The following is a 191,265-nucleotide window of genomic DNA, read 5'->3' on the forward strand; positions in this document are numbered from 1 at the left end:
TTGATCCAGGCCTTGGCGGCGGGGGTGGCGAAGCCGAAGCCGAACATCTTGTCCAGGAAGGCCCACAGGAACACCCAGCCGATGGCGATGCGGGCGGCGGCCCAGGCGTACCGGGCGGGGCCGGTGGTCGTCCGGGGCGCAGTGGCGGGGGTCGTCCGGGGCGCGGGGGTGGCGGCGTCGAGGTGAGTCCTCTGGTTGCGCCTCTCGATGGTGGCCATGACCGGCCCCTTTCAACGTTTCGCGTCTTTGCTCTGTCCTTGACACCTCAAGCAAACCGCGATCACCGGCCCTGCCGCAGGAGCCGTACGGCACGCCACGGCCGCCCCGAAGTCCCATGATCATGGGACTTTCGGCCCGGCGGCCGAACCTCACCAGGCCCAGGCCTCCGGGGCGGGGCCGCCCTTGCCGACCGGAGGAACAGCTCCTCCAGCCGGGCCAGGGTCTCGGCGGACAGCTTGGACGGGTGATCCGGGTCGAGCTCGCTCCCGCCGACCTGCTGCGGCTCAGGTTCGCGCACAGCCCGACGGCGGAGGTCGTGGCCAGTTGCCTCGCGCTGCGCTCCCGCTCGGCGCGGCTTGTCCCCGCACTCTGGCGGGCCCGGGCCGAGCCAGCGGCGCTGGCCGCCCTGCTCGGCTCGACCCGCGCGGCCATGCTCGCCCTGCTGGCCGAACCGTCCAGCATGGGGGAGGTGGCCGCCGCTCTCCGGCTTGCTCCGGCGACCGCCTCGCACCACCTGACCACGCTCAGGGACGCCGGTCTGGTGAGCGGCGAACGGGAGGGCCGCCGCCTGCGCTACCGGCGCACCGGGCTCGGCGAACAGCTCGCCGGAGAGAGCCGGGCGCCCTGACCGCCCGCTGCTTCTCCACCCTGATCTCCACCCCTGTCTCCACCTCGCTTTCCACCGTGCGGAGGTGCCGGGTCCACCCGATCGCTCCGTACGGTTCCGTCCATGAACGACAGGGACGGGAACGGCCTCGATCCGATCAAGGCGATCGTGGGCCGGATCCGGACGGCGGATGGAGGGAAAATGAACGGCAAATCGGTGGTCGCCATGGTCGTCGTCGGACTGGTCGTCCTGGCCGGATTCGTCGCCTACCGGCTGCTGGCCTTCGAGCTCATCGCGAACCTGCGCCGTCACTAGCGGCGCGTCTCCGGGAGGCCTCATGGTTCACGCAGCCCTCCGGGCGGTACGGCGATCCTGGCCGGCGGGCCTGTCGCCCGGATGGCGGGTCGAACGGCTGATCGGCACGGTCATGATGGTGGCCGCGCTCCCCACCGCCCGCCCGGACGCGGTGACCGGCGCCGCCTGGGTGCCCCTCGGCGTGAGCCTGGCGTGCTGGCTGGTCTTCGTACGGCTGGAGCGGAGATCTCCGGTGGCCGCCCTCGTCGCGCTCGGCGTGTCGTCCCTGACCGCCGCCGCGGCCACCGGCCCGGTGGACGACGGCACCGCGATGATCATGGCCTGTGTCGGGCTGGCGGCCCTCGCGATGCACACGCGGCCGGGCCCGCTGCCGATCATCGCGGTCACCTGCGCGGCCGTAGTCACGGGAGCGGTCTCCGGCGCGCTCGCCCAGCGATCAGCCGGCGACGCGCTCGGCAACGCCGCGATCATGCTCGTCATCGTCCTGCTCGGGCTGAGCCGCCGGCAGTACCGCGTGGAGGCCGGGCACGCGCGGCGGCTGCTCGAACAGACCCGGCGCGCGCAGGCCGAGCACGCGCGGGCCGCCGCGCTGGACGAGCGGGCCAGGATCGCGAGGGAACTGCACGACGTGCTCGCCCACTCCCTCGGCGCACTGGGCGTGCAACTCGAACTGGCCGACGCGTTGCTGAGCGACAAGGGCGACGTGGCCGCGGGGCTGGACCGGGTGCGGCGGGCCCGGAGGCTGGCCGCCGACGGACTGGCCGAGGCGCGGCACGCGGTGGCCGCCCTGCGCGAGGACGTGCCGCCGCTGGCCGAGGCCCTGGCCCGGCTCGCGGCGGCCCACGGCGACGACCACGCGGGGGAGGTCCGCTTCCGGGTCGGCGGGACGCCCCGGTCCCTGCCGCCGGCGATCACCGTCTGCCTGCTGCGCACGACACGGGAGGCGCTGACGAACGCCGCCAGGCACGCCCCGGCCACAGCGGTCACCGTACGGCTCGACTACCGGCCCGGTGCCGTGCGTCTGGAGGTGCGCAACGGTCCCGGCGCGGCCGCCGGGAGCGGCCGGGCGGGCCGGCCCGGGGGATACGGGCTGGAGGGCATGCGGGAACGGCTCGCGCTCGTGGGCGGTCGGCTCGTCGCGGGCGAGATCGCGGGCGAGATCGCGGGCGAGATCGCGGGTGAGGTCGCGGGCGAGGAGGCGGGCGGATGGCAGGTCGTCGCGGAGGTGCCGGCATGAGCGGCGACCCCGTCATCCGGGTCCTGGTGGCCGACGACCAGGAGATCGTCCGGGAGGGTCTGGTGGCCCTGCTCGGCCTTGTGGACGACATCGAGGTCGTCGGCGCCGCGGGCGACGGTGAGGGCGCGCTCCGCCTGCTGGCCGAGGCGCCCGCGGACGTCGTTCTGATGGACCTGCGCATGCCGGTGCTCGACGGCGTGGAGGCGACGCGGCGGATCGTCCGTGACCATCCGGAGGTCGCGGTCCTGGTGCTGACCACGTACGCCGACGACGAGTCGATCGCCGCGGCCCTCGGGGCGGGCGCGCGCGGCTACCTCACCAAGGACGCGGGACGGGCGCAGATCGCGGCCGCCCTGCGCGCCACGGTGTCCGGTCAGTCGGCCTTCGGCCCTGCGATCTCCAGGCGGCTGGTACGCGCGATGCTCCGGCCGGACCCGCCGGGCGCGCGGGCGGATCGGTGGAGCAACCCGGACCGGCTCACCCCGCGCGAGGTCGAGGTCCTCGCGCTGATCGCGCAGGGCATGGACAACGCGCGGATCGCCGCGTCGCTGTTCATCGGCGAGACGACGGTGAAGACGCACATCAACAACGCCTTCGCGAAGATCGGAGCCCGCAACCGCAGCGACGCGACGCGCTACGCCTGTCGTCACGGGCTCGCGGGGGAGGATCAGGCGCCGTAGACGGGTTCGGGCGCGGCGGCCCGGCCGAGCAGCTTGGCCACCTCGGGCCCGATCCCGGCGGGGTCCCAGCGGGCGCCCCTGTCGGCGGCCGGGCCGTGCCGGAAGCCCTCCATGACGCAGATCCGGCCGCCCTCGACCTCGAAGACCCGGCCGGTGACGTCCTTCGACTCGGCCGAGCCGAGCCAGACCACCAGCGGGGAGACGTTCTCCGGGGCCATGGCGTCGAACGCGCCCTCCTCGGGAGCGGCCATCGTCGCCGCGAAGACCTGCTCGGTCATCCGCGTGCGGGCGGCCGGGGCGATGGCGTTGACGGTCACGCCGTAGCGGCCGAGCTCGGCCGCCGCGACCAGGGTCAGGCCGACGATGCCTGCCTTGGCGGCGGAGTAGTTGCCCTGCCCCACGCTGCCGAGCAGGCCCGCGCCCGACGAGGTGTTGACCACCCGCGCGTCCACCGGCCGACCGGCCTTCGACTCGGCCCGCCAGTGCAGCCCGGCATGCTTGAGCGGCAGGAAGTGGCCCTTCAGGTGCACGCGGATCACCGCGTCCCACTCCTCCTCCGACAGGTTGACCAGCATGCGGTCGCGCAGGAACCCGGCGTTGTTGACCAGCACGTCGAGGCGGCCGAAGTGCTCGACCGCGGTCGCCACCAGCCGCCGCGCGCCCTGGTCGGTGGCGATGTCGGACCGGTCGGCCACCGCCTCGCCGCCCAGCGCGCGGATCTCCTCGACCACATCCTGAGCGGGACCCCCTGATCCGGCGTCCGATCCGCCCTCGCCGGACAGGCTCACCCCGAGGTCGTTGACGACGACCTTCGCGCCCTGGCGGGCGAACTCCAGCGCGTGCGCCCGGCCGAGGCCGCGCCCCGCGCCGGTCACGATGACGACTCGGTCCCTGCAGATCATCTCGGTCTCTCCAATCGGACATGGGGCATCGCCTGGGGCGATCCGCTCTGCTAGCGTACTTTCTAACAAATGTTAGATGGAAAGGTGCCGCATGGGAATCTCGACCAGCCGTAACGGCGAGGGCGTCGCCGAGGTCGTGGTGGACGCCCCGCCGGTCAACGCGCTGACCGTACGCGGATGGTTCGACCTGGCCGACGCCGTACGGGAGGCCGGTCGCGAGCCGGAGACCCGCGTCGTGGTGCTGCGGGCCGAGGGCCGCGGGTTCAACGCCGGTGTGGACATCAAGGAGATGCAGGCGACCACCGGGTTCGACGCGCTGGTGGGCGCCAACCGCGGCTGCTACGCGGCGTTCGCGGCGGTCTACGAGTGCGAGGTGCCCGTGATCGCGGCGGTGCACGGCTTCTGCCTTGGCGGCGGGGTCGGCCTGGCCGGCAACGCAGACGTCGTGGTCGCCTCCGACGACGCCTACTTCGGCCTGCCGGAGGTGGAGCGGGGCGCGCTCGGCGCGGCCACCCACCTCGCGCGGCTGGTGCCCCAGCACCTGATGCGCGCGATGGTCTACACGTGCCGCAACGTCACCGCCGCCGAACTGCACGCGTTCGGCTCCGTGCTGGAGGTCGTGCCGCCCGAGCGCCTGCGCGACGCGGCGCTGGAGGTGGCGGCCCAGATCGCCGCCAAGGACCCGTACGTCATCCGGCGGGCCAAGGAGTCCCTCAACGGCATCGACCCGGTCGACGTCAAGCGCAGCTACCGGTTCGAGCAGGGCTTCACGTTCGAACTCAACCTCATGGGCGCCGGCGACCGGCACCGGGACGCCTTCGTCGCGGAAGGAGGCCGGTGATGGGCGTCGTCACCTCGATCGAGGAGATCGTCGGCTCGCTGGAGAGCGGCATGACGATCGGCATCGGCGGCTGGGGCTCCCGGCGCAAGCCGATGGCGCTGGTCCGGGCCATCTACCGGTCCTCGCTGACGGACCTGACGATCGTGGCGTACGGCGGGCCGGACGTGGGCCTGCTCTGCGCGGCGGGCAAGGTGCGCAGGGTCGTCGCCCCGTTCGTGACGCTCGACTCGATCGCCCTCGAACCGCACTTCCGGGCGGCCCGGCAGCGCGGGGCCGTCGACTTCACCGAGTACGACGAGGGCATGTTCATGTTCGGCCTGCTCGCGGCGGCGCACCGGCTGCCGTTCCTGCCGACGCGGGCCGGGCTCGGCTCGGACGTGATGCGGATGAACCCCGCCCTGCGCACGGTCCGCTCGCCGTACGACGACGGGGAGGAACTCGTCGCGGTGCCCGCGCTCACGATGGACGTGGCGCTCGTGCACATGGACGTGGCCGACACCCGGGGCAACGGCCGCTACCTCGGCCCCGATCCGTACATGGACGACCTGTTCGCCAAGGCGTCCGGGCGGTGCTTCATGTCCTGCGACCGGCTGGTCGAGGCGGGCGAGCTGGGCGGACCGCCGCAGACACTGCTGGTCAGCCGCATGCACGTGACCGGTGTGGTCGAGACCCCCGGCGGCGGCCACTTCACCGATTCGGGGCAGGGGCGGGACGAGATGTTCCAGCGGCACTACGCCGCCTCGGCGGCCGACCCGGAGGCGTGGGCGGCGTTCGCGGACCGCTTCCTGACCGGCGACGAGGCGGCCTACCAGGAGACCGTGCAGCAGTGGCGTGAGGAGGGGCGATGAGCGCGACCCGGGCGGAGATCTGCGTCGTGGCCTGCGCGGAGGCGTGGCGCGGCGACGGCGAGATCCTGGCGGCGGCGATGGGCACCTGCTCGATCCTGGGCGCCCGGCTGGCGCGGCTGACGTTCGAGCCCGGCCTGCTGACCACGGACGGCGGCGCGCTGCTGACCGCGGAGGCGGTGCCGTTCGGCGCGCCGGCCGGGGCGGTCGAGGGGTGGCTGCCGTTCCGCGAGCATCTGTGGCTGGTGCAGAACGGGCGCAGGCACGTGATGATGGGCGCCTCCCAGATCGACAGGCAGGGCAACACGAACATCTCGGCGATCGGCGACTGGGCTCGGCCGAAGTCGCAGCTCCTCGGTGTCCGAGGGGCCCCCGGCAACACGATCTGCAACCCGACCAGCTACTGGATCCCCAAGCAGTCCACCCGCGTCTTCGTGCCGGAGGTGGACGTGGTCAGCGGCGTCGGCCACGACCGCGCGGCCGGGCTGGGCCCGCGGGCCGCCCGCTTCCACGACCTGCGGCGGGTGGTGACCGACCTCGCCGTGTTCGACTTCGGCACCCCCGACGGGTCGATGCGGCTGGTCTCGGTGCATCCTGGCGTCGAGGTCGGGCAGGTGAGGGCCGCCACCGGGTTCGACCTGACGATCGACGGCGATGTGCCGGAGACCCGTCAGCCCACCGGCGAGGAGCTGCGCGTCATCCGCGAGGTGCTCGACCCGAAGGGACTGCGCTACCGGGAGGTGAAGGCGTGATCGGGCCGAAACTGGACACCCCGCTCACGCGACTGACCGGCGTGCGCCACCCGGTCGTGCAGACTGGCATGGGCTGGGTGGCGGGCCCTCGGCTGGTGTCGGCGGTGGCGAACGCGGGCGGCCTCGGCGTCCTCGCCTCGGCCACGATGACCGTGGCCCAGCTCGCCGCCGCCATCGAGGAGGTGCGCTCGCGCACCGACGCGCCGTTCGGGGTGAACCTGCGCGCCGACGCCGGCGACGCGGGCGAGCGGGTCGACCTGCTGATCAGGAACCGGGTGAAGGTGGCCTCGTTCGCGCTCGCTCCGCGTCAGGAGCTGATCGCCAAGCTGAAGGACGCCGGGATCGTGGTGATCCCGTCGGTCGGCGCGCGGCGGCACGCGGAGAAGGTCGCCGCGTGGGGCGCCGACGCCGTTCTGGTGCAGGGCGGCGAGGGCGGCGGTCACACCGGCGCGGTCGCCACGACGCTGCTGCTGCCGCAGGTCGTGGACGCCGTCGACATCCCGGTGATCGCCGCCGGCGGCTTCTTCGACGGGCGCGGCCTGGCCGCCGCCCTCGCGTACGGCGCGGCGGGGGTGGCCATGGGCACCCGGTTCCTGCTGACCTCGGACAGCTCGGTCCCCGACGCGGTCAAGAAGACCTACCTCGGCATGTCCGAGACCGTGGTCACCCGGCAGGTGGACGGCATGCCGCACCGCGTGCTGCGCACCGACCTGGTGGACGGCCTGGAGCGGTCGGGGAAGGTGTCCGGACTGGTCCGCGCGGTGCGCAACGCGGCGCGCTTCCGGAGGATCTCCGGGATGTCATGGCCGTGCATGATCCGCGACGGCCTGGCCATGAAACACGGCAAGGAGCTGAGCTGGTCGCAGGTGCTGATGGCGGCCAACACCCCGATGCTGCTGAAGGCCGCCATGGTGGACGGCCGCCCGGACCTCGGCGTGATGGCGTCCGGCCAGGTCGTCGCGCTCATCGACGACCTGCCCACGTGTGAGGAGCTGATCGACTCCATCGTCACGCAGGCCGCCGAGGTCGTGCGCGCTCTCAGCGGGAACCTTGCCGAAACTATGTAGACCGGTCTAGTCTGGCGGCATGACGCGAAGGAACGACACGCGCGAGCGCGTCCTGCGCACCGCCGCCGGGCTCTTCCAGCGGCAGGGCTACAACGCCACCGGCCTCAACCAGGTGCTGGCGGAGAGCCGGGCGCCCAAGGGCTCGCTGTACTTCCACTTCCCCGAGGGCAAGGAACAACTGGCCGCCGAGGCGGTGGCGGTGGCGGGCGGCGAGCTCGGCGAGCGGATCGCCGCCGCCGTGGCAGCCGCCCCCGGTCCCGCCGAGGCCGTCGCCCGGATCGGCGACCTGCTCGCCCGCAACCTGGAGGAGTCGGGGTTCGAGGAGGGCTGCCCGGTGGCCACGGTCGCCCTGGAGGCCGCCGGCGGCAGCGAACCCATCCGGTCGGCCTGCGACGCGGCGTACGCCTCCTGGCTGAGCGGCCTGGCCGGCTATCTGCGGGCGCACGATGTGGACGAGGCCGAGGCGCTCGCCGACCTGGTGCTGTCCTCGCTGCAGGGAGCGCTCCTGCTCGCCCGCGTGCGCCGCGACACCGGCGTCATCCACTCGGTCACGCGACGGATCGGCGGACTGGTCGCCGACGCCGCCCGGCGAAAGGGCTCCGAATGAAGGTCCACCACCTCAACTGCGGCTCGATGCGGAAGATCGAGCCCATCGACGCCGGTCAGGCTCCCGCGCACGCGGTCAGCCACTGCCTGCTCGTCGAGACCGCCCGCGACGGCCTGGTGCTCGTGGAGACCGGGCTCGGGCTCGGCGACGTACGCGACCCGGCGGGCTCGCTCGCCGCGGACTGGACGGAGATGGTCGAGCCGGTGCTCGACCCGGCAGAGACCGCGGTGCGCCAGGTCGAGCGGCTCGGTCACGCGCCCGCCGACGTGCGGCACATCCTGCTGACCCACCTCGACGTCGATCACTCCGGCGGCCTGCCGGACTTCCCGGACGCCCGGGTGCACGTCATGGAGGAGGAACTGGCCGCCGCCGTGGCGGAGGCCCCCAGCAGGCGCTACCGGCCGGCGCACTGGGCCCACCGCCCCCGCTGGGTGACGTACGAGTCCGGCGTGGGCGAGGAGTGGTTCGGCTTCGGCGGCGTGCGGCGGCCGCACGGGCTGCCGCCGGACTTCCTGCTGGTGCCGCTCGGCGGGCACACCGCCGGGCACGCGGCGGTGGCCGTCCGTGCCGGTGACCGGTGGCTGCTGCACGCGGGCGACGCGTACTTCTACCACGGCGAGCTGCGGGCGGGGGAGCCGGAACCGCACCCGCTGCTCGACCTCGTGCAGACCGGCTCCCAGGTCGACGCGGAGCTGCGGCTGCGCAACCGCGACCGCCTGCGCGCGCTCGTCCGCGACCACGCGGGCGAGGTCGAGGTCTTCTCCGCCCACGACCCGTGGGAGCTGCGCCGTTACGAGTCAACCGGCGAGTGAGGCGACCACCCGGGCCCGGTGGTCCGACGGCGAACCCCACGCCGTGTACAGGGCGCGGGCCCTGCGGATCAGCAGGCTGGGGTCGTACTCGTCCGTATATCCGATCGCGCCGTGCACCTGCAGGGCGATCTTCGCCGCCGCGTACGCCGCCTCGGCCGCCGCGGCCTTGGCCGCCGACACGTCCCGGGCGAAGTCCGGCGTCCCGTACGCCAGGGCGGCGCCGTGCACCAGCGGCCGGGCGTACTCCAGCCCGACCAGGGCGTCGGCCAGGTGGTGCTTGACCGCCTGGAACTCGCCGATCGGCCGGCCGAACTGCCGCCGGGTCCTCGCGTAGTCCACCGACACCTCCAGCAGGCGGCGTCCCGTGCCCACGAGCTGCGCGGCGCACGCGAGCACGCCCATGTCGTAGGCCTCGGCGGCGGCCGCGGCGACCCGCGGTCCCTCGGCGAGCACCTCGCCCGGCGTGACGGGGAACAGCCGCCGGGCGGGGTCGAGCGACGCGCGCACCCCGCCGGGGACGGCGGCGCACAGCCGCCCGCCGTCCACCAGCAGGGCCAGGCCGGCGGCGTCGGCGTCCAGCGCGTACGGCACGGCCGGGGGCAGCGCGAGCGTGACGAGGGCGGTGCCCTCGGCGATCGCGGGCAGCCACCGGCCCGCGATCGCCTCGTCGCCCAGCCGGTCGAGCAGCACGGCGGCGGCCACGGCCTCGGCGTACGGCCCGGGCGCGCCGTGCCTGCCGAGCTCGTGGAACGCGGTCACCAGCTCGACCGGCAGCGGCCCGGCCCCTCCGGCCGACTCGGGCACGGCGACCGCGAACACCCCCGCGTCGGCCAGCGAACGCCACAGCGCGAGGCCGCGCTCGCGCCGTCCGGTGGCCCAGTCGCGCACCACGCCCGGCACGGCCGCCTCGGTGAGCAGCTTGCCGAGGGTCTCGCCGAACAGCCGCTGCTCGGCGTCGAGGACGAATCTCATCGGCTTCCCGCCTTCGGCAGGCCGAGCACGCGCTCGGCGATCACGTTGCGCTGGATCTCGTTGGTCCCGGCGTAGATCGGGCCGGCCAGGGAGAAGACGTAGCCCTCCAGCCACTCGCCCGCCAGCTCGCCGTCCGGGCCGAGCAGGTCGAGGGCCGTCTCGTGCAGCGCCACGTCCAGCTCCGACCAGAAGATCTTGTTGACGCTCGACTCGGCGCCGACGTCCTCCGTGCGGGAGATCGTCTCGAAGCCCTTGAGCCGGTAGGCCCGCGCCTTGATCCACGCGTCGGCCACCCGGTCGCGCATCGCGGTGTCGGCGGGGTCGCCGTGCTCGCGCCACAGCTCCACGAGGCGGTCGGCGGCGGCCAGGAACCGGCCGGGACTGCGCAGCGTGAGCCCGCGCTCGTTGCCGGTGGTGCTCATCGCGACCTTCCACCCCGAGCCGGGCTCGCCGATCACGTCGCGGTCGGGGACGAACACGTCGTCGAAGAACAGCTCGGCGAAGGCCGGCTTGCCGTCGATGCGGCCGATCGGCCTGCGGGTGATCCCCTCGGCGTCGAGCGGGAACATCAGGTAGGTCAGCCCCCGGTGCCGCTCGGCCTCGGGGTCGGAGCGGAACGGCCCGAAGCCCCAGTCGGCGAACGCGGCCCGCGAGCTCCACGTCTTCTGGCCGTTGAGCAGCCAGCCGCCGTCGGTCCGGGTCGCGGTCGCGCGCAGGGACGCCAGGTCGCTGCCCGCCCCGGGCTCCGACCACGCCTGCGCCCAGATCACCTCGCCGGAGGCCATCGACGGCAGGACGCGGGCGAGCTGCTCGGGCGTGCCGTGCTGGAACAGCGTGGGCGCGAGCAGGTTGATGCCGTTCTGGCTGACCCGTCCCGGTCCGCCGGCCGCGTAGTACTCCTCCTCGAAGACCAGCCACTCCAGCGGGGTGGCGTTCCGGCCGCCGTACTCCTCGGGCCACGACACCACCGACAGGCGGGCCTCGTGCAGCTCGCGCTCCCAGGCGCGGTGGGCGGCGAAGCCCTCCTCGATCTCCAGGGACGGCAGGGGAGCGGCGGGCACGTGCTCGCGGAGCCAGGCGCGCACCTCCGCCCGGAACGGCTCCACCGACGACAGGTCAAGATCCATCGGCGGCCGCCTTCATGCTCTTGGGGTCCATCCCGGCCAGGGAGTCGGCCGAGGTCTCGGCGTTGTGGGCGTGGGCGAGGTGGTGCAGGCCGAAGACCGAGTCCATCCCGGCGTGCATGCCCTGCAGGTCCTCGGCCTGGTTGACCGCCTTCTTGGTCAGCGCCAGGCCCATCCGCGGCATCGCCGCGATCTTCTCGGCCAGCGCGAGGGTCTCCGTCTCCAGGTCCTCGCGCGGCACGACCCGGTTGACCATGCCCACCTCGTACGCCCGCCGGGCGGGCATCCGGTCGCCGGTGAACAGGAACTCCTTGGCGATCCTGGGCGGCATCGCCCAGGGGTGGGCGAAGTACTCCACTCCCGGGATGCCCATCCGTACGACGGGGTCGGCGAAGAACGCGTCGTCGGAGGCGACGATCAGGTCGCAGACCCAGGCGAGCATGAGCCCGCCCGCGATGCACGCGCCCTGCACCATGGCGATCGTCGGCTTGGGAATCTCCCGCCACCGCCGGCACATGCCCAGGTAGACCTCCGACTCCCGCGCGAAGCGGCTCTCGGCGCCCTCCTTGCCGACGTGGTCCCACCACAGGCTCGCCCTGCGCTCGAACGAGACGTGGGCGTCCCTGCCGGGCGTGCCGATGTCGTGCCCGGCCGAGAAGTGCCTGCCCTCTCCGGCCAGGACGATCACCTTGACCTCGTCGTCGGTCACGGCCTGGTAGAAGGCCTCGTCCAGCGCGTACGTCATCGCCGAGTTCTGCGCGTTGCGGTACTCCGGGCGGTTCATGGTGACCACCGCCACGGGGCCGCGACGCTCGTAGCGGACGACCTCCGCAGGACCCTTCTCGGAATCCTCCGTCATGAGAACCTCCACGTCATGGGACCCTCGATTTTTTCTAACAACTATTTGGTAGAGTAAACCACGAGACGCACGGCGAGGAGAGGGCCCTTCGGGTCCGTGAAGGGTAGAGGGCATGCCGACCTACGTGACCGGTCACGGTCTGCTGCGCGATCGGGTGGCCGTGGTGACCGCCGCGGCCGGCACCGGCATCGGGGGCGCCTGCGCCCGGCGCATGCTGGAGGAGGGCGCGCGGGTGGTCGTCAGCGACGCCCACGAGCGCAGGCTCGGCGAGAGCCTGGCCGTGCTGCGCGAGGAGTTCGGCGCGGACTCGGTGACCGCCGTGCCCTGCGACGTCACCTCCGAGGAGCAGGTCCAGCGCCTGTTCACCAAGGCGGAGGAGCGCTTCGGGCCGGTCGACGTCGTCGTCAACAACGCCGGGCTCGGCGGCACGGCGACGCTCGTCGAGATGACCGACGAGCAGTGGGGCCGGGTGCTCGACGTCACGCTGACCGGCACCATGCGGTGCACCCGTGCCGCGCTGACGCGCATGCAGCCGAGGGGCCGTGGCGTGATCGTCAACAACGCCTCTGTGATCGGCTGGCGGGCGCAGGAGGGCCAGGCGCACTACGCGGCGGCCAAGGCCGGCGTCATGGCGCTGACCAGGTGCGCGGCGATCGAGGCCGCGCCGTACGGCGTGCGGATCAACGCCGTCGCGCCCTCGCTGGCCATGCACCCCCACCTGGCCAAGGTCACGACCGACGAGCTGCTGGCCGAGCTGACCAGGAAGGAGGCCTTCGGCCGCCACGCGGAACCATGGGAAGTCGCCAACGTTATCGTCTTCCTCGCGAGCGGCTACTCCTCCTACATGACCGGAGAGGTCGTCTCGGTCTCCAGCCAGCACCCCTGAGAGGTCGACTACCCATGAGCCCACGACGCAGAGACGCAGAGAGCACCGCGGCCGCCCGCGCCGAGCGGCGGGCCGAGCTGCTGGCCACCGCGGCCGAGGTGTTCGCGTCCCGGGGCTACGCGGCCACGACGGTCCGCGAGGTGGCGGAGGCCGCCGACATGCTGGGCGGCAGCCTCTACTACCACTTCGACTCCAAGGAGTCGATGGTCGACGAGATCCTCTCCGCGTTCCTCACCGAGCTGTGGGCGGCGTACGACAAGGTGACCGGCTCCGGTCTCGGCGCACGGGAGACCTTCGAGGCGCTGATCGTGGAGTCGTTCCGCACGATCCACCGGCACCGCCCGGCCGTCGTGATCTACCAGAACGAGTCCAAGCACCTCGCGTCGAGCCCGCGCTTCTCCTACCTGACGGAGTCGCAGCGGCGCTTCCGCGAGATGTGGCTGACGGTGCTGGACCGCGGGGTCACCGACGGCGTCTTCCGTGCCGACCTCGACACGGGCCTCATCTACCGCTTCATCCGCGACACCGTGTGGCTGGCCGCGAGCTGGTACCGCGGTGACGGCAGGCTGCCGGCCGAAGAGATCGCCAGGCAGTACATAGCGATGGTCCTGGAAGGGATCCTGACAACAACCTGAGGAGTTGTGCGATGGCGGAGGCATACATCGTCGAGGCGGTGCGCACCCCCGTGGGCAGGCGGAACGGAGGCCTTTCCGGCGTCCACCCCGCCGACCTCGGCGCGCACGCGCTGATCGAGCTCGTGAAGCGCTCCGGGGTGGACCCGGCCGCGGTGGAGGACGTGGTCTTCGGCTGCCTGGACACGGTGGGCCCGCAGGCCGGCGACATCGCCCGCACCTGCTGGCTGGCCGCCGGGCTGCCCGAGGAGGTGCCGGGCGTGACCGTCGACCGGCAGTGCGGATCCTCCCAGCAGGCCGTCCATTTCGCCGCGCAGGCCGTGATGTCCGGCACCAGCGACCTCGTCGTCGCCGGCGGCGTGCAGAACATGTCCCAGATCCCGATCGCCTTCGCCTCGCGCGGCGCCGCCGACTCCCTCGGCCTCACCGAGGGCCCGTACGTCGGCTCGCGCGGCTGGCAGGCCCGGTACGGCAAGCAGGACGTGTCGCAGTTCCGGGGCGCCGAGATGATCGCCAGGGACTGGGACATCTCCCGGGAGGACATGGAGGCGTTCGCCTTCGAGTCGCACCAGCGGGCCATCCGGGCGACCGACGAGGGCCGCTTCGCCCGCGAGATCGCCCCGCTCGAGGGCGTCACCGCCGACGAGGGCCCCCGCCGGGACACCACGCCGGAGAAGATGGCCGGCCTGAAGACCCTGGAGGAGGGCGGGCGGCTGACCGCCGCCGTCGCCTCGCAGATCTCCGACGGCGCGGCCGCCCTGCTCATCGCCTCCGAGGCCGCCGTCAAGGCGCACGGCCTGCGGCCCAGGGCCCGGATTCACCACCTGTCGGCCCGCGGCGAGGACCCCATCCGCATGCTGTCCGCGCCGATCCCCGCCACGGCGTACGCGCTGAAGAAGACCGGCATGTCGATCGGCGACATGGACGTCGTCGAGATCAACGAGGCGTTCGCGTCGGTCGTGCTGGCCTGGCTCAAGGAGACGGGCGCCGACCCCGCCCGGGTCAACCCCAACGGCGGCGCGATCGCGCTCGGCCACCCGCTCGGCGCGACCGGCGCCCGGCTGATGACCACCATGCTGCACGAGCTCGAGCGCACCGGCGGCCGATACGGCCTGCAGACCATGTGCGAGGGCGGCGGCCAGGCCAACGTCACGATCATCGAGCGCCTGTAGTTCCCGCGTGCGCGGTGAGGACCGCACCGGGCGGCGCCGATTCCGGAGCGCGGCGCCCGGCGCGGTAACCTCAACCGTCCACCGCTGTTTGGGAGCCCGGATGGCCTGCACGCACCACGACCGCACCACGACGACCCGCGTCTCGGGGATCCACGTTTCGGGGGTCCGGCGATGAGCGCCGTCACGGGTGAGGCGGCGCGCCGCCGCACGTTCGCGGTGATCAGCCACCCGGACGCCGGAAAGTCCACGATGACCGAGGCGCTCGCCCTGCACGCCTCGGCGATCAGCCAGGCGGGAGCCGTGCACGGCAAGGCCGGCCGGCGGGGCGTGACGTCCGACTGGATGGAGATGGAGCGGGCCCGCGGCATCTCCATCACCTCGGCCGCGCTGCGTTTCGACTACCGCGACCACGTGTTCAACCTGGTCGACACGCCGGGCCACGCGGACTTCTCCGAGGACACCTATCGCGTGCTGGCCGCCGTCGACTGCGCGGTCATGCTGCTCGACGCGGCCAAGGGCATGGAGCCGCAGACCATGAAGCTGTTCGAGGTCTGCCGCCACCGCCGCATCCCGGTCATCACGTTCGTTAACAAGTGGGACCGGCCGGGCCAGGAGCCGCTGGAACTGCTCGACGAGATCGAGGAGCGCACCGGCCTGCGTCCCACGCCGGTGACCTGGCCGATCGGCGCCGCGGGGAACTTCCACGGTGTGGTCGACCGCCTGGAGGACCGCATCGTCCGCTACACCCGCACGCCCGGCGGCGCCACCAAGGCGCTGGAGACCGAGCTGACCCCCGAGCAGGCCGTCGCCGAGCTCGGCGCCGACTGGACCCGCGCGGGGGAGGAAGCCGACCTGCTCGCCGCCATCGGCGCCGAGCACGACCAGAAGGCGTTCGAGGCGCACGAGTCCACGCCGGTGCTGTTCGGCGCGGCGCTGTCCAACTTCGGCGTGGCGCGGCTGCTGGACGTGCTCGTCGACCTGGCCCCCGCCCCCGCGCCCCGGCTCGACGTCGAGGCCGCGGCCCGGCCGCTGGACGCGCCGTTCTCCGGCCTGGTCTTCAAGGTGCAGGCCAACATGGACCCCGCCCACCGCGACCGCATCGCGTTCGTCCGCGTCTGCTCCGGCCGGTTCGAGCGCGGCATGGTGCTCACCCACGCCGCCACCGGCCGCCCCTTCGCCACCAAGTACGCCCAGTCGGTGTTCGGCCAGGAACGCGCGACCATCGACGAGGCGTATCCGGGAGACGTCGTCGGGCTGGTGAACGCCACCGCGCTGCGGCCGGGGGACACCCTCTACGAGGGGAAGCCGGTGGAGTTCCCGCCCATCCCCAGCTTCGCCCCCGAGCACTTCGCCGTCGCCCGTTCCCGCAGCACCGCCAAGGCCAAGCAGTTCCGCCGCGGCATCGACCAGCTCGACGGCGAGGGCGTGATCCAGGTGCTCCGCTCCGACCTGCGCGGCGACCAGGCCCCCGTGCTGGCCGCGGTCGGGCCCATGCAGTTCGAGGTCGTGCAGCACCGCCTGGCCACCGAGTTCGGCGCGGAGATCGTCCTCGACCGGCTGGAGTACACGCTCGCCCTCCGCACCGACGCCGAGTCGGCGGAGGTGCTCCGGCGCCAGCGCGGCGCGGAGGTGCTCACCCGCAGCCGCGACCAGGCCCTGCTCGCCGTGTTCAGCGACCAGTGGCGCATGCGCTCCATCCAGCGCGAACACGACGGTCTCACCCTCGAACCGCTGATCGCCGGTCAGGGCATCCCCGGCCCGTCCGCCTGACGCGCGCTCTGGATCTGGGACAGCACGTACCGGATGAAGCCCTGCCACCTTCCGAGATTGCACCCGGCATGCGCGGGGACCAGGTTCCATACGGCGTCGAGGTCGGCCGTCAGGGGAAACCGCTCCATCAGCGAGAAGGGGAACACGTGGTCCACCGCGATCACGTCGCTGCCCGGGACGACAGGCTCTCGGCAGATCAGGCACCGGCCGTGCTGGAAACCGATCATCGCCTCGGTGACTCCGGTAACGGGACGGCGCCGCAGCTTGTCGGTGATCCGCGGGCTGTCCAGGTCGACGGCGACGCCCTCGTTCATCAGGCTGACGCCTATATCGGTGTGGCGAAGGACGTCTCCACGATGCTCCAGCGGGCGTCCAGTTCTCCGCGCAGGCTCGCCGTCTGCTCGCTCGCGGCGACGGCACGAAGGTCTCCGCTCAGGCGGACGATTGGCGGTGCGTTCAATTGGTGCGGGTGTTCGGCAGATGGTCGCCGAGGTAGCCGACATAGATCTTGCCGGTCACGCCGCCCGAGTCGTCGTGGAAGTACATCCGCGGTGCCGGGTAGCCCACGGCGCGCAGCTTGACGTGGGCCTCCATGACGATCTTCCCGCTGGGATGGACCTCGGCCGGGACGGGGAAGGTGCGCGGCTGACTGAACTTGGCGCTGTTGGTGACCGACGCCGATTCGCGCATGGCGAGCATCCCGGGCGGGATCACGCGCCGGCCGCCGGAGCCGTCCGCGCACCAGTCGTAGAAGCCGCCGGCGAACTCGCCGGAGGAGCGTGCGCGGGCGAAGTCGTCCAGCGCGAGCAGCGCGTCCCACGCCTTGGCCGCCCACGTACGGCTGAGCATCGGGTCGGCGTGATCGAGCCGGACCGCGGCGTTGTCGGTCTGGCCGACGACGAGGTGGGCCAGCCGGGAACGGGCCTCGACCAGGGTCTCGGCGAGGCTCGCGGGGGTGAAGGGCTCGCCGGGCGTCGCGATGCCGTAGACGGGATGACCCGACTCGGCGAGGGTGCGCTCCAGCCAACGGACCCGTTCCTCCAGCACGCGGGCGGCGGTGACGGTTTCGGCGTACTCCTCCCGCAGCAGCTCGTGTGCGACGCGCAGGTCGTCCTCGCTCCCGGCGGGCGCGGCGGGGACGATCAGTTCGCGCAGCCCGGCCAGGTGCAGGCCCAGGGTGCGGACCTCACGCAGCACGTCGCGGCTGGTGTCGGCGCCCGCGGCCAGGCCGAGCGCGGTGTCCAGCTCCTGGCGCATGGCCTTGACGACCATCTCGGCCACCTGGTGCGCGACATCGGGGTCCGGCGACTCGTCGACCACGGCGACCGGCTCCGGCGCGGGCCCGGGCACCGGTTCGGGCTCGGCCGCGCCCGGCGGCGCCGCAGGGGGCGCGGGGGACCTCGGGGGCGACGGGGGTGCCGGGCGGACGGTCAGCGCCATCATCTTCCGCCGCAGCTCCTCCCGCGCGGGATCGACGGGCGCGGGAGGCGGCGTCATCGCCCCCTCCAGTGCCACGACCTCCGCACGGCCCGCAAGGACCCGCAGCACGACGGGCAGGGACTGACGGACCTCGGGGTGCGGCTCTGCCGCGGACGCACGGCCGATCACGCCGTCGGCGATCGTCTCGAGCGCGCCCTCCTCCCGTAACTTGGCGGGTCGCATCGGCGGATGCCGGTAGGGGCTGCGCTCGGTGGCCGGGTCGAAGGGAGCGGCGTAGGTGCGGATCGCCCCGCCGTACACGCTCAGTTCGTCCCCCATCAAACGGTTGAAGAGGTTCTCGGTGCGCCTGTCCGCGAGCCGGACGACCACTCCTGCCCCGGCCGTCGCCTCCGCCAGCCGATCAGCCCGGGCGGTGTTCTCGTCGCGGTGGCCGGGGGACACCACCACCACGGGAACCTGGCGCCGGGGCTCGGTCAGGACCCGCAGGAAGCGGTGCACCTCGTCCTCCGCCAGCACCTCCGCGCGGTCCACCAGATGGATCCCGCCGTCGGTGATGCGCGCGGTGCGCAGGTAGGCGGGGACGAAGCCGGGGGCCCGGGCGTTCCGCCGCGCGTTCCCCTCCTGCTCGACCGTGATCTGAACCCAGCCGGGAGCGCCGTCGAGGAAGACCGCTCTGGTACGCAGTCGTCCGCCGTCCAGGGGTTCCTCGAGGACGTACCGCCCGCACTCGGCGCGCCGCTCCATCACCAGGCGTGCGCCCGCGTGTTCGTGCTCGACCCGCGGCCTCCCGGCGTCCGGTGGCGGGAAGCCCTTGGTCTGCGCCCAGGTGGAGAAGACCCGGTGCAACCGCACCCAGATCGGCCGGCCGGGGTCTCGCAGAACCGCCTGGTAGAGCTGCGTCGGTGCCATGGGCCGATCCTTCCGCGTGCCGCTCGGAGCGTTTCCGGACATGGCAGCGTAACAAGGACATGGGGATCTGCTTTGTGAACTGGCTAAACAAATAAAGCTGTCCGAATCTGGGCCAGCGGACCGGCCCTCAGCTAGGGTGGGGGACCGATTGGCTGAGCTGGCTGCACCCATCAAGATTGGTGTGAACCAGGCATGCTGGTGAGCCTGGACGATTTCGGGGGGTTCATACGTGATGGTCAGCATGGGGACGAGCGCGGGGTTCCGGCGGGCGGGGTCCCGGAGGAACGACGATGAGTCGTGAGGACGTAACGGTCAACGCGGCCGACATCGCGCGGCTCGCCGACGTCGGCAGGGCCGCGGTGAGCAACTGGCGCAAGCGGTTCGAGGACTTCCCGCAGCCGGTCGGGGGCACGGCGAGCAGCCCGGCCTTCTCACTGGCGGACATCGAGGCGTGGCTGCGCCGCCACGGCCGGTACGTCGAGGTCGCACCGGTCGAGCGGCTCTGGCAGCGGCTGCGGGCCAGCACCGACGACATCCGGCTGGGCGACGCCGTCGCCTACGCGGGAACGCTGCTGCTGTCCGTGCGGGAGGATCCGGAGAGCCGGCGGAACCCGGACGACGACGCCCTGCTCAAGCGGCTACCCGAGCCCCCGCCCGCCGGGGTCGCCGTGGACGCCGATCTGGTCAGGGCCATCGCCGAGGTGGGCGAGGCCGAGGGCCCGGCGGCGGCCTTCCGGGGCATCTGCGACCGCTACGTCGAACTGCACTCGCGCAGGCTGCTGGCCACGCCGCGTCCCGTGGCCGATCTGATGGCCAGGCTCGGCGGCACGGCCGGTGCGACGGTCCTCGACCCCGCCTGCGGGATCGGCACGCTGCTGCTCGCCTCCGGCGCCGCGCGTGTCCTGGGTCAGGAGCTCAACGAGAGCGCGGCGCGTCTCGCCGGGATCTGCCTGCGCTTCGCGGACGTCGCGGGCACCGTCGCGGCCGGTGACTCGCTGCGGGCCGATGCCTTCCCCGGCGAACTCGCCGACGTGGTGGTCTGCAACCCGCCGTTCAACGAGCGCGGATGGGGTTACGAGGAACTGACCAGCGACCCGCGATGGGAGTACGGCCTGCCGCCGCGCGGCGAGTCGGAGCTGGCCTGGGCGCAGCACTGCCTGTCCCATGTGAAACCCGGCGGCCTGGTGGTCGTCATGATGCCGGGCACCGCGGCCGCCAGGCGCCCCGGCAGGCGGATCCGGGGCAACCTGCTGCGCGCGGGGGCGGTGCGGGCGGTCATCACGCTTTCTCCGGGAGCCGCTCCCGCCTCCAGCGGCGCGCCCGACCTGTGGGTGCTGCGCCGTCCGGCGCCGGGGGACAGCCCGCCGTCCGATGTGCTGATGGTCGACGCGGGTGAGGATCTCGTCCTGGCGGACAAGGCGTGGCAGGCGTTCGCCGAGGGCGCCGAGCTGCCGCCGGGCAGCGGCAGCGTCCGGATCATCGATCTCCTCGACGAGGAGGTCGACCTGACCACCGGCCATCGGGTGGTGTCGCCGGAGCAACCGGGCTCGGCGGGGTACGCGGCCGTGCGGGAGCGGACCGAGGCGCTGCTGCGCGGCCTCGGCGCCGGGCTGCCCAGGCTGGCGGCAGGCGGACGCGGGGAGCTGCCGATGACGACGCTCGGCGAACTCGCCCGCGCGGGCGTGGTGGCGATCATGCAGGGCCCGCTCAAAATGCCCGACGAGGGCGACCTGCCGATGCTCACCGCCCAGGACCTGCTGCTCGGCCGGGCGCCCAGCGGCCGTACGGCCGACGTGGCGGGCCAGGTGCGCATCGAGGCCGCAGATGTGGTCGCGCCGCTGATCGCGGGAAGCGGCCCGGTCCCGCGTGTGATGACCGAGTCCGGCGCGGTGCTGGGCGCCCAGCTCCTGATCATCCGGACCGATCCCGAGCGGCTCGACCCGCACTTCCTCGCCGGATGCCTGCGCGCGGCCGGCGGCCCCTCGACCAGGCTCGGCTCCTCGATGCGCTTCGATCCCCGCCGGGCGCAGCTACCCCGGCTCGCGGTCGAGGAGCAGCGCAGGTACGGCGAGGCGTTCCGCGGGCTGCTCGAGTTCGAGGACGCGATGAGGGCCGCGCGGGAGATGGGCGAGAGCCTGGTCGCGGCCGGCTTCGACGGCCTGTTCGGCGGCACCCTGCGACTCGAATGATCTGTAGGCCGTCACCGCAGGCGGGCGGCCTAAGAGATGCCGCCCGCGAGCAGTAAAGCACGCCTGTGTCAGATTTATGCCTGATGTCCTTCGTGGTGAAGGCGTACGGGAAGGTGGGCGAGGCGCCAGGAGACGGGGAAGAACTGGCGGTCGAGGTCCTCCGGCGCGACGGCCAGTTCGAGGCGGGGGTAACGGCGCAGGAGCGCACCGAAGGCCACCTCGCCCTCCTGCCGGGCCAGCGCCGCGCCCAGGCAGTAGTGCAGGCCGTGACCGAAGCCGACGTGGATCTCCTTGTGCCCGTCGGGCTCCCGGGTGATGTCGAGCCGGTCGGGATCGTCGAACCGCCGGGGGTCGTAGTTGGCCGACACCAGCACCGCCATCACCGGCTCGCCCCGGCGCACCGTCATGCCGCCGATCTCGACGTCCTCCGCCGCGTACCGGATCCGGGTGCCCTGGACGGGCCCGCACCAGCGCATGAGCTCGTGCACGGCGCGCGGCAGCAGTCCGGGGTCGGCCCGCAGCGCGGCGAGCTGGCCCGGGTGGGTCAGCAGGGCGGCGGTGCCGTTGCCGATCAGATGGGCGGTGGTCTCGTGCCCGGCGAGGACGAGCGTGAGGACCATCGTGACCAGCTCGGTGTCGGTCAGCCGGTCGCCGTCCTCGTCGTGCGTGCGGATCAGGCCGGTCAGCAGGTCACCTGCGGGCTCTGCCCGGCGGCGGGCGATGAGCTCGTGGATGTAGGTCACCATGTGCCGCAAGGGCTCGGCCGCGGCCCCCGGTTCGAGTGACACCAGGCCCTTTCCCCATTCCCGCCACCGCGGGCGGTCCTCCTCGGGGATGCCGACCAGCTCGCAGATGACGGTGATCGGCAGGGGATAGGCGAAATGCTCGATCAGGTCGGCGACGCCGTCCACGGCGTGACCGGGCAGCCGGCCGAGGAGATCCTCGGCGATCTCCTCGACCCGGGGGCGCAGCTCCGCCACCCGGCGGGCGGTGAAGGCGCGGGAGACCAGCCTGCGCAGCCGGAGGTGGTCGTCGCCGTCGGCGTCGAGCACGCTGTCGAGGATGTACGCGGCGTACTCGCGCGGGATGCCGCGGGCCTCGATGAGCTCCTCGCGGATGTTGTGCACGTCCGCACCCGGCACGCTGGCGGGGTTGTTGACGAACCTGCGGTCGCCCAGCACGGTCTTGACGTCGTCGTACCGCGTGACGAGCCAGACGGGGGAGTTCAGGCCGGGGAAGGAGCCGCGCACCATCGGGGCCTGCTCCCGCAGGCGTGCGTAGCCTCCGAACGGATCGCGCACCAGGTCCGCGTCGAACAGGTTGACGGGCTCCGTCGTGCCGGACGTGCTCATGACCACCCCCGCGGGTTCGGCATGGTGACCGGGGATGTCAACGTACGTCAGGAAGGGCGTCCGGGCAATGTCCACTCCGTCAAGGAGTGCACGAGAGCGTCCAGAGGTTCAGAGCCAGCCGTTGTGGCGGGCGACCCGGACGGCCTCCATGCGGTTGCGGGTGCCGGTCTTGGTGATGCACGCCGACAGGTGGTTGCGTACGGTGCTCTCCGACAGGTGGAGCCGCCGGGAGATGTCGGCGGCGGTGGAGCCGTCGGCGGCGGCGGCCAGCACGTCGCGCTCACGCGAGGTCAGCGGGTTCGGCCCGGCGCTGAGGGCGGCCGTGGCCAGCGCCGGATCCACCACCACCTCACCGGCCAGCACGCGCCTGATCGCCTGGGCCAGTTCGCCGACGGGCCGGTCCTTGACGACGAAGCCGCGGGCGCCCGCGTCCAGGGCCCGGCGCAGGTAACCGGGCCGGCCGAACGTCGTGACGATGACCACCACGCATCCGGGGAGGGCGGCCCGCAGGTCCGCGGTCGCGTCGAGCCCGCTGCCGCCGGGCATCTCGATGTCGAGCAGGGCCACGTCGGGCTTGGCCCGCAGCGCCGCGGGCACGATCTCGTCCGCCGTCGCGACCTGCGCGACGACCTCGAAGTCGTCCTCCAGGTCGAGGAGCACCGTGAGCGCGTCGCGCATCATCGTCTGGTCCTCGGCGATGAGTACGCGGGTCATGGGCCGTCCTCCGTGCCGTTGTCCGTGTCGTCGTCGTCCACGCCCGCGTGCGGGATCTCGGCGGTGAGGACGAACCCCCGCGGCAGGCGGGCGGTGCTCAGCCGCCCACCTGCCGCGGCCAGCCGCTCGCGCAGCCCGCGCAGGCCGCTGCCGTCCTCGTCGCCGGCGGCGCCACCGGCTCCGTCGTCGCTGATCTCGACCAGCACCGGGTCGCGGTCGCGGCGCAGCGTGATGACGCAGCGCCGGGCGCCGGAGTGCCGCACGACGTTCGTGATCCCCTCCCGGACGACCCAGCTCAGCAGCATGTCGGTCTCCCGCGACAGCGCGGGCCCCGACTCCTTCACCACACAGTCGACGCCTGCCGCGGCCAGGGCCGCCCTGGCGCTGTCCAGTTCGAAGGCGAGGCTCGCGTCCCGGTACCCCGTGACCGCCTCGCGCACCTCGGTCAGCGCCTGCCGCCCGATGGCCTCGATGTCCGCGGCGTGCCGCATGGCCGCCTCCGTGTCGCGCGGGGCGAGCCGCCGTACGGCCTCGGCCTTGACGACCACCATCGAGAGCGTGTGGCCGAGCAGGTCGTGCAGGTCGCGGGAGAAGCGCAGCCGCTCGGCCGAGACGGCGGCGACGGCGAGCTTCTCCCGGGTCCGGCCGAGCTCCTCGATCACCTCGCTCATCCGGCGGAAGCCGTACGTCGTGATCCCGGCGAGGAACGTGGTCAGCGCCGTGCCCCACAGCGCCTCGGCCAACGAGCCGCCGTGCGCCGGGAGGATCGCGGCCAGCGCGGCCGTGACGGCGACGAGCGGAGGCGCAGCGCGGACCGGGAGTACGAGCGCCACGGCCACGGCGAGCAGGGAGAACAGCGTCTGCCATCCGTCCGTTCCGTAGGCCAGGGCCGCCGTGACCGTGACCGCCGCGAGCAGCGCGACGAACGCCACCGGCAGGGGCCGTACGTCCGGGCGGGCGCGGCGGGCGGTCAGCACGGCTCCCGCGAACGACACCCCGGCGGCGGCCACCAGGGTCCAGGCGGGCCAGGCCGGAACCGCCGACGACGCGGCGGCGGCCGGCGCGAGCAGCAGCAGGACGGTCAGCCCGAACGCCGGGGCGAGCAACCGGACCGGCAGCCGGACGGGCAGCCGCGGCCGGAGAAGGCGCGGCGGGGACGATCCGGGTTCGCACCCGTCCGCCCGCGCCGCCGCTTCTGTCATGGCCGCCATTATCGTCGGCGCGCGGCGGGAGCGGACAGGGCGCGATGTCTCGGATCCGGCGGTACGAATCACCCGGGCGAACGGGCCGCAAGCGGCGCCGTGCCGGCGGATGACGGGGCGGCTACCGCCCTTCTCCGACCGGCACCAGGTGCTGGGCCCGCACCTTCAGGGACCCGTCGTCGCCCGCCCAAGTGAGCCGATAGATGGTCTTGACCGCCTGGGGCGGAGCGTCGGTGAAGGCGAACGAGCCGTCAGCCGCCGCGGTCACATCCGGCAGGAACCTGGAGAGGTAGCGGTTGTCGATCCGCACCCGTACGGGATCCACAGGTGGTCGCCGGTCAGCGCCATGCGCCCCAGGTCGAATACAGGTTCGAGTGTTGATGGCGCATGCTTGGCAGGGTCTTCGGTCACACCGAGCCGGGACCTCGGCACCTGGAGACGGCCCGGGGGCGCGTCGCAGCCTGGCTGGGGGTGCTGCGATGAGACGGTGCAACGAGGAGGTCGCCGGGCTGCTGCAGGAGTACGCCGACCTGATCGCGATCACCGGAGGTGACGCGTTCAAGGTGCGGGTCTACGAGAAGGCGGCCCGGTCGGTCGGCGGGTACGGCCGGGAGATCGACGGCATGGACGCGACGGGCCTGCGGGCGATCCCGAACGTCGGCGCGTCGATCGCCGCGAAGATCGACGAATACCTGCGGACCGGGGCGATCCACCAGCTGGAGGAACTGCGGACGAAGATCCCCGCGGGGGTCCGCCTGCTGACCACGATCCCCACGCTCGGGCCGAAGAAGGCCATGGTCCTCTATCACGAGCGGGGCGTCGACTCGGTCGAGAAGCTGGAACACGCGATCCACGCAGGGCTCCTGCAGGGGCTGCACGGGTTCGGCGCGAAGACCGAGGAGAACCTGCTCCACGGCATCGAGGTGATGCGCAAGACCGGCAGCAGGGTGCACATCGGGATCGCCATGGCCGTCGCCGAGGAGGTCGTCCCCGCGCTGTCGGCCGTGCCGGGCTGCGAGCGGTGCGCGTACGCCGGGTCGCTGCGGCGGATGAAGGACACGATCGGCGACGTCGACGTCCTGGCGACGGCCGAGGATCCGGCCGCCCTGATGACGGCCTTCACCACGCTGCCGTACGTCACCGAGGTGATCGCGCACGGCGAGACCAAGAGCTCGGTGCGCACGGTGTCGGGGCTCCAGGTCGACCTGCGGGTGGTGCCGGGGGACTCCTGGGGGGCCGCGCTGCAGTACTTCACCGGCTCGAAGGCGCACAACATCCGCACCCGGGAGATCGCCGTGCACCGGAAGCTCAAGCTGTCGGAGTACGGCGTGTTCGACGTGGCGACCGGCGAGAAGATCGCCTCGGCGGACGAGGCGGAGGTGTACGGCATGCTCGGCCTGCCGTGGATCGAGCCGGCCCTCCGCGAGGACACCGGGGAGATCGAGGCCGCGCTGGGCGAGGGGCTGCCCAAGGTCGTGACCATGGCCGACATCCGCGGTGATCTGCACACCCACACGGATCTGACCGACGGGCTCGCATCGCTGGAGGAGATGGCCGAGGCGGCGGCGGCCCTGGGCTACGACTACTACGCGGTGACCGACCACGCGCCGAACCTCTTCATGCAGCGCATGACCGGCGAGAAGGCGCTGGACCAGCGCGAGCGGCTCCGCCGCCTCGGCGCCGCCCGCCCCGGCATGACGCTGCTGCACGGGTGCGAGCTCAACATCGGCCCGGAGGGCGAGGTCGACTGGCCGCCGGAGTTCCTGGCCGGGTTCGACCTGTGCGTGGCCTCGGTGCACTCGCACTTCACCCAGCCGGCCGAGGAGATGACCCGGCGGCTGATCAAGGCCTGCGAGAACCCGTACGTGAAGATCATCGGCCATCCGACGACACGGGTCGTCGGCAGGCGGGAGCCGGTGGACGCCGACTGGCCGCGGGTGTTCGACGCCTGCGCCCGCACCGGCACGGCGCTGGAGATCGACGCCTTCCCCGACCGGCTCGACCTGCCCGCGGACCTGGTCAGGCGGGCGGCCGGCCGGGGCGTGCTGTTCGCGATCGACAGCGACGCGCACGCCGTGCCGCACCTGGCCAACATGCGGTACGGCGTCGGCACCGCGCAGCGGGGCTGGCTCACCCCCGAACGGGTAGTCAACACCTGGCCACTCGACCGGCTGCGGGAGTTCCTCCGCCCGCGATGAAGGGGGTTCGATGCTGACGATCGGCAGGCGGCCGCTGCCCGTGGTGGGCCGGGCCCGGATGTACGTGTGCGGGATCACGCCCTACGACACGACCCATCTCGGCCACGCCAGGACGTTCGTGTGGGCCGACGTGGCGGCCCGGGTGCTGCGGCACACCGGCGCGCCCGTGGAGGTCTGCCGCAACGTGACCGACGTGGACGACGTGCTGACCTCGGCGGCGCGCCGGGCCGGCAGCCCGTACGACAGCTTCGCCGCGGTGCAGCAGTTCTACTTCGACCGGGACATGGCCGCGTTGCACGTGCACCCGGTGACGTACGAGCCGCGGGCGCACACGTACGTGCCGCAGGTGGTGGCGCTCGCCCGCGCCCTGGTGGAGCTGGGCCACGCCTACGAGCGGGACGGCGTGGTGTACTTCCGCGGCGCGGGCGTGCGCGAGCGGGCCGGGCTCGGCGCCGAGGAGGCGGCTCGCCTGCTGGCGGAGTTCGGCGACGACCCGCATGACCCGGGCAGGGACGACCCGGCGGACGTCGCCGTCTGGCGGCGGTCGGCGGAGGGGGAGCCGGGATGGCCGAGCCCGTGGGGCGACGGGCGGCCCGGGTGGCACGCCGAGTGCGCCGCCATGGCGCTGACGACGTTCGGCCCGGCCCTCGACCTGCACGCGGGCGGCGCCGACCTGCGCTTCCCGCATCACGCGTACGAGGCCGCGATGGCCGAGGCGGCGACCGGGGTGCGGCCGTTCGCCCGCTCCTGGCTGCACGTGGGGGTGGTCCGCGTGGACGGCGCGAAGATGGCCAAGTCGGCGGGCAACCTCGTGTTCACCGCCGACCTGCTGCGGCACTACCCGGCCGGCGCCGTGCGCCTGCTGCTGCTCGATCACCCGTGGGCGGCCGACTGGGACTACCGCCCCGGCGGCCTCGAGACGGCCGCCGCCCGGCTGGAGCGGCTCCACGCCGCGGCCGGGCGGCCCGGGGCGTCGGCGGCGGGCGAGCGCGCGGCGGTGCGCGCGCTGCTGGACGACCTGGACGCCGCGGCCGCCCTGGCGATCGCCGAGGAGGAGGGCGGGCAGGCCGCCCGCACGGTGATCGCGCTGCTCGCCCTCGGCTAAGGACGGCCCATCGGCCGGCATCGCGTGATCACGGAAGGTGTCGTGCCAGGTCGGAGCCGCCCCCTGCGGCAAACTGCAAGATCACGGCGTTGGGGTCGTAGTCGTCGTGGACGGCGACGACGTCGCCTTCGCGCCCGGCGGCGGCCAGGAGGGAGGCGGCGATGGACGCCCGGTAGCCGCTCGCGCAGTGCGTCCACACCTCGCCGTCCGGCACCTCGTGCAGCCGCGACGGCAGCTCGTGCAGCGGAATGTGGACCGCGCCGGGCAGGTGCGACTCGCGCCACTCCGCGTCGCGGCGCACGTCCAGGACCACGATCGGGCGGTGCCGGCGCACGGTCGCCAGGTCGGCGAAGGTCGCCGCGGGCATGGACGCCGGCTTGTCGTCGCCGGCCCAGTCGGCGGGCCCTCCGGTGGCGGCCGCGGCGGGGCGGTCGATGCCGATCCGCGCCAGCTCGCGCTGGGCCTCCGCGATGTCCCCGGGCGTCTCGCCCAGCAACGTCACCGGCGTTCCCCAGGGAATGAGCCAGCCCAGGTAGATGGCGAAGTCGCCGTCCAGCCCGAAGTTGAGCGCCCCGGCCAGGTGACCGGCCGCGAACGCCGTACGGGACCGCAGGTCCACGACCCACTCGCCGGCCCGCAGGCGGCGGCGCAACTCGGCGGCGTCCGCGTGGCGCGGCGCGGACAGGTCGGGCGCGTCCACCCCGGCCCGGTTGAGCGGGGACATGTGCGCGTAGTAGGCGGGGTAGGCGTCCAGCCCGGCCAGCAGCGACCGGACGTACTCGTCCTCGCCGCGCGTCAGGGCCGGGTTGGCCTGCCGCTCCATGCCGATGGTCGACTCGGTGACCTCCGACTGGGTGGCCGAGCAGAAGCTGCCGAACCCGTGCGTGGGCAGGACGTCCGTCTCGGGCGGCAGCTCGCGGGCCAGCCGGTTCGCCGAGGCGTACTGGGCCCGCGCCAGCGTGCCGGTGTGCTCGCGGCCGAGCAGGTCGGGCCGCCCGGTCGTGCCGTGCAGCAGCGAGCCTCCGGTGAAGACGGCGGGCGGCCGGTCCGGGGACTCCAGCACGTACGACAGATGGGTGAAGGTGTGGCCGGGGGTGGCGACGGCGCGCAGCCGCGTCCGCGGGCCGATCTCGACCACGTCCCCGTCCTCGATCGGGCTGCGGTCGAACGCCACGGGGTCGGCCGCGTTCACGTGGTAGTCCGCGCCGGTGGCCGCGGCCAGCGCCGGCCCGCCGGTCACGTAGTCGTTGTGCACGTGGGTCTCGAACACGTGGCGGATCTCGACGCCGCGCCGCTCGGCCAGGCGGAGCATCCGGTCGATGTCCCGCTGCGGGTCCACCACGAAGGCGACCTCACCGTCGGTGCCGAGGTAGCTGCGGTCGCCCAGGGAGGGGGTGTCGACAGGGATTATCTCGATCATTCATGTCCCTCCTCGTCTCGTGAGGCACCCGTACCCTGGGAAAAGGACTTCACCTCCTCCCGGGTCGGCGGGACCGCGCCGGCGCGGGTGCAGACGATCGCGGCGGCGGCGCAGCCGCGCCGCAGCGCCTCGGCCACGCGCTCCGCGCTCAGTGGAGCGCCGTCGAGCGTGTCGAGGTAGGCGGCGGTGAAGGTGTCGCCCGCGCCGACCGTGTCCACGACCTCGACGGCCGGGGCCGGGCAGGCGATCACCTCGCCGTCCAGCACCGCCGCGGCGCCGTCGGCGCCCCGGGTGACCACCACGAGAGCCGGGCCGAGACCGGCCCAGCGCCGCGCCACCCCGGGCCAGGGCTCGCCCGGATACAGCCAGTCGAGGTCCTCGGCGCTCACCTTGACCAGGCGCGCGAGCCGTACGCACTCCTCGACGTGGGCCAGGGCACGTGCCCGGTCGCCGATGAGGGACGGCCGGATGTTCGGGTCGTAGGAGACCGTGATCCCCGACTCGGCGGCGGCCCGCATCAGGCCTCTGACGTGATCGCCGCCCGGGGCCGCCAGCGTGGCCAGCGAGCCGGTGTGCAGGCAGGTCACCCCGTCGAGCGCGACCGGAGCGGAGAAGGTCCAGTCGAAGCGGAAGTCGTAGGAGGCCGAGCCGCCCGCGCCGACGCGGGCGAAGGCCAGTCCGGTCGCCGCCGCCGGGGCGAGGTCGCCGGTCCCGATCCCGTGGCGGGTCAGGTGATCGCGGAGCAGGCCGCCGAAGAAGTCGTCCCCGGCCTCGCCGGCGAACCGCACCGGCCGGCCCAGCGCCGCGAGGGCCACGGCGACGTTGAGCGGGCTGCCGCCGGGCACGGCGGTGAAGGTCCACGACCCGGGCGCGCCGATCAGGTCGACCAGGCTCTCCCCGACCACCAGGAAGGTCATCCGGCGTCCCCCCGCGCGTCCTCCGCCAGCACCCGCTGGGCGACGGCGAACGCGGCGTTGGCGGCGGGCACGCCGCAGTAGATCGCGGTCTGCAGCAGCACCTCCTTGATCTCGTCGGTGGTGAGCCCGTTGCGCCGCGCGGCCCGCACGTGCATGGCCAGCTCCTCCAGGTGCCCGCGCGCGACCAGGGCGGTGAGCGTGATGCAGCTGCGGGTCCGGCGGTCCAGCCCCGGCCGGGTCCAGATCTCCCCCCAGGCGTACCGGGTGATCAGGTTCTGGAAGTCGAGCGTGAACTCGGTGGTCCGCTCCTGCGCCCGGTCCACGTGGGCGTCGCCCAGCACCTCGCGGCGCACGCGCATGCCGTCGTCGTAGCTCATGCCGTCCTCCAGCGGGTGGTCAGGTGGCGCACGATCGCCTCGTTCACCACGTCCGGGCGTTCGGCCGTGGCCAGGTGGGCGGCCCCCGGCACCACCAGCAGCTCCGCGCCGGGGATGCCCCCGGCCAGGACCTCGGCGTGCTCGGGTGGGGTGGCCGGGTCCTCCGCCCCCGCCACCACCAGTGCCGGCGCGCGGACCTCGCCGAGCCGGTCGCGGACGTCGAACAGCGCCAGGGCGTCACAGCACGCGGCGTACCCCTCGGGGTCCACGGCGGCCAGCATGTCCAGGTAGCGCCCGGCGCCGGGGAAGCCCGCCGTGAACCAGCGGCTTCTCGTCGCCTCCGTCAAGGGCTTCGTGCCCTCGGCACGGACCAGCGCGGCGCGTTCGCGCCAGCTCTCCGGTGTCCCGAACCGGGCGGAGGTGCAGCACAGGACCAGGCTCGCGACGCGGTCCGGCGCGCGCAGCGCCAGCGTGGTCCCGACGGCCCCGCCCAGCGACACCCCCGCGTACGCGACCGCGTCCAGGTCGTGCCGGTCGAGCAGCTCCAGCACCCCGGCCGCGAGATCGTCGACGGTGAGATCACGAGGGAGACCGGAGGCGGCGGGCGAGCCGTCGTGGCCGGGCAGGTCGTAGCGGAGCACCCGCCAGGTGCGCGTGAGCACGGGGAGCTGGGGCTCCCACAGGCCGAGTGTCGTGCCCAGCGAGGGCCCGAGCACGACGACCGGGGCGTCCGGCGGCCCGTCGAATCGGTGGTGCGGGATCATGTGCCTTTCCTCTGGTGATACTGCAACGCCCGGTCGACGAGGGCGGGCGCCGCCCCGATGCCCGGGTCTTCCCCATGCTCGGCCAGCACGGCGAGCAGGTGATCGAGATTGTGCCGCATGCGCTCGGGGAACACCTCCAGCCCCTCGGCCAGCTCGGCCGTCGTCCCGGCCGCGCCGCCCGCCAGGCGCAGGCACTCGCGCAGCGGCTGCCACTCGGCGTGCCAGCTCCCGGTGGGCCGCTCGTGCTCGGCGACCCGCGAGGCGAGCAGGACCTGTGCCTGCGCCGGCGCCTGGAGCGCCGCCGACCTGATCATCGTGGCGAGCACCGGGTTGCGTTTGTGCGCCATCGCCGACGAGCCGCCCCGGCCCGGCGCGGGGGGCTCGGCGACCTCGCCCACCTCGCTCTGCGCCAGCAGGATCACGTCGGTGGCGAGCTTGCCCAGCGCGCCCGTCACGGCGGCGAGCGCGCAGGCGAGATCGGTCACCGGAGTGCGCAGCGTGTGCCAGGGCAGCACCGGCTCGGCCAGCCCGGTCTCGGCCGCGAACAGAGGCAGCAGGTCGAGCGCCCTCTCCCCGTATCCGGCCATGGTGCCGGCCGCGCCGCCGAGCTGGACCGGCAGCCGCACCGCCGCCAGGCGATCGCGCGCGTCCCGGCAGCCGGTCAGCCACCCGGCGGCCTTCAGCCCGAACGTGGTGGGCACGGCCTGCTGCCCGAGCGTACGGCCCGCCATCGGCGTGTCGCGGTGCCGGGCGGCCAGCCGGGCCAGCGCGGCGAGCACCCGGTCGAGGTCGCGCAGGATCACCTCGCGGGCCCGCGCGGCCACCAGCATCGACGCGGTGTCGAGGATGTCCTGACTGGTGGCGCCGTGATGCACCCAGGGGCCCGCCTCGCCGGCCGCGGCCCGCAGGTCCCCCACCAGCGGCACGACGGGGTTTCCCGCGTCCCTGGCGCGGCGGGCGAGATCGGCGACGTCGTGGCGGTCCGCCCCGCTCAACAAGGCCCGGGCCGCCTCGGCGATCGCGGCGACGGCCGGCTCCGGGACGACGCCGAGGCGGGCCTGCGCCCGTGCGAGGCAGACCTCTGTCTCCAGCATCGCCCGCAGCCAGGCGTCGTCGTCCGTGACCGCCGCCACGTCCGTGCCCGCCCACACGGGGCACAGCAGCCCCACATCAGAACTCAAGGAAGACCGTCTCCTGCTCGCCCTGCAGCCGTACGTCGAACAGGTAGGCGTTCTGCCCGTCCGGGCGGGCGAGCAACGTCGCGCGGCGCGCCGGGTCCAGCGAACCGAGCAGCGGGTCCGGCACGTCGGCGAGGTAGACGCGGGTCCGCACCGGCTTGAGCAGGCCCCGCGCGAAGACCAGCAGCGGCAGATACGGCCGGGCGGGCGGCACGAGGCGGAACCGGTAGGTGCCGTCGGGCGCGGTGCCGCACCGGCCGAAGCCGGAGATCCCGGCCCCGGTGCGGCCCAGGGCGCCCCGATCGCCGGGTTCCCCGGTCCACAGCTCCAGCAGGGCGTCGGGCACCGGCTCGCCGGCCCCGTCGAGCACCCGGCCGGTGATCGTCACGGCTCCCGGATGGCCCTCGGGGACGAGCTCCCAGTCGGCGGCGTACGGCAGGGCGAACCCGAAGAACGGGCCGACGGTCTGCGAGGGGGTGGTCACGCGTCCTCCATCGGGGTACGGCCGAGCACCACGTCCCACCGGTAACCGAGCGCCCACTCCGGCTCGGTGACGTCGAGGTCGAAGGTGGAGACGAGCCGCTCGCGGGCGGCCGGGTCGGGGATGGACTGGAAGATCGGGTCGAAGGCGAACAGCGGATCGCCCGGGAAGTACATCTGGGTCACCAGGCGCTGGGTGAAGGCCGTGCCGAACACCGAGAAGTGGATGTGCGCGGGCCGCCAGGCGTTGGGGTGGTTGCGCCAGGGATAGGCCCCCGGCTTGATCGTGACGAACCGGTAGCGTCCCTCGTCGTCGGTCAGGCACCGGCCCGCGCCGGTGAAGTTGGGGTCGAGCGGCGCCGGATGCTGGTCGCGCTGGTGGGCGTACCGCCCGGCGGAGTTGGCCTGCCAGATCTCCACCAGCGTGCCCGGGATCGGCCGGCCCGAGGCGTCGAGGACGCGCCCGGTGACGATGATGCGCTCGCCCAGCGGCTCGCCCGCGTGGCCCGCGGTCAGGTCGGCGTCGAGCGGGTCCACCTCGCCCCGGCCGAAGACCGGGCCGGTCAGCTCGGCCGCCTCCGGGTCCTCCTTCATCGGCAGCGGTTCCCGGGACGGCGCCCGCAGGACCGTGCTGGCGTAGCCCGGATACAGGTAGGGCGGGTGCGTCACGATGTCTCCTCTTCATAGGGCAGGCCCACGTAGTTCTCCGCCAGCGTCGTCCCGGCCGCCTCCGACGACGTCACGTAGTCGAGGTAGGAGGTCTGCAGCTTCCTGGCGTAGGCGTCGTCGGACTCGAACGTGTGCAGCAGCGTCGTCATCCACCACGAGAAGTGCTGGGCCCGCCACACCCGGGGCAGGCAGGCCCGCGAGTAGTCGTCCAGGGCCTGCGTCGACCCGTCGGCGAAGAAGCGCGCCAGCGCCTCGGTCAGCACCCGCACGTCGGCAACCGCCAGGTTGAGCCCCTTCGCCCCGGTCGGCGGCACGATGTGCGCCGCGTCCCCGGCCAGGAACAGCCTGCCGTACTGCATGGGCTCGGCCACGAAGCCGCGCATCGGCGTGATCCCTCTTTCGACGATGTCGCCGGTCGCGAGGGTGAAGCCGGGGACGGTCTCCAGCCGGGCCCGCAGCTCGGCCCAGATCCGTTCGTCGGGCCACTCGGCGAGGTCCTCGTCGGGCGCCACCTGCAGATAGAAGCGGCTGATCTCCGGGGAGCGCATGCTGTGCAAGGCGAAGCCGCGCTCGGTCCGCGCGTAGATCAGCTCCTCCGACGACGGCTTCACCCGGGCCAGGATGCCGAGCCAGGCGAAGGGGTAATCGCGGCGGTACTCGGTCAGCACGCCCTCGGGGATCGACGGCCGGGACACGCCGTGGAAGCCGTCGCACCCCGCGATCACGTCGCAGTCCAGCCGCTGCTGCGTCCCGTCGGAGCCGGTGAAGGTGAGGTACGGCCGGTCGGTCGCCGCGTCGTGCACCGCCACGTCGTCCACCTCGAAGCGGACGTCGCCCCCGGCCGCCAGCCGGGCGGCGATGAGGTCCTTGACGACCTCCTGCTGGCCGTACACGGTGATGGCCCGGCCGGGCACCAGCCGCTCGAAGGCGATCCGGTGGCCCGCTCCGCCGTACCGCAGCTCGATGCCGTGGTGGGGCAGGCCCTCCCGCAGCATCCGCTCGCCGACGCCCGCCTCGACGAGCGTGTCCACCGTGCCCTGTTCGAGCACCCCGGCCCGCACCCGCCGCTCGACGTACTCCCTGCTGCGGCGTTCGAACACCACGGACTCGATCCCGCGCAGATGGAGGAGATGGGAGAGCAGCAGGCCTGCCGGTCCTGCTCCGATGATCCCGACCTGAGTTCGCATGGCCCAAGCATCGGGAAGTATCCGCCGTCCCGCGTAGGCTTTGCTTCTACTCAGTGGAAGAGGAGGCGCATGTCCGGCGGCGCACGCGATCTGGGGCGTTCCGTGACCTCCCGGGCGCTGGCCATCCTCGGCGCCTTCGACGTCCACCATCCCCGGCTCACGCTGACGGAGATCGCCGGACGGACCGGCATGGCGCTGAGCACCGTCCACCGGCTCGTGGGCGAGCTGGAGGACTGGCGCGCGCTGCGCCGCGGCGCCGACGGGCGCTACCAGATCGGCCGCCGTCTGTGGGAGCTGGGACAGCTCGCCCCCGACCCGCTGCAGGAGGTGGCGCACCCCTGGCTGCAGGAGCTGTTCGGCGGCACCGGCGAGAACGTCCACCTGGCGGTGCGTGACGGGGTCGAGGTGCTCTACGTGGACAAGGTGTACGGCAAGCGGGCGGTGCCGATCGTGTCGCGGACCGGCTCGCGCCTGCCCATGCACCCGACCGGCGTCGGCAAGGCGCTGCTCGCCTACGAACCGGGCTGGTTCGTCGGCGCCTACCTGTCCCGGCCGCTGGAGCGGCCCACCCCGCACACCATCACCGAGCCGGGCCGGCTGGCCCGCGAGCTGGTCCAGGTGCGCGCCCAGGGGTACGCGACGACGCACGAGGAGATGACGCTCGGCTCCTGCTCGGCGGCCGCGCCGGTGCTGGTCGGGGACCGGCCCGTCGCGGCCGTCGGCATCGTGGTGTCGTCACGGCGGGTGCGTGAGCTGCCCCGCCTGGTCGACCCGCTGCTGGCCGTCGCGGCCGGCATCGCCGGCGACTACCGGGCGGCCGTCACGCGGGCCTGAGGCGTCTTACAGCGGCGTGCAGGTCACATTGCTCAGCCCGAAGGTGCCGCCCGTGGAGTTGCCGACCGCGGTGATGTTCACGCTCCCGCCGGGCGCGATCGCGCCGTTCCAGGACACGTTGGTGGCGGTGACGTTCCGCCCCGTCTGCGTCCAGGACGTGGTGAGCAGGGAGAAGAGCTTCTCGTCCCGGGTGAACGTCCAGGAGACCCGCCAGCCGGTCAACGGCGTCGCACTGGTGTTGACCACCTTCCCCTCCGCCGTGAACCCCCCGGGGAAGGAATGCACGGTCGGGAAGCTGACGGAGCAGGACGCCGTGTCCGCGTGCGCGGCGGGAGCGCCGATCGCCGCGGTGGCGGCCAGCGCGGCCGCGGCGATCCAGAGGGTCCGCCCGCGCCTGAAACCGGTTTCATGAGCGCCCGAAAAAAAGAGCCCTGCCATTGCCTGTCCTCTCGTCGTGCCGGGATCTCCGGCGGCCGATTCGACGAACCTCGCTCCAGGAATGCCACCATGATCACGGGCGGATGTCAGGTACACGGGCCGGACGCCGTCCGTCGTCCCGGCACGGGTGTGAAAGTTTCATCGGTCCCCCGGAGCGGGACATCTCTGTGGGACTTTCGTCCCTGCTGAGCGCCCGCCGGCCGCCGTACTGTGAGCGGGAGGGCCGAACGGGCGAGGGGGACGCCGTGGACGCCGTCGTGATCGAAACTCTGGAACCCCTGGTGGCCGAGCTGCGGGCCGGGGGCTATGCCGTCGTGGGACCGGTGGTGCGCGAGCGCGTCATCCGCTTCGAGGAGATCGCCTCGGCCGACCGGCTCGCCCGGGGCTGGACCGACGTCCAGGAGCCCGGACGGTACCGCCTGACCGAGGGCGCCGGCGAGATGATCTTCTCGTTCGCGGCGAGTCCCGACTCCGCCAAGGCGTACACCCAGCCGCCCCGCCAGACACTCTTCCGGATGCGCGGCGAACAGATCGAGGAGGCGGAGGAGGACGCGCCGCGGGTCGCCCTCCTCGGCCTGCGGGCCTGTGACCTGGCCGCCATCGCCGTGCAGGACCGGGTCTTCCTCGGTGGCAGGCACCCCGACCCGGCATACCTGCGGCGGCGGCGGGCCCTGCTGCTGATCGCGGTCAACTGCGCCGTCCCCGGCGGCACCTGCTTCTGCGTCTCCATGCACACCGGTCCCCGGGCCACGACCGGGTTCGACCTCGCCCTCACCGAGCTGGCCGCGCCGCACCGGTTCGTCGTCGAGACCGGCAGCGAGCGGGGCGAGCGGATCGCCGCGGCGCTGCCGCACCGCCCCGCCTCGGCCGAAGACCTGGCGGCCTCCGCCGAGGTGTCCCGTAACGCCGCCGAGCACATGGGCCGCCACGTGGAGACCGAGGGGATCCAGGAACGGCTGTCGGCGCACGACTCGCCGCGCTGGGCGCAGGTCGGCGCCCGCTGCCTCACCTGCACCAACTGCACCATGGTCTGCCCCACCTGCTTCTGCAGCACCGTCGAGGACGCCACGTCGTTCACCGACGGCACGGCCGAGCGGATCGAGCGCTGGGACTCCTGCTTCACGCTGGACTTCTCCGAGGTCAACGGGACGCCGGTGCGCGGCTCGAACGCCGGCCGCTACCGCCAGTGGCTCACCCACAAGTTCTCGACCTGGATCGACCAGTTCGGCATGTCCGGCTGCGTCGGCTGCGGGCGCTGCATCACCTGGTGTCCCGTCGGCATCGACGTCACCGAGGAGCTGGCGAACCTGCCATGACCGGCGGCCCGCACCCGATGACGCCGGCGCCGTACCGCGTGCGGTCCCGTCGTCCGGACCGGGCCGACACCGTGACCCTGACGCTGGAGCCGGTACGCGGGGACTGCCCGCCGTTCTGGCCGGGCCAGTTCACCATGCTGTACGCCCCGGGCGTGGGGGAGATCGCGGTCTCGATCAGCGGGCGGGCCCGCTCCGGCGGCTACACGCAGACGATCAGGGCCGTGGGCGCGGTCAGCGCCGCCCTGTGCGGCAAGCGGCCCGGCGACGTCGTCGGCCTGCGCGGGCCGTACGGCCAGGGCTGGAGCCTGCGCGCCGCGGCGGGCCTCGACGTGGTGGTGGTCGCGGGCGGGCTGGGCCTCGCCCCGCTGCGGCCGGTCGTGCGGGCGCTGCTGCGGGACCGGCCCGGATACGGCCGGATCAGCGTGATAGCCGGCAGCCGGGCTCCCGGCCTGCTCCTGTATTCCCGGGACCTGGCCTGCTGGGCCCGGCAGGGCGCCGACGTCCGGGTGACCGTGGACCACCCCGACCACGCCTGGCGCGGGCCGGTCGGGCTGGTCACCCACCTGATCGACCGGATCGTCTTCGAGCCGCGCCGCACGTACGCCTTCGTGTGCGGGCCGGAGGTCATGATGCGGACGGCGGCGGCGGAGCTGGTGCGGCGCGGCGTCGCCCCCGGCCGGGTGGAGCTGTCGCTGGAGCGGAACATGAAGTGCGCGGTGGCCCGCTGCGGCCACTGCCAGTTCGGCCCGCTGTTCGTGTGCGAGGACGGGCCCGTGCTGCGCTACGACCGCGTGGCGCCGATGCTCGCCGTCCCGGAGCTGTAGAAAGGAGCGGCGATGCCCCGGCTGGCCGTGTGGAAGTTCGCCTCGTGCGACGGATGCCAGCTCACGTTCCTCGACTGCGAGGACGAGCTGCTCTCCGTCGCGGCCCGGGTGGAGATCGCCTATTTCCTCGAGGCGTCCAGCGTCCTCGGGCCCGGCCCGTACGACCTGTCGCTCGTGGAGGGATCGATCACCACCCCGGAGGACCTGGAGCGCATCAGGCACGTGCGCCGGGTGTCGAAGCGGCTGGTCACGATCGGCGCGTGCGCCACCGCGGGCGGCATCCAGGCGCTGCGCGACTTCGCCGACGTGAAGGAGTTCGCCGCGGTGGTCTACGCCCGGCCCGACTACATCGCCACCCTGGACCGCTCGACCCCGATCGCCGCCCACGTGCCGGTCGACTTCGAGCTGCGCGGCTGCCCGCCGGACAAGCACCAGCTGCTCGAAGTGATCTCGGCGTTCCTCGCCGGGCGGCGGCCGGTGGTGCCCGCGCACAGCGTGTGCGTGGAGTGCAAGGCCAGGGGCAACGCCTGCGTGATGGTCGCGCACGGCACCCCCTGCCTGGGGCCGGTCACGCAGGCGGGCTGCGGGGCGCTGTGCCCGACCTTCAACCGGGGCTGCTACGGCTGCTTCGGGCCGATGGAGAGCCCCAACCACGCGTCGCTGAACCACTGGATGCGCGGGCTCGGCATGAGCACCCCCGAGCTGGTGCGGATCTACCGGACCTACCACGCCACGGCCGAGCCCTTCCGGCGGGCGGCCGAGGACGCGCAGGAGTTCGAGGAGGGGGAGGAGTGACCCACAAGACGGTGCGGATCGGCGCCCTGACCCGGGTGGAGGGCGAGGGCGCGCTGGTCGTGCACGCCCGCGATGGCCGGATCGCCGGCCTGGAGCTGCGGATCTACGAGCCGCCCCGGTTTTTCGAGGCGATGCTGCGGGGCCGGGACCACACCGAGCCGCCCGACATCACCGCCCGCATCTGCGGCATCTGCCCCGTCGCGTACCAGATGAGCGCCTGCCAGGCGATCGAGGCCGCCTGCGGGGCCGAGGTCACCGGCCCGCTGCGCGACCTGCGGCTGCTGCTGTACTACGGCGAGTGGATCGAGTCGCACGCGCTGCACGTCTACCTGCTGCACGCGCCCGACTTCCTCGGCTACGACAGCGGCGTCGCGATGGCCGCCGATCACCGCGACCTGGTGGAGCGCGGACTCGAACTGAAGAAGGCCGGCAACGAGCTGGTCACCGCGATCGGCGGGCGGCCCATCCACCCGGTCAACGTCAGGGTCGGCGGGTTCTACCGGGTGCCGTCCCGGCGCGAGCTCGCCCCCGCCGCCGAGCGGCTGCGCCGCGCCCGCGACCACGCACTCGCCACCGTCGCCTGGGTCGCCGGGTTCGACTTCCCCGACGTCGAGCACGACTACCGGTTCCTCGCGCTGCGCCACCCCGGCGAGTACGCCATCCTGTCCGGCGCGGTCGGCGCCGGCGACGGGCGCGCGGAACCGGCGAGCTTCGCGGTCGCGGACTGGCCGGACCACGTGACCGAGGAACAGGTGCCGCACTCCACCGCGCTGCACGCCCGGCTCGATGGCGAGACGGGCTACCTCACCGGCCCGCTGGCCCGCTACGCGCTCAACTCGGCGCGCCTGTCCCCGGTGGCGCGGGAGGCGGCCGCCGCCGCCGGTCTCGGCTCCGTCTGCCGCAACCCCTACCGCGCCATCATCGTGCGGGCCGTGGAGATCGTGCACGCCTGTGACGAGGCGCTGCGCCTCCTCGACGGGTACGCCGAGCCGGAGCGGCCGTGCGTGCCGGTCGAGGCCCGGCCGGGTGCCGGCCACGGCGCGTCGGAGGCCCCGCGCGGCACGCTCTACCACCGCTACCGGCTTGACGACGGCGGCCTGGTCGCCGAGGCCGACATCGTGCCGCCGACCGCGCAGAACCAGGCGCGCATCGAGGCGGACCTGCGCGACCTGCTGGCCCCGCGGCTCACCCTGCCCGAGGACGAGCTCGCCGCGCTGTGCGAGAAGGCGATACGCAACCACGACCCCTGTATCTCCTGCTCGGCGCACTTCCTGGACCTGCGCGTGGATCATGGCTGAGACCGTGGTCGTCGGCCTCGGGAGCGATCTGCGCGGCGACGACGCGGCGGGCCTGGAGGTCGCCAGGCGGCTGCGGGGCACGCTGCCGCCGTCCGTCGCGGTCGTGGAGAGCTGCGGTGACCCGGCGGCGCTGGTCGAGGCGTGGTCGGGCGCCGCGCTCGCGATCGTGGTCGACGCCGTCTCCTCCGGCGCTCCGCCCGGCACCGTACACATGCCCGTGCCGATGCCGCTGCGGTCTCGTTCACTCGCGGGCTCTCACGGGCTGGGGCCGGCCGACGCCGTCGAGCTGGGGCGCGCCCTCGGCCGGCTGCCCGGCGAGCTGGTCGTCGTCGGCATCGAGGGCGGCGACTTCACCCCTGGTGCCCCGATGACTCCGCCGGTCCTGGCCGCGGTCCGCCGTACGGCCCGTGGGCTGCGGGAACGGCTGACCCGGGAACGGCCTGGCGGACCTCGAACGTGACCCGCGGCGGCACCCGCAACGTGGTGCGGACGGCGCAGTGCTCCAGGACCGACAGGAGCGAGGCGCGCAGCCCCGCGGGCAGGCCGGGGGCGTCCACCGACAGCTCGACCTGGTCGATCCGCCCGGGACACACGCCGAGGCTGTACCGCGCGGTCACGTCGACCCCGGCGGGCAGCTGGCGCTGGCGCAGGTAGCGTTCGGCGCAGCAGGCGACTCCGGCGGCCACGCTGCCCACGAACAGCTCGGCCGGCGTGGGCCCGGTGTCGCTCCCGCCGGCGTCCGCGGGCTGGTCGGTGCGGACCGTGTGGCGCCGGATCCGGACGTCGAACCGATCGGCTCCGTGCCAGGCGACCCGGATGACGCCGTCACGCCGCTCACTCATGGCCCACCCCCGCGGGTCCGATCCGGCTCATATCCGAGTATGTCTGCGTATGTCCGAGGCTGGGAGCGGGTGGGCGTACACGGACCGTAAGAAGCCGGTAGCAACCTGGCAAAGGGCCGGAGCCGGGAGTGCTCCGGTTTGCGACACTTCATCTGTGGCGGATACGCGTGGCGCCGACGGGGGAGGCGGCCATGATCCCGCGGACTCACCTGGACGGCCTGCTGACCGAGCTGCACACGAGGCTGCAGGCGGTCCTGTCGACGCGCGACCGGGTCCACGCGCTGCTCGAGGCGGTCGTCTCGGTGGGCGGGGAGCTCGATCTGGAGACCGTGCTGCGCCGGATCGTCGAGACCGCCGCCGCGCTGGTCGACGCCCGATACGGCGCGCTCGGCCTGATCGGTGAGGACCACACCCTTGCCCGGTTCGTCCCGGTGGGGCTGAGTGAGCAGGAGATCGCCCGGATCGAGCACTGGCCGCACGGGCTCGGCCTGCTCGGGCTGCTGATCAAGGAGCCCCGGCCGCTGCGCCTGGCCCGCATCTCCGACCACCCCGAGTCGTACGGCTTCCCACCCGGCCACCCTCCGATGACCGGTTTCCTCGGCGTGCCCGTACGGGTCCGGGGGGAGGTGTTCGGCAACCTCTACCTGACGGACAAGCGCGGGGGAGGGGGGTTCGACGAGGACGACGAGGCGATGGTCGTCGCCCTCGCCGGCGCCGCCGGGGTGGCGATCGAGAACGCCCGCCTGTACGAGGACACCCGCCGCAGGGAGACCTGGCTGCGGGCGTCCGCGGAGATCACCACGAGCCTGCTGTCCGGCGCCGAGACGCCGCGGGTGCTGACGCTGATCGCCGGCCACGCCCGGCGGATGGCCGCCGCCGACGCGGTGGCGATCCTCCTGCCCGAGGAGGGCGGGCGGACGCTGCGGGTCGCGATCACGGACGGTGAGATCATCGGGGCCGCGGTGCGGGGGCGCCGGCTGCCCGTCGAGGGCTCGCTGGCCGGGCAGGCCTTCGTCCGCGCGGAACCCCGCGTGGTCACCGACCTGGGCGACACCGACCTGATCACCGCCTTCGGGGAGGCGGCGGGGACCGGCGCGGTGTGCGCGGTGCCGCTGGGGGCGCCGGGAGCGGTGCGGGGGGTGCTGTCGCTGGGCAGGCGGCCGGGCCGCATCCCGTTCAGCCGCCCGGAGGTGTGCATGCTGCACTCCTTCGCCGGCCACGCGGCCGTCGCGCTCGAACTGGACGAGACGCGCAGGGACGCCGAACGGCTCGGCCTGCTCGAGGAGCGCGACCGCATCGCCAAGGACCTGCACGACGTCGTCATCCAGCGGTTGTTCGCGGTCGCGATGACGCTGACGGGCGCCGTCAGGCTCGAGAAGCACCCGGAGGTGGCCGCGCGCCTGCGGACCGCGATCGACGAACTCGACGGCACGATCCGGCAGATCCGCACCACGATCTTCGCCCTGCGGGCCCCGGCCGGCGCCCCGGGGCTGCGCGCCAGGCTGGTCGAGCTGGTGGAGGGCGCGCGGGAGCCCCTCGGCTTCCTGCCGGCCCTGCGCCTGGAGGGCCAGCTCGACACCCGGGTGCCCGCCGTCGTCGGGGAGCACCTGCTGGCCGTCGCGCGGGAGGCGATCTCCAACGTGGTGCGGCACGCCCACGCCGGCAGGGTCGCCGTCACCGTGCGCCTGGACAAGGACCGCCTGACCCTGCACGTGGAGGACGACGGGGTCGGCATCCCCGCGCGGGGGCGCCGCAGCGGCCTGCGCAACCTGTGCGAGCGCGCCGAGAGCCTTGGCGGGTCCTGCGCCGCCGAGGCCCTCGCCACCGGGGGCACCCGCCTGTGCTGGAGCGTCCCGCTGCCGCTGACGTCAGGAGGAGGCGACGCGCCATGACCCCGTTCACTGATCCGGTCGTCGTCGGCACCGACGGGTCCGCCGGGGCGACCGCGGCGGTGGAGTGGGCGGCCGACCACGCCTGCCTGCGGGGCGTGCCCCTGCGGGTGGTCCACGCCGTCGACCGCCTGCCGTACGACGCCCCGTGCTATCCGATCCCCGACTGCTACGACAAGCTGGCGCCCTCGGGACGGCAGATCCTCGACCACGCCGCGCGGGCCGCCCGGGACCGGAGGCCCGGCCTCGGCGTGACCACGCGGCTGGCCGAGGGGCGTCCCGGCCGCGTCCTGCGTGAGCAGGCCTCCGGCGCCGCCGAAGTGGTGATCGGCAGCCACGGCGCGGGCGGCTTCCCCGGCATGCTGCTCGGGTCGGTCGGCAACCAGATCGCCGGGCACGTGGCCGTGCCGGTCGTCGTCGTACGTCCCGTGCCCCCGGAGGCGGCGGAGATCGTGGCGGGCTTCGACTGCACCGAGACGTCCGGGGCCGCCCTGGCCTACGCGTTCGAGGAGGCGCGGCTGCGCGGCCAGCGGATGCGGATCGTGTGCGCCTGGGAGCCGCCGGTGCCCTACGGGCCCGCGATCGCCATGGACCTGGACGAGATGCGGCGTGCCGCGGAGGAATACGCGCGAGGGGAGCTGCGGTCGTGGCAGGGCGCGTACGCCGACGTGAAGACCGAGCTGGACATGGTCCGCGGCCATCCGGTCTCCGCGCTCGTCGAGGCGTCGTCCCGGGCCGTCCTGCTCGTCGTCGGCTCCCACGGCCGCAACGCCTTCACCGCGGCCGTGCTCGGCTCGGTGAGCCGCGCCCTGCTCGCCCACGCGCACTGCCCGGTCGCCGTGGTGAGGGGCGTCCTGTCATGAGAGAAGGCGGGCCGGACGCACCCCGGGTACCGCCTGCGCGAGCAGGTCGGCCACGTGCTGGGGGCCCTGACCCTCGGGGCCGTGCAGGTCGATCTCGCCGTCGCGCACGGTCACCTCCCACGACGTCTCGGAGGGGTAGCGCTCGCGCAGCGCGGCCAGGACGGCGTCGCGCAGTTCCTCGTCCGACCTGGCCAGCAGCGCCATGAGGTCGCGGCGGCTGACCATCCCGACCACCCGCTCGTCGCGCAGCACCGGCACGCTCTTGATCCTTCTCGCGATCATGAGGTCCGTCAGCACCCTCGCGTCGGTGGTGTCCTCGACCGTGCTCACCTGGCGCGACATGACGTCCGCCACTGTCCGGGGCGCCGAGCCGCCCGGCGCGAAGGCGCCGCACAGCAGGTCGATCTCGCTGACCATCCCGACCAGCTCGCCGTGCTCCCCGAGCACGGGGGCGGCCGTGATGTCGTGGTCGTACAGCACCCGGATCGCCCGCCGCACGGAGTCGTCCCGGCGCACGGTGATCACCGGGCTGCTCATGACCTCACCGGCCAGCATCGCCCACCTCCCGCGTCTGTCCCCGACTCCTGCCCTGACCTGGTCATTCCATCGCCGCGGCGGCCGTACGGGCAGGTGCCGGAGGTCCCCGGCCGTAGGGTCGTTCGGCACTGCGCCGGGTATGCCCGCAGTGGTCGGATGGAGTTGGCCGGTGCGCCGCGGGGAGGAAACGATGAGCGTAGAAGCCATGACCGCCGCCGACGTGATGAGCAGGGTGCTCGTGACCGTGAAACCGGACGAGTCGCCCCTCATGGCCTGGGAACTGATGCGCCGGGGGTCGATGCACCATCTGCCCGTGGTGGATTCGGGTTCCCGCATCATCGGCGTGCTCACCCGGGAGGACATCGCGGCCCACTGGTCCGGCGGTCCGGCGGAGCAGTCGAGCAGCCAGGTGCGGCAGTTGCTGGCCGGGCGCAGGTGCCCCCACGTGCCGCCCGACGCGCCGCTGCCCGCCGTGGCGGCCGTCATGCTGGAGTCGGGGGTGGACGTCGTCCCGGTCATGGGGACCTCCGGCACCCTGCAGGGGCTCGTCACCGTGACCGACGTGCTCGTGGCGGTCGCGGGCAGGCGTGGGGCCTCGCCCCGCGACGACGAGGTGTCGGCAGGGATGTTCCGCCTGGAGCCGGTGCTGCCGCCCAAGCCCTCCCGGACCGCCGAGGACCAGCGGCAGGGACCGTGACCCGGGTCGCGACTTCTCGCGGACCATGTGCAGAATAAGGGCATGTTCCGCTCGGTGGTGATCTTCACGTGAGTGCCCGTATCGACCATGCCGTCACGTCCGGCACCTTCAGCCTGGACGGCCAGACCTTCGACGTCGACAACAACGTGTGGGTGGTCGGCGACGACGACGAGTGCGTGGTGTTCGACGCGCCTCACGACGTCAAGGCGATCACCGACGTGATCGCGGGCCGGCGCGTCCTGGCCATCCTCGCGACCCACGCCCACGACGACCACGTCAGGGTCGCGCCGGAGCTGTCGGAGGCGACCGGGGCGCCCGTCCTGCTGCACCCGGCCGACCTGCCGGTCTGGCGGCTCACCCACCCCGGTCGCGAACCGGGCGGCACGCTGTCCGACGGGCAGGTCGTCGAGGTCGCCGGAACCCGCCTCGAAGTGCTCCACACCCCGGGGCACGCGCCCGGCGCCTGCTGCTTCCACGCGCCAGACCTGGGCGTCGTCTTCACCGGTGACACCCTGTTCCAGGGCGGCCCCGGAGCGACCGGCCGCTCGTTCTCCGACTTCGGCGTGATCATCGACTCGATCCGCGACCGCCTGCTCGTCCTGCCGCCCGAGACCGTCGTCCACACCGGCCACGGCGACAGCACGACGATCGGCGCGGAGCTGCCGCACCTCGACGAATGGATCCGCCGGGGCCACTGACCGCAGGGCCTCTGGCATCCGGGACTCATGGCGCGACCCGGACACCGGTGACGGTGAAGCGCTCGACCTCGGCCACGTGGCCGCCGGTGCTCGCGACGATGGTGAGCGTCCGGCCCGGGGCCGCGCGGAAGGTCACGGTGGCGGACCAGGGGGCGTCGTCCCCTCCGGCCGAGACGCAGCAGCGCTCGCCGAGGGGGCCGGTGCTCCCGGTCCCGCGCACCCGCACCCGGATGCTCTCGTCCACTCCCGTGATCCTGCCGCCCACCTTCACGGGTGAGGCCACGAGGGCGCCGTACCGGGGGGTGGTGAGGGAGAAGGTGGTGTCGTCGGTGCCCACGACCTCCCACGGCGCGTCCGTCCCGGTGCCGAACCTGACCAGGTGGATGACGGCGGCGATGCCGGGGCGTCCGCCGCCCTCGCCGCGGATGCCGACGGAGACGCGGGCGTGCGCGCCGCTCACCGTGCGCTCGACCACCTGGTCGACACCTTTGAAGCCCAGGAATCCCTGGGTGAAGGAGAGCGCGGTCTGTTCCGCGTCCAGGTGCCAGGGCTGGTGACCGCCCGAACGGTAGCTCTCCTGCCAGTCCCGCACCTGTTCTTCGTCCGCGAACGGCCACAACGGCTGGTAGCGGCCCGCCACGAGGGAGCCCGCGGACACGGTGGGAGACACAGCGGGGGACGTCGCGGGGGAAACCGAGGGAGCCGGAGTGGCCGCCGGCGCGCCGCCCCCCGGGGCGCTCCCCGGGCCGGTCCCGCACGCGCCCGTCAGCAGGCCGGACACGGCCAGTACGACGAGCGCCCACCGGGTTCCACTGCGCCGGGCCAGGCCGGCCCGGCCGATCGTCACGCCGCCAGTCACAATGCTCGCTCCCGCCCCGGAAGGTTGTTTTGACTGTGAGCATGCCCGGTGGAGGCGACTCGATCCATGGCTCGGCGTGATCACCTCTTGACCTGGGTGGTTGATAGCGCTAACAATCGCCCCCGAGAGCCGTCGTCCCGGTGAAGGAGACCCCCTCGTGCTCCAAGCACAGCTGACCATCGATCCCGCCCACCGGGTGGCCCCCGTACGGCGCCGGACGTTCGGCACGTTCGTCGAGCACCTCGGCCGCTGCGTCTACACGGGCATCTACGAACCCGGGCACCCCACGGCGGACGAGGAGGGGTTCCGCGGCGACGTTCTCGCGCTCACCCGCGAGCTCGGCGTGACCACGGTGCGCTACCCCGGCGGCAACTTCGTCTCCGGCTACCGCTGGGAGGACGGCGTCGGCCCCCGCGAGCGGCGCCCCCGGCGGCTCGACCTGGCCTGGCACAGCACGGAGACCAACGAGATCGGGGTCGACGAGTTCGTCCGGTGGACCCGCCTGGCCGGCCTGGAGCCGATGATGGCGGTCAACCTCGGCACGCGCGGTGTCCAGGAATCCCTCGACCTGCTCGAGTACTGCAACATCCCGTCCGGCACCGCGCTGTCCGACCTGCGCATCGCCAACGGCGCCAAGGAGCCGCACGACATCCGCATGTGGTGCCTGGGCAACGAGATGGACGGCCCCTGGCAGATCGGGCACAAGACCGCCCGCGAGTACGGCAGGCTCGCCGCGGAGACCGCGCGGGCCATGCGCATGGTCGACCCCGGTCTCGAACTGGTGGCCTGCGGCAGCTCCGGCTCCTCCATGCCGACCTTCGGCACCTGGGAGGCGACCGTCCTGGAGGAGACCTACGACCTGGTCGACCACATCTCCTGCCACGCCTACTACGAGGAGAAGGAGGGCGACCTCGGCGGTTTCCTCGCCTGCGCGACCGACATGGAGCACTTCATCTCCACGGTCGTGTCCACCGCCGACCAGGTCGGGGCCAGGCTCGGCTCCCGCAAGCGGATCAACGTCTCGTTCGACGAGTGGAACGTCTGGTACATGAGCCGCTTCCAGTCGGCGCCGCCCCCGCCGGACTGGCCGGTCGCGCCGCCGCTGCTGGAGGACCACTACCACCTCGCCGACGCCGTGGCCCTCGGCAGCCTGATCATCACGCTGCTGCGGCACAGCGACCGGGTCGCGGCGGCCTGCCTGGCCCAGCTCGTGAACGTGATCGCGCCCATCATGACCGAGCCCGGCGGCAGGGCCTGGCGGCAGACGACCTTCCACCCGTTCGCGCAGGCGGCGCGGTACGCCAAGGGCGAGGTCGTACGGGTCGAGCCCGCCTGCCCGTCGTACGAGACCGCCGAGTTCGGCGAGGTGCCCGTGCTCCACGCGGTCGCCACCCACGACGGACAGGACACGACGCTGTTCGTGGTGAACAGGTCGGTGCGCGAACCCGTGGAGCTGGAGATCGACGCGCGCGCGCTGGGCATGGGCACCGATGGCGGCACGCACGGCGGCGCGGTGCGGATCACCGAGGCGACGACCCTCACGCACGAGGACGTCTACGCCCGCAACACGGCCGACGACCCCGGGCGGGTGACGCCACGCCCCAACACCGATCACCGCAGCGATCCGCTCCGGATCGTGCTGCCGCCGGTCTCCTGGAACGTGATCAGGCTGTCGAAGGCCTGAGGCGCGCGGCCTCTACGGCAGCTTCCCGGCCGGGGAGTCGTCCTCTTCCCATTCCAGGTGGTCCACGACGTCGACGACTCCGCTGACCCGGCGCGTCATCCGTACGGCGATCCGCGCGTCGCTGTGGCGGTCCACCCGGCCGGTGAGCGTCACCACGCCCTGATGGACGTGGACGCCCGCCCTGGAGGTGTCCACCCACAGGCTTCGGCCGAGGATCTCCACACGCACCTCGCGTTCGATCTCGCCGTCGGCGCGTACGAACGTCTTGAGCAGGTCGTGGCGGCTGACGACGCCCCTCAGCCGGCCCTCGGCGTCCACGACGGGCAGCCGCTTGACCCCGTGCTCGTCCATCAGGCGTGCCGCAGCGACCGTGGTCGTGCCGGCGGTGACGGTGACGGCGGGGGAGGTCATCAGTTCGGCGGCCGTCTCGCCGGTCGCCTTGGCCCGCGCCCCGCTCTCCTGGCCGAGGCGGTCGCGCAGCCATGCGCGCAACGGCGGCCGGTATCCCTCGCGGTAGTACTGCTCCCTGAACTCCTCCTTGCGCAGCAGGTCGGCCTCGGACACGACGCCGAGCACCCGGCCGTCCCCGTCCACGACGGGAACGGCGCTCACGGCGCGGGCGATCAGCACTTCGGCGATGTCCCTGAACGGCGTGTCGGCGCGTACGGACGCGACGTCCGTGGCCATGACGTCCTGCACCCTCATGTGCATGGCGGCCTCCTCCGGTCGATCGCGGGTCCGGGGACAGGCCCGCGACTTCCATCACACGCCCGGGCCGGACCGGCGGGCAGGGCCGAAGGTCCCGCGGCCGTTCCAGCCGTCCACCGTCAGGCCCGGCGGGCGGAAGTCCCGGCGCTTGAGGACTTTGGTCTGCTGCGCCCTGGGCAGCGGACACGGTGCGATGGTGGCCGGGAGCACCAACCCCCCGCGCGTCCGCGTAGCGCTTGAGCACAGGAGGAAGAGCACATGGCCGGACAGATCGTCGTCGCCGTCGACGGATCGAAGCCCGCGACGGCGGCGCTGGAGTGGGCGGCGGACGACGCGCGGCGCCGGGGCGCCGCGCTGAGGATCGTCCATGTGCGCGAACCGTGGGCGCACGAGTATCCGTTCCACGCGGTCGAAGGCTTCGCCCAGTCCTACAGCGAGTTCTGCGAGGGTGTGCTCGCCGCGGCCGCCGCCCGCGCCCGCGAGATCGCCCCCGATCTGGAGGTGACCACGGAGCTCGCGGAGGGGACGGTCGTCGAGACGCTGCGCGCCGGGTCGTCCGGGGCGGGGGCCCTCGTGGTCGGCAGCCGGGGGCTGGGCGGATTCTCCGGACTGGTCCTCGGATCGGTCGGCCTCGGCCTGGCCGGTCACGCGGAGATTCCCGTCGTGGTCGTACGCAAGCCGCACCGCGACGAGTACCACGAGGTCGTCGTCGGCTTCGACGGGTCACCCCATTCGGAGGCGGCCCTGGAGTTCGCCTTCGAGGAGGCCCGGGCGCGACACGGCCGCGTGCACGCGGTGTACGCCTGGGAGATGCCGACGTTCTCGCCCTTCGCCGTCGGCTACGGCCCGGTCCTTGAGGAGATCTACGAGAACGAGTCGCGCGCGGCGCGGCTGCGGCTGGCGCCGTGGCGTGACAAGCACCCGGACGTTCCGCTCGTCGAGTCGGCGGTCTGCGGCCACCCGGTCCCGGCGCTGGCCGACGCCTCGCTCGTGGCCGACCTCGTGGTCGTCGGCTCCCGAGGGCTGGGCGGCGTGCACGGCGCGCTGATCGGCTCGGTCAGCCACGCGGTGCTGCACCGCGCGCACTGCCCTGTCGCGGTCGTACGGCCCCGCGACGGCGGACGCTGAGGGTTCGGCGCGGGGCCCTCGGCAATCTTTCCGCCCCTGCCCACTCGGCATGCGACCGCTCGGCATGCGACGGCTCGGCATGCGACCGCTCAGCATGCGACCGTGAATTGGAGGGCGCCCCCGACCCCCGGTTCGGCGGCGTCCTTCCGTCCGTTCGAGGGCCCGTCGATGCGCCGACCCGGCAGGGAGCAGCGCCCGTGGGGCGCGCCGCCGTGTGCGCAGTGCGCCGCGCACCCGGCCCCTTGACCGCGCGGCTCGGTGTTGCCGCTGGACAGCAGCGGCGTGGACAAGGTCCCAAGCGTGACGATGAGCGCGGAGACGACCGTGAACAGGCCGTTGACCCACATCTCGCGCGGGGAACGCCTGAGCCGGGCTCCGTCCTCGCGCCGGCGGCGGGCACGGCGGGCGATTCCTCGCATTATTACGGCCTCCCAGAAATTGGCGATTAGCATGCTCTGCTGAGCATGAAAAAGACGCGCGGGTACGAGCGGGTGGGAGCACATTGGCCGCCGTCTCGATTGCATAACCACAGCACAAGCCCTGCGGTAGACGTGGAAGTGCCAGCTGATTCGTATATATCGGACTGCTAGCACGGATCTACGGATCTACAATGTAAAGGCATGTGTCTCAGAATTCTGATAGCCCCATGCGCGACAAACGCCATTGAATAGGCAATGCGTTGCACTATTTCCGCGTCTGTGACTGTTCTGCCTGTAACTCCAACTACTTCTCCGGGCCGGTTGCTCTGATCGGCAAGGAAGGAAATAATTAGCACAGGCTTTCGAATCCCTAAGGGGTGTGATGGATCTTTCCGGCTTCGATCCTGCATGCCCTCGTCGTTCGGACATCACCGATGACGGCTGGTGGGACCGATTGGTCGCCGATTCGCCGTTGTGGTCATCCGAGGGTTCGCTCGCCCGTGACGATTGCAGCGCTGGCGTCGTAAACGGCGGGCGCACGCGTGGCACATCCACGAACGACGGCCCTCCCACCGATGATCAAGCCGCGGACGGCGGTGCCGACGATGCCGAGAGAGCCGGTCGGGGCAGAGGCCGGTCGTCGTGGGTGCTGGTGGGTTCTGTTCGTGAGTCGGCGCAGGCGTTGGCGTTGGCGCCGGTTCCGGACGATGTGGATGTCTGTCTGGCTGAGGCTGAGGAGTTGGTGTTCGCGCGGGATCGGATCACGTGTGCTCTGGCGGATCGGGTGGGGCGGGTGCATCGGGCGGGGCAGGCCCGGCGGCATGGGCATGCCTCCACCCGCAGTTGGCTGCGCACCGCCGGAGGAATGAGCGTCGCGGGAGCAAGCCGACTGCTGACCTTGGGGATCGAGTTGGCTCGGCTGCCGCGGGTGCGGGAGAAGTTCGCCGCGGGTGACTTGGCGGCGGGGGTGGTGGAGGCCATCTGCACCGCGATCTCCGGCCTGTCCGATGAGCACGCTGCGGTGGCTGAGCCGATTCTGTTGGAGCTGGCGGGCAAGGCGGGGGCGGCGGAGGTGGCCAGGGCGGGCCGCTACCTGCGGGCGGTGCTGGACCCCGATGGTGAGGACCGTGATGAGCGGGCCGATTACGGGCGGCGGTTCTTGCGGGTCCGCCGGGGCAAGGGCGGGGGGCTTGAGGGGGAGTTTTATCTGCCGCGTGAGCATGCCGCCCGGTTGCAGGCGTTGCTGGATGCGTATGCCAGGCCGAAGGCGGAGGGTGATGACCGGCCGCTGCGAGTGCGTCAGGCGGATGCGTTCATGGCGTTGCTGGAGGAGAAGATCGCCGCCGAGCTCCTGGTGCTGGTCAACGCCGAATCCCTCCCTGCCGACCCCACCCCCGGCCCCGAGACCTCCGAGCACCCCGAGACCCCGGAAGACACTCAGAACAGCCACAGCGCCCAGGACGCCCAGAGCGCTCGGAACGCCGAGGCGGCTGAGGACAGCCGGGACGGCGAGGACGCCAGCGCCCCCGCCGAGGGGGACACGACTGACGTCGCCAGCATCGACCCTGTCGGCCATGCCGAGACCGGTGCTGGCGGGGAGCCCGGGGAGGCCGCTTCTGCGGTGGGTGCCGGGGCCGATGAGGCCGCAGAGGCCGGCGTCGAGAGCACCGTCGAGAGCACCGGCGGGAGCGGCGTTAACAGCGCCGACCTTGCGACCGGCCCTCATGAAGTGCAGTCCGGCGATGACGCGACCGGACGACACGAGCACCAGTGGTCCGGCCAGGGCGAGGCCGTGTGCGGGTGCGGCAGTAGGGCGCGGTGCTCGACCACAGCGCCGGAAACACCGAGGACGCCGGGAGCGCCCGGCGCGCGGGGACCAGAACCGGGGCCGCCACCGGGAGCAGAGCCGGGGTCGCCACCGGGAGCAGAGCCGGGGTCGCCACCGGGAGCAGAGCCGGGGTCGCCGCCGGGAGGAGAGCCGGGGTCGCCGCCGGGAGGAGAGCCGGAGTCGTCACCGGGGACCGAGCTGGGCAATTTGGCGGACGCGCTGCTGGGGGCGGTGTTGGGGACGGCGCCGGGGTTGCTGCTGGCGACCGGGCAGGTGCTGCCCGTCTCCAGCGTGCACCGACTGGCCCGCACCTCCACCCTGGTACGGATCGTCATGAACGCCGACGGGCAGGTCCTGGACATGGGCCGCAAAGTCCGCCTGGCCACCCCCGCCCAGCGGCGGGCCATCCTCACCCGCTACGCCACCTGCTGGATCGACGGCTGCCCCCTGCCCGCCACCAGGTGCCAGATCGACCACGCCGACAACTGGAGCACCGGCGGCCTGACCGACCTCAAACTCCTCGGCCCGGCCTGCCAGTTCCACAACCGCGACCGCTACCAGCACCCCGACCGCTACACCCGCCGCAAAACCGGCAAAGACCGCTGGGCCTTCACCTACCACCGCCCCATGAGGGCCCGGGGACATGGGCCCCGGACACCGCAAAAATCTACAACGTAAAGGAGCCGGATGGTAATCACGCGGGAGAGTAGAAGACGACGTCCCAGCCACTTGGCCCACGTACCGTGCACCTGCGCTCGTGCGGGCCCTGCTCGACCTCACCGACCGTGAGGCCGTGTGCGGCGGCCCGCTCCCTGGCGCGCTCGACGTCGGGCACCTTCACCATGACGGACGGCGCGGTCGTCGCCTGGTCGGTGCCGGCCAGTGCCAGGCGCCCCGACGGCAGGTCGAACTGGGCCCAACGGTCGCCGTCGACGAATGTCGGGGTGGTTCCCAGCAGGGCCGACCACGCCTCGACCGCCGTGCCGAGGTTCGTGCACGGCACGACGGGTGCCAGCGAGAGCGCCTTGTCGTCCTGGTCCACGCTGCTACCGCCTTTCGTCAGGGATGCGGCTTCGAGCACGGTAGACCACGCGGTGGATCATCGCCAGGGGGCAGGGTGACCTTCAGCCGGGTGTCCGGCACTGACATCTCCGGCCCGTTTGCCGGGAATGCCCATGAAATGGACGTCGAGGCGGGCACGTACGCGCTGGGACCGAGGTCGGGCAGGCTCCTGGTCCTCACCGGCCGGGCCGGGCTGGGCGCCAAGGCCGGGCACGACCTGACGATCGAGGTCACGCGGTGGCGGGGCGAGGCGGTGGTGACGCCGGACGACCCGGCGGGCTGCCGGGTGACGGTGGAGGCCGAGGTGGCCTCGATGCGGGTCCGGGAGGGCACGGGCGGGGTCAAGCCGCTCACCGACTCCGACCGGGTCGAGATCGAGAAGAACATGCGCGACAAGGTCCTCAAGGCGGACCAGCACCCTCTGGTCACGTTCCGGTCGACCCGGGTGGAGGGCGGCCCCGAGGCGTTCCGCGTCGAGGGCGACCTGACGATCCTGGGGGTCTCCCGGCCGGTCACGGTGGACGGCGCGCTCGCGGATGGGCGGGCGCGTGGCAGGGCGACCGTCGTGCAGTCCCAGTGGGGGATCCGCCCTTACTCCGCCCTCTTCGGTGCGCTCAAGTTGCGCGACGAGGTCGAAGTGATCTTCGACGTACGGCTGGGGGAGGGCCGGGGCTGACATGCGGCGGGCGTCGGGCACCATGGAAGCGTGACTGTGGTGCGCGACGCGGGGACCGCCGAGCGGTGGGGCATGCTGGCCGATCTCGTGGCAGACGGTGAGGTGGTGGTCCTCAGCGGGGCCGGCCTGTCGACCGAGTCCGGGATTCCCGACTACCGGGGGGAGACCGGCCGCAGGCGCAGGGCCGAGCCGATGACCTACCACACCTTCGTCAGCAGTGCCGCCGCCCGCAGGCGCTACTGGGCGCGCAGCCACCTGGGGTGGCGTCACATCGTGGACGCCGCGCCCAACGCCGGTCACCGCGCGGTCGCGGAACTGCAGCGCCGCGGCCTGGTCGCCGGGATCATCACGCAGAACGTGGACGGCCTGCACCAGGCGGCGGGCGCGGACGGGGTCGTGGAGCTGCACGGCAGCCTGCACCGGGTGCGCTGCCTCGCGTGCGGGCGGCGCACCCCGCGCCACACGCTCGACCGGCGGCTGCACGCGGCCAACCCCGGCTGGCACGCCCGCCGGGAGGTGATCAACGCGATGATCAACCCCGACGGTGACGCGGTGCTGGGCGCCGACGAGGTCGAGACGTTCCGCACGGTGGACTGCGAGGGCTGCGGTGGCGTGCTCAAGCCCGACGTGGTGTTCTTCGGCGAGAACGTGCCGCCGTCGCGGGTCGAGGAGTGCTACGGGCTCACCGAAGGGGCCGGCCTGCTGCTCGTCCTGGGGTCGTCGCTGACCGTCATGTCCGGCTACCGGTTCGTCCGGCACGCCGCCGCCCGCTCGATCCCCGTCGCGATCATCAATCAGGGGCCGACCCGGGGCGACGGCGAGGCGCTGATGACCTTCGACGCCCCGCTCGGCCCGGCCCTCACCACGCTCGTGCGGGAACTGGCCTAGACGTGCACGTGCGCCGGGTCGTCCGGGTGGTGGTGCGGGTGCTGCGCCGCGCCCACCCGGTGCTCGTGGCCCGGCAGCGGCACGCGGTAGAGGCAGGTGTCGCAGTTCATCCGGATGTCGCCGCGCAGCGCCTCGTCGTAGCGCTCCAGCACCAGGCCGGCCAGGGCGGGCGCGGGCCCGATGACGCCGGCGCAGCGCACCTCGACCTCGGGGTGCGCCGTGGCCCACTCACGCGCCTGGGCGGCGGTGCGGTCCGGCAGCACCCCGCTGAACAGGAAGTACGGCAGGACGACGATCCGGCGGGCGCCGAGCGACCGGGCCCGCTCCAGCGCGGCGGCGACGCCGGGATCGGCGAGGCTGATGAACGCGGGTTCGACACCGGCCAGGCCGCGTCCCTCCCACAGCAGCCGGGCCACCTTGACGTGCTCGGCGTTCGCGTCCGGGTCCGAGGAGCCGCGGCCGACGAGCACCACGGTCGTCTCCGCGCGCTCGGACGGGTCGAGCACGGCGTCCAGCCGCTCGTCCAGCAGGCCGAGCAGTGTGGGGTGCGGCCCGAGCGGCCTGCCGTACGCGTAGCCGAGACCGGGGTGGCGCAGCGCCTCCCGGCGGAGCGCCGCGGGCACGTCGCCCTTGGCGTGCCCGGCCGCGACCAGCACGAGCGGGACCACGCCGAGTCTGGTGTGCCCGGCCCCGGTGAGCGCGGCGACCGCCTCGCGCAGGGGCGGGCGGGACAACTCGATGAACCCGCCGGCGACCGGGACGGGGGCGCGGGCGGCCACCTCCTCGACCAGCAGGTGGAAGTCGCGGACACCGGCCGCGTCGCGGGTGCCGTGACCGACGAGAAGCAGCGCCGGCGAGCCGGTCATAGGGGATCCTCCCAGTACAGAAGTGCGTTGACGGCGGCCGCGGCGACCGCCGAGCCGCCTTTCTCGCCGCGGTTGCTGACCGCGGGCAGTCCCGACGCGCGCAGGGCCGCCTTGCTCTCGGCCGCCCCGACGAACCCGACCGGCAGGCCGACGACGAGCGCGGGGCGTACGCCGAGGCGCAGGATCTCCTCCAGCGCGGTGGGGGCGTTGCCGACGGCCCACACCGCCCCCGGGCCCACCTCGTCGTAGGCGAGGCGGACGGCGGCGGCGCTGCGGGTCAGGCCGTCCCGGGCGACGGCCCGGCGGACGTGGCAGACGGGGGTGACGGCGGTGACGCCCGCGGCGACCATCTCGACGTCGGTGACCACGGGGGCGCCGGCGCGCAGGGCGGCCGTGGCCCGCCGCAGGTCCTCCTCGGCCGAGACGAGCAGGTCGGTGAGGTAATCGAGGTCGGCGCTCGCGTGGATCACCCGCTCGGTCACGGCCCGGGTCAGCGGTGGCAGCCCGGAGGTGTCCGCGCGCGAGCGCAGGATGTCGTACGACCGGGCTTCGATCGGGTGCGCCCTCCTCAACCTGACACCTCCAGTACGGCGTCGACGGGGCACACTTCGGCGCACTCGCCGCACCGCGTGCACCGGGACCCGAGCACGATCAGCGCGCCGTCGGCGCCGGGCCGGATGGCGTGCTCGGGACAGGTGAGCAGGCAGGCGCCGCAACCGGCGCAGGCGCTGGTGACTACGTAGGAGAGGGCTGCCACGCGTACCCCCTCGGTGTCACGAAGCGGCCCGCCACGGCCCGGCTGGACGTGGCGCCGACGATCACGAGGCTGCGCATGGTCACGGCGGACACGTCGAGCCCGTCGAGTGTGGTCAGCGCGACGCTCTCGCCGGGGCGGCTCGCGTCGGTCACCACGGCGGCCGGAGTGTCCGGGCCGCGCCGCTCGCCGAGGATCTCCAGCGCCCGGGGGAGCTGCCAGTCGCGGCCGCGTGAGCGGGGGTTGTAGAAGGCCACCACGAGGTCGGCGTCGGCCGCCGCGCGCACCCGCCGCTCGATGGCCTCCCACGGCGTGTGCAGGTCCGACAGGCTGATCGCGCAGTGGTCGTGTCCGAGCGGCGCGCCGAGCAGCGCACCGGCGGCGAGCATGGCCGTCACCCCCGGCACGCCGACCACGTCGAAGGTGTCGTCGGCGAACTCCAGAGCGGGTGCGGCCATCGCGTAGACGCCCGCGTCGCCGCTGCCGACCAGCGCGACCGCGTGGCCCTCGCGGGCCAGCCGTACGGCGGTGCGGGCGCGTTCCTCCTCCGCGCCGAGGCCTGAGGTGATCACCCGGGTGCCGGGGCGCAGCAGGTCGCGGATCTGGTCGACGTACTGGTCCAGGCCGACGAGGTAGCCGCAGCGGCGTACCTCGGCCACGGCGCGCGGGGTCATCAGGTCGCGGGCGCCGGGACCGAGTCCGACGATGGCCAGCCTGCCGCGGGGGCGCAGCCGGGCGATGGCGGCGGTCGCCATCGCCGACCTGCGTTTGGGCACGACCAGGTCGCCGCCGTCGGCCAGCGCGGCGGCCTCGGCCACGCTGGGAGTGCCGACAGCCCGCCGGACGACCTCGCTGGGATGCGGCACCTCGACCCCGGCGAGCCGTTCGGCGGGGTGGGTGACGAGCGGCACGCCGAGCACGCGGGCGGCCGCCACGATGCCGGCCTCGTCCGCCTTCACGTCGGCGGTGGCCAGGCGTACGACCGAGCGGGGCGACAGCCCGGCCTCGGCCAGCGTGTCGCGGATCAGTGCGAGGACCTCATCGGCGGCTACGCCCCGGCTCGCGCCGACGCCGACGACGAGGCTCGGCGGCCGGACGACGACGGCCGGGCGCGGCGGGTCCACGACCCGATCCGTCACCCACACACACGGGGGGCGTGGCGTGGCCGACGGGGTGGCGGGCAGCGGCGGCAGCGGCCAGGTGGCGTCGGCGGTGAGCGTCACCTCCTCGCCGTCGGGCAGACCGCCGGGCAGACTGTCGAGCATGGCCCGGGTCACGGCCGCGATGTCGCCCTCGACCGGCAGGCCGAGTGTGTCGAGCGCGCCGGTGCCGGTGGCGTCGGTCGCGGTGGTGACGACCGGCGTCGCGCCCAGCACGGAGGCGACCTCGTGCGCGAGCCGGTTGGCGCCCCCGTCGTGGCCGCCGGTCAGGGCGACCGCGAAGCGGCCCGCCTCGTCGACGCACACCACTCCGGGGTCGTCGTGCTTGTCGCCCAGCAGCGGCGCGAGCAGCCGGACGGCCGCGCCGACCGCGAGGAAGCACACGACGCGGTCGCATTCGCGCCAGGCCCGGGCCAGGTCGGCCACCGGATACCACCGGGTCTGCGGCCACGCCCGCTCCAGCAGACCGGCGGCCGTCCGCCCCGCCCTCGTGGCCGTCACCAGGCCGATCACTGTCAACGATGCCCCCATACGAGAAAGACCGGATTGGCCGCGGCGAGACGTGTGGCGCCGCCGGGCAGATCGGCGAACCTGCTCGCCGCGAGCGACACGCCGCCGACGTCGTACGCCGCGGCGCGCAGCGCGTCACGTACGGCGGGCACCCTGTCGACGGCGGCGAGCGCGGCGACCACGGATCGCGGGCCGAGACCCGCCACGTGGCCCACCACCTCGGCGCCGCCCCCGCCGACGAACACCGCGTCGGGGCCGGGCAGCCCGGCCAGGCATCCGGGGGCCTCGCCGTGCACCACCCGCACCTCGACGCCGTACGCGGCGGCGTTGCGGCGCGTCCGGTCGCACTGGGCGGGGTCGCGGTCGGCGGCGACGACGGCGGCACCGAACCGGGCCGCCTCGACGGCCACGGAGCCGCTGCCGCAGCCGAGGTCCCAGACCAGGTCGCCCACGCCGGGACCGAGGTGGGCGAGGGCCAGCGCCCGCACCTCCGCCTTGCTGATCATGCTGTCGCGGTGCTCGAAGCGCTCCTCGGGCAGCGCCCAGCGCTCCGGAGTCAGGCGCGGTGGCGCCGCCCAGCCGCGCGGAGACGGGCGATCCACCAGGGAGAGCACCACGTTGGGGTCGGTCCACTCCCGCCGGGCGGCCTCGTCAGGCGTGCATTCGGTCACCCGCCGTCCGGCGGCGCCGAGGCGCTCCGCGACCAGGAGCCGGCGTGGCCAGCCGCGCAGCGCGGCGCCGATCTCGGCGGGACCCGCGCCCGGCGCGGTGAGCACGGCGACCTTCGCCAGCGCCCGGCAGGCGTTGACGGCCCGGCGCGGGTCGCGCCCGTGCGCGCTCACCACGACGGCGTCGTCCCAGTTCAGGCCGGCCAGTCCGAAGGCCGCCGCGACCGAGGAGACGGCGGGTGCGACCTCGACGCCGAGACCGTGCTCGCGCAGCAGGCGGACGAGGCCGAAGAACCCGGGGTCGCCCGAGGCGAGCACGACGGCCGGGCCGTCATGGGCCGCGAGGGCCCGCACTCCCGCCGGGACGTCCCCCAGCACGACGCGCGCGGCCTGCGCGGGCACCGGCAGCGCGTCCAGGTGGCGGGCGGCACCCGCCACCAGCGTCGCCCCGGCCAGCCGCGCGGCGGCCCATGGAGCGAGGGGACGTCCGTCGACGCCGATGACCGTCACCACCCGACGGCCTCCCCGCTGGAGGCGACCGGGGCGTGGCCGTCCGGATCGACCATGATCACCGAGGCGGTGAGCGCGCCGTCGCAGAACCGCTCCAGCACGTTCTTGACCCGCGCGCACAGCACGCGCCCGGCGGGTTCGAGCAGCCCGGCGGCCTCCCACAACTCGTACGCGTGCCGGGCGGTGTTGGCCTCGGCGACCCGCCCGGCCAGGGCCTCGTCGCCGCCCGCCTCCCGGGTCATCCCGGCCAGCAGGTCCTTGTCGATCTTCGACCGGGTGTAGTGCGTCATGAGCACGCCCGCGGCGAGCTTGGTCAGCTTGCCGACCATGCCGACGAACAGCACGTCGGTCAGCCCCGCGTCGGCGGCCCGGCGCAGCGCGGCCCCGGTGAAGTCGCCGACCTCGACGAAGCACACGGCGGGCAGGCCGGGCCGCAGCCGCATCGCGGCCCGGTCGGTGCGCCCGCCCGTGGACAGCACCAGCGTGCGCTCGCCCTGCGCCGCCATCACGTCGATCGCCTGCAGGACGGAGGAGCGCCACGACTCGGTGGAGAACGGCCGCACGATCCCGGTGGTGCCGAGGATCGAGATGCCGCCGAGGATCCCGAGCCTGGCGTTGGTGGTCTTGCGGGCCATCCGCTCGCCCTCGGGCACGCTGATGACCACGCGGACGCCGCGCCGCCCGAGGTCCACGACCTCACCGACGGCCTGGGTGATCTGCGCCCGGGGGACCGGGTTGATGGCCGGGCCGCCGACCTCCAGGCCGAGGCCCGGCCGGGTGACCACGCCGACGCCGACGCCGCCGTCCAGTTCGATGCCGGCTTCCGGACGCCAGGACACGGTCGCGGTCAGGTGCGCGCCGTCGGTCACGTCGGGGTCGTCCCCGGCGTCCTTGACGACCACGGCCGTGGCCTTCGCGTCCGTCACGGCGTAGGAGTCGACCGGCAGCGTCACCCGGCCGCCGCCGGGCAGCGGCGTGTCCACCGTGGGCGGGGTGTCGCCGTGCGCGAGCGCGATGCTGGCGGCCTTCGCGGCGGCGGCGCCGCAGGTGCCCGTCGTCCATCCGGTCCGCAGCGCCCGCTTGCGCACCCGCATCGTGCGCGGCAGGTCCGGCTCGCGCAGCTCAGGGCCCTCGGTCACCGGGATCCCTTCAGCTCGCGCCGGGCCGCGGGCTCGGAGCGGCGGTGGCCGTGGAAGTGGCCCGGGTGGTAGAGGTGCGAGCGCGTACCGTGGGCCTCCAGCGCGGGCCCGACCAGCACCAGCGTGTGCTTCCAGAGCCGATGGGCGCGCACGGCTGCCGCCAGCTCGTCCAGGCGGCAGCGCAGCACCAGCTCGTCCTCCCACGTGACCCGGTAGCCGACCACGCAGGGCGTCTCGGGCGGGTAGCCGCCCGCCAGCAGTTCCTGCTGCAACTGCGCCGAGCGGGCAGCCGACAGGAACAGCGCCATCGTCGTGCCGTGCGCGGCGAACTCCCGCACGGTCTCGCCCTCGGGCATCGGCGTCTTGCCGCCCTCCAGCCGGGTGAGCACGACCGACTGCGCGACCTCCGGCACGGTCAGCTCCCGCCGTACGGCGGCGGCGACGGCGGTGAAGCTGGAGACCCCCGGCACGACCTCGGTCTCCAGCCCGAGCGCGGTGCACCGGTCGAGCTGTTCCTGCACGGCCCCCCACAGGGCGGGGTCGCCGGAGTGCACGCGGGCGACGCGCAGCCCGTCGCGGGCCGCCTCCTCGTACACGGCGACGACCTCCTCCAGGGGCACCGCGGCGGAGTCGACGATCCGGGCGCCGGCCCGGGCATGGCCGAGCAGGCCGGGATGCACCAGGCTGGAGGCCCAGACCACGACGTCGGCGGCCGCGATGGCCGCCGCGCCGCGCAGCGTGAGCAGGTCGGGCGCGCCCGGCCCCGCGCCGACGAAAGTGACCTTCCCGCTCACAACCGGCCTCCCCGGCCCGTACGCTCCCGGGTGACCAGCAGCGCGGACAGGTACGGCCCGGTCCCGGCCGGGTCGAGCCCGGCGGCGGGCCGCACGTCCTCCTCCGGCAGCCCGAGCGATGCGCCGTACACCGCGCCGGCCAGGCGGCCGGACTCGCGGACGGCGGCCAGCACTCCCGGCAGCATGCGCCCTCCCTTGTAGGCCACGACAGTGTCATGGGTGTCGAGCGCCGCGCGCAGGGCGTCCAGCCCCGCCGTCAGCGGCATCAGCGCCAGCGACTCCCGGCCCTCGACCAGGACGGTCCCGCTGCTCGCCGCGAGCGCCTGCATGGCGGTGACGCCGGGGACCGTGCGGACCTCCACCTCCGGCACGAGCCCGCGCACGGTCCCGGCCAGGTAGGTGAAGGTGCTGTAGACGTTGGGGTCGCCGATCGTCGCGAACGCGACCGTCCGCGCGCCGGTCTCATAGACGGCGGCGACGGCGGCGCCCGCCGCGTCCCAGGCCGCCTCACGCCGGGGACCGCTGCCCGGCGGATCGGCCAGGGCGAACTCCAGGCGGGTCACCTCGCGGCCGGTGTGGGCGCGGACGATGCGCTCGGCGCGGCCCTCCTCCCCGGTGTCGGCCACCGGCACCACGACCACGTCTGCCTCGCGCAGCACGCGCACGGCCTTCACCGTCACCAGGTCCGGGTCGCCCGGGCCGACGCCGACCCCCGTCAGCACGGGCCTCATGCGGCAGCCTCCACGAGATCACGCGCCAGGCGCGGCGCGCCCGCCCAGTGCGGGTGGAGGTAGGAGGCGTGCACGCCGCCCCGGACGAATCCCTCGCGCCTCGGCAGGACGTACGCCGGGGACTCCCCGGCGGGCGGAGAGCAGGTGGTGCGGTGGAACTCGTGGGCGCGTACGACGGTGCCGTCGGGCCGTACGGCCTCCCGGTAGCCGAGCGTCAGCCGCTCGGTCATCCGCGCCTCCACCGGCAGCACCCCGCACATCGGCGCGCCGTCGAGCGAGGCGGCCAGGTAGAGCAGGCCCGCGCACTCGGCCGCGATCGGCAGGCCGCGGGCGGCGAGGCGGGCGACCTGTCCCCGCAACGGCCTGTTGGCCGCCAGGTCGGCGGCGTGGACCTCGGGGAACCCGCCGCCGATCACCAGCGCCCGGGTGCCCGGCGGCAGCGCCTCGTCCCGCAGCGGGTCGACGTACGCCACCTCGGCTCCGGCGGCGCTCAGCAGCTCGGCCGTCTCGGCGTAGGAGAACGTGAACGCCGCGCCGGCGGCGACCGCGACCACGGGCCGCCCGGAAACCGGGATTCCCACCGCGTCGGCGGCCGACCAGGGGGCGGCCGGAAGCGGCGGCGCGGCCGACGCCAGGCGCAGCACGAGGTCGAGGTCGCAGTGCCGTTCCACCAGCGTCCCGAGGGCGGCCACGGCCCGCCGCGCCTGCGCGTCGCGCTCGGCGGCGGGCACCAGGCCGAGGTGCCGCGACGGCACCTGGACGGCCGCGTCGCGCGGCAGGACCCCGGCCACCGGGATGCCGAGCGGCCGCAGCGCCTCGCGGAGGATCTCCTCGTGGCGGGCCGAGCCCACCCGGTTGAGCACCACCCCGGCGATCCGTACGGACCGGTCGAAGGTGGCGAAGCCGTGCACGAGGGCCGCGACGGACGCCGACTGGGACGACGCGTCCACCACGAGCAGCACGGGCGCGTCGAGCAGGCGGGCGATGTGCGCGGTCGAGGCTTCCGAGGTCGGCCCCCGGCCATCGAACAATCCCATGACGCCTTCGACGACCGCGACGTCCGCGCCGCGCGCGCCGTGCGCGAACAGCGGGGCCACCAGGTCCTCCCCGACGAGGAACGCGTCGAGGTTGCGGCCCGGACGGCCGGTGGCGAGCGCGTGGTAGCCGGGGTCGATGTAGTCGGGGCCCGCCTTGTGCGGCGAGACGGCCAGGCCGCGCGCGGTCAGCGCCGCCATCAGCCCGGTGGCCACGGTGGTCTTGCCCGTTCCCGAGGCCGGGGCGGCGACGACGAGCCGGGGGACGCTCACCATTCGATGCCCCTCTGGCCCTTCTGTCCCGCGTCCATCGGGTGCTTGACCTTGGTCATCTCCACCACGAGGTCGGCGGCCTCGACCAGGCGGGGATCGGCGTCGCGGCCGGTGATCACCACGTGCTGGCGGCCGGGCCGGGCGCGCAGGGTCTCGACCACGTCGTCCACGTCGACCCAGCCCCACTTGAGGGGATAGGTGAACTCGTCGAGGACGTACAGGCCGTAGGTCTCGGCGGCGAGGTCGCGCCTGATCTGCGCCCAGCCCTCGCGGGCGTCGGCGGCGTGGTCGGCCTCGGTGCCGGGCCGCCGGATCCACGACCAGCCCTCGCCCATCTTGTGCCAGGTCACCGGCCCGCCCTCGCCGGTCTGCTCGTGCAGCCGGCCGAGGGCGCGCAGGGCGGCCTCCTCGCCGACCCGCCACTTGGCGCTCTTGACGAACTGGAACACTCCGACGGGCCAGCCCTGGTTCCAGGCGCGCAGCGCCAGGCCGAAGGCGGCCGTCGACTTCCCTTTCATCTCCCCGGTGTGCACGATGACCAGCGGGCGGTTGCGCCGCGCGCGCGTGGTCAGCCCGTCGTCCGGCACGCTCGCCGGCCTGCCCTGCGGCATCTACGCCACCCTCCTGACGTCACGCACGACCGCGGCCAGGTGATCGGCCGCCAGATCCTGAAGGCGCAGCGCGGTCCCACCGAGCGCGGCGGCGAGCCGCCCGGCCAGGCCGAGCCGTACGGGGCCGTGCTCGCAGTCGACGACCACGCTCGCGACCCCGGCCAGCCGCCGGGCGGCGTCGACCGGGTCGGGGCCGGAGGTGTGCCTGCCGTCGGTGACGACCACGAGCAGCGCGCGGCGGCGGGGGTCGCGCAGCCGCTCGGCGGCCAGCACCCGTTCCGCCCGGCGAAGCCCGGCGGCCAGCGGGGTGCGCCCGCCGGTGGCCAGCCGGGCCAGCCGGCCGGAGGCCAGCTCGACACTGGAGGTCGGCGGCAGCGCGACCGTCGCGTCCTCGCCCCGGAAGGTGACCAGGCCGACCTTGTCGCGGCGCTGGTAGGCGTCCAGCAGCAGGGACAGCACGGCGCCCTTCACGGCGCGCATCCGGGCCCGGGCGGCCATCGAGCCGCTGGCGTCCACGCAGAACAGCACGAGGTTCGACTCGCGTCCCTCGCGTACGGCTTCGCGCAGGTCGTCGCGGCGCAGCACGAGGCCGGAACCGGCACGGCCGCGTTCGCGCTGGTGGGGCGCGGCGGCGGCCAGCGTCGCCGGCAGGTCGAGCCGCCGCAGCCGCCCGCCCGGCGTACGGGCGCCGACGGTGCGGCCGGACTCACCCGTGGTGCGCCCGCGCCGTCCGGCGGGCCCGCCCCGGCCGACCGCGGCGGGGGCGAGGAGCCGGGTCCGATAGGGCGCCCCCGGCTGGACGGGCTGGGACGCCGCGCCGCCCCCGGACCCGTCGCCGTCGTCGGAACCGCTGCCGGAACCGCCGCCGGACGCGCCCCCACCGCCCGGCCCGTCGTCGTCCGGTCCGTCGTCGCTTTCGGAAGCGGACTCCGACAGGGCCTGTTCCAGGCGTTCCTCGTCGAGTCCCCGGCCCGGGTCGTCGAACGGGTCGCGGCGGCGCCGGTGGGGGAGCGCCAGGCGGGCGGCCGCCCTGACGTCGTCGGAGGTGACCTCGGCTCTGCCCTCCCACGCGGCCAGGGCGACCGCCGTACGCGCCATCACGAGGTCGGCGCGCATCCCCTCGACGTCGAAGGCCGCGCACACCGCCGTGATGCCCCGCAGCGCGTCGTCGGGAAGCGCCACGCCGGGCAGCCGGTCGCGCGCCGCCGCGATGCGCCGGGCGAGGTCGCGCTCGCCGCCGGCGTACGCGGCGGCGAAGCCGGCCGGATCGGCGTCGAAGGCGAGGCGGCGGCGCACGACCTCGGCACGCTCGTCCGGGTCGCGGGATGCGCGCACCTCGACGGCGAGGCCGAAACGGTCGAGCAGTTGCGGCCGGAGCTCGCCCTCCTCGGGGTTCATCGTGCCGACCAGCAGGAAACGGGCGGCGTGGCGGACCGACACGCCCTCGCGCTCCACGTGGGCCACGCCCATCGCCGCCGCGTCGAGCAGCAGGTCCACCAGGTGGTCGTGGAGCAGGTTGACCTCGTCCACGTAGAGCACGCCACGGTGCGCCGCCGCCAGGAGGCCCGGCTCGAACGCCTTGACCCCCTCGGTCAGCGCCCGCTCCAGGTCGAGCGACCCGGCCACCCGGTCCTCCGACGCGCCCACCGGCAGCTCGGCCAGCCGGGCGGGGCGTGGCTGCCCGGACAGGCCGCTCTCGTGCGGGCCGTCGGGACACGACGGGTCGGGCGCGGCGGGATCGCAGGAGAACCGGCAGCCCGCCACCACCGTCACCTCGGGCAGCAGCGCCGCGAGCGACCGCACCACGGTCGACTTCGCCGTGCCCTTCTCGCCCCGCACGAGCACGCCGCCGATCGCGGGCGACACGGCGTTGAGCAGCAGCGCCAGCTTGAGGTCGTCGTGCCCGACGACCGCGCTGAACGGATACGAGGTGAAGGGATGTCCGGTCACTTGCCCGCCTCCAGGTCGCCTTCCATCTCCAGGTACGTCGCACGCAGGCCGTCGAGGGTCTCCGGCGACGGCTCGGCCCACAGGCCCCGGTCGGCCGCCTCCAGCAGCCGTTCGGCGATGCCGCGCAGCGCCCAGGGGTTGGACGCCCGCATGAACTCCCGCACCTGCGGGTCGAAGACGTAGGAGGCGGCGAGCGACTCGTACATCCAGTCGTCCACCACTCCGGCCGTGGCGTCGAACCCGAACAGGTAGTCCACCGTGGCCGCCATCTCGAACGCCCCCTTGTAGCCGTGCCGCCGCATCGCCGCGATCCAGCGCGGGTTGACCACCCGGGACCGGAACACCCGCCGCGTCTCCTCGCCCAGCGTCCGGGTGCGCACCGCGTCGGGGACGTGCGAGTCGCCCACGTACGCCGCGGGGGACGTGCCGGTCAGGTGGCGGACCATGGCCACCATCCCGCCGTGGTACTGGAAGTAGTCGTCGGAGTCGGCGATGTCGTGCTCGCGGTTGTCCTGGTTCTTGGCCGCCACGTCGATGCGCCGGAACGCCGCCTCCATGTCCGCGCGGGCCTCCCGGCCGTCCAGGCCCCGGCCGTAGGCGTAGCCGCCCCACACCGCGTACACCTCGGCGAGGTCGGCGTCGTCACGCCAGTTGCGGGCGTCGATGAGCGGCAGCAGGCCCGCGCCGTACGCGCCGGGTTTGGAGCCGAAGACGCGGCTGGTGGCGCGGCGCTCGTCGCCGTGCCGGGCGAGGTCGGCGTGGACGTGCGCCCGCAGCGGGTTGACCTCGGCGGGCTCGTCCAGCGCGGCGACCGTCCGTACGGCCTCGTCGAGCAGCGTCACGACGTGGGGGAACGCGTCGCGGAAGAAGCCGCTGATGCGCACGACCACGTCCACCCGGGCGCGGCCCAGCTCCTCGGCCGTCATCACCGCGAAGCCGGTCACCCGGCGGGAGGCGTCGTCCCACTCCGGCCGCACGCCGAGCAGCGCCATGATCTCGGCGATGTCGTCGCCCTGGGTGCGCATCGCGCTGGTGCCCCAGACCGTCAGGCCGACCGTGCGCGGCCACTCGCCGGTGTCGGCGCGGTAGCGCTCGACCAGCGAGGCCGCGAGCGCCGAGCCGGTCTCCCAGGCCAGCCGCGACGGGATCGCCTTGGGGTCGACCGAGTAGAAGTTGCGGCCGGTGGGCAGCACGTTGACCAGCCCTCGGGTGGGCGACCCGGACGGCCCGGCGGGCACGTAACCGCCGTCCAGCGCGTGCAGCACGTGCGCGACCTCGTCCGTCGTCCGGTCGAGCCTCGGCACGACCTCCTCGGCGGCGAAGCGCAGCACCCGGGCGGCCTCCGGCACGTCCGTGACCGCGCCGGCCGCCGCCGGGTCCCAGCCGTGGTCCTCCATCGCCTGGACCAGCCGCCGCGCCTCGCCCTCGAACGCGTCCACCTCCGCCGTCCCGGCGTCTCCCGGCAGGCCAAGGGTCTCGCGCAGGCCGGGCAGCGCCCCGGCGGCGCCGGCCCAGACCTGACGGGCGCGCAGCACGGCGAGCACGAGGTTGACTCGGGCCTCCCCGGTGTGGACCTGGCCGAGCACATGGAGGCCGTCGCGGATCTGGGCGTCCTTGATCTCGCAGAGGTAGCCGTCGACGTGCAGCAGGAAGTCGTCGAACTCCGCGTCCTGCGGCCGCTCGTCCACGTGCAGGTCGTGGTGGAGCTGGGCGGCCTGGATGAGCGTCCAGATCCGCGCCCGTACGGCCGGCAGCTTGGCCGGGTCGAGGGCGGCGACGGTGGCGTGCTCGTCCAGCAGCTGCTCCAGCCGGGCCAGGTCGCCGTACGAGTCGGCCCTGGCCATCGGCGGGATCAGGTGGTCGACGACGGTGGCGTGCGCGCGGCGCTTGGCCTGGGTGCCCTCGCCAGGATCGTTGACGATGAACGGGTAGACCAGCGGCAGCGCGCCGAGCGCGGCGTCGGGCGCGCACGACGCCGACAACCCGAGCCCCTTGCCCGGCAGCCACTCCAGCGTGCCGTGCTTGCCGAGGTGGACGACGGCGTGCGCGCCGAACTCGCGGGCCAGCCACCGGTACGCCGCGAGGTAGTGGTGGCTCGGCGGCAGGTCGGGGTCGTGGTAGATGGCCACCGGGTTCTCGCCGAACCCCCGGGGCGGCTGGATGGCGAGCATGACGTTGCCGAACCGCAGCGCGGCGACCACGATGTCGGTGCCGTCCACGTACAGCTCTCCGGGCGGCGCCCCCCAGTGGGCGGTCACCGCCTCGCCCAGCTCGGCGGGCAGCGCCGCGAACCACTCCCGGTAGGCGTCCAGCGGCACCCGGGCCGGGGCGGCCTCCAGCTGCTCCTCGGTGAGCCACTCAACGTCGTGGCCGCCCGCCGCGATCAGGGCGTGGATCAGCGCGTCGCCGTCGTCCGGCGCGCCGCCCACGTCGTACCCGGCCGCGCGCAGGGCCCGCAGCAGCACGACGGCGGAGGCGGGGGTGTCGAGCCCGACGGCGTTGCCGACCCGGGCGTGCCGGGTGGGGTAGGACGACAGCACGATCGCCAGGCGCTTGTCGCCGTTGGGCACATGGCGCAGCCGGGCGTGCGCGACCGCGAGGGCGGCCACGCGGGCGCACCGCTCGGGGTCGGCGACGTAGACCGGCACGCCGTCGGGCCCGTCCTCCTTGAAGGAGAACGGCACGCCGATCAGCCTGCCGTCGAATTCGGGCACCGCCACCTGCATCGCGGCGTCCAGCGGGGACAGGCCGGCGTCGGAGTCCGCCCAGACCGCGCGGGGGGTGGTCAGGCACAGCGCCTGCAGCACCGGCACGTCGAGGGCGGCGAGCGCCCCGGCGTCCCAGGCGTCCTCGTCGCCGCCCGCGCTCGCGGCGGCGGCCACCGCGCCGCCCGCGGCCAGTACGGTGACGACGAGGGCGTCCACCGGCCGCAGCGGTTCGAGCAGGTCGTCGCCCGCCCCGCGCAGCGACCCGCAGAAGACCGGCAGCACGTCGGCGCCCGCCGCCTCGACCGCGTCGCACAACGCGTCGACGAAAGCCGTGTTGCCCGACAGCTCGTGGGCCCGGTAGTAGACCACGCCGACCAGCGGGCGGCCCTCCCGGCGGGCGCGGCCGGGCCGCACGCCGCAGGCGGGGGTGGATCTGGGCGGCGCGAAGCCCTCGCCGGTCAGCAGGAGCGTGTCGGACAGGAAGCGCCGCAGCTCCGCCAGGTTGTCCGGGCCGCCCTCCGCGAGATAGGCGAGCGCCTGGGCCGCGACCCCCGACGGCACGGTGGACAGCGCCATCAGCGCGGCGTCCGGGGCCTGCTCGCCGCCGAGCACGATCGTGGGCAGCCCCGCGGCCAGCACGGCGTCGAGCCCCTCGGGCCACGAGCGCCTGCCGCCGAGCAGCCGGACGACGACGGCGTCCACGCCGTCCACGAGCGCGGGCACGTCCCCGGCGGCCGTACGCGCGGGGTTGGCGACCCGCCAGCCCGCCCCGCCGCGGGTGGCGGCGAGCAACTCGGTGTCGGCGGTGGACAGCAGCAGCATCGTCATGGACGGTCCTCCCGCAACGTGATCTCGGCGGTGGGCAGGCCGCCGGGCACGCCCCGCTCGATGAGCCGCCACACGGCCTCGGTGTCCAGGTGCTCCTCGACGAGGTCGCCCAGCGCGTCGAGACGGGCCTCCCGGTGCGCGGCGAACGTGCCGGTCCCCGGCAGCCAGGCCCGGCCGCCGGCGGCGGCGACCTCGGCGAGGAAGGCCCGGCGGAAGCCGTCCCGTTCGAACAGGCCGTGCCAGGTCGTGCCCCACACCGCTCCCGCCCGGCAGCCGTCGAGGAACGGCTCGCCGCCCTCTGCCGTGACCCGGCCGTGGTGGATCTGGTAGCCCGCCACCTCGTGGCCCCGCCACTCGCCCTCCGCGAGCGCCAGCACCTTGTCCGGCGCGTACGCCGTGCGGGCGGGCAGCAGGCCCAGGCCGGGCACCCGGCCCGCCCGGCTCTCCACGTCGTCGTCGACGGCCGTGCCGAGCATCTGGTAGCCGCCGCAGATCCCGAGCACCGGGCCGCCCTCGGCGGCGCGGCGGCGCAGCGCCTCGTCCAGGCCCCGCTCGCGCAGCCAGGCGAGGTCGCCGACGGTGGCGCGGGTGCCGGGCAGCACGACGAGGTCGGCGTCGGCGAGCTCGGCGGGAGTGGTGACCAGGCGCACACTCACCCCCGGTTCGGCGGCCAGCGCGTCGGCGTCGGTGACGTTGGACATCCGCGGCAGCCGTACGAGGGCCACGCGCAGGATCTCATCTCCGACCGGCGGGGTGAGCAGGCCGGGACGGCTGTCGAGGTCGAGGGAGTCCTCCACGTCGAGCCAAAGGCCCGAGCGCCACGGCAGCACGCCGAGGCACGGACGGCCCGTCGCCTCCGCCAGCCAGTCGAGCCCCGGCCGCAGCAGCGCGAGGTCGCCGCGGAACTTGTTGACCACGAAGCCGGCGATGTGCCGCTGGTCGTCCCGGTCCAGCACCGCGAGGGTGCCGGCGAAGTGCGCGAGCACGCCGCCCCTGTCGATGTCGCCGACGACGAGCGCCGGCAGACCGGCCGCGCGGGCCAGGCCCATGTTGGCGATGTCGCGGTCGCGCAGGTTGACCTCGGCCGGGCTGCCCGCCCCCTCGCAGATCACCACGTCGTAGCGGCGGCGCAGGCCGTCGAGCGCGTCGAGGGCGACGTCGAGCAGGCGCATCTTGTGGTCGCGGTAGGACACGGCGTCCACGTCGGCGTGCGCCCGGCCGAGCACGACGACGTGGGAGTGCCGCTCCCCGGCCGGTTTGATGAGCACCGGGTTCATCGCGGCCTCGGGCTCGACCCGGGCCGCCGCGGCCTGCATCGCCTGGGCCCGTCCGATCTCGCCGCCGTCGGCGGTGACCATCGAGTTGAGCGCCATGTTCTGCGCCTTGAACGGCGCGACCCGTACGCCGCGCCGGGCGAGCCACCGGCACAGCCCGGCCACCAGGACGCTCTTTCCGGCATCGGAGGTCGTGCCCGCCACGAGCAGGCCGCCGCCGGGCGCCACGTCAGGAGGTGGAGCGCGAAACCGGCAGTGAGGCGCGTCTGCGCAGGCCTGTCCGGGCCATGGCATGTCCCCCCTGGGGGTGTCCGCGCCCCCGGTAGAAGGTCCGACGGCCGGAGTATCCTGGCTCCCGGATCGGCGCTTCCCTCAGCCTTCCCGCCCGTGCTGGGCAGTGGCGTGGGTGAGGGTCGCTCCCCGGTGACAGTGGCGGGACCGCGCCGGATTCACACCGGCTTCCTCCGCGTCCGTCGCTTGCGGTGGTCAACATACACCTTTGTGTCGGATGTCCCGCAAGTGTGGTCTGTCTGATCTAGCGGGGACGCTAGGTGCGCTTCGGTCACGTGCGCTTCAAGGTGGCGATCATGTGGAACGGCTCGTCCCTCGTCCACTTGTTCTCGCCGTGCCCGTTGTAGTCGAACGTCATCGTCCCGTTGTCGTGGACGGTGAGGTAGATCGTGCCGTTGCGCACGCAGTTGCCCCGCATTGAGACCCGCTTCAGCCGCACCGTCGTCCCGCTGACCACCTGGAGCCTGGAGGTGCCCACGCAGTGGTAGTCGACGAACCGCTCGGTGACCGTGTCGCCGCCCTTCGGCACGGTCAGCACGAGCGTGTCGTACGCGCCGGGCTCGTAGTCCACCCTGCCGCGCCACACGCCCGCGAAGCGCGCGGTGAAGCGCAGCGGCACGCGCGCAGTGGGAGTCGGAGCGGACGCCGGCGTGGGCGAGGGGCTGAATGAGGGGCTGGGACTCGCCGCCGGAGTGGACACGGCGGCGGCGACCGCCGTGCCGCGCGCGTCGCCCCCGGCGACGTTTTCGGCGGCGCCTTCGGACGGCAGCACCGACAGCAGCACGCCCCCGGTCGTCGCGGCCGCGAGGGTGACCGCCGCCCCCGCGAGCAGCCCGCGGCGGCGGCCGGAGCCCCGCCGTGAGGGGACGGTGCCGGGTTCCGGAGCCACGGAATGCCGTCCGGCGGTGAGCACGGCGGGGAGGCTCCCGGCGGTCCCCTCCGGAACCGCGGCGAGCAGCCGCATCGTGATGTCGAGGATGCCCGGGCGCTCGGCGGGGTTCTTGCGCAGGGCCAGCGCGACGATGGAGCGCAACGGCTCTTCCAGGTCGCCGAGGTCGGGCTCCTTGGTGAGCACGCGGTTCAGCACGGCGGGCAGCGCGTCGTCGCCGAACGGCGGCCTGCCGGTGGCCGCGAACACCATCACGCCGCCCCACGCGAACACGTCCCAGGCGGGCGCGGGCGGCTCGCCGGCGATCTGCTCGGGCGCCATGTAGGCGGGCGTGCCGACGGTGCCGCCGGTCGCCGTGGTCGCGCCGAGACCGCGGGCGACCCCGAAGTCGACGACCCTCGGACCGTCGGACCCCAGCAGCACGTTGGCGGGCTTGAAGTCGCGGTGGACGATCCCGGCCTGGTGCACGGCGGCGAGTGCGGTCGCGGTCGCCACGGCCAGCCGGTGCAGGGCGGGCCCGGACCGCCGTCCTGCCCGCTGCAGCGTGGGGCCCTCCACGTACTCGCTCACGACGTAGGGCCGCGGGCCGTCCAGGTCGAAGTCGAGCACCCGGGCCACGCAGAACGGCGCGACCCGCCCCGCGGCGGCGATCTCCCGCGCGAAGCGGCGGCGGGCGTCCTCGTCCCCCGACCAGCCCTCATGCAGCAGCTTGACCGCCACCGGCGCGCCCCCGGCCGCACGGCCGAGGTAGACCACCCCCTGGCCGCCCGCGCCGAGGCGGCCCTCCAGCCGATAGCCGCCGATCTCGGCCGGATCTCCCGTGAGCAGCGGCCCCACCGCAGGCATGCAGCCCTCCTCGGCCCGTTTTCCCCTCACCTTAGATGACCGTAACGGTGGTGCTTCTCGATCATGCTTGTCATGATGCCGGGATGAGCGTGGTCAGGCCCGGATGGTGAGGATGGTGCGGGCGCGGCTGCCGCTGGTGGTCCGGCGCGCGCCGGCCGAGCCACTGCTGCTGGCCGCCGCGTTCGGCTCCATCCTGCTCGCCACCACCGCGATCTCGGCTCTGCTGCTGCATGCGGGGTCGGCGACCCAGGCGGGCCTGCGGCGGGCCCTGGAGACGGCGCCGCTCGCGTCCACCGCGACCGTCGTTACCTCCTCGGTGACGGCCGGGGACTTCGCCCGAATCGACCGCGCCGTCCGCGCGGGGATCGCCCACGCCCACGAAGAGGTGCCCGTACGGGTCACCGTACGCGTCGAGTCCGCCTCGTACGCGCTGAAGGGACAGGATCGCGGCGACCAGCCCGTCCTGACCCGGTTCGCCGCGTACGAGGGACTGGACGGCCAGGCGGACCTGGTGAGCGGGCGCTGGCCCACGGAGAAGACGGCGGCGGCGCTCTCGGAGCCGGCCGCCCGGGCGATGGGAGTGTCCGCCGGCGACGAGTTCACCGTCGTCGGACGCCTGGACGGAAAGCCGGTCCGCGTGCACGTCACCGGCGTCTTCCGGCTCCGCGACCCCGACGACCCGCGCTGGAAGGGGGAGGACCTGCTGCGTTACGGCACGCGGACCGGCGACTTCACCTCCCGCGGGCCCCTGGTCGTGCCGGAGGGCGCCTTCCTCGGCCGCTTCGGGACCGGTGTCTCGGCCCGCTGGCTCGCCGAACCCGACCTGCGCCGGCTTTCCCCCGACCGGCTGCGGCCGTTCGCGGCCTCGGTCGCCGGGACCTCCGCCGCCGTGCGGTCCGGCTGCCCCCGGTGCACGCTCACCGAGACGCTGTCCGGCATGCTGCTGCGGCTCGACCGCGGCGCCCTGGTCGCCCGCTCGACCATGCTGGTGCCGGTGCTCCAACTGCTGGTGCTGAGCGCGTACGCGCTGGCGCTGACCGCGCGGCTGCTCGCCGAGCACCGCCGGATGGAGACGGCCCTGCTGCGATCGAGGGGCGGCGGGTCACCGCGGCTCGCCGCCATGGCGGCGGGGGAGGCGCTGCTGATCGCGCTGCCCTGCGCGCCCGCGGCGCCGTTCCTCGCGCCCGTGCTCCTGCGACTGGTGAACGCGTTCCCCTGGATCGAGGCTACCGGCGTGGCGCCGCCCCGCGCGCCTGACGGGGCCACCTTCGCGGTCGCAGCGGTGGTCGCGCTCGCCTGCGCCGCCATGCTGGCCGCCCCGCCGCTGCTCGCCGCCCGCCGCACGTACGTCGAGGAGCAGGCGGCGCGCGGACGCGCCGACCGGCCGGGCCTGCTCCAGCGGGCCGGAGCCGACGTGGCGCTGCTCGTCCTGGCGGCGCTCGCCGTCTGGCGCCTGCGCGGACAGGACGCGCCGGAGACCGCGCGCCTCGGCGGCGAGCTCGGGCTCGACCCGCTGGTCGGGGCGGGACCGGCGCTCGCCCTGCTCTGCGGGGGGATGGCCGCCCTGCGGCTGGTGCCCGCAGTCGCCAGGGTCGCCGAGCGGGCGACGCGGCGGCGCCCCGGGTTCGGGCCGGCGACGGCCGCCCGGCAGGTGAGCCGGCGCCCGGCCCGCTATTCGGGTCCGGCGCTGCTGCTGACGATGGCGACGGCGATCGGCGTGCTGTCCCTGACCACCGCCGCGACCTGGCGCGGCGCCCAGGAGGACCGGGCCAGGCATCTCGCCGGCGCCGCCCTGCGCGTCCCGGCCCTCCCCGGGGACGACGCGCGAACCTTCACCACGCTGCCGGGGATCGCGGCGGCGGTGCCCGCGCACCGCGCCACGGTCGTCGCTGACGGCGCGGACGCCACCCTCATCGCCGCGGACGCGGCGCAGCTGGGCCGTGTCCTGATGCTGCGCCCCGACCTGTCGGAGCTGTCGCCGGCCACGCTGGCCTCCCGGATCGCCGGGTCCGCCGGACAGCCGCTTCTTCCGGTCGTGGTGACCCCCGGATTGGCGGACACCACCAGGATCACGGCCGGCACGGCGGCGATCCCGATCCGGGTCGTGGGCGTCGTCACCGCGATGCCCGGCACGCCGGAGGGCGCCCCGGCCCTGCTCGCCGACCTTACGGCGCTTCGGGGGAAAGGCGCCGAGGGGCAGGTGACGGAATGGTGGCTGGCCGCCGACGGGCACGACACCGCGCGAGCCGCCGCCGCGCTGGCCGCCGGCCGCGGGGACGTCGTCGACGTGGCCGCGCTCACCGCGAGTCTCAGGGACGACCCCACGGCGGCCGGCCTGCAGGGCGCGCTGCTGCTCGGCTTCGCGGCGGCGCTGGCGTTCGCCGTGCTGGGATTCCTGGTCAACGCCGCGGTCGCGGCGCGCGAGCGCAGGGGCGAGTTCGCCGTGCTCGGCGCCCTCGGCGTGAGCTTCCGGCAGACGCTCGGCCTGCTCGCCGCCGAGCAGTCGTTCGTGATCGGGCTGTCGCTGGCCGGCGGAGCGGCGCTCGCCGTGGCCGTGTCCGCCGCGGTGGTGCCGCCGATGGTGACCGCGGGATACGCGACCGCAGGCGGGCTGCCGGTGCTGCTCGACGTGCCGTGGTCTCAGGTGGCGGCGCTGGCCGCCGCGGTCCTCGCGGTGCTGCTGGTGATCGTGGCGGGACTCGCGCGGTCGCTGCACCGCCGTGAGCCGGCCGCCGCGCTGCGTGCTGGGGAGGCGTCGTGATCCGCCTTCTGGGTGTGCACAGGGGCGTGGTGGCGCTGCTGGCCGCGCTGGTGTTCGGCGCCGCCCTGGTCGTCTCGGCCCTGCCCCGGATGGTCGAGTCCTCCCTCGACGCGGCGGCAAGGTCGGTCATCGGCTCCGCCCCGCCCGCCACGGCGTCGCTGGCGGTCCAGTTCACCCGCCGCTTCGACCTGACGCCGATGCGGACGACGGCCGAGGCGGCCAGGGCGGACGCCGCCTGGCGCGAGCTGCTCCCCCCGGCGCTGCGGGAGGTCGCCGACCCCGTCCCGTTCTTCGATTTCTCCGCCCCGCCGATGCTGCTGAACGAGCAGACGCATCGGTATCTGACGCTGAAATGGGTCTCCGGGGCGGACCGGCGGGTGCGGTACGTCGAGGGCGGCCCCCCGGGCCCCGGCTCGGGCACCCGTCTCGAGGTGGCCGTCCCCGTGGTCGCCGCCACGGAGATGTCGATCAAGACGGGCGACACCCTCCGCCTCGGCGCTTTGACCGCGAAGGTCACCGGCCTGTTCGAGCCGGCGCGTTCCGCCGACCGGTTCTGGGCCATCGAGCCGGAGCTCACCTACGTCATCCACCACCGCGTGCCGCTCGCCACGGAGGACGACCTGATCGTCACCGCGCTCACCGACGGCGACAGCCTCGCGGGCGCCGAACTGCCGATGGTCTTCCGTTGGCTCGTCACCCCGGCGGCGGACCGCGTCACCGCGGGCAACGCGGCGGCCGTGCTCGCCGCCACGGAGGAGTTCGGCCGCCGCCTGGGCAGGCAGGACCTCGAACTCGCCCTGTCGACCGGGTTCGACCGGATCCTGCGGGAGTACCTGGACCGGTTGGCCGTCACACGCGCGCTGATCACGGTGTTCCTGGGCGGGCTGGCCGTCGTGTGCCTGGGCACCACGGCCCTGGCCGTGCTGCTGCTCGTCGGGCGGGTGCACGGCGATCTGCTGCTGATGCGCGCCCGCGGTGCGTCCCTGGCCCAGGTCGTGCTCGCCTGCGGGGGAGCGGTCGCGCTCGCGGCGGTGCCGGCGGCCGCGGCGGGCCAGGTGGCCGCGGGCTTCGTGCCGGGCGCCCCGACGGCGGTCGCGCGGCTGGGACCGGCCGCGCTGGCGGCGGGGACCGTCGCGATCGCCTGCGCCGCCGTCGCGCTGCGCCAGTCCACCGACCGACGGTCCGGGAAGGCTCTCCGCAGGATGGTGATGGAGATCCTGGTGCTCGTGGTCGCCGTGACGAGCCTCCATCTCCTGCGCACCCGCGGCCTCGCCACCGGCGACGCCTTCCTCGCACTGGCGCCCGTGCTGCTGGCGCAGGCGGCCGCGCTGGCGGTGCTGCGCGCCGGCCCGGCCGTGATCCACCTGGCCTTCCGGGCCGCCGCCCGGCGCTCCGCCGCCGTGCCGTTCCTCGGCCTCGCCGCCGCCCGGGCCGTGCCGGGCGCCGCGCTGCCGGTGCTCACGCTGCTGCCGGCCGTCGCGCTGGCGGCGTACGGCATGGTCACCGCCGGAGGGCTGGAGGAGGCCCAGCGGCAGGCGGCGTGGGAGCGGATCGGCGCCGAGATCAGGGTGGAGCGCGCGCAGGGAATCGCTCCGGAGACGCTGGAGCGGATCCGCCACGCGCCGGGCGTCAGGGCCGTCGTCCCGGCCGCGGCCGGGACGACGGTCGCCGAGGTGGGCTTCGGCGGGCGGCCGGCCACGGTCGTCGCGGTCGATCTCGGCGCCTACCGCCGGCTGGTCGCGGGCAGCCCGCTCCACCTGCCTGCGCCGGGGACCGGTGTGCTCGTCTCGCCCGACCTGTCCGCCATGCGGAGCTTCGAGATCGGCTGGCCCGCGCGGATGACGGTCACCCCGGCGGGGACCGTCGACGCGATGCCGGGGGTGCGGGCGGGGGACGGCGCCCTCATCGTCCTCCCCACGGCTCCCGAGCACGTCAACACGTTGCTGATCGCGGGAGACGCCGGCGCGGTCAGGCCGCTGCTGCCGTCCGGCGCGAGCATGACCACCGTGGCGGACGCGCTCGCCGACATCACCGGCACGCCGCTGACGGCGGCGCTGACCGCCGCGCTGCGGGTCGCCGCCGCGGCGCTGGCCGCGTACGCGCTGGCGGCCGTCGCGATCGCGCTGACCGGAGGCGCGGCCCGGCGGGCGGAGGACCTCGGCCTGCTGCGCGCCCTCGGCCTCAGCCGCAGGCAGGCCGGCCTGATCACGGTCCTGGAGGCGGCCCCGCTGCTCGTCCTGACCGCCGTCGCCGGGCTGGCGGCCGGTCTCGCCATGCCCGCGCTGCTCGGGCCCGGAATCGACCTGTCGGCGTACGCGGGCGGGCGCCAGGGCGCCCTCGCGGCCGCCGCGCTCCTGCCCGTCCTGCCCTGTGTCCTGGCCGGTGCCCTCGCCGCCGGGGTCGCCGCCGTCGCCCTCACGGGCGCCTATCTGGGAGGAAGCCGTGGACACGCTGGCTGACCTGGAGGCCCGGGCCACGCGGGGTGGCCCCGCGTTCGGCGCGGACGCCCACATCCTGTGCGACAACCTCGTGCGGATCTACAAGACCGAGGGATCCGCCGCGGTCGAGGTGGTCGCCCTGCAGGGCCTCGACCTGCTCATCGGCCGGGGTGAGCTGGTGGCGATCGTCGGGGCCTCGGGATCGGGCAAGTCGACGCTGCTCAACATCCTGTCGGGGCTCGACGTGCCCACAGCCGGGCTGGCCCGGGTCGCCGGAATCGACCTGCTGTCCATGACCCCGCGCGACCGCCTCCGCTACCGGCGCTCGGTCGTGGGCTTCGTCTGGCAGCAGACCGCCCGCAACCTGCTGCCGTACCTCACCGCCCGGGAGAACGTCACGCTCCCCATGCGGCTGGCCGGCGGCACGTCCCGGCCGGCCAGGTCGTCCCGTACGGACGAGCTGCTGGAACTGACGGGGATGGCGGACCGCGCGGATCGGCGGCCCGGGGAGATGTCCGGCGGCGAGCAGCAGCGGGTGGCCGTCGCCGTCGCCCTCGCCAACGCGCCCGAGGTGGTGCTCGCCGACGAGCCCACCGGGGAGCTGGACAGCGAGAGCGCCGAGACGGTCTTCGGCGTGCTCCGCCACGCCAACCGGGAGCTCGGCGTCACGACCGTCGTCGTGACGCACGACCCGATGGTGTCGGAGCAGGTCGACCGGACCATCGGCATCCGGGACGGCCGCACCTCCAGCGAGACGTTCCGCCGCACGTCCTCCGACGGGAGGGTGGTCGCCGAGGAGTACGCGGTGCTCGACCGGGCCGGGCGCCTGCAACTGCCGAGAGAGTTCATCAACGCCCTGTCGATGGAGCACCGGGTGCGCCTGGAGCTCGAACGCGACCACATCGGGGTCTGGCCCTCGGCCGCCGGCGACGACACAGAGGAAGAGATGAATGAGTGAGCCGCTGGTCGTCGTCGAGGGCCTGCGCAAGACCTATCCCAAGGGCGTGCGCGCGCTGAGAGGGGTCTCCTTCGAGGCTCACCCGGGCGAGCTGGTCGCGATCCGCGGTCGTTCCGGCGCGGGCAAGACGACGCTGCTCAACCTGGTCGGCGGCCTGGACCGGCCCGACGAGGGGCGGGTGCGGGTAGCAGGGCAGCCGGTGCCCGAGCTGCCCGAGGAGGGCCTGCTGCGGCTGCGCCGCGACGTCGTCGGGTTCGTCTTCCAGTCGTTCCGGCTGATCCCGGTGCTGTCGGCCGCCGAGAACGTGGGCGTGCCGCTGCGGCTGGCGCGGGTTCCGGCCAAGGACAGGGAGGAGCGGGTGAAGGTGCTGCTGTCCCTGGTCGGGCTGTCCGATCAGGCCGAGCAGCGGCCCTACGAGCTGTCGGGTGGCCAGCAGCAGCGCGTGGCCATCGCCAGGGCCCTGGCCAACCGGCCCCGCCTGCTGCTCGCCGACGAGCCGACCGGTCAGCTCGATTCCCAGACCGCCCGCCAGATCATGGAGCTGCTGCGGGCGCTCGTCCGGGGCGAGGGCGTCACCGCGCTGGTGGCCACGCACGACGAGGGCCTCGTCGGCCTGGCCGACCGCGTGCTGGAGCTCAAGGACGGCGAGTTCCTGAGCTGACCGTCAGGTCCAGGGGAGGACGGCGCGGCGGGCCCAGTAGGTCTCGGCGTCCTCCGTCAGTCCGGCGAGGGTCTCCTCGGCCTCCTCGTCCCAGGTGACGGCGAGCGCCGTCAGGTTCCCGGCGAGCTGAGCGGTCGTGGCCGCGCCGCTCAGCACGACCCCCGCCCACGGGCGGGCGAGCACGGCGGCGAGTGCCAGGGCGTCGGGGGTGACGCCGCGTTCGCGTGCCGCGCGCGCCAGCGCCGGCGGCGCGGCGTGGGCGGTCAGCCTGCCGTTGGCCACGCCCTCCTTGACGATCACGCCCAGGCCGGCGGCGTGCGCCCGGGCCAGGGCCTCGCCCGCCGAGCGCTCCAGCAGGTTCCACGTCGACTGGACGGTGTCGAAGAGCCCGGCCGCGACCGCCTTCTCGATGGTCGCCGCCTGGCGGGGGCCGGTGGTGGACAGGCCGACCGCGACGCCCTCCGCGCGCAGCGCCCGCAGCTCCCCGAGGACCTCCTCGTCGTCGAGCACACCGCTCTCCACCGTGGCCGAATGGATCTGGTAGAGCGACAGATGGGCGCCGAGCAGCTCCCGGGTCTCGCCGAGCTGACGGCGCAGCCGCTCGGCGGACAGGTCCTTCTCCTCGTGGCGGCCGGCGTCCATCCGCCAGCCGCCGACGTACTCGTAGCCCCACTTCGAGCCGACGGCGACCTCGCCGGGCCGGACGCCCCGATCGGCCAGCCAGCCCGCGAGGAACTCCTCCGCCAGGCCGTAGGAGCGGGCCGCGTCGACGTACCGCACGCCGGCCGCCCACGCGGCGTCCAGCACCTCCCAGGTGCGCGCCCGCATCGCCGCCACGTCACGGTCGCCGCCGAGGTCGGCGTCCCGGCCGAGCGTGATGTACGCGGGCCGGCCGAGCGCGGCGAGCCCGAGACCCATCGGGGTGACCTGAAGGCGACCGCGGCCCAACGGCCGCAGGACCATCTCCTGCACGCTCTCCTGCACGGGACACACGTTAGTGACTCCGCCGGGTGCCGCCCGCAGCGGGTGCGCGCTCACGATGGCCGAGCCCGTTCCAGCGACAATCACATTGCAGTCTCGACTGCAATCCCCATTTCGGGCGGCGCGCCACATTCGTTGTCGCGGTCCTCGACGAGGAGGGTTCCGGGCCCTGTCTGACCCGATGGGGCGAGGGGTACGTGTCGTGAGGTGACGGCCGGGGTATGCCGACAAGTCCAACCGGCCTGTGGGTCCACTCGAGCCCGAGGTGGTGGGAGCGTGACGGAACCGGTGGCAGCGGGAGTGCGGACCGCGGGAGACGTGCTTGCCCGGACGCGCGACCTGGTGGAACCCGCCCTGCGCCATGCGGTCGGCACCCTGCCTCCGTCGATGCGCAGGGTGGCGGGGTACCACTTCGGATGGTGGGACGCGCGGGAGCGGCCGGTGCGGGCGAGCGGGGGCAAGGCCCTGCGGCCCGCGTTCACGCTGCTGGCGGCGGAGGGCGCCGGGGGAGACGCGGACGCGGCGCTGCCGGCCGCCGTCGCGGTCGAGCTGGTGCACAACTTCTCCCTGGTCCACGACGACGTGATGGACGGCGACACGGTCCGCCGCCACCGCCCCACGGTGTGGAACGTCTTCGGCCGCGCCGAGGCGATCCTGGCCGGCGACTCCCTGCTGGCGCTGGCCTTCACCGTGCTCGCCGGGGGCGGCAGGCCCGCCGAGAGCACGCGGGCGCTGGCCCGCTGCGTCCAGTCGCTGCTGGACGGCCAGAGCGCCGACCTCGGCTTCGAGCAGCGCGCGGACGTGAGCCTGGGGGAGTGCGTGCGCATGGCGGAGGGCAAGACGGGCGCCCTGTTCGGCTGCGCGTGCGCCCTCGGAGGGCTGCACGGAGGCGCCACCACCGAGCAGGTGGCCGCCCTGCGCGTGTTCGGCGAGCGCGTGGGCCTGGCGTTCCAGCTCGTCGACGACCTGCTGGGTATCTGGGGCGACCCGGCCGTCACCGGCAAACCGGTCCATTCCGACCTGCGCAACCGGAAGAAGTCCCTGCCGGTCGTCGCCGCGCTGACGTCGGGCACGCGGGCGGGCGGCGCGCTCTCCGTGCTGTACCGCCGCCCGCTCGCGCAGACCGACCTTCCGCGGGCGGCGCGGCTGGTGGAGGAGGCGGGTGGGCGGGCGTGGAGCCTCGCCAGGGTCGACGACCTGCTGTCCGAGGCGCTGGAGGCGCTGCGGTCGGCGGAGCCGGCGCCCGGGGCGGCGGCGGGTCTGGAGGCCCTGGCCCGCCTGGCCACCGACCGCGACCGCTGACTCGTCCGTCCTCAGCCGAGGGTGAGCACCACCTTGACGTCGTCGTCCCGGCGCTCGAAGGCCTCGGTGTAGCGGTGCAGCGGCACCCGCCGGGAGATCAGCCGGGCGAGCCAGCCGGAGTCGGCCCGGGCGAGGGCGCCGGCCGCGAAGGCGTAGTGGTCGTGGTTGGCGTTCACGGTGCCGATGACGACCTCGTTCTCCAGCACGATCTCCCGGTTGAGCGTCCCGGCGTCCAGGGTGAGCCGCCGCCCGCTCGGAGAGACCCCGGTCAGGCAGACGATGCCGTACGGGCCGGTCGCGGCGATGGCGCCGAACACCACGTCGGCGGCGCCGGTGGCCTCGATGACGACGTCCGGCCGGGTCGACCGCACCACGTCCTCCACCCAGCCGGTGTGGTACTCCGCGCCGAGGTCCGCGACGAGTGCCGGCTTGGGCCCTGTGGTGACGCGGTCGAGCACGTGCACGGCGAGGCCGCGCTGCACGCCGAGCAGCGCGGCGAGCAGGCCGATGGGCCCCGCGCCGGTGACCAGCGCCGTACGCGGCTCGAACCACGAGCGCGCCCCCACCTTGTCGACCTGCTCCCACGCCTTGGCCACCACCGACGCGGGTTCGAGCAGCACGCCGCACTCGCCGAGGCCGGGGGCGAGCCGGACCGCGTAGGACGCGTCGACGCACCACGTCTCGCTCGCGTAGCCGTCGAGCTCCTTGATGCCCCGCTCCGTGTAGCGGCCGTTGCGGCACATGTCGTACTGCCCGTGCGCGCATGCTCCGCACGGCACGGGGTCGGGCCGGCGCACGAGGCCCACCACGAGGTCTCCCGGCGCGAAGCCGGAGCCGGGCGGGGCCTGCCGTACGCGGCCGAGGGACTCGTGCCCGATGACCAGCCGTTCCCGGTCCGGCGGAGCCCAGCCGTAGTCGCCGGCCACGATCTCCCGGTCCGTTCCGCAGACGCCGACGGCCACGCCCTCCACGAGAAGGCCGCCCGGCCCGGGCTCGGGATCGGGCACCTCGGTCAGCGCCGGCGAACCGGCGCGGTGCGGGACGACGGTGAGGGCACGCATGCGGGACTCCTCTCCCGGTGGTCAGTCGTGGCCGCCTGCGCCGGGGCCGTCCGACGCCGCCGCGGTGAACTCGCGCAGTGTCCGGGCGAGCGTACGGCGGCTGTCCGGTGGCAGACGGCGCAGCGCGGCCGCGATGTGCCCGCGGCGCGCGGCGCGGACGCGTTCGAGCGAGCGTCTGCCGGTCTCCGTGACGTCGATGCTGACCTCGCGGCGGCTGTGCGGGGACAGCAGGCGCGTCAGCAGCCCGGCGGTGTGCAGACGGGCCACGAGGCGGCCGGTGGCAGAGACCGACATGCCCAGCAGGTCGGCGAGCCCGCTCAGGTTCAGCGGGCCGTGCCGGTCGACCGCGAGCAGCACCCGCAACTGGGTGACCGACAGGCCGGCGCCGCGCGTCACCGCGGTGAGGGTCATCTCCACCAGGGCGAGGGAGGCGTCCTCGACCGACCACGCGTCCTCCTCGAGCGCGGGGTCGGTCTCCTCCGCGATTTCGGCGCTCATCGCGTCCCCAGGACCCGCGCCGGGCCGGGCCTGCACGCGACGCGGCACTCGGGAAGGTCGCCGAGCGGGGTGCCGCGCACCCCGGCCGCCAGCAACTCCGCGAGGTGGACCGCCCGGCGTCCCACTCCCGCCTGCTCGATCTGCGTACGGCAGCTGAACCCGTCGGCGAGGACGAGCGTCCCGGCCCCGGCGGCCCGGATCGCCGGCAGGATCTCGTGCTCGGCGCAGGTCATCGACACCTCCAGGTGACCGGCGGTGAAGCCGAAGTTCCCGGCGAGGCCGCAGCAGCCGCCAACCGCCTCGGCCCGCACCCCGGCGCGGGCCAGCAGGGCCAGGTCGGCGCCGAAGCCGAGCACCGAGTGGTGATGGCAGTGCGGCTGGGCGACGGCGTCCCGGTCGATCCGGGGCGGGTCCCAGCCGTCGGTCTCGCCGAGCAGTTCGGCGAGGGTTCTGGTCTGCTCGCGCAGCCGGGCGAAGTCCCGGTCGTGCGCGAACAGCTCGGGCGCGTCGGCGCGGAACACCGCCGTGCAGCTCGGCTCCAGCCCGACGATCGGGATGCCGCGGCGCAGCGCCGGGGCGAGGGTCCGCACGGTGCGCCGCAGCACCCGCCGCGCCACGCCGAGCTGGCCCGTCGAGATCCAGGTCAGCCCGCAGCACAGCGTGCGCGGCGGGATCAGCACGCGATAGCCCGCCGACTCCAGCACCTCCACGGCGGCGCGGCCGACGTGGGGATGGAAGTTGTCGGTGAAGGTGTCCGGCCACAGCACCACGGGCCCGCGCTCCCCTCCACCCCGGGGCCCGCGCGTCCGGTACCAGTCGCGGAAGCGGACCGGCGCGAAGTCCGGCACCGGCCGGGCCGTTTCGAGGCCCGCCAGGCGCTTGCCCAGCGCGGACAGCACGGGCGCGTGCGCCAGCGCGTTGACCACGCCGGGAGCGAGCGCGGCGACGCGGGCCCACACCGGCAGCCACCCCATCGCGTAGTGGTCCGCCGGCCGGATCCGCCGGGCGTAGTGATGGGCGAGGAACTCGGCCTTGTACGTCGCCATGTCGACCTGCATGGGACAGTCGTGCCTGCAGCCCTTGCAGGCCAGGCACAGGTCGAGGGCGTCGCGCACGGCGGCGGAACGCCAGCCGTCCCGCACCGCGGAGTCGGCGTGGCCGTTCAGCATCTCGAACAGCAGCCGGGAGCGTCCGCGGGTGGAGTGCTCCTCCTCGCCGGTGGCCCGGTAGGACGGGCACATCACCCCGCCGGTGTGCTCGCGGCACTTGCCGACCCCCACGCACCGCATGACGGCCCGCTGGAAGCTGCCCTCGTCGCCGGGATAGCCGAAGTGGACGGGCGGGTCGGCGGGTGTCCACTCGGGGCCGAGCCGCAGGTTCTCGTCCAGCTTGTACGGCGCGACGATCTTGCCCGGGTTCATCCGGTCGCCGGGGTCGAAGACGGCCTTGACCCGCTCGAAGGCGGTCATGACCTCGGGCCCGAACATCCTGGTGAGGAGTTCGCCCCTGGCCTGCCCGTCGCCGTGCTCGCCCGACAGCGAGCCGCCGTAGGAGACGACGAGGCCGGCGGCCCGTTCCAGGAAGGCCCGGAAGGCCGCCACCCCGTCGGCGGTCACCAGGTCGAACGGGATGCGGGTGTGCACGCAGCCCTGCCCGAAGTGCCCGTACAGGGAGGCGTCGCCGTAGCCGAACTCCTCGAACAGGCGGCGCAGGTCGCGCAGGTAGTCCCCGAGCCGGTCGGGCGGGACGGCGGAGTCCTCGAAGCCCTCCCACGTCTCGCGCATCCCGGGAACGCGCGCGGTGGCGCCGAGCCCGGACTCGCGGACCTCCCACAGCTTCTTCTCGGTCTTCGCGTCGTCGATGAAGGAGATGTGCGGCGCGTGCTCGCTGCCCTTCAGCTCCTCGAGAAGGTCACATGCCCTGGCGTCCGCCTCCTTCTGCGAGTCGGCGCCGAAGGAGACCATGAGCCAGCCGCCGCCCTCCGGCAGCCGCTTGAGCGCGTCGGGGTGCATGTGCTTGCGCCGCTCGAAGTCCACGAGCTTGTCGTCCACCCCTTCGAGCTGGAGCGGGCCGTAGCGGGCGATGCGCGGCACGGCGTCGGCGGCCACGCCGATGTCGTGGTAGCCCAGCAGGACGAGGCACTCCGCCTTCGGCGCGGGCACCAGGCACAGCTCGGCCCGCAGCACGGTGACCAGCGTGCCCTCCGACCCGACCAGCGCCCGGGCCAGGTCGAACCCGGCCTCGGGCAGGAGCTGGTCGAGGTTGTAGCCCGACACCCGCCGGGGGATGTCGGGGAAGCGCCGGTGGATCTCGCCGGCGTGCTCGTCCACGATGGCCCGCAGCTCGCGGTAGATGCGCCCCCGCGGCCCGCCCTCGGCGACGATCCGGCCGAACTCCTCGTCGCCGGTCGGCCCCACCCACATGCGCTGCCCGTCGTAGGTGAGGATCTCCAGCCGTGAGACGTTGTCGGCGGTCTTGCCGTACGCCTGGGCGGTCGAGCCGCAGGAGTTGTTGCCGATCATGCCGCCGAGCGTGCACTGGGAGTGCGTGGACGGGCGCGGCCCGAACATCAGGCCGGTGTCGGCCAGCAGCCGGTTCAGCACGTCGAGCACGATGCCGGGCTCGACCACGCAGGTGCGCGCCGCGGCGTCCACCGACACCAGCCGGTGGCAGTACTTGGACCAGTCGATCACCACGGCGGCGTTGCAGGTCTGACCGGCCAGGCTCGTCCCGCCGCCCCGTGAGGTGACGGGCGCGCCGTGCTCCCGGCAGACCGCGATCGCCTCGGCCGCCGCGTCCACCGTGCGCGGCACCACCACGCCCAGCGGCACCTGGCGGTAGTTCGACCCGTCGGTGGAGTAGGCGCCCCGGCTGCCGGGGTCGAACCTGACCTCGCCGTCCACCCGGGCGGCGAGGTCCCGCTCCAGGTCGCGCACCCGCACGTACGGCTGTCGCGGCCGCTCCGTCACGGGTGCGGGTACGAGAACCTGGCTGGTCATGGCGTCACCGCCCCAGTTGAGAGATCTTGTCCTTGAACAGCGTCGTCGCGATGGCCGCCTTGTGCGGCTGCCCCTTGAGGAACGCCTCGGCGAACTTGACCGCCTGGTCGCGGGCGACCTTGCCCGGCATGGGCGGCTCGTTCGGGTCGACGTCGACGTCGACGAGCGCCGGCCCGGGATGGGCGAGGGCCTGCCGTACGGCCTCGTCCACCTCGGCGGGGTCGGTGACCTTGCGGCCGTACCCGCCGCAGGAGCGGGCCCAGGCGGAGAAGTCGGAGGTGGGCGGGCCGAACCTGACCCCGTGCTCGGGGAACCCCAGCACCATCTGCTCCCACAGGATCTGGCCCAGCGAGCCGTTGTTGTTCACCACCACCGTGATCGGCAGGCCGAGACGCGCCGCGGTGAGGAACTCGGCCATCAGCATCGCGAAGCCGCCGTCGCCGATGAAGGCGATCACCTGCCGTCCGGGGTGGGCGAGCTGCGCCGCGATCGCGTACGGCAGGCCGGGGGCCATGCTGGCGAGGTTGCCCGACAGGTAGAACTCACGGTCGCCGCGGATCGTCCAGTGCCGGGCCGCCCAGGTCGCGATCGTGCCGGAGTCGCAGGTGAGGATGGCGTCGTCGGCGGCGGCCCGGTCAACGCAGCCGATCAGGTACTGCGGGGCGACGGGGGTGCGCCCGGGGTTCTCCAGGGCGGTCATGTTCTCCCGCCACCCGGCCATGGCCTTCTGGTACTTCTCCAGGTGCGCCCGGTCCTCGTTCCGGTGCAGCAGCGGCAGCAGCGCGGCGAGCCCCTCCTTGGCGTCCCCGATCATCGGCACCTCGGTCGGCATGCGCACGCCCGCGCGGGCGGGGTCGGCGTCGATCTGCACGACGCGGACCTTGCCGGGCTCGGGCAGGTGCTTGGTGTAGGGGAAGTTGGTGCCGACCATCAGCAGCGTGTCGCAGTCCTCGACCAGCTCCTCGCCGGGCCTCGTGCCGAGCAGGCCGATCCCGCCCACGGCGTACGGCGAGTCGTCGGGGATGACCGCCTTGCCGGGCAGCGTCTTGATCACGGGGGCGCCCAGCGTCTCGGCGACGGCCAGCACCTCCGCGCGGGCGTGCAGGGCGCCGGCCCCGGCCAGGATCGCGGGCCGCCGGGCCGCGTTCAGCACCTCGGCGGCGGCGGTCAGGTCGTCGGTGCGCGGCACGCCGGGCGGGGACAGGTAGACGGGGGAGGCCGCGGGCGGCCGGGCGGGGGCGACGTGCTGGTAGGGGTCGGCGTCGGCCGGGGCCACCTGCACGTCGTTGGGCAGGCACAGGTGGGCGACCCCGCGCCGGGCGTATGCCGTGCGGATGGCGATGTCCACCACCCCGGGCAGCTGCGCGGGGTTGTCCACCACCAGGTTGTACTCGGCCACGTCCTCGAACACCCGGTCGAGGTGGACCTCCTGCTGGTAGCCGGTGCCCAGCACGCTGGTCTCCTGCATGCCGGTGATGGCCAGCACCGGCTGGTGGTCGAGCTTGGCGTCGTACAGGCCGTTGAGCAGGTGGATGCCGCCGGGGCCCGAGGTGGCCAGGCACACGCCGATGCGGCCGGTGGCCTTCGCGTGCGCGGCGGCCATGAACGCGGCCGCCTCCTCGTGGTGCACCAGCACGAACCGGACACGGTCGGATTGGCGGCGCAGCCCCTCCATGATGCCGTTGATGCCGTCCCCGGGGAGCCCGAAGACGGTGTCGACACCCCAGTCGGCGAGCCGTCTGATGAGTACTTCGGAGGCGATTTCCGTCATATAGGCCGCGCTGCCCGGGGAATGGGAAGCCGAACACTCACCACATGGAAAATCTTTCCTCTGTGCCAGAGTCGGAGGGTCATGCCCGGGTAGGGGCACGCCTGTGATCAGAGACCTCCATGTGGCGGCGTACCGCGTGCCGACCGACCGCCCGGAGGCCGACGGCACGCTGAGCTGGGACGCGACCACGATCGTGGTGGTCCGCGCCGACGCGGGCGAGGCGGCGGGGCTCGGCTGGACCTACGCGCCGGCCGCCGCCGCGACGGTCGTCACGGACCTGCTCGCGCCCCTGGTGCGCGGCGGCGACCCGATGGACGTGCCGCGCCTGTGGACCGCGATGGTCCGCCGGGTGCGCAACGCGAGCCGCACCGGCGTCGCCGGGTACGCGATCTCCGCGGTCGACGTCGCGCTCTGGGACCTCAAGGCCCGGCTGCTCGGCGTGCCGCTCGCCCGCCTGTTCGGCCTGGCCAGGGAGCGCGTGCCCGTGTACGGCTCGGGCGGGTTCACCACGTACGACGACGACGTCACGACGGCGCAGCTCGCGCGCTGGGCGCACGAGCAGGGCATCCCCCGCGTCAAGATCAAGATCGGGGAGTCGGCCGGCACGGCGCCCGGCCGCGACCTGCACCGCGTCGGGCTCGCCCGCCGCGTCATCGGGGACGCCGCCGAGCTGTATGTGGACGCCAACGGCGGTTACAGCGCGAAACAGGCCGTGCGGATGGAGCGCCGGATGCGCGACCACGACGTGCGGTGGTTCGAGGAACCGGTGTCCTCCGACGACCTGGCCGGGCTGCGCCTGGTGCGCGAGCGGGCCGACGCCGACGTCGCGGCCGGGGAGTACGGCGGCGACCTCGTCTACTTCACCCGCATGTGCGCGGCCGGCGCGGTCGACTGCCTGCAGATCGACGCCACCCGCTGCGGCGGCTACACGGGCTGGAACGGCGCGGCCGCGATCGCCGCCGGGCACGGCCTGGAGGTGTCGGCGCACTGCGCGCCCAACCTGCACGCGCCGGTCGCCGCGGCGACGCCGAACCTGCGCCACATGGAGTGGTTCCACGACCACGTGCGCATCGAGGGCGACCTGTTCGAGGGCGCGGCCGACCCGACAGGCGGCGCGGTGCGCCCGCCGGACGCGCCCGGCCACGGCCTGACGCTGCGCGACGACGTGGCCGAGCCGTACCGCGTGGCGTAGGGGGTCAGCCGTCCGTGTCGAGCGGATCGTCGAGCAGCCCGGCGTCGTGGACGAGCAGGGCGATCTGGACGCGGTTGTTGAGGCCGAGCTTGGCGAGGACGCTCGACACGTGCGTCTTGACGGTGGGGACGCTCAGGTGGAGCCGGGCGGCGATCTCGGCGTTCGGACTGCCCCGGCCGACCGCCACCGCGACCTCCCGCTCCCGGTCGTTGAGCAGCGCCAGGCGCTCCGCGGCCCGGGCCCGCCGCCGGTCCTGACCGTCCTCGGCCACCCGGGCGATGAGCCGCCGGGTGACCGCCGGCGACAGGACCGGATGCCCGGCGGCCACCCGGCGGATGGCGTCGACGATCTCACCCGGCGGGGTGTCCTTGAGCAGGAACCCGGCGGCGCCCGCGCGCAGGGCGCGCAGCACGTGCTCGTCGGCGTCGAAGGTGGTCAGCACGATCACCTCGGGCGCGCCGTCGCGGGCGCGCAGCGCCTCGGTGGCGGCCAGGCCGTCCATGACCGGCATCCGGATGTCCATCAGCACCACGTGCGGCCGCGCCCGCCCGGCCATGGCCAGCGCCTCGGCGCCGTCACCGGCCTGGGCGAGGACGCGGATGTCGGGGGCGCCGCCGAGCATCATCACCAGGCCGGCCCGGACCAGGGGGTCGTCGTCGGCGATGAGCACGCCGATCGGCGCGGCTTCTGGCGTGATCATGTAGGCCACGGTAGCCAGGCCCGCACGCGCCAGCCACCCGGGCCCCCGTCGCCGTCGCGACGCACGGACCCGTGCTCCAGCCGGCCCCCCGCCAGCGCGACGCGCTCGGCGAGGCCGGCGAGGCCGTGGCCCCCACCGGCGGCGTCCGGTGCGACGGCGTCGGCGGGGGCGTCGTTGACCACCTCGACCGTCAGGCCCTCGCCGGGAGCGCCCGTCAGCCGCAGGCGGACGCCGGCCCCCGGCGCGTGCTTGCGGGCGTTGGTCAGGGCCTCCTGCGCGACGCGGTAGGCGGTGCGGCCCGTCCCGTCCGGAACCGTCTCTCGCGCGCCGAGGTCGTCGCACAGCTCGACCCGCATGCCCGCCTGCCCCGACTCCGCGACGAGCCGTTCCAGATCGGCGAGGGCGGGCGGGCCGGGCCGTGTGGGCGAGGACGCCTCGCCGGTCGGGGCGCGCAGCACGCCGATCACCTCGCGCAGGTCCTGCAGGGCCTGGTGGGCGCTCTCCCTGATCACCCGCGCCGCGCGGGCGACGTCGGCGGGGTCGGCGCCGGGGTTGAACTCCAGCGCCCCCGCGTGCACGCTCAGCAGCGACAGCCGGTGGCCGAGCACGTCGTGGATCTCGCGGGCGATGGCCTCGCGGACCTGGTGCTGCGCCTGCTCGGCCCGCAGCCTCGCCTCGGTCTCCATCCGGGCCACGCGGTCGCGCTGGGCCAGCACGAGGCGGCGCCGGTGGTGGACGAACAGTCCCCAGCCGACCGCCGCGCCCTGGAGGGCCAGGCCCAGCGTCAGCAGCGCGAGCGGCGGCATGTCCGGATCGGGGCGCAGACATGTGAAGACGACCGCGGCGAGGACGCTGAGCCCGAACACCGCTCCGGAGGTCCGCGGGCGGCGGTGGACCGCGACCGAGAAGAGCGCGGCCAGCATCGGGCCCGCGACCATCTCGAAGACGGCCGACAGCGCGACGAGCGTCACCGCGAGCCCGACCGGCCATCTGCGGCGCAGCCACAACGCCGCGCAGCCGAGCATGCTCACGAGCTGGTCGAGGGAGAAAAGCCACGCCGGTGGCAGGGGCGTGGCGTGCAGACGCTCCACCGACGTGTAGAAGCCGAAGGCGACGGCGAGCACGAACATCGCCGTGTCCACGAGCCAGTCGCGCCGGCTGCGCCGGTGCCGGGGGGCGGCGGAGGGATCCATAACCCCCGCAGCGTACGACCCGGCGGAAGGCGCGTTCACGGCCGCGCGGCGAAGACCATACCGAAGTCGGGCGCCGTCCGACTTCGGTCGGCGGACACGCCGTGCGCCGGCGACCTTCGCCGGACGGGAGCATGCCGACGCCCGATCCCCGGCGGGTCCGCCGGTCCCTAGCGTCGGCGCCATGCGTAACGTCACCCGACTCGCCGGGGCGTTCCTGGTCGTCGCGGGCATCAGCGGGACCATCGACCACCTGGCCGTGCAGCCGTTCTGGGGCGCGATACTGAACGTCTTCAACCGTCAGGTCATCCCGCGCCTGGACTTCCTGACCGGCTACGAGATCTACGCCAACCTTCTCGTCGCCGTCGTCGGCGCCGTCGTGCTCGCCGCCGCCTGGAGGCGTGATGACGAAGCCTGATCCGCGGCGTCTCGCCCTGGCGGCCGCGCTGCTGGTGCTGGCACCGATGTGCGCCGAATACGTCACCGGCTACGACGACAGCACGGGCGACCCGCTCGCGCTCGCCGCCGGACTGCTGATCTTCGGCCCGCTGTACGGCGCGCCCGCGCTGCTGATCCGTGAGACGGCCCGCCGCCTGGGCCTGGGCTGGCCGGCGATCCTCGCCCTCGCGGCGGCGTTCGGCGTGCTGCAGGCCGGCGTCGTCGACCAGTCCATGTTCAGCGAGGGCTATCGGGACATCCCGTACTGGGAGGAGATGGTCCGCCCGACGTACGTCGAGCCACTGGGACTGGCGGCCCACACCACGGTGTCCTTCGTCGCGGGCCACGCGATCTGGAGCTTCGGCGTGCCGATCGCGCTGACGGAGGGGCTGAACCCCCGGCTGTCGCGTACGCCCTGGCTGCGGGCGCCCGGCCTGGTGGCGGCCGCGGCCTGCTACCTCGCGGCGGCGGCGCTGGTCCTGCGCGACCACCTGCGGACCGAGGACGACCACGCCTCCGCCGCCCAGATCGGGGGATCGCTGGCCGCGGTCGCGCTGCTCGTCCTCTTCGCGCTGAGCCGGCGATCACGGGACCGTGCCGTGCGGGACGGCGTGCCGCCCCGGCCGATCGCCGTGGCGGCGGGTGGCCTGCTGGCGGGCCTGGTCTTCGACTTCCTGCCGTCTACCTGGGCCGGGGTCGCGGCAGGGCTCACGGTGATCGCCCTGTGCGGAGCGGTCGTCGCCCGTCTGGCCCGTTCGCCGGGGTGGACCGTCCGCCACGCCGCCGCGCTCGCCGCCGGGGCCCTGGCCGCGCGTGCGGCCGTCGGGTTCTTCGCGGTCCCGCTGGGGGAGGTCGCGCCGGTCGCGAAGTACGCGCACAACGTCGCGTTCCTCGCGGGGGCGGTGCTGCTCGGCGTGCTGGCGGCGCGGCGTCGCGGCACCGCGTGATTCGACGTGACCCGGCGCGTTCATCCCTCCCCGCGGACGACCTCGCCGGGGTCCTTGTCGTCGCGCAGACCCCGCCAGGAGGGATGGCGCAGCCGCCCCTCACCGGTCCACTCGGCGAACTGCACCTCGCCGACCAGGACCGGGTCCACCCACCGGCCGCCCCTGGCCTCCTCACGGGTGATCCCCTCGAACGGGGGCGTGTCCCGCCGCAGCGGGGCCAGGCGCTCGCCGAGCCGCCGCAGCGCCTCGTCGGTGAACCCGGTGCCGACGCTCCCGGCGTACCGCAGGCGCCCGCCGTCGTCGTTGACGCCCACGAGCAGCGAGCCGACGGTGTTCGCGCGGCGGCCCTCCCCGGCCCGCCAGCCGCCGACGACGACCTCCTGCGTACGGACGTTCTTGACCTTCACCCAGTCCGGGGAGCGGCGGCCGGGGCGGTAGGGGGAGGCGAGCCGCTTGGCCACCACGCCCTCCAGCCCCAGCCGCCGGGAGTCGGCCAGCGCGTGCTCGCCCCCGTCGGTGTAGTGGGGCGGGACGGCCCAGTGGCGTCCGGCGCGGACGAGGTCCTCCAGGCGGCGCCGCCGCTCGGTGTAGGGCATGGTGATCGCGGCCGTGGCGTCGACGTGCAGCACGTCGAACAGCAGGTACGTCACGGGCGTGGTGACCACGAGCTGCCTGATCTTGAGCGGGTTGCGCTGGTGCATGCGCGGCTGCAGCGCCTCGAACGACGGCCTGCCCTGCTCGTCGAAGGCGACGATCTCCCCGTCGAGCACCGCCGCGTGGCCGCCCGTGGCGTCGGCGAGACCGGCGAGTTCGGGGTAGGCGGCGGTGATGTCCCTGCCGTTGCGGGAGATCAGCCGCAGCGTGCCGTCCTCGACGTACCCGAGGGCGCGGACCCCGTCCCACTTCATCTCGTGCGCGTAGTCGCCTTCGGGCTCGGGCAGCCGCCCGAGCTGAGCCATCATCGGCGCGTACGCCGGAAGGGCGGCCATGCCCTGCTGGTACCCCAGCGAGCCCGCCGCGTACCTCCTGACCTGCGGTGACGCGCACCACCATCCTCCGAAGGAGGGATGCCGGGCGACGAGTCGGGTGATGGCGCGTGATCGGCGCCGCCGCGAACCTTGAGGCATGGAAGCCATCGAGGTGACAGACCTCCGCAAGGCGTACGGGGACACCCACGCCGTGGACGGGGTGACGTTCGCGGTCCGGGCCGGTGAGACGTTCGGGATCGTCGGCCACAACGGCGCCGGCAAGACGACGACCGTGGAGTGCCTGATCGGGCTCAGGCGAGCCGACGCGGGCACGGTCCGCGTGCTCGGCGAGGATCCGGCGCGCAGGCGGCGGGCCCTGGCGCAGCGCCTGGGCGTGCAACTTCAGGACAGCTCGCTGCCCGAGCGGATGAAGGTGGCCGAGGCGCTGCGCATGTTCGGCTCCCTCTACCGCGACGCGGCCGACTGGCGGCGGGTGATGGATCGCTGGAGCCTGCGGCCGCTGGCGAGGAAGGCGTTCGGCGACCTGTCGGGCGGGCAGAAGCAGCGGCTGATGCTCGCGCTCGCCATGGTCGGCGACCCCGAGGTGGTCGTACTCGACGAGCTGACCACGGGCCTGGACCCGGTCGCGCGCCGGGAGACCTGGCGGCTGATCGGCGATCTGAGGACGGCGGGCACCACCGTGGTGCTGGTCAGCCACTACTTCGACGAGATAGAGGCGCTCTGCGACAGGGTCGCCGTCTTCGCCCGCGGCCGTGTGGAGGCGGTGGGCACCCCCGCCGAACTCATCGCCCGGACCGGTACCGCCTCGCTGGAAGAGGCCTACCTCGCCCTGGAGGGTGTGGACCGATGAAAGCGTTCACGGCTCTGACGGCCGCCGAGCTCAGGCTGCTGGCGCGCGACCCCGCCTCGCTGTTCTTCATGGTGGCCTTCCCCCTCATGCTGCTGGTGCTCAAACGCGGCGACGGCGGCGCGGTCCCGGGCTACCTCGCGATGATCGCCGCCATCGGCGGCATGGGCGCGCTGCCGGGTCTGCTGGCCTCCTACCGCGAGCGCAAGGTGCTCAAGCGGCTGGCCACCACGCCGATCTCCCCCGTTCTGCTGCTCGGCGCCCAGCTGGTGGCACAGGTCGCCGCGGCCCTGGCGGGCGCCGTGCTGCTGGTGGCCGTGACGATCACGGTGTTCGGCGCGCAGGCCCCCGCCGACGTCCTGATGCTGGCCGCGGCCTTCCTGCTCTGCTCGGTGATGGTCTGCGCGCTGGGCTTCGTGATCGCCGCCGTCGTGCGCAACACCAGGGGCGCGAGCCTGATCGGCATGCTGGTCATGTTCCCCATGATCTTCCTGTCCGGCGCGGCCGTGCCCAGGAAGGCCCTGCCCGGCTCGCTGCGTCAGATCGGCGACTTCCTGCCCCTGACCCCGGCCGTGGAGGCCCTGGGGGACGCCTGGTCCGGCACCGCCGCGATCTTCCCCCTGCTGATCCTGGCGGGGATAATCGTGGCGGCCACGGCCGCCGGCGCCGCGCTGTTCCGTTGGGAGTGAGGACGTGAACGTCTGGGAGGCGCGCTGGCTGCGCGCCTTCCACATGTTGTACTACGCCTGCCTGGCACTCGGACTTGTCCTCTCGACCGGGGAGGGTACGGGCGGGGGCGAGGCCCTCGACCCGTTGACGCTGGCGATCGTCGCGCTCATGGCCGGCTGGCACGGCTTCTTCGTGGTACGGCGGCCGCGTCTGCTCGGGCGGCCGAATCCGATGGCGTTCCACCTGGCGGTCGTCTGCGCGCTCTACATCGCGCTGGTGATGCGGGACCGGTCCTTCGACGTGGTCGTCTTCGGGCTCATGCCCCAGCCGTACCTGATGCTGGCGAGCCCCTGGTCGTACGTGGGGGCGGTGGCGACGGTCCTCAGCACGTTCGCCGCCAGAGGCTATCTGGACGAGCCCGGCGTCCTGTGGCGGCTCGTCGGCAGTTCCGGCCTCGTCGTGGCGATCGGGCTGTTCGTCGACTACGTGTCCCGGCAGAGTGCGCAGAACCGGACGGTCGGGGTGCTGGAGGAGCGGGCGAGGCTGGCCAGGGAGATCCACGACACCCTCGCCCAGGGGCTGAGCGGCATCGTCACCCAGCTGGAGGCGGCCGAGCAGGCGATGCCCGACCTGCGCGCCGTACGCACGAGGATCGCGCTGGCCAAGGAGCTGGCGCGCGACAACCTGCGGGAGGCGCGGCGCTCGGTCGACGCGCTGCGGCCGGGCCCTCTCGCCGGCGCGGGTCTGGAGACGGCGCTCGCGGAGGCGGCCGCGCGGTGGTCGCGGACTTCGGGAGTGGCGGCGGCCGTGTCGGTGGAGGGGACGCCCCGGCCGCTGCCCGGTGAGGTGCAGACGACGCTGCTGCGGGCGGCGCAGGAAGGGCTGTCGAACGCGGCCAGGCACGCCCGGGCGGGCAGGGTCGCGATCACGCTGACCTACATGGACGACGAGGTGACGCTGGACGTGTTCGACGACGGGGTGGGTTTCGACCCGGACGCGCCCGGCGCGGGGTACGGGCTGGCGGCCATGCGGGAGCGGGCCGGCGGCGTCGGGGGAACGCTGACGGTGGAGTCCGCACCGGGAGAGGGGACGGCGCTGTGCCTGCGGATCCCCTCAAATTGATGATCGTCGACGACCATCCGGTGGTCCGCGACGGACTGCGCGGGATGTTCGACCACGTGGCGGACATCGAGGTGGTGGCGGAGGCGTCCGACGGGTTCGAGGCGCTGGCCATGGCCAGGCGGGCGCGGCCGCACGTGGTGCTGATGGACCTTCGCATGCCCGGCCTGGACGGCGTCGGGGCGATCGAGCGGCTCCGGGCGGACCACCCGGAGATCAAGGTGGTCGTGCTGACCACCTACGACACGGACGCCGACGTGGCCCGGGCCATGGCCGCCGGGGTGGCGGGCTACCTGCTGAAGGACGCGCCACGTGAGGAACTGCACCGGGCGGTGCGTACGGCCGCCGCAGGCGGAGCCGTCCTGGCTCCGTCGGTCGCGTCCGCGCTGATGAGCAGGCCCGCGGCGCAGGAGCCGAGCCCGCGCGAGCTGGAGGTGCTGCGCCTGGTGGCGCGGGGCTCGGCGAACAAGGAGATCGCCAGGGCCCTGCTGATCAGCGAGACGACGGTGAAGACGCATCTCAAGCACGTCTTCGCCAAGCTCGGCGTCGACAGCAGGGCCGCGGCCGTCGTCGTCGCCATGGAGCGAGGGCTGCTCTAGGGCGCGTCGAAAACCGCGTCGAAACCGCGTCGACACCGGAGCTCAGCCGGCGCGCGCCCACGGCCGCAGCTTCTCCGGGTTGCGGACCGCCCAGATCCGGGTGACGCGGCCGTCGGCGACGTCGAACGAGGCCACGGCCATGACGACGCCGGCACTCCGGGCCACCAGGCCCGGCACGCCGTTGACCGGCCGCTCCAGGAGTTCGAGCTCCGGAGCCTTGCCGGCGATCGCGACCATGTACTGGGCGATGCGCGCGGCGCCCTCGATCGGGCGCAGGGCGGTCCCGGCGATGCCGCCGCCGTCCGCGGTCATCACGGCGGCCGGGTCGAGGAGCTCGACGAGGGCCGCGACGTCCTTCGTCTCCCATGCCTGTTTGACCCGCCGCACCACGCTGGCCTGGCCGGCCTGCCCGGCCGCCGTCATCGGGGCGCGCGCGGCGGCCACCCGCCGCCGGCCGGAGGCCGCCAGTTGCTTGCAGGCCGCGGGGGTCCGGCCGAGGACGCCGGCGATCTCGGCGAAGGGATAGCGGAAGACGTCGTGCAGGACGAACGCCACCCGCTCGGCGGGCGTCATCGATTCCAGGACGACGAGGAAGGCCATGGTCACCGATTCGTCCATGACCACCTGGTCGGCGGGGTCGGCGCCGCGGCCATGCGGCGCCCTGTGCAGCGGCTCGGACAGCGGCTCGGACAGTGGCCCGGCCAATGACCCGGGCAGCGGCTCGGGCAGCCACGCGCCGACATAGCGTTCGCGCCGGGCCCGTGCCGAGCCCAGCAGGTCCAGGCAGACGCGCCCGGTCACCGTCGTCAGCCAGGCGCCGGGGAACACGATCTCCTCCTGCCGGCTTCGCGGCAGCGCGTACCAGCGCGCGTAGGCCTCCTGTACGGCGTCCTCGGCCTCGGCCAGCGAACCGAGCAACCGGTAGGCGACATTGATCAGTTGGCGCCGCTCACCGGTTACCTCATCGGTGCTCGTTCCAGCCGTCCCCATGCTCCCGGCGGCCCCCTCGCCTTACCTTTCGCAGGCCCGCGTCGTCGGGCTGGTGAGACCTTATCGATCTACTGCCCCCGGGGCGGAACAGGGGACCGTGACATGGCCATCCAGGCGACGGCACAGCGCACCTTCTCGTTTCTGCGGATCGCGATCATCCTGCAGACCCTGACCATCTTCCTCCAGGCGGTCTCCGCCGGACTGCTGCTGACCGCGTCCTACGGAGAGACGCTGCACAGTGCCGGAGCCCGCGTGATGTACGGGGCGTCGCTGCTGTACCTGCTCGCGGCGGTGCTGGCGTGGAAGCCGGGCGGCGGCTCGCCCCGGCCCGTCTGGCACGCGGCCGGCTTCCTCGTGCTCGCCTCCGTCCAGGTCGTGCTCGGCATCGCGCACGTGCCGGCGGCCCATCTCCCCCTGGGCGTCCTGATGTTCGGGCTGAGCGTCCTGGCGCTGGCGCGCCCCCGTCGTTCGCACGTCTAGGGGAGGATCTCCAGGCGGATGTCGAGGCCCTCGTACAGGTAGGGGGTCGCCGTGATGATCCGCCAGCCGCGGCGGGTGGCGTGGACGGCGGCGTGGGCGGCCACCAGGACGTCGGGCAGGTGCGCGTCGGCGGCCGCCGGCCGGTGGCGCCGCAAGCTCGCCATGATCGCCTGCGCGTACGGCCCGCCTTCGACGGCGTCGTCGGGGGAGAGCGCGCCGGTGACCACCATCGACATGCGCAGGAACCGTTCGAGCCGGGGCTGGATGGGGCCCAGCGACAGCACCTGGACGGCGAGTGCGGGGACGAGGAGGGTGACGCCGTGGGCCGAGGACTGGCGCACGACGGCCCTGCCGTACATGCTCTTGCCCTCGATCAGGTGGACGACGGCGTCGAGGTCCAGCACGTGGCCGGACAGGACGCCGGCCGGTGGGACGGGGTCGGTCACGCGGCGTCCGCCTTGGCGCCGCCCGTCATCAGGCGCGCCGCGCGGGCGCTGTCGTCATCGGTGATCCCGTCCTGCCAGCCCGGCCCCCATAAATCGGCCATGATGGCCAGGTCGCCCTGGATGCGCCGCCGCTCCCGCAGCGCCGCGGCGATGTAGGCCGAGGCGTTGCCGGACGCCTGCGCCTCGTCGGCCAGTTCGTCCGGCAAGGAGATCGTAATCTTCTTGGTCATACTTGGGAGGCTACCCAGTCATACTGTCGGCGGTCCACCGGTTCGCGGAAAAGCGCAGGTGTGGCGGCGGGCACACGGCAGGCGAACCGGACGGCTCTCGTCGGCGCGGTCTCCTGGTCGCCGCGGGCCGCGCTCACCCGCACCTCGTACGTCCCGTCGCCGGGCAGCCGCAGGTCGCAGCCGCAGGCCGCGATCGGCAGCGGCGAGCGCTCGAATCCCGTTCCGGCGTCCACGTCGCGCAGGTCGAGCCAGTAGCCGCTCGCGCCGAAGACCCGTGACCAGGAGACCCGGGCCGTGGAGCCGTGGAGCGCCACGGCGATCTCGCCGGGCGGGCGGATCGGCAGCGGCTCGGCGACGGCGGGAACCGGCGTGGCGAAGGCCGGCCGCCCACCGTGGAAGGCCCGGGAGTACGCGTCCGCGAAGGCCTTGGCGATCTTGAACTCGCCGACGCTGTTGGGGTGCAGCCCGTCGTAGGTGTCGGTGTACGGGTCGTAGACGGCCGCGAGGCCGACGGGGACGACGGGGGAGCCGGGCGTGGACAGGGCGGCCAGGACGCCCGGAAGGCGCGCGTTGTACGTCTCGACGATCCCCGGCAGGTGCGGCAGGTGGGGCAGCGGAGTGCGCCGGACGACGTCGGCCACGAGGAAACGCAGGTCCGGGCGGGCTTCGCGGGCCCGGCGCACGAACTCCCCGACGTGGGCCAGCAGCCGCTCGGGGCCGCTCACCCCCCAGGCGAGGTCGTTGAACCCCAGCGCGACCATGAGGTGGTCGGGCCGGTGGGCGGCGACGGCGTCCGCGACGCCGCCCCTGGCCTCGTCCATGAGGCCGCCCCAGCGGGCGTGGTGCCGGTCGCCGGGGAAGACGATCCCCGGGCGGTAGCCGCCCGCGCGCACCCCGGCGGCGCCCTCCTCCGGCGCCAGGTCGGGCAGGGCGCAGGTACCCGTCCACGGCCCGGCGAACCGCACGGGCGCGCCGCACGCGGCGAAGTGGCGGGCCAGCCGGTATCGCCAGGTGTAGTCGCCCTCCAGGCCGTGGCTGATCGAGTCACCCACGATCATGATCGTCGGACGCGGAATGGCACGCCTCCCGGGTGGATCGTCCGTCACCGACCGGCCGTCGCGGTGGTGCGGGCACCGAGCAGGTTCCGCACCGGCCGGCCGTACGCGGCGTACAGGATGCCGAGCGCGGCCAGCAGCAGCAGCGCGGTGAACACCCACTCCATCGAACCACCGGGGCCGTAGACCCGGTTCTGCCGCCCCACGTCCACGGCCGGGGTCCGCTGCCCCTCGCGCAGCATCTCGCGGTCGGCGCCGTACAACGCGACGCCGGTCCGGAGGACCGCGCCGTCGGACGACCGGAAGTCGCCCGTCCAGGTGCAGGACTCGTGCCCGGGGTGCCGGACGCACTCCACCTGCCGGGCGGTGAAGGACCCGGGGACGCCGTCCGCCCTGGCGGCCCGTACGACGGGACCGATGCTCGGCACGGCCAGGAAGAGCAGGAAGGCCGCGAGGAACGTGAGGACGGCGATGAAGAACGGGGAGCGGCGGCCTGCCCCGGGCCCGGCCGTCACGCCGTCACCTCGCGAGCGCCGGGGCGCAGGAGCAGGCCATCAGCGTGCGCTCGGCGGTGCTGGGACGACGGTGCAGGATCATCGCGACGACCATCGGGATCGTCACGAGGGTGTTGTAGAACAGGTGCAGCTCCATGCGCGGCACCAGCAACTGGATGATGCTGGTCGGCGCCGGGCGGCCCAGCAGGTTGGCTCCGACCAGCACCTGCATGAGCAGCAGGAAGTGCTCGAAGTGGTGCCAGACCTGGATGCCGAGGGACACGTTCCACCAGACGCGGGCCCGGCCGGTGAAGCCGTGCCTGAGCATGATCAGCCCGACCAGCATCAGCAGCGCGTAGCCGTAGTGCATCCACTCGGACGTGACCAGCCACGGGAAGGGCAGGCCGAGCACGCCGCGGGCCTCGGGGAGCTTCCAGCCGAGCACGTAGACCTGGACGGCCTGGGCGATGTGCTCGGCCCAGTGGGCCACGACGATGAAGGCGAAGACGTTGAGCGCGGCCCGGTGGTGCCGGGCGTTGAGCTCCCCTCCCCGGCGGGAGGGGTGGAATGCGGAAACCGCTTCGGTCGCCATGCGCAAACCTCGATCCGGGAAGGGTGGTCTGCGGGCCCGGCACGGGATCACGGGCCCGTACGCCCCATTGTTCGATCACGCTCGCGCGGCGCCTTCTCCCATCGTGCGGTGTCTCGGTCACCGGCCGGCACGCGGACGGCCCCGCACTCGCGGAGTGCGGGGCCGTCTCTGATACCGGGCGGTGGCGCCGAACCGGTCAGTGCGTCCGGAACGACGAACGGCGCTCGTACCGGACGCTCTTGAACTGCTGCTGCTCGTACCGGCCGCCGCCCCGATACGCCGTCTCCCGCACGCGCTCGCTGCGCCGGGACTCCACCCGTTTGACGAGGCGGTCACGCCGGCCCGACACCCTCTCGAGCAGGCGGGAGCGCCGCTCATCGACCCTCTTGGACACCCGCGCGGTCCGGGCCGACTCCCTCACGCGCAGCTCGGACAGCCGTTCCCGCATCCGGTAGCGCACCGGGGCCGTACGGACCGTGCCGTAGCTCACCGACCGTGCCCGGTAGCGCTCGGAACGGTACTCGGACCGGGTGCGTGAGCCGTCGTGGTACGAGGCGGGCGGGTCGGACCCGGCGCTCCCGGACGACTGCCACTCGCTCGCCCTGATCCGGTCGCGTTCGGCGCGGGCCTCGGCCCTGATGCGGTCCCGGTCGGCCCGGCCCTGGGCCCGGATGCGGTCGCGTTCCGCCCGCGCCTGATCGACGATGCTCTGCTCCTCGGCCCGCGCCTGTTCGGCGGTCATCATCAAGGGGCTCTCCGAGTACGAGTACGTCGTGGTCTGTACCGAGCCGCCGGGCTCGCTCGCCTGGGGCGCGATACCGGCTATGGCATAACCGTCGGTGGCGAGGGCGGGACCGCTCAGGACCGCGGTGCCTCCGGCCGTCATCGCCGAGACGAAGACAGTCGCTAATGCCAGCTGTCTGCACTTCCGGTACATGGTGCCTCCTTGAGCCCGACTGGGCTGGGCAGATCAGATCACCAGGGTTTCGTGGTCCTGGATCCGGCCGCGGCTCACCCCTGGGTCGTTCCGTCGGACGACGGGAATCGGTGTGATGGACGAGGGGTCGGTTTCGCCAGGCGGCATCGCGCATTACGGCCTTGTCTCGATCCTCCGCCGGGCCGCGCGAAGCCGTCTAGGGCGTTTGACCCAAGCGTTCCCTCCGGCCTTGGAGGATCTGACCGCCGGGGGCAGTGCTGCGGAAGTATCCGCCGGGGTGTTTGCGGCCGCTTGTACGCGCGAGCAGCTTGGGGTTGCCCCAGCCCTTCTCCGGTCACATCCGCCACTCGCGGCACGTGCGGCAAGCCGGGCGCCTCCCGCGAGGCGGGTACACCCAGGGACGAGGGGGTGGGGCGGATGCGGCTTGCGGGGGCACGGGTGCTCGTCACGGGCGCGTCGTCGGGCATCGGCGCCGCCACGGCGCTGGAGCTGTCGGCGCGCGGCGCGCGGCTGGTGCTGTCCGGGCGTGACGAGGAGGCGCTCGCCGGCGTCGCCGCCCGGACCGGGGGCGAGGCGCTGCCCGCCGACCTGTCCGACGGCACCGTCGACCGGGGCGCGGACCTCGCCGTACGCGCCGGGCGGGTGGACGTGCTGGTGGCGTGCGCGGGCGAGGGCTGGAGCGGGCCGCTCGCGCGGATGTCCGGCGGCACGGCCGAACGCGTGATCGCGGTCAACCTGACGGCCCACCTGCAGCTCACCCGGCTGCTGCTGCCCGGGATGATCGAGCGCGGCCGGGGCCACCTCGTCTACGTCGCCTCGATCGCCGGCGTGGTCGGCGTGCGGGAGGAGGCGGTGTACGCCGCGACCAAGGCGGGGCTGCTGGCCTTCGCCGAGAGCCTGCGCTACGAACTGCCGGCGGTCGGCGTGACGGCCGTGGTGCCCGGGGTGGTCGACACGTCGTTCTTCGCCCGGCGCGGCCGGCCGTACACCCGCCGCAGGCCGGCGCCCGTCCCACCGGAGCGGGTGGCCCGGGCCATCGCGGTCGCCGTCGAGCGCGGGCGCGCCGAGGTGTACGTGCCGGCCTGGCTGCGGCTGCCCGCCCGCCTGCACGGGGCCGCGCCCGGCGTGTTCCGCGTCCTCGCCCGCCGCTTCGGCCGCCCCTGAGCGTTCCTCCGAGGTGTACGACTGCCCCGATCTGATGATCTACATCGTAAAGGAACTCAATGGGGGAGGCACCGAGGTGCCGGGGTGATCGCGCTCGGAGGACGCATGCGGTGCGCTCCAGATGCTGCGTAGTGGCCGCATGCCTTCCTCGACGTAGTCGGCGATAGGGCGGTTGCCGCCGTCGAGGTACCACTGCTCGAGTGCGGCGAAGTAGCCGAAGGCGAGGGCCTTCGCGATCACGCGAGCCTGCGTCTCGCTCACCTCTCCAGGCACGGTGATCAGCGGCGCGATCCGCTGGCTGGCGCGGTCGAGTGTGCCACAGACGGCCATGCGCACCGATGGCTCGGCGAAGAAGTAACGGACCCTGCGCCACGGGCTCCTGGTGGCCTGAGAGCCTTCGCCCGCGTTGCCGGAACCGGATTCGCCTTCTGGTGGGGATTCGTACGCACGGACGGCTCGGAGCAGGCTTCCGATGGGATCGGCGGGGTCCAGGATGCTTGCGAGTGCCTCCGGGCTCATGCTGTCGAACTCGACGTCGGCGACCACGATCCCTTCCTTGGTGCCGAAGATGCGGTACACCGACGACGGCGAGACCTCGGCCGCCGCCGCGATCTCCTCGATGGTGACGGCGCCGAACCCTCTCTCGTCGAACAGGTCGAGGGCACGTTCCTGGATGGTGCGCATGGCCTTGAGTCGCCAACGCTCACGAAGCCCGCTCATGTGCTCACGGTAGCAGGCAGTCACGCTCTCAAGCGTGTGACTGCTGTCGGGACATTGACTGTCTGAAAGCAGATCCCTACAGTCACTTGCTGGAGACAGTGACTTTCTCTTTACTCCGGAAGGACTCATGCCATGACCACGCTGAAGCAGAGATCGCGCACCCGGACCGCGTTGGCGATGATGTACATCGGGGCAGGACTCACCTCGATCGCCGCCCTCTTTCCGTTCGTCGACCGGGCCACCACGACCGTCTTGGCGGACCACATCAAGGCCGGCTACCCGGCCTACGCGCCCGGTGCGATCGACACTGCCGTCACCGCCTACCTGGTCATCCTGTCTGTGGTCGGGGCGCTGGGACTCCTGGGCTGGATGGGCACGATCTGGGCGGCCCGCGCCGGTAAGCGCTGGACTTTCCCGCTGGCGATCGGGCTGCTCGGGCTCGCGCTCTGCGTCGCGATCGCCGCACTGACCGTCCAGGACACCTCGGGTGATGTCGGTCTGGCCCCGCTGCTGGGCTGGCTGCTGGTCCTTCCTTGTGTTCCCGGTCTCGCCGCGGTCGTGCTGTGGAGAAGAGCGGGATGACCAAAGGTCCCACGGCGGCGCGGAGCGTCGGCCGTGCTCTGACACGCGGGGTCGCCGCACTCAAGCGTGCGATGTATCGAGGAGGGCGGCCGAACGCGCTCATGCGGCTCGGGAACCGGCTTGACGTCCTGCTGTATGGGGCTCGGTGGCTGTCACCGCGCCGTGCCGCCGTCTTGAAGGTGGTGGGGCGCCGCAGCGGGACCATCACGCCGGTTCCGGTCGCGGTCACCCACTACCGCGGCGCCGACTTCCTCGTCTCGATGCTCGGGCCGGACGCGAGCTGGGTGCGCAATGTCGAGGCCGCGGGCGGCAAGGCCGCGCTTCGCCGTCAGGGGCGCGAGTGTCCGATCCTGCTCGAGGAGATCCCGTCTGAGCATCGTGCGCAGATCCTGCGCCGCTACCTTGCCGGCGCGCCGGGTGCGCGGCCTCACCTGGGACTGGGGCCGACGGCGCCGCTGCCGGAGTTCCACCGGATAGCGCCTCGGCACCCCGTCTTCCGCATCCATGAGCGCCCCGGCTCCTATGTGCCGCGCAGGGCGCGCAGGGACTCGCGCAGCGAGCCGAGGGTGGCGAAGACCGCCGTCGGCTCGTAGCCGCAGTGCGCCATGCAGTTGGCGCAGCGCGCGTCCCGCCCCCGGCCGTAGGAGTCCCAGTCGGTCTCCTCGACCAGCTCCCGGTAGGTCTTCGCGTACCCGTCGGCCATCAGGTAGCAGGGCCGCTGCCAGCCGAACACCGAGTAGGACGGGATCGCCCAGGCCGTGCAGCGGAAGTCGGTCTTCCCCTCGAGGAAGTCGAGGAACAGCGGCGAGTGGTTGAACCGCCAGCGCTCGCGGTTGCCGCCCGCGAACGCGGCGCGGAACAGCTCCCGCGTCTGCCGCACGCCCAGGAAGCAGTCCTGGTCGGGCGCCTTCTCGTAGGCGTACCCCGGCGAGATCATCATCTGGTCGACGCACAGCTCGTCGTTGAGGAAGTCGAGCACCTCGACGACCGTGCGCGGGCTGTCCCCGGCGAAGAACGTGGTGTTGGTGGTGACGCGGAAGCCGCGCCGCCGGCACTCGCGCACCGCCGCGACCGCCTCGTCGAACACGCCCTCCTTGCACACCGACGCGTCGTGCCGCTCGCGCAGGCCGTCGATGTGGACCGCCCAGGCGAAGTAGGGCGACGGCTCGAACCGGTCGATCTTGCGCGGGATCAGCAGCGCGTTGGTGCACAGGAAGACGTACTTCCTGCGCGCCACCAGCTCCTCGACCATCTCCCCGATCTGGGGGTGCATGAGGGGCTCCCCGCCCGCGATCGACACCATCGGGGCGCCGCACTCCTCGACGGCGGCCACCGCCTGCTCGACCGGCATGCGCTGTTTCAGCACGCCGGCCGGGTGCTGGATCTTCCCGCAGCCCGCGCACTTCAGGTTGCACGCGAACAACGGCTCGAGTTCGAGCAGCAGCGGGAACCTCTCCCGCCGGCGGAGCCGCTGGCGCAGGATGTAAGCGCCGACACGCAGGCTCTGGCGTAAGGGCATCGGCATCAGGGTCGCACCTCCTTCGGCAACGTGAACTCGACGTTCTCCTCGATCACCCGGCGCTCCTCCACCTCCAGCGGGCCGAGTCCGCCGAGGGCCGCCACGACGGCGTCCACCAGCGAGCCGGGCGTCGACGCCCCGGCGGTCAGCCCGACCGTCCGCACTCCGCGCAGCCAGTCGAGCGCGACGTCGCCCGGACCGTCGACCAGGCGGACGAGCGGCGCCCCATCGTGACCTGAGCGCCCGGCGACCTCGGTGAGGCGCAGGGCGTTGGAGGAGTTCGCCGACCCGACGACCAGGACCAGGCCGGCCTCCGCGGCGACGGCGCGCACCGCGCGCTGCCGGTTGGTCGTCGCGTAGCAGATGTCGTCGCCGCGCGGGCCCTCGGCGTCCGGGAAGCGCCGCCGGACCGCCGCCGCGACCCGCCCGGCCTCGTCGGCCGCGAGCGTGGTCTGGGTGAGGTAGGCGACCCCGCGCCCCGGCCGCAGGCCCTCGACCGCGCCCTCCACCCCGGCCTCGTCCTCGACCAGCACGCCCGCGCCGGGCACCTCCCCGAGCACGCCCTCGACCTCCTCGTGCCCCGCGTGGCCGATCAGCACGACGAGATCGCCCCGCGCGGCGAACCTGCGGGCCTCCGCGTGGACCTTCGCGACCAGCGGGCAGGTCGCGTCGACGACGCGCAGGCCGCGCCGCGCCGCCTCCTCCCGCACGGCGGGCGCGACCCCGTGCGCGGAGAAGACGGTCACCGCGCCCTCCGGCACCTCGGCCAGGTCGTCGACGAACACCGCGCCGAGCCGCTCCAGGTCGCGTACGACGTGGATGTTGTGCACGATCTGCTTGCGCACGTACACGGGCGCGCCGAACCGGTCCAGCGCGCGCTCCACGATCTCGATGGCCCGCTCGACCCCGGCGCAGAACGAGCGGGGCGAGGCCAGCAGGACCCGGCGCGGGCCCACGGCCGCCGCCCACCGCGCCAGCACCGGGCCGATCCGGGCGAGCGCGCGGCGCGCGGCGAGCGCGCCGCCCAGGGTGGCGGGGTTCACCAGGGGGACACCCGGGGTGTCCACGATGACCCGCACGGCCGCGAACGGCCGCCCGTCCGCGGCTTCCGCGATAAGAGCGCTCTCCATGTCGACGGCGCAGGCGCCCTCGCGGGCCAGGGCGAGCCGGGCGCGGCCCGTCACTATCCCCGGCGAGGTGACGAGCGGGCCGGTGCGGGCGGGCAGCCCCGCCCGGACGAGCTCTCCGGCGAGCAGCGGGGCCGACGGGCACGGCCAGACCCGGCCGCCGGAGCGGACCTCGGTGGCGACGAGCACGTCCCCGGGACGCAGGCCCTCGTGGAGGGCCCCGCCGAAGCCGGTGACGGCGAGGGCGGCGGCGGGCGGGAGCAAGGCCGCCGCGCGCGCCGCGCGCTCCGGCCCCATCCCGATCCGGAAGACCCGGACACGGGGGTGGTCACGCGCGGGCCGCAGGCCGCGGGCGACGGCCCGCGCCTCCATCCCCAGCGCGGTGCACACGATCAGGCCGGTCATGGCGTCACCTCCCGGGCACGCAGGTAGCGGCCGAGCGCGCTGAGGGGGAAGACGAGGCGGTAGAGGTGGTAGTTGATGAAGAAGTCGCCGGGGAAGCCCGTCCCGGTGTAGTGCGGCTCGTCCCACGTGCCGTCGGGGCGCTGGCTGCCGGCCAGCCAGGCCGCCCCCCTGTCCACGGACCGGCCGCGCTCCCCGGCGGCGAGCAGGCCGATGAGGGCCCACGCCGTCTGCGAGGCGGTCGGCTCGCCCCGCCCGATCCACGCGGGGTCGCGGTAGGAGCGCATGTCCTCGCCCCAGCCGCCGCAGGGGTGCTGGTGGGCCTTGAGCCAGGCCACGGCCCGCCGTACGCAGGGGGCGCCGGGCGGCATCCCGGCCGCCGCGAGTGCGGGCAGCACCGCGCCGGTGCCGTACACGTGGTTGGCCCCCCATCTGCCGAACCACGAGCCGTCGGGCTCCTGCGCCCGCAGCAGCCACCTCACGGCCCGCCGTACGACGGGGGAGCGGGCCAGGCCCTCGGCGGCCAGCGCCTCGACCACGTGCGCGGTCACGTCGGCCGTCGGCGGGTCGATGACCGCGCCGAAGTCGCAGAACGGCAGCCGCAGGCACAGCGTGCGGGTGTTGTCGGCGTCGAAGGCGGCGAACCCCCCGTCGCGGCAGGCCATCCCGGCCATCCAGCGCAGCCCCCGCTCCACCGCCGGGCGGGCGTCGGGCCGGCCCCACCGGCGCAGCGCGAGGACCACCTCCGCCGTGTCGTCGACGTCGGGGTAGCCGTCGTTGTCGAACTCGAACGCCCAGCCGCCCGGCGCGAGCCCGGGCCGCCGCACCGCCCAGTCGCCAGGCCCGCGCACCTCCTCGCGCAGCAGCCACTCGCCCGCTCTGTCCAGCGCGGGGTGGTCGCGGGGCAGGCCGGCGTCCAGGAGGGCGGTCATCGCGAGCGCGGTGTCCCAGACCGGCGACTGGCACGCCTCCAGCCGGCGCGTGCCGTTCTCCCTGATGGTGAACCTGTCCAGCCCGGCCAGGCCGGCCCGCATGACGGGATGGTCCAGGCCGTACCCGCTCAGGCTCAGGGCGATCAGCGAGTAGACCCAGGGAGGCTGGATGCCGCCCCAGGAGCCGTCGGCCTCCTGGCGGGCCACGACCCACTCGGCGGCCCGCCGCAGCGCGGCGCGGCGCAGCCCCGCGAGCGGCCGCCGTTCGTACCGGTGCAGGGCGCGGTCGAGCGCCGCGAACGCCGCGTCCCAGCCGGTACGCGCGGCGCGGCGCGGCGGATGCCCGGCCCGCAGCTCTGGCAGGGCGAACGGCAGCGGGCGGACCGGCCGGTGCGCGGTCACGATCGTGAGCGGCACGATGGTCTGCCGCGCCCAGCAGGCCCAGTCGTAGACGTTCAGCGGGCACCACGGCGGCAGGAACATGATCTCCGGGGGGATGACCGGCAGGTCCTCCCACCGCCACTGGCCGAACAGGGCGAGCCAGATCCGGGTGAAGACCCGGGCCGACTCGACGCCGCCGGCCCCGCGCGCACACGCCGCCGCGGCGCGCATGTGCGGAGCCGAGGGCGGGTCGCCCGCCAGGCGCAGCGCGGCGTACGCCTCGACCGTGGTGGACAGGTCGGCGGGACCGTCGTGGAAGTTGGCCCAGCCGCCGTCCGCCCGCTGCTGCGACCTGATCCACCGGGCTGCCTCGGCCGTCTCCCGCGCGGTCCGCACGCCGAGGAACTCACGCAGCAGGAGGTCCTCGGCGTCCATCGTCACGTTGGTCCGCAGCTCGCCCTTCCACCATCCCCCGGGCGACTGCAGGCCGAGCAGGTGGTCACGGGCCGCCTCGAGGGCGGTCTCGGCGCGGGCGGCGCCGGTGGCGACCCCGGTGGTGACGCCGGTCACCGCGCCTGCTCCCGTTCGAGATGCCGCCTCACGAGGCGGGCCGCCTGGAGTCCGCTGCGCACGGCACCCTCCATCGTGTCGGGCCAGCCCGTGTCGGTCCACGCGCCGGCGAGGAACACCCCCGGCCACCGGGTTGCCGCGCCGGGGCGCAGCCCCCCGCTCCCGGGGACCTGCCGGAAGGTCGCCCGCCGCTCCCTGGTGATGAACAGGTCCACGACCCGCGCCGCCCGCGCGGCCGGCAGCAGCCGCTCCAGCTCGGGCAGGAACACCTCCCGCATCACCGCCGTGGGCACGTCGATCCAGTGCCGCGCCGCCGACACCGAGACCGTCAGGTACTGGCCCCGCGCGAGCCCGCCCGCCTCGGTCCTGTCGAAGATCCACTGCACCGGTGAGCCGACGACGGCGGCGAACGGCAGCCGGGTGACCGGCCGGTCGTAGACCACGTGCACGTTGACGATCGGGCTCGCACCGAGGCCGGCCCAGGCGTCCCGGTCGGGCGCCGCCTCCGCGGGGACGAGCCGCGCGGCCTGGCCGTGCGGGGCGGCGACGACGACGGCCGGCGCCTCGACCCGCCGGCCGCCCACGAGGACTGAGGGCCCCGGCAGCACCGCGTCCACCTTCGCCCGCAGCCGTACCTCGCCGCCCAGGCGGGCGATGGCCGCGAGCGCGGCGCCGCCGTGCAGGTCGCCGAGCGGCACGGACGGCACGCCGATGTCGGCGGCGTCGGCGCGGCCCAGCAGGGCCGTTTTGAAGACCATCGCCGCCGGCCCCAGCGCGGCCTCGTCGGACGGGATGTTGAGCGCCGCCACCGCGAACAGGTCCCACAGCGCCCGGCGTACGGCGTCCCGCTGGCCGTTGGCGGCCAGCCAGCCGCCGAGCGCGGCCCGGTCGAGGGCGGGCGCGGCCGGGTCGAGCCCGCGCAGCGCGAGCGCGCCGCGCACCGCGCGCAGCCGGTCGGCGGGGGACAGCAGGCGGTAGCCCGCGAGCGCCGGGAGCAGGTGGAACGGCCCGGGCAGCGCGGCCCGGCGCAGCCGTCCCCGCCCGCCGTGCGGGGTGAGCACGCACACGTCGAAACGCTCCTGCAGGCGCACCCGCCCGATCCCGCCGAGCCGGTCGAGCAGGCCGAGGTACGCCGTGCAGCAGCGCAGGAAGACGTGCTGCCCGTTGTCGGCCGTCAGGCCGCCCCTGGCGAAGGAATGGGTTGCCCCGCCGAGCCGGGGCCTCGCCTCGTACAGGGTCACCGGCCGGCCGGCCTCCGCGAGCGCGAGGGCCGCGGTGATGCCGGCGAGGCCGCCGCCCACCACCGCCACGGGCGCAACCCCGTCGTAACCGGCGCCGTTCGTCGGGCCGTTCATCGGGCCGCTCCCGCGATCGCGCGGGCCGCGACCATCGCCTTCGCCCAGGGCGTGAGCGACAGGCGCCCGGCCAGCGCCTGGGCCGGGTCGGCGGCGATGCGGGCGAGCAGGCGCCGGTAGATGCCGGCCATCGCCGCGGTGCAGGCCGCGCTGCGCCGGTCCAGCAGCGGGATCAGGCGCATCCCCTCGGCGTACCAGGCGAGCGCCCGCCCGGCCTCGTACCGGACGAGCCGCGCCAGCCGCTCGGGCGGGTCGGTGAACGCCCCCGACGCGTCGAGGCCGAGCGTGCAGCCGAACCTGCGCAGGTCGTCGGCCGGCAGGTACACCCGCCCGGCGCACCGGTCCTCACGCAGGTCCCTGAGCACGTTGGTGAGCTGCAGCGCCACCCCCAGGGAGTCCGCGAGCCGCGCCGCGCGCCGCAGCGCCCCGGGATCGCGGCCCGGGCCGTCGGCCAGGCCGAAGACGCCGAGCGACAGCCGCCCGATGGACCCGGCGACCTCCCGGCAGTAGCCGACGAGGTCGTCGTGGGACTGGTAGCGCGCGCCCGCGACGTCGGCGGCGCATCCGTCGATCAGCTCCTCGAACGCCTCCAGCGGGACGGGGAAGCGCGCGGCGGTGTCACGCAGGGCCACCAGCACGGCGTCGGTGGGGTCCGGCCGCGGCGCCCGCAGCCCCGCCCGCGCCTCCTCCAGCGCCGACAGCCGCTCGTCCACCGGCCCGGCCGCGTCGCCGATGTCGTCGATCCGCCGGGCGAAGGCGTAGAGCGCGCAGAGCGCGCGGCGCTCGGGCGGGGCGAGCAGGCGGATTCCGTAGGCGAAGTTGCGTGCCCGGGTGCGTACGACGCGCTCGCAGTGCCGGTAGGCCAGCGGCAGCGGTACGGGCGCCGGCGTGCGGGCCGGTCCCGCGCCGACGGGGCGCAGCGCGGGGCCGGGCGGGCGGTCGGGGACGGGATCAGGAATCGCGCCGGGAACCGTCACCGTTCACCTCCTTCAGCACGCGTGCCCACTCGCCGAGCACCGCGCGGCGGCGTGCGCGGACCGCCCGGCCGAGGACGTCGTGCCGCCCGCGCTCCAGCGCCGCGAGCGCGGCCCGCCCGCCCGCGACGTACCCGGCCACCGCGGTGCGCGCGAACCCGCTCAGCGTCTCCAGCAGCGGCATGCCCTCGTCCAGCAGCGTGGCGGCGCGGCGGGCCTGCAGGGCGACGGCCCGGCGCAGCCGCGGGGACGCGTGCGGGGCGCCGAGGTCGGCCTCGCGGCAGCCGAACCTGCGCAGGTCCTCGGCGGGGAGGTAGACCCGGCCGCGGGCGTGGTCCTCACCCACGTCCTGGCAGTGCTCGATCACCTGCAGGGCCGAGCAGATGCGGTCCGACAGCCGCGCCCGCTCCGGCGTGGCCGCGCCGAAGACGTGCAGGACGATCCGGCCGACCGGGTTGGCGGACAGCTCGCAGTAGGCCAGCAGTTGCGCGAATGTGTCGTAGCGCCGCACCACCTGGTCGCGCCGGTTGGCCTCCACGAGGTGGAGGAAGTGCGCCCGCGGCACGCCGCGCCCGGCGACCAGCGGCGTCAGCGCCCGCACGGCGGGCAGCCGGGGGCTCCCCCCGGCGTAGAGCCGGCCCAGGTCGGCCTCCACCGCGTTGAGCAGGGCGGGCCGCTCGGCGGGGTCCGCCTCGTCGCCGACGTCGTCCACGTAACGGGCGAAGCAGTACACCGCCATCAGGTCGAGGCGGTACGCGCGCGGCAGCAGGCGGGAGGCCACCGGGAAGTTCTCCCGGCGCGCGGCGTCGCGTACGTCCGCTGCGGACATGCCTGAAGAATCTCCACCGCAATTCACCACAAAACCCGATAGAGCGGGCGGGCGTCTTTACGCGCGCAACCTCCCGGGAAAAGCGGCGTACACCGCCGCGCCGCTAACGGAAAAAGCGGTAAAAACGTGGTCGGGAAAGACGGTGGAAGTAAGCGGCCTTTTTCCCGCTTCTTACGCTTCCGGCCGTGGGTAAAAGCTTGCCGGGAGCGGGAGCCGGTGGGCCCCCGCGCCGCCGGGTACACCCACGCCGTGGGCGCCCAGCGGTCCGACCCGCAGTCCGGCGGCGCGGCAGCGGCCGACCACGCCGGCGAGCGCGCCCAGCGCCGAACGCCAGGAACCGGGGGCGGAGGTGTGGTCGCAGTCGTGCAGCAACAGCGTCGCCCCGCCGCGCAGGCCGGGCTCCAGGGTGCGCAGCACCGAGCCGGGCGTGGCCCGTGCCGTCCAGTCCGCGCCCCAGGCCGTCCACAGCACCGGCCGCAGGCCGTGCCACCGGGCCGCGAGCAGCGCCTCGGCGCTCAGCACGCCGTACGGCGGGCGGTACCACGAGGGCGGTACGCCGGTGACGGCGGCGACGAGGCGCGCGGCCCTGCCGATCTCCGCGGCGACCCTGCCCGGCCGGGCGACCAGGGCGTTGCCGTGCCGCCAGCCGTGCACGGCCACCTCGTGACCGGCCCGCGCGATGCTCCGCCCGACCTCGGGGTGGCGTTCGAGCAGCTCGCCGAGGAGGAAGAAGGTCGCCCGGCACCCGAGCCGGTCCAGCTCGTCGAGGAACAGCGGGGTAGAGCGCGGATCCGGCCCGTCGTCGAAGGTCAGCGCCACGTGCCCGGGATCGCCCTCGCCCGCCAGAGACGGCAGCAGGCGGCGGACCGGAGGCAGCCAGGCCGCCCCCGGTCCCGCGTGGAGCAGGGCCAGTCCGGCGGCGGCGAGCGCGTGAGGTCGCATCGCCTTCCAGTGTCCGCCACGCCGCCCCCCACCCCGGAAGGAGGGCCATGAGTAACAGGACATTGATCGTCAGCGCCTCGATGGGCGCGGGCCACGACGCCGTCGCCGCCGAACTGGCGCGCCGCCTGACCGCCGCCGGGGTGCGCGCGGAGATCGTGGACGTGCTCGCCCTGCTGCCGCTGCGGCTCGGCGCGCTGCTGCGGTGGTGGTACCGCGTGGTGATGCTGCGGGCGCCGTGGCTGTACGCGCTGGTCTACCGCGTCTTCTTCGTCTCACGCCGGGCCCCGTCCACCTCGCCGCTGACGGTGGTGGCCGCCGCCGGGCTGGCCCGGGCGGTGCGCCGCGTCCGCCCCTCGCTGGTCGTGCCGGTCTTCCACGTGGCCGCGCAGGCCGCGGGGCACCTGCGGGCGCGGGGGCGGCTCGCGGCGCCGAGCGTGGTCGTGCTGACCGACTTCGCCGTGCACCGCCTCTGGCTGCACCCCGGCAACGACCGCTACCTGTGCCCGGACGCGGCCACGGCCCTCGCCGTGACGGCCGCCCTCGGCCGTCCGGCCTTCCGCTGCGCCCCGATCGTCCGCCCCAGGTTCGCGGCGCCCCGGGACCGCGCCGGCATGGCGGACGTCCGGACCCGGATCGGCCTGCGGGACGGCGGGCCGATCGTGCTCGTCTGCGCGGGATCCTGGGGGGTCGGCCGGGTCGCGGAGACCGCCGGGATCCTGGCCCGGTCGGGCCGGTACGCGCCCGTCGTGCTGTGCGGGCGCAACGAGCGGCTGCGCCGCCGTCTCGCGCGGCTGCTCGGCCGCGCCGGAGCGGGCGCCGCCCTCGGCTGGCGTGACGACCTGGCGGACCTGCTCGCCTCCGCGTACGCGCTGGTCGACAACGCGGGCGGGCTGACCTGCAGGGAGGCGTTCGCCGCGGGGGTGCCGGTCGTCACGTACCGGCCCATCGCGGGTCACGGCGGGGACGGCGTGCGCGCGATGGCACGCGCCGGGGTGAGCGTCCACGTGCGCCGCCGCGCGGAGCTGCTGCGGGCGCTCGACCGGCTCCAGCCCGGCCTGCCCGGGCGGGCCGCGCTCACCGCGCGGGCCGCCGCTCTGTTCAGCGCTTCGCCGGCCGAGTCCCTTCTTCTCCCGGACCTCGCCGCCGCGTCCCGATCATGTGAGCCTGCCTCCTGAGCGGCGCGTACCGCGACAGCAGCACGCTGCCGTACAGGATGAGGGCCATGCCCGTCAGCTCGGGCACCACCCACGGGCCCGTGCGGATGTCCTCGCCGAACATCGCCACGCCGTACGCCGTGCTCGCCACGGGGTCGGTCACGGTCAGCGCGGGCTGCACGGCGACGAGCGGACCGCTGTGCAGGGCGTTCTGCAGCAGGAACAGGCTGCACAGCCCGGCGGCCACCATGGCCCACAGCGACCAGGAGCCGGCGAGCGTCCGCGCGCCGGCCGGCAACTCGTCCACCGTGCGCTTCATGAGGACGGCGGTGTAGGCGAAGCCCAGCCCGGCGGCCATCCCGAGCAGCACCGCGCGGGCGGCCCCGCCGAGGGCGATCGCGGCGGTCACGCAGCAGGCGAGGAGCCCGATGGTCACGCCCGCCGAGATCACCCAGGTCAGCAGGCCGGGAAGCCGGTGGCCGGGGGTGGGCGAGGCCGCCGCGAGGAACCCGGCCAGGCCGGCCGTCAGTAAGCCGACGGCCAGCCAGGTCTTGGGGTCGAGGCGGACCCGGAACATCCAGCCGGCCACCAGCATCGTGATCGGCAGTTCCGCGACGAGCAGGGGCTGGACGAGTGCGAGCCCTCCGCTCGTCAGGGCGCCGGCCTGCAGCAGGAAACCCGCGATGAGCGCGGCGATGCCGCCCAGCCAGGTGGGCCGCCGGACGAGGTCCCAGATCAGGCCGGGCCGGAACGCCTCGGCGGCGGGGGCGGCGCGGGCGGCCCGGCGCTGCAGTACGGACGCGACGGCGTTGGCCGCCGCGGCGAGCACCGCCAGGACAACAGCGATCATGACCCCCCGCGCCACGTCTCAGGCTTCTCGTCGTCGCGGGCCCTCTGATCGAGGCCCTGTCAGTACCCTCCCCGGCGATGGCCGCCGCATGTCGGCGTGAACGCTCCGAACCCTTTTTATTCGGCTATAACCAAAGAAAGGCGCGATTATTAATAAAAATCGAGAATGCCGGGATTTTTGGGGGTATGGCCGTTTGCACAAACGCACGCAGCAGGAAAGGCGGAACCAGACATGGTTGGACCCACCGGCCTCGAGCGTCATCCCGACGTCACCGAACTGCGACAGACCTACGATCGGGCGGGCTCGACGGCCCCCGCCCAGGTATTGGAGGGGTTGTCCTTCCTGGCCGGCCTTTACCTGGCCCTCTCGCCGTGGATCGTCGGGTTCTTCGGACTCCGCGGCCTGACCGTCAGCAACCTCGTCACCGGCCTCGTGATCTCCGCTCTCGCTCTCGGGCTCGCGTCCGCCTACGGCCGCACGTACGGACTGGGGTGGCTGCTCCCGCTGCTTGGCGTGTGGGCGATCGTCTCGCCGTTTGTGGTGCGCGCGGGACGTGAGGCCACGGCGACGACCATCTGGAACAACGTGGCGATCGGCATCGTGACCCTTGCGCTGGGAGCCGCCGCACTGGCGATGGCACAGGCGTTCCGCCGGCATGAGCGGGGCGAGCGGAGCGCGCGCAGACTGGGCAACTGGTGACAGAAGCGGCGCCCGGCCCGCGGCAGGCGGGCCGGGCGCCGTGCTGTCAGCCCACGGGGCCGGTCGCCACCTGGGCGGTGGCAACCAAGGCCCGGCTCGCGCGGGGACGCGCTCAGCGCAGGGTGACGCTGAGACGGGCCGAGGCGTCTCTGAGGTAGTCGACGAAGGCGCGCAGGGCGGGGTTGGGGTTGGTCGGGCGGAGGGCGGCGCCGACCCGCCGGTAGAGCTTCTGCCCCTCCACCTGGCAGACCTGGATCCCCGCCGCTCCCTGCACGCCGAGGCTCGGCACGAGGGCCACGCCGAGCCCGGCCCGGACCAGGCCGAGCGTCACCTCGTAGTGGTCGCTGCGGCAGCGGATGGTGGGCGTGAACCCCTCCAGGGCGCTGGCCCGCTCCAGCACCGACACCGGGGTCTCGGTGCCGAACGTGGTGATCCACGGCTCGTCGGCCAGGTCGGTCAGCCGGACGCGGGGGCGGCTTCCCACGGGGTGGCCGAGCGGCATGACGAGCAGCTGCGGCTCGTCGAACAGGTGGACGACCTCGACGCCCTTCGGCGCCTTCCAGGGGTCCAGCGCGTGCTCGAACACGACCAGCACGTCCAGCTCGCCGCGTTCCACGTCGGTCAGCAACTCGTGCGGCTGCCCGAGCACCAGGTCGAGCACGACGCCCGGATGGCGGGCCGTGAAGGACGACAGCGCCATCGGCAGCAGCCGGTAGCCGGCCGAGGCGAAGAACCCGATACGCAACTGCCCGGCGTCCGCCCGCGCCTGCGCGAGCAGGTCCTTCTCGGCGGATTCGATGAGGTCGAGCACCTCCTGGGCCCGCCCGGCCAGGCGGTGACCCGCCGCGGTCAGCCGCAGGCTGTGCGCGGCCCGCTCCACCAGCCCGACCCCCGCCTCCTCCTCCAGCCGGGCGAGCTGGTGGGAGACGGCCGAGGGCGACAGCCGCAGGGACTTGGCGGCTCCGGCGATGCTCCCGGTCCTGAAGACCTCCAGGAGCACCTTGAGGCGGTGGCTGCTGAGCATGCCCCCAGTATCGGCGACCTGGCATCCACGCTGGTCACAGCGGGAAGCCGAGCCATCGGGGCGGAAGGACGCTGGCGGCGACGGCGAGGCCCGCCTGCCGGATCGCCCGGACCAGGGCGTGCTCGCGGCCCACCGGCCCGTGCGCGAGCACGGCGTAGCCCTCCCACCGCGTCCCGGCCATGACGCCCACGTCGGCCCGGGTGCCGGCGTCGGTGCCGGTCTTGTTCGCCACCCAGACCCCGGCGGCGTACGGCAGGGCCACCGGCGGGTCGCGGTCCTCGGGCTCGTGCGGGAGCAGCGCGGGCACCAGGGCGCGGTCGGTGTTGTGCGCCATCCAGCCGAGCAGCAGCCGCTGCCACGGCTCGCGGCCGTGCGCCAGGGACCGCATGAGCCCGGCCAGCTCGCGCGCCGTCCCGGTGGCGAAGGCCGGCGGATGCACCGGGAGCCTGGGCTCGCGGATCCTGTCGTGGATCCGGGTCCTGGCCAGTCCGAGCGCGGCGGCGGCCGCGTCCACCCGGGCGAGCCCGAGCCGCCGCAGCAGCGCGTTCGTCGCGGTGTTGTCGCTGACGGAGGCGGTGAGCAGCGCGAGGTCGCCGGCCGTCCAGACGCGGGCCGAGAGATCGGTCAGCAGGCCCGACCCGCTCGCGTAGTCCTCGTCGAGCAGCGGCACCGGCTCGTCCGGGTCCACGACGCCCCCCGCCACGTCCTGGGCGAGCGCCGCGAGCAGCAGCACCTTGCCGGTGCTGGCCAGCGGCAGCACCACGTCCTCGTTCACGCCGAGCAGGCCGGGAACGCAGACGGCCAGCGTGCCCGGACAGGCGGCCGCCGCCTCGGCCAGCCGTGCCGCCCCCGGCACGCCGCCGGCGTCCTTTCCGCTCACCACGTCATTCCTTTCACAGAGCCAGCACCGAACCCGGACGCGCGCCGGTCTCCTCGCCGTCGCGCACCACCACCTGACCACCCGCGACGACCACGTCGATCCCGGCGGGCGGCAGCAGAGGCTCGGTGAACGTCGCCAGGTCGGCCACCGCCGCGGGGTCGAAGACCACCAGGTCGGCGTGCGCGCCGTCGCGGATCACCCCGCGCCCGGTCAGCCCGAAACGGGCCGCGGCCATCCCGGTCATCTTGTGCACCGCCTCCTCCAGTCGCAGCAGCCCCAGCTCCCGGACGTACCGCCCGAGCACCCGGGGGAACGTCCCGGCCCAGCGCGGGTGCGGGCGCCCGCCCGGCTTCGGCACGCCGTCGGAACCGATCATCGTGTACGGCGCGGCCAGCACCCGCCGCACGTCCTCCTCGACCATCGAGTGGCTGATGATCGTCACCTCGCCCGCCTCGGCCACCAGCAGGTCGGCGGCCACGTCGAGGGGATCGGCGCCGGCCGAGGCCGCGAGGTCGGCGATGGTCCTGCCCTCGGCCTGAGGATGGCGGGGCGCGCAGGCGACCGAGATGCGGTCCCAGCCGCCGTTGCCGACCGTGTTCTCCCAGCCGGGCACGCCCTCCGCGATGGCCCGGCGCATCCTGTCCCGCTCGGCGGGGTCGCCGAGCCGCGCCGTGAGCGCCCCCAGGCCGCCGTCGTTCGCCCAGGGCGGCAGCATGGCGGCCAGCGCCGTGCTGCCCGCGGTGTAGGGGTAGACGTCACAGGTGATGTCCATCCCCTCGGCCCGCAGCGCGGCGATGCGCGGCAGCGTGCGCTCGGTGCGTCCCCAGGCGTACCGGCCCGCGGTCTTGTGGTGCGAGACGTGCAGCGCCGCGCCGCTGCGCCGGGAGATCTCGATCGCCTCCTCCAGCGCCTCCTCCACGCGCGACATCTCGTCACGCAGGTGGGTGACGTACGGCTTGCCGTGCCGGGCGGCCACCGCGGCGAGCGCCACGACCTCGTCGGTCCCGGCGTACGAGCCGGGGGTGTAGATGAGGCCGGTGGACAGCCCGGCCGCGCCCTGCGACAGGGAGGCGTCGAGCAGCGCGCACATCGCGCGCAGCTCATCGGGCCGGGCGGGCCGGTCGACCGGGCCGAGCACGCCCGCCCTGAGCGTGCCGTGGCCGACCAGCGAGGCCAGGTGGTTGGCCCGGAGCACCCGCGCGTGCGCGGCGGCGAAACCCGCGAAGTCGGCGTACATGCCGACGTCGCCGCCGAAGGTGATCCGCGCCTCGGCGCGCATCGCCGGCAGCCGCTCCGGCAGGGCCGGGAAGAGGCCGGACCCGCAGTTGCCGCAGATCTCGGTGGTGACGCCCTGCAGCACCGACGCCCGCACCAGCGCCCTGCCGGAGCCGCCGCCGGACGGGCCGAGCAGCGTGACGCCGTCGGAGTGCGTGTGCACGTCGACGAACCCGGGGGAGACGACGCGCCCGCGCGCGTCGATCACCTCCGCCGCGCCGCCCGTGCGGGGGGCCTCGCCCGGGGCCAGCACGGTCAGCCGCCCGGCGGCCACGCCGACGTCGGCGGGCCGCCCGGGGCGGCCCGTGCCGTCCACCAGCAGGCCACCCCGGATGAGCAGGTCGAAGCCGGTCACCGGACCTGCCCGAGGAAGGTGCGCAACCGCTCGTGGCGGGGCGCGGAGAGCACCTCGCGCGGGTCGCCGCGCTCGACGATGACGCCGTCGTCCATGAACACGAGCTGGTCGCCGACCTCCCGGGCGAAGTTCATCTCGTGGGTGACGACCATCATGGTCATGCCGGTCGCCGCGAGGTCCCGCATGACGGCCAGCACCTCCTGCACCAGCTCGGGGTCGAGCGCGCTGGTCGGCTCGTCGAACAGCATCAGGCTGGGCCGCATCGCGAGGCTGCGGGCGATGGCCACCCGCTGCTGCTGGCCGCCGGACAGCTGGGCCGGGTAGTGGTGGGCGCGGTCGGCCAGGCCGACCCGCTCGAGCAGCTCCTCCGCCTGCCGTCTGGCCTGGGCGGCGCGCGTGCCCAGCACGGTGACCGGCCCCTCCATGACGTTCTCGATCGCGGTGCGGTGCGGGAACAGGTGGAAGCGCTGGAACACCATGCCGATGCCGCGCCGCTGCCGGGACAGCTCGGCCGGGCGCAGCGCGTGCAGCCGGCCGCCGCGCTCGGCGTAGCCCATCAGCTCGCCGTTCACCCAGATCCGGCCCGAGTCGATCGTCTCCAGGCGGTTGACGCAGCGCAGCAGGGTCGACTTGCCCGACCCCGACGGGCCGACGATGCACACCACCTCGCCGGCGGGGACGTCGAGGTCGATGCCCTTGAGCACCTCCAGAGCGCCGAACCGCTTGCGGACCGCGCGGATGCGCACCATCGGCTGGTCAGGGCCGCTCATGAGGGCTCCTTCTGCAGGGGCCGCAGGTTGCGGCGGACCCGGGAGGACAGCCGCACGTGGCCGCGTTCGAACCGCTTCTCCACGAAGTGCTGGCCGACGCTCGCGATCGTGGTGAGCACGACGTACCAGATCGAGGCGACCACGAGCATCGCGATGACCTCGAAGTTGCCGAGGTAGATGCGCTGCGCCACGGTCAGCAGCTCGGCTCCGGCGATCACCGAGACCATCGAGGTGGTCTTCAGCATCGAGATGAACTGGTTGCCGGTCGGCGGGATGATCACCCGCATGGCCTGCGGCAGCACCACGCGGCGCAGCACCTGCCGGTGCGACATGCCGAGCGACTCGGCCGCCTCCCGCTGGCCGGGGTCGACCGAGCGGATACCCGCGCGGACGATCTCCGCCATGTACGCGCCCTCGTTGATGGCCAGGCCGAGCAACGCCGCGGTGAACGGCGTGATGACCTCGTTGGCCTGCCATTCGATCAGCTTGGGCCCGCCGAACGGGACGCCGATCGCGAAGGCGGGGAAGACCAGCCCGATGTTGAACCAGAAGATGAGCTGCACCAGCAGCGGCGTGCCGCGGAAGAACCACGTGTAGAGCGCGGAGGTGCCGCGCAGCGCGGGGTTGTCCGACAGCTGCATGACGGCGGCGAGCACCCCAAGCACCAGGCCGATGGCCATGGACAGCACGGTGAGCTGGATCGTGACCCACAGACCGCCGAGGATCCTGCCGTCGGCCAGGTAGGCGACGATGACGTCCCAGTGCAGGTTCTCGTTGACGATGACCGTGTAGGCCAGCCAGACCAGGAAGAGGAGGGCGGCGGCCGCCCCGAGCCACCGGCCGGGCCGTACGGGACGCACGGCCTCGATCGGCAGCTCGGCGGCGGCCTCCTGCTCCCGGGTCACTTCCACGGCTGGGTGTTGACCAGCACGCCGTCGACGGCGTTGGCCGCCACGCCGTACTCGTCGAGCACGGCCTTGTAGCCGCCGTCGGCCTGGAGCTCCTCCATCGCCTTGGCGACCGCGTCGCGCAGCGCCGTCTTGCGCTTGTCGACGGCGATGCCCCACGGCCCGGCGTCGTACTGCTCGGGCAGCACGTCGTACTTGCCGGTGTCCTTGGCGTACATGACGGCGACGGGGTAGTCCACGATCGTGGCCACGGCGCGCCCGGAGTCGATCGAGAGCAGGCCGGTGGGCGCGTCCTCGCTCTGCATGATCTTCATCTTCGTGGCGCACTTCTCGTTCTGCTTCTCGCCGATGGCGAGGTTGGAGCTGCCCTTGGCCAGCACCACCGTGCGGCCGCACAGGTCCTCGAGGTTCTTGATGCCGTCGGGGTTGCCCTTCTTCACCATGATGGCGCCGCCCGCGTTGAAGTAGTCGACGAAGTCGACCGCCGCGCGCCGCTCCTCGGTGTCGCTCATCGAGGACATCACGATGTCCCAGCGCCCGCCCTGCAGGCCGGGGATGAGCCCGTCGAAGGCCGCGTTGGTGATCGAGAACTTCAGCCCGAGCTTGGCCGCGATGGCCGCGCCGAGATCGGGGTCGACACCGGTGAGCTCCTGGGTGCCCTTCTTGTACATCTCCATCGGGGGGTAGCCCTCGGACGTGGCGACCCGCAGCGTGCCCGTCTTGCGCACGTCCTCGGGGACCAGGTCCTTGGCGGTCTTGCCCGTCGTCGCCGCCGCGTTCTCGCCCGCGGCGGTTCCGGACGACGAACGCCCGCAGCCGCCGGCGAGCGCCGACACGACCAGCGCGCCGACTATGGCCACATATAGGCGCTTTGTCATGGAACCTCCTGTTTTGCGAACGATTGAGCTTATGCTGGCGACAGGAGGTATCGGCCGTAACACTCGTGAACGCTTGCGCTTCTGAGCATCGAAGATTTCGATGCTCGCGCGCCTCAGCCTCCGGCCTCGTGCGCCGGGCGGGAGGCGGACGCCGCGGGCCGTACGACCGCGACCCGGGCACGCTGAACGCCGTGCTTGCCAGCCGGGCGCGCCATTGCGGTCCAGCACACCGCGCCCGCGGCGAGAGCCGCCACCAGCGTGAGCCACCCGAGGGCACGCCCCGCGCGCAGGCCGTACCCGCAGGCGAGCCAGTACAGCGACAGCAGCAGCCTGGCCCGGCCGCGCGCACTGCCCAGCCGCCGCATCTCCATCGCGCCGAACGCGAAGTCGGCCGCCACCCGCGCGTCGTCGACGCCCGGCCGCAGCCGCTCGTACACGGCCGCCAGGCGCGCCGGGTCGGGCGCCGGGTCCTCGGCGGGGACGGCGGCGGTGTGCCCATCCGCCTCCGGCGGCCAGCCCCGCCACAGGTGCTCGTCGGCGATGACCCGGCGGCGGCTCCACCACCGTACGGGCGGCCAGCCCAGCCGCAGCCCGAACCCGCCCGGCGGCGCGGCGAACAGGCACTCCCGCAGGCGCAGGCCCTCGGGGCGGCGCAGCCCGCCGAGGCCGCACCCGCGCAGGTCGGCGCCGGTCAGCGTGAGCGCGCCCGCGTCGAGGCCGTCGAGCGAGGTCACGCGCAGCCGGCCGGCGCGACGGGTGACGGCGGACGGCCCGGCGAGCGTGGCGTCCCGCAGGTCGACCTCGGCGTCGGACAGCCGTGCGGTGAGCCGCCCGAGAACGGCCGAACGCAGCACCACCCGGCACCCGCCGGTGTCCAGGTGCAACGGCGCGCGGGACCGTACGCCCGCCAGCGACAGCCGCCGCACGACCCGCATCGGGCCGAGGTAGGCCGCCCCCTCGAAGCGGGCGCCCTGGAAGTCGGCGCCCGCCTCCCAGCCCGAGCCGCGGAAGGAGACGGCCCGGTGGAACCGGGCCCCGCGGAAGCGGGCGTCTCCATGGAAGACGGCCGCGTCGAACGCGGCGAACCCGTGGAACCGCGCGTCCTGGAACGTCGCCGTCCCCGCCCTTTCCGGAAGGGCCCCACCGAACCGCGCATCACCGAACCGCGCATCACCGAACCGTGCCCCGCCGAACCGTGCCCCGCCGAACAGGGCGTCGCCGCGCACCGTGACCCGGTCGAACGCGGCGTGGCCGCACACCCGCGCGTCGTGCAAGGACAACTCGCGCAGGAACCGGGCCTCGCGGAAGGAGACGTTGCGCAGGAACCGGGCTCCGTAGAACGAGGCGAGACGCTCGAACCCGGCGTGGTCGAAGGTCGCGTCGCCGGCGAAGACGACCTCGGCGAAGCGGGCCGGGCCGGTGAAGACCACGCGGTCGAACCTGGCCCGGCCGAGACGGCGCTCCACGCCGTCGAGGACCCGCGTGAGCAGGTCCTCCGGCAGGACGGTGCCGCGCAGGTCGAGGGACTGACCCGGCGCCAGGCCCCGCAGGACCTCGGCCGACTCGACCGGCGTGAGGTGCGCGAGGCACCTGGCGTACGGTTCGCAGACGACGCCCAGGCACTCGGGCGCGGCGTCGCACGTTCTCCAGACCACGTCGAGCGGAGCGATCCGCGACCGGGGTGTCATGGCAACGTCATACCCGATGTCCCATCTCGGGGCATTAAAGCGTGATGGATAGGTAACACTGTGTATCGATCGCGATCGCCCCGGGGCTCGCCGGCGGCCGTTTGCCCTGGCGGGCCGGGGGTACCCGACGTGCATGTCTGAGCAGCCGAACTCCACACCGCCACCGCAGACGCAGCAGTACCCCGGCCGGACAGGCGAGATGGCGCCCGAGCCCAGGGACGAGATGCGCGACTACGCCGGACGCGACCTGCTGGCTGGCAAGCGTGCGCTCGTCACAGGAGGCGACTCCGGCATCGGGCGGGCCGTGGCCGTGGCGTTCGCCAAGGAGGGGGCGGACGTCGCGATCGCGTACCTGACCGAGCACGAGGACGCCGAGCACACCAGGAAGCTGGTGGAGCAGGAGGGGCGCCGCTGCTTGATCATCCCGGGCGACCTCGCCGATCCCCGCCACTGCGAGGAGGTCGTCGAGCGCACGGTCCGCGAGCTCGGCGGGATCGACGTGCTGGTGAACAACGTGGCCACGCAGACCCCCGTGCAGTCGCTGGAGGAGCTGCCGGACGACCAGTGGACGCGCACCTTCGCTGTCAACATCCACAGCTACTTCCGCGTCACGAAGGCGGCGCTGCGGCACATGCCCGAGGGCGGCTCGATCGTGAACACCTCGTCGATCAACGGGCTGCGCGGAAACAAGCAGCTGATCGACTACTCCGCCACCAAGGGCGCGATCAACGCGTTCACCTACTCGATGGCCCAGGTGCTGGTCGACCGGGGGATCAGGATCAACGCCGTGGCTCCCGGCCCGGTCTGGACGCCGCTCATCCCGGCGACGTTCCCGGAGGAGAAGGTGGACAAGTTCGGTCAGCAGGTGCCGATGGGCCGGCCTGCCGACCCGGACGAGATCGCTCCCTCGTACGTGTTCTTCGCCGCCAACCGGCTGTCGTCGTACTACACCGGGGAGGTCCTCGCCCCGATCGGCGGCGAGACGCTGCCCGGGTGACGGCGCCTGAGCATGCCGAAGGCCGCCCGGGGCCGGGCGACCCTTCGGCTCCGTTCACCCGTTGTCGTTCAGGCGGCGGCTCTGGTCCTGCAGCTCGTCGATCAGCTGGGAGGCCTCGGCCTTGCTGAGTCCCTCCGGCACGTCCCGCCCGGCCTCCCTGGCCAGCGTGCGCAGGTAGGACTCCTGCGGCGCGGTCATCGGCTCGTCCCCCGTCGCCCACTCCTCGGGGTCCTTCTCCACAGGTCCTCGGTCCATGACTCCTCCATTGTCGAACTGCCGTTCGCTCTACCCGTCGTCGTGGCCCGTAACCTGGCTCACCGCGCCGCGGGATGGCGTAGGTAGCGGGCCCGGGTGAGCTCGGAGTCGCCGAAGTCCGGCCGCCGCCGCAGCATCCGCGTGGCCAGCGCGGCGCCCGTGGCACAGCCCGCGGCCAGCGCCGCCGCCGCGGCGAACACCGAGCCGGCGCGGGTGGACGGAGGCTCCGGCCGTACGGCCCGGGCCCGCCAGGCGCGCAGCCACATCGCCTCGGCTGCCGCGTCGAGAAGATAGACGGGCCGGATGCGGCCGGTGGGCACGTAGACCAGGTCGACGGCGAGCAGCGCCGCCGCCGTGGCCATGCCGAGACGGCGCGCGTGGTCGGCGCCGCCGGGCACGGACGCGGCGCGGACCTGCGTCCATCCGATCCCGACGAGCAGCCCGGCGACGGTGCGTTCCAGCCACCGGTCGGTCTTCGCGCCGAACACCCTCTCGAAGCTCGGCAGGTGCAGGAGCGGCCACAGCCCGCCCGCGATGTTGAAGAGCCCGTGGGCGCGGGCCAGAGCCGCCGCGCCCCTGTCGTCCTGGATCGTCATAGGCCGACGATGCCCGGCCGCAAAACGGACAAACCGCGCTCGGTTCGGCCGGTGGGCGGTGGGTAGGCGCACGTGGAGCAGCGAGGGGGAGGATGCCATGCCGGGAAATTTCAAGATTCGGCCACTCGGGGGAGCGTCGGGCTGCCTCATGATGATCGTCATCTCGATCGTCGCGTCGATCCTGCTCACGATCCTGGCGAATGTCCTGATCCGCTGACACGTTCCGCATCCGTCAGTGCGACGGACCGTAATTGCATTACCCAAAAGCGCATTCCGGTTGGCATTATTTATGTATCGGGCGGAGAACCGCGAAGTCGCTCACACAATACGATTTCGTGCGATGACAGATGAAACAATTCGCCTATATGATCGCCGACCGTGGCTGAAAGCGATCTTTCGAGCCCGTCCCTTGTCGATGATCTGTACTTTGTCCTGCACGACAATGTGACGGGTCATCCGTTGCTACATCCCCGGCTCACGGGGCTGACGCTGGCCGGCGCGGTCCTCGCCGAGCTGATGCTCGCCGAGCGCGTGGCGTTCGACTTCGCCTCGAACCCCGAGCGCCTCCACGCGACGGTCCGGGAGGCCACCGGGGACCCGCTCACCCGCACGGTGCTCGATCACGTCATCGCCGAACCGCACCACCCGGTCGGCACGTGGCTGCTCTTCTTCGCCCGGACGATCCACGCCGACGTCACCGCCCGAATGATCGCCGCGAACCTGCTGAAGCCTCCGGTCAGGCACCTGCTGAAGCAGCAGCCCGCGGCGCCGGCGGACATCAACACGGCCGCGTGGCCGCTCGCCCGGCTGAACCTCGCCGTGCAGCGGCGCAAGCCGCCAGCGGTCCGGGACTGCGTCCTCCTGGGCCTCCTGGCCGCGGCCGGCGCACAGCGGATCCTGTCCGAGCACGATCCCCGGTTCGTGGCCGCCGCGACCGCCATGCTCCCCGTAGCCCTGCAGCGACTCATCGCCCAGACCAAGGTCGCCGTCGGCGAGGCTGTCATCAGCCGCCGGTGACCTCCGACCCCCCTCACACGGAGTTCCAGGTGTCCCTCACAGAGCAACGGCCCAGCGTCGTCACCGCGGCACTGGCCCAGGACCGGCTCGGCGTGCCGTCCATCGTGTTCTTCGTCATCTCCGCGGCGGCGCCGCTGATGGTCGTCGCGGGTTCGGTCCCGACGGCGTACACGGTGACGGGCGTCATCGGCGTCCCGTTCGCGTTCCTGTTGCTGGGCGCCGTCTTCGCGCTCTTCGCCGTCGGATACGTGACCATGGCCCGGCACGTGGTGAACGCGGGCGCCTTCTACGCCTACGCCGCCCAGGGGCTCGGCCGGACCCAGGGAGTCGCGACCGCATGGGTGGCGCTGCTGGCCTACAACGCGCTGCAACTCGGCCTCTACGGAATCATCGGATCGGCCGCCGAGCCGCTGCTCGTCGACTGGTTCGGCGGCTCGCCCCCGTGGTGGGTGATCGCGCTCGTGGCCTGGGGGCTGACCGGCCTGCTCGGTCTGCTGCGGGTGGACGTCAACGGGAAGATCCTGTCCGTCCTGCTGATCAGCGAGATCGCCATCGTGCTGCTGTTCGACCTCGGCGACGTGACGCACGCGGGGCCGGGCGGCATCAGCTTCGAGGGCTTCAGCCCCGGCGCGCTGTTCGTGCCCGGTGTGGGTGCGGCGCTCGCCACCGTCGTCGCGGGGTTCGCCGGCATCGAGTCGTCGGTGGTCTTCGCCGAGGAGTCCAAGGACCGCCACCGGACCGTGCCGATCGCCACCTACCTGGGCATCGCGATCATCGCTCTGCTGTACTCGTTCTCCGCCTGGGCGCAGACGGTGCCGACCGGGCCGGACGGGATCGTCAAGGCCGCCTCGGAGCAGGGGACCGAGCTCATCTTCAACCAGGCCGCCGCGCACCTGGGCTCCGCCGTCTCGACGATCGGCTCGGTGCTGTTCGTGACCAGCAGCGTCGCCTGCATGATCGCCTTCCACAACACCACGGCCCGCTACATCTTCGCCCTGGGCCGGGAGAACGTCCTTCCCTCGATCTTCGGCCGTACCTCGGCCCGCACCGCCGCTCCGATCGCTGGGTCGCTGCTGCAGACGGTGCTCGGGCTGATCGTGATCACCGTCTACGCGATCTCCGGCCTCGACCCGGTCACCAAGATGTTCTTCATCTTCGGCACCTTCGGCGGTCTCGGGCTGCTGACCCTGCTCACCGTCACCTCGATTTCGGTGATCGTGTTCTTCTCTCGTGACCCTCGGGGGGAGACGACCTGGCGCACCCGCATCGCCCCGGCTCTGGCGATCCTGGCGCTCTGCGTGATCATCGGCCTCACCCTGGTCAACTTCGACACGGTCCTCGGAGTCGAGCCCGACTCGATCCTCCGCTGGATCCTGCCCGGCATCTTCGTCGTCGCGATCATCCTCGGCCTCGTCTGGGGCCGGGTGCTGAAGTCGACGCGGCCCGAGGTGTACGCCAACATCGGCCTGGGCGCGCAGGCCGTCGGCGGGGGCGTCAAATGACGGTCGAGATCATCCGGATGACGGACGCGGACGCCGCCGGCGGGCTCATCGCCGACACGTTCCACATCGACGAGATCACCAGGTGGCTCATCCCGCGCGCGGAGGACCGCCTGCCCATGCAGCGGCGGTTCTTCACGCTGTGGGCCGGGCACGCGCTGGAGCACGGCGACGTGTACGGCATCCGGGAATCGGGTGAACTGGCCGGTGTGGCGGTCTGGTTCGCCGCGCCGTTCCCCGAGATCCCCGGAGAGCAGGAGGCGATCGCGTCCTTCGCCGGGGACAACGCCGAACGCTACGGCGTCCTCGGTCAGCTGTTGGACAAGCTCCACCCCCGTGAGCCGCACCACTACCTGGCGTTCATCGCCCTGGAGCGGGGCAGGACCGGCCGCGGCCTCGGCAGCGTGCTGCTGGAGGAGCACCACCGCAGGCTCGACGCCGAAGGGATCCCGGCCTACCTGGAGGCCAGCAGCGAGGCGAGCCGGCGGCTCTATCTCCGCCACGGCTACACCGACATGCCGGAACTGCTCCGGATTCCCGGCGGCCCGGTCATGTATCCCATGTGGCGCGAGCCCCGCTCGTCCGGCGCCGCCGGATAGCACCTGCCGGTGGGGACGGGGCGGCCGGCCGCTCAGCCGCCGCCCGTCTCCTCGGCGCGGGTGGACACGTACGCCCCGCGCCCCTCGACCGTGTACACGAGTCCCTCGCCGCTGAGCACCTCCACGGCGCGGCGCACGTCCTCGGGGGCGAACCCCTGCTCGCGCACCAGGCGCTCCTCCGGCGGCAGGGGGCGGTCGGGCTCGATCCGGCCCCGCACTATCTCCTCGCGGAGCATCGCCGCGAGCCGCCGGTACGCCGGGACCGGCTCCTGGGGATCGTTGGTGACGGCCACGCCCCACCCCTGCCCGGCGCCGTCGGCCCCAACCCTCGCCCCCTCGATCGCGTCCGCAGGGGTGCCCTGTCGGTACACCTTTCGCGAGTGCCTTCCTGCCCGGCTGACCAGCTTCTGTGATGGGTAGTAGGCAGTCCGCCGATCCGGCCGTGAGTGGCCTGACGGCATGGCCACCCCCGGCACGCCCCACCCGGACCTGGTCCCCTCCCCGCTGGCCGCCTCCGACGTGCTGGGCACCGGCTGGTTCGCCGCCGTCGCCGCACTCAAAGACCTCACCGACAGCCTCGGGGCGCACTCGAGCTCATCCGGCTCATCTGGGACCGCACGATCGACCCCGGCAAGGTCTTCGACCTCGACCTGCCCCTCGACCGGGCCGCCGAGGGCTACCGGGCCATGGACTAACGCCGCGCCGTCAAGACGCTGCTCCGGCCCTGACCGATCACCGCCCCCGCGGCTGTCATCGGGCGGGCTCGGCGTCGCGATCGGCCGCGGGTTCCGGCCGGGGCGTGCGCAGCGCCGGTGCGGCGAGGGCCACGAACAACGCGAGCACGGCGGGCACCAGCAAGGCGTACGGCAGGGTGACGGCCTCGGCCAGGCCGCCGATGAGAACGGGCCCGGTGAGGAAGCCGGTGTAACCGAGGCTCGCCACGGCGGCGAGCGCACGGCCCGACTGGGCGGGGTCGCGGTGCCCGGCGGCGGAGAACACCTGGGGAACGATGCACGACAGGCCCGCGCCGAACAGCCCGAATCCCACCACCCCGGCCACGGGGTGACCGACGAGGACCCCGGCCGCGAGGCCCACCCCGGCCAGCCCTCCGCAGCAGCGGACCAGCGTGACCGGCCCCAGCCGGGCGGCGAGACGGTCCCCGGCGAACCGGCCGGCCGTCATCATGATCGAGAACGCGGCGTACGCGGCCGCGGCGAAGCCGGGGGAGGAGCCCAGGTTGTCGCGCAGGTAGACCGAACCCCAGTCGGCCGAGGCGCCTTCTCCGACAAGGCAGCAGAAGGCGAGGACACCGAGGAACAGCACGGCGCTGTTGACCCGCCGCCGCCGTGCCGGGCCGGTTCCGGGGGACGCGGCCTGCGCCGCTTCTCGCGCCGGGTCGTCGCGGACGGCCCAGCGCGCGCTCAGCAGGGCGATGAGCAGGATCACCGCGCCCATCGCCGCGAAGGTCACCCCGGGGCTCACCCCGGCGTGGGCGAACAGCCCGCCCGCGGACGCCCCCGCGAAGCCGCCGACGCTGAACACCGCGTGGAAGGACGACATGATCGGCTTGCCGTAGGCCCGTTCGACCACGACGGCGTTGGCGTTCATGGCCACGTCGAGGGTGCCGTGCACCGCGCCGAACGCGAACAGGGAGAGCGCGAGCGCCGGCAGGTTCGGCATGTAGGCGGGGATCACCAGGACCAGGCCCTGGACGACGGCCATCGGCAGCATGGTCCGGTAGCTGCCGTGACGGTCCACCAGGCGGCCGACGACCTGCATGCCGGTGATGGCGCCGGCCGCGATGCCGAGCAGTCCCAGGCTGAGCGCGCCGTCGCTGAGCCGCAGGTCCGCCTTGATGGCGGGGATCCTGCTGGTCCACGTGCCGATGGCCATGCCGGACAGCAGGAACAGTCCGTAGACGGCCACGCGTGCGCGTAGGAGCGCCGGGTGGGGTGGGGCGGACAGAGCAGCGGCCATGTGTGCTCCTCGGGGGCACTGGAGGTTCGGACTGGAAGGTTCTTCTGTGCAGCCCGCGCGGGGGCGCCCGGCGGGGACGGGCTGGTGAGCGGCGCGGCCGGCCGAAGTCCGCTGCTATGTGGACGGCGTGTGCCGGACGGTGGACGTGAGCTGTGCGAACGCTCACGCCCGGTGTTCGCGGCGCGCCGCCATGAGGCGGCGACGGCCTGGGTTCGCGCGGGCGGGGGAGTGGAGTGGTCCTCTGGTGTCGTGTCCGCCCTGGCCTGTACGGCGCGGACGCGGGCCTGGGCCCGGGAGCGTGCGAGGCGAGAGGCGCCGCTCAGGTGGCAGGGCTCGACTCCGGGGCCGAGACGGGGGATGAGACAGGAGCGGAGGCGGGGACGGCCCTTACGGTGACGCCGGCGGCGGTGAGCGCGTCGTGCTGGTCCCGGGGAATGCCCTCGTCGGTGACCACCACGTCGAGCCGGTCGAGCCCGCAGACCGCGCCGAAGGCCGTACGGGTGAACTTGCCCGAGTCGCACACGGCGACGACGCGGCGGGCCGAGGCGATCGCGGCCTGTTTGATCGCCACCTCGGGCAGATCGTGCGCGGTCAGGCCGTGCTCGGCCGAAAGGCCGCAGCAGCCGATCACCGCGGTGTCGAACCGGAGGGCCCTGATCGAGGTCTCGGTGAGCGGCCCGACGAAGTTCAACTCCCCGTGCCGCACCTCCCCGCCGGGCAGGACGAGGCGGACGCGGGGGGCGCCCGTCAGTTCCTGGGCCGCCTGCAGTGCCAGCGGCAGGACGGTCAGACGGCGCTCGCGCACGGCCCGGGCGACTTCGAGCGCGGTCGTGCCGCCGTCGAGCAGCACGGCCTCGCCGTCGGCCAGAAGAGCGGCGACCTCCGCGCCGATGCGGCGCTTGGCGTCGATCGCCTCACGCTCACGCACGCCGAAGGGCGGTTCCTCGCCGCGCAGAAGCAGGCTCAGCGCACCACCGCGGACGCGCCGGACCACCCCCTGCTGGGCGAGCTCGTCCAGGTCGCGCCGGATGGTCATCTCCGACACGCCGTACGCCAGCGCCAGTTCTGCCACGGAGACGCTGTCGGACGTGCGCAGTGCGTTCATGATCGCCCGGATCCGGTCAGCACTTTCCATGTGTGCATTTGAACACAGCGAATGTGCGAAAGCAAGTAAATCTACTTTGTAAAGGTGGCAGACTGGTCACATGCGCGCGAGCCGGTTGCTGTCCCTGCTGCTCCTGCTGCAAACCCGCGGCAGGATGACCGCCACAGAAATCGCCGAAGAGCTCGAGGTGTCGGTCCGCACCGTCTACCGCGACGTCGAGGCCCTGTCGGCCGCCGGCGTGCCCGTCTACGCCGATCGCGGGCCGCTCGGCGGATACCGGCTGCTCGACGGCTACCGTACGCGCCTCAACGGGCTCACCGTGGAGGAGGCCTCGTCCCTGTTCCTGGCCGGTCTGCCGGGCCCGGCCGCCGAGCTGGGGCTCGCCGACTTCGCCGCGGCGGCGGAGCTGAAGCTGCTGGCCGCGCTGCCGCCCGAGCCGCGATCCCATGCGGCCAGGATGCGGGAGAGGTTCCACCTCGACGTGCCGGGCTGGTACCGGGGGGCCGACGAGGCGCCGTTCCTCACGGAGGTCGCGGAGGCGGTGTGGGAGGAGCGGACGCTGCGGCTGCGCTACCGCCGGTGGGGGCAGACCGAGGTGGCACGGCTGGTGCGTCCCTACGGCCTGGTGCTCAAGGGCGGTTCCTGGTACCTCGCCGCCGCCTGCGACGGCACGGTGCGCACCTACCGTGTGGGCCGGATCGTCGAGGCCGAAGTGCTGCCCGAGCGCTTCGAACGGCCGCCGGACTTCGACCTCGCCGAGTTCTGGCGCGGCTTCGCCGCGGGGTTCGCCTCACGGATGTACACGGCCGAGGCGGTGGTGCGGCTCGCGCCGGGAGCCGAGGACCTGCTGCGATACACCCTCGGCCGCGACGTCGTCGACAAGGCGCTGGCGGACGGGCAGCCGGAGCCCGGCGGCGGGACCCGGCTGACGCTGCCGATCGAGTCCCTCACACACGCCCGGTGGCTGTTCCTGCGGATGGGCGTCCTCGTCGAGGTGCTGGAGCCGGCCGAGCTGCGCGCGCTGATGGCCGAGGCCGTCGCCGACCTGTCCCGCGTGTACGGCGCGGCACCCGACGGCTGAGCCTTCAGCGGATCTTCCACGGCCGGGCCCATGCGCTGTCGTCAGCCGCCGGAAACGGCTCGCGGCCGCGGCGCGGGCCGCGTCCTGCGCGGCGGCCGGACGGCGGCCAGACGGTGGGCGGGCGTGGTCGACGCGGGGCTTGAGCGGCGGTGGCCCGCGCGCACCGGCTGCGTCGCACACCGATCGCTAGCGGGGCGCCCGGTCGCGGTCGCTTCTTCCGGCGAGGCGTTGGAGTTGTCCTTGGTGCACGTCGCTCACCCACTCCCAGCCGGGCTTGGCCGATGGGCCGATCCGTGGGTCGGCGGGGACGTGGCCGTTGCGCAACGCGAGTACGTACGCCCGATCCTGGTCGATGCGTGCCTGTACCTGGCCGGATCCGCCGACGGAACCGTGGCCCGGGACGACGACGTCGACGCCGCCGGCCACGCCCTCGAGCAACCGCAGCGCGGCGAGGTAGTCCTCGATCGGGTCGGTGGTGCCGTCCGCGTCGAGCATCGGAATCAAGACATCGGAAAGCATGTCGCCGGCGAGGAGAACCCCGCGTTCCTCGATCAACAGCGCCGCGTGGCCCGGGGCATGCGCTCGATGCTCGATGATCCGGACCCCGGGGCCGTCCCAGGGAATCCGCGCGGTTTCGGCGGGCAGACCGGTGATGAGGCCGAGCAGGTCCAGCGGTACCCGCCCGGCGATTTCCGTCTCCAGCAGGTGGGCCGCGATGCGGGCCTTCGCATCCGCGTCGGGCAGCTGATCTCGGACAGTGGCCGCGCAGCGCGCCGTGCCGTAACGGGGCGCCTCGCCGAGCCGGGCGTGCCAGAGCAGGTGATCCCAATGCGGATGGGTGGAAAACCCTGCCACGACGGGCTGACCCAACTCGCGAAGGTCGTTCGCGAGGCAGTCGAGCTCGGAGCCGGTCACCCCGGGGTCGATGAGCAACACACCGGCCCGGCCCTGCACCGCGACGGCGTTGCTCTGCACGAACTCGCTCTCGTGGACCCACACACCCTCAGCGACCCGCGTCAGCACGAGCCCGCCTCCTTGAGAAGCCCCGCCCGGAGCACCTGCATCGAGTAAACGAAGCGGTCCATCAACTCCCAAAGTAATTGCACTCTGCAACTACTACATGGGAGCGAAATACCTGTCAAGGAGCAATCGTGGAACCACGGTCCGGCCGTCGACGGGGACCGACTCCTCGACTTCTGTGGTCTCGCGGAGCGCACACCACCCGACCGGCACCTGCCCGACCACGCCTTCGTCCGGCGATCGTGAACCTTCTCGGTCTTGCGCCCGACTGTGCAGGGTGACGGGAGGACGAGATGACCGATGAGCTGCTGGTGGTCCGCGCTCAGCTGGGCGAGCGCGGGGCGCTGGCCGAGCTGCTGGCTCGGTGGCGGATGCCGGTGTGGACGTATGTCCGGCGCATGCTGGACGCTGACCGGGCCGACGACGTGAGCCAGGAGATCTGGCTGGCTGTGGTTCGCGGCCTGCCCCGCCTCAGGGAACCCGGCCGGTTCGTGCCGTGGTTGTTCACGATCGCCCGGCGGTCGGTCACCGACCGGCTGCGTGACGAGTACGCCCAGGCCGAGGAGACCTCGGCATTCGGTGACATCGCGGGCGAAGGGATCGCCGAAGACCCGGCCGAGGTCATGGTGGAGCGTGCCGCGCTGGTGAGCGTGCTGTCGGCTCTGCCGGTGCTGGAGCGGGAGATCCTCGTCCTGTTCTACCTGGAGGACCTGCCGGTCGAGGTATGTGCCCACGTCTGCCAGGTCCCGGCCGGAACGGTCAAGTCCCGGCTCAACCGCGCCCGTCGCCTGTTGCGGGAGAGCCTTGAGGAGAAGGGACACACGTCATGAACAACGAGCCGCGCCGGTCGGCGCAGGACATGATCGAGCACCTGGCGCCGGTGCTGTCGCTCAGAAGGCGGATCCGGGCGGTGACGGCGCTGATGGCCGGCGTGGCCGGCGCGGTCTTCGTCAGCACGTTGTGGTGGTCGGAGCCCGGCCCGCTGCCCGGACGCACTCATCTGGCGTTCGCGTTGTTCACGGCGCTCTGCCTGGCCTGGGCCGCATACGGGGGATGGCTGCTGACGCGCCGGGTTCCGCTGTTCGCCGCCGACCGGGTGATCGCCGCCTGGATCGGCCTGGCCGCCTCGCTGGCCACCACCGCGGTCGTGACCGTCGTGGCCGTGCGACGCGGCACGGGGGCGGGGCTCGCCCTGGCGGTCGGGGGGCTGTTCGTCGCGGTGGCCGTGGTGCTCGTGGTGCGCGCCCACCTCAGGCGGGCGGCGCTGCTGCGCCGCATGCGCGAGCTGACCGGCCGGGGGAACCCGTGAACGCGCTGGAGACCAGTGGGCCGAGCAGGTGTTACCGCGCCGGTGACCTTGAGCGGGATGCCTGTCTGGCGATACGACTCCGGGGCCGGCCTTCTAACGGATCGACGACGTCCGGGGTTTATGAGGGGAAAGGGGATATCCGCTCCCTTCCATTTTCAACGTATAGCGCACAGGGGGTCTTGCGGCAAGACCCGGGTCGTACCGCAGAATCGTCGGCCTGAGGCCGGAGTCCGCGAAAACGGGGGAGCGCGAAATGCGCGTGTTGTGGTCGACCTATGGGTCACGGGGGGACGTCGAACCGCCGGTGGCGCTCGCCGTGCGGTTGCGGGAACTCCGTGCGGAGGTGCGGGTGTGCGCGCCGCCCGACGAGGTCTTCGCGCAGCGGCCGGCCGGCGTGGGCGTGCCGATGGTGCCGGTCGGCCGGTCGGCGCGCGCACTGACGACGGCCGCGCCGCCGCGCAGGTGGCCGTCGAGGCGATCCGCGTGCGGGGCCGCCGTGTGATCGTCTCCCGCGCCTGGGCGGACCTGGCCCTGATCGACGACCGGGACGACTGCTTCACCGACGGCGAGGTCGACATCAGGCGTCGCTCGCCCGCGTGGCCGCCGTCGTGCACCACGGCGGCGCGTGCACCACGACGACGGCAGCCCGGGCCGGCGCACCCCAGGTGATGGTGCCCCAGGCGGCGGACCGGCCGTACTGGGCCGGCCGTACTGAGCCGGTCGTGCTGGGCATCGGCGGCACACGACGGTCCGGCGCCGTCGATCCAGGACCCGGACCACGAGAACCCGCAGGCCTGTTGACCGGCCGCAGGCGGCTGACGAAGGCCGCCAGGCGGAGCCGCTCGTCACGCCGGTCGCTGTGCCCTGCCGTGCGTAACAGTCGCGAAGCGACCTCAGATCGGAGCTGATGACGTGAATCCTTTGACCACCAGCGCCTTCGACCTTCCCGAACGCCTGTCTCACAAGGCGGACCCGGCGCTGATCTCCGCCGACGAGCGGCACCTCGCCGCCGTCGCGGAGACCCTCGAGCAGTCGATCGCCGAGCTGTCCGCCCGCCTCGACGCCGAGCGCAGGGCGCCCGGCGGTCTGGGCCGGCAGGCGCTGGACCGGGACCTGGAGATCCACCGGCTGACCGCCCGCCTGCGCCTGCTGCGCCGCTTCGGCCTGGACCTGTGCCTGGGACGCATGGTCGGCGCGGACGGCTCCGAGCCGGTGTACGTCGGACGGCTCGGCCTCACGGACGGCGAGGGTCGCAGGCTGCTGCTCGACTGGCGCTCCCCGGCGGCCGAGCCGTTCTTCGGAGCCACCCACGCCAACCCGATGGGTCTGGCGAGCCGCCGCAGGTATCGCTGGACCCGCGGCCGGGTCAGCGACTACTGGGACGAGGTGTTCACCCCGGACGGGCTGGAAGGGCACGCCGCTCTGGACGACCAGTCCGCCTTCATCGCCAGCCTGGGCGGCAGCCGGTCGGGACGGATGCGGGACGTGCTCGGCACCATCCAGGCCGACCAGGACGCCGTCATCCGCGCGGGGTCCCAGGGCGCTCTCGTCGTCGACGGCGGTCCGGGCACGGGGAAGACCGTGGTCGCCCTGCACCGCTCCGCCTACCTCCTCTACTCCGATCCCCGTCTCGGTCACCGCAGGGGCGGGGTGCTGTTCGTGGGCCCGCACCAGCCCTACCTGGCCTACGTCGCCGACGTCCTGCCCAGCCTCGGCGAGGAGGGCGTGCAGACCTGCACCCTGCGAGACCTCGTCGCCGAGGGCGCCACGGCGGCGATCGAGACCGACCCGGACGTAGCCCGCCTGAAGTCGTCCGCGGACCTGGTGAAGGCCATCGAGCCGGCCGTCCGGTTCTACGAGAACCCGCCCACCGAGGGGATGACGGTCACGACCCCCTGGTCCGACGTCTGGGTGAGCCCCGGCGACTGGGCCGAGGCGTTCGACGCGCCGGAACCCGGCACCCCGCACAACGAGGCGCGTGACCGGATCTGGGAGGAGCTGGTCACGATCCTGGTGGACAAGCACGACGACGAAGCGCCGGCCGAGCTCGTCCGCAGGTCGCTGCTGCGCAACAGGGAGCTGCTCACGACCGTCAACCGCGCGTGGCCGCTGATCGAAGCGGCCGACCTCGTCGGAGACCTGTGGTCGGTGCCCGCCTACCTGCGGCTGTGCGCGCCCTGGCTCGCCCCCGAGGAGGTCCGGAAGCTGCAGCGTGCGGACGCCCAGGCGTGGACCGTGTCCGACCTGCCGCTCCTGGACGCGGCACGGCAGCGGCTCGGCGATCCGGAGGCGTCCCGGCGCAGGCGTCGCCATGACGCCGCCGTCGCCGCCCAGCGCGAGCACATGGCGCGGGTCGCCGAGGATCTGATCGAGGCCGACGACTCCGAGATGCTCGTGATGTCGATGCTGCGCGGACAGGACATGCAGGACGCCCTGGTCGACGAGGCCGCGCTGTCCGGCCCCGATCCGGACCGGCTCGCCGGCCCGTTCGCCCACATCGTCGTGGACGAGGCCCAGGAACTCACCGACGCGGAGTGGCAGATGCTGCTGCTGCGCTGCCCGTCCCGGAGCTTCACGATCGTCGGGGACCGTGCCCAGGCCAGGCACGGGTTCACCGAGTCGTGGCGGGAACGGCTCGAACGGATCGGGCTCGACCGGATCACCCTGGCCACCCTGAGCATCAACTACCGGACGCCGAAGGAGGTCATGGCGGAGGCCGAGCCGGTCATCCGGGCCGTGCTCCCGGACGCCAACGTGCCGGCCTCGATCCGCGGCAGCGGCGTCCCCGTCGTCCACGGATCGGCCTGCGACCTGGGCCCGATCCTCGACGCCTGGCTCGCCGGGCACGCCGACGGAGTCGCCTGCGTCATCGGCGACCCCGCCTTCCGGGAGATGCCCCGCGTCCGTTCGCTGACCCCGGAACTGGCGAAGGGGCTCGAGTTCGACCTGGTCGTCCTCGTCGACCCGGAGAGGTTCGGTGAGGGCGTCGAAGGCGCCGTCGACCGCTACGTCGCGATGACCCGCGCGACCCAGCGGCTCGTCATCCTCACCGGCTCCTGACGCCGGCCGTCCGGCGCCGGATCCGCGTGCCCGGATCCGGCGCCGGACGGCAAACAAGTTGCGGCGCTCCGGCCGGCGCCGGGACGATGGCCGTGTGATCTGGCTCGTATTCGTCGGTTCTTGCTTCCTGCTCGCGATGATCCCGGGCGTGAGCACCGCGGTGATCCTGCGGCAGACGCTCAGGGCCGGGCGCTCCTCCGGGGTGGCCGCGCTGCTCGGCAACGAGACCGGCATCTTCCTGTGGTCCATGGCCGCCGTGTTCGGGCTGTCCGCGCTTGTCGTGGCATCCGAGGTCGCGTACGGCGTGATGAAGGCGGTGGGTGCGGCGCTGCTGGTGCTGATGGGCGTGCAATCGCTGTGGAAGGCCAGGCGCGCGCCGGTGGCACTCGACCCGTCCGCGCCGTACGCCGGGGACGAGGCGCGGGCGGCCGCCGGGTGGCGCCGCTCGTACGGGCTGGGGCTCGCCACCTGCGGCGCCAACCCCAAGGCCGCCGTGTTCGCGATGTCGTTTCTGCCGCAGTTCGTGCCGCAGGGCGCACATGTGCCGCTGACGCTGACGATGCTCGCGGTGATCTGGGTGGTCGTGGACGTGATCTGGTACGTCGGGATGATCTGGCTGGTCGGCCGGGCCGGCGCCGTGCTGGGCAGGCCCGCCGTGCGCCGCCGGCTCGAACAGGTGTCGGGGGTGGTGCTGGTGGCACTAGGCCTCCGTGTGGCGGTGGAGGCCCGATGACGATCTGGCACGAGGAACTGGGCTCCGGTGATCCCGTCGTCCTGCTGCACTCCGGCGTCGCCGACTCGGGCATGTGGGATCCCCAGTGGCAGCCGCTGGGGGAGAGGTTCCACGTGATCCGGCCGGACTTCCGGGGCCACGGGCGGACGCCGTACGCCGCGGAGGGGCCGTACTCGGACGCGGGTGACGTCGCGGACCTGCTCGCGGCGCTCGGGCTGCGCCGGGTCGCGCTCGTCGGATCGTCGTACGGCGGCCGGGTGGCACTGGAGCTGGCGACGGGGCATCCCGATCTGGTCTCGCGGCTCGTGCTCCTGAACGCGGGATGCGGCCTGCCGCCCACCCCCGACCTGGAGGCGTTCGGGTCGGAGGAGGACCGGCTGATCGAGGCGGGCGACGTCGGGGGAGCGGTGGACCTCAACGTCCGCACATGGCTCGGCCCGGAGGCGGACGAGCCGGTCAGGACGCGGCTGGCGGCGATGCAGCGTCACGCGTTCGAGGTGCAACTGGCCGCCGACCCCGAGCCCGAGCGGGGGAGGGATCCGATCGACCTGTCGGCGGTCACGGTGCCGGCGCTGGTAGTCGTCGGCGGCCACGACCTGCCGTACTTTCGGGGGAGCGGACGGCACATCGCGGAGGCGATGCCGGACGCGACGCTGCTCGACCTCGACTGGGCCGGTCACCTGCCGAGTCTGGAACGCCCGGCGGAGATCACGGGTCTGCTGTGCGACTTCCTCTCCTGATCTACATTGTAAAGGCGCTCGGTTGGTGGTAAAACCATGATCAACTACACAACCCGAACGCACCGAAGGGACCGGCGGCACCTTCGGGTCAGTGATTGACGGTGCTCATCCCCGCCGGGTTGTACCGGTCGCCGGCGACCTGAGCGGCGAGGGAGTCGAGCGCGTCGAGGTGGCCGGGCTCGAACTCGATGTCCAGGGCCGCGGCGTTCTCCTCGATCCGCGGGACCCGCTTGGTGCCGGGGATCGGAACGACGTCGTCTCCGCCCCGGGTCAGCACCCAGGCGAGCGCGACCTGGGCCGGGGTCGTGCCGAGCGAGGCCGCGATCTCGCCGACCTTGGCCGCCAGGGCCTGGTTGGCGGCGAAGTTGCCGCCCTGCCAGCGGGGGTTGTGGTGACGGAAATCGTCGGTGGACAGTTCCCCGGTGCTCGTGAACGCCCCGGTCAGCAGGCCGCGGCCGAGAGGGCTGTAGGCGACCAGGCCGATGCCGAGCTCCCGGAGCGTGGGCAGCAGCTCGTTCTCGATGTCGCGGGTGAACAGGGAGTACTCGTACTGCCCGGCGGTGACCGGGTGGACGGCGTGCGCGCGGCGCACGGTGGCGGGCGCGGCCTCGGAGATGCCGAGATGACGCACCTTGCCCGCCTCGACCAGCTCCTTCATCGCGCCCCAGGTCTCCTCGACGGGAACGCCGGGGTCGACGCGGTGCTGGTAGTACAGGTCGATGTGGTCGACGCCCAGGCGTTCGAGCGAGGCGTCGCAGGAGCGGCGCACGTAGTCGGGCCGGCCGTTGACGCCCACGCGGGTGCCGTCGGGCAGCCGCTCGATGCCGAACTTGGTGGCCAGCACGACCTGGTCGCGCCGGTCGGCGACGGCCTTGCCGACGAGCCTCTCGTTGGTGAACGGCCCGTACGCGTCGGAGGTGTCGAGGAGAGTGATCCCCAGGTCGAGCGCGCGGTGGAGGGTCCGGATCGACTCGGACTCGTCGCCCGGGCCGTAGAAGTCGCTCATTCCCATGCAGCCCAGACCGAGCGCCGAGGTGTGAAGGCCCTGGCCGAGCGTGTGCTGCTTCATTGTTCTCCCGTGATTCTGCGGCGGTAGAGGCCGATCTTGTGGTCGACGACCTCGAGATCGCTTCGGAGCTGCTCGATTTCGGCGATCACGTCGGCCCGGTGGGCCTCGAGCAGCTCCTGGCGGGCCACGTATGTGTCCCGGCCCCGGCGGGCGAGTCCGGCGCGTTCGTGGTAGCGCAGCGTGCGGGCGGTGAGGCCGGTACGCTGCGCTACCCGCGCGATGGTCATCCCCTCGTCCATGGGGACCAGTCTGGGAGTTGGAGCGCGCTCCAGGTCAAGCGCCGAAGATCACTGCGCGGTGCAGAGGGCGCCGTTGAGGGTGAAGGCGGCCGGCAGCACGTTGGGGCCGCTGTAGGCGCCGACGAAGCCGATGGAGGTGCTCGCGCCGGGTGCGAGCTTGCCGTTGTCCGGGGTGCTGGTGACGGTCACGGAGGTCCCGTTCTGCGTCCAGTTGCCGCTCCATCCGCTGCTGACGGTCTGCCATCCGGTGGGCCAGGTGTAGTGAAGCGTCCAGCCGTCGACGGCGGCGGTGCCGGTGTTGGTGATGTCGATGCTGCCGACGTATCCGTTGCCCCAGTCGTTGGTGTCCCTCAGGCGTACCGAGCAGGAGCTCTTGCCGGGTGTGCCGGTGGTGAAGGTGAGCGGCGGCGATGCCCAGGAGACGCGGCCCGCGGTGTCGCGGGCGATCACGTTGACGGTGTAGCGGGTGCCGGGGACGAGGTTGTGGACCGTGAAGGAGGTGCCGGGGGTCTCGCCGAGCTGTTCGGTGACGGCGCCCTTCTGGCGGTGGATCTCGTACTTGGCGACGGGGCTCGCGCCGGGCTCGGCGACGGGCCAGGAGATGGTGGCGGTCTTGTCGGTGACGTCGCTCGCGGTGGGCTGACCGGGGGCGGCGGGGGCGCCGGTGGTGGCGGTGGCGGGGTGCAGCACCAGCGTGGTCAGTGAGTACGGCGGGAGGGTCTGGGTGGTCGCGGTGCCGCCGTGGCCGGTGCTGACGGACGTCGCGCCGTTGGTGAGGGTCTGCACCGTCGGCGCCTCGCCGGCCGGGGTGAACCCGTCATAGTTGATCTTCACCTGGTGCTCGCCGTCGGGGTCGCGGTTGATCAGCAGGACGGCGAGGTCGCCGTTGGGGCGGCGGGCGGCGTGCGCGGCGACCAGCGGCTCGTCGGTGGCCGCGCGGACGAACCGGTCGCCGGGGCGGGCGAACGTGCTGATCATGGAGAGCGCGTGGTAGGGGGCGAAGGGCGTGTTCAGCGGTGGTTCGCAGGTGTCGCCCGAGCAGGTGGCGCTGGACAGCATGCCGAAGTCGCCGTAGTCGGTGTGGCCGGCGACGGTGCTGATGGTGCCCGCGCCGTTGTGGACGTTCCACCAGTCGATGGAGAAGACGCCCTGCTCCATGAGGCCGGCGTAGGCGTCGGCGGCGAACAGCGCGCCGGGCTGGGTGTTCGGCGCGATCCCGCTGTTGATCTCGGTCATCGCGATGCCGATGTCCCCGGCGCGGGCGCCGGCGTGCTTGGCGATCTGCCCGCGCACCAGGTGGATCATGTCGGGGATGTGGGCGGTCTTGGTGAGGACGTCGGCCACGTCGTTGTGCGGGGGATACCAGTGCAGGATGACAAAATCGATCTTCGAGGCGGCGATCGACAGGACGGTGTCGTTCCAGGTGCCCTCGTCGCCCCCGGCGACGATGCCGTCGGGCCAGTTGGCGGGGGTGGTGAGCACGGCGCCGATCTTGATGGTCGGGTCGACGGCCTTCATCGCGTCGGAGTACGCCACCAGGTTCCTGGCGTACTCGGCGGGGCTCTTGTCGGCGTGGTCGTCGGCCTCCCAGTCGGCGCCGTAGTGGCCGTTGCCGTAGTTCTCGTTGCCGATCTCCCAGTATTTGACGCCGTACTTCTTGGTGACGTTGGCGTACTCGACCCAGTCGGCGGCCTCCTGGGCGCTGCCGGTGCCGTAGTTGGCGATGATGATCGGCTGCGCGCCGGTGCGCTTGGCACCGCTGATGAAGGTGTCGAAGTCGGTGCCGGGGGCGACGTAGCCGCCGGGGGCGGTGTGGGTCTTCCAGTGGTAGATGTCGGCGTACGACCCGCCCGGGTAGCGGAGCATCTTCACCCCGGCGGCCTTGAGAAGATCGGCCGTCTCGTTCGTGCCGAGGTTGCTGTCCCAGATCGCGTGGTTGGCGCCCACCGCGGTGTCGGACGCGGCGGCCAGGCCCGCGCGGGTGTTGACGGTGACGGTGACGGGCGAGGCGTCGGCGGACGCGGCGGGTACGCCGGTGAGGAGCTGGGCGGCCACCGCTGCGCCCGTGAGGAGTGCGATGGCCGGCCTGGCGATGCGCAGGGTGCTCATTACGTCCCTTTTCTGGAGGATCTTGCCGTGCGATCGTGATCAGGACGTCTGAAACGGTCAAGCAGGCACCCTCGGGCGCGGCCGTGAGCTGCGGCGGAGTTAGGCGGGGCGTGCAACTTTCACAGGGCAGGTCGCGCGTGAAAACGCCGGAAGAAGCCGCGGACGTCGGCGGTGAGCATCACGGTGGTCGGCAGGCGGTCGCGGGCAACTGAGGGAACCGGTTCAGGTCGGCTTCGTGCTCGCGCCACACCTTGACGTCAAGCCGCCTTGACGCGATGACGGAATGTCGGCGGGGCGTGACAGGATCGCGGCATGACTTCCTGGCGGGAGATAGAGAAGGAGATCCCCGAGCTTGCCGCCCGTGTGCTGGCGAGCATGGGGAAGGGCAGGCACAAGACGATGGCGACGCTGCGGCGGGACGGCTCGCCGCGCATCAGCGGGACCGAAGTGGATTTCCGGGACGGCGAGGTCTGGCTGGGGTCCATGCCGGGCGCGATGAAGGCCCTCGACCTGCGGCGCGACCCCCGGGTGGCGATCCACAGCCCGTCCGACGATCCGGACGAGGCGAACCCGGGCGCCTGGAGCGGCGACGCCAAGCTGGCCGGCCGCGCCGTCGAGATCACCGATCCGGCCGTGCGTGAGGCGTTCGGCGTGCCGCCCGGGGAGGACTCCCACCTGTTCCGCGTCGACGTGACCGAGGTGGTCTTCACGCGTACCGACGCGGCGGGGGAGCACCTGGTGATCGAGATGTGGCACGAGGGCTCCGGCCACCGGGTGGTCAAACGCCGCTGACCGCCGCCGGCCGCTGCTGGGCGGCGGGGGTCACTGCCGCTTGCTGACCGGCATGTTCTGTCCGAGCAGGCAGCTGTCCGGCTGCGATCCGCAGAAGACGGACTGCACCTCGAACCCGCCCTGGTCGGTGATGGCCTGTTGCGCCTGTCACCCTCACGAAGGTGGGGCTGATGACGCCGTTCAGGCTCTGGTTGTAGTGGCCCTGGCCGGACCGGCCCTGCGCGCCGCCCGCGCGCCCTCCTCTGATCACCTGGCCGCCGCCCCTGCCCGGGCCGGGGTCGCGGAGGGCCGTGACCCCGTGGGGCGGATGATGCGGGGCGACGCGGGCGATCGCGGGCTGCGCGGCCGCGATCCCCGCCGCCGTGATCACGAGCGCGGCCAGGGTCGTCCACCGGGTCGCGAGGGCCATCGCGACGTTGGGGTGGCGCGGGTCGCGCCCGCGGGAGCGGGACATCTCGGTGTGTGCCTTCCTGTTCCTGACCCGGCGTTCAGCTGTCGCTCGTCCGGTGCCGCCGGGACGTGAGGCACATACCCGTCCGGGTGGCGGCCGCGGCGGGGCTGGTCAAGATCGGCACAGGTCATTGCCGGTCCTGTGGCCTGGTCGCCGGCCGCTCCGTCCGGCGGCCCTAGTGGACGCTGAACCCCCCGTCGACGCAGATGGCCTGGCCGGTGACGTACGCCGAGGAGTCGGAGGCGAGGAAGACGGCCACGCCGCGGAAGTCGTCGGGGAGGCCGTTGCGTCCGGTCATGGAGCGGGCGGCCAGTTGCTCGACCCGGCCGGGGACGGCCTGGGCGGGCACGGTCAGCGGAGTCAGGACGAAGCCGGGGATGATCGTGTTGCTGGTGACGCCGTGGGCCGACCACGCCTCGGCCTGGGAACGGGTCAGCCCGCAGACGGCGGCCTTGGCGACGCCGTAGACGCCGCTGTCGCCGAAGGCGCTGATCGACTGCTGGGAGCCGATGTTGATGATCCGCCCCCGGCCCCGGGTGGCCATGCGGGGGCCGAAGTGCTGCCCCAGCAGGAACGGCGCGGTGAGGTTGACGGCGATGGTCTGGTCGTAGTCGCCGGCGGTCAGCTCGGCCATGGGCCTGCGGATGTTGTTGGCGGCGTCGTTGACGAGGATGTCGATCGCGCCGAAGAAGCCGTCCGCCTCGTCGCACACGCGGGCGATGCCGGCGCGGTCGCCGAGGTCGGCGCTGATCGCCGCCGCGCGCACGCCGTGGCCTTCGAGCCTGCCGACGGCCTCGGCGAGCTCCTTGGGCCGCCGGGCGACCAGGACGACGGCGGCGCCGGCGCGTCCGAGTGCCTCGGCGATGGCGTATCCGATGCCGGAGCTGCCGCCGGTGACCAGGGCGACCCGGCCGGTGAGCGAGAAGAGTTCCTCGATGTAGATCGGCATACCGCCGCAAGGTAGCAGCGGGACCGGCCGGGGCCGGGAGACGGGGTCAGGCGGTGCCGGCGTCGTCGGCGTGCATGTCGCGCATCGCGTCCTCGATCTTGCGCATCACGGTCTCCATGGTGCGCAGGGTCTCGGTGTCGAGACGCCGTAGGAGGCGGATGTAGCCGCCCGTCCCGGCCTCGATGATCTCGCTGGTGAGCCGCCGCCCGGCCTCGGTGAGCTCGACGCGGCGTACGCGGCGGTCGTGGGGGTCCTCGTGACGGGAGGCCAGGCCCTGGGCGACCACCCGGTCGACGATGCCGGTGACGGTGGCCAGGCCGACGCCGAGGTGGCGGGCGAGCTCCTGCCCGGAGGTGGACCCGGCGAACGACAGGAACATGACGACTTTGAGCTGCTGCATCGTGAGGGTGGAGGCCAGCAGCGGCATCGAGCGGTCTCGGGCGAAGAACCGCCCCATGCTGCGCTGCAGCTCCGCCAGGCGGGCGATGATGCATCCGCGCTCGGCGTCCTCCTCAGCGACCTCTTGGGGTGCCCGCGAAGGGGCCGGGGCCGCCGGCGGGGTGGCGGGGTCGTGCTGCGGGCGGGGGGTCGCCGCCGCGCCGGTTCCGGTGCGCCGCTCGGCTGGGCTGTCGTTCACTGTCACCTCTCGAGAGGAGAGGTTACCAGCCGTTAATCCAACAGCTGAATGTTCGGATAGTGCGAAGTGTTAGGGTTGGCCGAACACTCTTCTCCCGATGTCAGGAGCTCGGATGACCTCCTTGGCCAGGCTGAGCCTTGCCAACCGCACTCTCGTGATCATGATCTCGGTGGTGCTCGCGGGTTTCGGCTTGTTCGCGATCCCCTCGCTGAAGCAACAGCTCTTCCCGTCGCTGGAGTTCCCGGCGGCGTTCACGGTCGCGACTTATCCCGGTGCCGCTCCCGAGATCGTGGAGGAGCAGGTCACCAAGCCGATCGAGAGCGCGTTCCAGGGTATCGCCGGTGTCACCGACATCACCTCCACCTCCCGCGAGGGGATGTCGCAGGTGCAGGTGGCCTACGAGTTCGGCACCGACGTCGACCAGATGGTCGGGAAGATGCAGCAGGCTGTGAGCCGGATCAAGGCGCAGCTGCCGGCCGACGTCGATCCGCAGGTGGTGGCGGGCAGCACCGACGACATCCCGGTGATGGCGATCGCGGTGGGCGACGGCGGCGATCAGCACGCCATGGTCGACAAGATCGAGAAGATCATGGTGCCGGAGCTGCGGTCGATCGAGGGCGTGCGCGACGTCACCGTCAGCGGCGCCCGTGCGCAGCGGGTCGTCATCACTCCCGACCAGGGCAGGCTCGCCCTGCTGGGGCTGTCGGCCGCGGCCATCCCCGACCTCCTGCGGGCCAACGGGGTGTCCATCCCGGCCGGCACGCTGACCGAGGACGGCAAGTCGCTGACCGTGCAGATCGGCGACCCGGTGCGTACGGTGAAGGACCTCGAGAACCTCTACCTGACCCCTGCCGGCGCGCCCGCGGCGGGCCAGGCAGCGGCGGCCGGGCAGCGCGGCGGCGCGAGCGCGGGACAGAGTGCGGGACAGAGTGCGGGCCAGGGCGCGGGTGCGGCCGCCGGGCAGGGCGCGGCGCAGCGGCCGACAGCGCAGGCGGCGCAGGCGCGGGCCGCCGCGGCCCCGCCGAAGCCGGTCAAGCTCGGCGCCGTGGCCGACATCAAGGTCGAGGACGCCGTCGCGACCACGCTCACCCGGACCAACGGCACCCCGAGCCTGGGCGTGTCGGTCACGATGGTGCCCGACGGCAACGCCGTGCAGATCTCCCACGACGTGAACGACGCCCTGCCGGACCTGACGCGCGCCCTCGGTGACACCGCCGAGCTGACCGTGGTGTTCGACCAGGCGCCGTACGTCGAGCGGTCGATCGAGGACCTCACCACGGAGGGCCTGCTGGGCCTGGCGTTCGCCGTGGTCGTCATCCTGGTGTTCCTGCTGTCGGTCCGGTCGACCCTGGTCACGGCGGTGTCGATCCCGATGTCGGTGGTGATCGCGCTCATCGCGCTGTGGATCGGCGACTACTCGCTGAACCTGCTGACGCTGGGGGCGCTGACGATCGCCGTGGGCCGGGTGGTCGACGACTCGATCGTGGTGCTGGAGAACATCAAGCGCCATCTCGCCTACGGCGAGGAGAAGCGGCGGGCGATCCTCACGGCCGTGCGCGAGGTGTCCGGCGCGGTGACCGCCTCCACGCTCACCACGGTGGCGGTGTTCCTGCCGATCGCCTTCGTCGGCGGAATGGTGGGGCAGTTGTTCAGCCCGTTCGCCGTCACGGTGACTGTGGCGCTGCTGGCGTCGCTGCTGGTCTCGCTGACCGTCATCCCGGTGCTGGCGTACTGGTTCCTGAAGGCGCCGGCGCTCACGCCGCAGGAGGCGCAGGCCGTACGCGAGGACGCCGAGCGCAGGGAGCTGCGCAGCCCGCTGCAGCGGATCTACCTGCCGGTGCTGCGTTTCGCCACCCGGCGGCGCCTGGTCACGGTGCTGATCGGGGTGGTGGTGTTCGCGGCCACGATGGCGCTGGCGCCCAATTTGAAGACGAACTTCCTCGACAACTCGGGCAACGACACGACGCAGATCAGCCAGCGGATGCCGGCGGGGACCGACCTGGCGACCACCGACGCGGCGGCCAAGAAGGTCGAGGAGGTGCTGGCGGCCGACGGGGGCGTGAAGTCCCACCAGGTGACGGTCGGCGGCGGGAACCGCTTCCTCGGCGGGCTCGGCGGCGGCGCCGACCGGGCGTCGTTCTCGGTGACGCTGAAGGAGGGCGTGGACACCTCCGCCCTGGAGGAGCGGCTCCGGGAACGGCTGAAGGGCCTGACGGGGGTCGGCGACGTCACGGTCGGCGGCAGTGGCGGCGGGTTCAACTCCGACCAGGTGCAGGTCATCGTGCAGGGCTCGGACCAGGCCGCGCTGAAGACGGCGGCCACCGCGGTGCGCGACGCGATGGCCGGGGTGGACGGGCTGCGGGACGTCGCGTCCAACCTGGAGGACAGCGTCCCCCGGGTCGAGGTGCACGTGGACCGGGAGAAGGCCGCCGCCCGGGGCCTGACCGAGGCCGGGATCGGGCAGCTGGTCGCGCAGGCGTTCCGCGGCGCGCCGGTCGGCTCGATCGACGTCGACGGCCGCTCCAGCGACGTGATCCTGCGCGCCGGCGGTGACGCGCCGGAAGACGTCGCGGCGATCAGGAAGCTGGCGATTCCCACGGCGACGGGTCTGGTCAAGCTCGGTGACGTGGCCGACGTGGTGAAGGCCGACGGGCCGACCCAGATCACCCGTCAGGACGGCGACCGCACCGCGACGGTGTCGGGCACCGCCGACGCGTCTGATCTGGGGGCGATCACCGCGAAGGTCACCGACACCCTGAAGACGCTGACGCTGCCGGCGGGGGTGACGTACGAGATCGGTGGCGCGAGCTCCGACCAGCAGGAGGCGTTCGCCGACCTGGGGCTGGCCATGCTGCTCGCGGTGGCGATCGTCTTCATGATCATGGTGGCGACGTTCCGCAGCCTGGTGCAGCCGCTGATCCTGCTGGTGTCGATCCCGTTCGCCGCGACCGGCGCGATCGGGCTGCTACTGATCACCGACACGGCGCTCGGCGTGCCCGCGCTCATCGGCATGCTGATGCTGATCGGCATCGTCGTCACCAACGCGATCGTGCTGATCGACCTGATCAACCAGTACCGCGAGCAGGGGCTGGGCGTGGTGGAGGCGGTCTTGGAGGGCGGCCGGCGGCGGCTCCGTCCCATCCTGATGACCGCGATCGCGACGATCTGCGCGCTCACCCCGATGGCGCTGGGCGTGACCGGTTCGGGTGGGTTCATCTCCCAGCCGCTGGCCATCGTCGTGATCGGCGGCCTGATCTCCTCGACGCTGCTCACGCTGGTGCTGGTGCCGACGCTGTACACCGTGGTGGAGCGGCTGAAGGAGCGCATGCGCCGTACGCCGAAACCGCCCGCGCCGGGCGAGGGCGACCTGACCGTGTACGGGGAGGAGGCCCTCGAACCGGCCAAGTGATCCGGCCGCCGTTTCCGGTGGTTCGATCGGATTCGCCTCCTGCTGCCGGTACCGGCAGCAGGAGGCGCGCTTGTCGGCGTGCGGCTTCGCCGGTGAATTCGGCCCGGCTTCCGGCCCCGCGGGGACGATAATCGGCGGATGTCGCCTGTTCCCGATCCTGTTCCCGATCCTGTTCCCGATCCTGTTCCCGATATGGAAGCGCCGGCCGCGGGGCCCGTCGGCGGACCGGCACGGCAAAGCCCTGCCCGAGGATGCGTGTTCAGCGTTCTGGCGTGGGCGCTGGGCGCGCTGGGGCTGTTGCTGTCCTTCAGCGGCTACGCGATGTACAAGGTCCTCGTGTCCGAGGCGGATGGCGATGTGACACGTCTCCCGTTGTGGGTACGCCTGCTGATCATGGCCGTGGTCTTCGTGGCCGGGATCCTGCTCTTCGCCGGCAGCGGCGGTCTGCTGAAACGGGGAAGGCGGCACCGCCACCGGATCATCCCCTCGTTCGACGAGCTCGTAGGGGAGCGCTATCTGCTCTACCTGCGGCCCTTCTCCATCGACCCCCTCATGGCCCTGCCGCCGGCCGAGGCCCCGGGCTGGGGGTTCCGCTCGCCCTTCGAGCTTCCGGGGCTTACGCAGGAGGAGTTCCTGGTGCGGCAGTTCCGCGGCCTCGGCCGCGTCGTCGCGATCGGGCAACCCGGGGAGCGTCTTCCCGAAATCGGGGCCGAGCGCGGCTATCTGCCCGTCGAGGAGTGGCAGGAGTCGGTGAGCAGGCTGCTCCGGGGCGCACACGCGGTGATCATGACGGCATCCCCGGGGCCGGGGACGATGTGGGAGTTCACCGAAGCGGTACGCACCGTCGCACCTGCCCGGCTGCTGTTGCTCGTCTACGGTGACGAGGACTATCACGCCTTCCGGGAAGGCGTGGCCCAGGAGTACGCGACGAGGTCGTCCGCCGAGGCGGCCGACGCCGAGTGGCCACCGCTACCGCGATTACCGGACATCCCACCCGCTCCGTACGTCAAGGGGCTCCCGTGGGATTTCCCCCTCGAAGGAATCCTGTCCTTCGACCCCCGATGGCGTCCGCGGTTCACGCGGTTCCCGCCGGCCGTACCGCGGGTGCGGCACGTCTGGACCATACGCCGGCTGGTACGGCGCGAACTCAAGCCGGTTCTTGACCAGGTGTCCCGGTTGCCCCCGGCGCCATCGCTCACGTAGCGGGCCAGGGGCCGGCGACGGCAAACCGCAAACAGGTCTTCGCGAAGAACTGTTTGCGAAGAACTGTTTGCGGTTTATAGTGGCGGCATGACCGATCACGGCGAGACGCCCTACTCACCAGCCGCGCAGGACGCGGTCGTCCTGGACGCCAAGGGGCTGCGCGCGCTCGCGCACCCCGTGCGGGTGCAGGTGGTGGGCCTGTTGCGCAAGCACGGCCCGTCGACGGCCACCCGGCTCGCCGAGCTGCTGAACATCAACTCCGGCGCGGCCAGCTACCACCTGCGCCGCCTCGCCGCCGCAGGCTTCGTCGAGGAGGACACCGGGCGCGGGAACGCCCGCGAGCGCTGGTGGCGCGCGGTCCACTGGTCGACCTGGCTCAACGACCCGGACCTGATCGAGCGCGAGCCCGAGGCGACGCTGGCGTATCTGCAGTCGGTCGCCGCCACCCACACCCTGCGCGTCCAGCGGGGGATCAACGAGCTGCAGACGATGCCGCCCGTGTGGCGGGACGCGCTCGACATGAGCGACTGGGCGCTGCGGCTGACCCCGCAGGAGGCCACCGCCCTGCGGGAGGAGCTGTGGGCGGTCGTCACCCGGCACCGCAGGGACACCCCCGAGGCGGACGGCGCACCGGCGGGCGCCGAACGCGTGTCCGTGATCGTGCACATATTGCCCGAACTGGACACGCCCGCCGCGCCGGAAGACGACGCGCGATGACGGGAGAGAACGCGATCATCGCCGCTCCGTCCCGCGTCCGCAGGCTGCGCCCGCTGGGCGGGCTGCTGGCGGCCATGGCGGTCGCGCTGACCGGCACCCGCGTGTCGGCCATCGCACTGCCGTGGTTCGTCCTGGTCACGACCGGCAGCGCCACCCAGACCGGGCTGGTGGCCTTCTGCGAGATGACCCCCTACGTGGTGGTCAAGGCGCTGACCGGGCCGCTGGTGGACCGGGCCGGACCGCGGGTGATCTCCTGGACCACCGACGCGGCCAGCGCGGCCGCCGCCGGCGCCGTGCCCCTGCTGCACGCCACGGGCCTGCTGTCCTTCCCGGTGCTGCTCACCCTGGTCGCGGTCATCGGCGCCGTACGCGGCCCCGGCGACCTGGCCAAGGAGATCATGGTTCCGGAGGCGGCCGAGCGCGCCCGCGTGCCGCTGGAGCGGGCCACCGGCCTGTCCGGCGTGACCGAGCGGCTGGCCTCGACCCTCGGCCCGGCGGCCGGCGGCTTCATGGTGGCGTTGCTGGGACCGCTGACCGGCCTGGTCCTCAACGCCGTGTGCTTCGCCCTCGGCTCGCTGATCATCGCGCTCGCCCTGCCGCGCGGCATGGGACGCCCGGCGGACCAGGCCCCGCCCGCGTCCGGCTACTGGCGGCGCTTCGGCGAGGGCTTCGCCTTCCTGCGGGGGGAGCCGCTGCTGCTCACCGTCATCGTCATGGTCGGCATCACCAACCTGCTGGACGCGGCGTTCAACACCGTCCTGCTGCCCGTGTGGGCGCAGCGGTCCGGCAACGGCCCGACCGCGATCGGCCTGAGCAACGGCGTGTGGAGCGCCGCCGCGGTCGCCGGAAGCCTGGTCGCCGCGGCCGTCGCGCACCGGATGCCGCGCCGGGTGGTGTTCTTCGCGGGGTTCCTGCTCGCCGGGGCGCCGCGGTTCCTGGTCCTCGCGGCCGACGCGCCGATGTGGGCGGTGCTGGCGGTGTTCGCGGGGAGTGGGGCCGGGGGCGGCTTCCTCAACCCGATCCTGGGGGCGATCGCCTTCGAACGGGTGCCGCACGGGCTGCGCGGCCGCGTCAACGCCCTGGGCGACTCGATGGCGTGGGCGGGCATCCCCCTCGGCGGGCTGATCGCGGGGGCGGCGGTGGTCACGTTGGGGCTCGTACCGGCGCTGCTGATCGCCGGCGCGGCGTACTTCCTGACCACCAACCTGGCCGCGCTGCTGCCGCAGTGGCGTGAGATGGACCGCCTGCGCGGCCGGGGCGCGCGGCCCCGGGCGGCCGAGTCCGACGTCCGTCCCGTCGGCAGCGACGTCCTGTGAGGCGCCGGGGTGCGCGGATTCCCGTGGCCCGGCACCTGCGGACGGCCGGGAGGTACGGGCTCAATAGACTGGGCCAACGTGAATGCCAAGCCGCGTATCCCGAATGTCCTGGCCGCCCGTTACGCCTCGCCGGAGCTGGCCCGCCTGTGGTCTCCCGAGTACAAGGTGGTGCTGGAGCGCAGGCTCTGGCTCGCCGTTGTGAAGGCCCAGGCCGACCTCGGGATCGAGGTGCCCGAGCAGGCGATCGCCGACTACGAGAAGGTCGTCGAGCAGGTCGACCTGGCCTCCATCGCCGAGCGGGAGAAGGTCACCCGGCACGACGTGAAGGCCCGCATCGAGGAGTTCAACGCCCTGGCGGGCCACGAGCACGTCCACAAGGGCATGACCTCCCGCGACCTGACCGAGAACGTCGAGCAGCTGCAGATCCGCGACAGCCTGCTGCTGGTGCGCGGCCGGGTCGTGGCGCTGCTGGCCCGCCTGGGCCGCCTGGCCGCCGAGCACTCCGCGACCGTCATGGCCGGGCGCTCGCACAACGTCGCCGCGCAGGCGACCACGCTCGGCAAGCGCTTCGCCACCGCCGCCGACGAACTTCTGGTGGCCTACGAGCGGCTGGAGGACCTGCTGCAGCGCTACCCCCTGCGCGGCGTCAAGGGCCCGGTCGGGACCGCCCAGGACATGCTCGACCTGCTCGGCGGTGAGGACCGGCTGGCCGCGCTGGAGGACCGCGTCGCCGCGCACCTCGGGTTCGCCCGCCGTTTCACCAGCGTCGGCCAGGTCTACCCCCGCTCGCTCGACTACGACGTGCTGACCGCGCTGGTGCAGCTGGCCGCCGCCCCCTCCTCCCTGGCCAAGACGATCCGCCTGATGGCCGGGCACGAGCTGGTCACCGAGGGCTTCAAGGAGGGCCAGGTCGGGTCGTCGGCGATGCCGCACAAGATGAACACCCGCTCCTGCGAGCGGGTCAACGGCCTCACCGTCATCCTGCGCGGGTACGCCTCCATGGCCGGGGAGCTCGCCGGCGACCAGTGGAACGAGGGCGACGTGTCCTGCTCGGTCGTCCGCCGGGTCGCCCTTCCCGACGCGTTCTTCGCCTTCGACGGCCTGGTGGAGACGATGCTGACCGTGCTCGACGAGTTCGGCGCGTTCCCCGCGGTGATCGAGGCCGAGCTGGGCCGCTACCTGCCGTTCCTCGCCACGACCAAGATGCTGATGGCGGCGGTGCGGGCCGGGGTCGGCCGCGAGACCGCCCACGAGATCATCAAGGAGCACGCGGTCGCCTCGGCGCTGGCCATGCGCTCGCGCGGCGCCGGCAACGAGCTGCTCGACCGGCTGGCCGCCGACGAGCGCTTCCCGCTGGGCCGGGCCGAGCTCGACGCGCTGCTGGCCGACCGTGCCTCCTTCGCCGGCGCGGCCGCCGGTCAGGTGGCCGCCGTGACCGCGCGGATCGGTGAGATCACCGCGCGCCATCCCGGCGACGCCGCCTACGTCCCGGGTGCGATCCTGTAGGAACACCCGTGCGTGAACTGGTGAGCGAGGCCGAGGTCGCCGCCGCCTCGGGCGACGACGACCTCCTCGTCTGGGCGGTGCAGGGCATGCGGCCCGGCGTACGCGCCTGGGCGTACGGCGACGCGGTGGCGGTGGCGAGTCCGGAGGCCTCCCGGCGCGACCGCCTAGTGGTGGGGGGCGCACCCGGCCGGGTCGTCCCGCTTGTGCGGCACGCCCTGGCCGAGGCCGGGCCGTCGTACCGTCCCCTCGGCGACGCCGCGCTCGTCGAACAGGTCGTCGAGGCCGTGCCGGAGCTGGAGCTGGCGGCCCGCTTCTCCTGGATGGGCACGGAGAAGCTCGCCCCGCCCCGGGAGGAGACCGCGGGCCGGGAGTGGCCGCCCGACTGGCTGGCGGACTCCGCCGCACCGGAGGTGGCCGCCCTTCTCGACACCGCCAGCCCCGGCTCCTACGCCGTGCCGGGGCTGGCGCGCGTACGCCGGTGGGCCGGCGTACGGGACGGTTCCGGGGCCCTGCTGGCGGTCGCGGCCGACGCGTGGTCCGCCCCGGCGGTGGGCCTGCTCGCCGGTGTCGCGACCGCCGTACCGGCGCGGGGACGCGGGCTGGGGGAGCGGGTGTGCCGGTTCGTGGCGTCCGCGCTGATCGCCGAGCACGGCCGCGCGGCGCTGATGGTGGACGACTGGAACCATGCGGCCTTCGCCGTCTACGAACGGCTCGGCTTCGCCCGTCGCCGCGTGGCCGCCGCCGGGCTCCGCGCCTGACCGCCCACACCCGCGGCCGCCAGGTCGCGCCGCGCGTCGGGTAAGGGTGGCGGTGTCGACGCGGTTGTTCTCCGAGATCGGCCGGGATGATCTGATCGGGTTCTTCGGCTGATGTCGCGTTCATCGACCCGGGCCACGGGCGGGGTGCAACGGACCGCCTGGGGCTTGCTGTCCAGCTATGTAGGTTGCCGTGGCTTGGGTTCGTGCCGGATTGGGCGGCCGGCATTCAACTGCCGAGGGCGCGCTTTTGCGGGTGGATCGCCTCACCGCGGGCGAGCATGTCAACGAACTGGGTGATACGGCGGGCTCGGGTCTCGGCGCGTTTGGCGTTCGCGATCCGATAGAGAACGGCGTAGCGGTTTTGGGAGGTGAGGATGTCGAACATCGCTTGTGCCTGGGGTTTCGCGGCCAATGCGGCGGCCAGGTCGGCTGGTACCTCGATGCCGGCTTGTCCCGCATAGGCCGTGTCCCAGCGGCCGTCGGCCTTGGCGCGTTCGACCTCGGTCATTCCGGCCGGATGCATCCGGCCCTCGCTGATCAGACGGGTGACGATGGAAACGTTCCGCGCTGACCAGGGACTTTGCCTTCCGCGAGGGGTGAAGCGCCGGCAGAAGGTGATCTCATCCCGCCGTCGTAGCCGACCATCGATCCAGCCGTGGCACAGCGCTTCGTCGAGCGCCTGGTCATAGGTCAGGCTGGTGGGCCGGGTCGTGTTCTGCTTGGCGAGGACCAGCCACACCCCTGCCGAGCTGTCGTGGTGCCTGCTGAGCCACTCCCGCCAGGCTCGGGCATCGGTAACGGTCAGTTCCAGTAGTTCGTTGCTCATCGTCGTGTGCCCCTGATGATCACCAAAGGTTGGTTGCCGGCGGTCGCCCGAAGGTGGGAGCAGCCCAGGACGGGGGCCTGCCGGAAGTGGCGCTGGATCCGTCAATGGTGGAGCTGGCCGATCACGTCCTTCGCCACGTCGCCACCGCGGCCTCTGGACGGATGACGCCCGCCCGCCTTCACGAGGAGTTCTCGGTCATGCCGGCGACGTTACGGTATGACCCGGTCAAAAACGGTCCTGGTTATCGAGCAGACTGTTAGTCGTGGTCAACACCTCGGCGCGGCTGCTGCGGCTGCTGTCTTTGCTGTCAACGCGGCAGTCCTGGACGTGCGCTGATCTGGCCGCCCAGCTGGAGATCACCGAACGGACGGTTCGCCGGGACATCGCCCGGCTACGTGAACTCGGCTACGGCATCGAATCGGAGATGGGCCCATGGGGCGGCTACCACCTCGGGCCCGGAACCAGCATTCCGCCACTGATCCTTGACGAGGAAGAGGCCCTCGCGGTCGCTGTCGGGCTGCGCACCGCCGCCTTCAGCGGAGTCTCCGGCAGCGACCAGGCAGCCCTGTCGGCGCTGCTGAAACTACGCCAGGTGCTGCCGGCCAGGATCGCAGGCAGGCTCGGCGAGCTGGACGCCGCGTTCACCCACACCGCACGACCCGACGACGACCAGATCTCCCCCGCGCTGCTGCTCGACCTGGCCACCGCGTGCCGGCGAGGCGAACGCACCCGGTTGACCTACCGCGACAGGGCCGGAACGACGTCCACCCGGCGAGTAGACCCCTACCGGCTCATCTACACAGGCCGCCGCTGGTACCTCCTCGCCTACGACCTGACGCGGCAGGACTGGCGCACCTTCCGTACCGATCGCATCATCGATGCCACAGCCACCGGGCAGGCCACTGCCCTGCCCGACCCGCCAGATCCAGCACAGATGGTCAGCACGGGCATCGCGCTGAGGCCCTACCGGGTGCGGGTGACCATCCGCCTGGCCGTACCGGCCGCTGAGGCCCGCAGGCTGGTGCCGCCAACGGTCGGCGTCCACCACCCGGACGGTGATGACGCCACGATCATCGACATCGGCGGGCCAGACGCCGACGGCCTGGCCCGCTACCTGCTCAGCCTCGGCCGACCACTCCAGATACTGCACCCGGAAGAGGTCCGCCAGGCATTCCTCGCCCGCACGCGACAACTCCTCAAGGACAACCAGTAACACAAACGATGATCGTGGGGCGAGCGGCCCGGACGCGACCTGATCGGCCGCTACGCCGACGCCGCGCGCCCCGCGACGTGACCCCGCGGCCGGGTCACGGTCATGACGAGGCCGGGGCTGCCCCGCTTGACCTCAGAGCCGCCTGTACGATGCGGATCGCCTCGCCCGCGTCGATGCCGACGCTGGCGATCACGGCCGCGTAGTCGGCGGCGGCCCGGCGGGCCCGCTCGCGGCCCTCCTCCCCGGCGGCCGACACGAACGAGCCCGCCCGTCCGCGCGTTTCGATCAGCCCCGCCTCCTCCAGCTCCCGGTAGGCCCGGCCGACCGTGTTGACGGCCAGGCCGAGGTCGGCCGCGAGGTGGCGGATTGTCGGCAGCCGGGCGCCCACGGCAAGCGTGCGGTCCTGGATCTGCCGGGCGAGCTGGGCCCGCAGCTGCTCGAACGGCGGTACCGGCGAGGCCGCGTCGATGACGATCATCGGACGCTCATCACCCGCCGGGCCGCCGTCGCGCTCGACGGCGTCCTGACACGGAGCGCGACGCACGCGACCAGGCCCAAGATCACGTTGGCGACCGCAGCGGCGCTCAACCAGCCGGGCGCGGTGCCGAACAGCAGCACCATGGGCAGCGACCACTGCACGTTTGGCGTGGTGAGGTCGCGGGCGTCCTCGACGCGCATGATGACGTCGGCGGTCAGCGACTCCTCGTCCTCCGCCACGACCGGGCGCCGCAGCAGGTGGCGCAGTTGCAGGACGGTGATGGCTGTCACGCCGAGCAAACCGATCAGCAGGACGACGGCCAGCTGCCGCACGGTGGGGTCGGGCACGGCCAGGGCGCTCCCGGCCAGCGCCATCGCGCCGGCGAACGTGGCGGCCGCGAAGACGGCGTACGGCAGGCCGAGCACGGCCCGCCAGCCGGGCTGGATCAGATGGGCGGCCCTGCGGGACAACGTCGCGCCCGCCCGCTGATCGACGCGTCGCACCCACCAGTCCAGCAGCGATTGTGCGAGCAGCAGCCCGGCCACCAGCGCGGTCAGGGCGAGCAGCGGCAGCGGGCGATGCGACTCGCGACCGTCGAAGACGGGAACGGCGGCGAGCGCGCTCGCGACGATCAGCACGGCGGGAATCGTGGCAGCGGCGAGGCGGGCACGTCCCCGGACCGCCAGCCTGTCGGCCAGCAGCGGGGTCGGGCGCGCACCGGAGAGGCCGTGCCGGGCCAGCCACGCGCCCGCCACTCGCAGGTCGGCCGCACGCGCCGACGGGTCGGCGTCCGGTAACGGTTCACTGGTCATAGCCCCTCCTTTGTCGCAAGGTTTGTAGCAACATAATGCGTCATACCTTGAGACAAAGTCAACGCTCCGCGGGCTCTCGCCGCCCCGGTGCCGCCGACGGCCCCGCCCTGCGTGAACCTGGTTGCACGAGCCTTACTGACGCCCTGCCTCGCCCCGCACGAGCACGCCGGGTCCCGTACCAGAGGCGGGCCCGAAATGGCCGTACCGACCCAGCGGATAGGCGGTCCCATCGACCGACGTCGCGCATGGCTTCCGGAGCCGCCACGAGCACGACGCCGACCAACTTGATGATCAACGACGCCCGCGGCCCTTTCAGCCGTATTCCGGCCGTACCCCTTCTGTGGGCTTCGACCGGCAGGGCTCGCTGATGACGCGGACACTCTCCGCGACCGCGCCGCAGGCCCCGGCCGGTACGGCCCGGGCGCAGGCGGCAGGAGCGGCGCCGCAGGCGGACGATGGCAACCGGGCGGCAGCCGTGGCGTGGGTCCCCTTCGAGCCCGGCTCCACCGCTGGAGATCCGGTCGTCAGCGAGCCAGAACCGCCTCGCGACCGCTGGTCTTCGTTCCGATGTTCCCGCGAGGCCGATTCAGCGCGGCCAGCACATCGGGCAGATCCCGCAGCGTGGTGATCCTCGTGACGGCGGGGGAGGAGGGACCAGGCTCGGCGCGGTACCGGTCGAGCCACACGCCGTGCATCCCGGCCCGGGCGGGGGCGACCGCGTCGAGCAGGAGGTTGTCGCCCACCATGAGCACCTCCTCGGGAGGCAGGCCCAGCTTCGCCGCCGCCCGCCGGTAGCACTCCACGGACGGCTTGAACGCGCCGAGCGCGTCGGGCGTCAGGACCACGTCCATGCGGTCCAGGAGTCCGATGCGGCGCAGCTTGGCCTCCTGCTGCACCGGCAGGCCGTTGGTGAGCACGCCCAGCGCCGGGGCGTCGTCGAGAGCAGCCAGCGCCTTCAGCGTCCGATTCACGTCGGGGAAGGCGGCCCAGGCCGACTCGTAGTGGGTCAGGAATCCGGCGAACGCCGCGTCCGGGTCGGCCGGCTGGGGCAGCCCGAGCCGACGGCAGAACTCCCGTAGCCGCCTGCGCCGCTGCTCGGCGAACGAGCACTCCCCGGCGTGCCACGCCGGCAGGTGCTTGTCCTCCAGGTCGAGCCAGAGCGCCGGTGTCTCCGGCAGCAGCTCGTGACCGGGGCAGACCGACTCGGTCCAGCGGGTCGCGGCGTGCGCGACCGCCCGGCGATGGTCGAAAAGGGTCTCGTCGAGGTCGAACAGAATGGCCCTGATCACGAGTCCCCATCTTGACTGGGCCGTGTTTCCGTTGCGTTTCCTGACTGTGAAGGCACCGAGAGATGACAGGTAGGAGATTTCCTACCTATTATGGGGTCGTGGACGTCACCCCCGCCGCCGTACGGCGGCCGTCACCGAAGGAAGACACCGTCTTCGCCGCGCTCGCCAGCCCCGTGCGGCGCGAGGTCCTGCGCCTGCTGCGCGAGGACGGCCCCCAGTCCGTGCAGGACCTCGCCTCGCGCTTCGCCATGGCCAGGCCCAGCTTCTCCGAGCACCTGCGGGTGCTGCGCGAGGCGGGCCTGGTCAGCGAACGCAGGGACGGCAGGCGCCGGCTCTACCGCCTGGAGCCCGTCCCGCTCGTCCACGTCCGCGACTGGCTGGACCCCTACGAGCGGTTCTGGCGCGACAGGCTGTCCGCCCTGCGTCACCTGCTCGACGGCACCGCCAATGACACCGCCGATGACACCGCCGATGACACCGGCACCCGCGCCCATCAGGAGGAGAGGCCATGACCGACGCCGACGACCCCACCGTGCTGCACCTCGACGAGTACCTGGCGCACCCGCCCACCCGCGTGTGGCAGGCCCTGACCGACCCCGAGCTGCTCGCCCGGTGGTTCATGCCGGGGGACTTCCGCCTGAGCGTGGGCCACCGCTACACGATGCGCGGAACCGCCATGCCCGGCACCGGGTTCAGCGGCACCGTGCAGGCCGAGGTGCTGGCCTTCGAGCCCGGGCGCATGCTCCGGCTGGGCTGGCGCGACGCCGACCCCGACAGCCGGGCCGGCGCCGACTGGACCATCACCTGGACGCTCGAACCCGAAGGCCGGGGAACCCGTCTGTTCCTCACCCACGAGGGCTTCGACCCCGGCAACGAGTTGCAGCGCAGGGCCCGCACCATCATGGACGGCGGATGGCGCCGCTTGATGACCGGTTCGCTCGCCGCCGTGCTGTGACACCCGGCCGGGGATCGAGCGGCGACGAGTCACCGCCAGGATCTGTACCGATCCTCAGCTGAAGGCCGTCTCGTCCGAGCCGACGGCCTTTCCGCGGGTCAGGCGTGCCGCGCCGCGTTCGCGTGGACGGCGTCGCGTACGTAGCCGCTCAGCCCTTCGGCGACCCGCTCGTAGTTGGCCGCGAAGCGCGGGTCGGCCACGTACATCTCCCCGAGACCCTTGTGGATCTCGTACGTGCAGTCGTAGAACCAGCGGGTGATGTGTGCCCGGTGCCGCTCGGCCACGTCCATCGCCCGTTCGCCGTCCGCCGGGACCCCCTCGGCGAAGGCCGCGGCGAACGCCTCCAGCACCTCGCCGGCCTCCGCCGTGATGGCCCGCCAGTCGTCCTTGGTGTAGCGGGCCGTGCGGTGGCGGCTCTGCTCGAAGGCGTCGGTGCCGCCCCAGCGTTCCTCGACCTCCTCGGCGTACCGGTCGGGGTCGAAATCGCCGAACACCTCGAACCGCTCCTCGGGCGTGAGGGAAATGCCCATCTTCCTCGCCTCCATCGCGCGCTGGACCGCCGCCGCCATCTCCTCCAGCCGTCCGATCCTGCGCCGCAGCAGCTCGTGCTGGCGGCGCAGGTGGGTCAGCGGATCGGCGCCCGGATCGTCGAGGACGACGGCGATCTCCTCCAGGGAGAACCCGAGCTCCCGGTAGAACAGCACCTGCTGCAGCCGGTCGAGATCCGGCTCGGTGTAGCGCCGGTATCCGGCCGCCGACCGCTCGCTGGGCGTCAGCAGCCCGATCTCGTCGTAGTGGTGCAGCGTCCGCACGGTCACCCCGGCGAAGCGGGCGACCTGGCCGACCGAGTAGCCCACGGGTCCTCCTCCCTTCCGGACTTCGAGCCTGGGGCCTCACGCGGCGTGAGGGTCAAGCGGATCATGCGCGATGAAACTTTCGGCCCGGCTCACCTTGCTTGAGCAGCGCCAACAGAGGGATTTAGTTTGGACAGTTGACATATTCCCGAATCTGATTCTACGGTGCGGGGGCTATCGTGCCGGGCGGTGGCCGTACGGCGCGAGAGCCCTCTCCGTCCCGCGCGCGCGTCTAGGAGCGCAGATGCATCTCACACCCCCCACCACAAGTCCTCCGATCCTGCGGCGTGCGGCACGCCGGGCCGCCGCCGTGGCGGCGCTGCCGCTGGCCGCGGTGGCGTTGCACGCGGCGCCCGCGCAGGCGGCGGTCCCCGCGGCCGGCGGGACGTACCAGATCAGCGTCACCAAGAGCGGCATGTGCCTGGACGTCGTGTCCGGGTCGAAGGACAACGGCGCGCTGCTGCAGCAGTGGGGCTGCTCCGGCGCCGCCTGGCAGCAGTTCACCCTCAAATCCGCCGGGTCCGGCGTTTTCACCATTGTGAACGTTAACAGCGGCATGTGCGTCGACGTCCCGGGCGGCTCGACCACCTCCGGGGTGCAGATCCAGCAGTGGGGCTGCGCCGACGGCCAGACCAACCAGCAGTGGCGGCTGGTGGCCTCCGGGTCGGGCACCTACCAGATCGTCAGCGTCGCCAGCGGGCTGTGCCTGAGCGACAAGGGCGCCTCCACCTCCTCCGGCGCCGCCGTCATCCAGGAAACCTGCACCGCCAACACCAACAAACAATGGCTGTTCACCCCCGCCGGCACGCAGGGCACGGCCACCGTGGCCGCCGACGGCACGGGCAGGTACCGCACCGTCCAGGCCGCGATCGACGCGGTGCCGGCGAACAACGGCAGCCGCGTCGTCATCACCATCAAGCCCGGCACCTACCGGGAGATCATCACGATCCCGGCCAACAAGCCGTACGTCACCCTGCAGGGCCTCGGCGGGTCGGCCCAGGACGTCGTGATCGTCAACAACCACTCCGCCGGCACCTACGGCACCTTCAACAGCGCCACCGCGTTCGTCAACGGCCACGACACCGCCCTCACCAACCTGACGGTCTCCAACGACTTCGACGAGAACACCAGCAGCACCGGCCAGCAGGCCGTCGCGCTCAACCTCAACGCCGACCGGGCGGTCCTGTCCAACGTACGGCTGCTCGGCGACCAGGACACGTTCCTGGTCAACGCGTCCGCCCGCGCCTACATGACCCGCTCCTACGTCGAGGGCACCGTCGACTTCATCTTCGGCGACGGCACCATCGTGATCAACGACTGCGACATCTACGAGAAACGCAGCACCGGCGGGCCCATCACCGCCGCGCGGACCGACGCCGCCAAGACCTACGGCTTCCTCATCTACAAATCGCGCATCACCGGGGCGACGAACAACACCACCCAGCTGGGCCGGCCCTGGGGACCCAACGCCCAGGTGCTCTACCGCGAGTCCACCCTCAGCTCCACGATGAAGACCTCGCAGCCCTGGACCGACATGTCCGGCAACTCCTGGAAGAACGCCCGCTTCCTCGAATACAGGAACACCGGCGCCGGCGCCGGGGTGAACGCCAACCGGCCGCAGCTGAGCGACTCCCAGGCCGCGAACTACACCCCGCAGAAGTACCTGGCCGGATCCGACGGCTGGAACCCGGCCGGCTGACCACCCCCGAGGAACAGACATGCGTGTCACCACACCCCGGGCCGCCGCCGTGGCGGCGCTGCCGCTGGCCGCGGTGGCGTTGCACGCGGCGCCCGCGCAGGCGGCGGGCGTACCTGGCCGGACAGGGCCGACGGCTTCGCCTCTACCAGCGGCATGGGCGACAGCACCACCACCGGCGGCGCCGCCGGCGCCACGGTCACCGTCACCACCTACGCCGACCTCGTGAAGTACGCCACCGCGAGCGAGCCCTACACGATCAGGGTGAACGGCACGATCACCGCCACCCCGTACGGCACGGAGCTCAAGGTCGCCTCGAACAAGACCATCGTCGGCGTCGGCACCAAGGGCCACATCGTCAACGGCGGCTTCTTCCTCGGCTCCGGCGTGTGGGGCGCGACCAAGATGGTGCTGGAAAACAGCTACTTCGACAACGTCAAGGACCCCTACTACAAGGACGACGCGGCGCAGCTGAAGCAGAGCGGCAGCATCGTCGTCAACTGCAGCGGACAGCAGGAGAGCGGCGGCTCGGCCTTCACCCCGAGCTCGTTCTACTCCTACACGCTCGATCCCGCCGCGGACGTCCCCTCCCTCGTGAAGACCTACGCCGGCCCCCAGGCGAACATCGGCCTGTGAGCACCCGGCCGCCGGAGGCCGCGACACCTCCGGCGGCCGGCCCGGCGACTCGTTGGCCGGCCGGGTGAGCGCTGGACTCTCCCACAGAGGGAGGGGCCATCCTTGAGCACGTGAACGACCTCCTGTCGATCGGGCAGTTCGCCCGCCTCACCCGGCTCAGCGTCAAGCAGCTGCGCCACTACGCGACACTCGGGCTGCTCGAACCCGCCTGGATCGACCCCGCGAGCGGCTACCGCTACTACCGCACCGCCCAGGCCCGCGACGCGCTCGTCATCGGACTGCTGCGCTCCCTCGACGTCCCCCTGCCCGTCGTCGCGGCCGTCCTGGCCGCCGGAACGGACGGCGGCATGGACGCCAGGGGAGACGGCACCGGGGGAGAGGCCGCCGTGGCCGCCGCGCTCGCCAAGGTCAAAGAGGACCTGGAGGCCGAGCTCGCCCGCCGCAGGCGCGCCCTCACAACCCTCGAACGCGTCCTCGCCACCGGCCTGCCCACCGCCGAGGCCACCGTCGTCACCGAACCCCCGCGGCCCGCGATCGTCGTCCGCGACCTGGCCGCGACCCCCGAGGACATCGGCCGCGCCACCTCCGCCTGCGTCGCCCGCCTCATGGCCGTCCCCATGACCGCCGCGCCCGCGCTCGTCGGGTTGTTCCCCCTCGACTACGGCGAGGCCGTCCCGGTCGCCGTCGCCCTCACTGGGCCGGACCTGCCGGACGTGCCCGGCGCCCAGCCCGACATCCTGCCCGGCGGCGTGTTCGCCACCGCCACCCACGTCGGCCCCTACGACCATGTCCCGCTCACCGCCCACGCCCTGCTCACCTGGTGCGCCGAACGCGGGCACACCCCCACCGGCCCCCTCCGCGAGGTCTACGTCTCCGACCCCGCGACCACCCCGCCCGAGCGGCTGGTCACCCACCTGATGATCCGGCTGGACGACGAACGATGAACCGGCACACCACCGCCCACATCCCCGAACTCGCCCACGCGGGCCTGCCCCACGAGATCCACCTCACCGGCGCCGAGACCGGCCCGGCGGCCATGCGCACCACCGTGCGCCGGCCCGTACGCGCCGCCTGAACACCCGCTACGCGTCCGGCCCGGCCTGACCGTCCCGCCCGGCCTGGCCACGCCGGCGGCGCAGCAGCGGATGCGATCCCATCGCCACCTCGAGCTCCCCAGGCAGGTCGTCCCGGTAGCGGCCGAGCGTCGACAGATCGCTGTGCCCCAGCACCCGCCGCACCGCGTCCATGTCCGTGCCGTCCGCCAGCAGATGCGTCGCCGTCGTGTGCCGCAGCCCGTGCGGCGTCACCGCCCGCCGCCGCCCGGGATCCACCTGCCGCTGCACCCGGTCGATGACCGCCTGCACATCACCCCGCGCCAGCCGCCTGCCCCGCCACGACAGCAGCAGCGCCTTCTCGCCGTCGCCGCCCGCCCGCACCGCCAGGTACGCGTCGAGCGCCGCCGCCACCGCGTCGGGCAGCGGAACGTCGCGGGTCCGCCCGCCCTTGCCGAAGATCCGCCAGTAACGCAGCCCGTCGTTGGTGTAGAAGTCCTCCACGTTGGCCCGCACCAGCTCCGACACCCGCGGTCCCAGCGTGGTCAGCAGCAGCACCACCAGCGCGTCACGCACCTCCGTCCGCTGGTCGGCCCGCCGGCGGCGCCGCGCCGCCGGGCCCGCCGCCTCCGCGGGCGGCGCGGCGGGGGAGCCGGCCGCCTCGATCAGGCCCTCGGCCTGCTCCCGCGTCAGCGCCCGGCGCTCCGGCCGCAGCCCGCCCCGCTCCCGCGCCCGCACCGACGAGGCCGCCATCGGGTCCAGATGCACCCACGCCGCCGACGCCGCGTGCCGGAACAACGCCGACACCGACCGGCGGAACCTCGCCTGCGACGCGGCGCTCTGCCCGGTGCTCGTCCCCGTGCCTTTCGCCGTGCCTGTCCCCGTGTCCTTGCCCTTGACGTCGCCCTTCCTGCGCTCGTCCGGCTTGCGCGCGAAGGCCAGCAGCACCGCGTCCACGTCCTCGCCGGTCAGGTCGTCCAGCACCCGGTCCGGCCCGGCCAGCCGTACGAACGTGGCCACGTCCCGCGCGTACACCTCGGCCGTGGCGGGCGACAACCCACCCGTCACCGTCTTGGCCCGGACCAGCTCCACATAGCGGTCCGCGGCCTCCTGCACGGTCAGCCTGTTCACCTGTGCGGGCAGCATGATCGACACCGTACCGACACGCACCGACAGCAAACGCCGCGGCGGCGGTCTCCTACGCCCCGCCGCCCCCCGCGTCGGCGACATCGATCGCCTCGACGAACCGCTCGGCCTCCGCCTGGCCCATCCCCGTCTCGCCGCGCACCAGGAACACCGCCTGCTCGCCGCGCCCAGCTGCCTTCAGCTCCCGCACCCGCGACGCCAGATCCGGCCGCGCGTGCCCCGGCGCCACCGGCAGCGGCCGCCCGGAGGCCAGGGCCTCGGCCAGGTCCTTGGCCTCCTTCAGCCCCAGCCCGGTCTGCTCGCGGATCAGCTTGATCGCCTCGATCTTCTTGCCCTCGGCGTACAGGTCCCGCACCCGGTGCTGCAGGTCGGCCGAGACCGGCGGCAGAAGCCCGGGGCTGCGCCAGGCCAGCGGCCCGGCGGGACGGGCACCGGCCCGCATGGCCGCGAATCCCACAGCGAGCAGCGCGATCACGATGATGGCGAGGATCAACACCTCGACCGTGCCCAAGCCGAACATGTGGTGATCGTAAGCCCTGCCCCACGGGACAGTCAGCCTTTCGGCATCGGCTTCAGCCGAGATACGGGGTAGAACCGGCCATTCGCAGACCGGTCATGGTCGCGGCGAGGCCGCGTCCAGGAGAGCGCGTCCAGCCTTGGTGAGCTCGTGCGTGGCCGTGCGACCGGCCCGGCTGCTGTCGATCAACCCGGCGTCCCGCAGGATCGCCAGGTGTTCGCTGGCCGTCGGGGCGGTGACGCCCACCAGCCTGGCCACAACGGTCGTCTGCAACGGAGTGGTGAGCGCGGCCAGGATCCTCGATCGAGTCGCTCCCAGTAGCCGGTCAAGGGATCTCGGCGTGGGGGGTGCCGCCCAGAGGTACCGCCCGGATGCCGGGTAGTAGATCGCCGGAGCCCAGTGGTCTGAGGTGGTGCACTGCACCCGGTCGGTGATGAACAGCGACGGAACGAGAATGAGTCCCTCGGGGCAGTCGACGTCGATGTCGACGGTCGACGCGACGGTGATGGTGTCGCCCTCGCACGCCGCGGAGTGGTGCAGGCGCGGGAGGACCGTACGCAGCCCCTCTCGGTTGACCTGGATGGCCCGGTCCAGCATCTCGGCACGCAGCGCCTGCCGCATGGACGGCCACTCCGGTTCCATGGCCGCCTTCCAGAGGCGGCGCACCGCATCGGCGGCCTCCAACCTGGCCCGGTCGGGGTCATCGAGCAGTCGGCGGCCTACTTCTGCCCCACGCCCGACACCGGCGTCGACCAGCTCGGCGTGGACCTGGTCCGTCGGGGTGGACAGGAGGGCATCCATGCCTTCGTCGATGGTCGGCTCACTGGACATCGGCGACGGGTCAAGGAAGTCGGGCCGATACGCGCCATCGGCCATGAAGACCGTGAGCGCGCTCAGATCCAGGCCCGAAAGGCGGTGGCGGCGACGGCGAAGCCACTGGTGGAACATCGGGTGACGCTGCGGTTCGGTCAGGAGCCGGGCAAGACTGACCACTTCGTGGATCGGCGACATCGCCCATCGCACGCTCGCGGCACCAGCGCCCAATCGGTAGCGGATCACCTCCCTATTGTTAGGCCACCGCCGAAATGAGCGCGAGCGAAGCGGCGAAGCCCCGAAACTCGGGCCATGACCGAGACCAAGCAGACGGACTGGTTCTGCACGCAACCCGAGCAAGCCCGAAAGACGCGGACGATCCGGCTGGGCGCCGGCGGATCGACCATCGAAGTCCTCGCCGGCCCGGAGGAGACCAGCGGGATCGTGAGCGTCTACCGGTGGTGCATGTCGCCCTCCAGCCGGGGACCCGCCCCGCACTTTCACACGACCTTCAGCGAGACCTTCATCGTCGAAGAAGGTGAAGTCGACTACTTCGACGGGCGGGCCTGGCGGACACTGCGGCCCGGCGACACCGCGCATGCCGCGGTGGGCGACGTCCACGCGCTCCGGAAGAAGCGCGCCGAACCTGCCACCCTCCTCATGGCGCTCTCGCCGGGCGTACCCCGGGAGGAGTACTTCGCGGAGCTCGCCGCTGTGAACGAGCGGGACCTGAGCCGACTCCACCAAGCCCACGACAACCATTTCGTCGACGACCACGAACGGTGACGGCACCGGCGACAGCATGCACCTCCGCACCCGCCGCCGTCCTTGCCGTAGTGCGGCACGGGTGTGCCTTCGCATTTTCCGAGAACTCGAAAAGGAGACGACGATGACGATCAACGATCTGCGGAGTGTCCTCAAGGGGCGCGTGCTCCTGGCCGGTGATGACGGCTTCGAACAGGCGGCCACCGCGTGGAATCTGACCGTCAGGCAGCCGGTGGCGGACGCCGCGGATGCCGATGACGTGGCGGCCCTCGTCCGTTACGCGCGGCGGGCGGGTATGACGGTGACCGCGCAGCCGAGCGGGCATGGCGCCTCGGGTGATGTGGAAGGCCTGATCCTGTTGCGCACCGGCCTGCTGGACAAGGTGGAGGTACGCGCGGAGGAGCGCGTGGTCCGGGTGGGCGCGGGCGTGAAGTGGGGGCAGGTGCTGGCGGCGGCCGGTCCGCTGGGTCTGACCGGCCTGTCCGGCAGCGCACCGGGGGTCAGCGTGACCGGCTACACCCTGGGCGGTGGGGTCGGCTGGTTCAGCCGCAAGCACGGCTTCGCCTCCGACAGCGTGCGGGCCATCGACATCGTGGACGCCGATGGCGAGCCGGGCCGGGTGACCGCCGAGTCCGATCCCGAGCTGTTCTGGGCGCTGCGCGGCGGTGGCGGGGACTTCGCGGTGGTGACCGCCCTCGAACTCGAGCTGTATCCCGTGCCCGTCCTGTACGGCGGGCGCGTGATCTGGCCGGAGCACCGGACCAGGGAGGTGTACGACGCGTTCCTGGAGATCACCGCCGAAGCGCCGCGTGAACTCAGCGTCTGGATCAACCGGCTTCAGCCACCCGGCGCGCCGCCGATGGTCACGCTGGATCTGACCTACCTGGGCGAGGCGGCTCGCGGGGAGGACCTGCTGGCGCGCATCGGCAAGATCGAGGGCGCGATCTCCGACAGCCGCGGCGTCGTCCCGGTCGCCGACCTGGGTGACATCACCGCCGAGCCCACCGATCCGGCCCCATCGATCGCTCGTGCGGAGCTGCTCACCGGCCTGGACGCGGACGCGGTGGAGCTCCTGCTCGCCAAACCGGTCGAACCACTCATCAACGTGCAGATCAGGCACCTGGGCGGGGCGCTCGCCGAGCCGGGCGACGGGGCCGGAGCGAGCGGCGCGGTGACTGAGCCGTACCTGCTCGGCCTGCTGGGTCTCGGCCTGCCGCACACGGCCGATGCGACGCGCGCCAAGCAGGCCGAGGTCGTGGCCGACCTGGAGGCCTACATCAGCGGCCGAAAGCCGTACACCGTGCTGTCGCCCGGTGAAACGGCGGCGAAGTCCTTCTCCGGCGGCGTACTCGCGCGGCTGCGGGAGATCAAACGGGCCCGTGACCCGCACAACGTGTTCCGCGCGAACTACCCGGTGCTCGGATAGATCGGTTCCCAGCAGGTCACGGTTCCTCCGCACCCGCCTGACAGATCGCTGAGAGCACTGTGAAGGGCACACCCACACCGGAAGGACTCGCACATCGACTCAAGTCAAGGCCGGTTTCACCCGTATCTCGGCTTGGACCCGGGCATCAGCCCACCCGCCTGGCGATGGTGACGCCGTCGCGCACCGGCAGCATCACCGACTCGACCCGCTCGTCACGCGCGATCGTCTCGTTCAGGCGGCGCACGGCCAGCTGCGCGTCCCCCTGGAAGGCCGGGTCGAACACCCGCCCACCCTGGAACACGTTGTCGACCACGACGAGGCCGCCCGGGCTCAGCCGCGTGACCACCTCCTCGTAGTAGTCCGGATAGCTCTCCTTGTCGGCGTCGATGAAGGCGAAACCGACGACCGGCTCGGCCGGAAGCGCGCGCAGCGTCTCCAGCGCCGGCGCGATCCGCAGGTCGATCCGGTCGGCCACGCCCGCACGCTCCCAGTAGTTCCTGGCGATCGACGTCCACTCCGTGCTCACGTCGCACGCCAGCAGCCGCCCGCCCGGTGGCAGCCCCCTGGCGATGCAGATCGAGGAGTAGCCGGTGAACACCCCCACTTCCACCGCCAGGCGGGCGCCCGACATCCGCGCCAGCATCGTCAGCAGGGCGCCCTCGTCGTGCGAGATCTGCATGCCGGCCGCTCCGCCCGTCTCCTCCCGCGTCCTGACTACCAGGTCTCGCAGCACCTCGTCGGCGGGGGAGCAATGCGTCAGCAGGTAGTCGTCCACGACAGGGGACAGGTCCCACACCGCGTCACCCGCGAGCGGCGGCGACCAGTCGACCACGAGTTCCTCGCCGGCCCCGAACCGCAGCAGGCGACCGGTCACGACGTCCCGCACCCCGGCCAGCGCCTCCTCGTCGGCGGCCGTCGCGATCATCTCGAACCCGCCCGCGCACGGCCGCAGCACGCACCGCCCGGACCGCAGGTCGATCACGGCCCGGCCGTCGCCGCCGAGCACGGCCTCCGCATCGTGACCCGGGTGCGACACCAACTGCCCGATGTAGCGGTCGGGCCGATCGGTCATGACGTACGCCGTCGAATGAGGCATCGGCTTTCCTCCAGATTCGGCACATCAAGCGTCGAGAAAGATCGACGCTTCCGGCCCGGCGATTCTGCTGGCCCGCCGGCCCGTTCGTCAAAGCGTCGACGATCCTCGACACTTTCCCCCGTGAACGACGAGACGACGACGGGGGAGCACCCCTCCACACCTCCGCACGACCCCGACACACTGGAGCTACGTACCCCCGCCCAGTTCAAGGCTCTCGGCCACCCCGTCCGTCACCGCGTCGTCAACCTGCTCCGCCAGCGCCCCGCGACACTGGGGGAGCTGGCCACGGCACTGCACGCCGCCAAAGGCACCGTCGGCTACCACGTACGCGTCCTGCGCGAAGCGGGCATCGTCCGCCTCGCGGCCACCCGGCACGTACGCGGCGGCACCGAACAGACCCTCGCCCTCGTCAGCCGGGCCTTCCGGCTGCACCCGGAGGCGGCGGCCGGCCCCGACTTCCTCGTCAGGGCCGCCCTCGCCGAGATGCGTCCCGCACGCCCCGGCCAGGCCGAGCACACCCTGCTCAACCACCTCTGGCTCACCCAGCACGAGGCCCACGCCCTCATCGCCCGGCTCCGCGACCTCCTACCCCCTCCCGGCCGGACACCGTTCACCGGAGGCGAGCCGTACGGACTGCTGCTCTCGCTCTACCCCGCCGACATCCCCGCCCTGCCGCCGTCCGGCTCCTCCGGCGACAGTGCCGCCAGGAACAGCGCCTCATGACGCGCCATGTGCGCACTGTCGGTGAGATACAGCAGATCATGCCCCTCCGCGACATGGGCGGCGAACGCCTCGTGACCCGCCCCCGCCTCCGCGCGCATGTGGGCGATCAGGTGCTCCAGCCGCGCCCGCGCGGCCTCCACCAGCGCATCCCGGTCCTCCACCCCGAGCCCGTAGGCGTCGGCGAACACCCGCAACCTCCGCGCCTGCTCCTCCACACCGGGAGCGCTCTCGTCACGGCCGGGATCGTGCAACGGCACGAACCGGTAGGCGGCATACGCCACATCCCACACTCGCGGCCCCGGATGCGCCGTGTCGAAGTCGATGAACGCCACCGGCCGCCCCTCCCGGAAGACGCAGTTGTACGGCGCCACGTCACCATGGCAGATCACCTCGGCCGGAACGCGCGGAGGGAAGTACCACTCGGCGGCCTCCGCGGACCCGAAGCCCGCCGTCGCGTCGTGGTAGTCCCGCAGCAGCACCCCCACACCCGCCAGCGCCTCATCCGTCATCGCGTACGCCGGCAGCGGATAGCCCGGCACCTCACCCGGGACGAAGTCCAGCACCTCCCGGCCCTCGCCGTCACGCCCGTACGCTCTCGGCGCCCCGCCGAACCCGGCCGCCGCCAAATGGTCCAGCAGCGCGTGCACCGCCGGCGTCCACCGGCGCGCGGGCCGGCGCACCGTGCCGCCCACCCGGACGACACGGTTGACACCGCCCCCGGTCAGTTCCTCCTCGTCCATCTCCGGAAATCACCCTCCGGCCGGACCGGCCTCGACCGCCGGCGCGACCCGGCGCACCATCCGCATCAGCCGCACGTACACCCTCCTCGTCCAGGTCGCAAACGACATGCCGTGATCGTGCGTAACGGGCGCGGCGAACATCGTCCGCGGGCGCGGGGGATCGGCGGCGGGACAACACCGGGGGAGAATGAGGTATGACCCCCGACGTGCGATCCGCGGCCGTTACAGGCCGGGAGGTCGCCGTGCTCGTCGGGCTGCAGGCATCGGGAAAGTCCACCTTCTACCGGCAGCGCCTGGCGGCGACGCACGCCCATGTCAGCAAGGACAACTGGCCCAACGCCCGCCATAGGCAGCGACGCCAGCTCCGAGTGATCGCCGAGGCATTGGGGGAGGGGCGCGACGTGGCCGTGGACAACACCAACCCCGCTCCCGAGGAGTGGGGCCCGCTCATCGTGACGCCAAGGAGCACGGCGCCCGCGTCGTCGCCTACTGGTTCCCTCCCGATCTCACCGCGTCCCTGGACCGCAACGCCAGGCGAACCGGCCGCGCGCGGGTGCCCGAGGTCGGCGTCCTCGCCACGGCGGAACGCCTCCGCCGCCCCCGCCTGTCGGACGGCTTCGACGCGGTTCACACGGTGACCTTCGACGGCCGGGGCGGCTTCACCGTACGCGAGGAGGACGACCCACGCGCGGCGGGCACGGGACCAGGTCACGACGCGGGAATGTAGGGCGGGGCCACCCCCCAGCCCCAGCGGGGGACGGGAGCCTGCTGCGGGGGACGGGCCCCGGGCTGGGAGTTGGCGAAGGCGAGTCGGGTGCCCCACTCGATGTAGCCCGCGAAGGCGGCGCGGAACTCGGGATCGGCGGGCAGCCCGACCACGTCGGCGGCGTCCATCAGAAGACTGACCCAGCGGCGGCGCTGCGGTTCGGTGATGGCCTTGCCGAGATGCTGGACGAGCATGTGGTGGTAGCCGCCCCGTTCGTCGGTGTAGCGGGACGGGCCGCCGAAGACCTCCGCCAGCCACATGGCGACGTACTTGGGGTGGCCCGGATCCATGTGGGCGAAGAGAGGACCGATCAGATCGTCCTTGAGCACCTGCTCGTAGAACGTCTCGGTGAGCCGCTCGAACGCCTCGGCGCCGCCCGCCCAGTCGTACAGGCTCGGGACCGAGGAGCCGGTGCCGCGCACAGACGTGCGTTCGTAGTGCCGCATCTCCTCGATCTGCCGGACGTACGGCTTGATCTCGGCGAAGAACGCCCCGAAGTGCTCACCACCCCGGAAACCCCGCAGGTGGTCCTCGGCGGAGGTCCAGGTGATGCGCAGGACGTACCACTCGGGCTCTTCGACACAGCGGGACAGTTCGTAGTCCACACACTGGGGCGCGGCCGCCAAGGGCACCGCGGCGCGTTCGTAGGCGGCCTCGAACTCCTCGGCGTCCTGCCGTTCGATCCGGTAACGGATGTACTCCACGATCATGTGCGCATCGCCCCAAAGGCCGCGGTATCAGGGATGAGGAAGATCTTGTAATAGTGTAATCAATGTATCCCTGTCGCTGGGGCGTAGGCGTGGATTTCGCCCACCGTCGTGGTCGCGGAGTGCCTATGGTGGTCGGCCATGAGAGTTCTCATCGTCGGCGGCAGTGGTTTTCTCGGCGGGGAACTGGCTCGCCGGTGTTCGGCGGCCGGCCATGAGGTGATCGCGACCTACCTCACCCGCCCAGGGGAGGCCCCGGGTGTCGAGTGGATGCCACTCGACGTACGCCGGCGAGGGGACGTCGACGCGCTGGTCCGCGCCTCCCGGCCGGAGGTGGTCGTCAACGCCGCCTACCGGCAGGCCGACTGGACGACCACAGCGGCCGGAGCGGCGAACGTGGCCCTCGCCGCCTCCGCGGTAGGCGGGCGTCTGGTGCATGTGTCCAGCGACGCGGTCTTCTCGGGCGCCGCGATCCGCTATGACGAGACCTGTGTCCCCGACCCGATCACCCCGTACGGCGCGGCCAAAGCCGCCGCCGAGACGGCAGTGGACGCGATCGCGCCCTCCGCGGTCATAGCCCGGACGTCCCTGATCATCGGTGACGGTGACTCTCCCCACGAGGCGCTGGTGCGTTCACTGGCCGGCGGCGGAGCGAGGGGAGTGCTGTTCACCGACGACGTGCGGTGTCCCGTGCACGTCACCGATCTCGCCGCCGCGCTCCTCGAACTCGCCGCGTCCGAGCATCACGGAATCCACCACGTCGCGGGACCCGACGCGGTGAGCCGATACGAACTGGGAGTGCTCATCGCCCGGCGTGACGGCCTCGACGAAAGCGCTTTGCCGCCAGGCCGGCGAGCGGACACCGACATACCGGGACCGCTTGATGTGCGTCTGGAGTGTGACATGACCCGGCGGCGGCTTCGGACCACGCTACGTGGCGCGCGGCAGTTCCTGGCGCGAAGGGGAGGCGGGGGGTAAATGTCGCGCAGCGAGATCATTTGAGTGGACAGAGACTTCTTTGTCTATACCAAACAGAATTCACCTTCTGTCCGGTATGAGATCGAACGGGCGTTTATGTCCGGTAGGCGAGAGCATCGCAGCGGGTCGGCATTCACTTCAGGGAGCAGGCGCTCGGCAGCGCGGTGATGGCGCGATCGTGGTCCGACCTCGTCTGCGCGTCGGGTGTGGCGGGATGCGGCGCGGGCGAGTGGCAGGCCGCCCGGGTCCGGCGGGCCCTGACGGCCTGCCGGACCCTCGAAGCCTGTGCGGCCCGGTAAACGCGGAAACCCGTCCGGCCGGCGCCGCGTACACGGCGCGGCCGTGTACGCGGCGCCGGCGCACCTGTCGTCGAGTCCGAGGACCCGACGGACCCAACAGACGACCGCAAGGAGGCTGCGCGACGAGGAGGAACGGCTCGTGGCGTCCGGGAGTCTCGGCCGGCCGGATTTGCTCGCCTTTCCGGCCCTGTGCACCCCTTCCGGCGTTGCTCGATAAGGAACATTATGTCAAGTAGCCACTGAAGGCCCCTCTCCGGAGGATTCCCGCCGTCGCCCGGACAGGGTGCTCATGCTGCCAAAATCGAGGCGAACCGCCCGGGCTGGCGTGACGCCGACGACATCGGAACCGAGTGCATGCCCAGCGGCCGCTCTCCTTGCCGTGGACGGACCGGTGTCGCGCGATCCGGGACATCCTCGTGGTTCGCCCGCAGACCACGGCGAGAGCCGCAATGCTCACGTCCGCCCCTGCGGAATTCGATGCGCCGGGCGCACCTGTCACCGAGCCGGATCGCGCGAGAAGCCGTTTCTGCGCGAGCCGCGGTTGCCCGTCGGCGAGCTCTGTGAGAGACGGTCACGGACGGTGACCACTGCCCTCTCCCCCGCTGTGTCCGCCGTCCGCGCCCACGAGCGCGACCTCCCTGTGGCCGTCCGGCAGCAGGGCCAGGAGTTGCCGCGTATGACCGGGAAGTTCCTCTTCGGCGAGGCCGGTGATGAGGTCGCGCAACGCCACGGGCTGATCGACCAGGACCATGCCCTTGGACAGGAGCAGGGTGGGCACGGGTGTGTCGAGCTCGGCCTCGCTCAGCATCGGTCCGCCGAGTGCGCACAGGGCCTCCCCCTGGAGGCGGATGCGGTCCCGAAGCCCGGCGGTGCCGCCGGCGCGCACGATGACGCGTTCGATGGTCCAGGTGTCGAGCGCCATGCGGTTGTCGTACGTCACGCTCGCTCCCGCGGCGACCGAGGAGGCGGCGGTGATGGTGACGGCGTTGACGATGGAGACGTGCGCCAGAATCTGGTCGGCGTTCCACTCGCCGGGAGGCGGGACGAGGCTCGCTCCCCCGCGGTCGGCCACCGCGGCGGCGGCGTCCAGCAGTGTGCGATAGGCCTCGCGGAGCGGAGCGCTGTCCACCATGTCGTCCTCTTTCTTCGCTGTTCGAAGTCGTGCGTGGGAGTGCCGTCTCAGGCCTGCGCGGGCGACATCTCCCATGGCGCCTGCGGGAGGACGTCGCCCGTCTCGATCAGCGACTTGAGGTTCGCCAGCACGGCCGGCCATCCGTGCGAAACCGCGTCGCGCATGTCCTCGTTGGCGAGGTTCTCGTGGGTCACGCTGAGACGGACGATGTCCTGGTGCGGTTCGACGAGGAAGGTGACGACCGACGGTTGCCTCGGCTCGGCGTCGAGGGCGTCCTCGAAGGTGATGACCAGTCGCGTCGGAGGTTCGGCCTCGATCACCCGGCCGGCGACGTCGACGACGCCTGATCCATCGACGCGCCGGTGCTCCCAGGTCGAGCCCGGCTGCCAGTCCGAGACGTTGGCGTGTCCCCAGTAGCGCGCCGTCAGGTCCGCGTCCGTCAGGGCGTGCCACACCTGCTCCGCGCTCGCCCGGATGTAGGTGACGTAGACGTAGGTCGGCACGGACGTGGGTTCGTCGCTCATGGCGTACTCCTCTGCTTGTTTCTTGATGGCACTGATCGCGTTCAGCCGGGGCCTGTCGAACCCCGCTATCCAGCGCTGCTCGATCTCGTGGATCGGCACGGGGTTGAGGTAGTGAAGTCGTTCCCGTCCGCGCCGTACGACGGTGACGAGGTTGGCCCGCTCGAGGATGTCGAGGTGCTGGGTCGCCGACTGGCGCGCCATGTCCAGGCGCTCGCACAGCTCGCGCAGCGTCTGACCGTTGTGCTCGCGCAGGCGGTCGAGCAGGAGCCGCCGGGTGGAGTCGGCCAGTGCCTTGAAGACCATGTCCATCTGTGTCGCTTCGGACTTCACATCCGAGATTATGCAGGCATTTGCCTGCCTATTGTCAATGCCGCTGTTCACGCGGCATGCCGCACCTCTTCGGTGCGAGGATGCAAGGCGGCCGTACGTCGGGATGTGGGAGGGGGCCGCTGGCGCATGCCGTGCCGGGCGGCACTCCACTCAGCCTCGCGAACCGGTCGTTTCTGCGAGTCGCACGGCTACATTCGAGTCCGCGCGTAGGTGCAGCGCGTCTCGGACGAACGTCGCCCCTGCGGCGTCGACGTACATGCCCCCCAGGCACTTCACCATCTCGATCGAGCGGTCCCGGTCGCCCTCGGCCGTGGGGGTGCCCGGAATCTGGCTCAGCCACTGGACGTGCCGGGCTGATCGCCGGCGTCGCCAGGGCGCGACGGATCATCGTGAGGTGAGTCCGTCCCTGGAGCCGCACGCCCGGTCGTACCGGGCGTGCGGCTCCTCCGCGACAACCAGACCCGCGCCGCCGGGAACTCCCGCAGCTCTGGTCCCGGTCGCCGTACGCGTGCTCATCCGCCGTTGCGAGCGGGGCCCGTACTCGGCGTTCTCGTCCAGGCGGAAGAACCGCTCCGGCTCCCGGTGGTCAGGCGGGGGTTTCGGGCAGGCAGACCGTGATGGCCTGGGGCACGACTTTGACCGTGATGCGATCGACCCGGTCGCGGGCTCCCCCGTCCAGTTCGTACGCCATGGGGGTGCGGAGTTTGACGGTCACCTTCCTGGCGCGGGTGATGCGGACGAAGGGGGACTTCTCGGCGTCTCCGGCGCTCATCCGGCCGAGGGCGCGGGCCCATTGGATGGGGCCTTCGGCGGTGGAGACGCCGACTTCGAGCCAGCCGTCGTCGAATCGGGCGTCTTCGAAGACGTCGATGCCGCCGGTGACGGTGCCGACGTTGCCGACCAGGACGCAGCTCGCGTCGCCTTCGAACCAGTCGTTGCCGTCGATCTTGATTTTCATGGGGGTCACGGCGCCGCCGACGTGGCGCAGCCCGGTCCAGATGTAGGCGAAGCGGCCGAGGCGGTCCTTGAGGCCGCGGTCGGCGTCGGCGATCATTTCGGCGTCGAATCCGACGCCGGCCATGACCGCGAAGTGCTCGCCGTTGATCTTGCCGAGGTCCATCTTGGCGCGGCGCCCTTCGAAGCCGATGCGTACGGCCTCGGGCAGGTCCTCGGGGATGCCGAGGTTGCGGGCGAGCAGGTTGGCGGTCCCTGCGGGGATGACGGCGACGGTGGCGTCGCTTCCGGCGAGGGCGTCGACGCAGCGTTGCACGGTGCCGTCGCCGCCCCAGAGGAAGAACAGGTCCGCGCCGTCCTTGAGGGCCTGGCGGACCTTCTTGGGGGCCTTCTTGCTCTTGGGGACCTCGTACCAGAGCAGGTCGTCGACGTCGTAGCCGGCGATGAGCTTGCGGAGCTCGTCGAGGCCGCCACCGATGGTTTTCTTGCGGTGTGCGATGACGGCGACGCGGGGCGTCTTGGTGCGGGGGGTGGCGGTAGCGGCGGTGGCGGGCTCGTCCGTGGACCGCCGGTCAGCGGATTTCACCATGGACTGCCGGCTACCCGGATGGGGGCGGGTTAGGCGTCGGGCAGGGTGTAGTCGAGGAGGTAGTGGTGGCCGTCCTCCACGCGGATCGTGCCCTCGCCGGTGAGTCCGGCCAGTTCGCCGGTGCCGCTGGTGGGGACGATCTGCCACTTCAGCCACTGTTCACCGTTGTGGCTGGCCGCGCTGTGCTGGAGTACGAAGGTGCCCTTGCGTCCGTGGAGGGTGCCTTCGAAGTGTTCGACGCCGACGTAGGCGGCGGGGCCGCCGGGGGTGACGACGGTGAGGATTTCGGTGGTGCTGGTGCCCAGGAGGTCGCCCTGGAAGGTTTTGGCGATGTGGTTGCGGCCGAAGGTGGCGCCTTCTTTCTCCTCGGTCGCCAGTTCGGTCCAGCCGGTGATGTCGAACGTTCCGGTCGCGTGTCCGTTCATGTGTCCAGCGTGCCGCGTGTTCCTGTCATCTTCCGTCAGGTATGGCGGTGACTTGCGGGTGAGGGGAAGGAGAAATCTCGGCGAATGCCGTTAAGCCGGCCACTTTTCAGCCGTTCATGACAGATGATCGGAGGCATGGGTTTTCCCCGACCGGCCGTCCCGGTCCCCGCCGGCCGGTCCGTCCAGGCGCGTCCACCGGAATGCTGACCTCTCCCTTTCCTTCCCAGGAGGGCCGCAGGACCGCGTTCGAGGTGTTCGGGTCGGCTGCGACGGCTCCGCGGCGGGCGCGCGCGTTCGTACGGTGCCAGTTGCGGGGGTGGGAGCTCGCGCATCTGGCCGAGACGGCGGAGCTGGTCGTCTCCGAGCTGGTGACGAACGCGGTGCGGGCGACGGACGCCGTGGTGAGCCCGCCGGTCGCCTCGTCGATGTTCCCGGTGGCCCTGCGGACGGTGGCGCTGCGGGTCCGGGTGGCGTCCGGGCGGCGCAGCCTGTTCATCGAGGTGTGGGACGTCAGCGACCGTGAGCCGGTGCCGCGCGGCGATGTGGAGGGCGAGCTGGGCGAAGGCGGCCGGGGGCTCGCGCTGGTCGGCGGCCTGGCCCGGAACTGGGGGCACTACCCGGCGCCGGATCGGGGCAAGATCGTGTGGTGTGAGCTGGCCATCGTCCCGGTCGAGGGGGCGCGTCCGCGGGGGGCGGCCGGCGCCCCGGACACCGGTCCCGGGCGGTGCGGACGGGCGGGGGTGCCGGCGGCGGGCCCGCGGGAGCGGACGGCCGCGGCCGTCCCGGCGGGAGCGTCCGCGGGGCCGTCGCCGGAGGGGCTGCCGCGGCGGGACCGGCGGCATCCGGTGGGCGTGCGGGCGGACGGTCCGGACGAGGCGACGTTGCGGCGGGTGCTTGAGGGCCTGCGGGCACTGGACGTGCGCGGCTGAGCGCCGGGCCGCGGGATGCCGGGCGGGTCAGGGGACGACGGTGACCGGCCAGCGGCCGGCGCGGACCAGGCGGAGGGCGACCGAGCCGATGAAGCGGTGGCCGGCCTGTGTGGAGGCTCCCACCACGACCGCGTCCGCTCTGATCTCGTCGGCGATCCTGGCGAGGACGCCGGAGGCGTCGCCGTATTCGGTGCGGAAGGTGTAGTCGACGCGCGAGTGGGCGGCCTGGGCGAAGCGTTCCACCTGGTCGCGTAGCTCCGCGGCGACCTGCTCCCCCGCCTCGATCACCGAGGCCGACGCGGCGGGCATCATCGTGCTGATCGTGCCGGGGCTGGTGACGTGGACGAGGACGACGTGCGAGCCCTGACGGCGGGCGAGCCCCCAGGCGTAAGCCGCGGCGCGCATGGAGGTCTCCGAGCCGTCGATGCCGGCGAGGATCACCCGCGGGCCGTCGGTGCCCAGCTCGAACGTGTTCACGCAAGTCAGCGTACGGCGTCGGACGGGGCGTACGGGCACCGGACCAGGCGGCGTGCGATCGTCGCGGGCCGCCGGGGAGGCGGGGACAGGGCCCGGCCCGCGGCGCGGATAACCTGTTGCGGAAATGTCGGGGCCGTTGGTTAGGGTCTCGGATCGTGGCTGATCAACCTCTGATCTACGCGCGCGGCCTGGTCAAACGCTTCGGGAAGTTCACCGCCGTCGACGGGATCGACCTCGAGGTGGCGCCGGGTGAGGCGTTCGGTTTCCTCGGGCCCAACGGGGCCGGTAAGTCCTCCACCATGCGGATGATCGGCTGCGTGTCCACGCCGACCTCTGGGGAGCTGCGGATCCTGGGCATGGACGCGGTGCGCGACGGGCCGAGCATCCGGGCGCGGCTGGGGGTGTGTCCTCAACTGGACAACCTCGATCCCGACCTGACGGTGCGGGAGAACCTGGTGACGTACGCCCGTTATTTCGGGCTGTCGCGGGCGGAGAGCCGCAGACGTGCCGACGAGTTGCTGGAGTTCGTGCAGCTCGCCGAGCGTGCGGGCGGGAAGGTGGAGCCGCTGTCGGGGGGCATGAAGCGGCGGCTGACGATCGCGCGGGCGATGGTGAACGACCCTGATCTCGTGCTGCTCGACGAGCCGACGACGGGGTTGGACCCGCAGGCCCGTCACCTGCTGTGGGAGCGGTTGTTCCGGCTGAAGCAGCGGGGCGTCACGCTGGTGCTGACGACGCACTACATGGACGAGGCCGAGCAGTTGTGCGACCGGCTGGTGGTGATGGACGGCGGCAGGATCGTGGCGGAGGGGTCGCCGCGGTCGCTGATCGAGACCTACTCGACGCCCGAGGTGGTCGAGGTGCGTTTTCCCGGCATGTCCGAGTCGGGGGCGCGGCATGCGGCGGCGCTGGAGGGGGTCGGCAAGCGGGTGGATCCGCTGCCCGACCGGGTGCTGGTCTACGTGGACGACGGCGACGCGGCGTTGGCCGAGATCCAGCGGCGGGGGCTGGAGCCGTCGAGCGTGCTGGTGCGGCGGTCGACGCTGGAGGACGTGTTCCTCCATCTGACGGGCCGGACGTTGGTGGACTGAGATGGCTGTGACCCATGGGGTGCATCCGACGGTCGCGGTGCTGGAGCGGCATCTGACCTTGTACCGGCGGTTGTGGCAGGCGTCGGTGTTCTCCTCGTTCGTGCTGCCGGTGCTGTTCCTGCTGAGCATCGGTATCGGTGTGGGCGGTTATGTCGGCAGGGTTCAGGGGGTCGACTACCTGTCGTGGATCGTGCCGGGCGTGCTCGCGTCGACGGCCTTCCAGATCGCGGTGGGTGAGTCGACCTATTCGGTTCTGGGCGACTTCAAGTGGGTCCGGGCCTATCACGCGATGCGGGCCACGCCGGTGGGGCCGGCGGACATGGTCCGGGGTCAGCTGCTCTACCTGGTCCTCCGGGTGACGATCGCGGTGGTGGCCTTCCTGGTCGTGGTGGTGTTCTTCGGCGGGCTGCATTCGCCGTGGGCGCTGGTCACTCCGCTGGTGTGCGCGGTGCTGACGGTGTCGGTGTCGGCGCCGGTGATGGCGTTCGCCGCCACGATCGACCATGACAGTTACTTCTCGCTGCTGTTCCGGTTCGTGGTGATCCCGTCGACGTTGTTCGCCGGGGTGTTCTTCCCGGTGGAGCAGCTGACGGCGGTGTTGCGTCCGCTGGCGTACGCCTCACCGTTGTGGCATGCGGTGGAGTTGTGCCGGGCGGCGACGCTCGGCACGGCCCCGTCCTGGCCGGTCGCGGTGCATGCCGGGTATCTGCTGGCGTGGGCGGCGGCGGGGTTCTTCCTGGCGGTGCGGGCGTTCCGGAGGAGGTTGGAGGACTGATGGTGACCGCGCTGGTGGCGTCCCGGGTCTCCCCAGGCCGGGTGGGCGCCGTCATCGGCCGCAACGTGGGGGCGCTGCGCTCCGGGCCGTCGTACTGGATCATCCTGGTGTCGGGCTTCTTCGAGCCGCTGCTGTATCTGCTGTCGATCGGTGTCGGGGTCGGTGCGCTGATCGGTGATCTGACGGTGGACGGGCGGACCATGTCGTACGCGGCGTTCGTCGCGCCGGCGATGCTGGCGGTGTCGGCGATGTCGGGGGCGCTGGCCGAGACGACGTTCAATTTTTTCTTCAAGTTGAAGTACATGAAGACGTTCGAGGCGGTGCTGGCGACGCCGGTGCGGCCCATCGAGATCGCGTTCGGTGAGCTGGTCTGGTCGATCGTGCGGGGTTCGCTCTACACCGGGATCTTCCTGGTCGTGATGGTCGCGATGGGGCTGACGGAGCCCGGCTGGGCGTTGGCCGCGTTTCCCGCGACGGTGCTGGTGGGGCTGGCCTTCGGCGGGCTGGGGATGGCGATCAGCACGCTGATGCGGGGCTGGCAGGATTTCGACCTGATGGGGACCGGGCAGTTCGCGTTGTTCCTGTTCTCCGGGACGTTCTCCCCCGTGCGGGATTATCCGGCCGCGGTCGAGGTGCTGGTCCAGCTCACGCCGCTGTATCACGCGGTGGAGCTGGTGCGTGGCCTGTGCATGGGCGTGCCGGGGTGGGGGCTGCTGGGGCACGTGGCCTACCTGGCGGCGCTGGCCGGCGCGGGGGTCTGGTTCGCCTCCCGGCGCCTGGCCCGGGTCCTGTGTGACTGAGGGTGCGGCTGACGGCGCGACTCCCCCACGCCCACGGCGGTGTCTCGCGCTCAGGCGGAAGACGGGTCGATCTGCACGCGGTCGCTGTCGCCGTCCGACAGGAACAACGCCAGTGACCACCCCTCCTCGGTCACGGCGGCGCGCTCGGATCGGGACAGACGGCGCAGCGGGGTGACGACGACGGTGCCGCTTGTGACGTTCCAGGTCGCGGCGACCCGGCCGTCCACCAGGACGACGCGGGCGCCGGCGACCGACAGGCCGCGGTGGTCGTCGTCGACGATGCGGCTGCGGTCGTGATAGCCGAGGAGCGCGTTGTCGAACGCCGGTAGGAAGCGCACGGGCGCGGGGGTGCCGGGGTCGGGACGCGGCGCGTCGGGCAGGTCCAGCAGTTGCCGCCCGCGTTCGTCCCGGAAGGCGATGAGTTCTCCGCGTATGGCTTGTACCGCGGCGGGCAGCCCGGCCAGGCCGCACCAGGCGCGCAGGTCGGCGGACGCGGCGGGCCCGTACGCGGCCAGATAGCGGCGGACCAGCGCCTGGCCGGCCTGGTCGGGTCCGTCCGGGCGGAGCGGGGCGACGTCGCGTCCCAGCCATGTCGCGAGGGGAACGTTGCGTACCCCTGCTCCGGTGCGCCACAGGCCGCGCGGGGGCAGCTGGGCCATCGGGATGAGCGCGGCGACGAGCAGCTCACCCAGTGCCCGGCGCGGCGGCGCGGGCCAGCGGTCGGCGAGCGCGTCGACGAGTTCGGCCATCGTGCGGGGTCGTCCGTCGGCCATGACCTCCCGGCCGGCCGCCGCCACCTCGTCCGGGTCGAGCCCGGCGAGTTCGCGGCGGTAGGTGGTCAGCACCCGCTGGCGCAGCATAGTGTCGTGCCGGGCGCGCCAGGCCAGTGCGTCGTCGGCGGTGACGAGGTGGACGGTGCGGCGCATCAGGTGGGTGCGTACCACGTGGCGTCCGGTCAGCAGACCGTCCAGGGCCGCGGGGTGGAAGGCGCGCACCCGCGACCACAGGCCGACGAACGGCTCCTGCGGTTCCTGTGCCTGCATGCCGCCCAGGTGTGCGACGACATCGAGGACCGGTGTGCCGGTGCGGTCCAGGAGGAACTGCCGGGCGAGCGTGGCACGGTTCAGTGCGCGGCTGTCGAGGACCGTCATGGTGTCAGGCCGCGCGCAGCGCCGGCGCGGTTCCGGCGTGCAGCGCTTGGTGGGTCATGCGGATGCGGTCGTCGTGGTCGGGGTTGCCCACTGGGCCGGACATCCTGGTGCCCGGGCAGTAGGCGCTGACCTCGATGCCGGGCCGCCCCGGCTCGTGCGTTCTCACAGTGATGCGATTCCTCTTCGCTTCGAAGGCGGAGGGGGTGCGGCGGCGTTCAGGCGGATGCCCGCCGCACCCCCTCCGCGGGGGGAGCTCAGCCGTCGTGCTCAGCCGTCGTACCGTGCCGCGACGTCGAGGACCCAGACGACGCCGAAGCGGTCCTTGAGCATGCCGTAGAGCGGCGCCCACTGCGCGGGCTCCAGCGGCCGCACGACGGTCGAGCCGATGGTCAGCTTGTCCCAGAGGGCGGTGATCTCGTCGGTGTCGTCGCCGCGTACGGAGACGAAGACGGCGTTCTCGCCCGGGTTCCACGGTGTGTGGGAGGGCACGTCGTAGGCCATGAGGTGGAAGCCGTTGTCCGCGGTCACCTGGCCCCACATCACCCAGTCCGCCTCGTCCGGATTCTGCGCGTCGCCCGCGTCCTTGTAGGTGACGGCGACGATGTTGCCGCCGAAGACGGAGTGGTAGAAGTCGAGCGCTGCGCGGGCGTCGCCGCGGAAGTTCAGGTGGGTCGTGGTGGTGATGGACATGATGGCTCCTCGCCTTGGATCACTCGGACAAGCGCCGGACGGGCCCGTGCCGGAAGCGGCCGGGCATGCGTCGCTGCCGCGGTTCGGCCTCGGCCGGCGTCGACGACCTCACATTTCCATGGGTAGAGGACAGGGTGTGTCCTCTACCTGGAGGAGGATGGGTCTCGTGCCTAAGACGTCCGCGCGGCTGCTCGCGCTTCTGTCGCTGCTGCAGACCCGTCGTCACTGGCCGGGCGAGGACCTGGCCGAGCGGCTGCGGATCAGCGCGCGCACGGTCCGCCGTGACGTCGATCGTCTGCGCGAGCTCGGTTATCCGATCGCGACCGTCAAGGGGCCCGACGGCGGATATCGGCTCGACGCCGGTTCGCAGATGCCTCCGCTGCTGTTCGACGACGACCAGGCCGTGGCTCTCGCCGTGGCCCTCCAGACAGCCACCATTACGGGCGCCGGCATCGGGGAGGCCGCGGCGCGGGCGCTGAACACGGTCCGGCAGGTGATGCCCGCGCGGCTGCGCCGCCGGATCGACACGCTCCAGATCACCGCCGTCGAGCGGCCGGACGTACGGGTCGACGGCAGCGTGCTCATGGCGCTCAGCGCCGCCGTCCATGCCGGTGAGGTGCTGCGCTTCGACTACGCGGCCCAGGCGGGGGTGGACGACGGCGGTGTGCTGAGGCCACCGCGCCGGGTGGAGCCTCATCATCTGGTGGCCCGGGGCGGGCGCTGGTATCTCGTCGCCTGGGATCTCGACCGTGAGGACTGGCGGACCTTCCGCGCCGACCGGATCACCCCGCGTTCCCCCGCCGGGCCGCGCTTCACCCCGCGCGAGCTGCCCGGGGGTGATGTGGCCGCCTTCGTGTCCGCGCGGTTCCGGGGCTCTGGCGGCTCTGGCGAGTGGCCCTGCCGGGGCGAGGTGATCCTCGGGCTGCCCGCCGCCTCCGTGTCCCTGTACGCCCGAGACGGGGTGGTCGAGGAACTCGCCCCGGGCCGTTGCCGGCTCGTCTTGGGGTCGTGGTCGTGGGCGGGCCTGGCCGCCGACATCGGCAGGTTCGACGCCGACATCGAGGTGGTCGGTCCGGCCGAGCTCAGGGATGCCTTCGCGCGGCTGGCCGGCCGTTTCGCCAAAGCGGCGAGCGGCCCACCGGTCACGCGGTCCCCGTTCCCGTGAGCGCGGCCGGACCTCCGGTCCCCCGTCGGTCTGTCTGTCCCGGTCTGTCCCGGTCAGTCCCGGGCGGGCAGCGGGTCGGGGTCTGCGGTGTGCTCGGCCTGTGCCGGGGGGCCGGTGCGGCGCAGGACGGTGAGGGCGATGAGGACGGCGGCGACCAGGAGCGCGGCGCCGAGGATCAGGCCGAGGGCGTATCCGTCGCTGAGGGCCTCGGGTGTGGCGGTCTGTCCGGTGCGGGCGTGGGCGACGGTGCCGAGGGCGGCGAGTCCGAGTGAGGCGCCGATCTGGCGTGAGCTGTTGAGCAGGCCCGAGGCGGTGCCGGTCTCGTGGGGTGCGACGCCGGCGGTGGCGGTGGAGACGACCGGTGCGAGGCAGAGCCCGAAGCCGACGCCGGCGACGATGGAGGGGCCCAGGACGTCGGTGGTGAAGGTCCCGTCAGGGCTGATCAGGCCGAACCAGGCGAACCCGGTCGCGGTGAGGAGCCCGCCGGCGACCAGGAGGGTGCGGGGGGCCAGGCGGTAGCCGAGTTTGACGGCGAGTACGGAGCCGGCGACCACTCCGAGGGCGAACGGCAGGAACATGACCCCGGTCAGTGCGGGCCCGGTCCCGAGGACTCGCTGGAGGTAGAGGGACACGAAGTAGAAGGCCGAGGCCATGGCCGCGCCGACCAGGAGGTTGTAGGCGTTCGCGCCGGCGACCGAGCGGTTGGCGAACAGGCCGAGCCGGATCAGCGGTTCGCGGGCGGTGGTCCGTTCGACGTGGAGGAAGGAGGCCAGCAGTGCGGCGGCGACTCCGAGGGTGGTCAGGGTGACCGGCGAGGTCCACGAGTAGTGGTCGGTGCGGACGATGCCGAACACCAGCAGGGTCATGCCCGCGGTGGCCAGGACGGCGCCGAGCACGTCTGGGCGGCCGCCGGGGGCGGGAGGCGGGCCGGGGTCGGCTCGCCAGGTCAGGGTCAGCGCGCACGCGGCCATCGGCACGTTGACGAACATGACCCACCGCCAGCCGGCGTACTCGGTGAGCAGGCCGCCGATGAGGACGCCGAGGGCGCCTCCGGCGGCGTTCATCGCGCTCCATACGCCGAAGGCCCGGATGCGGGCCCTGCCCGCGGGAAACGTCGCGGTCAGCAGCGCGAGCGCGGCCGGGGCCAGTGCGGCGGCCCCGATGCCCTGTGCCGCGCGGGCGGCGACGAGGTGGCCGGGTTCCTGGGCGAAGCCGCCGAACAGTGAGGCGAGGCCGAACAGGGTGAGGCCGAGCAGCAGGACGCGTCTGCGGCCGTACCGGTCGGCGGCCTTGCCGCCCAGCAGGAGCAGGCCTCCGAAGGTGAGGGCGTAGGCGTGGATCACCCAGGTCAGGCCCACTGCGCTGAAGCCGAGGCCGGCGGCGATCTGCGGGAGTCCGACGTTCACGACCGACAGGTCCAGCGACACCATGAACTGCACGACGGCCACCGCGGTGAGGGTGTGCCCTGGCCGGGCGGTCGGGCTATGCGTCATCGCGGGCTCCACTCTCTGTGTGGCCGGCCGACTTTTGGAACACGTTCCGAAAGTAGCATCCGGACGGGCCGCGGGGAACCCCGTGGGCGGAACCGCACTCTGTTTCGCGACCGGGGACGGCGGGACGGCATGATGGGGCAATGCCCCGACCGCCCGCAGCGCACGGCCGCACCGGCCGGCCACCCCTGACCTCCCGTACGCAGATCGTGGCGGCGGCCCGCCGGCTCATCGACCGGGACGGCTGGGAGAAGCTGACCATCCGGAGGCTGGCCGCCGAACTCGGCATAGGGGCGACGACCCTCTACCACCACATCCGGGACAAGGACGACCTGCTGGTCCTGCTGCTGAATCACTACGCCGACCAGCTCGAACGCCCCCGGCTGCCCGACGAGCCGCGCGAGCGCGTCGTCGCCGCCGCCATCGCCCTGCACGACGCCCTCGCGGCCTGGCCGTGGGCGGCGGAGGTCCTCACCTCCGACGGTTTCGTCGGCCTGCTGGACGAGTCGGCGCTGTGGATGGTCGAAGCCATCGTGGCCGGAGCCCACGACCACGGATGCACGCCCGTACAGGCCGTCGACCTCTTCCGCGGCATCTGGTACTACACCGTCGGGGAGATCCTCGTCCGCGCCCACTCCGCCCGCCGGCCGGCCGGCGGCGAACGCCACCGTGAGGCCCTGTTCAGCGGCCTCGACGCGTCCCGGGTGCCTCACCTGGCCGCCATCGGCGACCAATGGCCCGCGCTCGCGGCACGGGACACCTACCCCCAGGGCCTGCGCGCGCTCGTCGACGGGCTGCTCGCCCACGCGGCGTCGGCCCCTCATGGCGCGGGCTGACCGCCGCACCGGATCGGGCCGCCGGAGCCCCACCACGGGGAGCGACGACGACCCCGATCCGACGATCGCGGACGGCGGGTGGCGGGGCACGACTCTGCTGCGGCCGGGCTGGCTGGCCTACACCGGGGTGGCGGGCGCCGCCGAGCCGCACGCCCACGCCGCCGCGCAGGTCCTGATCGTCACCGGCGGTGTGGTGGAGCTGACCGACCCTCATCAGGCCCGCGGCCCGGTGAAGGCCGCGATCATCCCCGCCCGCGTCCGGCACGCCCTGCGCGCCGGGCCGGACGCGCGCGCCACCATGATCTATCTCGACCCCGCCGGTGGCGCCGGCCGCCGTCTCACCGCCTGCCTGAGCGGCCCGGACCACGACCGCCTCGATCGGTGGACGGCCGCCGCCCGCACACTGCTCCCGCCCCCGGTCCCCGGCGTGGCGCCCGACCCGGCCGCGCTGGTCCGTGGCTGGAGCGCACCCGCCGGCGCTCGGCACCCGGCGCTGCAGCACGCCCTGCGGGTGCTGCCGGAGCTGTTGCACGGCCCGGTCCGGCTCACCGACCTGGCCGCCGCGGCCGGGATCTCGGCCAGCCGTCTGGGTCACCTGTTCTCCGCCGAGCTCGCCCTGCCGTTCCCTCCGTACCTGCGCTGGGCCCGGCTGCGCCGCGCCGTGGAACTGGCGGCCGGCGGGGCGAGCCTCACCCAGGCCGCGCACGGGGCCGGCTTCGCCGACAGCTCCCACCTGACCCGCGTCACCAGGGAGATGTTCGGGTTGGCCCCCTCCCACCTGCTCGCCGCCCTGTCCCCGCCCACGCCCTGAACGAGGTCAGCGGATCCGTCCAAGCCCGCCGGGCCGCGTCTCCCCCAGCCTGGACGGCATGAATCGCACCGTGCGGACCGTGAACCGGGCCGTGATCCGCTACGGCTACGTGCCGTTCATGCTCCTCGGGGTCGACGGCGCCGGCGTCGCCCTGGCCGCCGCCGGCGAGCTCTGGCTGCTCGGCCTGCTGCTCCTGGCCGTCGGCTGCTCGTTCGCCGCCGAACGCCTGCTGCCGTACGAGGACGACTGGAACGCCCCGCTGGCCGGGGACGGGCGGCGCGACGCCGTCCACGCCTTCGTCAACGAGAGCCTGCTGCTCGTCAGCGTGGCCGCCATTCCGCTGCTGGCCGCCCACGTCACCGTCGTCGAGCTGTGGCCGCGTTCCTGGCCCTTCGTCGTGCAGGTGACGGCCGCCGTGCTGGTCGCCGATCTGGGGATCACCCTGGTCCACTACGCCAGTCACAAGGTCGGCGTGCTGTGGCGCTTCCACGCCGTCCACCATTCGGTGAGACGGTTCTACGGCCTCAACGGGCTGATGAAGCACCCCCTGCATCAGACCGTGGAGATGATCGCCGGAGTCGCCCCGTTGCTGCTGGTCGGCCTGCCGGTCGAGGTGGCCTCCGCGCTGGCGCTGGCCGTGGCGGTCCAGTTGCTGCTGCAGCATTCCAACGTCGACTACCGCGTCGGAGCGGCCAGGTACGTGCTGGCTCTGAACGAGGGCCATCGTTTCCACCACCTCAAGTGGGCCGGCGCAGGGGATGTCAACTTCGGCCTGTTCACCCTCGTCTGGGACCACCTGCTCGGCACCTTCTCCTACGACCCCGCCCGCCGTTTCTCCTCCGAGCTGCTCGGCATGGCCGCCAGACCGGACTACCCCACCGCCTATCTGCCGCAGCTGTCCGAACCCTTCCGCGCCTCGGGCGCCTGTCACGCCGAGCCGAGCCGATCCGGCCCGAGCCCGTCGCCCCGGACCGGCGAAAGGCGGTGTGAATCGGTGTGAAGCCGCGCCACCGCTCAGGACACGCAGAGGCAGAACTCGTTGCCTTCGGGGTCTCGCCAGACCTGCCAGAGGTTCTCGTGCATCTCCCCCACGGGGGTGGCTCCGAGCGCGGCGGCGCGGGCGACCGCGCCGGGAAAGTCATCGGTGACCAGGTCCAGATGGATCCTGTTCTTCGCGGTTCTGGGTTCGGGGACCCGTTGCAGGGCCAGGTCGGGACCGAGACTGACCCAGTCGTTCTCGCGACGGGTGACGTCCCGTTCCAAGAGCCGGCTCCAGAAGTCGGCGAGCCCGTCGAGGTCGTTGGCGTCGATCACCACGCCACCCAGGCGAATGTTCATTCTTTCCTCTCGGCGTACGGTTCGATCCTGCCGGGACCCGTTGGGGTCCCGGCAGCAATGTCTGAACTGCGATAACGCAGGAGTATCCGACTGGCGTCTCGGCTCGATCGCGGTGTTGGTCGTGACACCGAGAACCCTCGCCTATGGAGCGGCTGACCGGTCAGGACCAGGGGCCGGACTGCGCGGCAGGACCATGGATGATCTGTTCCAGACAATCGCGGAACAGATCGTCGACGGTGCGGCCAGGCTGGAAGTACTCTGTCACGCCGGCCATCACGGTGGGGTACGCCGCGGCGTAGGCGGCCATGTCGAAGCCGTCCAGGGCGTCCGTGTCGGGGCGGCCGGCCTGTTCCTCCAGGACGTAGCCGACGGTGAAGCGCAACACCGTCAACACGATCAGGCGAGCCTGCCGCAAGGGGATGCCCCGCCCGACCAGCGTGCTCATCGCCAGTTCGGAGATGGCGGCCATCTTGAGGGACAGTTGAGAGGCCGCGATGATCCGGGCTCCGTCCGGGTGGGCCAGCAGCGCGCGGCGCAGCCGCTCGGCCAGGCCGATCAGCCAGTCCTGCCAGCGCTCCTCCGGCGCGGGCGACGCCGGCTCGGGGAACTGCTGCTCCAGGATCGCCTCGGCGATCGCGGTGACCAGGGCCGCCTTGTTCGGGATGTGCCAGTAAAGGGTCGGCGACCGTACGCCGAGCCGGGCGGCCAGTTTGCGCGTGGTCACGCCGTCGAGACCCTCGGCGTCCAGTAGCGCGACGGCTTCGGCGATGATCCGCTGCTTGTCCAGAGCCAATTCCGGCACCTCCCCCCCGCACTCTATCAGTGATAGAGTTTCTCTATCGGTGATAGAGACTTATGCGCTAGACGAGTAAGTCCTAAGCCCGGTCAGTGGTCGTAGGCGATCAGTGATCGGGTGATGGGCTGGTTGGTGGCGCGGTTGTGCCAGATGGCGGCGGTCAGCGCGAGGATGCGCTGGGCGACGCGGGC

193 protein-coding genes, 2 pseudogenes and 1 riboswitch are annotated in these 191,265 nt (G+C 73.1%); of the genes and pseudogenes, 90 read left to right on the plus strand and 105 right to left on the minus strand.

The window, feature by feature from the left end; translation table 11 throughout:
- Positions 1-218, minus strand: a pseudogene (locus HHX41_RS28975) (hypothetical protein); the annotation flags it as partial.
- A gap of 245 nt (positions 219-463) precedes the next feature.
- Between HHX41_RS28975 and HHX41_RS28980 the strand changes: the two are divergent.
- The 4 genes from HHX41_RS28980 (at position 464) to HHX41_RS28995 (ending at position 3,058) form a co-directional block, all read left to right on the plus strand.
- Positions 464-847 (plus strand): helix-turn-helix transcriptional regulator, encoded by a 384-nt coding sequence (locus tag HHX41_RS28980; RefSeq protein ID WP_182908488.1) that lies wholly within the window; start codon positions 464-466, stop codon positions 845-847.
- 102 nt (positions 848-949) lie between these two features.
- On the plus strand, positions 950-1,141 hold the full coding sequence (locus HHX41_RS28985; RefSeq protein ID WP_182908638.1) for a hypothetical protein: 192 nt from the start codon (positions 950-952) through the stop codon (positions 1,139-1,141).
- Positions 1,142-1,163: 22 nt separating this feature from the next.
- On the plus strand, positions 1,164-2,378 hold the full coding sequence (locus HHX41_RS28990; RefSeq protein WP_182908489.1) for a sensor histidine kinase: 1,215 nt from the start codon (positions 1,164-1,166) through the stop codon (positions 2,376-2,378).
- A complete protein-coding gene (locus tag HHX41_RS28995; protein ID WP_182908490.1) occupies positions 2,375-3,058 on the plus strand; it encodes a response regulator transcription factor in 684 nt (227 codons plus the stop codon). Before HHX41_RS28990 ends, HHX41_RS28995 begins: the two co-directional genes overlap by 4 nt.
- Here HHX41_RS28995 and HHX41_RS29000 read toward each other — a convergent pair.
- Entirely contained in the window at positions 3,046-3,960 is a 915-nt protein-coding gene (locus HHX41_RS29000; RefSeq protein ID WP_182908491.1) for an SDR family oxidoreductase, read from the minus strand. The two genes, HHX41_RS28995 and HHX41_RS29000, sit on opposite strands and share 13 nt — an antisense overlap.
- Positions 3,961-4,051: 91 nt before the next feature.
- Between HHX41_RS29000 and HHX41_RS29005 the strand changes: the two genes are divergently transcribed.
- From HHX41_RS29005 to HHX41_RS29030, 6 genes are all read left to right on the plus strand, one after another.
- Positions 4,052-4,801, plus strand: a complete 750-nt coding sequence (locus tag HHX41_RS29005; protein ID WP_169982505.1) for an enoyl-CoA hydratase family protein — start codon at positions 4,052-4,054, stop codon at positions 4,799-4,801.
- Positions 4,801-5,649 (plus strand): CoA transferase subunit A, encoded by an 849-nt coding sequence (locus HHX41_RS29010; protein WP_182908492.1) that lies wholly within the window; start codon positions 4,801-4,803, stop codon positions 5,647-5,649. Before HHX41_RS29005 ends, HHX41_RS29010 begins: the two co-directional genes overlap by 1 nt.
- A complete protein-coding gene (locus tag HHX41_RS29015; RefSeq protein WP_182908493.1) occupies positions 5,646-6,398 on the plus strand; it encodes a CoA-transferase subunit beta in 753 nt (250 codons plus the stop codon). The genes HHX41_RS29010 and HHX41_RS29015 overlap by 4 nt, the downstream gene beginning before the upstream one ends.
- Before the next feature lie 68 nt (positions 6,399-6,466).
- Entirely contained in the window at positions 6,467-7,465 is a 999-nt protein-coding gene (locus HHX41_RS29020) for an NAD(P)H-dependent flavin oxidoreductase (protein WP_396795380.1), read from the plus strand.
- 19 nt (positions 7,466-7,484) lie between these two features.
- Complete coding sequence (locus HHX41_RS29025) at positions 7,485-8,072, plus strand: TetR/AcrR family transcriptional regulator (protein WP_169982509.1); 588 nt, start codon at positions 7,485-7,487, stop codon at positions 8,070-8,072.
- On the plus strand, positions 8,069-8,884 hold the full coding sequence (locus tag HHX41_RS29030; protein ID WP_182908494.1) for an MBL fold metallo-hydrolase: 816 nt from the start codon (positions 8,069-8,071) through the stop codon (positions 8,882-8,884). The genes HHX41_RS29025 and HHX41_RS29030 overlap by 4 nt, the downstream gene beginning before the upstream one ends.
- Here HHX41_RS29030 and HHX41_RS29035 read toward each other — a convergent pair.
- From HHX41_RS29035 to HHX41_RS29045, 3 genes are read right to left on the minus strand one after another with little or no spacing between them, the layout of a single operon-like run.
- Entirely contained in the window at positions 8,870-9,856 is a 987-nt protein-coding gene (locus HHX41_RS29035) for an acyl-CoA dehydrogenase family protein (RefSeq protein ID WP_182908495.1), read from the minus strand. The two genes, HHX41_RS29030 and HHX41_RS29035, sit on opposite strands and share 15 nt — an antisense overlap.
- Positions 9,853-10,983: an acyl-CoA dehydrogenase family protein gene (locus tag HHX41_RS29040; RefSeq protein WP_182908496.1), complete on the minus strand. Its 1,131-nt coding sequence runs from the start codon at positions 10,981-10,983 to the stop codon at positions 9,853-9,855. The genes HHX41_RS29035 and HHX41_RS29040 overlap by 4 nt, the downstream gene beginning before the upstream one ends.
- Positions 10,973-11,839 carry an enoyl-CoA hydratase gene (locus tag HHX41_RS29045; RefSeq protein ID WP_182908497.1) on the minus strand — a complete coding sequence of 289 codons (867 nt, stop codon included), beginning with the start codon at positions 11,837-11,839 and terminating at the stop codon, positions 10,973-10,975. Before HHX41_RS29045 ends, HHX41_RS29040 begins: the two co-directional genes overlap by 11 nt.
- 112 nt (positions 11,840-11,951) lie before the next feature.
- Between HHX41_RS29045 and HHX41_RS29050 the strand changes: the two genes are divergently transcribed.
- The 4 genes from HHX41_RS29050 to HHX41_RS29065 all read left to right on the plus strand — a co-directional run bounded on the left by HHX41_RS29050 (position 11,952) and on the right by HHX41_RS29065 (position 16,299).
- Positions 11,952-12,725, plus strand: a complete 774-nt coding sequence (locus tag HHX41_RS29050) for an SDR family oxidoreductase (protein WP_182908498.1) — start codon at positions 11,952-11,954, stop codon at positions 12,723-12,725.
- 14 nt (positions 12,726-12,739) lie between these two features.
- Positions 12,740-13,360 (plus strand): TetR/AcrR family transcriptional regulator, encoded by a 621-nt coding sequence (locus tag HHX41_RS29055; protein WP_182908499.1) that lies wholly within the window; start codon positions 12,740-12,742, stop codon positions 13,358-13,360.
- Positions 13,361-13,371: 11 nt separating this feature from the next.
- On the plus strand, positions 13,372-14,529 hold the full coding sequence (locus tag HHX41_RS29060; protein ID WP_169982516.1) for an acetyl-CoA C-acetyltransferase: 1,158 nt from the start codon (positions 13,372-13,374) through the stop codon (positions 14,527-14,529).
- A 171-nt stretch (positions 14,530-14,700) separates the two neighbouring features.
- Positions 14,701-16,299 (plus strand): peptide chain release factor 3, encoded by a 1,599-nt coding sequence (locus tag HHX41_RS29065; protein WP_182908500.1) that lies wholly within the window; start codon positions 14,701-14,703, stop codon positions 16,297-16,299.
- Here HHX41_RS29065 and HHX41_RS29070 read toward each other — a convergent pair.
- The 3 genes from HHX41_RS29070 to HHX41_RS29075 are packed head-to-tail and all read right to left on the minus strand — an operon-like array spanning position 16,272 to position 18,648.
- Complete coding sequence (locus HHX41_RS29070; RefSeq protein WP_182908501.1) at positions 16,272-16,613, minus strand: HNH endonuclease domain-containing protein; 342 nt, start codon at positions 16,611-16,613, stop codon at positions 16,272-16,274. The two genes, HHX41_RS29065 and HHX41_RS29070, sit on opposite strands and share 28 nt — an antisense overlap.
- Positions 16,614-16,624: 11 nt before the next feature.
- Positions 16,625-16,759: a hypothetical protein gene (locus HHX41_RS41070; RefSeq protein WP_259401399.1), complete on the minus strand. Its 135-nt coding sequence runs from the start codon at positions 16,757-16,759 to the stop codon at positions 16,625-16,627.
- Entirely contained in the window at positions 16,756-18,648 is a 1,893-nt protein-coding gene (locus HHX41_RS29075) for a hypothetical protein (protein ID WP_182908502.1), read from the minus strand. Before HHX41_RS29075 ends, HHX41_RS41070 begins: the two co-directional genes overlap by 4 nt.
- A gap of 290 nt (positions 18,649-18,938) precedes the next feature.
- Between HHX41_RS29075 and HHX41_RS29080 the strand changes: the two genes are divergently transcribed.
- Positions 18,939-20,837 carry an N-6 DNA methylase gene (locus tag HHX41_RS29080; protein ID WP_182908503.1) on the plus strand — a complete coding sequence of 633 codons (1,899 nt, stop codon included), beginning with the start codon at positions 18,939-18,941 and terminating at the stop codon, positions 20,835-20,837.
- Positions 20,838-20,911: 74 nt separating this feature from the next.
- On the opposite strand, the gene HHX41_RS29085 is transcribed toward HHX41_RS29080, so the two are convergent.
- The 4 genes from HHX41_RS29085 to HHX41_RS29100 all read right to left on the minus strand — a co-directional run bounded on the left by HHX41_RS29085 (position 20,912) and on the right by HHX41_RS29100 (position 24,415).
- Positions 20,912-22,189: a cytochrome P450 gene (locus tag HHX41_RS29085; RefSeq protein WP_182908504.1), complete on the minus strand. Its 1,278-nt coding sequence runs from the start codon at positions 22,187-22,189 to the stop codon at positions 20,912-20,914.
- 108 nt (positions 22,190-22,297) lie between these two features.
- Positions 22,298-22,903: a response regulator transcription factor gene (locus HHX41_RS29090; protein WP_182908505.1), complete on the minus strand. Its 606-nt coding sequence runs from the start codon at positions 22,901-22,903 to the stop codon at positions 22,298-22,300.
- Positions 22,900-24,105: a sensor histidine kinase gene (locus tag HHX41_RS39855; RefSeq protein WP_220504517.1), complete on the minus strand. Its 1,206-nt coding sequence runs from the start codon at positions 24,103-24,105 to the stop codon at positions 22,900-22,902. Before HHX41_RS39855 ends, HHX41_RS29090 begins: the two co-directional genes overlap by 4 nt.
- A 121-nt stretch (positions 24,106-24,226) precedes the next feature.
- Positions 24,227-24,415: a hypothetical protein gene (locus tag HHX41_RS29100; RefSeq protein ID WP_182908506.1), complete on the minus strand. Its 189-nt coding sequence runs from the start codon at positions 24,413-24,415 to the stop codon at positions 24,227-24,229.
- A 169-nt stretch (positions 24,416-24,584) separates the two neighbouring features.
- Here HHX41_RS29100 and polX point away from each other — a divergent pair, with 169 nt between their 5' ends.
- Both polX and HHX41_RS29110 read left to right on the plus strand, forming a co-directional pair.
- Positions 24,585-26,303: a DNA polymerase/3'-5' exonuclease PolX gene (gene polX / locus HHX41_RS29105; protein WP_182908507.1), complete on the plus strand. Its 1,719-nt coding sequence runs from the start codon at positions 24,585-24,587 to the stop codon at positions 26,301-26,303.
- A 10-nt stretch (positions 26,304-26,313) separates the two neighbouring features.
- Positions 26,314-27,408, plus strand: coding sequence for a class I tRNA ligase family protein (locus HHX41_RS29110; RefSeq protein WP_182908508.1), 1,095 nt, complete (start codon positions 26,314-26,316; stop codon positions 27,406-27,408).
- 28 nt (positions 27,409-27,436) lie between these two features.
- Here the strand turns inward: HHX41_RS29110 and HHX41_RS29115 are convergent, their stop codons facing one another.
- Genes HHX41_RS29115 through pobA form a run of 8 tightly spaced genes read right to left on the minus strand, consistent with a single transcriptional unit; the run spans position 27,437 to position 34,400 of the window.
- The gene (locus tag HHX41_RS29115) at positions 27,437-28,828 is read right to left on the minus strand and encodes a rhodanese-like domain-containing protein (RefSeq protein ID WP_182908509.1); all 1,392 of its coding nucleotides are present in this window, start codon (positions 28,826-28,828) and stop codon (positions 27,437-27,439) included.
- A complete protein-coding gene (locus HHX41_RS29120) occupies positions 28,825-29,745 on the minus strand; it encodes a carbohydrate kinase (protein WP_182908510.1) in 921 nt (306 codons plus the stop codon). Before HHX41_RS29120 ends, HHX41_RS29115 begins: the two co-directional genes overlap by 4 nt.
- On the minus strand, positions 29,742-30,122 hold the full coding sequence (pcaC, locus tag HHX41_RS41075; protein WP_169982531.1) for a 4-carboxymuconolactone decarboxylase: 381 nt from the start codon (positions 30,120-30,122) through the stop codon (positions 29,742-29,744). The genes HHX41_RS29120 and pcaC overlap by 4 nt, the downstream gene beginning before the upstream one ends.
- Complete coding sequence (gene pcaD, locus HHX41_RS29130) at positions 30,119-30,886, minus strand: 3-oxoadipate enol-lactonase (protein ID WP_182908511.1); 768 nt, start codon at positions 30,884-30,886, stop codon at positions 30,119-30,121. The genes pcaC and pcaD overlap by 4 nt, the downstream gene beginning before the upstream one ends.
- Positions 30,883-32,067, minus strand: a complete 1,185-nt coding sequence (pcaB, locus tag HHX41_RS29135; protein ID WP_220504518.1) for a 3-carboxy-cis,cis-muconate cycloisomerase — start codon at positions 32,065-32,067, stop codon at positions 30,883-30,885. The genes pcaD and pcaB overlap by 4 nt, the downstream gene beginning before the upstream one ends.
- Positions 32,057-32,548 (minus strand): protocatechuate 3,4-dioxygenase subunit alpha, encoded by a 492-nt coding sequence (locus tag HHX41_RS29140; RefSeq protein ID WP_182908512.1) that lies wholly within the window; start codon positions 32,546-32,548, stop codon positions 32,057-32,059. The genes pcaB and HHX41_RS29140 overlap by 11 nt, the downstream gene beginning before the upstream one ends.
- Entirely contained in the window at positions 32,545-33,216 is a 672-nt protein-coding gene (pcaH, locus tag HHX41_RS29145; protein WP_182908620.1) for a protocatechuate 3,4-dioxygenase subunit beta, read from the minus strand. The genes HHX41_RS29140 and pcaH overlap by 4 nt, the downstream gene beginning before the upstream one ends.
- Positions 33,210-34,400, minus strand: coding sequence for a 4-hydroxybenzoate 3-monooxygenase (pobA, locus tag HHX41_RS29150; protein WP_182908513.1), 1,191 nt, complete (start codon positions 34,398-34,400; stop codon positions 33,210-33,212). The genes pcaH and pobA overlap by 7 nt, the downstream gene beginning before the upstream one ends.
- Before the next feature lie 69 nt (positions 34,401-34,469).
- Here pobA and HHX41_RS29155 point away from each other — a divergent pair, with 69 nt between their 5' ends.
- The gene (locus tag HHX41_RS29155) at positions 34,470-35,234 is read left to right on the plus strand and encodes an IclR family transcriptional regulator (RefSeq protein ID WP_182908514.1); all 765 of its coding nucleotides are present in this window, start codon (positions 34,470-34,472) and stop codon (positions 35,232-35,234) included.
- Positions 35,235-35,240: 6 nt separating this feature from the next.
- Here the strand turns inward: HHX41_RS29155 and HHX41_RS29160 are convergent, their stop codons facing one another.
- Complete coding sequence (locus tag HHX41_RS29160) at positions 35,241-35,672, minus strand: cellulose binding domain-containing protein (protein WP_182908515.1); 432 nt, start codon at positions 35,670-35,672, stop codon at positions 35,241-35,243.
- Positions 35,673-35,839: 167 nt separating this feature from the next.
- Between HHX41_RS29160 and HHX41_RS29165 the strand changes: the two genes are divergently transcribed.
- The 5 genes from HHX41_RS29165 to HHX41_RS29185 are packed head-to-tail and all read left to right on the plus strand — an operon-like array spanning position 35,840 to position 40,365.
- The gene (locus tag HHX41_RS29165; protein ID WP_310742235.1) at positions 35,840-36,988 is read left to right on the plus strand and encodes a 4Fe-4S dicluster domain-containing protein; all 1,149 of its coding nucleotides are present in this window, start codon (positions 35,840-35,842) and stop codon (positions 36,986-36,988) included.
- Positions 36,985-37,812 carry an FAD/NAD(P)-binding protein gene (locus HHX41_RS29170; protein ID WP_259401400.1) on the plus strand — a complete coding sequence of 276 codons (828 nt, stop codon included), beginning with the start codon at positions 36,985-36,987 and terminating at the stop codon, positions 37,810-37,812. Before HHX41_RS29165 ends, HHX41_RS29170 begins: the two co-directional genes overlap by 4 nt.
- A 12-nt stretch (positions 37,813-37,824) precedes the next feature.
- Entirely contained in the window at positions 37,825-38,607 is a 783-nt protein-coding gene (locus HHX41_RS29175) for an oxidoreductase (protein ID WP_182908517.1), read from the plus strand.
- Complete coding sequence (locus HHX41_RS29180; RefSeq protein WP_182908518.1) at positions 38,604-39,905, plus strand: Ni/Fe hydrogenase subunit alpha; 1,302 nt, start codon at positions 38,604-38,606, stop codon at positions 39,903-39,905. The genes HHX41_RS29175 and HHX41_RS29180 overlap by 4 nt, the downstream gene beginning before the upstream one ends.
- Entirely contained in the window at positions 39,898-40,365 is a 468-nt protein-coding gene (locus HHX41_RS29185) for a hydrogenase maturation protease (protein ID WP_169982540.1), read from the plus strand. The genes HHX41_RS29180 and HHX41_RS29185 overlap by 8 nt, the downstream gene beginning before the upstream one ends.
- On the opposite strand, the gene HHX41_RS29190 is transcribed toward HHX41_RS29185, so the two are convergent.
- Entirely contained in the window at positions 40,256-40,747 is a 492-nt protein-coding gene (locus HHX41_RS29190; protein WP_182908519.1) for an OsmC family protein, read from the minus strand. The genes HHX41_RS29185 and HHX41_RS29190 overlap by 110 nt on opposite strands.
- A 191-nt stretch (positions 40,748-40,938) precedes the next feature.
- Here HHX41_RS29190 and HHX41_RS29195 point away from each other — a divergent pair, with 191 nt between their 5' ends.
- Together HHX41_RS29195 and HHX41_RS29200 are read left to right on the plus strand one after the other, a co-directional pair.
- A complete protein-coding gene (locus tag HHX41_RS29195) occupies positions 40,939-42,639 on the plus strand; it encodes a GAF domain-containing protein (protein ID WP_169982542.1) in 1,701 nt (566 codons plus the stop codon).
- Positions 42,636-43,499 (plus strand): universal stress protein, encoded by an 864-nt coding sequence (locus HHX41_RS29200; RefSeq protein ID WP_182908520.1) that lies wholly within the window; start codon positions 42,636-42,638, stop codon positions 43,497-43,499. Before HHX41_RS29195 ends, HHX41_RS29200 begins: the two co-directional genes overlap by 4 nt.
- Here HHX41_RS29200 and HHX41_RS29205 read toward each other — a convergent pair.
- Complete coding sequence (locus tag HHX41_RS29205; RefSeq protein ID WP_169982544.1) at positions 43,494-44,054, minus strand: HPP family protein; 561 nt, start codon at positions 44,052-44,054, stop codon at positions 43,494-43,496. The two genes, HHX41_RS29200 and HHX41_RS29205, sit on opposite strands and share 6 nt — an antisense overlap.
- 172 nt (positions 44,055-44,226) lie before the next feature.
- On the opposite strand from HHX41_RS29205, the gene HHX41_RS29210 reads away from it, so the two are divergent.
- Positions 44,227-44,733 carry an HPP family protein gene (locus HHX41_RS29210; protein ID WP_169982545.1) on the plus strand — a complete coding sequence of 169 codons (507 nt, stop codon included), beginning with the start codon at positions 44,227-44,229 and terminating at the stop codon, positions 44,731-44,733.
- A 68-nt stretch (positions 44,734-44,801) separates the two neighbouring features.
- Positions 44,802-45,431, plus strand: coding sequence for an MBL fold metallo-hydrolase (locus tag HHX41_RS29215; RefSeq protein ID WP_182908521.1), 630 nt, complete (start codon positions 44,802-44,804; stop codon positions 45,429-45,431).
- Between the two features lie 25 nt (positions 45,432-45,456).
- On the opposite strand, the gene HHX41_RS29220 is transcribed toward HHX41_RS29215, so the two are convergent.
- Positions 45,457-46,278 (minus strand): Gmad2 immunoglobulin-like domain-containing protein, encoded by an 822-nt coding sequence (locus tag HHX41_RS29220; protein ID WP_220504519.1) that lies wholly within the window; start codon positions 46,276-46,278, stop codon positions 45,457-45,459.
- A 169-nt stretch (positions 46,279-46,447) separates the two neighbouring features.
- Between HHX41_RS29220 and HHX41_RS29225 the strand changes: the two genes are divergently transcribed.
- Entirely contained in the window at positions 46,448-47,974 is a 1,527-nt protein-coding gene (locus tag HHX41_RS29225) for an alpha-N-arabinofuranosidase (protein ID WP_182908522.1), read from the plus strand.
- A gap of 12 nt (positions 47,975-47,986) precedes the next feature.
- Here HHX41_RS29225 and HHX41_RS29230 read toward each other — a convergent pair whose 3' ends face one another.
- Positions 47,987-48,685 carry a CBS domain-containing protein gene (locus tag HHX41_RS29230; protein ID WP_220504521.1) on the minus strand — a complete coding sequence of 233 codons (699 nt, stop codon included), beginning with the start codon at positions 48,683-48,685 and terminating at the stop codon, positions 47,987-47,989.
- 255 nt (positions 48,686-48,940) lie between these two features.
- Between HHX41_RS29230 and HHX41_RS29235 the strand changes: the two genes are divergently transcribed.
- Entirely contained in the window at positions 48,941-49,810 is an 870-nt protein-coding gene (locus HHX41_RS29235; RefSeq protein WP_169982549.1) for a universal stress protein, read from the plus strand.
- Between the two features lie 89 nt (positions 49,811-49,899).
- Here the strand turns inward: HHX41_RS29235 and HHX41_RS29240 are convergent, their stop codons facing one another.
- Complete coding sequence (locus HHX41_RS29240; protein ID WP_182908523.1) at positions 49,900-50,262, minus strand: hypothetical protein; 363 nt, start codon at positions 50,260-50,262, stop codon at positions 49,900-49,902.
- A gap of 349 nt (positions 50,263-50,611) precedes the next feature.
- Here HHX41_RS29240 and HHX41_RS42025 point away from each other — a divergent pair, with 349 nt between their 5' ends.
- Positions 50,612-52,735: a DUF222 domain-containing protein gene (locus HHX41_RS42025; protein WP_310742236.1), complete on the plus strand. Its 2,124-nt coding sequence runs from the start codon at positions 50,612-50,614 to the stop codon at positions 52,733-52,735.
- Positions 52,736-52,751: 16 nt separating this feature from the next.
- On the opposite strand, the gene HHX41_RS29250 is transcribed toward HHX41_RS42025, so the two are convergent.
- Positions 52,752-53,099, minus strand: a complete 348-nt coding sequence (locus HHX41_RS29250; protein ID WP_169982551.1) for a VOC family protein — start codon at positions 53,097-53,099, stop codon at positions 52,752-52,754.
- Positions 53,100-53,237: 138 nt separating this feature from the next.
- Here HHX41_RS29250 and HHX41_RS29255 point away from each other — a divergent pair, with 138 nt between their 5' ends.
- Both HHX41_RS29255 and HHX41_RS29260 read left to right on the plus strand, forming a co-directional pair.
- Positions 53,238-53,795, plus strand: coding sequence for a YceI family protein (locus HHX41_RS29255; RefSeq protein ID WP_182908525.1), 558 nt, complete (start codon positions 53,238-53,240; stop codon positions 53,793-53,795).
- A 72-nt stretch (positions 53,796-53,867) separates the two neighbouring features.
- Positions 53,868-54,683: an NAD-dependent protein deacetylase gene (locus HHX41_RS29260; RefSeq protein ID WP_182908624.1), complete on the plus strand. Its 816-nt coding sequence runs from the start codon at positions 53,868-53,870 to the stop codon at positions 54,681-54,683.
- On the opposite strand, the gene HHX41_RS29265 is transcribed toward HHX41_RS29260, so the two are convergent.
- The 14 genes from HHX41_RS29265 to HHX41_RS29330 form a co-directional block, all read right to left on the minus strand.
- Positions 54,680-55,549 (minus strand): sirohydrochlorin chelatase, encoded by an 870-nt coding sequence (locus tag HHX41_RS29265; protein WP_169982553.1) that lies wholly within the window; start codon positions 55,547-55,549, stop codon positions 54,680-54,682. The two genes, HHX41_RS29260 and HHX41_RS29265, sit on opposite strands and share 4 nt — an antisense overlap.
- A complete protein-coding gene (locus tag HHX41_RS29270; protein WP_182908526.1) occupies positions 55,546-56,121 on the minus strand; it encodes a precorrin-8X methylmutase in 576 nt (191 codons plus the stop codon). Before HHX41_RS29270 ends, HHX41_RS29265 begins: the two co-directional genes overlap by 4 nt.
- Positions 56,118-56,306 (minus strand): 4Fe-4S binding protein, encoded by a 189-nt coding sequence (locus HHX41_RS29275; protein ID WP_169982555.1) that lies wholly within the window; start codon positions 56,304-56,306, stop codon positions 56,118-56,120. Before HHX41_RS29275 ends, HHX41_RS29270 begins: the two co-directional genes overlap by 4 nt.
- Entirely contained in the window at positions 56,285-57,976 is a 1,692-nt protein-coding gene (gene cobJ, locus HHX41_RS29280) for a precorrin-3B C(17)-methyltransferase (RefSeq protein ID WP_182908625.1), read from the minus strand. The genes HHX41_RS29275 and cobJ overlap by 22 nt, the downstream gene beginning before the upstream one ends.
- A gap of 2 nt (positions 57,977-57,978) precedes the next feature.
- Positions 57,979-59,154, minus strand: coding sequence for a precorrin-6y C5,15-methyltransferase (decarboxylating) subunit CbiE (gene cbiE, locus HHX41_RS29285; RefSeq protein WP_182908527.1), 1,176 nt, complete (start codon positions 59,152-59,154; stop codon positions 57,979-57,981).
- Positions 59,148-60,290, minus strand: coding sequence for a cobalt-precorrin-5B (C(1))-methyltransferase (locus tag HHX41_RS29290; RefSeq protein WP_310742238.1), 1,143 nt, complete (start codon positions 60,288-60,290; stop codon positions 59,148-59,150). The genes cbiE and HHX41_RS29290 overlap by 7 nt, the downstream gene beginning before the upstream one ends.
- Positions 60,287-61,084, minus strand: a complete 798-nt coding sequence (gene cobM, locus HHX41_RS29295; RefSeq protein WP_182908528.1) for a precorrin-4 C(11)-methyltransferase — start codon at positions 61,082-61,084, stop codon at positions 60,287-60,289. Before cobM ends, HHX41_RS29290 begins: the two co-directional genes overlap by 4 nt.
- Entirely contained in the window at positions 61,081-61,815 is a 735-nt protein-coding gene (gene cobI, locus HHX41_RS29300) for a precorrin-2 C(20)-methyltransferase (protein ID WP_182908529.1), read from the minus strand. The genes cobM and cobI overlap by 4 nt, the downstream gene beginning before the upstream one ends.
- On the minus strand, positions 61,812-63,125 hold the full coding sequence (locus HHX41_RS29305) for a cobyrinate a,c-diamide synthase (protein ID WP_182908530.1): 1,314 nt from the start codon (positions 63,123-63,125) through the stop codon (positions 61,812-61,814). The genes cobI and HHX41_RS29305 overlap by 4 nt, the downstream gene beginning before the upstream one ends.
- Entirely contained in the window at positions 63,119-63,733 is a 615-nt protein-coding gene (gene cobO, locus HHX41_RS29310; RefSeq protein ID WP_182908531.1) for a cob(I)yrinic acid a,c-diamide adenosyltransferase, read from the minus strand. Before cobO ends, HHX41_RS29305 begins: the two co-directional genes overlap by 7 nt.
- Positions 63,734-65,683 (minus strand): putative cobaltochelatase, encoded by a 1,950-nt coding sequence (locus HHX41_RS29315; protein WP_182908532.1) that lies wholly within the window; start codon positions 65,681-65,683, stop codon positions 63,734-63,736.
- On the minus strand, positions 65,680-69,219 hold the full coding sequence (gene cobN, locus HHX41_RS29320) for a cobaltochelatase subunit CobN (protein WP_220504523.1): 3,540 nt from the start codon (positions 69,217-69,219) through the stop codon (positions 65,680-65,682). Before cobN ends, HHX41_RS29315 begins: the two co-directional genes overlap by 4 nt.
- A complete protein-coding gene (locus tag HHX41_RS29325) occupies positions 69,216-70,721 on the minus strand; it encodes a cobyric acid synthase (protein ID WP_310742239.1) in 1,506 nt (501 codons plus the stop codon). Before HHX41_RS29325 ends, cobN begins: the two co-directional genes overlap by 4 nt.
- Positions 70,722-70,834: 113 nt before the next feature.
- A riboswitch (cobalamin riboswitch) is annotated at positions 70,835-70,958 on the minus strand.
- 97 nt (positions 70,959-71,055) lie between these two features.
- Entirely contained in the window at positions 71,056-72,519 is a 1,464-nt protein-coding gene (locus HHX41_RS29330) for a serine/threonine-protein kinase (protein WP_182908534.1), read from the minus strand.
- Positions 72,520-72,622: 103 nt separating this feature from the next.
- Between HHX41_RS29330 and HHX41_RS29335 the strand changes: the two genes are divergently transcribed.
- From HHX41_RS29335 to HHX41_RS29350, 4 genes are read left to right on the plus strand one after another with little or no spacing between them, the layout of a single operon-like run.
- Positions 72,623-75,280, plus strand: coding sequence for an FtsX-like permease family protein (locus HHX41_RS29335; protein WP_182908535.1), 2,658 nt, complete (start codon positions 72,623-72,625; stop codon positions 75,278-75,280).
- A complete protein-coding gene (locus HHX41_RS29340) occupies positions 75,277-77,739 on the plus strand; it encodes an FtsX-like permease family protein (protein ID WP_182908536.1) in 2,463 nt (820 codons plus the stop codon). The genes HHX41_RS29335 and HHX41_RS29340 overlap by 4 nt, the downstream gene beginning before the upstream one ends.
- The gene (locus HHX41_RS29345; protein ID WP_310742240.1) at positions 77,723-78,676 is read left to right on the plus strand and encodes an ABC transporter ATP-binding protein; all 954 of its coding nucleotides are present in this window, start codon (positions 77,723-77,725) and stop codon (positions 78,674-78,676) included. Before HHX41_RS29340 ends, HHX41_RS29345 begins: the two co-directional genes overlap by 17 nt.
- Positions 78,669-79,337 carry an ABC transporter ATP-binding protein gene (locus HHX41_RS29350; protein ID WP_182908537.1) on the plus strand — a complete coding sequence of 223 codons (669 nt, stop codon included), beginning with the start codon at positions 78,669-78,671 and terminating at the stop codon, positions 79,335-79,337. The genes HHX41_RS29345 and HHX41_RS29350 overlap by 8 nt, the downstream gene beginning before the upstream one ends.
- Positions 79,338-79,340: 3 nt before the next feature.
- Here the strand turns inward: HHX41_RS29350 and HHX41_RS29355 are convergent, their stop codons facing one another.
- A complete protein-coding gene (locus HHX41_RS29355; RefSeq protein ID WP_310742241.1) occupies positions 79,341-80,321 on the minus strand; it encodes an aldo/keto reductase in 981 nt (326 codons plus the stop codon).
- A 273-nt stretch (positions 80,322-80,594) separates the two neighbouring features.
- Here HHX41_RS29355 and HHX41_RS29360 point away from each other — a divergent pair, with 273 nt between their 5' ends.
- Positions 80,595-81,620, plus strand: a complete 1,026-nt coding sequence (locus tag HHX41_RS29360; protein ID WP_310742242.1) for a family 2 encapsulin nanocompartment cargo protein polyprenyl transferase — start codon at positions 80,595-80,597, stop codon at positions 81,618-81,620.
- Positions 81,621-81,631: 11 nt separating this feature from the next.
- Here HHX41_RS29360 and HHX41_RS29365 read toward each other — a convergent pair whose 3' ends face one another.
- Genes HHX41_RS29365 through HHX41_RS29380 form a run of 4 tightly spaced genes read right to left on the minus strand, consistent with a single transcriptional unit; the run spans position 81,632 to position 87,949 of the window.
- Positions 81,632-82,681 carry a glucose 1-dehydrogenase gene (locus tag HHX41_RS29365; RefSeq protein WP_182908538.1) on the minus strand — a complete coding sequence of 350 codons (1,050 nt, stop codon included), beginning with the start codon at positions 82,679-82,681 and terminating at the stop codon, positions 81,632-81,634.
- A gap of 21 nt (positions 82,682-82,702) precedes the next feature.
- A complete protein-coding gene (locus tag HHX41_RS29370) occupies positions 82,703-83,179 on the minus strand; it encodes a MarR family winged helix-turn-helix transcriptional regulator (RefSeq protein WP_182908539.1) in 477 nt (158 codons plus the stop codon).
- Entirely contained in the window at positions 83,176-86,178 is a 3,003-nt protein-coding gene (locus HHX41_RS29375) for an FAD-binding and (Fe-S)-binding domain-containing protein (protein WP_182908540.1), read from the minus strand. Before HHX41_RS29375 ends, HHX41_RS29370 begins: the two co-directional genes overlap by 4 nt.
- Positions 86,179-86,182: 4 nt before the next feature.
- Positions 86,183-87,949, minus strand: coding sequence for a thiamine pyrophosphate-dependent enzyme (locus tag HHX41_RS29380; protein ID WP_182908541.1), 1,767 nt, complete (start codon positions 87,947-87,949; stop codon positions 86,183-86,185).
- A gap of 103 nt (positions 87,950-88,052) precedes the next feature.
- Here HHX41_RS29380 and HHX41_RS29385 point away from each other — a divergent pair, with 103 nt between their 5' ends.
- Complete coding sequence (locus tag HHX41_RS29385) at positions 88,053-89,141, plus strand: enolase C-terminal domain-like protein (protein WP_182908542.1); 1,089 nt, start codon at positions 88,053-88,055, stop codon at positions 89,139-89,141.
- A gap of 4 nt (positions 89,142-89,145) precedes the next feature.
- Here the strand turns inward: HHX41_RS29385 and HHX41_RS29390 are convergent, their stop codons facing one another.
- The gene (locus HHX41_RS29390) at positions 89,146-89,841 is read right to left on the minus strand and encodes a response regulator transcription factor (RefSeq protein WP_182908543.1); all 696 of its coding nucleotides are present in this window, start codon (positions 89,839-89,841) and stop codon (positions 89,146-89,148) included.
- Positions 89,838-91,034, minus strand: coding sequence for a sensor histidine kinase (locus tag HHX41_RS29395; RefSeq protein WP_182908544.1), 1,197 nt, complete (start codon positions 91,032-91,034; stop codon positions 89,838-89,840). The genes HHX41_RS29390 and HHX41_RS29395 overlap by 4 nt, the downstream gene beginning before the upstream one ends.
- Before the next feature lie 181 nt (positions 91,035-91,215).
- Here HHX41_RS29395 and HHX41_RS29400 point away from each other — a divergent pair, with 181 nt between their 5' ends.
- Both HHX41_RS29400 and HHX41_RS29405 read left to right on the plus strand, forming a co-directional pair.
- Positions 91,216-91,449, plus strand: coding sequence for a hypothetical protein (locus HHX41_RS29400; protein ID WP_182908545.1), 234 nt, complete (start codon positions 91,216-91,218; stop codon positions 91,447-91,449).
- Positions 91,436-92,416 (plus strand): hypothetical protein, encoded by a 981-nt coding sequence (locus HHX41_RS29405; RefSeq protein ID WP_182908546.1) that lies wholly within the window; start codon positions 91,436-91,438, stop codon positions 92,414-92,416. The genes HHX41_RS29400 and HHX41_RS29405 overlap by 14 nt, the downstream gene beginning before the upstream one ends.
- A 20-nt stretch (positions 92,417-92,436) precedes the next feature.
- Here the strand turns inward: HHX41_RS29405 and ligD are convergent, their stop codons facing one another.
- Entirely contained in the window at positions 92,437-93,405 is a 969-nt protein-coding gene (gene ligD / locus HHX41_RS29410; RefSeq protein ID WP_169982794.1) for a non-homologous end-joining DNA ligase, read from the minus strand.
- A 136-nt stretch (positions 93,406-93,541) separates the two neighbouring features.
- On the opposite strand from ligD, the gene HHX41_RS29415 reads away from it, so the two are divergent.
- From HHX41_RS29415 to HHX41_RS29430, 4 genes are read left to right on the plus strand one after another with little or no spacing between them, the layout of a single operon-like run.
- The gene (locus tag HHX41_RS29415) at positions 93,542-94,255 is read left to right on the plus strand and encodes an ABC transporter ATP-binding protein (RefSeq protein WP_182908547.1); all 714 of its coding nucleotides are present in this window, start codon (positions 93,542-93,544) and stop codon (positions 94,253-94,255) included.
- On the plus strand, positions 94,252-94,941 hold the full coding sequence (locus tag HHX41_RS29420; protein ID WP_182908548.1) for an ABC transporter permease: 690 nt from the start codon (positions 94,252-94,254) through the stop codon (positions 94,939-94,941). Before HHX41_RS29415 ends, HHX41_RS29420 begins: the two co-directional genes overlap by 4 nt.
- A gap of 4 nt (positions 94,942-94,945) precedes the next feature.
- Complete coding sequence (locus tag HHX41_RS29425; protein ID WP_182908549.1) at positions 94,946-96,043, plus strand: sensor histidine kinase; 1,098 nt, start codon at positions 94,946-94,948, stop codon at positions 96,041-96,043.
- A complete protein-coding gene (locus tag HHX41_RS29430) occupies positions 96,043-96,639 on the plus strand; it encodes a response regulator transcription factor (RefSeq protein WP_182908550.1) in 597 nt (198 codons plus the stop codon). Before HHX41_RS29425 ends, HHX41_RS29430 begins: the two co-directional genes overlap by 1 nt.
- Positions 96,640-96,681: 42 nt before the next feature.
- Here HHX41_RS29430 and sigJ read toward each other — a convergent pair whose 3' ends face one another.
- Positions 96,682-97,629, minus strand: a complete 948-nt coding sequence (gene sigJ, locus HHX41_RS29435) for an RNA polymerase sigma factor SigJ (RefSeq protein WP_182908551.1) — start codon at positions 97,627-97,629, stop codon at positions 96,682-96,684.
- Between the two features lie 102 nt (positions 97,630-97,731).
- Here sigJ and HHX41_RS29440 point away from each other — a divergent pair, with 102 nt between their 5' ends.
- A complete protein-coding gene (locus HHX41_RS29440; RefSeq protein WP_182908552.1) occupies positions 97,732-98,109 on the plus strand; it encodes a hypothetical protein in 378 nt (125 codons plus the stop codon).
- Here the strand turns inward: HHX41_RS29440 and HHX41_RS29445 are convergent.
- The 6 genes from HHX41_RS29445 to HHX41_RS29470 all read right to left on the minus strand — a co-directional run bounded on the left by HHX41_RS29445 (position 98,106) and on the right by HHX41_RS29470 (position 101,863).
- Complete coding sequence (locus HHX41_RS29445) at positions 98,106-98,555, minus strand: hypothetical protein (RefSeq protein WP_169982583.1); 450 nt, start codon at positions 98,553-98,555, stop codon at positions 98,106-98,108. The two genes, HHX41_RS29440 and HHX41_RS29445, sit on opposite strands and share 4 nt — an antisense overlap.
- Complete coding sequence (locus HHX41_RS29450) at positions 98,552-98,785, minus strand: hypothetical protein (protein ID WP_169982584.1); 234 nt, start codon at positions 98,783-98,785, stop codon at positions 98,552-98,554. Before HHX41_RS29450 ends, HHX41_RS29445 begins: the two co-directional genes overlap by 4 nt.
- The gene (locus HHX41_RS29455) at positions 98,782-99,837 is read right to left on the minus strand and encodes a GDSL-type esterase/lipase family protein (protein ID WP_182908553.1); all 1,056 of its coding nucleotides are present in this window, start codon (positions 99,835-99,837) and stop codon (positions 98,782-98,784) included. Before HHX41_RS29455 ends, HHX41_RS29450 begins: the two co-directional genes overlap by 4 nt.
- A gap of 50 nt (positions 99,838-99,887) precedes the next feature.
- Entirely contained in the window at positions 99,888-100,355 is a 468-nt protein-coding gene (locus HHX41_RS29460; RefSeq protein WP_169982586.1) for a hypothetical protein, read from the minus strand.
- Between the two features lie 4 nt (positions 100,356-100,359).
- Positions 100,360-100,926, minus strand: coding sequence for a hypothetical protein (locus HHX41_RS29465; RefSeq protein ID WP_169982587.1), 567 nt, complete (start codon positions 100,924-100,926; stop codon positions 100,360-100,362).
- A 196-nt stretch (positions 100,927-101,122) separates the two neighbouring features.
- Positions 101,123-101,863 carry a hypothetical protein gene (locus HHX41_RS29470; protein WP_182908554.1) on the minus strand — a complete coding sequence of 247 codons (741 nt, stop codon included), beginning with the start codon at positions 101,861-101,863 and terminating at the stop codon, positions 101,123-101,125.
- Between the two features lie 417 nt (positions 101,864-102,280).
- Between HHX41_RS29470 and HHX41_RS29475 the strand changes: the two genes are divergently transcribed.
- On the plus strand, positions 102,281-103,027 hold the full coding sequence (locus HHX41_RS29475; RefSeq protein ID WP_182908555.1) for an SDR family oxidoreductase: 747 nt from the start codon (positions 102,281-102,283) through the stop codon (positions 103,025-103,027).
- Positions 103,028-103,066: 39 nt separating this feature from the next.
- On the opposite strand, the gene HHX41_RS29480 is transcribed toward HHX41_RS29475, so the two are convergent.
- Positions 103,067-103,747, minus strand: coding sequence for a TetR/AcrR family transcriptional regulator (locus HHX41_RS29480; protein WP_182908556.1), 681 nt, complete (start codon positions 103,745-103,747; stop codon positions 103,067-103,069).
- 132 nt (positions 103,748-103,879) lie between these two features.
- Here HHX41_RS29480 and HHX41_RS29485 point away from each other — a divergent pair, with 132 nt between their 5' ends.
- Both HHX41_RS29485 and HHX41_RS29490 read left to right on the plus strand, forming a co-directional pair.
- Positions 103,880-104,329, plus strand: a complete 450-nt coding sequence (locus tag HHX41_RS29485) for a hypothetical protein (RefSeq protein ID WP_182908557.1) — start codon at positions 103,880-103,882, stop codon at positions 104,327-104,329.
- 182 nt (positions 104,330-104,511) lie between these two features.
- Positions 104,512-104,922 carry a hypothetical protein gene (locus tag HHX41_RS29490; RefSeq protein ID WP_211592046.1) on the plus strand — a complete coding sequence of 137 codons (411 nt, stop codon included), beginning with the start codon at positions 104,512-104,514 and terminating at the stop codon, positions 104,920-104,922.
- Here HHX41_RS29490 and hpnH read toward each other — a convergent pair.
- The 7 genes from hpnH to HHX41_RS29525 form a co-directional block, all read right to left on the minus strand.
- Complete coding sequence (gene hpnH, locus HHX41_RS29495) at positions 104,850-105,854, minus strand: adenosyl-hopene transferase HpnH (protein ID WP_182908558.1); 1,005 nt, start codon at positions 105,852-105,854, stop codon at positions 104,850-104,852. The two genes, HHX41_RS29490 and hpnH, sit on opposite strands and share 73 nt — an antisense overlap.
- Positions 105,854-107,380, minus strand: coding sequence for a 4-hydroxy-3-methylbut-2-enyl diphosphate reductase (gene ispH / locus HHX41_RS29500; RefSeq protein ID WP_182908559.1), 1,527 nt, complete (start codon positions 107,378-107,380; stop codon positions 105,854-105,856). Before ispH ends, hpnH begins: the two co-directional genes overlap by 1 nt.
- Positions 107,377-109,260, minus strand: a complete 1,884-nt coding sequence (gene shc, locus HHX41_RS29505) for a squalene--hopene cyclase (RefSeq protein WP_182908560.1) — start codon at positions 109,258-109,260, stop codon at positions 107,377-107,379. The genes ispH and shc overlap by 4 nt, the downstream gene beginning before the upstream one ends.
- Entirely contained in the window at positions 109,257-110,615 is a 1,359-nt protein-coding gene (hpnE, locus tag HHX41_RS29510) for a hydroxysqualene dehydroxylase HpnE (protein WP_182908561.1), read from the minus strand. The genes shc and hpnE overlap by 4 nt, the downstream gene beginning before the upstream one ends.
- Positions 110,612-111,592, minus strand: coding sequence for a squalene/phytoene synthase family protein (locus HHX41_RS29515; RefSeq protein ID WP_310742243.1), 981 nt, complete (start codon positions 111,590-111,592; stop codon positions 110,612-110,614). Before HHX41_RS29515 ends, hpnE begins: the two co-directional genes overlap by 4 nt.
- The gene (gene hpnC, locus HHX41_RS29520) at positions 111,567-112,418 is read right to left on the minus strand and encodes a squalene synthase HpnC (protein ID WP_169982596.1); all 852 of its coding nucleotides are present in this window, start codon (positions 112,416-112,418) and stop codon (positions 111,567-111,569) included. Before hpnC ends, HHX41_RS29515 begins: the two co-directional genes overlap by 26 nt.
- Positions 112,419-112,589: 171 nt before the next feature.
- On the minus strand, positions 112,590-113,360 hold the full coding sequence (locus tag HHX41_RS29525; RefSeq protein ID WP_182908562.1) for a polysaccharide deacetylase family protein: 771 nt from the start codon (positions 113,358-113,360) through the stop codon (positions 112,590-112,592).
- Positions 113,361-113,407: 47 nt separating this feature from the next.
- On the opposite strand from HHX41_RS29525, the gene HHX41_RS29530 reads away from it, so the two are divergent.
- Positions 113,408-114,535, plus strand: a complete 1,128-nt coding sequence (locus tag HHX41_RS29530) for an MGDG synthase family glycosyltransferase (RefSeq protein ID WP_182908563.1) — start codon at positions 113,408-113,410, stop codon at positions 114,533-114,535.
- Here the strand turns inward: HHX41_RS29530 and HHX41_RS29535 are convergent.
- Positions 114,459-115,364, minus strand: coding sequence for a DMT family transporter (locus tag HHX41_RS29535; RefSeq protein WP_182908564.1), 906 nt, complete (start codon positions 115,362-115,364; stop codon positions 114,459-114,461). The genes HHX41_RS29530 and HHX41_RS29535 overlap by 77 nt on opposite strands.
- A gap of 231 nt (positions 115,365-115,595) precedes the next feature.
- Here HHX41_RS29535 and HHX41_RS29540 point away from each other — a divergent pair, with 231 nt between their 5' ends.
- Positions 115,596-116,063 (plus strand): SPW repeat protein, encoded by a 468-nt coding sequence (locus tag HHX41_RS29540; protein ID WP_169982600.1) that lies wholly within the window; start codon positions 115,596-115,598, stop codon positions 116,061-116,063.
- Positions 116,064-116,175: 112 nt separating this feature from the next.
- On the opposite strand, the gene HHX41_RS29545 is transcribed toward HHX41_RS29540, so the two are convergent.
- The 7 genes from HHX41_RS29545 to HHX41_RS29575 all read right to left on the minus strand — a co-directional run bounded on the left by HHX41_RS29545 (position 116,176) and on the right by HHX41_RS29575 (position 123,841).
- On the minus strand, positions 116,176-117,087 hold the full coding sequence (locus HHX41_RS29545) for a LysR family transcriptional regulator (RefSeq protein WP_169982605.1): 912 nt from the start codon (positions 117,085-117,087) through the stop codon (positions 116,176-116,178).
- Positions 117,088-117,121: 34 nt separating this feature from the next.
- Positions 117,122-117,967, minus strand: coding sequence for a serine hydrolase (locus HHX41_RS29550; RefSeq protein WP_310742244.1), 846 nt, complete (start codon positions 117,965-117,967; stop codon positions 117,122-117,124).
- A 13-nt stretch (positions 117,968-117,980) separates the two neighbouring features.
- Complete coding sequence (locus tag HHX41_RS29555) at positions 117,981-119,597, minus strand: amidohydrolase family protein (protein WP_182908565.1); 1,617 nt, start codon at positions 119,595-119,597, stop codon at positions 117,981-117,983.
- A complete protein-coding gene (locus HHX41_RS29560) occupies positions 119,594-120,367 on the minus strand; it encodes an amino acid ABC transporter ATP-binding protein (RefSeq protein ID WP_283246784.1) in 774 nt (257 codons plus the stop codon). Before HHX41_RS29560 ends, HHX41_RS29555 begins: the two co-directional genes overlap by 4 nt.
- Positions 120,364-121,278, minus strand: a complete 915-nt coding sequence (locus tag HHX41_RS29565) for an amino acid ABC transporter permease (RefSeq protein ID WP_310742245.1) — start codon at positions 121,276-121,278, stop codon at positions 120,364-120,366. The genes HHX41_RS29560 and HHX41_RS29565 overlap by 4 nt, the downstream gene beginning before the upstream one ends.
- A complete protein-coding gene (locus tag HHX41_RS29570; RefSeq protein WP_182908566.1) occupies positions 121,269-122,153 on the minus strand; it encodes an ABC transporter substrate-binding protein in 885 nt (294 codons plus the stop codon). Before HHX41_RS29570 ends, HHX41_RS29565 begins: the two co-directional genes overlap by 10 nt.
- 113 nt (positions 122,154-122,266) lie before the next feature.
- Complete coding sequence (locus HHX41_RS29575) at positions 122,267-123,841, minus strand: pentapeptide repeat-containing protein (RefSeq protein ID WP_182908567.1); 1,575 nt, start codon at positions 123,839-123,841, stop codon at positions 122,267-122,269.
- Between the two features lie 133 nt (positions 123,842-123,974).
- Between HHX41_RS29575 and HHX41_RS29580 the strand changes: the two genes are divergently transcribed.
- Positions 123,975-124,838: an SDR family oxidoreductase gene (locus HHX41_RS29580; protein ID WP_182908568.1), complete on the plus strand. Its 864-nt coding sequence runs from the start codon at positions 123,975-123,977 to the stop codon at positions 124,836-124,838.
- A 54-nt stretch (positions 124,839-124,892) separates the two neighbouring features.
- Here HHX41_RS29580 and HHX41_RS29585 read toward each other — a convergent pair whose 3' ends face one another.
- Positions 124,893-125,093, minus strand: a complete 201-nt coding sequence (locus HHX41_RS29585) for a DUF3072 domain-containing protein (RefSeq protein WP_169982610.1) — start codon at positions 125,091-125,093, stop codon at positions 124,893-124,895.
- A gap of 59 nt (positions 125,094-125,152) precedes the next feature.
- Positions 125,153-125,689, minus strand: a complete 537-nt coding sequence (locus HHX41_RS29590; RefSeq protein WP_220504524.1) for a hypothetical protein — start codon at positions 125,687-125,689, stop codon at positions 125,153-125,155.
- A gap of 378 nt (positions 125,690-126,067) precedes the next feature.
- Here HHX41_RS29590 and HHX41_RS29595 point away from each other — a divergent pair, with 378 nt between their 5' ends.
- Genes HHX41_RS29595 through HHX41_RS29605 form a run of 3 tightly spaced genes read left to right on the plus strand, consistent with a single transcriptional unit; the run spans position 126,068 to position 128,804 of the window.
- A complete protein-coding gene (locus HHX41_RS29595; RefSeq protein ID WP_182908569.1) occupies positions 126,068-126,706 on the plus strand; it encodes a GPP34 family phosphoprotein in 639 nt (212 codons plus the stop codon).
- A 29-nt stretch (positions 126,707-126,735) separates the two neighbouring features.
- On the plus strand, positions 126,736-128,208 hold the full coding sequence (locus tag HHX41_RS29600; protein WP_310742246.1) for an APC family permease: 1,473 nt from the start codon (positions 126,736-126,738) through the stop codon (positions 128,206-128,208).
- A complete protein-coding gene (locus HHX41_RS29605) occupies positions 128,205-128,804 on the plus strand; it encodes a GNAT family N-acetyltransferase (protein ID WP_220504525.1) in 600 nt (199 codons plus the stop codon). The genes HHX41_RS29600 and HHX41_RS29605 overlap by 4 nt, the downstream gene beginning before the upstream one ends.
- Positions 128,805-128,836: 32 nt before the next feature.
- Here the strand turns inward: HHX41_RS29605 and HHX41_RS42030 are convergent, their stop codons facing one another.
- Complete coding sequence (locus tag HHX41_RS42030) at positions 128,837-129,097, minus strand: GntR family transcriptional regulator (RefSeq protein WP_220504526.1); 261 nt, start codon at positions 129,095-129,097, stop codon at positions 128,837-128,839.
- A gap of 297 nt (positions 129,098-129,394) precedes the next feature.
- Between HHX41_RS42030 and HHX41_RS42410 the strand changes: the two are divergent.
- A pseudogene (locus tag HHX41_RS42410) lies at positions 129,395-129,499 on the plus strand (IMP dehydrogenase); the annotation flags it as partial.
- 55 nt (positions 129,500-129,554) lie between these two features.
- On the opposite strand, the gene HHX41_RS29615 reads toward HHX41_RS42410, so the two are convergent.
- Positions 129,555-130,781, minus strand: coding sequence for an MFS transporter (locus tag HHX41_RS29615; protein ID WP_182908571.1), 1,227 nt, complete (start codon positions 130,779-130,781; stop codon positions 129,555-129,557).
- A gap of 319 nt (positions 130,782-131,100) precedes the next feature.
- A complete protein-coding gene (locus HHX41_RS29620) occupies positions 131,101-131,916 on the minus strand; it encodes a DeoR/GlpR family DNA-binding transcription regulator (RefSeq protein WP_169982615.1) in 816 nt (271 codons plus the stop codon).
- 70 nt (positions 131,917-131,986) lie between these two features.
- Between HHX41_RS29620 and HHX41_RS29625 the strand changes: the two genes are divergently transcribed.
- Positions 131,987-132,967: a YafY family protein gene (locus HHX41_RS29625; protein WP_182908572.1), complete on the plus strand. Its 981-nt coding sequence runs from the start codon at positions 131,987-131,989 to the stop codon at positions 132,965-132,967.
- A 186-nt stretch (positions 132,968-133,153) separates the two neighbouring features.
- On the opposite strand, the gene HHX41_RS29630 is transcribed toward HHX41_RS29625, so the two are convergent.
- Positions 133,154-133,990 (minus strand): MBL fold metallo-hydrolase, encoded by an 837-nt coding sequence (locus HHX41_RS29630; RefSeq protein ID WP_182908573.1) that lies wholly within the window; start codon positions 133,988-133,990, stop codon positions 133,154-133,156.
- A gap of 290 nt (positions 133,991-134,280) precedes the next feature.
- On the opposite strand from HHX41_RS29630, the gene HHX41_RS29635 reads away from it, so the two are divergent.
- The 7 genes from HHX41_RS29635 to HHX41_RS29660 all read left to right on the plus strand — a co-directional run bounded on the left by HHX41_RS29635 (position 134,281) and on the right by HHX41_RS29660 (position 139,829).
- Positions 134,281-134,817: an RNA polymerase sigma factor gene (locus HHX41_RS29635; protein ID WP_182908574.1), complete on the plus strand. Its 537-nt coding sequence runs from the start codon at positions 134,281-134,283 to the stop codon at positions 134,815-134,817.
- Entirely contained in the window at positions 134,814-135,296 is a 483-nt protein-coding gene (locus tag HHX41_RS29640; protein WP_182908575.1) for a hypothetical protein, read from the plus strand. Before HHX41_RS29635 ends, HHX41_RS29640 begins: the two co-directional genes overlap by 4 nt.
- A 253-nt stretch (positions 135,297-135,549) precedes the next feature.
- Positions 135,550-135,798, plus strand: coding sequence for a hypothetical protein (locus HHX41_RS39865; protein WP_220504527.1), 249 nt, complete (start codon positions 135,550-135,552; stop codon positions 135,796-135,798).
- Between the two features lie 106 nt (positions 135,799-135,904).
- Entirely contained in the window at positions 135,905-136,204 is a 300-nt protein-coding gene (locus tag HHX41_RS42415; RefSeq protein WP_396795383.1) for a nucleotide disphospho-sugar-binding domain-containing protein, read from the plus strand.
- A gap of 4 nt (positions 136,205-136,208) precedes the next feature.
- On the plus strand, positions 136,209-138,356 hold the full coding sequence (gene helR, locus HHX41_RS29650; protein ID WP_182908576.1) for an RNA polymerase recycling motor ATPase HelR: 2,148 nt from the start codon (positions 136,209-136,211) through the stop codon (positions 138,354-138,356).
- Positions 138,357-138,450: 94 nt separating this feature from the next.
- On the plus strand, positions 138,451-139,089 hold the full coding sequence (locus HHX41_RS29655; RefSeq protein ID WP_310742247.1) for a LysE family translocator: 639 nt from the start codon (positions 138,451-138,453) through the stop codon (positions 139,087-139,089).
- Positions 139,086-139,829, plus strand: a complete 744-nt coding sequence (locus tag HHX41_RS29660; RefSeq protein ID WP_182908577.1) for an alpha/beta fold hydrolase — start codon at positions 139,086-139,088, stop codon at positions 139,827-139,829. The genes HHX41_RS29655 and HHX41_RS29660 overlap by 4 nt, the downstream gene beginning before the upstream one ends.
- Positions 139,830-139,917: 88 nt before the next feature.
- Here the strand turns inward: HHX41_RS29660 and HHX41_RS29665 are convergent, their stop codons facing one another.
- The 3 genes from HHX41_RS29665 to HHX41_RS29675 are packed head-to-tail and all read right to left on the minus strand — an operon-like array spanning position 139,918 to position 143,246.
- Positions 139,918-140,898 carry an aldo/keto reductase gene (locus HHX41_RS29665; protein WP_182908578.1) on the minus strand — a complete coding sequence of 327 codons (981 nt, stop codon included), beginning with the start codon at positions 140,896-140,898 and terminating at the stop codon, positions 139,918-139,920.
- Positions 140,895-141,137, minus strand: coding sequence for a MerR family transcriptional regulator (locus HHX41_RS29670; protein WP_182908579.1), 243 nt, complete (start codon positions 141,135-141,137; stop codon positions 140,895-140,897). The genes HHX41_RS29665 and HHX41_RS29670 overlap by 4 nt, the downstream gene beginning before the upstream one ends.
- A 48-nt stretch (positions 141,138-141,185) precedes the next feature.
- Positions 141,186-143,246: a cellulose binding domain-containing protein gene (locus tag HHX41_RS29675; protein ID WP_182908580.1), complete on the minus strand. Its 2,061-nt coding sequence runs from the start codon at positions 143,244-143,246 to the stop codon at positions 141,186-141,188.
- Between the two features lie 312 nt (positions 143,247-143,558).
- On the opposite strand from HHX41_RS29675, the gene HHX41_RS29680 reads away from it, so the two are divergent.
- Positions 143,559-144,038: a pyridoxamine 5'-phosphate oxidase family protein gene (locus HHX41_RS29680; protein ID WP_169982625.1), complete on the plus strand. Its 480-nt coding sequence runs from the start codon at positions 143,559-143,561 to the stop codon at positions 144,036-144,038.
- A 626-nt stretch (positions 144,039-144,664) separates the two neighbouring features.
- On the opposite strand, the gene HHX41_RS29685 is transcribed toward HHX41_RS29680, so the two are convergent.
- Together HHX41_RS29685 and HHX41_RS29690 are read right to left on the minus strand one after the other, a co-directional pair.
- Complete coding sequence (locus HHX41_RS29685; protein WP_182908581.1) at positions 144,665-145,438, minus strand: SDR family NAD(P)-dependent oxidoreductase; 774 nt, start codon at positions 145,436-145,438, stop codon at positions 144,665-144,667.
- 46 nt (positions 145,439-145,484) lie between these two features.
- A complete protein-coding gene (locus HHX41_RS29690) occupies positions 145,485-146,075 on the minus strand; it encodes a MarR family transcriptional regulator (RefSeq protein WP_310742248.1) in 591 nt (196 codons plus the stop codon).
- A gap of 112 nt (positions 146,076-146,187) precedes the next feature.
- Between HHX41_RS29690 and HHX41_RS29695 the strand changes: the two genes are divergently transcribed.
- The 6 genes from HHX41_RS29695 (at position 146,188) to HHX41_RS29720 (ending at position 154,984) form a co-directional block, all read left to right on the plus strand.
- Complete coding sequence (locus tag HHX41_RS29695) at positions 146,188-149,484, plus strand: efflux RND transporter permease subunit (protein ID WP_182908582.1); 3,297 nt, start codon at positions 146,188-146,190, stop codon at positions 149,482-149,484.
- A gap of 255 nt (positions 149,485-149,739) precedes the next feature.
- Entirely contained in the window at positions 149,740-150,687 is a 948-nt protein-coding gene (locus tag HHX41_RS29700) for a hypothetical protein (protein WP_182908583.1), read from the plus strand.
- Between the two features lie 87 nt (positions 150,688-150,774).
- Positions 150,775-151,404: a transcriptional regulator gene (locus HHX41_RS29705; RefSeq protein ID WP_169982630.1), complete on the plus strand. Its 630-nt coding sequence runs from the start codon at positions 150,775-150,777 to the stop codon at positions 151,402-151,404.
- Positions 151,401-152,720 carry an MFS transporter gene (locus tag HHX41_RS29710; protein WP_182908584.1) on the plus strand — a complete coding sequence of 440 codons (1,320 nt, stop codon included), beginning with the start codon at positions 151,401-151,403 and terminating at the stop codon, positions 152,718-152,720. The genes HHX41_RS29705 and HHX41_RS29710 overlap by 4 nt, the downstream gene beginning before the upstream one ends.
- 78 nt (positions 152,721-152,798) lie before the next feature.
- Positions 152,799-154,226 (plus strand): adenylosuccinate lyase, encoded by a 1,428-nt coding sequence (gene purB, locus HHX41_RS29715; RefSeq protein WP_182908585.1) that lies wholly within the window; start codon positions 152,799-152,801, stop codon positions 154,224-154,226.
- An 8-nt stretch (positions 154,227-154,234) separates the two neighbouring features.
- Entirely contained in the window at positions 154,235-154,984 is a 750-nt protein-coding gene (locus tag HHX41_RS29720; protein WP_220504529.1) for a GNAT family N-acetyltransferase, read from the plus strand.
- A 226-nt stretch (positions 154,985-155,210) separates the two neighbouring features.
- Here HHX41_RS29720 and HHX41_RS29725 read toward each other — a convergent pair whose 3' ends face one another.
- A complete protein-coding gene (locus HHX41_RS29725; RefSeq protein ID WP_182908586.1) occupies positions 155,211-155,810 on the minus strand; it encodes a YdeI family protein in 600 nt (199 codons plus the stop codon).
- A gap of 262 nt (positions 155,811-156,072) precedes the next feature.
- On the opposite strand from HHX41_RS29725, the gene HHX41_RS29730 reads away from it, so the two are divergent.
- On the plus strand, positions 156,073-157,023 hold the full coding sequence (locus HHX41_RS29730) for a YafY family protein (protein WP_182908587.1): 951 nt from the start codon (positions 156,073-156,075) through the stop codon (positions 157,021-157,023).
- 100 nt (positions 157,024-157,123) lie between these two features.
- Here the strand turns inward: HHX41_RS29730 and HHX41_RS29735 are convergent, their stop codons facing one another.
- From HHX41_RS29735 to HHX41_RS29745, 3 genes are all read right to left on the minus strand, one after another.
- A complete protein-coding gene (locus HHX41_RS29735; protein ID WP_182908588.1) occupies positions 157,124-157,501 on the minus strand; it encodes a GntR family transcriptional regulator in 378 nt (125 codons plus the stop codon).
- A complete protein-coding gene (locus HHX41_RS29740) occupies positions 157,498-158,313 on the minus strand; it encodes a hypothetical protein (protein WP_182908589.1) in 816 nt (271 codons plus the stop codon). The genes HHX41_RS29735 and HHX41_RS29740 overlap by 4 nt, the downstream gene beginning before the upstream one ends.
- A 524-nt stretch (positions 158,314-158,837) precedes the next feature.
- The gene (locus tag HHX41_RS29745; RefSeq protein WP_182908590.1) at positions 158,838-159,602 is read right to left on the minus strand and encodes an HAD family hydrolase; all 765 of its coding nucleotides are present in this window, start codon (positions 159,600-159,602) and stop codon (positions 158,838-158,840) included.
- A gap of 98 nt (positions 159,603-159,700) precedes the next feature.
- On the opposite strand from HHX41_RS29745, the gene HHX41_RS29750 reads away from it, so the two are divergent.
- Together HHX41_RS29750 and HHX41_RS29755 are read left to right on the plus strand one after the other, a co-directional pair.
- Positions 159,701-160,114 (plus strand): metalloregulator ArsR/SmtB family transcription factor, encoded by a 414-nt coding sequence (locus HHX41_RS29750; RefSeq protein WP_310742249.1) that lies wholly within the window; start codon positions 159,701-159,703, stop codon positions 160,112-160,114.
- On the plus strand, positions 160,111-160,557 hold the full coding sequence (locus HHX41_RS29755; protein ID WP_169982639.1) for an SRPBCC domain-containing protein: 447 nt from the start codon (positions 160,111-160,113) through the stop codon (positions 160,555-160,557). Before HHX41_RS29750 ends, HHX41_RS29755 begins: the two co-directional genes overlap by 4 nt.
- A gap of 98 nt (positions 160,558-160,655) precedes the next feature.
- Here the strand turns inward: HHX41_RS29755 and HHX41_RS29760 are convergent, their stop codons facing one another.
- The gene (locus tag HHX41_RS29760) at positions 160,656-161,414 is read right to left on the minus strand and encodes a MerR family transcriptional regulator (RefSeq protein WP_182908592.1); all 759 of its coding nucleotides are present in this window, start codon (positions 161,412-161,414) and stop codon (positions 160,656-160,658) included.
- A 241-nt stretch (positions 161,415-161,655) separates the two neighbouring features.
- Here HHX41_RS29760 and HHX41_RS29765 point away from each other — a divergent pair, with 241 nt between their 5' ends.
- The 4 genes from HHX41_RS29765 (at position 161,656) to HHX41_RS41105 (ending at position 164,818) form a co-directional block, all read left to right on the plus strand.
- Positions 161,656-163,110, plus strand: coding sequence for a pectinesterase family protein (locus HHX41_RS29765; RefSeq protein ID WP_182908593.1), 1,455 nt, complete (start codon positions 161,656-161,658; stop codon positions 163,108-163,110).
- Between the two features lie 153 nt (positions 163,111-163,263).
- On the plus strand, positions 163,264-163,743 hold the full coding sequence (locus HHX41_RS29770) for a hypothetical protein (protein ID WP_220504530.1): 480 nt from the start codon (positions 163,264-163,266) through the stop codon (positions 163,741-163,743).
- A gap of 110 nt (positions 163,744-163,853) precedes the next feature.
- Positions 163,854-164,687: a GyrI-like domain-containing protein gene (locus tag HHX41_RS42035; RefSeq protein WP_310742250.1), complete on the plus strand. Its 834-nt coding sequence runs from the start codon at positions 163,854-163,856 to the stop codon at positions 164,685-164,687.
- Positions 164,684-164,818 carry a hypothetical protein gene (locus tag HHX41_RS41105; RefSeq protein ID WP_259401403.1) on the plus strand — a complete coding sequence of 45 codons (135 nt, stop codon included), beginning with the start codon at positions 164,684-164,686 and terminating at the stop codon, positions 164,816-164,818. The genes HHX41_RS42035 and HHX41_RS41105 overlap by 4 nt, the downstream gene beginning before the upstream one ends.
- Before the next feature lie 7 nt (positions 164,819-164,825).
- Here the strand turns inward: HHX41_RS41105 and HHX41_RS29780 are convergent, their stop codons facing one another.
- From HHX41_RS29780 to HHX41_RS29790, 3 genes are all read right to left on the minus strand, one after another.
- A complete protein-coding gene (locus HHX41_RS29780; RefSeq protein WP_182908594.1) occupies positions 164,826-165,941 on the minus strand; it encodes a tyrosine-type recombinase/integrase in 1,116 nt (371 codons plus the stop codon).
- Positions 165,942-165,993: 52 nt separating this feature from the next.
- Positions 165,994-166,461 carry a ribosomal protein L7/L12 gene (locus HHX41_RS29785; RefSeq protein ID WP_182908595.1) on the minus strand — a complete coding sequence of 156 codons (468 nt, stop codon included), beginning with the start codon at positions 166,459-166,461 and terminating at the stop codon, positions 165,994-165,996.
- A 93-nt stretch (positions 166,462-166,554) separates the two neighbouring features.
- Positions 166,555-167,517: a DUF5937 family protein gene (locus HHX41_RS29790; RefSeq protein ID WP_182908596.1), complete on the minus strand. Its 963-nt coding sequence runs from the start codon at positions 167,515-167,517 to the stop codon at positions 166,555-166,557.
- Positions 167,518-167,583: 66 nt separating this feature from the next.
- On the opposite strand from HHX41_RS29790, the gene HHX41_RS29795 reads away from it, so the two are divergent.
- Positions 167,584-168,057 carry a cupin domain-containing protein gene (locus HHX41_RS29795; protein ID WP_182908597.1) on the plus strand — a complete coding sequence of 158 codons (474 nt, stop codon included), beginning with the start codon at positions 167,584-167,586 and terminating at the stop codon, positions 168,055-168,057.
- Positions 168,058-168,160: 103 nt separating this feature from the next.
- Complete coding sequence (locus HHX41_RS29800) at positions 168,161-169,462, plus strand: FAD-binding oxidoreductase (RefSeq protein ID WP_182908598.1); 1,302 nt, start codon at positions 168,161-168,163, stop codon at positions 169,460-169,462.
- 145 nt (positions 169,463-169,607) lie between these two features.
- Here HHX41_RS29800 and HHX41_RS29805 read toward each other — a convergent pair whose 3' ends face one another.
- Positions 169,608-170,558 (minus strand): DUF2218 domain-containing protein, encoded by a 951-nt coding sequence (locus HHX41_RS29805; protein ID WP_310742251.1) that lies wholly within the window; start codon positions 170,556-170,558, stop codon positions 169,608-169,610.
- A 120-nt stretch (positions 170,559-170,678) separates the two neighbouring features.
- Between HHX41_RS29805 and HHX41_RS29810 the strand changes: the two genes are divergently transcribed.
- A complete protein-coding gene (locus HHX41_RS29810) occupies positions 170,679-171,281 on the plus strand; it encodes a helix-turn-helix domain-containing protein (protein WP_182908599.1) in 603 nt (200 codons plus the stop codon).
- Here the strand turns inward: HHX41_RS29810 and HHX41_RS29815 are convergent.
- Positions 171,206-172,021 (minus strand): phosphotransferase enzyme family protein, encoded by an 816-nt coding sequence (locus tag HHX41_RS29815; RefSeq protein ID WP_182908600.1) that lies wholly within the window; start codon positions 172,019-172,021, stop codon positions 171,206-171,208. The two genes, HHX41_RS29810 and HHX41_RS29815, sit on opposite strands and share 76 nt — an antisense overlap.
- Before the next feature lie 436 nt (positions 172,022-172,457).
- Between HHX41_RS29815 and HHX41_RS41115 the strand changes: the two genes are divergently transcribed.
- Complete coding sequence (locus HHX41_RS41115; RefSeq protein ID WP_259401405.1) at positions 172,458-172,748, plus strand: hypothetical protein; 291 nt, start codon at positions 172,458-172,460, stop codon at positions 172,746-172,748.
- Here HHX41_RS41115 and HHX41_RS29825 read toward each other — a convergent pair.
- Complete coding sequence (locus HHX41_RS29825) at positions 172,730-173,497, minus strand: group II truncated hemoglobin (RefSeq protein ID WP_182908601.1); 768 nt, start codon at positions 173,495-173,497, stop codon at positions 172,730-172,732. The two genes, HHX41_RS41115 and HHX41_RS29825, sit on opposite strands and share 19 nt — an antisense overlap.
- A gap of 138 nt (positions 173,498-173,635) precedes the next feature.
- Between HHX41_RS29825 and HHX41_RS29830 the strand changes: the two genes are divergently transcribed.
- Complete coding sequence (locus HHX41_RS29830; RefSeq protein WP_182908602.1) at positions 173,636-174,472, plus strand: sugar nucleotide-binding protein; 837 nt, start codon at positions 173,636-173,638, stop codon at positions 174,470-174,472.
- A gap of 870 nt (positions 174,473-175,342) precedes the next feature.
- Here HHX41_RS29830 and HHX41_RS29835 read toward each other — a convergent pair.
- From HHX41_RS29835 to HHX41_RS29850, 4 genes are all read right to left on the minus strand, one after another.
- Positions 175,343-175,903 (minus strand): hypothetical protein, encoded by a 561-nt coding sequence (locus tag HHX41_RS29835; RefSeq protein ID WP_182908603.1) that lies wholly within the window; start codon positions 175,901-175,903, stop codon positions 175,343-175,345.
- A gap of 47 nt (positions 175,904-175,950) precedes the next feature.
- Entirely contained in the window at positions 175,951-176,757 is an 807-nt protein-coding gene (locus tag HHX41_RS29840) for a metalloregulator ArsR/SmtB family transcription factor (protein ID WP_310742252.1), read from the minus strand.
- A gap of 586 nt (positions 176,758-177,343) precedes the next feature.
- Positions 177,344-178,300, minus strand: a complete 957-nt coding sequence (locus tag HHX41_RS29845; protein WP_182908604.1) for a diacylglycerol kinase family protein — start codon at positions 178,298-178,300, stop codon at positions 177,344-177,346.
- A 29-nt stretch (positions 178,301-178,329) separates the two neighbouring features.
- Positions 178,330-178,725, minus strand: a complete 396-nt coding sequence (locus HHX41_RS29850) for a DUF3224 domain-containing protein (protein WP_182908605.1) — start codon at positions 178,723-178,725, stop codon at positions 178,330-178,332.
- 200 nt (positions 178,726-178,925) lie between these two features.
- Between HHX41_RS29850 and HHX41_RS29855 the strand changes: the two genes are divergently transcribed.
- Positions 178,926-179,654 (plus strand): ATP-binding protein, encoded by a 729-nt coding sequence (locus tag HHX41_RS29855; protein ID WP_182908606.1) that lies wholly within the window; start codon positions 178,926-178,928, stop codon positions 179,652-179,654.
- Positions 179,655-179,681: 27 nt separating this feature from the next.
- Here HHX41_RS29855 and HHX41_RS29860 read toward each other — a convergent pair whose 3' ends face one another.
- Entirely contained in the window at positions 179,682-180,131 is a 450-nt protein-coding gene (locus HHX41_RS29860) for a universal stress protein (protein WP_169982656.1), read from the minus strand.
- Positions 180,132-180,286: 155 nt separating this feature from the next.
- On the opposite strand from HHX41_RS29860, the gene HHX41_RS29865 reads away from it, so the two are divergent.
- Genes HHX41_RS29865 through HHX41_RS29875 form a run of 3 tightly spaced genes read left to right on the plus strand, consistent with a single transcriptional unit; the run spans position 180,287 to position 182,797 of the window.
- Positions 180,287-181,222: an ABC transporter ATP-binding protein gene (locus HHX41_RS29865; RefSeq protein ID WP_310742253.1), complete on the plus strand. Its 936-nt coding sequence runs from the start codon at positions 180,287-180,289 to the stop codon at positions 181,220-181,222.
- A gap of 1 nt (position 181,223) precedes the next feature.
- Positions 181,224-181,997, plus strand: a complete 774-nt coding sequence (locus tag HHX41_RS29870) for an ABC transporter permease (protein WP_182908607.1) — start codon at positions 181,224-181,226, stop codon at positions 181,995-181,997.
- On the plus strand, positions 181,997-182,797 hold the full coding sequence (locus tag HHX41_RS29875; RefSeq protein ID WP_169982658.1) for an ABC transporter permease: 801 nt from the start codon (positions 181,997-181,999) through the stop codon (positions 182,795-182,797). Before HHX41_RS29870 ends, HHX41_RS29875 begins: the two co-directional genes overlap by 1 nt.
- A 50-nt stretch (positions 182,798-182,847) precedes the next feature.
- Here HHX41_RS29875 and HHX41_RS29880 read toward each other — a convergent pair whose 3' ends face one another.
- From HHX41_RS29880 to HHX41_RS29890, 3 genes are all read right to left on the minus strand, one after another.
- Positions 182,848-183,948, minus strand: coding sequence for a winged helix DNA-binding domain-containing protein (locus HHX41_RS29880; protein WP_182908608.1), 1,101 nt, complete (start codon positions 183,946-183,948; stop codon positions 182,848-182,850).
- Between the two features lie 4 nt (positions 183,949-183,952).
- Complete coding sequence (locus tag HHX41_RS29885; protein WP_182908609.1) at positions 183,953-184,114, minus strand: hypothetical protein; 162 nt, start codon at positions 184,112-184,114, stop codon at positions 183,953-183,955.
- A gap of 101 nt (positions 184,115-184,215) precedes the next feature.
- A complete protein-coding gene (locus HHX41_RS29890) occupies positions 184,216-184,638 on the minus strand; it encodes a VOC family protein (RefSeq protein ID WP_182908610.1) in 423 nt (140 codons plus the stop codon).
- 157 nt (positions 184,639-184,795) lie between these two features.
- Here HHX41_RS29890 and HHX41_RS29895 point away from each other — a divergent pair, with 157 nt between their 5' ends.
- Complete coding sequence (locus tag HHX41_RS29895) at positions 184,796-185,803, plus strand: WYL domain-containing protein (RefSeq protein WP_220504532.1); 1,008 nt, start codon at positions 184,796-184,798, stop codon at positions 185,801-185,803.
- A 53-nt stretch (positions 185,804-185,856) separates the two neighbouring features.
- Here HHX41_RS29895 and HHX41_RS29900 read toward each other — a convergent pair whose 3' ends face one another.
- Entirely contained in the window at positions 185,857-187,296 is a 1,440-nt protein-coding gene (locus HHX41_RS29900) for an MFS transporter (RefSeq protein WP_182908612.1), read from the minus strand.
- Positions 187,297-187,436: 140 nt separating this feature from the next.
- Here HHX41_RS29900 and HHX41_RS29905 point away from each other — a divergent pair, with 140 nt between their 5' ends.
- Genes HHX41_RS29905 through HHX41_RS29915 form a run of 3 tightly spaced genes read left to right on the plus strand, consistent with a single transcriptional unit; the run spans position 187,437 to position 189,940 of the window.
- Positions 187,437-188,129 carry a TetR/AcrR family transcriptional regulator gene (locus HHX41_RS29905; RefSeq protein WP_182908613.1) on the plus strand — a complete coding sequence of 231 codons (693 nt, stop codon included), beginning with the start codon at positions 187,437-187,439 and terminating at the stop codon, positions 188,127-188,129.
- On the plus strand, positions 188,116-188,940 hold the full coding sequence (locus HHX41_RS29910) for an AraC family transcriptional regulator (RefSeq protein ID WP_182908614.1): 825 nt from the start codon (positions 188,116-188,118) through the stop codon (positions 188,938-188,940). The genes HHX41_RS29905 and HHX41_RS29910 overlap by 14 nt, the downstream gene beginning before the upstream one ends.
- Before the next feature lie 58 nt (positions 188,941-188,998).
- On the plus strand, positions 188,999-189,940 hold the full coding sequence (locus HHX41_RS29915) for a sterol desaturase family protein (RefSeq protein ID WP_182908615.1): 942 nt from the start codon (positions 188,999-189,001) through the stop codon (positions 189,938-189,940).
- A 14-nt stretch (positions 189,941-189,954) separates the two neighbouring features.
- On the opposite strand, the gene HHX41_RS29920 is transcribed toward HHX41_RS29915, so the two are convergent.
- Positions 189,955-190,278, minus strand: coding sequence for a VOC family protein (locus HHX41_RS29920; RefSeq protein ID WP_182908616.1), 324 nt, complete (start codon positions 190,276-190,278; stop codon positions 189,955-189,957).
- Between the two features lie 160 nt (positions 190,279-190,438).
- Positions 190,439-191,071: a TetR/AcrR family transcriptional regulator C-terminal domain-containing protein gene (locus HHX41_RS29925; RefSeq protein ID WP_182908617.1), complete on the minus strand. Its 633-nt coding sequence runs from the start codon at positions 191,069-191,071 to the stop codon at positions 190,439-190,441.
- Positions 191,072-191,265 lie beyond the last annotated feature (194 nt).

Source organism: Microbispora sp. H13382 (genome assembly GCF_014161445.1).
Lineage (GTDB): Bacteria > Actinomycetota > Actinomycetes > Streptosporangiales > Streptosporangiaceae > Microbispora.

Coding starts and splice junctions, on each gene's coding strand:
- cobI (WP_182908529.1), bottom strand. CDS start 61,815: ATGAGGCCCGTGCTGACGGGGGTCGGCGTCGGCCCGGGCGACCCGGAC.
- HHX41_RS29330 (WP_182908534.1), bottom strand. CDS start 72,519: ATGCCTGCGGTGGGGCCGCTGCTCACGGGAGATCCGGCCGAGATCGGC.
- HHX41_RS29625 (WP_182908572.1), top strand. CDS start 131,987: ATGCGCGCGAGCCGGTTGCTGTCCCTGCTGCTCCTGCTGCAAACCCGC.
- HHX41_RS29540 (WP_169982600.1), top strand. CDS start 115,596: ATGGTTGGACCCACCGGCCTCGAGCGTCATCCCGACGTCACCGAACTG.
- HHX41_RS29015 (WP_182908493.1), top strand. CDS start 5,646: ATGAGCGCGACCCGGGCGGAGATCTGCGTCGTGGCCTGCGCGGAGGCG.
- HHX41_RS29195 (WP_169982542.1), top strand. CDS start 40,939: ATGATCCCGCGGACTCACCTGGACGGCCTGCTGACCGAGCTGCACACG.
- HHX41_RS29900 (WP_182908612.1), bottom strand. CDS start 187,296: ATGACGCATAGCCCGACCGCCCGGCCAGGGCACACCCTCACCGCGGTG.
- HHX41_RS29910 (WP_182908614.1), top strand. CDS start 188,116: ATGGCGCGGGCTGACCGCCGCACCGGATCGGGCCGCCGGAGCCCCACC.
- HHX41_RS29230 (WP_220504521.1), bottom strand. CDS start 48,685: ATGCACATGAGGGTGCAGGACGTCATGGCCACGGACGTCGCGTCCGTA.
- HHX41_RS29640 (WP_182908575.1), top strand. CDS start 134,814: ATGAACAACGAGCCGCGCCGGTCGGCGCAGGACATGATCGAGCACCTG.
- HHX41_RS28995 (WP_182908490.1), top strand. CDS start 2,375: ATGAGCGGCGACCCCGTCATCCGGGTCCTGGTGGCCGACGACCAGGAG.
- HHX41_RS29585 (WP_169982610.1), bottom strand. CDS start 125,093: ATGGACCGAGGACCTGTGGAGAAGGACCCCGAGGAGTGGGCGACGGGG.
- HHX41_RS29755 (WP_169982639.1), top strand. CDS start 160,111: ATGACCGACGCCGACGACCCCACCGTGCTGCACCTCGACGAGTACCTG.
- HHX41_RS29680 (WP_169982625.1), top strand. CDS start 143,559: ATGACTTCCTGGCGGGAGATAGAGAAGGAGATCCCCGAGCTTGCCGCC.
- HHX41_RS29050 (WP_182908498.1), top strand. CDS start 11,952: ATGCCGACCTACGTGACCGGTCACGGTCTGCTGCGCGATCGGGTGGCC.
- HHX41_RS39855 (WP_220504517.1), bottom strand. CDS start 24,105: ATGACAGAAGCGGCGGCGCGGGCGGACGGGTGCGAACCCGGATCGTCC.
- HHX41_RS29670 (WP_182908579.1), bottom strand. CDS start 141,137: ATGGACGAGGGGATGACCATCGCGCGGGTAGCGCAGCGTACCGGCCTC.
- cobN (WP_220504523.1), bottom strand. CDS start 69,219: ATGACGATGCTGCTGCTGTCCACCGCCGACACCGAGTTGCTCGCCGCC.
- HHX41_RS29380 (WP_182908541.1), bottom strand. CDS start 87,949: ATGACGGAAATCGCCTCCGAAGTACTCATCAGACGGCTCGCCGACTGG.
- HHX41_RS29795 (WP_182908597.1), top strand. CDS start 167,584: ATGACCGAGACCAAGCAGACGGACTGGTTCTGCACGCAACCCGAGCAA.
- HHX41_RS29085 (WP_182908504.1), bottom strand. CDS start 22,189: ATGAGCACGTCCGGCACGACGGAGCCCGTCAACCTGTTCGACGCGGAC.
- HHX41_RS29080 (WP_182908503.1), top strand. CDS start 18,939: ATGAGTCGTGAGGACGTAACGGTCAACGCGGCCGACATCGCGCGGCTC.
- HHX41_RS29405 (WP_182908546.1), top strand. CDS start 91,436: ATGACGAAGCCTGATCCGCGGCGTCTCGCCCTGGCGGCCGCGCTGCTG.
- hpnC (WP_169982596.1), bottom strand. CDS start 112,418: ATGTCCGCAGCGGACGTACGCGACGCCGCGCGCCGGGAGAACTTCCCG.
- HHX41_RS29030 (WP_182908494.1), top strand. CDS start 8,069: ATGAAGGTCCACCACCTCAACTGCGGCTCGATGCGGAAGATCGAGCCC.
- sigJ (WP_182908551.1), bottom strand. CDS start 97,629: ATGGGGACGGCTGGAACGAGCACCGATGAGGTAACCGGTGAGCGGCGC.
- HHX41_RS29440 (WP_182908552.1), top strand. CDS start 97,732: ATGGCCATCCAGGCGACGGCACAGCGCACCTTCTCGTTTCTGCGGATC.
- HHX41_RS29620 (WP_169982615.1), bottom strand. CDS start 131,916: ATGGAAAGTGCTGACCGGATCCGGGCGATCATGAACGCACTGCGCACG.
- HHX41_RS29835 (WP_182908603.1), bottom strand. CDS start 175,903: ATGGTGGACAGCGCTCCGCTCCGCGAGGCCTATCGCACACTGCTGGAC.
- HHX41_RS29075 (WP_182908502.1), bottom strand. CDS start 18,648: ATGGCACCGACGCAGCTCTACCAGGCGGTTCTGCGAGACCCCGGCCGG.
- HHX41_RS29785 (WP_182908595.1), bottom strand. CDS start 166,461: ATGTTCGGCTTGGGCACGGTCGAGGTGTTGATCCTCGCCATCATCGTG.
- HHX41_RS29845 (WP_182908604.1), bottom strand. CDS start 178,300: ATGGTGAAATCCGCTGACCGGCGGTCCACGGACGAGCCCGCCACCGCC.
- HHX41_RS29880 (WP_182908608.1), bottom strand. CDS start 183,948: ATGACGGTCCTCGACAGCCGCGCACTGAACCGTGCCACGCTCGCCCGG.
- HHX41_RS29525 (WP_182908562.1), bottom strand. CDS start 113,360: ATGCGACCTCACGCGCTCGCCGCCGCCGGACTGGCCCTGCTCCACGCG.
- ispH (WP_182908559.1), bottom strand. CDS start 107,380: ATGACCGGCCTGATCGTGTGCACCGCGCTGGGGATGGAGGCGCGGGCC.
- HHX41_RS29575 (WP_182908567.1), bottom strand. CDS start 123,841: ATGACACCCCGGTCGCGGATCGCTCCGCTCGACGTGGTCTGGAGAACG.
- HHX41_RS29160 (WP_182908515.1), bottom strand. CDS start 35,672: ATGGCAGGGCTCTTTTTTTCGGGCGCTCATGAAACCGGTTTCAGGCGC.
- HHX41_RS29265 (WP_169982553.1), bottom strand. CDS start 55,549: ATGACCGGCTCGCCGGCGCTGCTTCTCGTCGGTCACGGCACCCGCGAC.
- HHX41_RS29485 (WP_182908557.1), top strand. CDS start 103,880: ATGACCACGCTGAAGCAGAGATCGCGCACCCGGACCGCGTTGGCGATG.
- HHX41_RS29040 (WP_182908496.1), bottom strand. CDS start 10,983: ATGGATCTTGACCTGTCGTCGGTGGAGCCGTTCCGGGCGGAGGTGCGC.
- HHX41_RS29705 (WP_169982630.1), top strand. CDS start 150,775: ATGACCGATCACGGCGAGACGCCCTACTCACCAGCCGCGCAGGACGCG.
- HHX41_RS29190 (WP_182908519.1), bottom strand. CDS start 40,747: ATGAGTGAGCGGCGTGACGGCGTCATCCGGGTCGCCTGGCACGGAGCC.
- HHX41_RS29740 (WP_182908589.1), bottom strand. CDS start 158,313: ATGACCAGTGAACCGTTACCGGACGCCGACCCGTCGGCGCGTGCGGCC.
- HHX41_RS29465 (WP_169982587.1), bottom strand. CDS start 100,926: ATGGCGACCGAAGCGGTTTCCGCATTCCACCCCTCCCGCCGGGGAGGG.
- HHX41_RS29375 (WP_182908540.1), bottom strand. CDS start 86,178: ATGACCAGCCAGGTTCTCGTACCCGCACCCGTGACGGAGCGGCCGCGA.
- HHX41_RS29060 (WP_169982516.1), top strand. CDS start 13,372: ATGGCGGAGGCATACATCGTCGAGGCGGTGCGCACCCCCGTGGGCAGG.
- HHX41_RS29725 (WP_182908586.1), bottom strand. CDS start 155,810: ATGAGCAACGAACTACTGGAACTGACCGTTACCGATGCCCGAGCCTGG.
- HHX41_RS29830 (WP_182908602.1), top strand. CDS start 173,636: ATGAGAGTTCTCATCGTCGGCGGCAGTGGTTTTCTCGGCGGGGAACTG.
- HHX41_RS29615 (WP_182908571.1), bottom strand. CDS start 130,781: ATGGCCGCTGCTCTGTCCGCCCCACCCCACCCGGCGCTCCTACGCGCA.
- HHX41_RS29090 (WP_182908505.1), bottom strand. CDS start 22,903: ATGACCCGCGTACTCATCGCCGAGGACCAGACGATGATGCGCGACGCG.
- HHX41_RS29895 (WP_220504532.1), top strand. CDS start 184,796: ATGGGTCTCGTGCCTAAGACGTCCGCGCGGCTGCTCGCGCTTCTGTCG.
- pcaC (WP_169982531.1), bottom strand. CDS start 30,122: ATGAGCTACGACGACGGCATGCGCGTGCGCCGCGAGGTGCTGGGCGAC.
- HHX41_RS29210 (WP_169982545.1), top strand. CDS start 44,227: ATGAGCGTAGAAGCCATGACCGCCGCCGACGTGATGAGCAGGGTGCTC.
- HHX41_RS29305 (WP_182908530.1), bottom strand. CDS start 63,125: ATGGTGAGCGTCCCCCGGCTCGTCGTCGCCGCCCCGGCCTCGGGAACG.
- HHX41_RS29110 (WP_182908508.1), top strand. CDS start 26,314: ATGCTGACGATCGGCAGGCGGCCGCTGCCCGTGGTGGGCCGGGCCCGG.
- HHX41_RS29535 (WP_182908564.1), bottom strand. CDS start 115,364: ATGATCGCTGTTGTCCTGGCGGTGCTCGCCGCGGCGGCCAACGCCGTC.
- HHX41_RS29905 (WP_182908613.1), top strand. CDS start 187,437: ATGCCCCGACCGCCCGCAGCGCACGGCCGCACCGGCCGGCCACCCCTG.
- HHX41_RS29475 (WP_182908555.1), top strand. CDS start 102,281: ATGCGGCTTGCGGGGGCACGGGTGCTCGTCACGGGCGCGTCGTCGGGC.
- HHX41_RS28985 (WP_182908638.1), top strand. CDS start 950: ATGAACGACAGGGACGGGAACGGCCTCGATCCGATCAAGGCGATCGTG.
- HHX41_RS28990 (WP_182908489.1), top strand. CDS start 1,164: ATGGTTCACGCAGCCCTCCGGGCGGTACGGCGATCCTGGCCGGCGGGC.
- HHX41_RS29430 (WP_182908550.1), top strand. CDS start 96,043: ATGATCGTCGACGACCATCCGGTGGTCCGCGACGGACTGCGCGGGATG.
- ligD (WP_169982794.1), bottom strand. CDS start 93,405: ATGGCCGCCCTTCCGGCGTACGCGCCGATGATGGCTCAGCTCGGGCGG.
- HHX41_RS29665 (WP_182908578.1), bottom strand. CDS start 140,898: ATGAAGCAGCACACGCTCGGCCAGGGCCTTCACACCTCGGCGCTCGGT.
- HHX41_RS29800 (WP_182908598.1), top strand. CDS start 168,161: ATGACGATCAACGATCTGCGGAGTGTCCTCAAGGGGCGCGTGCTCCTG.
- HHX41_RS29420 (WP_182908548.1), top strand. CDS start 94,252: ATGAAAGCGTTCACGGCTCTGACGGCCGCCGAGCTCAGGCTGCTGGCG.
- HHX41_RS29695 (WP_182908582.1), top strand. CDS start 146,188: ATGACCTCCTTGGCCAGGCTGAGCCTTGCCAACCGCACTCTCGTGATC.
- HHX41_RS29765 (WP_182908593.1), top strand. CDS start 161,656: ATGCATCTCACACCCCCCACCACAAGTCCTCCGATCCTGCGGCGTGCG.
- HHX41_RS42025 (WP_310742236.1), top strand. CDS start 50,612: ATGGATCTTTCCGGCTTCGATCCTGCATGCCCTCGTCGTTCGGACATC.
- HHX41_RS29155 (WP_182908514.1), top strand. CDS start 34,470: ATGTCCGGCGGCGCACGCGATCTGGGGCGTTCCGTGACCTCCCGGGCG.
- HHX41_RS29530 (WP_182908563.1), top strand. CDS start 113,408: ATGAGTAACAGGACATTGATCGTCAGCGCCTCGATGGGCGCGGGCCAC.
- HHX41_RS29870 (WP_182908607.1), top strand. CDS start 181,224: ATGGCTGTGACCCATGGGGTGCATCCGACGGTCGCGGTGCTGGAGCGG.
- HHX41_RS29470 (WP_182908554.1), bottom strand. CDS start 101,863: ATGTACCGGAAGTGCAGACAGCTGGCATTAGCGACTGTCTTCGTCTCG.
- HHX41_RS29235 (WP_169982549.1), top strand. CDS start 48,941: ATGGCCGGACAGATCGTCGTCGCCGTCGACGGATCGAAGCCCGCGACG.
- HHX41_RS29200 (WP_182908520.1), top strand. CDS start 42,636: ATGACCCCGTTCACTGATCCGGTCGTCGTCGGCACCGACGGGTCCGCC.
- HHX41_RS29915 (WP_182908615.1), top strand. CDS start 188,999: ATGAATCGCACCGTGCGGACCGTGAACCGGGCCGTGATCCGCTACGGC.
- HHX41_RS29635 (WP_182908574.1), top strand. CDS start 134,281: ATGACCGATGAGCTGCTGGTGGTCCGCGCTCAGCTGGGCGAGCGCGGG.
- HHX41_RS29185 (WP_169982540.1), top strand. CDS start 39,898: ATGGCTGAGACCGTGGTCGTCGGCCTCGGGAGCGATCTGCGCGGCGAC.
- HHX41_RS29255 (WP_182908525.1), top strand. CDS start 53,238: ATGGACGTCGAGGCGGGCACGTACGCGCTGGGACCGAGGTCGGGCAGG.
- HHX41_RS29590 (WP_220504524.1), bottom strand. CDS start 125,689: ATGACGATCCAGGACGACAGGGGCGCGGCGGCTCTGGCCCGCGCCCAC.
- HHX41_RS29175 (WP_182908517.1), top strand. CDS start 37,825: ATGCCCCGGCTGGCCGTGTGGAAGTTCGCCTCGTGCGACGGATGCCAG.
- hpnH (WP_182908558.1), bottom strand. CDS start 105,854: ATGCCGATGCCCTTACGCCAGAGCCTGCGTGTCGGCGCTTACATCCTG.
- HHX41_RS29400 (WP_182908545.1), top strand. CDS start 91,216: ATGCGTAACGTCACCCGACTCGCCGGGGCGTTCCTGGTCGTCGCGGGC.
- HHX41_RS29560 (WP_283246784.1), bottom strand. CDS start 120,367: ATGAGCGGCCCTGACCAGCCGATGGTGCGCATCCGCGCGGTCCGCAAG.
- HHX41_RS29390 (WP_182908543.1), bottom strand. CDS start 89,841: ATGATCACGCCAGAAGCCGCGCCGATCGGCGTGCTCATCGCCGACGAC.
- HHX41_RS29370 (WP_182908539.1), bottom strand. CDS start 83,179: ATGAGCGCCGAAATCGCGGAGGAGACCGACCCCGCGCTCGAGGAGGAC.
- pcaD (WP_182908511.1), bottom strand. CDS start 30,886: ATGATCCCGCACCACCGATTCGACGGGCCGCCGGACGCCCCGGTCGTC.
- HHX41_RS29920 (WP_182908616.1), bottom strand. CDS start 190,278: ATGAACATTCGCCTGGGTGGCGTGGTGATCGACGCCAACGACCTCGAC.
- HHX41_RS29805 (WP_310742251.1), bottom strand. CDS start 170,558: ATGCCTCATTCGACGGCGTACGTCATGACCGATCGGCCCGACCGCTAC.
- HHX41_RS29605 (WP_220504525.1), top strand. CDS start 128,205: ATGACGGTCGAGATCATCCGGATGACGGACGCGGACGCCGCCGGCGGG.
- HHX41_RS29570 (WP_182908566.1), bottom strand. CDS start 122,153: ATGACAAAGCGCCTATATGTGGCCATAGTCGGCGCGCTGGTCGTGTCG.
- HHX41_RS29055 (WP_182908499.1), top strand. CDS start 12,740: ATGAGCCCACGACGCAGAGACGCAGAGAGCACCGCGGCCGCCCGCGCC.
- HHX41_RS39865 (WP_220504527.1), top strand. CDS start 135,550: ATGCGCGTGTTGTGGTCGACCTATGGGTCACGGGGGGACGTCGAACCG.
- HHX41_RS29010 (WP_182908492.1), top strand. CDS start 4,801: ATGGGCGTCGTCACCTCGATCGAGGAGATCGTCGGCTCGCTGGAGAGC.
- HHX41_RS29825 (WP_182908601.1), bottom strand. CDS start 173,497: ATGATCGTGGAGTACATCCGTTACCGGATCGAACGGCAGGACGCCGAG.
- HHX41_RS29890 (WP_182908610.1), bottom strand. CDS start 184,638: ATGTCCATCACCACCACGACCCACCTGAACTTCCGCGGCGACGCCCGC.
- HHX41_RS29070 (WP_182908501.1), bottom strand. CDS start 16,613: ATGAACGAGGGCGTCGCCGTCGACCTGGACAGCCCGCGGATCACCGAC.
- HHX41_RS29545 (WP_169982605.1), bottom strand. CDS start 117,087: ATGCTCAGCAGCCACCGCCTCAAGGTGCTCCTGGAGGTCTTCAGGACC.
- HHX41_RS29815 (WP_182908600.1), bottom strand. CDS start 172,021: ATGGACGAGGAGGAACTGACCGGGGGCGGTGTCAACCGTGTCGTCCGG.
- polX (WP_182908507.1), top strand. CDS start 24,585: ATGAGACGGTGCAACGAGGAGGTCGCCGGGCTGCTGCAGGAGTACGCC.
- HHX41_RS29170 (WP_259401400.1), top strand. CDS start 36,985: ATGACCGGCGGCCCGCACCCGATGACGCCGGCGCCGTACCGCGTGCGG.
- HHX41_RS29770 (WP_220504530.1), top strand. CDS start 163,264: ATGGGCGACAGCACCACCACCGGCGGCGCCGCCGGCGCCACGGTCACC.
- HHX41_RS29875 (WP_169982658.1), top strand. CDS start 181,997: ATGGTGACCGCGCTGGTGGCGTCCCGGGTCTCCCCAGGCCGGGTGGGC.
- HHX41_RS29580 (WP_182908568.1), top strand. CDS start 123,975: ATGTCTGAGCAGCCGAACTCCACACCGCCACCGCAGACGCAGCAGTAC.
- HHX41_RS29685 (WP_182908581.1), bottom strand. CDS start 145,438: ATGCCGATCTACATCGAGGAACTCTTCTCGCTCACCGGCCGGGTCGCC.
- HHX41_RS29035 (WP_182908495.1), bottom strand. CDS start 9,856: ATGAGATTCGTCCTCGACGCCGAGCAGCGGCTGTTCGGCGAGACCCTC.
- HHX41_RS29450 (WP_169982584.1), bottom strand. CDS start 98,785: ATGACCAAGAAGATTACGATCTCCTTGCCGGACGAACTGGCCGACGAG.
- HHX41_RS29240 (WP_182908523.1), bottom strand. CDS start 50,262: ATGCTAATCGCCAATTTCTGGGAGGCCGTAATAATGCGAGGAATCGCC.
- HHX41_RS29415 (WP_182908547.1), top strand. CDS start 93,542: ATGGAAGCCATCGAGGTGACAGACCTCCGCAAGGCGTACGGGGACACC.
- HHX41_RS29395 (WP_182908544.1), bottom strand. CDS start 91,034: ATGGATCCCTCCGCCGCCCCCCGGCACCGGCGCAGCCGGCGCGACTGG.
- HHX41_RS29780 (WP_182908594.1), bottom strand. CDS start 165,941: ATGCTGCCCGCACAGGTGAACAGGCTGACCGTGCAGGAGGCCGCGGAC.
- HHX41_RS29710 (WP_182908584.1), top strand. CDS start 151,401: ATGACGGGAGAGAACGCGATCATCGCCGCTCCGTCCCGCGTCCGCAGG.
- HHX41_RS29365 (WP_182908538.1), bottom strand. CDS start 82,681: ATGCGTGCCCTCACCGTCGTCCCGCACCGCGCCGGTTCGCCGGCGCTG.
- HHX41_RS29335 (WP_182908535.1), top strand. CDS start 72,623: ATGGTGAGGATGGTGCGGGCGCGGCTGCCGCTGGTGGTCCGGCGCGCG.
- HHX41_RS29855 (WP_182908606.1), top strand. CDS start 178,926: ATGCTGACCTCTCCCTTTCCTTCCCAGGAGGGCCGCAGGACCGCGTTC.
- HHX41_RS29675 (WP_182908580.1), bottom strand. CDS start 143,246: ATGAGCACCCTGCGCATCGCCAGGCCGGCCATCGCACTCCTCACGGGC.
- HHX41_RS29065 (WP_182908500.1), top strand. CDS start 14,701: ATGAGCGCCGTCACGGGTGAGGCGGCGCGCCGCCGCACGTTCGCGGTG.
- HHX41_RS29045 (WP_182908497.1), bottom strand. CDS start 11,839: ATGACGGAGGATTCCGAGAAGGGTCCTGCGGAGGTCGTCCGCTACGAG.
- pobA (WP_182908513.1), bottom strand. CDS start 34,400: ATGCGAACTCAGGTCGGGATCATCGGAGCAGGACCGGCAGGCCTGCTG.
- HHX41_RS29000 (WP_182908491.1), bottom strand. CDS start 3,960: ATGATCTGCAGGGACCGAGTCGTCATCGTGACCGGCGCGGGGCGCGGC.
- HHX41_RS41105 (WP_259401403.1), top strand. CDS start 164,684: ATGAACCGGCACACCACCGCCCACATCCCCGAACTCGCCCACGCGGGC.
- HHX41_RS29260 (WP_182908624.1), top strand. CDS start 53,868: ATGCTGGCCGATCTCGTGGCAGACGGTGAGGTGGTGGTCCTCAGCGGG.
- HHX41_RS29025 (WP_169982509.1), top strand. CDS start 7,485: ATGACGCGAAGGAACGACACGCGCGAGCGCGTCCTGCGCACCGCCGCC.
- hpnE (WP_182908561.1), bottom strand. CDS start 110,615: ATGAACGGCCCGACGAACGGCGCCGGTTACGACGGGGTTGCGCCCGTG.
- HHX41_RS29020 (WP_396795380.1), top strand. CDS start 6,467: ATGGGCTGGGTGGCGGGCCCTCGGCTGGTGTCGGCGGTGGCGAACGCG.
- HHX41_RS29480 (WP_182908556.1), bottom strand. CDS start 103,747: ATGAGCGGGCTTCGTGAGCGTTGGCGACTCAAGGCCATGCGCACCATC.
- HHX41_RS29115 (WP_182908509.1), bottom strand. CDS start 28,828: ATGATCGAGATAATCCCTGTCGACACCCCCTCCCTGGGCGACCGCAGC.
- HHX41_RS29205 (WP_169982544.1), bottom strand. CDS start 44,054: ATGCTGGCCGGTGAGGTCATGAGCAGCCCGGTGATCACCGTGCGCCGG.
- HHX41_RS29850 (WP_182908605.1), bottom strand. CDS start 178,725: ATGAACGGACACGCGACCGGAACGTTCGACATCACCGGCTGGACCGAA.
- HHX41_RS29005 (WP_169982505.1), top strand. CDS start 4,052: ATGGGAATCTCGACCAGCCGTAACGGCGAGGGCGTCGCCGAGGTCGTG.
- HHX41_RS29660 (WP_182908577.1), top strand. CDS start 139,086: ATGACGATCTGGCACGAGGAACTGGGCTCCGGTGATCCCGTCGTCCTG.
- HHX41_RS29120 (WP_182908510.1), bottom strand. CDS start 29,745: ATGACCTTCCTGGTGGTCGGGGAGAGCCTGGTCGACCTGATCGGCGCG.
- cobO (WP_182908531.1), bottom strand. CDS start 63,733: ATGCCGCAGGGCAGGCCGGCGAGCGTGCCGGACGACGGGCTGACCACG.
- HHX41_RS29735 (WP_182908588.1), bottom strand. CDS start 157,501: ATGATCGTCATCGACGCGGCCTCGCCGGTACCGCCGTTCGAGCAGCTG.
- HHX41_RS29350 (WP_182908537.1), top strand. CDS start 78,669: ATGAGTGAGCCGCTGGTCGTCGTCGAGGGCCTGCGCAAGACCTATCCC.